Annotated in this window: 219 protein-coding genes, 2 tRNA genes and 1 pseudogene (2 of these 222 only partly in view); 111 read left to right on the top strand and 111 right to left on the bottom strand. The window is 45.6% G+C overall.

Annotated elements, in window-relative coordinates; all coding sequences use genetic code 11:
* The 12 genes from FRZ54_RS13725 to FRZ54_RS13670 all read left to right on the top strand — a co-directional run.
* Positions 1-30, top strand: the final stretch of a protein-coding gene (locus tag FRZ54_RS13725) for a DUF2264 domain-containing protein (protein WP_147032166.1). The gene continues 1,215 nt to the left of window position 1, outside the view; only the last 30 of its 1,245 coding nucleotides appear in the window; its start codon lies off the left edge, out of view; it ends in the stop codon at positions 28-30.
* Between the two features lie 204 nt (positions 31-234).
* Complete coding sequence (gene hisG, locus FRZ54_RS13720) at positions 235-1,086, top strand: ATP phosphoribosyltransferase (RefSeq protein ID WP_147032165.1); 852 nt, start codon at positions 235-237, stop codon at positions 1,084-1,086.
* Positions 1,087-1,166: 80 nt separating this feature from the next.
* On the top strand, positions 1,167-2,450 hold the full coding sequence (hisD, locus tag FRZ54_RS13715; protein WP_147032164.1) for a histidinol dehydrogenase: 1,284 nt from the start codon (positions 1,167-1,169) through the stop codon (positions 2,448-2,450).
* 118 nt (positions 2,451-2,568) lie between these two features.
* Positions 2,569-3,615 (top strand): histidinol-phosphate transaminase, encoded by a 1,047-nt coding sequence (gene hisC, locus FRZ54_RS13710; RefSeq protein ID WP_147032163.1) that lies wholly within the window; start codon positions 2,569-2,571, stop codon positions 3,613-3,615.
* Positions 3,612-4,760 carry a bifunctional histidinol-phosphatase/imidazoleglycerol-phosphate dehydratase HisB gene (gene hisB / locus FRZ54_RS13705; protein ID WP_147032162.1) on the top strand — a complete coding sequence of 383 codons (1,149 nt, stop codon included), beginning with the start codon at positions 3,612-3,614 and terminating at the stop codon, positions 4,758-4,760. The genes hisC and hisB overlap by 4 nt, the downstream gene beginning before the upstream one ends.
* Before the next feature lie 78 nt (positions 4,761-4,838).
* A complete protein-coding gene (gene hisH, locus FRZ54_RS13700) occupies positions 4,839-5,429 on the top strand; it encodes an imidazole glycerol phosphate synthase subunit HisH (protein ID WP_147032161.1) in 591 nt (196 codons plus the stop codon).
* Positions 5,430-5,435: 6 nt separating this feature from the next.
* On the top strand, positions 5,436-6,185 hold the full coding sequence (locus FRZ54_RS13695) for a 1-(5-phosphoribosyl)-5-[(5-phosphoribosylamino)methylideneamino]imidazole-4-carboxamide isomerase (RefSeq protein WP_147032160.1): 750 nt from the start codon (positions 5,436-5,438) through the stop codon (positions 6,183-6,185).
* Between the two features lie 13 nt (positions 6,186-6,198).
* Positions 6,199-6,960, top strand: a complete 762-nt coding sequence (gene hisF, locus FRZ54_RS13690; RefSeq protein ID WP_147032159.1) for an imidazole glycerol phosphate synthase subunit HisF — start codon at positions 6,199-6,201, stop codon at positions 6,958-6,960.
* Positions 6,961-6,963: 3 nt separating this feature from the next.
* Positions 6,964-7,341, top strand: a complete 378-nt coding sequence (locus FRZ54_RS13685; RefSeq protein WP_147032158.1) for a hypothetical protein — start codon at positions 6,964-6,966, stop codon at positions 7,339-7,341.
* Between the two features lie 15 nt (positions 7,342-7,356).
* Entirely contained in the window at positions 7,357-7,944 is a 588-nt protein-coding gene (gene hisIE / locus FRZ54_RS13680; protein WP_147032157.1) for a bifunctional phosphoribosyl-AMP cyclohydrolase/phosphoribosyl-ATP diphosphatase HisIE, read from the top strand.
* Between the two features lie 83 nt (positions 7,945-8,027).
* Entirely contained in the window at positions 8,028-8,936 is a 909-nt protein-coding gene (locus tag FRZ54_RS13675; RefSeq protein WP_147032156.1) for a WD40 repeat domain-containing protein, read from the top strand.
* Between the two features lie 281 nt (positions 8,937-9,217).
* Positions 9,218-13,009 (top strand): DUF2341 domain-containing protein, encoded by a 3,792-nt coding sequence (locus FRZ54_RS13670; protein ID WP_147032155.1) that lies wholly within the window; start codon positions 9,218-9,220, stop codon positions 13,007-13,009.
* On the opposite strand, the gene FRZ54_RS13665 is transcribed toward FRZ54_RS13670, so the two are convergent.
* Together FRZ54_RS13665 and FRZ54_RS13660 are read right to left on the bottom strand one after the other, a co-directional pair.
* Positions 12,999-13,763: a C40 family peptidase gene (locus FRZ54_RS13665; RefSeq protein ID WP_147032154.1), complete on the bottom strand. Its 765-nt coding sequence runs from the start codon at positions 13,761-13,763 to the stop codon at positions 12,999-13,001. The genes FRZ54_RS13670 and FRZ54_RS13665 overlap by 11 nt on opposite strands.
* A gap of 117 nt (positions 13,764-13,880) precedes the next feature.
* Positions 13,881-14,234 carry a 4Fe-4S dicluster domain-containing protein gene (locus FRZ54_RS13660; protein ID WP_147032153.1) on the bottom strand — a complete coding sequence of 118 codons (354 nt, stop codon included), beginning with the start codon at positions 14,232-14,234 and terminating at the stop codon, positions 13,881-13,883.
* A gap of 101 nt (positions 14,235-14,335) precedes the next feature.
* Between FRZ54_RS13660 and FRZ54_RS13655 the strand changes: the two genes are divergently transcribed.
* The 4 genes from FRZ54_RS13655 to FRZ54_RS13640 all read left to right on the top strand — a co-directional run bounded on the left by FRZ54_RS13655 (position 14,336) and on the right by FRZ54_RS13640 (position 17,242).
* Complete coding sequence (locus FRZ54_RS13655) at positions 14,336-15,361, top strand: acyl-CoA reductase (protein WP_147032152.1); 1,026 nt, start codon at positions 14,336-14,338, stop codon at positions 15,359-15,361.
* A 101-nt stretch (positions 15,362-15,462) separates the two neighbouring features.
* Positions 15,463-15,666: a fructose-6-phosphate aldolase gene (locus tag FRZ54_RS13650; protein ID WP_147032151.1), complete on the top strand. Its 204-nt coding sequence runs from the start codon at positions 15,463-15,465 to the stop codon at positions 15,664-15,666.
* Between the two features lie 3 nt (positions 15,667-15,669).
* The gene (locus tag FRZ54_RS13645; protein ID WP_147032150.1) at positions 15,670-16,356 is read left to right on the top strand and encodes a cell division ATP-binding protein FtsE; all 687 of its coding nucleotides are present in this window, start codon (positions 15,670-15,672) and stop codon (positions 16,354-16,356) included.
* A gap of 133 nt (positions 16,357-16,489) precedes the next feature.
* Entirely contained in the window at positions 16,490-17,242 is a 753-nt protein-coding gene (locus tag FRZ54_RS13640; RefSeq protein ID WP_147032149.1) for a peptidoglycan-binding domain-containing protein, read from the top strand.
* Between the two features lie 33 nt (positions 17,243-17,275).
* On the opposite strand, the gene FRZ54_RS13635 is transcribed toward FRZ54_RS13640, so the two are convergent.
* The 3 genes and pseudogenes from FRZ54_RS13635 to FRZ54_RS13625 all read right to left on the bottom strand — a co-directional run bounded on the left by FRZ54_RS13635 (position 17,276) and on the right by FRZ54_RS13625 (position 20,792).
* Positions 17,276-18,274: a GRP family sugar transporter gene (locus FRZ54_RS13635; protein WP_147032148.1), complete on the bottom strand. Its 999-nt coding sequence runs from the start codon at positions 18,272-18,274 to the stop codon at positions 17,276-17,278.
* A gap of 8 nt (positions 18,275-18,282) precedes the next feature.
* Positions 18,283-19,206, bottom strand: a pseudogene (gene rbsK / locus FRZ54_RS13630) (ribokinase).
* Positions 19,207-19,301: 95 nt separating this feature from the next.
* Positions 19,302-20,792, bottom strand: a complete 1,491-nt coding sequence (locus tag FRZ54_RS13625; RefSeq protein WP_228462483.1) for a TonB-dependent receptor — start codon at positions 20,790-20,792, stop codon at positions 19,302-19,304.
* Positions 20,793-21,040: 248 nt separating this feature from the next.
* On the opposite strand from FRZ54_RS13625, the gene FRZ54_RS13620 reads away from it, so the two are divergent.
* Entirely contained in the window at positions 21,041-21,763 is a 723-nt protein-coding gene (locus FRZ54_RS13620) for an SGNH/GDSL hydrolase family protein (protein WP_147032147.1), read from the top strand.
* Positions 21,764-21,805: 42 nt separating this feature from the next.
* Here the strand turns inward: FRZ54_RS13620 and FRZ54_RS13615 are convergent, their stop codons facing one another.
* From FRZ54_RS13615 to FRZ54_RS13570, 10 genes are all read right to left on the bottom strand, one after another.
* Positions 21,806-22,117, bottom strand: a complete 312-nt coding sequence (locus FRZ54_RS13615; RefSeq protein ID WP_147032146.1) for a hypothetical protein — start codon at positions 22,115-22,117, stop codon at positions 21,806-21,808.
* A 125-nt stretch (positions 22,118-22,242) separates the two neighbouring features.
* The gene (locus tag FRZ54_RS13610) at positions 22,243-23,016 is read right to left on the bottom strand and encodes a tetratricopeptide repeat protein (RefSeq protein WP_187359628.1); all 774 of its coding nucleotides are present in this window, start codon (positions 23,014-23,016) and stop codon (positions 22,243-22,245) included.
* Entirely contained in the window at positions 23,006-24,805 is a 1,800-nt protein-coding gene (locus tag FRZ54_RS13605) for a BatD family protein (protein ID WP_147032144.1), read from the bottom strand. The genes FRZ54_RS13610 and FRZ54_RS13605 overlap by 11 nt, the downstream gene beginning before the upstream one ends.
* A 13-nt stretch (positions 24,806-24,818) precedes the next feature.
* Positions 24,819-25,541 (bottom strand): tetratricopeptide repeat protein, encoded by a 723-nt coding sequence (locus tag FRZ54_RS13600; protein ID WP_147032143.1) that lies wholly within the window; start codon positions 25,539-25,541, stop codon positions 24,819-24,821.
* Positions 25,538-26,578: a vWA domain-containing protein gene (locus FRZ54_RS13595; protein ID WP_147032142.1), complete on the bottom strand. Its 1,041-nt coding sequence runs from the start codon at positions 26,576-26,578 to the stop codon at positions 25,538-25,540. The genes FRZ54_RS13600 and FRZ54_RS13595 overlap by 4 nt, the downstream gene beginning before the upstream one ends.
* Positions 26,578-27,564: a vWA domain-containing protein gene (locus FRZ54_RS13590; protein WP_147032141.1), complete on the bottom strand. Its 987-nt coding sequence runs from the start codon at positions 27,562-27,564 to the stop codon at positions 26,578-26,580. The genes FRZ54_RS13595 and FRZ54_RS13590 overlap by 1 nt, the downstream gene beginning before the upstream one ends.
* Positions 27,565-27,568: 4 nt before the next feature.
* Positions 27,569-28,540, bottom strand: a complete 972-nt coding sequence (locus tag FRZ54_RS13585) for a BatD family protein (RefSeq protein WP_147032140.1) — start codon at positions 28,538-28,540, stop codon at positions 27,569-27,571.
* A 4-nt stretch (positions 28,541-28,544) separates the two neighbouring features.
* Positions 28,545-29,426, bottom strand: coding sequence for a DUF58 domain-containing protein (locus tag FRZ54_RS13580; RefSeq protein ID WP_147032139.1), 882 nt, complete (start codon positions 29,424-29,426; stop codon positions 28,545-28,547).
* Positions 29,427-29,431: 5 nt separating this feature from the next.
* Positions 29,432-30,487 (bottom strand): AAA family ATPase, encoded by a 1,056-nt coding sequence (locus FRZ54_RS13575; protein WP_147032138.1) that lies wholly within the window; start codon positions 30,485-30,487, stop codon positions 29,432-29,434.
* Between the two features lie 201 nt (positions 30,488-30,688).
* Positions 30,689-31,912, bottom strand: coding sequence for a DUF4249 domain-containing protein (locus tag FRZ54_RS13570; protein ID WP_187359627.1), 1,224 nt, complete (start codon positions 31,910-31,912; stop codon positions 30,689-30,691).
* A 404-nt stretch (positions 31,913-32,316) separates the two neighbouring features.
* On the opposite strand from FRZ54_RS13570, the gene FRZ54_RS13565 reads away from it, so the two are divergent.
* Positions 32,317-33,849 (top strand): M81 family metallopeptidase, encoded by a 1,533-nt coding sequence (locus FRZ54_RS13565; protein WP_228462482.1) that lies wholly within the window; start codon positions 32,317-32,319, stop codon positions 33,847-33,849.
* A 156-nt stretch (positions 33,850-34,005) separates the two neighbouring features.
* On the opposite strand, the gene FRZ54_RS13560 is transcribed toward FRZ54_RS13565, so the two are convergent.
* Genes FRZ54_RS13560 through FRZ54_RS13545 form a run of 4 tightly spaced genes read right to left on the bottom strand, consistent with a single transcriptional unit; the run spans position 34,006 to position 41,869 of the window.
* Positions 34,006-35,436, bottom strand: a complete 1,431-nt coding sequence (locus FRZ54_RS13560) for a rubredoxin (RefSeq protein ID WP_147032135.1) — start codon at positions 35,434-35,436, stop codon at positions 34,006-34,008.
* A 7-nt stretch (positions 35,437-35,443) separates the two neighbouring features.
* Complete coding sequence (locus FRZ54_RS13555) at positions 35,444-38,968, bottom strand: nitrate reductase (RefSeq protein ID WP_147032134.1); 3,525 nt, start codon at positions 38,966-38,968, stop codon at positions 35,444-35,446.
* 23 nt (positions 38,969-38,991) lie between these two features.
* Positions 38,992-40,296 (bottom strand): MFS transporter, encoded by a 1,305-nt coding sequence (locus FRZ54_RS13550; protein ID WP_147032133.1) that lies wholly within the window; start codon positions 40,294-40,296, stop codon positions 38,992-38,994.
* A gap of 31 nt (positions 40,297-40,327) precedes the next feature.
* A complete protein-coding gene (locus FRZ54_RS13545; RefSeq protein ID WP_147032132.1) occupies positions 40,328-41,869 on the bottom strand; it encodes an alginate export family protein in 1,542 nt (513 codons plus the stop codon).
* A gap of 502 nt (positions 41,870-42,371) precedes the next feature.
* Between FRZ54_RS13545 and FRZ54_RS13540 the strand changes: the two genes are divergently transcribed.
* Entirely contained in the window at positions 42,372-43,064 is a 693-nt protein-coding gene (locus FRZ54_RS13540) for a Crp/Fnr family transcriptional regulator (protein ID WP_147032131.1), read from the top strand.
* 101 nt (positions 43,065-43,165) lie between these two features.
* On the opposite strand, the gene nirD is transcribed toward FRZ54_RS13540, so the two are convergent.
* A complete protein-coding gene (nirD, locus tag FRZ54_RS13535; protein ID WP_147032130.1) occupies positions 43,166-43,522 on the bottom strand; it encodes a nitrite reductase small subunit NirD in 357 nt (118 codons plus the stop codon).
* A 30-nt stretch (positions 43,523-43,552) separates the two neighbouring features.
* Positions 43,553-46,045, bottom strand: a complete 2,493-nt coding sequence (gene nirB / locus FRZ54_RS13530; protein ID WP_147032129.1) for a nitrite reductase large subunit NirB — start codon at positions 46,043-46,045, stop codon at positions 43,553-43,555.
* Between the two features lie 300 nt (positions 46,046-46,345).
* On the opposite strand from nirB, the gene cobA reads away from it, so the two are divergent.
* Together cobA and FRZ54_RS13520 are read left to right on the top strand one after the other, a co-directional pair.
* Positions 46,346-47,065: a uroporphyrinogen-III C-methyltransferase gene (gene cobA / locus FRZ54_RS13525; RefSeq protein ID WP_147032128.1), complete on the top strand. Its 720-nt coding sequence runs from the start codon at positions 46,346-46,348 to the stop codon at positions 47,063-47,065.
* A gap of 12 nt (positions 47,066-47,077) precedes the next feature.
* Positions 47,078-47,425, top strand: a complete 348-nt coding sequence (locus tag FRZ54_RS13520; protein WP_147032127.1) for a DUF7009 family protein — start codon at positions 47,078-47,080, stop codon at positions 47,423-47,425.
* Between the two features lie 101 nt (positions 47,426-47,526).
* Here the strand turns inward: FRZ54_RS13520 and FRZ54_RS13515 are convergent, their stop codons facing one another.
* From FRZ54_RS13515 to FRZ54_RS13470, 10 genes are all read right to left on the bottom strand, one after another.
* The gene (locus FRZ54_RS13515) at positions 47,527-47,712 is read right to left on the bottom strand and encodes a hypothetical protein (RefSeq protein WP_147032126.1); all 186 of its coding nucleotides are present in this window, start codon (positions 47,710-47,712) and stop codon (positions 47,527-47,529) included.
* 223 nt (positions 47,713-47,935) lie between these two features.
* Positions 47,936-48,009, bottom strand: a tRNA-Pro gene (locus tag FRZ54_RS13510).
* Positions 48,010-48,160: 151 nt separating this feature from the next.
* On the bottom strand, positions 48,161-48,613 hold the full coding sequence (locus FRZ54_RS13505) for an OsmC family protein (RefSeq protein WP_147032125.1): 453 nt from the start codon (positions 48,611-48,613) through the stop codon (positions 48,161-48,163).
* A gap of 11 nt (positions 48,614-48,624) precedes the next feature.
* Entirely contained in the window at positions 48,625-48,924 is a 300-nt protein-coding gene (gene trxA / locus FRZ54_RS13500) for a thioredoxin (protein ID WP_147032124.1), read from the bottom strand.
* Between the two features lie 6 nt (positions 48,925-48,930).
* On the bottom strand, positions 48,931-49,179 hold the full coding sequence (locus FRZ54_RS13495; RefSeq protein WP_147032123.1) for a hypothetical protein: 249 nt from the start codon (positions 49,177-49,179) through the stop codon (positions 48,931-48,933).
* A 137-nt stretch (positions 49,180-49,316) separates the two neighbouring features.
* Positions 49,317-49,487 (bottom strand): rhodanese-like domain-containing protein, encoded by a 171-nt coding sequence (locus FRZ54_RS24730; RefSeq protein WP_228462481.1) that lies wholly within the window; start codon positions 49,485-49,487, stop codon positions 49,317-49,319.
* Between the two features lies 1 nt (position 49,488).
* Positions 49,489-49,773: a rhodanese-like domain-containing protein gene (locus tag FRZ54_RS13485; protein WP_147032122.1), complete on the bottom strand. Its 285-nt coding sequence runs from the start codon at positions 49,771-49,773 to the stop codon at positions 49,489-49,491.
* A gap of 140 nt (positions 49,774-49,913) precedes the next feature.
* Entirely contained in the window at positions 49,914-50,129 is a 216-nt protein-coding gene (locus FRZ54_RS13480; RefSeq protein ID WP_147032121.1) for a YgaP family membrane protein, read from the bottom strand.
* Between the two features lie 67 nt (positions 50,130-50,196).
* On the bottom strand, positions 50,197-50,808 hold the full coding sequence (locus FRZ54_RS13475; RefSeq protein ID WP_147032120.1) for a Crp/Fnr family transcriptional regulator: 612 nt from the start codon (positions 50,806-50,808) through the stop codon (positions 50,197-50,199).
* Between the two features lie 10 nt (positions 50,809-50,818).
* Positions 50,819-53,344 (bottom strand): cation-translocating P-type ATPase, encoded by a 2,526-nt coding sequence (locus FRZ54_RS13470; RefSeq protein ID WP_147032119.1) that lies wholly within the window; start codon positions 53,342-53,344, stop codon positions 50,819-50,821.
* A 140-nt stretch (positions 53,345-53,484) separates the two neighbouring features.
* On the opposite strand from FRZ54_RS13470, the gene FRZ54_RS13465 reads away from it, so the two are divergent.
* The gene (locus tag FRZ54_RS13465; RefSeq protein ID WP_147032118.1) at positions 53,485-54,354 is read left to right on the top strand and encodes a universal stress protein; all 870 of its coding nucleotides are present in this window, start codon (positions 53,485-53,487) and stop codon (positions 54,352-54,354) included.
* Positions 54,355-54,378: 24 nt separating this feature from the next.
* Here the strand turns inward: FRZ54_RS13465 and FRZ54_RS13460 are convergent, their stop codons facing one another.
* The gene (locus FRZ54_RS13460) at positions 54,379-55,128 is read right to left on the bottom strand and encodes a PLDc N-terminal domain-containing protein (RefSeq protein WP_147032117.1); all 750 of its coding nucleotides are present in this window, start codon (positions 55,126-55,128) and stop codon (positions 54,379-54,381) included.
* A 139-nt stretch (positions 55,129-55,267) separates the two neighbouring features.
* On the opposite strand from FRZ54_RS13460, the gene FRZ54_RS13455 reads away from it, so the two are divergent.
* A tRNA-Ser gene (locus FRZ54_RS13455) sits at positions 55,268-55,354 on the top strand.
* 56 nt (positions 55,355-55,410) lie between these two features.
* On the opposite strand, the gene FRZ54_RS13450 is transcribed toward FRZ54_RS13455, so the two are convergent.
* Entirely contained in the window at positions 55,411-57,477 is a 2,067-nt protein-coding gene (locus tag FRZ54_RS13450; RefSeq protein WP_147032116.1) for an HD family phosphohydrolase, read from the bottom strand.
* Positions 57,478-57,708: 231 nt separating this feature from the next.
* Between FRZ54_RS13450 and FRZ54_RS13445 the strand changes: the two genes are divergently transcribed.
* The 4 genes from FRZ54_RS13445 to FRZ54_RS13430 all read left to right on the top strand — a co-directional run bounded on the left by FRZ54_RS13445 (position 57,709) and on the right by FRZ54_RS13430 (position 62,294).
* Positions 57,709-58,887, top strand: a complete 1,179-nt coding sequence (locus tag FRZ54_RS13445; protein WP_147032115.1) for an acetyl-CoA C-acyltransferase — start codon at positions 57,709-57,711, stop codon at positions 58,885-58,887.
* A gap of 8 nt (positions 58,888-58,895) precedes the next feature.
* Positions 58,896-59,807, top strand: coding sequence for a hypothetical protein (locus tag FRZ54_RS13440; RefSeq protein WP_147032114.1), 912 nt, complete (start codon positions 58,896-58,898; stop codon positions 59,805-59,807).
* Positions 59,808-59,975: 168 nt separating this feature from the next.
* Positions 59,976-61,460: a POT-type proton-dependent oligopeptide transporter gene (locus FRZ54_RS13435; protein WP_147032113.1), complete on the top strand. Its 1,485-nt coding sequence runs from the start codon at positions 59,976-59,978 to the stop codon at positions 61,458-61,460.
* Between the two features lie 102 nt (positions 61,461-61,562).
* The gene (locus tag FRZ54_RS13430; RefSeq protein WP_147032112.1) at positions 61,563-62,294 is read left to right on the top strand and encodes a polyprenol monophosphomannose synthase; all 732 of its coding nucleotides are present in this window, start codon (positions 61,563-61,565) and stop codon (positions 62,292-62,294) included.
* Between the two features lie 36 nt (positions 62,295-62,330).
* On the opposite strand, the gene FRZ54_RS13425 is transcribed toward FRZ54_RS13430, so the two are convergent.
* A complete protein-coding gene (locus FRZ54_RS13425) occupies positions 62,331-62,768 on the bottom strand; it encodes a GyrI-like domain-containing protein (protein ID WP_147032111.1) in 438 nt (145 codons plus the stop codon).
* A gap of 135 nt (positions 62,769-62,903) precedes the next feature.
* Here FRZ54_RS13425 and ruvB point away from each other — a divergent pair, with 135 nt between their 5' ends.
* From ruvB to FRZ54_RS13410, 3 genes are all read left to right on the top strand, one after another.
* Entirely contained in the window at positions 62,904-63,926 is a 1,023-nt protein-coding gene (ruvB, locus tag FRZ54_RS13420) for a Holliday junction branch migration DNA helicase RuvB (RefSeq protein ID WP_147032110.1), read from the top strand.
* Between the two features lie 204 nt (positions 63,927-64,130).
* Positions 64,131-66,407: a GH92 family glycosyl hydrolase gene (locus FRZ54_RS13415; protein ID WP_147032109.1), complete on the top strand. Its 2,277-nt coding sequence runs from the start codon at positions 64,131-64,133 to the stop codon at positions 66,405-66,407.
* Positions 66,397-67,476 carry a Gfo/Idh/MocA family protein gene (locus FRZ54_RS13410; protein WP_147032108.1) on the top strand — a complete coding sequence of 360 codons (1,080 nt, stop codon included), beginning with the start codon at positions 66,397-66,399 and terminating at the stop codon, positions 67,474-67,476. The genes FRZ54_RS13415 and FRZ54_RS13410 overlap by 11 nt, the downstream gene beginning before the upstream one ends.
* A gap of 1 nt (position 67,477) precedes the next feature.
* Here FRZ54_RS13410 and FRZ54_RS13405 read toward each other — a convergent pair whose 3' ends face one another.
* Positions 67,478-68,581, bottom strand: a complete 1,104-nt coding sequence (locus tag FRZ54_RS13405; protein WP_187359626.1) for a permease — start codon at positions 68,579-68,581, stop codon at positions 67,478-67,480.
* 105 nt (positions 68,582-68,686) lie between these two features.
* Between FRZ54_RS13405 and FRZ54_RS13400 the strand changes: the two genes are divergently transcribed.
* Positions 68,687-69,466 (top strand): polysaccharide deacetylase family protein, encoded by a 780-nt coding sequence (locus FRZ54_RS13400; RefSeq protein WP_147032106.1) that lies wholly within the window; start codon positions 68,687-68,689, stop codon positions 69,464-69,466.
* 167 nt (positions 69,467-69,633) lie between these two features.
* Here FRZ54_RS13400 and FRZ54_RS13395 read toward each other — a convergent pair whose 3' ends face one another.
* Complete coding sequence (locus tag FRZ54_RS13395) at positions 69,634-70,035, bottom strand: pentapeptide repeat-containing protein (protein ID WP_147032105.1); 402 nt, start codon at positions 70,033-70,035, stop codon at positions 69,634-69,636.
* Between the two features lie 159 nt (positions 70,036-70,194).
* Here FRZ54_RS13395 and FRZ54_RS13390 point away from each other — a divergent pair, with 159 nt between their 5' ends.
* Positions 70,195-70,686: a nuclear transport factor 2 family protein gene (locus tag FRZ54_RS13390; RefSeq protein ID WP_147032104.1), complete on the top strand. Its 492-nt coding sequence runs from the start codon at positions 70,195-70,197 to the stop codon at positions 70,684-70,686.
* Between the two features lie 3 nt (positions 70,687-70,689).
* On the opposite strand, the gene FRZ54_RS13385 is transcribed toward FRZ54_RS13390, so the two are convergent.
* Positions 70,690-70,923, bottom strand: a complete 234-nt coding sequence (locus FRZ54_RS13385) for a hypothetical protein (protein ID WP_147032103.1) — start codon at positions 70,921-70,923, stop codon at positions 70,690-70,692.
* 4 nt (positions 70,924-70,927) lie between these two features.
* On the bottom strand, positions 70,928-71,392 hold the full coding sequence (locus FRZ54_RS13380; protein WP_147032102.1) for a SpoIIAA family protein: 465 nt from the start codon (positions 71,390-71,392) through the stop codon (positions 70,928-70,930).
* Positions 71,393-71,670: 278 nt separating this feature from the next.
* Here FRZ54_RS13380 and queG point away from each other — a divergent pair, with 278 nt between their 5' ends.
* Entirely contained in the window at positions 71,671-72,612 is a 942-nt protein-coding gene (gene queG / locus FRZ54_RS13375; RefSeq protein WP_147032101.1) for a tRNA epoxyqueuosine(34) reductase QueG, read from the top strand.
* Between the two features lie 78 nt (positions 72,613-72,690).
* Here the strand turns inward: queG and FRZ54_RS13370 are convergent, their stop codons facing one another.
* Positions 72,691-73,770 carry an exonuclease domain-containing protein gene (locus FRZ54_RS13370; RefSeq protein WP_147032100.1) on the bottom strand — a complete coding sequence of 360 codons (1,080 nt, stop codon included), beginning with the start codon at positions 73,768-73,770 and terminating at the stop codon, positions 72,691-72,693.
* A gap of 116 nt (positions 73,771-73,886) precedes the next feature.
* Between FRZ54_RS13370 and FRZ54_RS13365 the strand changes: the two genes are divergently transcribed.
* Both FRZ54_RS13365 and FRZ54_RS13360 read left to right on the top strand, forming a co-directional pair.
* Positions 73,887-75,872, top strand: coding sequence for a DUF3857 domain-containing protein (locus FRZ54_RS13365; RefSeq protein WP_147032099.1), 1,986 nt, complete (start codon positions 73,887-73,889; stop codon positions 75,870-75,872).
* Positions 75,869-77,773, top strand: coding sequence for a DUF3857 domain-containing protein (locus FRZ54_RS13360; protein WP_147032098.1), 1,905 nt, complete (start codon positions 75,869-75,871; stop codon positions 77,771-77,773). Before FRZ54_RS13365 ends, FRZ54_RS13360 begins: the two co-directional genes overlap by 4 nt.
* On the opposite strand, the gene FRZ54_RS24840 is transcribed toward FRZ54_RS13360, so the two are convergent.
* From FRZ54_RS24840 to FRZ54_RS13330, 7 genes are all read right to left on the bottom strand, one after another.
* Positions 77,774-77,896 (bottom strand): hypothetical protein, encoded by a 123-nt coding sequence (locus FRZ54_RS24840; RefSeq protein ID WP_262712263.1) that lies wholly within the window; start codon positions 77,894-77,896, stop codon positions 77,774-77,776.
* Positions 77,897-77,985: 89 nt separating this feature from the next.
* Positions 77,986-78,546 (bottom strand): C40 family peptidase, encoded by a 561-nt coding sequence (locus tag FRZ54_RS13355; protein WP_147032097.1) that lies wholly within the window; start codon positions 78,544-78,546, stop codon positions 77,986-77,988.
* 106 nt (positions 78,547-78,652) lie between these two features.
* Positions 78,653-79,891 carry a hypothetical protein gene (locus tag FRZ54_RS13350; RefSeq protein ID WP_147032096.1) on the bottom strand — a complete coding sequence of 413 codons (1,239 nt, stop codon included), beginning with the start codon at positions 79,889-79,891 and terminating at the stop codon, positions 78,653-78,655.
* Complete coding sequence (locus tag FRZ54_RS13345) at positions 79,866-82,253, bottom strand: DUF2339 domain-containing protein (protein WP_147032095.1); 2,388 nt, start codon at positions 82,251-82,253, stop codon at positions 79,866-79,868. The genes FRZ54_RS13350 and FRZ54_RS13345 overlap by 26 nt, the downstream gene beginning before the upstream one ends.
* A 207-nt stretch (positions 82,254-82,460) precedes the next feature.
* Complete coding sequence (gene mutS, locus FRZ54_RS13340) at positions 82,461-85,037, bottom strand: DNA mismatch repair protein MutS (protein WP_187359625.1); 2,577 nt, start codon at positions 85,035-85,037, stop codon at positions 82,461-82,463.
* Positions 85,038-86,156: 1,119 nt separating this feature from the next.
* Positions 86,157-87,677, bottom strand: coding sequence for a serine hydrolase (locus FRZ54_RS13335; RefSeq protein WP_228462479.1), 1,521 nt, complete (start codon positions 87,675-87,677; stop codon positions 86,157-86,159).
* A gap of 256 nt (positions 87,678-87,933) precedes the next feature.
* Complete coding sequence (locus FRZ54_RS13330; protein ID WP_147032093.1) at positions 87,934-88,389, bottom strand: DoxX family protein; 456 nt, start codon at positions 88,387-88,389, stop codon at positions 87,934-87,936.
* 154 nt (positions 88,390-88,543) lie between these two features.
* Here FRZ54_RS13330 and FRZ54_RS13325 point away from each other — a divergent pair, with 154 nt between their 5' ends.
* Entirely contained in the window at positions 88,544-89,470 is a 927-nt protein-coding gene (locus FRZ54_RS13325) for an alpha/beta hydrolase (protein ID WP_147032092.1), read from the top strand.
* A gap of 92 nt (positions 89,471-89,562) precedes the next feature.
* Here the strand turns inward: FRZ54_RS13325 and FRZ54_RS13320 are convergent, their stop codons facing one another.
* Positions 89,563-90,510 carry a glycoside hydrolase family 16 protein gene (locus FRZ54_RS13320; RefSeq protein ID WP_147032091.1) on the bottom strand — a complete coding sequence of 316 codons (948 nt, stop codon included), beginning with the start codon at positions 90,508-90,510 and terminating at the stop codon, positions 89,563-89,565.
* A gap of 324 nt (positions 90,511-90,834) precedes the next feature.
* Between FRZ54_RS13320 and FRZ54_RS13315 the strand changes: the two genes are divergently transcribed.
* The 4 genes from FRZ54_RS13315 (at position 90,835) to FRZ54_RS13300 (ending at position 93,525) form a co-directional block, all read left to right on the top strand.
* Positions 90,835-91,236: a ribosomal maturation YjgA family protein gene (locus FRZ54_RS13315; protein ID WP_147032090.1), complete on the top strand. Its 402-nt coding sequence runs from the start codon at positions 90,835-90,837 to the stop codon at positions 91,234-91,236.
* Positions 91,233-91,997, top strand: a complete 765-nt coding sequence (locus FRZ54_RS13310; RefSeq protein WP_147032089.1) for an oxygenase MpaB family protein — start codon at positions 91,233-91,235, stop codon at positions 91,995-91,997. The genes FRZ54_RS13315 and FRZ54_RS13310 overlap by 4 nt, the downstream gene beginning before the upstream one ends.
* Before the next feature lie 227 nt (positions 91,998-92,224).
* Positions 92,225-92,593, top strand: a complete 369-nt coding sequence (locus FRZ54_RS24495; RefSeq protein ID WP_187359624.1) for a hypothetical protein — start codon at positions 92,225-92,227, stop codon at positions 92,591-92,593.
* 251 nt (positions 92,594-92,844) lie between these two features.
* Complete coding sequence (locus FRZ54_RS13300; RefSeq protein ID WP_147032088.1) at positions 92,845-93,525, top strand: DUF4397 domain-containing protein; 681 nt, start codon at positions 92,845-92,847, stop codon at positions 93,523-93,525.
* Positions 93,526-93,607: 82 nt separating this feature from the next.
* On the opposite strand, the gene FRZ54_RS13295 is transcribed toward FRZ54_RS13300, so the two are convergent.
* Positions 93,608-94,360 (bottom strand): hypothetical protein, encoded by a 753-nt coding sequence (locus FRZ54_RS13295; protein WP_147032087.1) that lies wholly within the window; start codon positions 94,358-94,360, stop codon positions 93,608-93,610.
* 36 nt (positions 94,361-94,396) lie between these two features.
* A complete protein-coding gene (locus FRZ54_RS13290) occupies positions 94,397-94,966 on the bottom strand; it encodes a DUF6252 family protein (protein ID WP_147032086.1) in 570 nt (189 codons plus the stop codon).
* Between the two features lie 236 nt (positions 94,967-95,202).
* On the opposite strand from FRZ54_RS13290, the gene FRZ54_RS13285 reads away from it, so the two are divergent.
* The 3 genes from FRZ54_RS13285 to FRZ54_RS13275 all read left to right on the top strand — a co-directional run bounded on the left by FRZ54_RS13285 (position 95,203) and on the right by FRZ54_RS13275 (position 99,132).
* Positions 95,203-96,462 (top strand): toll/interleukin-1 receptor domain-containing protein, encoded by a 1,260-nt coding sequence (locus tag FRZ54_RS13285; protein ID WP_147032085.1) that lies wholly within the window; start codon positions 95,203-95,205, stop codon positions 96,460-96,462.
* A 277-nt stretch (positions 96,463-96,739) separates the two neighbouring features.
* Entirely contained in the window at positions 96,740-98,392 is a 1,653-nt protein-coding gene (locus tag FRZ54_RS13280) for a hypothetical protein (RefSeq protein WP_147032084.1), read from the top strand.
* An 8-nt stretch (positions 98,393-98,400) separates the two neighbouring features.
* The gene (locus FRZ54_RS13275) at positions 98,401-99,132 is read left to right on the top strand and encodes a hypothetical protein (protein ID WP_147032083.1); all 732 of its coding nucleotides are present in this window, start codon (positions 98,401-98,403) and stop codon (positions 99,130-99,132) included.
* A 47-nt stretch (positions 99,133-99,179) separates the two neighbouring features.
* Here the strand turns inward: FRZ54_RS13275 and FRZ54_RS13270 are convergent, their stop codons facing one another.
* Complete coding sequence (locus tag FRZ54_RS13270) at positions 99,180-99,719, bottom strand: GNAT family N-acetyltransferase (protein WP_147032082.1); 540 nt, start codon at positions 99,717-99,719, stop codon at positions 99,180-99,182.
* Between the two features lie 71 nt (positions 99,720-99,790).
* Between FRZ54_RS13270 and FRZ54_RS13265 the strand changes: the two genes are divergently transcribed.
* From FRZ54_RS13265 to FRZ54_RS13245, 5 genes are all read left to right on the top strand, one after another.
* Positions 99,791-100,141: a four helix bundle protein gene (locus tag FRZ54_RS13265; protein WP_147032081.1), complete on the top strand. Its 351-nt coding sequence runs from the start codon at positions 99,791-99,793 to the stop codon at positions 100,139-100,141.
* Between the two features lie 62 nt (positions 100,142-100,203).
* Positions 100,204-101,538 carry an argininosuccinate lyase gene (gene argH / locus FRZ54_RS13260; RefSeq protein WP_147032080.1) on the top strand — a complete coding sequence of 445 codons (1,335 nt, stop codon included), beginning with the start codon at positions 100,204-100,206 and terminating at the stop codon, positions 101,536-101,538.
* A 31-nt stretch (positions 101,539-101,569) separates the two neighbouring features.
* Complete coding sequence (locus FRZ54_RS13255) at positions 101,570-101,764, top strand: YwbE family protein (protein WP_147032079.1); 195 nt, start codon at positions 101,570-101,572, stop codon at positions 101,762-101,764.
* A 123-nt stretch (positions 101,765-101,887) separates the two neighbouring features.
* Positions 101,888-102,571 (top strand): DUF1345 domain-containing protein, encoded by a 684-nt coding sequence (locus FRZ54_RS13250; protein ID WP_147032078.1) that lies wholly within the window; start codon positions 101,888-101,890, stop codon positions 102,569-102,571.
* A 103-nt stretch (positions 102,572-102,674) separates the two neighbouring features.
* Complete coding sequence (locus FRZ54_RS13245; protein ID WP_147032077.1) at positions 102,675-103,991, top strand: hypothetical protein; 1,317 nt, start codon at positions 102,675-102,677, stop codon at positions 103,989-103,991.
* Here FRZ54_RS13245 and FRZ54_RS13240 read toward each other — a convergent pair.
* Together FRZ54_RS13240 and FRZ54_RS13235 are read right to left on the bottom strand one after the other, a co-directional pair.
* A complete protein-coding gene (locus FRZ54_RS13240; RefSeq protein WP_147032076.1) occupies positions 103,988-105,265 on the bottom strand; it encodes an MFS transporter in 1,278 nt (425 codons plus the stop codon). The genes FRZ54_RS13245 and FRZ54_RS13240 overlap by 4 nt on opposite strands.
* A gap of 307 nt (positions 105,266-105,572) precedes the next feature.
* A complete protein-coding gene (locus tag FRZ54_RS13235; RefSeq protein ID WP_147029980.1) occupies positions 105,573-106,565 on the bottom strand; it encodes an IS110 family transposase in 993 nt (330 codons plus the stop codon).
* Positions 106,566-106,896: 331 nt separating this feature from the next.
* On the opposite strand from FRZ54_RS13235, the gene FRZ54_RS13230 reads away from it, so the two are divergent.
* Together FRZ54_RS13230 and FRZ54_RS13225 are read left to right on the top strand one after the other, a co-directional pair.
* Positions 106,897-108,183, top strand: a complete 1,287-nt coding sequence (locus FRZ54_RS13230; RefSeq protein ID WP_147032075.1) for a DUF2851 family protein — start codon at positions 106,897-106,899, stop codon at positions 108,181-108,183.
* A 1-nt stretch (position 108,184) separates the two neighbouring features.
* Positions 108,185-108,409 (top strand): PspC domain-containing protein, encoded by a 225-nt coding sequence (locus tag FRZ54_RS13225; protein ID WP_147032074.1) that lies wholly within the window; start codon positions 108,185-108,187, stop codon positions 108,407-108,409.
* A gap of 119 nt (positions 108,410-108,528) precedes the next feature.
* Here the strand turns inward: FRZ54_RS13225 and FRZ54_RS24985 are convergent, their stop codons facing one another.
* The 6 genes from FRZ54_RS24985 to FRZ54_RS13200 form a co-directional block, all read right to left on the bottom strand.
* A complete protein-coding gene (locus tag FRZ54_RS24985) occupies positions 108,529-108,717 on the bottom strand; it encodes a glycoside hydrolase family 97 C-terminal domain-containing protein (RefSeq protein ID WP_394348474.1) in 189 nt (62 codons plus the stop codon).
* A gap of 29 nt (positions 108,718-108,746) precedes the next feature.
* Positions 108,747-110,507 (bottom strand): glycoside hydrolase family 97 protein, encoded by a 1,761-nt coding sequence (locus FRZ54_RS13220; protein WP_228462477.1) that lies wholly within the window; start codon positions 110,505-110,507, stop codon positions 108,747-108,749.
* A gap of 496 nt (positions 110,508-111,003) precedes the next feature.
* On the bottom strand, positions 111,004-113,457 hold the full coding sequence (locus FRZ54_RS13215) for an ABC transporter permease (protein WP_147032073.1): 2,454 nt from the start codon (positions 113,455-113,457) through the stop codon (positions 111,004-111,006).
* 4 nt (positions 113,458-113,461) lie between these two features.
* Positions 113,462-114,100 (bottom strand): LamG domain-containing protein, encoded by a 639-nt coding sequence (locus tag FRZ54_RS13210; protein WP_147032072.1) that lies wholly within the window; start codon positions 114,098-114,100, stop codon positions 113,462-113,464.
* Position 114,101: 1 nt separating this feature from the next.
* On the bottom strand, positions 114,102-114,737 hold the full coding sequence (locus FRZ54_RS13205) for a hypothetical protein (RefSeq protein WP_147032071.1): 636 nt from the start codon (positions 114,735-114,737) through the stop codon (positions 114,102-114,104).
* Positions 114,738-114,741: 4 nt separating this feature from the next.
* A complete protein-coding gene (locus tag FRZ54_RS13200) occupies positions 114,742-115,665 on the bottom strand; it encodes a PD40 domain-containing protein (RefSeq protein ID WP_147032070.1) in 924 nt (307 codons plus the stop codon).
* A 215-nt stretch (positions 115,666-115,880) separates the two neighbouring features.
* Between FRZ54_RS13200 and FRZ54_RS13195 the strand changes: the two genes are divergently transcribed.
* Complete coding sequence (locus FRZ54_RS13195) at positions 115,881-117,128, top strand: hypothetical protein (protein WP_147032069.1); 1,248 nt, start codon at positions 115,881-115,883, stop codon at positions 117,126-117,128.
* Positions 117,129-117,156: 28 nt separating this feature from the next.
* Positions 117,157-117,501: a YciI family protein gene (locus FRZ54_RS13190; protein WP_147032068.1), complete on the top strand. Its 345-nt coding sequence runs from the start codon at positions 117,157-117,159 to the stop codon at positions 117,499-117,501.
* 126 nt (positions 117,502-117,627) lie between these two features.
* Here FRZ54_RS13190 and FRZ54_RS13185 read toward each other — a convergent pair whose 3' ends face one another.
* Both FRZ54_RS13185 and FRZ54_RS13180 read right to left on the bottom strand, forming a co-directional pair.
* Positions 117,628-117,987, bottom strand: coding sequence for a DUF1493 family protein (locus tag FRZ54_RS13185; protein ID WP_147032067.1), 360 nt, complete (start codon positions 117,985-117,987; stop codon positions 117,628-117,630).
* Positions 117,988-118,136: 149 nt separating this feature from the next.
* A complete protein-coding gene (locus tag FRZ54_RS13180; protein ID WP_147032066.1) occupies positions 118,137-119,252 on the bottom strand; it encodes a hypothetical protein in 1,116 nt (371 codons plus the stop codon).
* Between the two features lie 113 nt (positions 119,253-119,365).
* On the opposite strand from FRZ54_RS13180, the gene FRZ54_RS13175 reads away from it, so the two are divergent.
* The gene (locus tag FRZ54_RS13175) at positions 119,366-120,058 is read left to right on the top strand and encodes an HAD family hydrolase (RefSeq protein WP_228462475.1); all 693 of its coding nucleotides are present in this window, start codon (positions 119,366-119,368) and stop codon (positions 120,056-120,058) included.
* A 194-nt stretch (positions 120,059-120,252) separates the two neighbouring features.
* Entirely contained in the window at positions 120,253-120,468 is a 216-nt protein-coding gene (locus FRZ54_RS13170) for a hypothetical protein (protein WP_147032065.1), read from the top strand.
* Positions 120,469-120,491: 23 nt separating this feature from the next.
* Here the strand turns inward: FRZ54_RS13170 and FRZ54_RS13165 are convergent, their stop codons facing one another.
* Both FRZ54_RS13165 and FRZ54_RS13160 read right to left on the bottom strand, forming a co-directional pair.
* Positions 120,492-121,004, bottom strand: a complete 513-nt coding sequence (locus FRZ54_RS13165; RefSeq protein ID WP_147032064.1) for a GNAT family N-acetyltransferase — start codon at positions 121,002-121,004, stop codon at positions 120,492-120,494.
* 102 nt (positions 121,005-121,106) lie between these two features.
* Positions 121,107-121,733 (bottom strand): YceI family protein, encoded by a 627-nt coding sequence (locus tag FRZ54_RS13160; RefSeq protein ID WP_147032063.1) that lies wholly within the window; start codon positions 121,731-121,733, stop codon positions 121,107-121,109.
* A 199-nt stretch (positions 121,734-121,932) separates the two neighbouring features.
* Between FRZ54_RS13160 and FRZ54_RS13155 the strand changes: the two genes are divergently transcribed.
* Positions 121,933-122,724 (top strand): LytR/AlgR family response regulator transcription factor, encoded by a 792-nt coding sequence (locus FRZ54_RS13155; protein ID WP_147032062.1) that lies wholly within the window; start codon positions 121,933-121,935, stop codon positions 122,722-122,724.
* A gap of 70 nt (positions 122,725-122,794) precedes the next feature.
* Here FRZ54_RS13155 and FRZ54_RS13150 read toward each other — a convergent pair whose 3' ends face one another.
* The 4 genes from FRZ54_RS13150 to FRZ54_RS13135 all read right to left on the bottom strand — a co-directional run bounded on the left by FRZ54_RS13150 (position 122,795) and on the right by FRZ54_RS13135 (position 125,629).
* Positions 122,795-123,451 carry a CPBP family intramembrane glutamic endopeptidase gene (locus FRZ54_RS13150; RefSeq protein ID WP_147032061.1) on the bottom strand — a complete coding sequence of 219 codons (657 nt, stop codon included), beginning with the start codon at positions 123,449-123,451 and terminating at the stop codon, positions 122,795-122,797.
* Between the two features lie 27 nt (positions 123,452-123,478).
* A complete protein-coding gene (locus FRZ54_RS13145; RefSeq protein WP_147032060.1) occupies positions 123,479-124,531 on the bottom strand; it encodes a hypothetical protein in 1,053 nt (350 codons plus the stop codon).
* Between the two features lie 40 nt (positions 124,532-124,571).
* Complete coding sequence (locus tag FRZ54_RS13140) at positions 124,572-124,907, bottom strand: cupin domain-containing protein (protein ID WP_147032059.1); 336 nt, start codon at positions 124,905-124,907, stop codon at positions 124,572-124,574.
* A gap of 122 nt (positions 124,908-125,029) precedes the next feature.
* Complete coding sequence (locus FRZ54_RS13135) at positions 125,030-125,629, bottom strand: GIN domain-containing protein (RefSeq protein ID WP_147032058.1); 600 nt, start codon at positions 125,627-125,629, stop codon at positions 125,030-125,032.
* A gap of 427 nt (positions 125,630-126,056) precedes the next feature.
* Between FRZ54_RS13135 and FRZ54_RS13130 the strand changes: the two genes are divergently transcribed.
* From FRZ54_RS13130 to FRZ54_RS13120, 3 genes are read left to right on the top strand one after another with little or no spacing between them, the layout of a single operon-like run.
* Complete coding sequence (locus FRZ54_RS13130) at positions 126,057-126,980, top strand: DnaJ C-terminal domain-containing protein (protein WP_147032057.1); 924 nt, start codon at positions 126,057-126,059, stop codon at positions 126,978-126,980.
* Position 126,981: 1 nt separating this feature from the next.
* Positions 126,982-127,278 carry a chaperone modulator CbpM gene (locus tag FRZ54_RS13125; protein WP_147032056.1) on the top strand — a complete coding sequence of 99 codons (297 nt, stop codon included), beginning with the start codon at positions 126,982-126,984 and terminating at the stop codon, positions 127,276-127,278.
* 7 nt (positions 127,279-127,285) lie between these two features.
* Positions 127,286-128,353, top strand: coding sequence for a winged helix DNA-binding domain-containing protein (locus FRZ54_RS13120; protein WP_147032055.1), 1,068 nt, complete (start codon positions 127,286-127,288; stop codon positions 128,351-128,353).
* Position 128,354: 1 nt separating this feature from the next.
* Here the strand turns inward: FRZ54_RS13120 and FRZ54_RS13115 are convergent, their stop codons facing one another.
* From FRZ54_RS13115 to FRZ54_RS13105, 3 genes are all read right to left on the bottom strand, one after another.
* Positions 128,355-128,996 (bottom strand): response regulator transcription factor, encoded by a 642-nt coding sequence (locus tag FRZ54_RS13115; protein WP_147032054.1) that lies wholly within the window; start codon positions 128,994-128,996, stop codon positions 128,355-128,357.
* Positions 128,997-129,000: 4 nt separating this feature from the next.
* Positions 129,001-129,672: a sensor histidine kinase gene (locus tag FRZ54_RS13110; protein WP_187359623.1), complete on the bottom strand. Its 672-nt coding sequence runs from the start codon at positions 129,670-129,672 to the stop codon at positions 129,001-129,003.
* Between the two features lie 746 nt (positions 129,673-130,418).
* On the bottom strand, positions 130,419-130,916 hold the full coding sequence (locus tag FRZ54_RS13105) for a hypothetical protein (RefSeq protein WP_147032052.1): 498 nt from the start codon (positions 130,914-130,916) through the stop codon (positions 130,419-130,421).
* Positions 130,917-131,115: 199 nt separating this feature from the next.
* On the opposite strand from FRZ54_RS13105, the gene FRZ54_RS13100 reads away from it, so the two are divergent.
* The gene (locus FRZ54_RS13100) at positions 131,116-131,325 is read left to right on the top strand and encodes a hypothetical protein (RefSeq protein WP_147032051.1); all 210 of its coding nucleotides are present in this window, start codon (positions 131,116-131,118) and stop codon (positions 131,323-131,325) included.
* Between the two features lie 42 nt (positions 131,326-131,367).
* Here the strand turns inward: FRZ54_RS13100 and FRZ54_RS13095 are convergent, their stop codons facing one another.
* Positions 131,368-134,013: a PAS domain S-box protein gene (locus FRZ54_RS13095; RefSeq protein ID WP_147032050.1), complete on the bottom strand. Its 2,646-nt coding sequence runs from the start codon at positions 134,011-134,013 to the stop codon at positions 131,368-131,370.
* Between the two features lie 147 nt (positions 134,014-134,160).
* The gene (locus tag FRZ54_RS13090) at positions 134,161-134,934 is read right to left on the bottom strand and encodes an enoyl-CoA hydratase/isomerase family protein (protein WP_147032049.1); all 774 of its coding nucleotides are present in this window, start codon (positions 134,932-134,934) and stop codon (positions 134,161-134,163) included.
* 221 nt (positions 134,935-135,155) lie between these two features.
* On the opposite strand from FRZ54_RS13090, the gene FRZ54_RS13085 reads away from it, so the two are divergent.
* From FRZ54_RS13085 to FRZ54_RS13060, 6 genes are all read left to right on the top strand, one after another.
* Positions 135,156-135,503: a response regulator gene (locus FRZ54_RS13085; protein ID WP_187359622.1), complete on the top strand. Its 348-nt coding sequence runs from the start codon at positions 135,156-135,158 to the stop codon at positions 135,501-135,503.
* A gap of 49 nt (positions 135,504-135,552) precedes the next feature.
* Complete coding sequence (locus FRZ54_RS13080) at positions 135,553-136,185, top strand: LysE family translocator (protein ID WP_147032047.1); 633 nt, start codon at positions 135,553-135,555, stop codon at positions 136,183-136,185.
* A 42-nt stretch (positions 136,186-136,227) separates the two neighbouring features.
* Positions 136,228-136,695 carry a DinB family protein gene (locus FRZ54_RS13075; RefSeq protein ID WP_147032046.1) on the top strand — a complete coding sequence of 156 codons (468 nt, stop codon included), beginning with the start codon at positions 136,228-136,230 and terminating at the stop codon, positions 136,693-136,695.
* 11 nt (positions 136,696-136,706) lie between these two features.
* Positions 136,707-137,045 (top strand): MmcQ/YjbR family DNA-binding protein, encoded by a 339-nt coding sequence (locus FRZ54_RS13070; protein WP_187359621.1) that lies wholly within the window; start codon positions 136,707-136,709, stop codon positions 137,043-137,045.
* Positions 137,042-138,469: a rhamnogalacturonidase gene (locus FRZ54_RS13065; protein WP_147032044.1), complete on the top strand. Its 1,428-nt coding sequence runs from the start codon at positions 137,042-137,044 to the stop codon at positions 138,467-138,469. The genes FRZ54_RS13070 and FRZ54_RS13065 overlap by 4 nt, the downstream gene beginning before the upstream one ends.
* A gap of 69 nt (positions 138,470-138,538) precedes the next feature.
* Positions 138,539-139,141 (top strand): hypothetical protein, encoded by a 603-nt coding sequence (locus tag FRZ54_RS13060; RefSeq protein WP_147032043.1) that lies wholly within the window; start codon positions 138,539-138,541, stop codon positions 139,139-139,141.
* 76 nt (positions 139,142-139,217) lie between these two features.
* Here FRZ54_RS13060 and FRZ54_RS13055 read toward each other — a convergent pair whose 3' ends face one another.
* The 3 genes from FRZ54_RS13055 to FRZ54_RS13045 form a co-directional block, all read right to left on the bottom strand.
* A complete protein-coding gene (locus FRZ54_RS13055) occupies positions 139,218-139,913 on the bottom strand; it encodes a LytR/AlgR family response regulator transcription factor (RefSeq protein ID WP_147032042.1) in 696 nt (231 codons plus the stop codon).
* A complete protein-coding gene (locus tag FRZ54_RS13050; protein ID WP_147032041.1) occupies positions 139,903-140,934 on the bottom strand; it encodes a sensor histidine kinase in 1,032 nt (343 codons plus the stop codon). The genes FRZ54_RS13055 and FRZ54_RS13050 overlap by 11 nt, the downstream gene beginning before the upstream one ends.
* A 133-nt stretch (positions 140,935-141,067) precedes the next feature.
* Positions 141,068-142,282, bottom strand: a complete 1,215-nt coding sequence (locus FRZ54_RS13045; RefSeq protein WP_147032040.1) for an acyltransferase family protein — start codon at positions 142,280-142,282, stop codon at positions 141,068-141,070.
* A gap of 174 nt (positions 142,283-142,456) precedes the next feature.
* Between FRZ54_RS13045 and FRZ54_RS13040 the strand changes: the two genes are divergently transcribed.
* A complete protein-coding gene (locus FRZ54_RS13040; RefSeq protein WP_147032039.1) occupies positions 142,457-143,614 on the top strand; it encodes a M23 family metallopeptidase in 1,158 nt (385 codons plus the stop codon).
* A gap of 73 nt (positions 143,615-143,687) precedes the next feature.
* Positions 143,688-144,332 (top strand): DUF2306 domain-containing protein, encoded by a 645-nt coding sequence (locus FRZ54_RS13035; RefSeq protein ID WP_147032038.1) that lies wholly within the window; start codon positions 143,688-143,690, stop codon positions 144,330-144,332.
* On the opposite strand, the gene FRZ54_RS13030 is transcribed toward FRZ54_RS13035, so the two are convergent.
* Positions 144,329-145,228 (bottom strand): DUF3078 domain-containing protein, encoded by a 900-nt coding sequence (locus FRZ54_RS13030; protein WP_147032037.1) that lies wholly within the window; start codon positions 145,226-145,228, stop codon positions 144,329-144,331. The two genes, FRZ54_RS13035 and FRZ54_RS13030, sit on opposite strands and share 4 nt — an antisense overlap.
* Before the next feature lie 221 nt (positions 145,229-145,449).
* On the opposite strand from FRZ54_RS13030, the gene FRZ54_RS13025 reads away from it, so the two are divergent.
* Positions 145,450-148,218 carry a TonB-dependent receptor gene (locus tag FRZ54_RS13025; RefSeq protein WP_147032036.1) on the top strand — a complete coding sequence of 923 codons (2,769 nt, stop codon included), beginning with the start codon at positions 145,450-145,452 and terminating at the stop codon, positions 148,216-148,218.
* A gap of 46 nt (positions 148,219-148,264) precedes the next feature.
* On the opposite strand, the gene FRZ54_RS13020 is transcribed toward FRZ54_RS13025, so the two are convergent.
* The 5 genes from FRZ54_RS13020 to kaiC all read right to left on the bottom strand — a co-directional run bounded on the left by FRZ54_RS13020 (position 148,265) and on the right by kaiC (position 153,908).
* Positions 148,265-149,803 carry a serine hydrolase domain-containing protein gene (locus FRZ54_RS13020; protein ID WP_147032035.1) on the bottom strand — a complete coding sequence of 513 codons (1,539 nt, stop codon included), beginning with the start codon at positions 149,801-149,803 and terminating at the stop codon, positions 148,265-148,267.
* 62 nt (positions 149,804-149,865) lie between these two features.
* Positions 149,866-151,533, bottom strand: a complete 1,668-nt coding sequence (locus FRZ54_RS13015; RefSeq protein WP_147032034.1) for an ATP-binding protein — start codon at positions 151,531-151,533, stop codon at positions 149,866-149,868.
* A complete protein-coding gene (locus tag FRZ54_RS13010; protein WP_147032033.1) occupies positions 151,533-151,856 on the bottom strand; it encodes a circadian clock KaiB family protein in 324 nt (107 codons plus the stop codon). The genes FRZ54_RS13015 and FRZ54_RS13010 overlap by 1 nt, the downstream gene beginning before the upstream one ends.
* Positions 151,857-151,873: 17 nt before the next feature.
* Positions 151,874-152,158: a circadian clock KaiB family protein gene (locus FRZ54_RS13005; protein ID WP_147032032.1), complete on the bottom strand. Its 285-nt coding sequence runs from the start codon at positions 152,156-152,158 to the stop codon at positions 151,874-151,876.
* Positions 152,145-153,908 carry a circadian clock protein KaiC gene (gene kaiC / locus FRZ54_RS13000; RefSeq protein ID WP_147032031.1) on the bottom strand — a complete coding sequence of 588 codons (1,764 nt, stop codon included), beginning with the start codon at positions 153,906-153,908 and terminating at the stop codon, positions 152,145-152,147. Before kaiC ends, FRZ54_RS13005 begins: the two co-directional genes overlap by 14 nt.
* A 282-nt stretch (positions 153,909-154,190) precedes the next feature.
* On the opposite strand from kaiC, the gene FRZ54_RS12995 reads away from it, so the two are divergent.
* Positions 154,191-155,678 carry a PAS domain-containing sensor histidine kinase gene (locus tag FRZ54_RS12995; protein WP_147032030.1) on the top strand — a complete coding sequence of 496 codons (1,488 nt, stop codon included), beginning with the start codon at positions 154,191-154,193 and terminating at the stop codon, positions 155,676-155,678.
* 3 nt (positions 155,679-155,681) lie between these two features.
* The gene (locus FRZ54_RS12990; RefSeq protein WP_147032029.1) at positions 155,682-156,161 is read left to right on the top strand and encodes a helix-hairpin-helix domain-containing protein; all 480 of its coding nucleotides are present in this window, start codon (positions 155,682-155,684) and stop codon (positions 156,159-156,161) included.
* Here the strand turns inward: FRZ54_RS12990 and FRZ54_RS12985 are convergent.
* The gene (locus tag FRZ54_RS12985) at positions 156,148-156,786 is read right to left on the bottom strand and encodes an HAD family hydrolase (protein WP_147032028.1); all 639 of its coding nucleotides are present in this window, start codon (positions 156,784-156,786) and stop codon (positions 156,148-156,150) included. The two genes, FRZ54_RS12990 and FRZ54_RS12985, sit on opposite strands and share 14 nt — an antisense overlap.
* A 280-nt stretch (positions 156,787-157,066) precedes the next feature.
* Here FRZ54_RS12985 and FRZ54_RS12980 point away from each other — a divergent pair, with 280 nt between their 5' ends.
* Together FRZ54_RS12980 and FRZ54_RS12975 are read left to right on the top strand one after the other, a co-directional pair.
* Positions 157,067-157,951, top strand: a complete 885-nt coding sequence (locus FRZ54_RS12980; protein ID WP_147032027.1) for a helix-turn-helix domain-containing protein — start codon at positions 157,067-157,069, stop codon at positions 157,949-157,951.
* Positions 157,948-158,379 (top strand): DUF983 domain-containing protein, encoded by a 432-nt coding sequence (locus tag FRZ54_RS12975; RefSeq protein ID WP_228462472.1) that lies wholly within the window; start codon positions 157,948-157,950, stop codon positions 158,377-158,379. Before FRZ54_RS12980 ends, FRZ54_RS12975 begins: the two co-directional genes overlap by 4 nt.
* A gap of 6 nt (positions 158,380-158,385) precedes the next feature.
* Here the strand turns inward: FRZ54_RS12975 and FRZ54_RS12970 are convergent, their stop codons facing one another.
* From FRZ54_RS12970 to FRZ54_RS24490, 6 genes are all read right to left on the bottom strand, one after another.
* The gene (locus tag FRZ54_RS12970; protein WP_147032026.1) at positions 158,386-158,835 is read right to left on the bottom strand and encodes a GNAT family N-acetyltransferase; all 450 of its coding nucleotides are present in this window, start codon (positions 158,833-158,835) and stop codon (positions 158,386-158,388) included.
* Positions 158,836-158,899: 64 nt separating this feature from the next.
* Positions 158,900-161,977: a glycosyltransferase family 117 protein gene (locus tag FRZ54_RS12965; RefSeq protein WP_147032025.1), complete on the bottom strand. Its 3,078-nt coding sequence runs from the start codon at positions 161,975-161,977 to the stop codon at positions 158,900-158,902.
* A gap of 297 nt (positions 161,978-162,274) precedes the next feature.
* Positions 162,275-165,301: a glycosyltransferase family 117 protein gene (locus FRZ54_RS12960; RefSeq protein WP_147032024.1), complete on the bottom strand. Its 3,027-nt coding sequence runs from the start codon at positions 165,299-165,301 to the stop codon at positions 162,275-162,277.
* Between the two features lie 299 nt (positions 165,302-165,600).
* Positions 165,601-166,266 (bottom strand): hypothetical protein, encoded by a 666-nt coding sequence (locus FRZ54_RS12955; RefSeq protein WP_147032023.1) that lies wholly within the window; start codon positions 166,264-166,266, stop codon positions 165,601-165,603.
* A gap of 65 nt (positions 166,267-166,331) precedes the next feature.
* On the bottom strand, positions 166,332-166,892 hold the full coding sequence (locus FRZ54_RS12950) for a Crp/Fnr family transcriptional regulator (protein ID WP_147032022.1): 561 nt from the start codon (positions 166,890-166,892) through the stop codon (positions 166,332-166,334).
* 58 nt (positions 166,893-166,950) lie between these two features.
* The gene (locus FRZ54_RS24490) at positions 166,951-167,115 is read right to left on the bottom strand and encodes a hypothetical protein (protein ID WP_187359620.1); all 165 of its coding nucleotides are present in this window, start codon (positions 167,113-167,115) and stop codon (positions 166,951-166,953) included.
* Positions 167,116-167,321: 206 nt separating this feature from the next.
* Here FRZ54_RS24490 and FRZ54_RS12945 point away from each other — a divergent pair, with 206 nt between their 5' ends.
* Both FRZ54_RS12945 and FRZ54_RS12940 read left to right on the top strand, forming a co-directional pair.
* Positions 167,322-167,690, top strand: coding sequence for a response regulator (locus FRZ54_RS12945; protein WP_147032021.1), 369 nt, complete (start codon positions 167,322-167,324; stop codon positions 167,688-167,690).
* Positions 167,691-168,214: 524 nt separating this feature from the next.
* The gene (locus FRZ54_RS12940; protein WP_147032020.1) at positions 168,215-168,577 is read left to right on the top strand and encodes a response regulator; all 363 of its coding nucleotides are present in this window, start codon (positions 168,215-168,217) and stop codon (positions 168,575-168,577) included.
* Here the strand turns inward: FRZ54_RS12940 and FRZ54_RS12935 are convergent.
* A complete protein-coding gene (locus FRZ54_RS12935) occupies positions 168,567-169,838 on the bottom strand; it encodes a metallophosphoesterase (RefSeq protein ID WP_147032019.1) in 1,272 nt (423 codons plus the stop codon). The two genes, FRZ54_RS12940 and FRZ54_RS12935, sit on opposite strands and share 11 nt — an antisense overlap.
* A gap of 136 nt (positions 169,839-169,974) precedes the next feature.
* On the opposite strand from FRZ54_RS12935, the gene FRZ54_RS12930 reads away from it, so the two are divergent.
* Positions 169,975-170,721: a hypothetical protein gene (locus FRZ54_RS12930; protein ID WP_147032018.1), complete on the top strand. Its 747-nt coding sequence runs from the start codon at positions 169,975-169,977 to the stop codon at positions 170,719-170,721.
* 5 nt (positions 170,722-170,726) lie between these two features.
* On the top strand, positions 170,727-171,587 hold the full coding sequence (locus FRZ54_RS12925; protein ID WP_147032017.1) for a glycoside hydrolase family 16 protein: 861 nt from the start codon (positions 170,727-170,729) through the stop codon (positions 171,585-171,587).
* Positions 171,588-172,087: 500 nt separating this feature from the next.
* Here FRZ54_RS12925 and FRZ54_RS24485 read toward each other — a convergent pair whose 3' ends face one another.
* Complete coding sequence (locus FRZ54_RS24485; RefSeq protein ID WP_187359619.1) at positions 172,088-172,237, bottom strand: hypothetical protein; 150 nt, start codon at positions 172,235-172,237, stop codon at positions 172,088-172,090.
* Positions 172,238-172,287: 50 nt separating this feature from the next.
* A complete protein-coding gene (locus FRZ54_RS12920; RefSeq protein ID WP_147032016.1) occupies positions 172,288-173,010 on the bottom strand; it encodes a DUF5020 family protein in 723 nt (240 codons plus the stop codon).
* A gap of 149 nt (positions 173,011-173,159) precedes the next feature.
* Here FRZ54_RS12920 and FRZ54_RS12915 point away from each other — a divergent pair, with 149 nt between their 5' ends.
* The 7 genes from FRZ54_RS12915 to FRZ54_RS12885 all read left to right on the top strand — a co-directional run bounded on the left by FRZ54_RS12915 (position 173,160) and on the right by FRZ54_RS12885 (position 184,809).
* Positions 173,160-174,326, top strand: coding sequence for a hypothetical protein (locus FRZ54_RS12915; protein ID WP_147032015.1), 1,167 nt, complete (start codon positions 173,160-173,162; stop codon positions 174,324-174,326).
* A 91-nt stretch (positions 174,327-174,417) separates the two neighbouring features.
* On the top strand, positions 174,418-178,962 hold the full coding sequence (locus tag FRZ54_RS12910) for a putative Ig domain-containing protein (protein ID WP_147032014.1): 4,545 nt from the start codon (positions 174,418-174,420) through the stop codon (positions 178,960-178,962).
* 130 nt (positions 178,963-179,092) lie between these two features.
* Positions 179,093-182,545, top strand: a complete 3,453-nt coding sequence (locus tag FRZ54_RS12905) for a YVTN family beta-propeller repeat protein (protein ID WP_147032013.1) — start codon at positions 179,093-179,095, stop codon at positions 182,543-182,545.
* 125 nt (positions 182,546-182,670) lie between these two features.
* Positions 182,671-183,246, top strand: a complete 576-nt coding sequence (locus FRZ54_RS12900) for a T9SS type B sorting domain-containing protein (RefSeq protein WP_147032012.1) — start codon at positions 182,671-182,673, stop codon at positions 183,244-183,246.
* A gap of 65 nt (positions 183,247-183,311) precedes the next feature.
* Entirely contained in the window at positions 183,312-183,596 is a 285-nt protein-coding gene (locus FRZ54_RS12895) for a hypothetical protein (RefSeq protein WP_147032011.1), read from the top strand.
* Between the two features lie 58 nt (positions 183,597-183,654).
* Complete coding sequence (locus tag FRZ54_RS12890; protein WP_228462470.1) at positions 183,655-184,113, top strand: VOC family protein; 459 nt, start codon at positions 183,655-183,657, stop codon at positions 184,111-184,113.
* Positions 184,114-184,233: 120 nt separating this feature from the next.
* Positions 184,234-184,809, top strand: coding sequence for a YceI family protein (locus tag FRZ54_RS12885; RefSeq protein WP_147032010.1), 576 nt, complete (start codon positions 184,234-184,236; stop codon positions 184,807-184,809).
* A 60-nt stretch (positions 184,810-184,869) separates the two neighbouring features.
* Here FRZ54_RS12885 and FRZ54_RS12880 read toward each other — a convergent pair whose 3' ends face one another.
* The 3 genes from FRZ54_RS12880 to FRZ54_RS12870 form a co-directional block, all read right to left on the bottom strand.
* Positions 184,870-185,313 carry a DUF2147 domain-containing protein gene (locus FRZ54_RS12880; RefSeq protein WP_147032009.1) on the bottom strand — a complete coding sequence of 148 codons (444 nt, stop codon included), beginning with the start codon at positions 185,311-185,313 and terminating at the stop codon, positions 184,870-184,872.
* A gap of 61 nt (positions 185,314-185,374) precedes the next feature.
* Complete coding sequence (locus FRZ54_RS12875; RefSeq protein ID WP_147032008.1) at positions 185,375-185,830, bottom strand: DUF1801 domain-containing protein; 456 nt, start codon at positions 185,828-185,830, stop codon at positions 185,375-185,377.
* A 127-nt stretch (positions 185,831-185,957) separates the two neighbouring features.
* A complete protein-coding gene (locus tag FRZ54_RS12870) occupies positions 185,958-186,407 on the bottom strand; it encodes a DUF2147 domain-containing protein (protein ID WP_147032007.1) in 450 nt (149 codons plus the stop codon).
* Between the two features lie 207 nt (positions 186,408-186,614).
* Here FRZ54_RS12870 and FRZ54_RS12865 point away from each other — a divergent pair, with 207 nt between their 5' ends.
* Positions 186,615-189,008: a glycoside hydrolase family 3 N-terminal domain-containing protein gene (locus FRZ54_RS12865; protein ID WP_147032006.1), complete on the top strand. Its 2,394-nt coding sequence runs from the start codon at positions 186,615-186,617 to the stop codon at positions 189,006-189,008.
* Between the two features lie 53 nt (positions 189,009-189,061).
* On the opposite strand, the gene FRZ54_RS12860 is transcribed toward FRZ54_RS12865, so the two are convergent.
* Positions 189,062-189,727 (bottom strand): DUF1349 domain-containing protein, encoded by a 666-nt coding sequence (locus FRZ54_RS12860; RefSeq protein ID WP_147032005.1) that lies wholly within the window; start codon positions 189,725-189,727, stop codon positions 189,062-189,064.
* A gap of 199 nt (positions 189,728-189,926) precedes the next feature.
* On the opposite strand from FRZ54_RS12860, the gene FRZ54_RS12855 reads away from it, so the two are divergent.
* Positions 189,927-191,093 (top strand): ROK family transcriptional regulator, encoded by a 1,167-nt coding sequence (locus FRZ54_RS12855; protein WP_228462468.1) that lies wholly within the window; start codon positions 189,927-189,929, stop codon positions 191,091-191,093.
* Positions 191,094-191,104: 11 nt separating this feature from the next.
* Positions 191,105-191,764, top strand: a complete 660-nt coding sequence (locus FRZ54_RS12850; protein WP_147032003.1) for an NAD(P)-dependent oxidoreductase — start codon at positions 191,105-191,107, stop codon at positions 191,762-191,764.
* 3 nt (positions 191,765-191,767) lie between these two features.
* On the opposite strand, the gene FRZ54_RS12845 is transcribed toward FRZ54_RS12850, so the two are convergent.
* Positions 191,768-192,424 carry an HAD family hydrolase gene (locus tag FRZ54_RS12845; protein WP_147032002.1) on the bottom strand — a complete coding sequence of 219 codons (657 nt, stop codon included), beginning with the start codon at positions 192,422-192,424 and terminating at the stop codon, positions 191,768-191,770.
* Positions 192,425-192,450: 26 nt separating this feature from the next.
* Positions 192,451-193,398 carry a TolB family protein gene (locus FRZ54_RS12840; protein WP_147032001.1) on the bottom strand — a complete coding sequence of 316 codons (948 nt, stop codon included), beginning with the start codon at positions 193,396-193,398 and terminating at the stop codon, positions 192,451-192,453.
* A gap of 99 nt (positions 193,399-193,497) precedes the next feature.
* Between FRZ54_RS12840 and FRZ54_RS12835 the strand changes: the two genes are divergently transcribed.
* A complete protein-coding gene (locus tag FRZ54_RS12835) occupies positions 193,498-193,956 on the top strand; it encodes an Lrp/AsnC family transcriptional regulator (RefSeq protein ID WP_147032000.1) in 459 nt (152 codons plus the stop codon).
* Between the two features lie 28 nt (positions 193,957-193,984).
* Positions 193,985-194,494 carry a DUF3347 domain-containing protein gene (locus FRZ54_RS12830; RefSeq protein WP_147031999.1) on the top strand — a complete coding sequence of 170 codons (510 nt, stop codon included), beginning with the start codon at positions 193,985-193,987 and terminating at the stop codon, positions 194,492-194,494.
* A gap of 58 nt (positions 194,495-194,552) precedes the next feature.
* Here the strand turns inward: FRZ54_RS12830 and FRZ54_RS12825 are convergent, their stop codons facing one another.
* Both FRZ54_RS12825 and FRZ54_RS12820 read right to left on the bottom strand, forming a co-directional pair.
* Positions 194,553-194,753 (bottom strand): hypothetical protein, encoded by a 201-nt coding sequence (locus tag FRZ54_RS12825; RefSeq protein ID WP_147031998.1) that lies wholly within the window; start codon positions 194,751-194,753, stop codon positions 194,553-194,555.
* A gap of 59 nt (positions 194,754-194,812) precedes the next feature.
* The gene (locus FRZ54_RS12820; RefSeq protein ID WP_147031997.1) at positions 194,813-195,175 is read right to left on the bottom strand and encodes a hypothetical protein; all 363 of its coding nucleotides are present in this window, start codon (positions 195,173-195,175) and stop codon (positions 194,813-194,815) included.
* 91 nt (positions 195,176-195,266) lie between these two features.
* On the opposite strand from FRZ54_RS12820, the gene FRZ54_RS12815 reads away from it, so the two are divergent.
* The gene (locus tag FRZ54_RS12815; RefSeq protein WP_147031996.1) at positions 195,267-195,803 is read left to right on the top strand and encodes a glycoside hydrolase family 19 protein; all 537 of its coding nucleotides are present in this window, start codon (positions 195,267-195,269) and stop codon (positions 195,801-195,803) included.
* 21 nt (positions 195,804-195,824) lie between these two features.
* Here the strand turns inward: FRZ54_RS12815 and FRZ54_RS12810 are convergent, their stop codons facing one another.
* Complete coding sequence (locus tag FRZ54_RS12810) at positions 195,825-196,931, bottom strand: Gfo/Idh/MocA family protein (RefSeq protein ID WP_147031995.1); 1,107 nt, start codon at positions 196,929-196,931, stop codon at positions 195,825-195,827.
* 125 nt (positions 196,932-197,056) lie between these two features.
* Here FRZ54_RS12810 and FRZ54_RS12805 point away from each other — a divergent pair, with 125 nt between their 5' ends.
* Positions 197,057-198,790, top strand: a complete 1,734-nt coding sequence (locus tag FRZ54_RS12805; RefSeq protein ID WP_147031994.1) for a tetratricopeptide repeat protein — start codon at positions 197,057-197,059, stop codon at positions 198,788-198,790.
* A 3-nt stretch (positions 198,791-198,793) separates the two neighbouring features.
* Here FRZ54_RS12805 and FRZ54_RS12800 read toward each other — a convergent pair whose 3' ends face one another.
* The 3 genes from FRZ54_RS12800 to mnmH all read right to left on the bottom strand — a co-directional run bounded on the left by FRZ54_RS12800 (position 198,794) and on the right by mnmH (position 202,075).
* Positions 198,794-199,684, bottom strand: coding sequence for an N-acetylmuramoyl-L-alanine amidase family protein (locus FRZ54_RS12800; RefSeq protein WP_147031993.1), 891 nt, complete (start codon positions 199,682-199,684; stop codon positions 198,794-198,796).
* A 289-nt stretch (positions 199,685-199,973) separates the two neighbouring features.
* Positions 199,974-201,026, bottom strand: coding sequence for a selenide, water dikinase SelD (gene selD, locus FRZ54_RS12795; protein WP_262712294.1), 1,053 nt, complete (start codon positions 201,024-201,026; stop codon positions 199,974-199,976).
* A gap of 14 nt (positions 201,027-201,040) precedes the next feature.
* Positions 201,041-202,075 carry a tRNA 2-selenouridine(34) synthase MnmH gene (gene mnmH / locus FRZ54_RS12790; protein WP_147031991.1) on the bottom strand — a complete coding sequence of 345 codons (1,035 nt, stop codon included), beginning with the start codon at positions 202,073-202,075 and terminating at the stop codon, positions 201,041-201,043.
* 76 nt (positions 202,076-202,151) lie between these two features.
* Here mnmH and FRZ54_RS12785 point away from each other — a divergent pair, with 76 nt between their 5' ends.
* Complete coding sequence (locus tag FRZ54_RS12785; protein ID WP_147031990.1) at positions 202,152-202,625, top strand: FABP family protein; 474 nt, start codon at positions 202,152-202,154, stop codon at positions 202,623-202,625.
* Between the two features lies 1 nt (position 202,626).
* On the opposite strand, the gene FRZ54_RS12780 is transcribed toward FRZ54_RS12785, so the two are convergent.
* Complete coding sequence (locus tag FRZ54_RS12780; RefSeq protein ID WP_147031989.1) at positions 202,627-204,204, bottom strand: carboxylesterase/lipase family protein; 1,578 nt, start codon at positions 204,202-204,204, stop codon at positions 202,627-202,629.
* 512 nt (positions 204,205-204,716) lie between these two features.
* Here FRZ54_RS12780 and FRZ54_RS12775 point away from each other — a divergent pair.
* Together FRZ54_RS12775 and FRZ54_RS12770 are read left to right on the top strand one after the other, a co-directional pair.
* Positions 204,717-205,106 (top strand): hypothetical protein, encoded by a 390-nt coding sequence (locus tag FRZ54_RS12775; RefSeq protein WP_147031988.1) that lies wholly within the window; start codon positions 204,717-204,719, stop codon positions 205,104-205,106.
* 386 nt (positions 205,107-205,492) lie between these two features.
* The gene (locus FRZ54_RS12770; RefSeq protein WP_147031987.1) at positions 205,493-208,696 is read left to right on the top strand and encodes a chemotaxis protein CheB; all 3,204 of its coding nucleotides are present in this window, start codon (positions 205,493-205,495) and stop codon (positions 208,694-208,696) included.
* A 146-nt stretch (positions 208,697-208,842) separates the two neighbouring features.
* Here the strand turns inward: FRZ54_RS12770 and FRZ54_RS12765 are convergent, their stop codons facing one another.
* Positions 208,843-210,312, bottom strand: coding sequence for a sensor histidine kinase (locus tag FRZ54_RS12765; protein WP_147031986.1), 1,470 nt, complete (start codon positions 210,310-210,312; stop codon positions 208,843-208,845).
* A gap of 191 nt (positions 210,313-210,503) precedes the next feature.
* Here FRZ54_RS12765 and FRZ54_RS12760 point away from each other — a divergent pair, with 191 nt between their 5' ends.
* The 7 genes from FRZ54_RS12760 to FRZ54_RS12730 all read left to right on the top strand — a co-directional run bounded on the left by FRZ54_RS12760 (position 210,504) and on the right by FRZ54_RS12730 (position 214,095).
* Positions 210,504-210,974 (top strand): hypothetical protein, encoded by a 471-nt coding sequence (locus FRZ54_RS12760; RefSeq protein ID WP_147031985.1) that lies wholly within the window; start codon positions 210,504-210,506, stop codon positions 210,972-210,974.
* Positions 210,975-211,062: 88 nt separating this feature from the next.
* Positions 211,063-211,392, top strand: coding sequence for an ArsR/SmtB family transcription factor (locus FRZ54_RS12755; protein WP_147031984.1), 330 nt, complete (start codon positions 211,063-211,065; stop codon positions 211,390-211,392).
* A 32-nt stretch (positions 211,393-211,424) separates the two neighbouring features.
* Positions 211,425-211,964: a DUF6428 family protein gene (locus FRZ54_RS12750; protein WP_147031983.1), complete on the top strand. Its 540-nt coding sequence runs from the start codon at positions 211,425-211,427 to the stop codon at positions 211,962-211,964.
* A gap of 12 nt (positions 211,965-211,976) precedes the next feature.
* Positions 211,977-212,408, top strand: a complete 432-nt coding sequence (arsN2, locus tag FRZ54_RS12745) for an arsenic resistance N-acetyltransferase ArsN2 (protein WP_147031982.1) — start codon at positions 211,977-211,979, stop codon at positions 212,406-212,408.
* Positions 212,409-212,413: 5 nt separating this feature from the next.
* The gene (locus FRZ54_RS12740) at positions 212,414-212,833 is read left to right on the top strand and encodes an arsenate reductase ArsC (protein WP_147031981.1); all 420 of its coding nucleotides are present in this window, start codon (positions 212,414-212,416) and stop codon (positions 212,831-212,833) included.
* Positions 212,833-213,483 (top strand): aquaporin, encoded by a 651-nt coding sequence (locus FRZ54_RS12735; RefSeq protein WP_147031980.1) that lies wholly within the window; start codon positions 212,833-212,835, stop codon positions 213,481-213,483. Before FRZ54_RS12740 ends, FRZ54_RS12735 begins: the two co-directional genes overlap by 1 nt.
* 21 nt (positions 213,484-213,504) lie before the next feature.
* Positions 213,505-214,095 (top strand): TlpA family protein disulfide reductase, encoded by a 591-nt coding sequence (locus FRZ54_RS12730; protein WP_147031979.1) that lies wholly within the window; start codon positions 213,505-213,507, stop codon positions 214,093-214,095.
* A gap of 5 nt (positions 214,096-214,100) precedes the next feature.
* Here FRZ54_RS12730 and FRZ54_RS12725 read toward each other — a convergent pair whose 3' ends face one another.
* Entirely contained in the window at positions 214,101-215,714 is a 1,614-nt protein-coding gene (locus FRZ54_RS12725) for a DUF3943 domain-containing protein (RefSeq protein ID WP_147031978.1), read from the bottom strand.
* Positions 215,715-215,850: 136 nt separating this feature from the next.
* On the opposite strand from FRZ54_RS12725, the gene FRZ54_RS12720 reads away from it, so the two are divergent.
* From FRZ54_RS12720 to FRZ54_RS12705, 4 genes are all read left to right on the top strand, one after another.
* A complete protein-coding gene (locus FRZ54_RS12720; protein WP_147031977.1) occupies positions 215,851-217,254 on the top strand; it encodes an ATP-binding protein in 1,404 nt (467 codons plus the stop codon).
* Between the two features lie 123 nt (positions 217,255-217,377).
* A complete protein-coding gene (locus FRZ54_RS24890; protein ID WP_147031976.1) occupies positions 217,378-219,039 on the top strand; it encodes a response regulator in 1,662 nt (553 codons plus the stop codon).
* A gap of 21 nt (positions 219,040-219,060) precedes the next feature.
* The gene (locus FRZ54_RS12710) at positions 219,061-220,740 is read left to right on the top strand and encodes a S8 family serine peptidase (RefSeq protein WP_147031975.1); all 1,680 of its coding nucleotides are present in this window, start codon (positions 219,061-219,063) and stop codon (positions 220,738-220,740) included.
* Positions 220,741-220,771: 31 nt separating this feature from the next.
* Positions 220,772-221,041, top strand: coding sequence for a UBP-type zinc finger domain-containing protein (locus FRZ54_RS12705; protein WP_147031974.1), 270 nt, complete (start codon positions 220,772-220,774; stop codon positions 221,039-221,041).
* Between the two features lie 80 nt (positions 221,042-221,121).
* Here the strand turns inward: FRZ54_RS12705 and FRZ54_RS12700 are convergent, their stop codons facing one another.
* Both FRZ54_RS12700 and FRZ54_RS12695 read right to left on the bottom strand, forming a co-directional pair.
* Positions 221,122-221,472, bottom strand: coding sequence for a DUF3892 domain-containing protein (locus FRZ54_RS12700; protein ID WP_187359618.1), 351 nt, complete (start codon positions 221,470-221,472; stop codon positions 221,122-221,124).
* Positions 221,473-221,572: 100 nt separating this feature from the next.
* A complete protein-coding gene (locus tag FRZ54_RS12695; RefSeq protein ID WP_147031972.1) occupies positions 221,573-222,091 on the bottom strand; it encodes a DinB family protein in 519 nt (172 codons plus the stop codon).
* Between the two features lie 112 nt (positions 222,092-222,203).
* Here FRZ54_RS12695 and FRZ54_RS12690 point away from each other — a divergent pair, with 112 nt between their 5' ends.
* The 4 genes from FRZ54_RS12690 to FRZ54_RS12675 all read left to right on the top strand — a co-directional run bounded on the left by FRZ54_RS12690 (position 222,204) and on the right by FRZ54_RS12675 (position 226,227).
* Positions 222,204-223,283 carry a hypothetical protein gene (locus FRZ54_RS12690; protein WP_147031971.1) on the top strand — a complete coding sequence of 360 codons (1,080 nt, stop codon included), beginning with the start codon at positions 222,204-222,206 and terminating at the stop codon, positions 223,281-223,283.
* 325 nt (positions 223,284-223,608) lie between these two features.
* Positions 223,609-224,421, top strand: a complete 813-nt coding sequence (locus FRZ54_RS12685) for a serine O-acetyltransferase (RefSeq protein WP_147031970.1) — start codon at positions 223,609-223,611, stop codon at positions 224,419-224,421.
* 113 nt (positions 224,422-224,534) lie between these two features.
* The gene (gene cysM / locus FRZ54_RS12680) at positions 224,535-225,407 is read left to right on the top strand and encodes a cysteine synthase CysM (RefSeq protein ID WP_147031969.1); all 873 of its coding nucleotides are present in this window, start codon (positions 224,535-224,537) and stop codon (positions 225,405-225,407) included.
* A 391-nt stretch (positions 225,408-225,798) separates the two neighbouring features.
* Complete coding sequence (locus FRZ54_RS12675) at positions 225,799-226,227, top strand: PepSY-like domain-containing protein (RefSeq protein ID WP_147031968.1); 429 nt, start codon at positions 225,799-225,801, stop codon at positions 226,225-226,227.
* 1 nt (position 226,228) lies between these two features.
* Here FRZ54_RS12675 and FRZ54_RS12670 read toward each other — a convergent pair whose 3' ends face one another.
* Complete coding sequence (locus tag FRZ54_RS12670; protein ID WP_147031967.1) at positions 226,229-226,822, bottom strand: TetR/AcrR family transcriptional regulator; 594 nt, start codon at positions 226,820-226,822, stop codon at positions 226,229-226,231.
* A gap of 66 nt (positions 226,823-226,888) precedes the next feature.
* Complete coding sequence (locus tag FRZ54_RS12665) at positions 226,889-228,133, bottom strand: alpha/beta hydrolase-fold protein (protein ID WP_147031966.1); 1,245 nt, start codon at positions 228,131-228,133, stop codon at positions 226,889-226,891.
* A 133-nt stretch (positions 228,134-228,266) separates the two neighbouring features.
* Here FRZ54_RS12665 and FRZ54_RS12660 point away from each other — a divergent pair, with 133 nt between their 5' ends.
* Positions 228,267-228,827, top strand: coding sequence for a hypothetical protein (locus FRZ54_RS12660; protein WP_147031965.1), 561 nt, complete (start codon positions 228,267-228,269; stop codon positions 228,825-228,827).
* A 57-nt stretch (positions 228,828-228,884) separates the two neighbouring features.
* Here FRZ54_RS12660 and FRZ54_RS12655 read toward each other — a convergent pair whose 3' ends face one another.
* Positions 228,885-229,100, bottom strand: a complete 216-nt coding sequence (locus tag FRZ54_RS12655) for a hypothetical protein (protein ID WP_147031964.1) — start codon at positions 229,098-229,100, stop codon at positions 228,885-228,887.
* A gap of 222 nt (positions 229,101-229,322) precedes the next feature.
* Between FRZ54_RS12655 and FRZ54_RS12650 the strand changes: the two genes are divergently transcribed.
* Together FRZ54_RS12650 and FRZ54_RS12645 are read left to right on the top strand one after the other, a co-directional pair.
* Positions 229,323-229,685, top strand: coding sequence for a hypothetical protein (locus tag FRZ54_RS12650; protein WP_147031963.1), 363 nt, complete (start codon positions 229,323-229,325; stop codon positions 229,683-229,685).
* Between the two features lie 147 nt (positions 229,686-229,832).
* Positions 229,833-230,231, top strand: a complete 399-nt coding sequence (locus FRZ54_RS12645) for a response regulator (RefSeq protein ID WP_187359617.1) — start codon at positions 229,833-229,835, stop codon at positions 230,229-230,231.
* A gap of 76 nt (positions 230,232-230,307) precedes the next feature.
* Here FRZ54_RS12645 and FRZ54_RS12640 read toward each other — a convergent pair whose 3' ends face one another.
* Positions 230,308-230,686 carry the 3' end of an EamA family transporter gene (locus FRZ54_RS12640; RefSeq protein ID WP_228462466.1) on the bottom strand. The gene runs 665 nt beyond the window's last position, so only the last 379 of its 1,044 coding nucleotides appear in the window; its start codon lies off the right edge, out of view; the stop codon is at positions 230,308-230,310.

The raw sequence follows: 230,686 nt of genomic DNA, 5'->3' as shown, positions 1-230,686 counted from the left end.
GTCGATTTACCCGCAGACCATAGTATATAGTAAGGTTGCCGCCTATATTTTTATTTTGATTTCCAAAACCAATCCCTATATTTGCGGCACTTCATCTATAGCTTAACTATACAAAATGAACGCTAACAGGTTACATCATCTTCATCTGCACCATCGCCACCAGGCGATAAGATAATGTATTGTTTCTACGTGAAATAACCTACCCCGTTCCATTTATAGTTTAATAGAAAATTAGTGAAAACACTCAAAATAGCCATCCAGAAATCGGGAAGGCTCAACGAAAAATCAGTTGAATTACTGAAAAATTGCGGCCTTAATTTCGAAAATTACAAGAGCTCGCTCATCTCCCCTGTCTCCAACTTCCCGCTCGAAATACTTTTCCTCCGTGATGACGATATCCCCGAATACGTGCAGGATGGTATTGCCGACCTGGGCATCGTAGGCGAAAACGTGATTCAGGAAACCGAGGTGGAAGTTAGTTACCTGCAAAAGCTGGGCTTTGGCAAATGCTCGTTAAAAATAGCTGTTCCGAATACCCTGCCGATCAAAAACCTGTCTGAACTGGACGGAAAATCCATAGCAACCACCTACCCGGTTATATTAGGCAAATTCTTAAAACAAAAAGGCATCGAATCTGACATCCGTACCATATCCGGCTCGGTTGAAATATCGCCTGGCTTAGGTTTGAGTGATGCTATCTGCGACCTGGTATCAACCGGTGGCACACTGAAAAGCAATGGCTTAAAACCGTTTGCCGATGTGATGTCGTCGGAAGCAGTTTTGATCGGCCGTAAAGGCAGCGAGAATGAGGACCTGATAAAGGAACTCATACAGCGCGTGCAATCGGTGCTGCGTGCCAAGGAAACCAAATATGTGGTGCTGAATGTGGAGAAGGCTCACCTACCGGAGATCATCAAACTATTGCCGGGAGTTAAAAGCCCATCCGTAGTGCCATTGGCCGAAGAAGGCTGGGTTGCAGTGCATACCGTTATACCTGAGAGGGATTTTTGGGAAAGGATCAGTCAGCTGAAACAGGCCGGCGCACAGGGCATTGTGGTGATGCCGATTGAGAAGATTATTTTATAAGCCAAGCCCCCTGCCCCCTAAAGGCGGAATGGGCAAGGCGGATCAAATTTAAAACTCCCCCTTTAGGGGGTGGGGGGCTTATGAAGCGATTTAACTATTCAGACTTAAGCAAAGCAGCTATTCAAAAACTGGTTCAGCGCAATGTTGACCCGGCCGAGGAGATACGTGCCGTGGTAGAAGATGTGATTAAAAACGTCCGCGCTAATGGCGACAAGGCTTTATTTGACTATGCCGCTAAGTTTGATAAAGTGGAGTTGAAGAGCTTGTTTATTGAAAAGGACGAAATTGGGCAGTTGGCGTCAACACTTCAACCCGATCAGAAACAAGCGCTGCAAATGGCTTACGATAATATTTACAAATTTCACCAAACACAGCTAAAAACTGAGGACAAGGTAGAAACCATGCCCGGTGTTACCTGCTGGCGTGAACTGAGGCCGATTGAAAAAGTCGGCTTATATATACCGGGTGGCACCGCGGTGTTGCCAAGTACCTTCCTGATGCTGGGCATCCCGGCACAGATAGCGGGCTGCCACGAAATTGTCGTATGCTCGCCGCCGCAAAGGAACGGCAAGGTGAATGCTTATATCGCTTACGTGGCGCATTTGCTGGGTATCGAAAAGATTTATCTGATTGGCGGCTCACAGGCTATTGCGGCCATGGCTTATGGTACCGAAAGCATTCCGAAAGTTGATAAGATATTCGGTCCCGGGAATCAGTATGTAACCAAGGCCAAAACCATTATACAATCCACCACCAATACCGCTATTGATATGCCGGCAGGGCCGTCGGAAGTATTGGTGATTGCCGATGAAAGCGCCGTACCGGAATATGTTGCTGCCGACCTGTTGGCACAGGCCGAACACGGCGTGGACAGTCAATCGGTTTTAGTGACAACGTCAACTGAGCTGGCCGAAAAAGTACAGGCCGAATTAACCAAACAATTGCCGGTGTTACCACGTGCGGAAATTGCCGGGAAGGCCATAGATAACTCGTACATCGTAATTACAAACACGCTGGACGAGGCGATGGATTTCAGCAATCAATACGCGCCGGAACACCTGATATTAGCCACTGCCAGCTGGCGACAAATAACTGGCAATATCATTAATGCAGGCTCGGTGTTCCTGGGTAACCTGACGCCGGAAAGCGCGGGGGATTATGCATCGGGCACCAATCACACTTTGCCGACAAGCGCTTATGCACGGGCTTATTCGGGTGTGTCGGTTGATTCGTTTGTGAAAAAGATCACCTTTCAGCATATCACCCCGGATGGCATTAAAAACATAGGGCCAACAGTGGAGACTTTGGCGGAACTGGAAGGCTTACAGGCGCATAAGAATGCGGTAACAGTGAGAATGAAATAAATTGTCATTCTGAGCGACAGCGAAGAATCTATCACGGATCATGATTTAAACGGGTCATGAAAATAATCCTCAATAGATGCTTCACTACGTTCAGCATGACAAATAGATTAGAAAAACAATGTTTGATATAAATAACCTTTTACGCGAGAACATCAAAACCCTCAAACCCTACTCTTCCGCCCGGGATGAGTACCAGGGCGAGGCCAGCGTGTTTTTGGATGCCAACGAGAATGCCTTTGGTTCGCCTTTGGACCAAAGCTATAACCGTTATCCTGATCCGCTGCAATACGATGTTAAGATGCGCCTGAGCGAGATCAAGGGGGTGCCTGCCCGCAATATATTTTTGGGTAATGGTAGCGACGAGGCGATCGATATCCTTTTCCGGAGTTTTTGCAACCCGGGTGTTGATAACGTAATACTGGTACCGCCAACCTATGGTATGTACGAGGTATCGGCCAATATCAACGACATTGCTATCAAACGCGTTCCGCTTACCGAAGAATACCAGTTGAACCTGGAAGGCATTGCCGAGGCCATCGACGCTAAGACAAAACTGATCTTTATCTGTTCGCCCAACAATCCAACCGGCAACTCGATGAACCGGGACGATGTGGAAACACTGCTGGCAAATTTTAACGGTTTGGTTGTGGTGGATGAAGCTTACATCAACTTCAGCAGGCAAAAAACTTTCATACAGGAACTTACCGAATATGCCAACCTTGTAGTGCTGCAAACGCTGTCCAAAGCCTGGGGACTGGCGGGCTTACGTGTGGGTATGGCTTTCGCGAGCGAGGAGATCATCGAGGTGATGAACAGGGTGAAACCGCCTTATAATGTGAACGAAGCATCGCAGCAGTTAGCGCTTAAAGCTTTACAAAATATAGACCAGGTAAACAACTGGATACGAGAAACTTTAATTCAACGGGATAAACTGGTACTTGAATTAAAGAACTTCGATTTTGTGGTGGACATCTACCCTTCCGATGCTAATTTTATACTGGTTAAAACAACCGACGCAAGGGGCATTTATAACTTCTTAGTGGGCAAAGGCATCATCGTTCGCGACCGTTCCAAAGTGGAATTATGCGAGGGGTGCCTGAGGATAACGGTAGGCACGCCGGATGAAAATATAACTTTATTACAAACTTTACAGGATTACAAATGAGCGCACCGAAAAAGGTACTTTTTGTCGACCGCGACGGCACCCTGATACTGGAGACTGCGGATGAGCAGATCGATTCGTTCGCCAAACTACAGTTCTATCCGGGCGCATTAACTTACCTGCCGAAAATAGCAAAAGAACTGGATTTTGAACTGGCGATGATCACTAACCAGGATGGATTGGGCACTGCGTCGTACCCGGAAGAATCTTTTAAGATGATACAGGACTTTGTGGTCAATACGTTTGCAAACGAAGGGGTTAAATTTTCCGCATTTTATATCGACCGCACTTACGCAAAAGACAACGCCCCTACCCGCAAACCGGGCACAGCTTTACTGACCCAATATTTCGATACAGGGAAATACGATCTGAAAAACTCCTTCACTATAGGCGACCGGAAGAATGATATCCTGCTGGCTAAAAACCTGGGCGCAAAAGCCATTTGGCTGAATGACGGCTCGAACTTAGGCGGCGCGGAATTTAGCCAGGAACAGCACGACGCCCTTCATGAGACCATCGCACTGGAAACTACCGACTGGCAAAAGGTTTATGAATTTCTGAAACTTGGTGAACGCGTTGCCGAACATCGCCGCACAACCAAAGAGACTGATATCTATATCAAAGTTAACCTGGATGGCAAAGGCGAAGCAAAAGTATCCACCGGGCTTCATTTCTTCGATCATATGCTGGACCAGATAGCTAAACATGGCAGCATCGACCTGGAGATAAACGCCAAGGGTGATCTGCATATCGATGAGCACCATACTATTGAGGATACGGGCATAGCTTTGGGAGAGTTATTCGCCAAGGCATTGGGTGATAAACGGGGTATAGAACGCTATGGCTTTTGTCTGCCCATGGACGACTGCCTGGCACAGGTGGCCATTGATTTCGGCGGACGTAACTGGATAGTTTGGGATGCGGAATTTAAGCGCGAAAAAATAGGCGAAATGCCTACGGAAATGTTTTTCCATTTTTTCAAGTCATTTTCAGATGCTGCAAAATGTAACCTGAATATCAAAGCTGAAGGCGAAAACGAGCATCACAAGATAGAAGCAATATTTAAAGCATTCGCCAAGGCAATAAAAATGGCCGTAAAGCGTGATGCTGATAAGATGGTTTTACCGTCAACTAAAGGGGTTTTATAGACTCAAGAGCCAGGAATCAAGAGCCAGGACAGGCATTTCTTGATTGTTGACTCTTGGTTCTTGATTCTAAATAGAAAAATGATAGGCATAATAAGATACGGCGCCGGGAATATTTTCAGCTTGACTGCAGCTTTGGAGCGCTTAGGCATAAAATATGGTATGGTATATAGTGAGCCCGATTTTGAACAGTTTGACCGCTTTATTATCCCCGGAGTAGGACACGCCGGCGCTGCCATGAACAAGTTGGAACAAAGCGGCATGGTTGATAAGATAAAATCGCTTAAAAGGCCTGCCCTGGGCATTTGTGTGGGTATGCAACTGCTCACGGCCCATTCCGAGGAGGGCGATGCTAATATGCTGGATATCTTCCCGCTACAAACTATACGCTTTGCCGACAGCGCCGGATACAAAGTACCGCATACCGGCTGGAACCGGGTTGAACTGGAAATGGACAATCCACTTTTTAAAAATATTCCTAACGGTTCACATTTTTACTTTGTACATTCATACTTTATTGAGTTCAATAAAGCATATACTTTGGCTTCAACCACTTATAGTACAAAGTTTTCGGCATCAATTTGGAAGGACAACTTCTACGCTGTGCAATTCCACCCCGAAAAATCGGGCAAGTACGGCGAACAATTACTAACTAACTTTTCAAACATATAAACAGACATGTACATAATACCTGCAATAGATATTTTAAATAAAAAAGTAGTAAGGCTGCGCGAGGGTGATTACGAACAGGTAACAGAGTACGACGTTACGCTGGAAGAGATGATAGAGCAGTACCAGTCATATGGTACAGATATGATCCACATCATCGACCTTAACGGCGCCCGTAATGATTTCAGCAACCAGCAATACCTGTTTGATGTTATCCGTAAAACCGATATGAAGGTTCAATATGGCGGCGGAATCAGGAGCATTGATAAAGTTAAGGAGCTTATCGACGCGGGAGTTTTCCGCGTTATTGTAGGTACACAAGCTATCACCAACCCTAACTTTTTGACCAGTCTTGCCCAGGAAATATGCGGTAAGGACAAGTGTTCGGACCAGGTGATCGTCGCTATCGATGTACTTGACGAAGTGATCAAATATTCGGGCTGGATGGAAAGTTCGCCCATTAAACTAATGGATTACGTTGATAAATGCCTGCAGTTGGGTTTCTTCCGGTTCCTTTGCACTGACATTAACAAAGACGGAAAATTGGGCGGCGCCGGTGTCGACCTGTATCAAAAACTGCTTGACCATTCGCCGTTCATTAAACTTATAGCTTCAGGTGGCGTAAGTTCAATGAAGGATATTATCCAGCTGAGTAAGATCAAGGTTGAATCGTGCGTGGTTGGCAAGGCCATTTATGAGGGGAAGATCACTATCGAAGAGATCAAAAACTGGAACTTGAAGTCACTTATTTCAATATAAAGCCCCCGACCCCGTGCTTTCAAAGAGAATAATCCCTTGCCTGGATGTTAAAGATGGCCGCACTGTAAAAGGCGTCAACTTCGTCGATCTGCGCGATGCGGGCGACCCGGTTGAACTGGCCTGGAACTATTCGCAGCAAGGTGCCGATGAATTGGTTTTTTTGGATATTACCGCCACACACGAGCGCCGGAAGACCATGGTCGAACTGGTAAAAGCCGTTGCAAGACAGATCAACATCCCTTTCACTATTGGTGGGGGCATCAACGAAATTGCCGACGCGGACGCCTTGCTTGAGGCAGGAGCTGATAAAATATCCATCAATTCGGCTGCAGTGCGCAACCCGGCTCTGATAGATGAGCTGGCAAAAGCTTTCGGGGTGCAGTTTGTTATCGTGGCGGTGGATACCCGGCGTGTTGGCGATCAAAACCTGGTACACCTGAACGGCGGCCGCATAGCAACCGAAAAAGAAACATTTGACTGGATACTGGAAGCTGAAAGTCGCGGTGCAGGCGAGATCCTGCTTACATCCATGGACCACGATGGCACTAAGGGTGGATTTGATAATAGCTTCCTTAAAAAAATAAACGATGCGGTGCATATACCGGTGATCGCGTCAGGCGGTGCCGGTTCGGTACAGCATTTTGTGGATGTGTTTGAGCAAACCAATGTGGATGCGGCTTTGGCGGCTTCGGTTTTTCATTATGGCGAGATTTTGATACCGGATCTGAAGGAGGTTTTGAGAAAGAACAATATAGAGGTGAGGCAGACTAATTAAAACATGAATAGCTATTCAGATAGTTTCTTACGGACCTGCAGAAATGCTTATTTCGACAAACAACGCCCATTTAATATCGAAATAGGCAGAGGCGAGCTTTATCAAAAACTATCTTCTTTAGCTAATTCACTCGAGCTATCCATTTTTATTGGCTTTCTCATGGAGTGGCAATATTATATTAATTTATGGGCTTCTGTTTTGATTTTAGAAGAATTTCGACCTGAAAAGGAACGGAAATTAATAGGGCTCAATTATAATGTATCAGTCGTAGACGAGTGTATTGAGACAATTGAAAGATATTCTGAGAATTTTGACCAAACACAAATGGATAATTATAAAAAATGGCTCTCTTTAGTTAAAACTCGATACCTGTTACCTTAATACTTCAAAAACTAAATGAATATCGATTTCAACAAAGGCGACGGGCTGGTCCCGGTAATTATACAGGACGAGCATACACTGGAAGTACTGATGCTGGGTTATATGAACCGGGAAGCCTACGATAAAACCGTTGCTGAAAATATAGTTACCTTCTTTTCGCGCTCGAAGAACCGGCTGTGGACCAAAGGGGAAACCAGCAACAACTTTCTGCATGTAAAAAGCATAGCTGAAGATTGCGATAACGATACCCTGCTGATAAAAGTAACGGCCGACGGCCCTACCTGTCATACGGGCGCCCGCAGTTGTTTCAATACGGATTATAATCAGAATTTCATCCTGCAACTGGAACAGATCGTTAATGATCGCTATCAGAATCCACAGGAAGGCTCATACGTCAATAAATTACGCAATAAAGGTCTGAACAAGATCGCCCAAAAAGTAGGTGAAGAAGCCGTCGAAACCGTAATTGCCGCGCTGGCGCAATCCGAAACTGAAATGATAGACGAAACCTCTGACCTGATATTTCACTTGATCGTTTTGCTTCGCGAAAAAGGGCTGAGTTTAGAGACAATAGCGAAGAATTTAGAGGAAAGACATAAATAAGTCTTAAGTCCATAGTCAATAGTCCATAGTCGACAGTGTCGTTCGACTCAAACTATGGCCTATGGTCCATTGACCATCGACTAATGATCACCGCAGAAAAAATAGCAGAACTTACCGGTCACGGCAACCCGATATTTACCCTGGAGCTTTCGCAAAAGCCTGGTATCCTGTTTACGGGCGGGAATGATAAGGGCCTTGTGGAATGGAGCCTGAAGGATAATTCCTTCATTAAAGTGATGTTCCCGGTAGCTGCTTCCATTTATGCCATCCATTGCCCTGCCGGGTATCCCCTGCTGTTTGCGGGTTTGCGTAACGGCGACGTTTTGGTGTTTGATTTTATTGAGCAAAAGATCATCAAAACGCTCCGTCACCATAAGGCGCCCATCTTCGATATTAAATCAGCAGGAAACAAGAAGGAGCTTCTGGTGGCATCCGAGGACGGTACGGTGTCTATCTGGAGCCTGCTGACTTTGGAACAGGTTTATACGGTCAAGGTATCACATGATACCATACGCAGCATCTCCATTTCGCCCGATGAAAAAATTGTCGCGTTTGCCTGCCGCGATAATACGGTAAAGATTTACGATCTCGCAGATTATTCGCTATCAAAAACTCTTCACGGGCACATCATGCCTGTTTTCGCCGTACAATTCTCGCCCGATGGTACTTACCTGGTCAGCGGTTCGCGCGATGCGCAGTTGAAAATATGGGACACCGCGTCATTCGGGTTGATCAAAAGCATCCCGGCACATATGTTCGCGGTTAACCACATTTCATTTCATCCCTCCAAACCCTATTTTGCAACCGCGAGCATGGATAAAAGCATTAAAATCTGGGGTTCTGACGACTTTAAACTGTATAAGATCATCAGCCGCGAGAAGGGTCACAACACTCATAAACTTTCGGTTAATAAACTTACCTGGAACGGCGATGAGCTTATTTCGGTAAGCGACGATAAGGCCATCATTATCTGGCGTTTATCATTTGACTGAAACAGCATCTCAAAAACGCCATCTTTCGAAGGTGTAACAAACTGGTTACCAATTTATTAACTTGAGTTAAGCGGATTATTCTGCTGTATAACAGTATACTAAAAATTACCCTTCCGCTTTACGCAACTTTTACTGAAACCAGGGCGTAAAATAACCGTATGGTTATTGGATTTCCCCTATGTCATTAACCTATAATTACATCTGCCTTCTATTAATTGTTATTTGTTTATCCATGCATTCAACTCTATTCACAACCGATAATCACTTAGCCTTAACCGACTATGGAACGAACATTTACTTTACTAAAAACAGCCCTGATCGCGATCGTGATCATACTGTCCGGTAAAACAGCCCATTCACAAACAACCTATTACGACAATTATGCTTTCCGCATTCCGTTAACCATCAACAATACTTCATTAGGGATAAGTACCGATCAAACCAACTTTGTAGCGCTGCTAAAAGTGGTCAGTCCGACTTTTGTTACAGGGCCCTGTCAAAATCAAACGGGGGGTTCCAGTTCTATTCCGCCATTTGCTATTATCGATAGCGCCTATTCCACCTCTACTGAACTGAATTACCAGATAGAAAGCTGGGACAGCACCACCGGTACTATCTATTTTTGGGTAAAGGTACCCACCTTATATAAAACCGGTTCGGCCAACGGCTTAAACAAGTTCTATGTTTATTTCGGGCCTACGGGTACTACATTGGTTTCGCACACCACTGCCTGGCAAAAACAAACCTGGAGCAATGTAACGGCAACTGCCGGCATTACTTACGGCGGCGTTTACCACTTTAACGAGGATCCGTCGGGCACTGCGCCACAGTTTGCCGACGGTACGGTACACAGTAACGATGTTTCAACAGTAAGTACCGGTACCGTTACCCAAAACACAGCGTCGGAAATTGGAGCCGGTATCACTTTATCGGCAACATCCGTAATGGCCACAGGAGTAACAGGCATGCCAAACTCGCAGGATGACCAGTCGTTGTCGCTATGGGCAAGCTACCCGAGCACGCCGCCGCATACAGCAAACTTCATCGTGCTTGAAAACAGCACAAACCCGGCTACAACAGGTAACGGCACGCAGCTGGGTATACTTGTTGAAGCCGCGGTTACGCCGCTGCCCCGCGTGCAAACCTGGCGATGGGCCAACAGGAAGACGCCCCTGGTTCAGTACGGCACGGCGCCAAGCGCGAATGTATGGCATCACTACGCTTATACCTACAAGGCATCAACCAAACAAAGCTGGCTTTATATAGACGGCGTATTGGTGACCGGCCCCACTTCGAACAGCGGGAATCCGCCTTTCTCAGGCGCAGTGGACATGGTTTCTTTTGGCGATTATATAAATAATAATATTGGTGGCAGCGGGCTTCACACTCCCGGCGGCCAAAGTTACACCGGCACCATGGACGAGGCCCATATCATCGGCGCAACGCTTTCTGCCGATTGGGTGAAAGCCGAATATATCAATCAGCGGGACGCCGCGACATTTACGACGGCCGGATCGATGCAAACTAACTCTACCCGGGCGTCAACCGTTGCCGGCTATCTTACTTACACCTGGAAAGGGGTTAATACCAATGCCAGCGATCCTAATAACTGGAACAACACAACATCCGGCGTTTCCAACGAGGCTCCTGTCAATTCAAATGTAAGCTGGATTATTCCTGCGGGGTTGTCCAATTATCCCACGCTTGGTGCCAGCACAGGCTGTTATGCGCTCACCATCGGTTCGGGCGCTTATGTCAACCTTAACGGGAAAACTTTAAGCGTGGGCTGCAATATTTACAACAGCAGCGGCGGGCAGATACTTTATAACAACAATTACTCATCAAAAATAACCTGGAACGGCGCCCTTACTTCGCAGTATTACTACGGCAGCAACACTGCCGGTACGGCACAGCTTGGCGCAATGGAGGTGAATAACTCCGTTGCCGGAACGATAGATATCAGCGGTGGACCGGTAGACATTTACAGCCTGCTTACGCTCACCAAGGGCAACCTTGTGATCGAATCGTCGCCGGCTTCGCTTACGTTGAAGAGCACCCAGGCACAAACAGCAAATTTTGCCGCTATACCTGCGGGATGCAGCATTACCGGCACAGTAAATGTTGAACGCTTTGTGAAGGGAAGCTACCCGACAGATATTTCCAAACGCGCATACCGGCTTATCTCTTCTGCAGTATATACTGGCACTGTCTCAGGCGTCAACGTTTACGATATCAACTACCTGCAAAATAGTGTCCTGGTATCCGGTGCATCCGGAGGAGGCTTTAACGCCACGCCAAGCACCAATCCATCCACCTATTTATTCAGGGAAGACCTGTTACATAGCGACGCTAACTATACCACCGGTCTTTGGAAGGGCATCGCCAAGATCAATAACGCTAATGCTTACGATATTGGCACGCAAAAGCGGCTGACAACGGCTAATATTGCCGACACCACAGTAAATATCCCGGTGGGTAACGGCGTACTGTTCTTTTTCCGCGGAAATAAGAACAACAATGGAAGTACCGCCGGAACAAAAACCACACTCCCGTACAATTACCCTGAAGATGTTACCCTAACACAAACCGGCACATTGAACACCGGCACCATAAATGTTAAACTATGGTTCGCTAACAGCGCCAATGGACTGGGTAACAACCTATCCTATACCACTACATTAGCCAATTCTACAACACGTGGTTTTACCTTTGTTGGCAACCCGTACGCATCAACTATCAACTGGGAGAAATATAACAGGAACTCAACCGTTTCAAATTCATCTATTTATGGAAGCGGCGGACTTGGTTCGACCATATATATGTGGAACGCTACTACCAAGCAATTTGAAGCTTATATGCAGAAAGCGGGCGCGGTATCAACTGCCGACACTACAACAAACCTTGACCCCGGCACCGCCGTCGGTTCGGCTACAAATATGATAGCCAGTGGTGAGGGCTTTTTTGTAAGGGCAAGTTCGACCACGCAAACCCTGTCGTTCCGGGAAACGGCCAAAACAACGGCGCAGCCATCTATAACCAAAATGAACGACCTGATGGGCAAGCCCAAGGCCACTACCGTTGCACCGGAGCCTTTGGTACGCTTGCAATTAATTAAGGATGCTAAAAATAACGACGAAATAGTTATTCGGCTGAACGATAAGGCATCCGCGGTTTACTCAAGCCTGGAGGACGCCGAAGATATGGGCGGTATGGGTGCGGAAGAGAGCATGTCGGTTTTATCAAGCGACAGTGTAAACCTATGTATCAGCACGGTGCCATTTCCCCGAAAAACAGTACAGGTAATGCCATTGTTCATCAGTGCGACAGCCAGCGGCACTTATCAGTTTAAACTATCAGAGTTACGCGACCTGCCGGCTATATACGGCATTTGGCTGAAGGATAATTTGAACAGCGACTCGGTAAATATGCGCGAGGCTTTGACATACAGCTTTGATATCAACCTGAGCGATCCCGCAAGTTTTGGGACCAATCGTTTTCAGCTGATCATTGGCCAAAACCCTAAATTGACCGCGCAATTGCTGAATCTCGACGCCGTAAAAACCAAAGACGGCTCCCTTGTTAAATGGAAGGCAAAAAATGAGTATGATTATACTATTTATTATGTCGAAAGAAGCGCCGACAAAGGCGGCTCGTTTGAGCAAATAAGCCGTATGGTTTCAAACAGCAGCGGTAACTACACTTTTCTTGATAAAAAGCCAGTTATTGGCGACAACCTGTACCGTATAAAACAATTCGATCTTAATAACGATGCTACTTATTCAAATGCAGTAAACCTGAATTATTCCATACAGCAGGATAATATTAGTAAAATAAGCATCTATCCAAACCCCACTGCAACCACAATTAATTTGACCATGGCACCGGCCAACCCGCAGGCAGCTTATACCATCAGGATCATGAACTCGGCTGGGACCGTCGTCAAGCAATCTTCGTCGCAGCAATCGAACTGGAAGGCCAGTGTCGGCGACCTGAAGCCTGGTACATACCTGGTACAGGTAACCAATACCAAAAGTAAAAGTCTGGTTGGTATAACCAGCTTTGTTAAAGATTAAAGCGTTTAATGATACGCAGCTTATGGGTGTATCTTTTCTGTTCTTCAGAAAAGATACCCTGGCTGTCTATAGGGTCGACCTTGACACGGCCGGAGGCATGGATGATCCGTCCGCTGTTAAGCATAATGCCTACGTGTGTTATGCGCCCTTCTTCGTTATCGAAGAACGCGAGATCGCCGAGTTTAGCTTCTGATATAAAATTGACCGTTTCGCCCTGTTCAGCCTGCATCCAGGCATCCCTGCGCAGGTGAATCCCCTGCAGCTTAAACACAGCTTGTGTAAACCCAGAGCAGTCAATACCGTAATGCGTGCGCCCGCCCCAAAGGTAAGGGGTGTTCAGGAACGATTTTGCTGTCACGTCAAGGGCCTCGGTCTCACCTATTTCGCCGATGATCTCAAATTTTTCGTTATTAATATGACAGGTAGTACCCTTCAGGAACACCAGGGAACTGCCAACCGGCAGGTAAAGTACACTGTTGTCGGGTTTTTTCCACGCCTGGGTTACCGCCCGGTAGGTTATCGGAGCTGGGGTTTGCAACAGGCTCTTATAGGCTATATGGCCCAGCATGGTAAATTGCAGCCTGCCGATCCAGCCTTCGTAATTGTCGGCAGCGGTAATTACTTTTACCCATCTTTCCTGCCATTCAGTAATTTCAAACGCCTCGCCAAACAATATCTGCGAAACCTGTTCGCTTTTATCACTTGGTTCGGCGCGCAGGGGTATTACAGCGAGATTACAAATACCGTATTCCATTATTCAGGTTTCGATGGGTATAAAAAAATTACGCAACGATAGTTTAAAAAATTCATAAAAAAAATAAGGGGATGTATATTTCGATACATCCCCTCGTTATAAAACTAAAATATTTAACTACTCATTCATATGCAGCCATTCTTTTTTGGCTAACAATTCTTCTTTGCTTTCGCGAACATCCTCGTCGTCCACACAGCAATCAACCGGGCAAACGGCTGCACATTGGGGCTCATCATGAAAACCAACGCATTCTGTACACTTATCCGGTACGATATAATAAATATCATCCGACAATGCAGCCTGGGTTTCTTCTGCATTCAGCGTATTGCCATCGCCAAAATCGATCAACCCCTTTAATCCCGTTCCGTCCGAAAAACGCCATGCTGCGCCTGCATCGTAAATTGCATTATTTGGGCATTCAGGTTCACAAGCCCCGCAGTTTATGCATTCATCGGTGATTTTAATCGCCATATTTTCTTAATATCTTATAATCTGATATACCTTTGCCTTGCTAAAATAGCATGCAAATATAACAAAAAAACAGTTTGAGGGTTTAATTACCCACCATTTCTATGTCAAAATTTGAAATACCCTACTTAGCAGATGTATTTTCTACGTTAGGAACGCAATTAAGTTGCCCCGACGATGAACTATCTGCTATAATTCGTGATGAACATTACTATAACGCCTGGTTTACAGCGGATAGCGTGGAGAAAGCCGTAAAGGCCGTAGGCCGAATGCTAAACAAAGAAGATCTGCTAACATGGCTGAACAGGTATCCAATAGAGCGTATGGGGGTCAATAAACAGGTGGGATTGGTGCTTGCAGGCAACATTCCCCTTGTTGGTTTTCACGATGTATTATGTGTACTGATATCTGGCAATCATGCTCTCATCAAATCATCGTCGCAGGACAACAGGTTGATAAAAGAGGTGTTAAAAAGATTAGCGCTTATCGAGCCGGCCTTGGGCGATAAATACACATTTATAGAAAGATTGACCAGCTTTGACGCCGTAATAGCTACCGGCAGCAACAATACCTCGCGTTACTTTGACTACTATTTTAGCAAGGTGCCCAATGTTATCCGTAAAAACCGGAACAGCGTAGCGGTACTGACCGGAGATGAAACGAAGGATCAATTATTTGCCCTGGGCCGCGATATTTTTGATTACTATGGCCTGGGTTGTCGTAATGTTTCCAAACTTTTTGTGCCGCCAGGGTACGACATTGTCCCATTTTTCGAGGCAATAGAGCCTTATAAAGCCATTATCGATCATCATAAATACAATAACAACTACGATTATAATAAATCGATCTACCTGGTAAACAGGGACCAGCATTTTGATAACGGCTTTTTATTATTGAAGGAAGATAAAGCCATGGCATCGCCGCTGGCCGTGCTATTTTATGAAAATTATGATAGCATTGACTCGGTTCAGGAATTATTGCAACAACAAAGCGAAAACATACAATGTATTGTTAGCACGGCGCGTTTAGATGTGAATAACCAGGTGGTTGACTTAGGGCAAAGCCAGCAGCCTGCCCTATGGGATTACGCCGACGGCGTGGATACAATGGATTTCTTGACAAAGCTTTAAAATAACAATACCTTTGGAAAGAGCAGAAAGCTTAAAGCGAAAAGCAGAAAACTAATGTATCATAAAAGCTTTGAGCCTTATGCTTTCAGCTTTCAGCTAAAATGTATATTATCAAAGTAAAGGGCGTTGCCAAAATACCGGATTATGTGCAACTGCGCGACGACCAGTTTACCTTGCTTGCCTATTTCAGGGTTGACAGGCCGGAAAAATCGCTGGACAAAGTGGGTCTGGGCAGCCAGGCAGCGTATATTATGAATATTGTAAAGGATCTGCCATTCGGTCAGATCCTGAAATTAGAACTATAGCAAATGATCGGAAATTCAATTATAAAACTTAGTGGTGTAAATATCTATCAGCAGAAACACCTGGTGTTAACCAATGTGAACCTGCATATTGATAAGGGCGATTTTGTTTGGCTGATAGGCGCGACTGGTTCGGGTAAAAGCAGCTTGCTTAAAGTGATCTACGGCGACCTGATGGCTGCCGACGGCAACGGACACGTATGCGGGTACGAGCTTAAAACCCTGAGCACAAAAGACATTCCGTTCCTGCGCCGGAAACTGGGTATTGTTTTCCAGGATTTTCAACTGCTTACCGACCGTACCGTGGAAGAAAACCTGCAATTTGTTATGCAGGCAACCGGCTGGAAGGATAAAAAATTGATAGCCGAACGTACCCTTGACGTACTGGAAAAAGTGGGACTTCGTTCCAAATTGAAAAAGATGCCGCACGAGCTGTCAGGCGGCGAACAACAGCGCGTTGTAATAGCCCGTGCACTTATTAACGATCCCGAGATCATTCTTGCTGACGAACCTACCGGAAACCTTGATCCGGAAACTTCTGAAGAGATAATTTTGCTGCTAAAACAGATCAGCCAATCATCAAGCACCGCCGTGCTTGTTGCCACGCACGATTATCACATCATTCGCACTTTTCCGTCGCGTATTATCAAGTGTGAAAGCGGCAAAGTGCTTGAGGACGTGCAGATAGCTTAAGGCAACTTTAAAAATCATTCAAATTCAGTAGTTTTACGTAGTTGCAGGCGCTAAAAAAGGTGTTTTTACGGGTTGACAACTGGCGGGGTAAGCCGTAGATTTAGTTATTAAATCTCATCATTAAAACACCCCCATGAATTACCCAGGATTTAGCATCAAAAGAAACAGCACGCACGCCGACATTGTCCGGGCTGTGCAGCAACAATTGAACGCCATGGGCTGCGGCCCTATAGGAGTTGACGGAGGTTTTGGCGACGACACCTTCAATGCCGTTGAACTATTTCAAACCCGGTTTCCTGATGCCAATGGCAACCCGCTTACCGTCGACGGTGTTATCGGGCCCGCCACCTGGTCGTCGCTGTTTGGCAGGGCCACAGTACCACCAGTTTTAAACGCGCCTAATCCCCTGTTAACCGAGGTCTTGAGGGTTGCCGGCAGCCATGTTGGGGTAATGGAAAACCCATTAGGGAGTAACAGCGGTCCGGAGGTTAACGCCTACCTCGCAAATGTCGGCCTCGGCCCCGGCTTTTCGTGGTGCATGGCATTCGTTTATTCATGTTTTAAAGAAGCCAGTCAAAGCTTAGACATCGCGAATCCGATGTTCAAGACAGGTGGAGTACTTAACGAATGGGAAAACACAACGGGTACTAAAATATTGCATGATGACGCCGTTGATAACCCATCGCTTGTACTTCCGGGACAAATATTCATTATTTCCACCGGCGGCGGGCATGGACATACCGGCATAGTTGAAAAAGTAGTCAACGGTTTAATGACAACCATTGAAGGTAATACCAACACCGGAGGCAGCAGCAACGGGATAGGGGTATTCAGAAGAAATGCGCGTTCGATCAATTCGATCAATGTTGGATTTATTCAACATTGAAATCCTTTTGTATTATCGTATCATTTATTCGCGTTACACCCCCGAATAAATGATACACCCCAAACCCACGATAAAGAACAGGAACATACATGAAAGCAAAACGCCTACTCCTTTCGGCGCTTTGGCAAATTCCTTCCAGATAAATACGCCCCAGAATGCAGCTACCAGTGTGGCCCCCTGCCCTAACCCGTAAGAAATAGCAGGACCAGCCTTGCCCGCGGCTACCAGGTTAAGGGAATTGCCGATGCCCCAGATAAGGCCGCCCAAAATTCCGGCTAAATGTATAGGTAAACGGTTGGCAAAATATTGCCGGTATGTGACAGACGACCCGTCTATCGGTTTACGCATCAATAAGGTATTGAACAGAAAGTTGGATATGAATATCCCAACCGAAAATATAAACACCGCCGTATACGGTGTCATTTTACCTGCTGCGGGGTGAACAAGATCATCCAGGTCCATGGCCCTTGCTATAAACCTGTAAAAGAACGACATAAGTAAACCGGCAATAAGCGACAGGATGATTCCTTTAGCCGACGCCTTTTTGTTGCCACCAGATCGCATGTAGGCCATGGCATTAAGCAAAATCGCCAGTGTGATAAATGCAACGCCCGCGAAAAGAAAAACCGGGTCTCCTTTTTGCGCGACAAAATAGTTAAGCAGAACGCCCAGAATGAGTGCCAGGCCGATGCCTACCGGGAAGGCCACGGCCATGCCGGCTATGGCTATAGCGGCTGAAAATAAAATATTAGCCACGTTGAAAACCACCCCGCCTATAAACGCGCTTACCAGGTTTGAAGAAGAGGCCTGCCGCAGGTCGGTGATAAATCCCCTGCCCTCGCTGCCAAAGCTGCCAAGGGTAAACGCCGAGATAAGCGAGAACAATAAAATGCCCAGCACATAATCCCAATAAAAAAGCTCGAACCTCAGTGTTTTGCCGGCCAATTTTTGCGTATTGGCCCAGGAACCCCAGCATAGCATGGTGACGATACAAAGCGCCACTGCAAGCGGGTAAGTATGAACAATGAACATAGCTTAAATTATGATAGTTTAAATTGCATATCTTCTATTTCTTTCCGGTAAGGCGCTGCGGGTTGGGCACCCAACCGGGTTACACTTATTGCAGCAGCCTTACAGGCAAAGCGTGCAGCATCTTCCAAAACTTTTCCTTCTGACAGCGCCACAGCCAGTGCGCCGTTGAACACATCACCGGCCGCTGTCGTGTCTACTGCCTCCACTTTGGGTGCGGCAATAAATTTTTCTATACCCGGGCCACTGATAAACGCGCCGCGCGAACCCAGTGTAACAATAACTGTATTTACGCCCTTTGCGCGAATGACCGAGGCTGCCTCCCTTACGCTTTTATCGTCGGTAATACTTACGCCCGATAGTACTTCAGCCTCTTTTTCATTGGGAGTAATAACCGATACATGCTTAAGCAATGTTTCGGGCAAGGCGCAAGCCGGTGCCGGGTTGAGGATGAGGGTACGTGAACGTGCAGCGGCAAGTTCAGCCACATAACTTACGGTTTCAATGGGTATCTCCAGCTGCGTTAAAACAACCGATGCGGCTTCCACCAACCTGGCTACCGGGGGTATATCGGCAGGCGTTAACGAACCATTTGCGCCGGAAGCCACGGCAATGCAGTTTTCCGCATTCTTATCAACGGTGATAAGCGCTACGCCCGAAGCAAGCTCCGCGTCAATTACACGGTGGTCAATATTAATCCCCTCCTGCCTGAACAATTGTACCGACCGCTCGCCAAAAATATCATTGCCTGTTTTGAAAACGAACGTGACCTATCCACCGAGTCGCTGAGCAGCCACCGCCTGGTTGGCGCCTTTACCGCCCTGGGCCATAAAAAAAGTGCCGCCTATTACGGTTTCGCCCGGCGCGGGTAATCGGCCGGCTTTCACCACCATATCAGTATTGGTGCTGCCAACCACAAGGATGGATGATCTCATAATCTTAGGTTCTGTGTGCGAAGACACCGCCGGGCAGTTACCCCCGGGTTTGACTAAAGATATAAAATAAATATGTGGAAAATAAAAAGGACGTTTCAGGCGGTGTCAACCACTGTTCCGGCGCTGTCAGTAGCGGCAGTATCCGTTTTGGCGGGCGCACCCGGCGCGGCATAACCAAACAACGAACGGCCTTTTATCATCGCGGCAACTTCGGCAGGTACATATTCCTCCCATCCTGCTTCGCCATGTTTTATCATCTGCAATACCTTGTCGGTTTGTACATGAAGGTTCTTTTCGTTATAATGGCGAATATCCTCAATCTTATTATTTGCTATCAAATAGCGGTAAAGATCGATCAGGTGTGGAGGCGGATAGAAGCGCAGGCAATTATAGATGGTTCCATCCTTAAACGTAGGATAAACGAACAGCTTAACTTTACGGCTGAACAATGTGGCGAACGACTCGAGGATGCCGCCGGGAAGATCCTGGTAATGAGCTTCGGAGAAAATATATTCCAGGTTGGGATACCCCAGTACCACACCCATTTTCAGTTTGGTGATCTTTGAAAGAAAAGCAACGAGTTTATAATACTCGTGAAAATTCGAGATCATTACGGTTTGGCCCAGCGAGCAAAGGATATCCACGCGGTCGAGGAAATCTTTTTCATCTATCTCCGCGCTTTGGTCGGCATCCCGTTCTTTCAGCGCCTGTAATGTAAGCTCAGTAATAACAACAACGTTATCCTTATCCACATCAGGTTCCTGCAAAAACTGCTTCACGCCATTGTTAAGCATATCCAGGTGCACGTTGATAATGGGACGGAACCGCCCGCGTATCATCACGATGTGCTTTTTATATAAGGCCTCCGATGGCTGCAGATTTTGGCCGTCGGGACCAAACAGGGCAGCATCCGAAAAACCGTATTTAACCAGGTGAAGGCTCATCAGCCGGTTATCAACTTTGTCAAAGCCCGGCCCGTCGAAACGGATCATATCTATCTGGATACGATCGCGGGGCATATCGTCCATTAGCGAAAGCAGGAAAATAAGCGGGTTGCCGTGATAATAGAAGCAGGCGTACAACAGGTTAACCCCAAGTATGCCTACCGTTTGCTGCTGCAGGTTATTATCGGTATCCAGCAACTTGACATGCAAGATAACATCGTTGAACGGCCCGTTTGGCTCCAGCTGAAAACGCACGCCCATCCAGCCGTGTGCATCGTTTGTCCGGTGGTAATTAAGCGCCGAAACCGTATCGGCAAAAGCAAAAAAAGTTGTGTTTTCGCCCCGTTGTACCGCCAGTCGCTCGATAAGCAGGCTGTATTCGTGTTCGAGCATTGCCATCAGGCGCTGCTCGCTCACATAGCGCCGTACTTTCTGCGCACCGTAAATAGCATCTGACACCACCATATCGTAGGCCGACATCGTTTTAGCTATGGTGCCCGAAGAACCGCCCGCCTTAAAGAAGTTGGCCGCTACATCCTGGCCGGCGCCTATTTCGGCAAACGAGCCGTAAATAGATGGATCGAGATTGATGGCAAGGGCTTTTTGTTTTGTTCCAAGATCTTTATTATGGATGATACTCATACACTTATAGATGGATAGTGCGCTGACTAAGATAAACGGGAAAGACAGCATAAAAATAAGACTTTTTCCCGGAATAACAGTTCAAAAAATGAAATACCGATGTAATGCGCTGAGGTGTAAAATATTACGATAAACTACAATTTATTAAATACAAATTAAAAAAATTAAAACAAATGGTTTACCAAACTTGTAATTCTCAGGGTGTCGGTATTACACGGACATCACCTATGAATTTAGACAAGTAAGAAATGAAGTTATTGAAGCTAAGCCTGTTGTCATTAGCGATATGCTGCGCAGGCTGTAAGAAAAACACTCCTGTTGATCCTCAGAATCCAGATCCCCAACCCCAGATTACACCTACCATAGTGATCCTCGGATCGTCCACCGCCGTTGGAGATGGCGCCTCGCCTATCGATTCATCTTGGGCAAAAAGAATGACCGCAACCATCAACAAGGGCGGCACAAAAGCCAACGTGATAAATCTCGCCGCGCCCGGCTATGTAACTTACCAGGCGATGCCTACAGGCTATCATGTTGCCTCAAGGCCCGATCCGGACACAGCAAGGAATATTACAAAGGCGCTGTCGTACAAACCTGCGCTGGTGATCATCGCGTTTCCAACAAACGATATTGCTGACAATTATTCGGATGACGAGATCATGAACAACTATGCAAAAATGGCTCATACGCTAGATTCGGCAAAAGTGCAATATATCATCGGAGGTACACAGCCGCGCAACTTTGCAACTGCCGACCAGCGGATGCGCCTGAAGACTTTGGACGATAAGATCATCAGCACCTACACTATCCATGTGGATGATTCGCTGGACGACCTGAGCAACCCTGACTATTCGATCAAAAGCGTTTACTCGGCCGGGGATGGCATTCATGTAAATAATGCGGGGCATAATGTGATCTATGTGGCCACTATGAAACAGCCGATATTGACCCAGGTACTTGGGTTAAAATAATGTAAAAAGCAGGTTTTGTCAAAAAAATACCGGCCAGTATTATTAACTAAAAATACTGGCCGAAGATGCCACCATGGTGAGTATCTCCAACTTGGGCTCAACTTCTAATCCGCTGGCCCAAAGTTCCTCATCAAACTTTTTAAAGGATTCAAGTTCCGTTAAAAGCTGGTGTGATTCTTCGCTGTCGAAATGATCCAGGTGCATAAATGTTTTTCCATCGCGCAGCAGATAGGTGCTGTAACGGATGCCGGGATGGTCAAGTGCTTTCACCTCATCCGCAATGGCCCTGATATTTTCCTGGTTTGTCGGTGCAAATTCAGCGGTGGTAGTATAAATTACCCTTACAATTTTCATGATGGTTATCAAATTATAGAAAGTAAAAGTAGCCCGCCATCAGGCATAATCAAATGTGCAAATGCGGCATATCACAGGGCGTTTTACGACAGATCTTTACTGAATGGCAAGCTCATCGGCCCATATTAAATTTCTTTGATATCAGACTGCTGTATCCAGCCTTCGCTGCCATTGGCCAGTCTTATTTTTACCCAGCCGCCGCTATTGTCGAGAACATCCACCTTGGTGCCGTCATGCAGTACAAATAAGGTTCCTGACCGTTCTACTGGACCACTTTTTACGTTAACCGAACTGGTGAATACGATAGCTTGACGATGATTGTCGAAATAGCTGGCCTGGCTGCCTGCGATGAAAATGGCAAAGACGCCCAAAAAGAACAGGGCGATAGCGAAATAGAAGGCCGTTTTTTTAAGTATTACTACTTCTGCAAAGAAATAAAGTGTCAAGGCTGCTGCTCCGGTCAGTACAAAAATAATGCTCAGCACGGATAATGTGCTTAATGGGACACTTAAGATCAGCCCCTTCCACCACCTGCTTAAAAAGAATTCCGGGGCGGCATCCACTTTATCTGCGGTTTTCAAATTGGCGTATTTCAGGTTGAAATTAATATCGTCGTCGCCGGGTGAAAGTTTGTGCGCCTTTTCATAGTAAAGTATAGCCGAAGCGATGTCGCCGTTTTTATAGCTTGCGTTCCCTGCATTAAAATAAAGCGCGACGGATGCGTACCCATCATCCATCAATTTTTTGTAATCCTTCGTAGCAGCGCTGTACTGCCCTTTTCCATACAAAGCATTGGCCTGCGAAAAGAGATTGTCTGCCTCGCTGTCGCCAAAACAAAACAACGGCAACGAAAACCATCCAAAAAAGAGCAATATCCTAAGCGATCTTTTAAATCTCATTTTCAATGTCATTAATAATACCTTTTGCTTTTTCAAATACTTCCTTTTCCGAAATATGTGTTACCGGCGCATAGCGGGCCATTTCGCATAGGTCGAGGGTATCCAGCAACTGTGTGGTAAGCAACCCGCTCACCGACCTTGCTTTCAAGGCCGATACAATGGTTTCCCGGTCGAGGTTAGCATATTGAATGTTTAACTTATCGCTCAAGTAGCCATACAGGCCTTTTGATATATCTTCATAAAACGCTTTGGTATTGGTAGCAGTAAGCTGTTTTTGTGCGTTGGCCAGGTGTTTGGCGGCCACCTTTCCCGCTCGCCGGCTTTTTACTTTTACAACATCGCTGTTGTATTTGCGCAACCTGTTGCGGTAAGCGTAGGCGCCGAAGCATGCCACCGGGCCGATCAGCAACATCAAATAGTAGCCGAAAGAACCAAAGAATTGCTCGCCGGCTTTCGCGAGTTCCAAATCACTTGTTTTAATATAGCGGATATCTTTCTCAAGCATTTTCACATCTTGTTTATCTGCAGAAAATGCCGTTACATTGCTTTCTGTTAAGCCTTTAGCAACCTTGATATGAAAACCTTTGCCGTTAAGCGTGCTGTACCTGCCAGTAGCAGGATTGAAATATGAAAACCTAAGCGGTTCGATATCGAAATCGCCCTGGTGCCTGGGAATAAGCAGGTAATTATATACCCGGGTGCCCGATACCCCGTTCTCGTTCTCATCAACAGAGTCGGTTATTTTCGGGTCGTATTTTTCAAAATCAGCGGGGAAGCCGGTGTTCAGTGTTTTCAGAAGCTTGATATTGCCCGAGCCGCTCACCTTAACCTTATAATTTAAGGCGTCATTAGCTTTGAGCTCCGTTTTATCGACCGAGCTTTGTACGCTAAAATTACCTACGGCGCCTGTGAAACCGACGGGCTTGCCCGCTTCAGGAAGGGGTTTTACATGCACCACCAGGGGGGCGCTGCTTACTTTATATTTCACCTCCTTATAAGCTCCAAAAAACTGGTCGAAAACATCCCTCGACGGAGCCTGCACCCTTAATATAAAGGTCATCTTCATCGGGTCGATGGTAATGTTGCCGGCATGCTCGGGGAACAGGATATTTTTCTTGATATCGGCCACATTGTAACGCTCGCCCTTGTAGGACTCGACACGCCATTGCGTTTGCTGCGGCTGTTTAATATCCTCGTTCCAGAAACCATTCAGGTCGGGTACATTATCCACCTGGCTCTGTTCGATACCTACTTTGGTGTACAGCCGAAAAGTAAGCACCAACTGCTGCCCCTGGTACACACTGTTTTTATCGGCTATGGCTTTTATGAAGATGGATTTGGATAGATCGGCGGAGCTGCCTTCGGTAATGCTATTATCCGGCCCGCTTTGTGCCTGGTTTCCCTGTGGTACGGGCTTTCCTTTTACTACCTTTATTTTGATGGGGTTTGTGCTGAGCCGGCGCCCGTTCACCACAACCGTGGCTGGCCCTATCGTATAATCGCCTTCCTTTACCGGCATCAGGATGAAGCCGTAAGAACTGCTTACGGTGGTATTACCGTTTATGGACTCCATACTGGTAGACATGTTCGGCCCGGATAATATCTGGAAATTTCCAAAATCGGGAGGATCGAACTGCCCGCCATTGCCGTTCAACGAAAAGCTCACCTCGAATTGCTCGCCCGTTCCAACCGTTGTCTTGCTTGCAGATGCTGTAAACTTCACATCCTGCGCAAGCACCGGTCTTATCGCAAACAACAATACTATTAATATGAGATACCTGGCTTTCATTGCTATAAAAAGTTTACCAATCCTTGTCGATTTTCAGCTTGGCCCCTTTCAATTTTTTGTTCTTTAATTTTTCCTGCGTTTGTTTCTCATCGTTGTTCAAAGCGTCTAACATCCTTTCGGCATCATCTTTTGACAGCTTATCCGGATTTTGCTGTTTCTGCTGATCTTTCTTGTCCTGATCCGGCTTGTTTTGGTTTTTATCCTGATCCTTTTTGTCCTTATTCTGATCGTTCTTGTTATTCTTATCCTGCTTCTGCTGGTCTTTGTTATCCTTATTATTTTTGTTGTCTTTATTGTTCTTGTTTTGCTGCTTTTTCAGCTTTTCCTGGGCATAAGCCAGGTTATAACGGGTCTCATCATCCTTGGGGTTATTCAACAAGGCTTTTTTATAGGCTTCGATACTCTCCTCCAGTTTTTTGTTTTCCAGCAGCGAATTACCCAGGTTATGATAGGCCTGGGCGGTCAGCATCTTATTTTTCCCGTCCGATTGTGCCAGCTTATCAAATTGAGCACCGGCATCGGCAAACTTCTTTTGTTTATATAGTGCGTCGCCTAAGTTAAAATTACCCTCCACGTTCCCGCCTTTTTTAGCGACGGATTTGCGGTAGCTATCTTCGGCTTCTTTATATTTCTTTTCGCCGTAAAGTGCGTTACCTTTTTTTATATAACTTTTTTCCTGCGCCAAAAGCCGCGGACAAACCAATGAACATAATATGACTACGATCAAATACCTCATGTCTTTTTCACTTCAAATAGCCTCAAACCGCTTAGCTTTAAATTCTTTCGGTTCGAAATAAAAAATTCGATGATCAATAACAGGAATGCAAAACCGAGGAAAAATTGGAAACGGTCCTCAAAATCCTTAAAGGTTTTACTGTCGTAAGTTTTTCGCTGCACTTTACCTATCTGATCCATCACGATATTAAGCCCGCTGTTCGCATTCGTGGCCCTTACATAAGCGCCTTTGCCTGCAGCGGTGATCTCTTTACACATATCCTCGTTCAGCTTGCTTACCACCGTATGCCCGGCGCTATCGGTATGAAAGCCAACCTGTTTCCCGTTTTGATAAACCGGTATCGGCGCGCCGTTCTCCGACCCCATCCCGATCACGTTTACCATCACATCCTTATCTGCGGCCTCATGCGCGGCGGCAACCGCGTCATCTTCGTGGTTCTCGCCATCGGTTATAATGATCATTGCTTTACCGGTGCCATCCTTAAAATCAAATGATTTCATCCCAAGGTCTATCGCGGCGCCTATCGCTGTGCCCTGTGTCGGCACCATGTTGGTATTGATGGTGTTCAGGAATAGCTTGGCAGCAGAATAATCGGTAGTTACGGGCAACTGCACATAGGCTTCGCCTGCAAAAACGATGATGCCGATGCGGTCGTTATGCAGGTTGTCAATGAGCTGCGTAATGGCCAATTTAGCATTTTCGAGCCTGTTAGGCGACATATCCTGAGCGAGCATGCTGTTCGAAACATCAAGCAGGATCATGAGGTCAGCGCCTTTTCGTTTTTCCTCCTCCATTTTCGAACCTATCTGCGGGTCGGCAACGGCAACTATCATAGCGGCATACGCTATCATAAACAGGATAAACTTTAGCCAAGGCCTGGAGAACGACACCTGCGGTATCAGCAGGCTAACCACATTTTTATCCCCCAATTGAGCAAACGCACGCTTCTTCCACCTGTTTATCATAATATAAAGCAGGATGAAAGCCGGTATGATGGCCAGCCCCCACAAAAATTCGATATTTGCAAATCGCAGCATCAGGTTAACGCTCCTTTCAACCAGGTATTCTTTAATAAAAACTCCGCTGTCAGGCACAGCAGCGCGATCAACGCGAAAGGCAAAAACAATTCCGTCTTTTTGTGATATTGCGTCACGGCAATTTTTGCTTTCTCCATCTGGTCGATATGCTCATAAATATTCTTAAGCGTCCTGTTATCGGTAGCCCTGAAATATTTCCCACCCGTGATGTCCGCTATCTTTGTAAGCGTTCCTTCGTCCACATCCACCGGCATACGCTGGTATTGAATACCAAATGGTGTTTGTATAGGGTAAGGGGCATAACCATGAGTGCCTATACCCACGGTGTAAACCCTGATATTGAACTGTTTTGCTATTTCGGCAGCGGTAATGGGCGGTATCGAACCTGTATTGTTCGACCCATCTGTAAGCAGGATGATCACCTTACTTTTTGCTTCGCTGTCCTTTAACCTGTTTACGGCAGTGGCCAGCCCCATACCAATAGCGGTACCGTCGTCTATCATTCCATTTTTGACATCTTTAAAAAGGTTGATCAGCACATCATGATCGATGGTCAGCGGGCATTGGGTAAAGCTTTCGCCGCTAAAAATAACCAGGCCGATACGGTCATCAGGGCGGGCCTTGATAAAGTCGATGGCAATATTTTTCCCGGCCTCCAGCCTGTTTGGCGTAAAATCCTCGGCAAGCATACTTCCCGAAATATCGGAGGCGATAACTATATCAATACCCTCGGTGGTTGTATTTTGCCAGCTTAACGAGGTTTGCGGCCTTGCGAGCGCAACGATAAGGGCAGCTACGGCAAGCGAGCGTAAAACTATCGCCAAATGCCGCATCCGCGGAAGGATACTTTTAGACGAGAGGGAAAAGCCTTTAACCGCCGAAACGCTTAAAGTGCCCTGCAATTTTTGTTCGCGCCATATATACCAGGCTACCATTACCGGGATCACGAGCAACAGCCAAAAAAATAGTGGATGGGCAAATTCCATTCCTCTAAACATGAGTATTGCCCCCTTCCCTGTTTTCACTGAGTTGTACCCGTTGCGTGTTGTTAACAAACGCGACCGCGTTGTCCATGCTTTGCTCGTTATCGGCAGGCAACGGTTTTTCCTTTGCGAACTTTACCAGGTCGGCCAAAACTAAAATCTGCCTTAACAGTTCCTTATTCACGCCGGCAATGTCTGTGTACTTTAAGCTGGTAAATATTTCGTCGGTAGTTTTCTCATGCGTTTTTGTCTCGTACCGATGTTCGACATATTCGCGGATAATATCACTTAATTCGATGTAGTATTGCTTTACCTGCCCTTGTTGCCAAAGCTTTTTGTCGCGCAATTCATTCAGTTTATTTAAAGCAACTATGTGTGGCGGTACTTTCGGTTTAGCCACCTGGATAACGGGTTCGGTTTTTGGCCGTTTCCGCAGGTATAAGATGAGTCCGATAATACCTATAAGCACCACCAGCGGAATGGCTATCCAGTACCAATTATCGTGCAGCCAATCCCAAAACGTATAGCTTACCGCCATAGGCTGCTTAATATCGTAAATGGCCTTGGTGGTATCCACTTTTACGGTTTCAACCTGCAACGTCAGTTCATTTGTTTTAAGCACGCCGCCTTCAGAACCTATCGAGAAAGCGGGAAGAGTATAGGTACCTGCGTCGAAGCTGGTGATGAGATAGCTTTGCGTTACCGTTACGTCACTGCGGTTATCCTGGTCGTAGGCGGTATCCGGTTTGTTGGCTTTTACGATAATGACCTTGCCTGTAATGGTGTCTGTTAACCTGGGGAAATTGACATGGGCATTTGCCGGCTGATGAACGCTGATAAACAGTTTGGTTTGATCGCCTATACGGATGGTGTACTGCTGCAGTTTGGCTTCAGCTTGTATATTTTGTGCACCGGCTTTATAAAAGGAACAGGTTAAAATTACCAAAGCCAGGACAGTTCTCAAAAACTGGTTCTTCATTTTATCACCTTCTTCTTTCCCGTTTTTTAAACAATGTCATTAATGGTTTTACATACGATTCGTGTGTGCCGATACCCGCAGTATCCACACCCGAGCGGCTGAATACATCCTTTACATGGGCGTTTCGTTTGAGTGCCTCTATCTTAAAAGCGTCCCTTATTTTTTTGTCGCCGGTGTTTATCCATATCACTTCGCCTGTCTCCTCGTCCTTCACCGGGATCAATCCCAGGTCGGGAAATTCCTCTTCGTGCTTATCAAACAACCGCAAAGCGATGATATCATGTTTTTTATTGGCTATCTTCAGTTCGGCTTCAAATTCCGGACTTATAAAATCGGATATGATAAAAGCTGTGCATCGCTTTTTTATCGCGCTGGTAAAATATTTAAGCGCTTCAGCCACATTCGTGCCCGTGTTTTGCGGTTTGAAATCGATCAGTTCCCTGATGATCATCAGGATATGGCTGCGTCCTTTTTTCGGCGGGATAAACTTCTCAATTTTATCACTAAAGAATATCACGCCAACCTTATCATTATTTTGAATAGCCGAAAAAGCCAGTACGGCACATATCTCGGTAGCCAGGTCCAGCTTTTGCTGGTTGATGGTACCAAAATTACCTGAACCGCTTACATCCATCAGCAGCATAACCGTAAGTTCCCTTTCTTCGTCAAAGGTCTTAACGTAGGGGTGATTAAAGCGTGCGGTTACGTTCCAGTCGATTGTTCGTATCTCGTCGCCTAACTGGTATTCACGCACCTCGCTAAAAGCCATACCCCTCCCCTTGAAAGCCGAATGGTACTCGCCCGAAAACAGGTGGTTGCTAAGTCCCCGGGTTTTTATTTCGATCTTCCTTACCTTTTTAAGCAGCTCTTTGGTGTCTTTTGCCATCGCTATTAAGGTACTTCAACCGCATTCAATATGCCGGTAATAATGTCTTCGCTCGTCATGTTTTCGGCTTCGGCCTCATAAGTCAGCCCTATGCGGTGCCGCAATACGTCGTGGCAGATGGCCCGCACATCTTCAGGGATCACATAACCCCTGCGCTTGATAAAAGCATAAGCCTTTGCCGCCAACGCCAGGTTAATGCTCGCCCTTGGCGATGCGCCAAAGCTTATCAGGTTTTTATAGCTTGAAAGTTTGTATTGTTCGGGGTAGCGCGTTGCAAAAACAATATCGATTATATACTGCTCTATCTTTTCATCCATGTACACTTCCCTTACCACCTGGCGGGCGCGAACAATGTCCTCTGGCTTTACAACCGGACTGGGCTTCAGCATGCCCTGCGGTGCTATATTGGCGCGTATGATCTTCTTTTCGTCTTCCTTGTTCGGGTAACCGATCACTACTTTCAGCATAAAACGGTCAACCTGTGCTTCGGGCAGCGGGTAAGTTCCCTCCTGCTCTATGGGGTTTTGGGTTGCCAGTACCAGGAAAGGACTTGGGAGCGGAAAAGTGTTATCACCAATGGTAACCTGCCGTTCCTGCATGGCTTCCAGCAGCGCACTTTGCACCTTGGCCGGGGCGCGGTTTATTTCATCAGCCAGGATCAGGTTCGAAAATAAGGGCCCCTTCCTGACAATAAATTCTTCTTTCTTCTGGTTATAGATCATCGTACCTATAAGGTCGGCGGGCAACAGGTCGGGAGTAAACTGGATACGGCTGAAATCGGCCTGTATAGCCTTCGAAAGTGTGTTGATAGCCAATGTCTTCGCCAATCCGGGCACGCCCTCCAGCAATATGTGTCCATCGGCCAGCAACCCTATCAACAGGCGCTCCACCATATATTTCTGGCCCACAATTACCTTATCCATCTCCATTTTTAACAAATCGACAAAGGCGCTTTCGCGCTGTATCATTTCATTAATTGCCCTGATGTCTGTTGAATAAGATGAAGTCGCTGCCGGTGCATCGGTAGACGGATGCCCGGCATTCGTATTTATATCTTCCATGAAAACCTTTTTGTTTTTTGACTGGGCAAACTTAACCACCCTGTCAATTTTATGCCAACAAAATTTGACCTATAAATGTTAAATAATGTTAAATCGTATAAATCCAGCTTCGGCAAACGCGGTTTTATTAAGAAAATTGAATATAAAAACCGGGCCCGGCCAACCATCACATACGCAAGCGTTAGTCGCCATGTAAAACGCTTACTGATTAGTGAATCGCCAAAAATCGGGTACTTTGTTGGTACCCTGCAAAGTGCAATCCACACAATAGGGTGATGAGCCGGTATGGCCTATGATTGTGCCGGTAAGGGGGTTGTAAATGCCATATACCGGTATCTGCAGTACGGCGGGTTCAGTACCTCTGTTCAGATTAAAGGCAGTATTCTCCTGGTTTACCCGCTTCACATTACCTCTCAATAGTGTATCCAGGAATAACGAATCGATCTTGCAGGCATCATAAGGCGTATTGAGCGTCCATAAGGTAGGTATGTCGCCATTAGCAATAAATAACCTTTTGGTGGTCGTGGTACCGGCACTTATATAACCAAGTACGGGCTCCAGTGGATCTGTAACCGAATGGATGTTACCACGAATTTCTGTTGGCTGCGGGTCGAATATCTTGCCGATATCCTGGGTATTCTTCTTAAGGTTTGCCCAATAACGATAGGCATCGCCGGTAAGAGCGAACTGTTTTACCAGGATGGTGTATGCATTGGTTTCAGGCTGTTTCTGTATAAATACCTGGCTTTGTTTACCATCCAGTTTGCGCGATCCGGCTTCAATGAACGTTATCGGCGCATTGTTGATAACATCAGCGGACAACCCGGAAGATGAGGCCAAAGTAATTGTAGTGGAAGTATCGGAACGCCAGCATTGATATATCTGGTCGTTCTCCAGATCGCGATCCAGCACCGTATCACCGTTTGATTTAAAAAGGGAAAAATATGCCGTATGCAGTACCCAGGTCTCTTCATATTCCCAGCGGTAAAAGCGTGTGGTGTTCGTTGGGTCGTGGCTGCTTACATAAATTTGGATCCCATTATTTTTAACTTCAAAGCTTACGTTATCGACAGGAGGTGCATTAGTAACCGGTACAAAATCCGAAAAGTATTCATGATTGTCGGCCGTTTTTATATGCAGGCGGTAATGTGCGGTAATATCAAGGACCTGCTCCGCCGAAATATATTTTCCACGCCCTGCCCCGGGTACCGGGTAACTTGCACCTTTGTCACTTTCGATCATTATTGTCGCATTCAAAACAGGATTAACAGTATTTGAACTGGATAAGTCGACGGTTTTGCTGAGCATGATGGTGGTCTTCCCTGGTCCTGCATTGATCACCCCTTCAACAACGAGGTAGCTGCCAGGCGCCACAATCGCCGGCGGTCTATAGGATTTTTGACAACCAATTACAGTTATGATCAAACACAAAAATAAGCCAGGACTATACTTCGTCACTCCTTTTTGATACAACAGCACTGCTATATTTTACTTTTAACCTGCTGAGCGATATAAGATATGCCGGATAACACAATTAAATATAAAGACAAATATTTTTAAAGTAACAAACTATACTGCCGAAACAAATGTGCGATAATCATCGAAAATGGCTGCAAAGAAGGATTATCGTGACCCGTCAAAGGATATTACTACTATAAGCGCAGCAGGGTTGCCTCATGATCGTTTAGCGTGGTCAAAAATCAATGCTTTTTGTTGTAACTGCAATTCTTCATCCTGTCACGGGTAATCTGATTTGCATATATTTGAAAACAGAGTTCTGTCCTGATCTTTCAAATATGAAACAGTTTTTCTTTTTTTTAATCTTATGCATGGCAGGGTCATTGGCCATAGCACAACGTAATTCACCGGGTAAGCACCTGCCGCGTATTGCTATTGCGGGCTTGGGTATCGAGTCGAGCACCTTTTCACCAGCATTAACTGATGAGGCCGCTTTTCATGCGAAATACGGCGATGCTATTTTCTCAATTTATCCATTCTGGGCGCCCGATTCAGCGGTGCGCAAGGCCGCAATATGGGTTCCGACCATAGATGGGCATGCCTTGCCGGGCGGGGCAGTTACCCGGGCTGCGTACGAGTCGCTGGTGCGAAAAACCCTGGACTCACTTAAAAAACACGGGCCATACGACGGCCTGTTTTATGATATCCACGGGGCGATGAGTGTGGTTGGTTTGGATGACCCGGAAGGAGATTTTATTGTACGGATAAGGAAAGTTGTCGGCAAAAAAACACTCATTTCAACAGCAATGGACCTGCATGGCAATGTATCGTGGCGGCTTGCCGAGAACAGCGACCTGATTACCTGTTACCGCATGGCCCCGCATGAAGATGCGATACAAACCAAACGCCGTGCTGTTACTAACCTGATCGACCGTATTACAAGCGGGAAAGGTAAACCTGCTTATAAGGCCTATATAGCAGTACCTATTTTATTACCTGGAGAAAAGACGAGTACCAGAATTGAGCCCGGGAAAAGCTTATACCAGAAAGTATGGCCGGCTGCTAAACAAGAGGGTATTGTTGATGCAGCGATATGGATAGGTTATGCCTGGGCCGATGAACCACGTAACCATGCCGTGGTGATGGTGACCGGTGACGATAAAGCTAAAGTTAAAAGCACTGCTGAGTATTTGGCCAAAAGCTTTTGGGATGTGCGAAACGAGTTCAAGTTTGTTGCGCCCACCGGCAATTTGAAAGAATGCCTGGACAAGGCTATAACAAGCACCAGGCATCCGTTTTATATCAGCGATTCGGGCGATAACCCGACAGCCGGCGGAGCGGGAGATGTCACCTGGACACTAACCCAGATATTAAAACGGCCAGAGTTTAAAACAGATAAGGGACCATCGTTGATCTACGCCTCGATTCCGGGCCCCGAATTAATTAAAAAGGCGATTGCAGCAGGTATTGGCCACCATGTGGATGGCTATGCAGGCGCTAAAGTGGACGCACGGCTTGCGTCGCCGGTGCACATCGCCGGCACGGTGGAATCAATTGTGAAAGGTGATGTTGATGCCGAAGTGGAAGCGTCTATAAAAATGGGCTGTGTGCACATTATCGTGACGCAAAAAAGGAAGCCTTATCACCACGAAAAGGATTTCACCAGGCTGGGTCTTAATCCTCGGACAGCTGATATTGTTGTGGTAAAGATCGGCTATCTTGAACCCGAATTATATGCTATGCGTGCCGATTGGTTGCTGGCTTTAACGCCCGGCGGCGTAGACCAGGGTATAGAGCATTTACCCTATAAAAGATTGACGAGACCCATTTTCCCGCTGGACAAAAACATGAAAGATCCTGACCTGAAGGCTAAATGGGTACCTTCATCCAATCAAGCAGAATAACGATGGAATTGGCATTGCTGTTCTATCGTTATTCTTGAGCAATCGTATCTGATGAGATTATCCGTCGTGCCGATTAATGAAATGCGGGTTCAAACAAGAAAGCAAAATATCATGATTGCTTAGGTTACAAATGCAGTCACACCGGAATTAGATCCTTTATGCTAAAGTTTCGATCAAACTGAAGTCTTTTTTGGGTGCTTCGCAGACGGGGCATTGATAATCTGTCAACAGTTCAAAATCAACTTCTTTGCCAATTTCGTTTACACAATCGCCGTATGTTTTATCATACCGGGTTAAACAATGATTGCATTGGTATACCGCGGCCTTACATTGTTGCGGGATAATTTCTTCAGCGACTTCTGCAGGTAAACTGCTATTGCTTTGTACTGTAAAGAACTCCGTGCATAGTGCAATTAAGTGTGTGCTTAATTTCGGAGGCGGTACTTGCTGTAAATAAGTGATATAATCTTTTGAGTTGGGGTTAAAATCCCGTGTGTATAAAATGTCATATAGATTATTTTCACTCTTTTTGATAATAATAGAGCCCGTTAAACCGGTTTTGGGCTGGGTTTTGATAGCGAAACAAAGCTGGTAAGTACGCAGATCCTCCTCCTCAAACTCACGTACTAACTGTTGCTTTAGCGCTAAGCCTTCATTACAAATATCTTCTATTTGCCAGTTAAGCTCATTTGCAGCATGGCGCACATTTAAACGATATTTGCTTAATATAAATCCCCATTGATTGCGGTCGGCCTGTTCAATGCCTTTTACGATGATCGATTTCCATGGTGTGGTATAGATTTGGCCTATTCGCGTTTTAAGACATAATAAGCACACCTCTTTTAAAAAATCGAGTGAAAAAAGCTCATTACGGCGATAGATACCGAGCCAATACTTGTTATTATATTTATTAAACCCTTCGTAATAGGGCAGGTAAAAATCGGGCAGCCGCAGCATTTCTGTTACCGGTTGAAATGCAGCGCCACTTTTTTTTAGAAGCATTTTATAAAATTGCTTATCATCTATATCTTTTCGGTCATAAAATAATGCCTGGTTTTGCAAAATAATTTCCTCTGCTGTTTTTGCTGTAGTGGGGATATCGTCGGAATACACTAATGACGGACAGCAGCAAAGTTTGCCGGTTTTTGGGAAACGGATATATAAATACCAGTAATTGTTAGTGCCGGATGCAATAAAGTTAATGTTGCCGCTGAAGAATGGCACAAAAGTTTGATGGTTATCGATCAGGTTCACTTTTAAGTGCGGCTGGTGGTCAAAACTATCCAGGATATCCTTGTAAACCCCTTCACGCAGCCAGCCCTCGTAATTAAATATCGTATCAGCAACGTAAGAGCTGACGATATTGGGGTAGGAATCCGCCGATATCTCGTAATTGATCTCTGCTTTCAGCATATCCAGTTCCATATCCTCCCGGTGCGCCGCATCAATACTAAAGTACAATTGCTGGCGGTTGCCGAAACGGATGTTTTTAGCACCTGCACTCTCGGCTACAACCAGTATTTCATACAAGTCGCCTGCTGAAATGAAACCACCAGGCAGGTTTATTTTCACTAAATACTGTTCCATAAGCTAATTAAACTACTTTCACCATCGCCATACTTTGCAAAGCTTCATCCAACAGGCGTTTTACTTCGGGTCTGCACGAACCACAGCCAGTGCCAGCGCCGGTAGTTGCACAAAGGGTTTTCATGGTGCCGCACCCTTCTTCTATTTTCTTCCTGATGTTTTCACTACCCACATTATTGCAACTGCAAACCAGTTTACCCAATGCCGGATCAACCTTGCTACCGCTGCGTAATAATTGCAGCCTCTTCTCGCTCAACTCGGTTTTGTTAGCAATAAGGTCCCTGAACTCTAAAAATTCACTTTTATCGCCAATCAATATCGCACCTACCAACCGGTCCTGGTGAATGATGCATTTTTTATAGTAGCGTTTGGCTTTATCGATAAATACCACCTCTTCATAATCGCTATCATCCGGGCATTCGGGCAAACCAATACTGCAAAGATCAAAATCATGAATCTTGATAATATTCATCAATAAACTGCCTTTATAATAGCTTGCTATGTCACCGTTCAGATAACCGGCAACTACTTCGGCCTGTTGCTCGGCGGCGGCGGTGATACCATATAACGCACCTTCAAATTCCGCTGTTTCGCCAATTGCATAAATATCCGGGTCGCTGGTTTGCATACGCTCGTTTACAATTACGCCACGACGGCATTCCAACCCGCATTCTTTTGCTATTTCAAAGTTCGGCGTAGTGCCTATAGCAAGTATCATCGCATCGCAATTGATCTTTCGACCACTCTTCAGGCCTATGCCGGTAAGCTTTGAACGACCACAATACAGCTGCACCTCATCATCATAATAAATATCGCAGCCCTGGTCAACCATTTCGGCATGTAATAAGCGGCTGCCAAGGTCGTCCAATTGCCGGTTTAAAAACTTTGACGTCCGCTGAATGATAGTGATCTTCACTCCCATCTCGCGTAAAGAAGCGGCCATCTCTAATCCAAGCAGGCCACCACCAACAATAACCACATGCGCATCGCCGGGTATATGCTTTTTGAAATTATCAGCATCTACACGGCTGCGCATGGTAAATATTCCGGGTAACGGAGGCAAGTTTTTAGGCACAGCCGCCCTGCTTCCTGTGGCTACAAGTAAAATATCATACCCGGTTTTTATCCCCCTCGAGTCGGTAACCTGTTTATCTATCCGGTCAATTTTTTCAATACTCACACCACGCAACAGGCGGATATTGTAGCCTGGTTCCTCATCATCCTTCATTTTTACCAACTGCTCCCACTGTTGCTCGCCGCTGATATAATCGGGCAGCATAACGCGGTTGTAAAAGGGGAAATTTTCCTTGCTGAAGATGGTGATCTCATCATCGGGATTAATGGCTCGGTACGCTTTTACAAAACCATAAGAACCGGCGCCCGCACCAATGACCACAATACGCTGGAATGGCTTTTTATACTTGATAACGTTTACCGCGCAATACTTAAAATCAGGCTCTTTTGAAATTGGGTCAACCTGGTCTGAGGTTAAATTATTGACACGATTAAGATCGCTGCCTAATATTTTACCCCAATGCATCGGCAAAAAAACCACACCCCGCTTTATTTGGGGCGATATTATTGCCTTAACCCGGACCTCGCCACGACGTGAGCGTATAACAGCAATATCCCCTTCGACTATTTTTAATTCAGCAGCGTCAATTGGGTGAATTTCCAGGAACGACTGCTGGTAATGCTGGTTTAGCTTGTTTACTTTACCCGTTTTACTCATGGTATGCCATTGATCGCGGATGCGGCCCGTTGTAAGAATAAAAGGGAAATTGCTATCCGGAAATTCGCTTGTCAAAGTGTCGGGTACAGATTGAATAATGGCTTTTTTTGAATCTGTATAAAATTGCTTATCGATAAATAATCGTTGTGTGCCCTGAGCAGGGCCTCTTTTTTTGTATGGCCATTGCACCGTTCCCTGCTCTTTCAATATAGTATAGCTCAATCCGCTCATATCCATATTGGTTTTAGCGGTGAGCTTTACATGCTCATCAAAAATTTCGGAGGGGCCGGTGAAATCAAATCCCTTGTAGCCCATTTTCCGGGCAAAACGGCAAATGATCTCTGCATCGGGCAAGGCTTCACCGGGAGCTTCAATTATTTTATTCAAGTAGCTTATCCGTCGTTCCGAATTGGTCATCGTACCCTCTTTTTCGGCCCAGCCCGCCGCGGGTAATATTACGTCGGCATAGTCCAGGGTTTCAGGCTTGTTGCTTATCTCCTGCACCACTACAAATTTTGCTTTCCTTAATGCCTCTTCAGCCAAACGTACATTGGGTAAACTGGTTAAAGGATTGGTGCACAATATCCATATCGCCTTTAATCGTCCGTCGTTCAATGCCTCGAACATTTCGGTTGCGGTTAACCCGGCTTTGGGATTGATCAGCTTGCCGCCCCAAAACTTTTGCACTTCTTCACGATGTAATGGATTGCCCAGGTCGCGGTGTGCAGGCAGCAAATTAGCCAGGCCACCCACTTCACGTCCGCCCATAGCATTGGGCTGCCCGGTTAGCGACATCGGCCCCGACCCGGGTTTACCGATATGTCCGGTAATAAGGTTCAGGTTTATAAGGCTAAGGTTTTTATTGACGCCGATCGAACTCTGGTTAAGCCCCATCGTCCACATCGAGATAAAGCCTTTTGCTTCGGCAATATATTTTGCCGCAACGCGGATGTTATGTTCACTTACCCCGCATATTTTTGCGGATTCGGCAACGCTTTTTTCGAATACCAAAGCGCTGTATTGTTCAAAGCCTTCGCTATAGTTGGTAACAAATTCAAGGTCTATATCACCATTTTCAATCAAAACCCTGCCAATGGCATGATTAAGGGTAACATCTGTTCCGGGGTTGAGTTGCAGGTGCAGATCTGCTATGCTGCAGGTATCCGTAACACGTGGGTCAACAACGATTATTTTGATTTCGGGGTTAGCCGCTTTGTGGGCCTCAACCCTCCGCCATAAAACAGGATGGCACCAGGCCGGGTTAGCACCGGTTACGTAAAAGCAGTCAGCCAATTCGATGTCATTATAACAAAGAGGCATGCTATCCTCGCCCAAAGCCATTTTATAGGCTGCCACCGCACTACTCATACATAAACGTGAATTGGTATCGATATTATTACTGCCGATAAACCCCTTCATCAGTTTATTTATTACGTAGTATTCTTCGGTAAGACACTGGCCCGAAGCGTAAAAGGCCACCGAATCGGGCCCGTATTTATCAATGAAAGTTTTGAAAACAGCGACGGTGCGGTCAAGTGCTTCGTCCCAACTAACGCGCTGCATAGGCATGCTTTTATTGTACCGCATTTGCGGATATAAAAGTCTGTCACTGGTGTCGTTTACCGTATAATGCAGGTTAAGGCCTTTGCTGCAAAGCATCCCGCTATTTACGGGATGCTTTTTATCGCCCTCAACTAAGATCTGGCCACTTTTATCCTTATGGACAAGTACACCACATCCCACTCCGCAATAACAACAGGTTGAAGCAGAGGTATCTGTTTGCTGTTTTTTAACCGCCATTTATTAGTTTCAATTCTTAAAAATCAGGCAACGCTGCCTACCAATATGGGTTCTTCTTCAACATGTTCAATTTCGGCCTCTCCCGGCTTCGTGAATCTCGTTATCAAAACAATTAAGGCTACGGTAATTACGGCATACCCGATATAGGTGAAAGCCTGAACGTAAGTAACGGTTGTTGATTTAAACAGGAAACCGAAAAGCATCCCGCCAAGGTTGCCACCAGCGCCAACTATACCGCTTACAAGTCCCACATTTTTTTTGTTTACAAAAGGCACAATGCCATATGTGGCCCCATTGGACATTTTGAGGAACAACGCGAACAAAAGCATGGATATAATGGCTATAAATAATGTGCCCGATTGCGCAAATAATATTAGTCCGCAGCCTTCGAGCAGTAAAACGCCGGCCAGCAACAACCCTTTGCCTTTCATGCCAAATTTGCCGCCTACTTTATCAGATACGATACCACCGAGTGCTCTTGCAAAAAGGTTCATAAAACCAAATGTGCCTGCCCAAAAACCAGCCATACTTTGGGTAAGGTGAAAATTATCTACAAAATGCAGCGATGCCACGTTATCAAAGGTTATTTCCATGCCAAAACACATTGCATAAGCGATAGTTAGCGCCCATAAACGCCAGTCAGCCAAAACGGACCAATCGGTTTTCGATGATTTCCCTTTGTTATAACCCGTTTCATCATAATTACCATTTGGCGTATCCTTTGTATACTTTGCATACAGGTAAGCGATGACCAGCATCATTACGCCCGGGACGATCATAGCATACCGCCAGGCTTCCCCTTTGGTATAGCCAAAGCCTACTATTGCTGCAAAGATCAATGGCATCACCATGTTGGTTACGCCACCGCCCAGGTTGCCCCAGCCGCCGGTTATAGCGTTTGCGGTACCTTTTAACTTTGGCGCGAACATCATGGACGTATGAAATTGCGTGATCACAAACGAAGCTCCGATCACACCTATCGCAAGCCTGAATAATAGAAAGGTCATATAGCTATGCGCAAGCCCAACAAAAAACACCGGCAACGAGCCCACCAGCAATAATCGGATAGCTGTTTTACGCGGTCCCCAGGTATCACATAATTTGCCGATTATCAAACGGGCAATAATTGTAGCGGCTACCGAAGCGATGATAGTATTACCCACCTCTGCTTTTGTTAAGTGCAATTCGGCCCTGATGGTTGGCATTAAAGGCGCAAGGCCGAACCAACCGAAAAAGCACACGAAAAACATAAGCCAGGTAATATGGAAGGTGCGCATTTGCACGCCTTTGATTGAAAATATGTTGAGTTTAGTAAGTTGATTTTTCATTTTCTTAAAATTTATCAGGTTACAAATCCAATTATTTGTTCAAAAATTCGGGCAGTATATTGAGTTGCAGATAGGCCCAAACCGGACTTAGTCTGCTACTGCCCGGCGCGAGGTTCTTTGCATACTCCATACTACTTGTAGCAGCCATGTAGGATAGTCCAAAATCAACCGCTGTAAATTTGTTCAGCTTATAGGCAGTCGTGAGGTCGAACTCTGTACCCAGGTATTTACTTACTGCGGTCCCGTTGATATCCTTCTGATCATTGGAAAGAAAGAAATAATGATTTGCCAGCTCCGTTGTAAATCTCTTATTTGACGATGCGTATTTAACTTTCAAGTAGGGGTTGCTCAGGCCGCCTGTTGGCGAACCGCTTCCGGCATAGAAATAATCCATGGCACCCCAAAACTTATGCGGCGTTCCGTAAAGAGGATCAAAACGATTATCATTTTTGCTGCCTGATATTGCATTGTTCCCTGAAAGATAATCCCAGCCCGCTGCGATACTAAATTCGGACGGTTTAAATAGTAACGAGGCGGTAAACATATAAGCGCTTAGCGAAGCGCCGTCCCTGTCATGCCCTCCCTGGTAGTAATATCCGCCATTTGCCGACCATTCGTTTTTACTGCCGAAAACCGGGTTAATTAAGAAACCTGTTGTAAAACGCGCGTTCGTTCCCGGTTGGTTAAACCGCCGTCCATAGATGTAGCCGACATCGGCGCCCGAAACATTTGTTACTGAATCAAGCTTATATTTCCCAAACTGATCGGTTAAAAACAAGCCGGTGACCTTGGTTTTATCGAACTTTTTGGCTATATATAAATACTGGAGTGCTTTATAATTCTGGTTAAGCGCATTGGTGCCGGGGGGGCTCGAAAATGCCGGGTTACCGGTTTTTGCACTATTTCCCGAGGCATTGATCAAAGGGATAAGTCCCGCAGGCGTGTTTGCCAGGTTTCCCTTACTATCCTTTATAGTAGCCGGCAAATTACCTGGTGTATAATAGGTACCATTATAATTAATAGCATCCGTATTTTGGTTAAATGCGCCGCCCAGGTCAAGCTGCCAGCCCTTTTCAATCATTTTCAAAACAAGCGCATCATGCCTGCGTCCTTGCTGTAGCCAATCCAGACCGCCCAGCAAACGTTCATCATCATAAAGCAATTCCTGCCTGCCTATTTTAATTGCGAAATAGTCGAAAGGTGATATTTTAAATGATGTGTCTTTTTTGTTGGATAGGATCATTTCAGCCCATGCCTCATGCAGTTCCAATTTATTACCGTCGGCGCTGCTGATGGTGGATGCATCCTGCCCCCATATTCTGACATCCTGGATGGAGGTATGAAAAATAATTTTGTTGCTATTGTAATTGAAGATAAGTCGGGTGCGCTGAGAGATAAACGCAGCATTTTTGTTAGCGGTCGGTTCTAAAGTTCCGTACCCGTCGCGCTGTTCGCCACGCGTTCGCAGCTGACCCGTTAAAGACAGTTGGGCAAATACCGATTTTGAACAAAAACATGATGAGAATAATAGTATTAGCGCAATTGTGTATTGATTTGATACATTTTTGTACATTTGATTTGGTTTTTCTTGTTAAAGCGATAAAAACTGTTTAACCCTGCCCGGGAATGCGACCTCCCGGCAGGGATTTTTTATGTCTATTGATGTTTACTTTTCGTCATAGGCCATCTCTTTTTTATAATTTAATCCAATTAGTTTAATTTTCTTGTTATAAATATAACCAATTTAATGTATACAGTCAATAAATAGTGTAAATTTTACACATTTTTATGATTTAAATTATATAAATACTTGATTTTTATCAAATTATTAAAAACTATTACTAATTTTTTAACCACAATGTGAATTTAATAATGAATTTTTATTCATTTTATTGGATTTAATTATGATTTAACTGATTTTTATTCAAAAAAAAGTCATAATTTTATGACAATAATCATGAAAAAGATAAAAGACTCAGATCAGTAATAATAAATAGGGCGAATTTTAATTATTTAACCTTAATAGCTACCTAAACTTTGTTTCAATTTTAATATTCATAAGATTTTCACTAAAAATGAAGAAGAGCAAAAGCGAATGCGATATCAATAGCTGTTTTATGTGCCGAAGTTGTTTAAAACAATGGCAACCTGCTATAGCTGCTAATAAGAAGAATTTTAAGGTTAGAAAAGGAGAGCTAATATTTAAGGAAGGCGACGAAGTGAAAGGCGTTTACTTTGTTTATGAAGGAATTGTCAAAGTTCACAAAAAATGGGGAGATGAAAAAGAGCTGATCATAAGATTTGCTTCCAGCGGCGCAATTTTAGGCCACAGGGGACTTGGCGGAAATAATGTTTACCCTATTTCGGCGACTGCACTTGAAGATGGAATACTTTGTTATGTTGAAATTGAGTTTTTTGAATCGACGTTAAGGGTTAATACAGATTTCACATATAACCTGATGATGTTTTTTGCAACTGAATTACAGGAATCGGAAAGAAAAATGCGGAACCTGGCTCACATGTCGGTGAAAGGAAGGGTAGCTCTGGCGTTAATTTCATTACAGGGCCAATTCGGTAAAAAAGAAGACCAGTCAATTAACATTGAGCTCTCCAGGCAGGACCTGGCATCGTATACCGGCGCTACTTACGAAACGGTATTTAGGGTAATGAATGAATTACTGAAGGAGGATATAATAAAAACCACCGGCAAAAAAATAGTCATCAATAAGGCCGACAAGCTTTTAGAATTAACATCTCAGCAGTTATAAAACCAAAACTCCCCGCGGGAACGGGGAGACTTCAGCATCATTCTCAAACTATTTAGGTGCAATATATTGCGCTGCAATACATTGAAATATCGTTACCATGGCTAAGCGATACCTATGTACACCTTACCGTCAACCACTTTTACAGGATACGTTTTAATAGAAAATTCTTCATTGGTCAAACATCGACCACTTGACAGTGAAAACGTGTTTTTGTGAAACGGGCAGGCGACTTTAGGCTCGCAATTTTCACCGGTGCTGCCTATCATGCCTCTCGACAAAACCATTTGCTGTTTGTGAGGGCAAAGGTTTTGCGTAGCGTACCATTCGCCGCGACGGGTAAAATTAAAAATAGCGATCTGCTGATCTTTCAATTTCACACAAGCGCCGCCATTTGCAGGAACATCATCTGCGTAGCAGGCCAAAACCCATTGTATATCTATTACCGTAGTTGTTTCCATACTTTTCAATTTTTTATCAGGTTATTAAAATCACCATTTGGCTTTCACTTGCTCCCGCATCGGCTCGAACTGAACCGAAGGGTCCTTCTCTTCGGGCATGTTAACAAAGTGGGTAAAGCGCTTGCGCAGATCAGGGTTGTTGATGACTTCCTTCCATTCGCAATGGTAAGTATCTACCAGCGATTGCATTTCTTCTTCCAGTTGAGCCGCTATACCAAGACTGTCGTTTACAATTACATTTTTTAAATAGCTCAAGCCTCCTTCCATTTTATTCAGCCACGTGGCGGTGCGCGATAATGGCTCAGCGGTTTTAATATAAAACATCAGGAACCTGTCGAGATATTTTACCAATGTTTCTTTATCGATGTCGGTTGCCAGTAGCTGGGCGTGTTGTGGTTTTGAACCGCCATTGCCGCATATATACAAGTTCCAGCCTTTTTCGGTGGCAATAATTCCAAAATCCTTGGCCTGGGCCTCAGCACATTCGCGGACACAACCACTAACGCCGCCTTTGATTTTGTGGGGGGCCCGAATGCCTTTATATCTATCCTCTATCTCGATAGCGAATGTTACGCTGTCGTGCAGCCCGAAGCGACACCAGGTACTGCCTACACAACTTTTAACAGTTCTGAGTGCCTTTCCATAGGCGTGCCCGCTTTCGAAACCGGCATCGATCAATTCCTCCCATATCGCGGGCAAATCATTTAAATGCGCGCCGAACATATCAATACGCTGGCCGCCCGTTATTTTCGTGTATAAGCCATATCGTTTGGCAACGTGGCCCAAAACAATAAGTTTGTCCGGGGTAATTTCGCCACCGGGAATACGGGGCACCACCGAATAGGTGCCGCCTTTCTGAATATTTGCTAAAAACCGATCGTTACTATCCTGTATGGTATCCTGCTTTACAATAACATCATTCCAAAGGCTTGACATAATACTGGCGACTGCAGGTTTGCAAACCTCGCATCCATCGCCTTTGCCAAAATGATCGAGCACCAGGTCGTAGCTTTTAATTTTATTGATCTTAACCAGGTCGAAAAGTTCCTGCCTCGAATAATCAAAATGCTCACATATCACATTTTTAATGTACTGCCCGTTCGCTTTCATGGTGCCGGCTATCAGGTCCTTAACTAAAGGTACGCAGCCACCGCAACCTGTACCGGCTTTGGTGCACTTCTTTATGCCGTCAATACCGGTCACCCCAAGGTCGGTGACCGCCGAGCAGATAGACGCCTTGTTTACCGCCTCGCACGAACAAATAAGGGCATCATCAGGCAAACTCATGATACCTGCGCCCTCATTTTCTGCGCCACCTCTTGAGCCTAATATCAAATTCTCAGGATTTGGCGGAAGAACGAGTTTATTGTTTACGGTTTGAAGTAAAATATTGTAAGCGTCAGCGTCGCCAATTAAAATCCCACCCAGCAGGTATTTACCATCCAGACTGATATTAATACGTTTATATACCCCCTTATGCGTGTCTTCGAAAACTATGGTACGGCAATCAGGTTCGGTAATAAAAGCATCGCCGAAACTGGCAACATCCACACCGATCAGCTTCAGCTTGGTGCTCATGTCGTAACCGTAAAACAGTTTACTGCCATTGGTCAGTTGGTTTACTACAATGTCGGCCATTTCATAGCCGGGAGCCACCAGCCCGTAGATCATACCTTCATACAACGCACATTCGCCAATAGCAAAAATGCGCTCATCGCTGGTTTGCATTTTTTCATTCACCATAATACCGCCCCGGGTACCCGTCTGCAAACCGGCAAGTTTTGCCAGCTCATCGCGCGGGCGTATACCTGCCGATATTACCAGCATGTCAACAGCCAGTACGCTTTCGTCATTAAAATGCAGCGCCTCTATTTTATGATCCCCGGCTATGTAAGATGTACTCCTATTTAAATGAACATGTAAACCCAATTCCTTTAGTTTCGACTGCAGCATGGCGCTGCCGGCCGAATCAATTTGCCTTGGCATCAAACGTGGTGCAAATTCAATCACATGGGTTTCCTGGATGCCTAAGTCGATCAAAGCTTTTGCGGCTTCCAGACCTAAAAGTCCACCGCCCATCACTGCTCCATTTTTCGCATTTATGGCGCAGGACTTAATAAGTTCCAGATCCTCTATAGTACGATAAACAAACACTCCTTCCTTTTCAACCCCCGCTATATCGGGCACAAAAGCAGATGAGCCGGTGGCTAAAACGACGTAATCGTACTTTAGCGTGAGACCAGATAACGAATGGACAGTCTGAGTTATACGATTTATTTCCTGTATAGGGTCGCCAAGATAAAGCGTTATCCCGTTTTCGGCGTACCAGGACCGGGACGAAAGCGAAAGGTCGTCAGCCGATTTCCCGTTGAAATATTCACTCAGATGTACCCTGTCATAAGCATGGCGTGGTTCTTCGCCAAAAACAATTACTTCGAAGCCTGGCGATTTGGATACAAGTTTTTCGCAAAACTTGTATCCTACCATACCATTGCCAACTACTATGATCGTCGGTCTAGACATACTGGTTTTTTTAAGTGTTAAAGCAATTTTATCGATAAATACATCTTAGTTGCGACCAAAAATGCATTTACAATAACAATATTAATCAATATTAAGATAGCGGCCAAAAAAATGACCCATTTTATGTTTAATTTTAAGTATTTTTATGATTATTGCAATAATCAATTGAATTTAACCTTAATTTTTTAGATAATTACATGATATAAATCATAATTAAAGATTTAAATTTGATTTAAATATTAGTTTTTTGATTTTTAAACGATTTTTTATCATTAAAAATCATATTAATCACTTAAAAACATGAGTTTAACACCGGAATTGTTTGTTTTGGGGGCCGGACCGGGCGATCCGGAGTTAATTACTGTTAAAGGCTACCGGATTTTGCAGCAAGCCAGGGTTATTTTATATGATAACCTCGCCAATAAGGAGTTACTTGACCTTGCACCTGCTGATTGCGAAAAAATTTACGTTGGGAAACAGCCTTACGGCGATTATACACCACAAGAACAAATACACGAATTGATCAAACACTTTGCCTTTGCCCAAGGAAGCGTGGTGCGACTAAAAGGCGGCGATCCGTTTATATTCGGCAGGGGGTTTGAAGAGGTTATGTTTGCCAGGGAAAATGGCATTAAAACACATTTTATTCCGGGCATCACCAGCATGCAGGCATCGGGGTTTGAAGATATACCGCTTACACACCGGGCCATGAGCGAAAGTGTTTGGATGGTTACGGGAACCAAAAAAGATGGCCGCTTGTCTGCTGATTTAAAATTGGCAATTCAAAGCAAGGCAACCGTGGTTATATATATGGGCATGAAAAAACTGGATGAGATATCGCAGACTTACATACAATCGGGAAACGGAGATATGCCTGCCGCAATTATACAACATGCCTCGCTTTCTAATCAAAAATCAACAAGGGGTAAAATAAAGGATTTGCCAGCAATAGCAAGGGACCAGCAACTAACTTATCCTGCCATCATAATTATAGGAGCTGTAACCAGCCTAGTTAACTAAACTAATGAGAAAATGAAGATACGCATCAAAGGGAACTCACTTCGCTATAGGTTAACTAAAAGTGATGTAGCGCTTTTTATTAAGAAAGGCTATATTGAGGAGGCCGTTGATTTTGGGAACCAGCAATTTATCTATGCCTTACAACAAAACAACCTTAATAATTTGTCGGCAATATTTGAAAATAATAAGATCACGCTGTTTATGCCCGCGAAAATGATGGAAGAATGGTGCCTGACTGATAAGGTTGGTTTTGAATACGAAGACGGCGGGTTGTTTTTACTCGTCGAAAAGGATTTTAAATGTTTGGATAACGTTGCTGAAGACCAGAGCGACAATTATCCAAACCCGTTAAGCAAATAACGACAAACCATTTTAACGCAGTATTAGCTTAAGATAAACCTCAGTGGACATTTATTAGAGGTACAGTAACAATATTTATCGCGCATAAAACAATGAGGGCGTTAAAGAAACAAAAAGAGCGCTATCGTTAAACAGAGCGCTTTTGCCGTCCGGATACCAGGCAATTCGAGAGCTACTTTTTGCAGGGTTTGAAGAAGTGGATGGGTTACATGTTTTTTCTCGCCAAATACATACCCGCCCCCGGCCTTAACCGGCAGGTATTGTTGGGTGCCTTCCCGTTGGTACAAGCAATGGAACTATCTAAGTGCATGGTTCGACGAATAATCTCCGGAAGTGGGGATGGTAGGATTAGATAAGCTGACCGTGGGGTGGGATAGCCCGAACCGGTAAAAGTCGTTTACACTATCGCGCTCCCGGCAATTTTTGCTTTCTTCATTTAGCTGAACTGAATTCAGCACATTCCGAAAACAAAAAAAGCCTTGACTAACGTCAAGACTTTTACCGGTTTTGTCGGGGTGGCAGGATTCGAACCTGCGGCCTCCACATCCCAAATGTGGCGCGATACCGGGCTACGCTACACCCCGTCGGGGCTGCAAAAGTAAGATTTTTATACGTTGCTGCAAATATTTTTTAAAAAGATAGTTTAATCAGCTGAACACATTTTTGTTACAGATGCCTAAAGACACCGCTTCACCCCCTTGTTTTGAATGCCCGGTCTTCGCCACCGCGAACCTGTCAGGCAGCAACTGACGAGCTTATAATGATCTCCGGGACAAGTTTTATCGTTGACTTAACAGAGTTGGAGATGAGGCAGGCAGCTTCTGATTTTTGCAATATGCGTAATGCCCGTTCTCTATCTTCTTCCCTGGTTATGGTTAGCTGCGGCATCAGCGTCACTTCACTCATTATATACTTGCTATCAACTAATTCGAGTTTTCCGACTGCCTTCGAAGTAAAACTTTCAAAGTCCAGCTTCGAGTTTTCGGCTATCGCCAAAAAGGTGGTCATCAGGCAACTATTTACGGCCGCCGTAAACAGATGCTCGGGCGACCATATCTTATCCACCCCTTTCGGGAATTGCGGAGGGGTGGCTACTGTTATCCCGTCAGTCAATTCGGGCGAATGCAATAACCCGATCCTGTTGTTCACCCAGCTTACCTCTACTTCATAATTATGTTCTGTGTTCATGTCTTTAATTTTTAATGTGTTCCTATAACTTGTTTCAAATAGCCGGCCGGCACCACGCCCGACTGCCTCCACACCGGTTTACCCTCCTTAAAAAGCACCAGGGTCGGCACCCCCGAAATATTGAATGCCTTTGCCGCGGCAGGGTTTTTATCCACGTCCACTTTAATAATTGTAACTTCTTCACCCATGTCACTCTTCAATTCCTCCAGTATAGGTTTCATCATTTTGCACGGGCCGCACCATTCGGCGAAAAAATCCACCAATACCATTTTAGTACCGTCTATCAGCTCTTTAAAACTTTTCGTTTCCATCACCTTTTACTTAATTTCTTCGTAATCTATTTCGTTTGGCGGGCCGGCTGTTCCATTGCCATTGGGCACCGCGCAGCCATTTACCCCGCAACAGCCTATACCACCGATGGCTGTCGCTACAAAAAATGCGCTAAAAAAAGCCATAGCCATATCCTTTGCCTGTACTGACATAACCAGGAGCCACACGCCCAGGCCAAGCCGTATCACCCGCACCAGGTTCCAATTGGTAAATATTCTTTGTTTTAATGTGTTCATTTCGTGTATTGCTTCAGATCGTTCCAGCTTCCGCCGTTGTAAACCATGAACCCGTTTGATTGCAGTATCGACCGGGCCGCCCTGCTTCTCATACCCGACGCACAGCATGTAATAACCGGTACCTCTTTTTTTAATTTTTACAAGCGGCTTTGCAGGCTACCCAGTGGTATGTTTACCGAATTGCTGATGTGGCCCGAAGCGTACTCTGCCGGGGAGCGTACATCGATGATCACCGCACCATTGGCAATAAGTGCCGCCATATCCGTTTTTGAGCCGAAGCCAAATAATTTTTTTATTGCGTTTATCATTTTACCGTGTGTTAGGGTTTGACATATTTTTTAAATTAAGCCACGAGCCGCCGTCGTAACAGCTGATGCCGTGTTGTTTCAGGAAACTTATCGCTTTACCGCTCCGGATACCCGATGCGCAGCAAACAATAATTTCCTTTTCATCCTTAAGCTCGCCAATGCGTGCCGGTATTTCATTTAAGGGAATATTGATACTTTCACTAAAATGCCCCTCGCTATATTCGCCCGGCGTTCGCACATCCAGCACAAGGGCTCCCGACTTTATCAATTCTGGTATATTATTCATGTTCTTTTATTTTATGATACAAAGTTCTGGAAGGGTACGTTGTCGTACCGGAACATTTGTTGGATAATGCCGATTTAATGAAATAAAAAAGCCCATATCAAAGCTGACAGGGCTCGCTGATCTGGAATATATGCCTTGATTTATTTTCGAAGCGGTGTCTTTTTGCAGGTATTTATGCCAAGCAGTGGGTATAACGGGCAGAAGCCGACGAAGCTTGTCAAAACAAATACTGCCGTAAATACCAACAATATAATAGCGATTGTTCCGGTAACGACGCCCGTAAAATACAATATCAGCATTACCGCGGCTGCCAGCAAGCGCAATACCCGATCTGTTGTACCCATATTCTTTTTCATGATTCAATCCTTAAATGTTAAACAAATCTATGGCTATTGATAATCAAACACGGGAACAATTGTTCCATTAGGCCGGCAAAAGTTCGATGGTGTTCCTGCCAAGTTTCACGATGTTCTTTTGTTCCATTGTTCGTAACAGGCGGCTGATGGCCTCGCGGTGTGTGTGCAGTTCGTCGGCTATTTGCTGGTGAGTTATCTGGATGAATTTTGAATTGACAGCTCTCGAGCGCTCCTGCAAATAATGCAATACCTGTTTGTCCATGTTATGAAAGGCTATCAGGTCGATAACTTCTATCAGTTCGGCAAACCGGCTACCGTAAGTGCTATTGATGTAAGCTTTCCATTCGGGGTATTTAAACCAGTCCTCCACTATGTTTACGGGTATTTGCAGGACTTCCGAGTCGTCTTCGGCAATGGCTTTGACCATGCTTTCCCTGTTCGACTGGCAGCAGTTGATAGCCATGGCGCAGGTCTGGCCCGGGTACAAGTGGTAGAGAAATATTTCTTTGCCATCCAAATCCTGCCTTACGATACGCAAAACCCCTTTCTGCACAATAGGTACAAACAGTATTTTATCGCCGGGATTGATCAGCACATCGTCTCTGTTGACGGTTTTCGTCCGGGCGAATTTTTTAATATCGTCCAGCAGTCGTGGATCGGTAAATATTTGATCATTCATATTTCTTTAATTATCTGCTCTTTACTCTATTTCTCCATTTGACGGCCTCGTACCAAATTACTGACAAAGATCCGGCGAAAATGCAAATTAACAACCCACTTAGGTTTAATGCCTCAAAGCTGAAAAAATTAGCCGCTATTTTTACAAAGATCAGCGTTGCGGTTATAGCTATTGTTAAAATGATGATATAGAATATCATATCATTCCGGTATTTTAAAGTTGCAACAACCGAATAATAGAACGACCGGTTAACCAGCGTCAGCATAACATTGGCAGTTATAAGGGTAGTAAAAACCATCGAACGGGTATGCGCTTCACCAAAGCCCTGATAGACCGAATAACGGTAAACCGCTAACGTACCAGCTGTTATCGCCAATCCCTGCATTACACTTATGGCAAGTTCTTTCCAGTTAAAGAATGTTGACGCAAAAGGGCGTGGCTTTTGCCGCATGATATGCTTCTCCATGGGTTCATTCTCATAAGCTATCGAGCACGTGGGGCCCATGATCAGTTCCAGGAAAATGACATGCACCGGCGAAAAAATATTCGGGTACACCCACCCAAGAGCTAATGGTATAAAAACGGTTAGGATAATAGGTATGTGAATGGATATGATATATTGAATAGCCTTTTTGAGGTTTGCATATATTTTTCGGCCGATGGCCACCGCATCCAGCATTTTTGAGAGGTCATCTTCCAGCAGTATCAGTGAGGCCGCCTGTTTTGCTATTTCTGTCCCCTTTTTTCCCATAGCTATGCCAATGTGTGCTGCTTTTAAAGCGGGCCCATCGTTTACGCCGTCGCCTGTCATTGCCACGATCTCGGTGCCTGCCTTCAGCGCGTTGATAATTTTCAATTTGGCGTCAGGAAACATGCGGCTGAAAATATTTGTCCCGGCCGCCTTTGCCCTTATCTCATCCTCCGGCAGTCGCATCAGGTCATCACCTGTCATACTTTTTTCATAGCCTTTAAATCCGATCTCCTTGGCTATTGCCGTTGTAGTGGTAGCATTATCGCCTGTGATGATCTTTACGGCGATACCGGCAGTATAAAAACCTTCAAGAACCGACTTTATATTCTTCTTCGGCGGATCGTAAAACGCCACCAGGCCCCTGAACTGAAAATGAAATTGCTGCTGCTCAACCGGGAAACCGTCGCCTTCAAAACTGGTTTCGGCCACACCCAGCACGCGGCAGCCATCCTGCGACATTTTCTTAACGATGTCCATGACCTGCTCCTTTTCTGCCGCAGTGAGATCTGACACCGCCATTAGAGCCTCGGGCGCTCCTTTCGCAGCAATTATCCGGACATGCTTGTCATTTTCAAACAGGTGGGTCATCATGGGCGGTTTACCTCCGAGGGGATATTCGTGGATCATCCGGTATCCGGGTCTTTCGTCGCCGGTTGCCTGCCGCTCGTAAGCGTCGTGAAGCGCTATTTCCATCGGGTCGAACGGTATAGGTTCGCTCGCCCACATGGCTGTCCTGACAAGTTCTTTCTCATCACTGCCTAAACCCGATCCAGGATCAGTAACTTTTTTTGAGGGCCATGCACAAAGTTTTGCCAGGGTCATCCTGTTTTCGGTAATAGTGCCTGTTTTATCAACACAGATAACCGTGGCGCTTCCCAATGTTTCCACGGTTTTCATTTGTTTCACCACTATTCCCATTTTCATCAGCCGCCAGGCACCCAAAGCCATAAAGGTTGTTAGCGCGACGGGTATCTCCTCGGGAAGGATGCTCATGGCCAGCGTAAGCGCCTTCAACAAACTATCGAGCAGGTTTCGGGAGTGTGTATAATTGATACCCCAGACAATGATAAAAACGACAATGCCTGCCAATACCATTTTTTTCACAAAGTTTCCGATCTGTTTCTCGAGCGGGGTCTTCTCTTCTTTGATCGATTCGAGGCTTTTGCCGATCTTCCCGATTCTTGTTTCATTGCCGATAGCCGTTACCTCGGCAATGGCCAGGCCGCTAAAAACGGTGGTCCCCCTGTAGATCAAATTGTCGCTTTGCGAGCGGTCCTTATAAACGGGCAACGACTCGCCCGTGAGAAGGGATTCGTTTACTGCAAAGTCGTTTGAGTGCACAATTACCCCGTCGGCAGCTATCAGTGTCCCTTCTTCGGCGACGATGCTGTCACCCTTTACCAGGTCGCCGGTATTTATCTCTATTATCCTGCCGTCCCTGATAACTTTGCAAACAGGCTGATTGTAGTCTTTCAGCTTTTCCAACGCATCGCGGCTTTTCTTGTCCTGGTATAGCGAGATAGCGGAAACCAAAACAATAGCGACAGCCAGGAAAACAGCGTCGCCCGTTTTCCCGCTGATCAAATAAATTGCCGATGCGACAAGCAAAAGAATAACCATCGGCTCACCGGCCAACGCTTTTAACGCGTCCAGAAACCCATTGCTCTTATGATAAGCAAGCCTGTTATCACCGTATTTTTGCCGGGCACGGGCTACCTCGCCGGAACTCAAACCTGCTATCCCGAAATTATTTGACGCGACTGCGGACAGCGACTTTTGCTGCATTTTTCCTTTATTGATTATCAAAACAAATTAAGCCAGCTAAACAATCAGGATACGTGCTTAATATCAATCACTTGTGTGACTTAGGTCATTTATCCCTTTGGCTATTCATCCGTTCTTTGCTGTCAGATGCACAACCGATCATGAAAAAAATACTCGTACTGACCGATTTCTCTGACAATGCCGCAAAGGCATCTGAATTAGCAGTTGAATTCGGTAAAAAGCTCAACGCAAATATCCTGCTGTTCAACAGTTACAGCAAATTCCCGACAATAGCTTCCTATGCAGGCGGCTCGTGGGCCGTTGACGAAGTTATGCATAAACAGGGTCATAGTAAAAACCATCTTAGCCTGGTAGCGGAAAACCTGCAAAATATTCCGGCGAAAAATAGCTTGGACCCCGAAATGCCCACGATAACCTATTTATCGGAAGAAGGCGATCTTGGCAGCAATGTGGCCGAAATAAGTAAGCTTAATAATATCGAACTGATCATGATGGGGGCACGCGACAAAAACTCGCATGATCATATCTTATTCGGAAGCGATACTAAATCGGTGCTCAGAAAGGCTAAGCGGCCCGTGCTTTTTATCCCGGCAAAATTCGCCCTTGAAAAGTTGAACAAGGTGGTATTCGCGACCGATTTTGAAGCGGATGACATTGTGGCCATTAAATACCTGCTTAAACTGGGCGGTTTGTTTAATTACAAACTGGAGATCATTCATGTGTCGGGATTGAAAAAAGAGGCGCCTGACGAGGATGAACTGGCCTTCATCAACAAGTTCAAAAAAATACGTTACGAAAATGTCTCTTATCAAAATATAAGAGGTGCAGATATCGTAACCAGGCTCAACCGCTTTATAGACGAGACAGGCGCCGGGATGCTGGCGATGGTACATCACCAGGAATCATTCCTGATGGATCTACTTCGCGAAAGCACTACAAGAAAGGCGCTGTTAAACCAGAAAATACCGCTGATGATTTTTCCGTCAAGGATGATGGATGAGTTATTATAGTTATGAAATGATCGATGATGTGTCTTAAACCGTTATTCGTTTCATTTCTTCCTTAGCCTTAGACAGCCAAACGCGATTGCTCTTTCGTTCAATGCTGCTCAGATGCGGTGCTTCGTCCAGCATTTGCTCAAAAATGGCGTAAGCGTCCTCAATTCTATCTGCCCTTTCCAAAAACAATCCGTACTCGTAACGCTGTTCAAAATTGGAATAGCGGCCCTTCATCAATTTGAACTCATGCTCGGCAGCTTCTGTATTCCCGGTTAGTTCGAGTGCCCTGGCGTAAAGGACATGTACGTGCGACCGGGCGAACTGGTGTGTATTGTATATCTTTTTTAAGGTGCTGATGGTATCGGGATAGCGTTCGTTTTGAAAATAGGCAGTTGCCAGCTGCGCTATTCCATGCTCATTTTCAGCAAATGCACCGGTAAGACTCTTTTCGTACAATTCGATAGCCCTCTCCGTTTGACCGGCGGCCAGGTATGCATCGGCGAGTTTTATTTTATTATCAAAAGTGTCAGTAAATTTAAGATTATCTTCCAGCTTTTTCAGGTTTGCCGACGGGTTGATAACCATTCCAATGTCTATTTTGGGCGTAGTAAGATTTCTGCCCGGGCGCATTTCTGAGAAAATATAAATGAGGGAACCTACCAATGGCAAAAATATAATGATCCAAAGCCATTTGCCCTGCGTACCTCGCCGTACAGAATGTATGGCGCAGATAACCTGCAGGCCTATTTCGATATAATACAAATAATTATTGCCAAACGGAAGCATAACATGGTGATAAGTTAGTCAAAAATAGAAAATCGTCTTGGATTTCGTAACAGGTAGCGAATAACGAAAAAATTTTTTGCCAGCTTAGCTGAATTACTATATTTGCAGTCCCCAAAAACGGGGTTGTATTAATAATAAAGGTGAGGTGCCTGAGAGGCCGAAAGGATCAGTTTGCTAAACTGACGTACGGGAAACTGTACCGAGGGTTCGAATCCCTCCCTCACCGCTGAGAAGATTAATGCCTGGCGAATGCTGGGCATTTTTATTATTGATCCCCTCCGATCAATAATCAATCCTCACATGGTAAATACTCATCAGCATGCGCTTGAATATTTCTTTAATGGTTTCGATGTCCTTCAGCGTAATGTCACTGTCTTTCAGCTGATCCTGGTTGAGTTTGTATTTAACGATGCGGTCCACCAGGTCGCTGATAGATCTCTGGTCGGGTTCGCGTAGCGAACGGGAAGCGGCCTCCACCGAATCGGCGAGCATCAATACGCCCTGCTCCTTCGAAAACGGAATTGGGCCGGGATAGCGGAAAATATTTTCGTTAACAAACTTCTCTGGGAAGTTCTTCAGGAACGACTGGTAAAAATAGTCGACCCGCGTGTTGCCATGGTGTGTACGGATAAAGTCGATCACAATTTCGGGCAGGTTAGCTTTGCGCGCCATTTCCACCCCGGTACTTACGTGCCTGATGATGATTTGAGCACTTTCCTCATACGGCAGCTTATCGTGCGGATTGAAGCCTGAGCTTTGGTTCTCGACAAAGAACAATGGATTCTCCAGTTTGCCGATATCATGATAAAGCGCCCCGGCCCGAACCAGCAAAGCATTGCCGCCGATCCTGAAAATGGCATTTTCGGCCAGGTTGGCCACCTGGAGCGAATGCTGGAAAGTACCCGGCGCGGCAAAAGCCAGTTCACGCAGCAACGGCGAATTGGTATTGGTCATTTCGATAAGTGTAATATCGGAAGTGATGCCAAACACTTTTTCGAACGCATAGATAAGCGGGTAAGCGAGCAATGTTAGCAGTACACTTACAGCAAAAGGCACAAAATCGAGCCAATCGATACCCATAAGCGTACCTTCGCGGATAAACGATATCCCTAAAAAAGCAACAAAATAACCTGAAGTGATGATAAGCGCCGATACCAGGAACTGTTCGCGGCGGATGAGGTTTTTAATGCTGTAAATGGAAACCATGCCGGCGGTTATTTCGAAATAGGCGAATTCGAAACTGTTCGGCACAAAAAAACCGGCAACCAGTATCACCAGCACATGGATGTTAAGTGCCAGGCGGGTATCGAACAGTATGCGGATTATAATAGGGACAATGCAATAAGGTATGTAATACAGGTTTGGCAACTGTAGCCTGATAGCAAACGACAGGGACGCCAGCATAGACGTAACCACCAGCAAAATAAGGCCGACAAGGCGGTTATCAAGATAAATATCCTTGCGAAACAGGTACAGGAACACCATAAGCAGCGTGATGACGATAGAAACCAGCAGCAACTGGCCCACCAGCACCAGCCTGTGGTCGCCGTTTACCCGGGCGTTATCCTCAAATGCTTTTTTATACGATTCAAGCTTTTGAAAAACCACATCGTTAACGACCGATCCTTTTTGGACAATAACCTCTCCTTTTTGGACCATCCCGCGGGTAAGCGACAGGCCTTCAAGCACTTCTTTTTCGAGCCTGGTGGTCAGCTTATCATCGTACCTCAGGTTGTTTTGTAAACGGTTTTGTACCAGGTCCAGCACAAAAGTTTTATCAAGGTTTTTACGTTTGGACAATTCCTGGTCGCAATAAGCCACTGCTTTGTCCTTGGTAAACATATCGGCCGTATTTTTATCGGTGGCTACATTTTTATCAAGTACGGTTATGGCATAATTTTGCTGATTCTGCTGGTACTTTGCATTTAAGGAGAGCAGCCCCTTACTGTATATATTTTTTAGCAACTGCTCGCCCGCGTTAAAATAACTCTGCTTTTGCTGTTCCTTCAGCCCGGCATCGTGCCACTTAATGTCGAAATCATTTTTATAACCCTCCAGCGCCTGTGTAGCCACATCATCATCCAACTGGTATATAGGCGTAACACTGCGCAGCGCCGCCTGCCTGTCGCTATCTATCTCCGCCTGGGTTTTCAGTATTGCGAAACTATATGGCGATACCAAATCCTTTTGTGCCCATATCCTGCCCCGGTCATACTCATACCTGAATTTGGCTTGCTTCGGCAGCGTAAAAACGATGACACAGATACTTGCCACTATCATCAGGTACCTGAGGTAGTTGGAATATTTTCGCAAAAAAGCCTTCTGGCGTGAGGTAGTAAGCGTAGCCATTTATTTTATTAACAATCAAAAATAAGATAATTTCGTTGGGTTGGGTTGATTAACTTGGATTGGGTTGATCAAATCCGCCTCAACCCCGCCTATTGACGGGATAGTAAGGATCATTTTATCTGCTGTCATTTAACTCAATCAGTCATTCAATCAAACGTCAAATATTATGCATGCATAGCATTTCCTTCCGGCAAATAATTTAACTTTGCGGCACCAATTATTATTGTGTTCATGAAAGAAGTATATATCGTTTCGGCAACCCGTACGCCTATAGGCAGTTTTGGCGGGGCCTTGTCGCCCCTGACGGCCACCCAGCTTGGCGCCATCGCTATCAAGTCGGCAGTAGAAAAAGCAGGACTCCAACCGGGGCAAATACAAGAAGTTTATATGGGCAATGTGCTTTCGGCCAATGTTGGGCAGGCACCGGCTACCCAGGCGGCCATATTTGCGGGTCTTCCCTATTTACCGGCCACAACGGTAAATAAGGTGTGTGCCTCGGGCATGAAAGCGATCATGCTTGCTGCACAAAGCATTTCGACCGGTCAGAACGATATCGTGGTTGCAGGTGGCATGGAAAGCATGAGCAATACACCCTATTACCTGGATAAGGCCCGCAACGGGTATCGGCTCGGTAACGGGCAGATCATTGACGGCCTGATAAAAGATGGTTTATGGGATGTGTATAACGACTACCACATGGGTTCGGCTGCCGAGTTATGCGCGACTGAGTGCCATATCAGCCGCGGGGACCAGGATGCTTTTGCTATTGAATCGTACCAAAGGGCACAAAAATCGCAAGCCGATGGAAAATTTAAGGACGAGATAACGCCCGTAGAGTTAAAAGATAAAAAGGGTGATGTCATGTTATTTACCGAGGACGAAGAACCCAAGGCGGTCAAATTCGAGAAAATACCTTCATTGAAGCCGGTGTTCAAAAAAGACGGGACAGTAACGGCAGCTAATGCATCCACTCTTAATGATGGCGCCGCCGCGCTGGTATTGATGAGCAAAGAAAGAGCTGGTGAAATGGGCATAAAACCATTGGCAAGGATCGTTTCCTTTGCAGATGCGCAGCAAGCGCCCGAGTGGTTCACCACGGCGCCGTCGAAGGCGATCCCTCTTGCACTGTACCGGGCTAACCTTTCTTCGGAACAAATAGATTACTTCGAGATCAATGAGGCGTTCTCTGTGGTTTCCATTGCCAATAACCAGCAATTGAGCCTGGACCCGGCCAAAGTGAACGTTAATGGTGGCGCGGTTTCACTGGGGCATCCCCTTGGTGCTTCCGGAGCGCGCATCATCGTAACTTTGCTACACGTATTGCAACAAAACAGGGGCAAATACGGCGCTGCCGGTATTTGTAACGGCGGAGGCGGCGCCAGCGCAATGGTTATCGAAAATTTGCGTTAATTTGATTAATGAAAAAACTGTTTACTTTTTTTCTCGCAGCCGGGATGCTGCCATTATTGGCCCGCGCCCAGCATGCGGATGACAGCGGAAATGTAAGACAATTGATGCGATACCAGGACAGCCTGGTAGCCATTAGCAAACAACTGGTGAATAATGATACCGAAATGGAGCGCCAGAATGCCAATGTCGAATTGATCAAAACCCTGGTAAAAGCGCTTAAAATACCCCATTCCTTTAATTTCAACTTCGACTCGCTGAAGGCGGTGCGCGTGCTTAATGCGCCTGATAACCGTTTCAGGATATTTACCTGGTGCCTGCAGTATGACGACGGCAGTTTCCGCTATTACGGCACGGTGCAAATGAATACCGGCGAAAAGTTGGTCATGTTCCCGCTGAACGATTATACACCCTATATAAAAAACGCGGAAGATACAGTAACTGACAATACCAAATGGCTGGGCGCTGTCTATTACCAGATAATCCCGGTGTATGCCGAAAAATACCCTTACTATGTGTTGCTGGGCTGGAAGGGTAACACAGTAAAAACAAACAAGAAAGTGATTGACGTTATCACGTTCAGGAATGACAAACCCGTATTCGGGCATTCGGTATTCGATGGGAACGGCAAAGTGCGCAAACGTGTTGTTTTTGAATACACCCGGCAGGCGTCGATGTTGCTGAACTACATACCTGACGAGCATCTGATCGTATTTGACCACCTGGTGCCGCCGGATAAAAAAATGACGGGCCGCTTTGATGTTTACGGCCCCGACCTGAGCTACGACGGATACCGCTTTAAGGATGGCCGCTGGGAATATGTGGATAACCTGGACATGCGGAACAAACCAAATAGCCATGACGGGGAATATATCGACCCACGGAAGCAGCGGGAAATAGACAAGGCGACGAGTGGAAATTAATTGAATGGGTGATTAAATTGCCTGGCAAACTGATCAACCAGTTAACCTGACCGAACTCAATCAACTATACCACAAAACATAAATAAGCTTAACTGTAATAATTCCGGTATAAAATTCTGATTTACGGGAATAATAGTACATTAGTCAAATTTTCTCAAGAAATTAACTATGCAAGAAACCCCCATCGCGGTTGCTAAAACCAAATCTCGATTCCCCAAAGCAGTGCCTTATATTATTGGCAACGAAGCTGCAGAACGATTTAGCTACTACGGCTTACGCTCTATCCTTGTAACCTTTTTAGTAGCGCAGTTTTATAATCCGACGTTAGATCCGGCCCTTACCCAAACTGCCGAAGCGCACGCCAATGCAAGCACGCACTTTTTTGTGGCGCTTTCTTACTTCATGCCCCTTTTGGGTGGGATAATGGCCGATTGGTTTTTTGGAAAATACAAAGTCATTTTATGGCTGTCTATTGTGTATTGCCTTGGCAATCTATTTACTTCTTCGTTTACCACCAACCTACCGTTGTTTACAACGGGCCTGGTGCTGATAGCAACCGGCGCGGGCGGCATAAAATCATGCACAACGGCCAATGTAGGCGATCAGTTTGATAAAAATAACCAGGACCTGATGTCAAAGGTTTATGGCTGGTTCTATTTTAGTATCAATGCAGGTTCCATGGTATCTTTCGCTCTTATACCATGGGCGTATAAGAATTTAGGGCCGAGAATAGCATTTGGCATTCCGGGCACTTTAATGGCTTTGGCTACCATCATATTCTTTTCGGGCCGCAAAATGTATGTACGGGTACCGCCGGCAGGTATAAACAAAAACAACTTTGTATTCATATCAGTATACGCTCTTTTCAATATGAGGAAAAAACAAAAGGGCCAATCATTGCTGGATGTTGCAAAAGGGGCATTTGACCCGGAAAAAGTAGAGGGTATTAAGGCTGTTTGGCGTGTAATGGGTGTATTTTTCTTCACGCTGGCCTATTGGATCGTATGGGACCAAAACCTTTCCGAATGGGTGTTGCAATCAAATAAGATGGACCGCGTAATTAATTTTGGCTTTTTTAAATACGAATTTATCCCAGGCCAGATACAAATAACCAACGCCATCTTTTTGTTGATATTCATACCCATATTCAATTACTGGATCTATCCCAGGCTGGATAAGATGGGATTGAAAACAACCCTGCTCAGAAGGTTTGGTGCGGGCCTGGTACTAACGGCGCTTTCTTTTGTTGTTATCGCAATGATACAAACCAATATAGACCATGGCGGCCATCCAACGCTTTGGTGGCAGGTATTCGCTTATATCTTACTTTCGGCAGCCGAAGTTTTGGTTTCTATCACCGGCCTGGAGTATGCCTACACACATTCGCCAAAATCAATGAAAAGCACCATGACGGCTATATTTTTAATGGTTGTGGCGCTCGGTAATGTGATCACCGGCCTGATAAACGAAAACATTTCTGAAAAAGGATTTTTAGCGCCTTACATGCGGGGCGCCAACTTTTATTGGTGCTTTGTAGGTATGATCGCGGTGTTCGTCGTTGCGTTCCTGTTCGTTTCACCACGTATGAAATTACGCAATTATATAGACGACCCGGAAGTCGACAAAAACGAGGCAATAGCCACTATTGAGTAATTTATGATTTTGATAATATAAGCCCGAAATCGCTGTTATAATTTTCAAACGATTAGCTAATACGCTATTTTTGCCAGCTTATATTTTAAACTTGTTTCTGCCGTGCCCGACAGCATAGTTATTATACCTACCTATAACGAGATAGAGAATATCGAACGGATCATCCGCAAGGTATTTTCGCTTCGTCACGAATTTCACGTGCTCGTGATCGACGACGGGTCGCCTGACGGCACACCCATTATTGTTAAAGAGCTGCAGCAGGAATTTCCCGAAAAGCTTTTCCTGGAGGAACGCGCCGGGAAGCAAGGCCTGGGCACGGCCTACATACACGGTTTCCGCTGGGCGATAGAGCGGAAATACGATTATATCTTCGAGATGGATGCCGATTTTTCGCATAACCCTGAGGATTTGCGCAAACTCCGCGAAGCCTGCGAAGAGGGTGCAGATGCGGCAGTAGGTTCAAGATATATCAAAGGCGTCAACGTGGTTAACTGGCCCATGAGCCGGGTGTTGATGAGTTATTTTGCATCAGTTTACGTCCGCTTTATTACCGGTATCAATATCCGCGACTGGACGGCAGGCTTTATGTGCTACAAACGCAAAGTTTTGGAAACTATTGAGTTAGATAAAGTAAAGTTTGTCGGATATGCTTTCCAGATCGAAATGAAATATACGACCATCAAACATGGTTTTAAAATAACTGAAGTACCCATCATCTTCACCGACCGCACCGAGGGCACATCCAAAATGTCGACCAGTATCTTCCGCGAGGCCGTATTCGGCGTCCTCCACATGAGGATAAATGCGATGTTTAGAAAATATCCTGAAGGGTAGAGATAGGTGATTAGAGGTTCACAGGTTAACTGATCACTAACCCAAACACATCAATATTTCCGTTTCCAATTTGGACTCATCCTGGCTCCAGTGCCCGTAAATTTCCAATCCCGGAGAAACTGCTTTTAAGTTATTTTCAGCTAAATATGCCCTCATTTTAGCATAAGCATAGGCTAATCCGCTGTAAGGGCCTATATGTTTGTAATAAGCATATTTTGACAAACTTATTTGTTTAACCTCCAGGCCGGTGTTTTCTTGCATAGCGGGGTCAAATTCTACTCCTGCAAACACCTCCTCGTTGGGGCCGTACACCCAAACATTCATGCCTTTATGCTTCAAATTCTTCGTCCGTATGGTCTCCCACATTTTGTTCATTAATTTGAACCCTGTATCACCATAGTTTTTGTTTACCGCTGTGCCGGAAAAGCCATAAAGCGTGAGGTTGAAATCTTTAGTTACTATTTCTACGATCATAATTTAAAGGGTTACATTCCGGGTTGAGTTAAATTTAGCAATTTGATATTAAGAAACGTATTGAAACAATATTCTTACGGACTTTCCGGCTTGCGGACTTTCGGACTAATAAAATAAATACTAATTTCGTTCGCAATGAACGAGAACCTGGATCCTGCTCCTGAACGCCTCTCATCTGCCGAGCGTGATATCGAAAAAGTACTTCGTCCACAGGCATTTGAGGATTTTACGGGCCAGCATAAAATACTGGCCAACCTGCGGGTTTTTGTGCAGGCTGCACGCCAGCGCGGCGAGGCGCTCGATCATGTGCTGCTTCATGGCCCACCAGGATTGGGCAAAACCACCCTATCGCATATCATCGCGAACGAAATGGGCGTGGGCATCAAAATAACCTCGGGCCCGGTGCTGGACAAACCCGGCGATCTGGCAGGGCTGCTGACCAATCTTGAACCCGGCGACATTCTTTTTATCGACGAGATACACCGCCTGAGCCCTTTGGTTGAGGAATACCTTTACTCGGCCATGGAGGATTTCAAGATCGACATTATGCTGGAGACCGGCCCTAATGCGCGATCGGTCCAGTTATCGCTAAATCCGTTTACGCTTGTGGGCGCCACCACCCGTTCGGGCTTGTTGACGGCACCGTTACGGGCGCGTTTCGGCATCAATTCAAGACTGGAATATTATGACGCGAAATTGCTGACTACCATCGTGCTTCGCTCAGCTTCGATACTGAAAACACCGATAAGCGACGAAGGTGCGTTCGAGATTGCCCGCCGCAGTCGCGGTACACCGCGTATTGCCAATGCGCTGCTGCGCCGCACACGCGATTTTGCCCAGATAAAAGGTGATGGAAACATCGATACCGATATAGCTAATTATGCGCTGAACGCACTGAACGTGGACCAGCACGGTCTGGACGAAATGGACAACAAAATATTGCTGACCATTATTGATAAATTTAAAGGCGGCCCGGTGGGTTTAAAAACCATTGCAACCGCAGTTGGCGAGGATGAAGGCACCATTGAGGAGGTTTACGAACCATTTTTGATACAGGAAGGCTTTTTGATGCGCACGGCGCGCGGCCGCGAGGCTACGGATAATGCTTATAAGCATCTGGGTAAGTTGAGAACGGGCGGTAGTCCGACGTTGTTTTAGTTGATTTAATAATAAAGATGGAGAGGTGTAGTTTTTTCTGCGGAACGAGCTGCCGGGGATAAAAGATCAATTATATCTTTTTTGGGCGCCTCCTCCTTCGTCGGATCGGGCTATACGTTCATACGCCTGCAGGCGTTGGGCGCAGGCCGGTATCCACTCCTATCCCTGGCGCGATGATTTTTTAATTATTTGCTTTATATACCTATGAAAAAACCACTTCTGTTACTGTTAACCCTCATTCCTTTTTTTTCCTTTTCGCAAACAAAAAAGAGTGCCGACCTGGCCGAATACGTGAACCCGTTAATGGGTACGGATTCGAAATACGACTTGTCGAACGGTAATACATACCCTGTTATCGCTTTGCCCTGGGGTATGAATTTTTGGACCCCCGAAACCGGTAAAATGGGCGACGGCTGGCAGTACACCTATGATGCCCACAAGATAAACGGCTTTAAGCAAACACACCAGCCATCGCCGTGGATGAACGATTACGGGCAGTTTGCCATTATGCCCGAGACCGGGCACCTGAAAGTTACCCAAAACGGTCGCCAAAGCTGGTTCTCGCATAAAACCGAGATCGTGAAACCTTATTATTACAGCGTTTACCTCGCCGACCATGACGTAACGACCGAGATCACCCCTACCGAACGTTCGGCACAGTTCAGGTTTACCTTCCCGAAAAATGATAGCTCATTTATTGTGATCGATGCTTTTGACAGAGGTTCGTATGTTAAAGTAATTCCGTCGGAAAGAAAGATCGTGGGTTACTCAACCAAGTTCGCCCGCGGACCGCTGAAGAATTTTAAGAACTTCTTCGTTATCTACGTGGATAAACCGATCAGCATCTATCATACCTACAGCGACAGCACCATGACCGACTCGCTTGAATTGCATGCCAAACATGCCAGTGCAGTTATCGGCTTTAAAACGGCTAAAGGCGAAAAAGTGCACATGCGCGTGGCGTCCTCGTTCGTAAGTATAGAGCAGGCGGAGTTAAACCTGCAGCGCGAGCAGGGCAAAGACAGTTTTGATGTTACCGAGCAAAAAGCAAAAGATGTTTGGAACAAGACACTTAGCAGGCTTACCGTTGAAGGCGGCACAATTGACCAGAAACGAACCTTCTACTCCTGCCTTTACCGTATGCTTTTCTTCCCGAACAAGTTGTACGAGATAGATGCGAATGGTAACCGTATTCATTACAGCCCCTACACCGGCAAAACCGAACCGGGCTACATGTTTGCCGGCACGGGCTTTTGGGACACGTTCAGGGCCTTATATCCATTTCTGAATTTGGTTTATCCATCTATCAATAAAGAAATGCAGGAAGGATTGATCAACGATTACAAAGAGGGCGGCTGGCTGCCCGAATGGTCGAGCCCGGGGTATTCAGATGTGATGGTGGGCAATAATTCGGCATCGGTAGTGGCGGAAGCTTACCTGAAGGGCCTGCGCGGCTACGATATCGAAACCCTGTACAAAGCGCTGATACATGGCGCCAATAACGACGGGCCGCGTGCTACCGGCCGCAAAGGCGTTGAATATTACAACAAGCTGGGCTACGTACCTTATGATGTAAAAATAAACGAAAACGCAGCGCGGACGCTGGAATATGCTTATGACGATTTTGCCATCTATCAATTGGGCAAAGCCCTGGGCAAGCCAAAGGACGAGATAGAGGTTTACAAAAAACGCAGCATGAATTATAAGAATTTGTTCGACCCAGCTACCGGTTTGATGCGGGGCAAAAACCAGGACGGCACTTTCGAAACGCCTTTCAACCCTTTTAAATGGGGTGATGCCTTTACCGAGGGCAACAGCTGGCACTATACTTGGGGTGTGTTTCACGATATCCAGGGCCTTGAAAACCTGATGGGTGGCAAAAAGAAATTCGTAGCTAAGCTCGACTCTGTTTTCTCCCTCCCTCCCATTTTTGATGACAGCTATTATGGCGAAGTGATACACGAGATACGCGAAATGCAGATAGCCGGCATGGGTCAGTATGCGCATGGTAACCAGCCGATACAGCACATGATATACCTGTACAATTACGCCGGCGAGCCCTGGAAAACCCAATACTGGGCTCGCGAAACCATGAATAAATTATATAAAGCCACGCCCGACGGCTATTGCGGCGACGAGGACAACGGGCAAACATCGGCCTGGTATGTGTTTTCGGCGATGGGCTTTTACCCGGTTTGCCCCGCGGCAGGGCAATATGTGTTAGGCGCGCCACTGTTCAACAAGGTAACGCTGACGCTGGAAAATGGCAGGAAAGTTATCATCAATGCGCCAAAGAACAGCGCTGCGAATAAATATGTGAACACCTTGACCTATAATGGCAAACCTTACGACCTGAATTATTTGGATCATAAAACCTTAATGCAGGGAGCGGTACTTAATTTTGAGATGTCGGCTGCACCGAACAAGCAACGCGGTATAAAAGACAGTGATTTTCCTTATTCGTTATCCAATGAAAAATAAAATTATCGCCACTATTGGCACGGTGGTTTGTTGCATCAGCATGGCAACAGCACAAAAATTGAAGGTATGCGTGGCCGGCTTAAACCACGATCATATCTGGAACATCATGAATGCCTACAAAAACGGGCAGGTGGATATCATCGGCATTGCCGAACCCAATCATGAGCTTTGGGCCAAATATGGCAAGCAGTTCAATTTGCCGCCGTCAGTATTTTATGATGACCTGAAAACCATGTTAAAGGGCAAGAAACCGGATGCTGTGCTGGGCTATAATGCTGTTGCCAACCACGTTGATATTGTGGAAGTATGCGCGCCTTTGTGCCTGGCCGTTATGGTGGAAAAGCCCCTGGCAGCTACGCTGGCACAAGCCAAACGTATGGAAGAACTGGCCAATAAATACCATACGCTGGTGCTTACCAATTACGAAACTACCTGGTACGCATCGGGCAAATACATTTATGATGAAATTGCGGCTGATAGTATCGGCCCGATCAAAAAAATGGTGGTTCACGATGGTCACCAAGGACCGAAAGAGATAGGCTGCAGCAAAGAGTTTCTGGCCTGGCTAACCGACCCGGTATTGAACGGCGCGGGTGCCCTGAATGACTTTGGCTGTTATGGCGCCGACCTGATGACCTGGCTGATGCACGGGCAAAAACCTATAGCGGTTACCGCTATCACCCATCAATATAAACCTGATGTTTATCCCAAAGTAGATGATGACGCAACAATATTGGTTGAATACAAGGGCGCGTCGGGACAAATAGAGGCCTCGTGGAACTGGCCGTTCGGGATAAAGGATATGGAAATTTTTGGCGAACACGGTTATCTGCATTCGCTTAATGGGACTGATATAGATATCCGCATGCGCGAGAACAGGAGAAGCTCGATAAAAGCGCCGCCGCTGCCCGAGCCGATCAATGATCCATTAGTTTATTTGGCAGCGGTACTTCAGCACAAAATACCGGGCACTGACGACCAGGCCTCGCTGAAATATAACATGATCGTGATGGAGATACTGGATGCGGCAAAACGCTCGGCAAAAGAAGGCCGGAAGATCGTGCTGTAAGCTACATGCTCATATTACTTTGTTTCCGCCCCCAAAAGAAATAAATAATGGAGGCGGGAATAAAGATGATGTTCAGAATTGTTTCGTAATTCAGTTTAATAGCATCGTGCATGGCCATAAAGCCGGTTTTGGGATGTTTGGGTATCCAGCCCATTACATCGAAGCTCACGTCGACCAGCAAACTTGCAATAATAATGCTAACTGCCAGGAACAGCAGCAGCGCCAGCATAGTTTTGGTACCGTAATAGCGGCGGTACACAGCCAGCATAGGTATCGTCACCAGGTCGGCAAGGATATAGGCTACCACGCCGCCAAAGGATATTCCGCCGTGCCAGAACACCGTTGCTATTACCAGGTTCCCTACCGAACAAACAAAACTGATAATAGCAATAAACACGCCCATAAGTATATTCCAAAGCAATACCACAAAATGCGGCAAGCCATGATTATTGGTTAAAAAGAGCGTGTTCCAAAAAGTGAGCGGCACAACCGCCATCAATACAGATGCAATAACAACGCCGATAAGAATATCCTTCCCGACCATCATTACATCCATATAAAAATGCCCGCTGGCTGTGGCGAGTTTCTTCCCAAACGAATTACCGGTGTGATGGTGATGAGCACCGTGATCATGTTCGTGTCCGCCGGGCGCATGCCCGGTATGTTCAAGATGCTTGTCGCCGTCGTCCTTTACCTTTTTGGGGTAAAACCATGCAATAAGCGATGCCGAAATGATGATAAATAATAAGCCGCCCGCTACTTCGGCACCAAAAAATGCCCAGCCAAGCAGGGTGACGATAACGATGAATATTTCGAACACCAGGTTGGTGCTTGCAGCCATAAAGGTTACCGCATTGGGCCACGTGGAGCCTTTCAGTTTAAGCGTACGCGCCATGGAGGCCGCTGCGTAGGAACAAGACGACGAGATCGCCCCAAAAAAAGTTGATAGCGCAATAGCCTTTAAATTGTTTTTTCCGAGTCGGGAACTGATGGTTTCCGTCGAGATAAATGCCCTTACTAGCGAAGACAAAATAAAGCCCAGCGCCAGGCCCCAATAGATCTCCCATATCATGTAAAATAATTCGGTAAAGATGTTTTTTACCATGAGCCACATAATAGATCAACGTTATTTCTGTTTAATTGTTGATAATTATCGTTTATAAAACAGGTATTTATTCTAATTTCGCGCTTATAAAATTACCCCTTTATTATGTCAAAAATAACCTCAGCTATCTTAGGATCAGCCTTACTGTTAACATCAGTTTTTACTTCATCTGCACAGGAAAATAAAGCCGCAATAATGGCACGCAAACAGGTGCCGATATTATGCTACCACCAAATACGCGACTGGCGGCCAAAGGATTCTAAAGTTGACAAGGACTATATCATTCCACCGGCTGCTTTCAAGGCTCACCTGAAAATGCTGGCCGACAGCGGATACCATACTATATTACCCGATCAGTTGTATGATTACCTGACCAAAGGCACGGCGCTGCCCAGCAAGCCCATTATGCTTACTTTTGACGATACCGACCTCGACCAGTTTGAAATAGCCCGCCCGGAAATGAAAAAATACGGGTTTAAAGGTGTGTTTTTTATCATGACTGTTTCTATCGGGAAAGTTAAGCATTACATGAGCTCGGCGCAGATCAAGCAGTTATCGGACGAAGGCAACGTGATAGCGAGCCACACCTGGAACCATAGCAACTTTAAGAAATTATCAACGGCGAAGGATTGGGAAATTCAATTAGATAAGCCTACTAAAAAGTTAGAGGAAATTACCGGCAAACCGGTTAAATATTTTGCTTACCCGTTTGGTGTGTGGAGCGAACAGAACCTGCCCCAATTGCACAAACGCGGGTTTAAACTGGCTTTCCAACTGGCCGACAAGCGCGATGCGAATGACCCGTTAATGACCGTTCGCCGTATACTTGACAGCGGTTACTGGACAGTAAAAAACCTGAGCAATAGTATCAGGCATAGTTTTTAAGCCCCCGGCCCCTAAAGGGAAGCCTGCTTTGTCATTTCGAACGATAGCGAGAACTTTCTGTTTAGCGGGCTTGCGGCTGGACTATGCGAGCGAAAAAATCTTATACACTATCCGAACGTCGTTTGTATAAGATTTCTCCTCGTTCCTTGTCGAAATGACATGGTTTTTTATTTACGATATGCTTTCAAAAGCTCTTCGATATTTACCCCATTAATAATTAACCCACTGATGTTGCAATCGGTGATTGAAACACCTTTAAGGTTGCAATCGGTGATTAAAACACCTGCGAGGTTGCAATCGGTAAAGGTGCTGTTATTTAGATTGCAATCTTCAAAGCGTACAGGGCGCTGCTTAAAATTGGGGTCATATGCCGGGTGACCTTCCAGGGGACCGCCGATGTTATGAATAAATGCTCCGCCTAATTGCGCGCCTTCTATTTCCAGATCGCTCAAATTGGCATTGATGATCTTGACGTTCGTCATGGCTACATCGTTAAAATAGGAGCCGTTGAGCATAGCGTTCCGGGCGTCGACTACTTTGCAGTCTTCTTTGATTTCGATCTTATCCATTACTATTAATTTTAGATCAAATTTCGCTATAGTAAATTACAAAACAGGTGGCCGGGAAAGACATTGATGAGGTGTATTTGCGACAAACGACCTCACCCCTAAGGGGTGATTTTTAAAATAACGCTTTATCTAAATGGCTGTGTGTATGTACATTTAATTATGCAAATAAAAAACAGGGTATATATTTTCGGCAGCGCCATTATAACGTTGACGTTATTAACACTTAACGTTATTGCGCAATCGCAAAACGTTATCGAAGGTCACTTTAAAGCGCTGAACAGCCACGATGTAAAAGTCATTGCCGCGGGATATACTGCCGACGCCCAGGTATTCTCCCCCAATTGGGAGGGTGCCAAAGCTGGCGAAGAGAGCCTCAAAGAAACTTATGGGCGATATTTCAAATCGACACCGGACCTGGCCTATACCGTTACGAACACCATCGACGCCGGCGATAAAGTAATCGTCGAGTACACCTGGACAGGTACCCTGTCGAACCCCGAAGGTGGCGAACCGGAGTATATGAAGGGCAAAAAGTATTTGCTTAAAGCCTGTGCTATATTCGAACTGAAGGGCGACAAAATTGCTAAAGAAACCGTTTATTTCGACCAGGTAGCCTTTTTAAAGCAGGTAGGTTTCTTTGATCAGCATTGATCGTCACTTATCTGCCCCGGGTGCCTCATCTTTGTTTCTTTCGCTTTCGGCCGGCGGCCCCGGGTCGCCGCTATTATTGTCCGGCGTTGCCGTCGGCACCTGTACATCCCCCTTTTTAGGCTCATCTGTTCGCCGCGCGCCTCTTTCCAGGTAGTTGTCGCCGTCCTTATTGGTTACCGAGTCGTCCCTGTTCGTTACCTGTCCGTCTTTCGGGTTATTTACTGCCGTATTTTCCATAGCTTTACAGATTTTCCCCTGCCGGTCCCTGCCCTTTATTAGACGACCTTCCTGCAACATTCTCTTTAACCTCATCGGATGATATTTCGGCAGGCTCGGGTTCCTCGTCGTGCGATACCCAATCTATGGCGTCATTTAATTCGCTTAGTTTGTAGCCCCTCGACTCGCCGGGAATAAAATGTTCAAAAAAATCGGTGAACCATTCCACGCCCTTCTGATCGGTTACGACGGCTATTTTTTTCCATTTGCCAAAATTTTTCAGGCCAAGCTTAAAATCCTGCCACCACGCAGCGGCCGAAAAATTTTGCACGTCCGTTTCCAGCACCAGCAGGTAACTGATCTCGCCCTGTTTTTTTGCCAATTCTTCCATACGGGGAATAAGCACTCTCTCATAATCTTCTTTATTTACCTCGCCGGAAGCATAAACTCCAACTACATCGGCTGGTAAATCATTAATGAATTTTAACATAATCTTTCGTATTTATATGAATGCGGGTCCGGGATAAGCTATAACGTCACCTCATCCCAACCTTTCTCCGGAACATAGGCGCTTAAAAAGGGAAAACACATTGTTTTTGCCAGTCAAAGTCTTCTTTCGTCGGAGAGGAACCAGGTGAGGTTAATAAGAAGCTTATCGCGAACTTACTTTATATTTATACAACGGTAATAACCCGATTCTGTTTTCCATTAAATTCAGCATTTACGCTGCCGCATGCCGTTCCGCCGGGTTATTGTATCTTTGCGCTGATGCAGCAACACCTGACAGCATACAGCAAACTCATAAAAAAGGAGGCCAAAAACCTTGGCTTTATGTTTTGCGGTATCGCTAAGGCTGATTTCCTGGAGGAAGAGGCGCCCCGCCTTGAAGCCTGGCTAAAAAAGGGCATGCAAGGCGAGATGCAGTACATGGAAAACCACTTTGATAAACGGCTGGATCCACGCTTATTGGTTGATGGAGCAAAGTCGGTCATTTCATTGGGGTTAAATTACTATACCAATCAAAGCCAGTTTGATCCAGCTGCGCCAAAAATATCTAAATACGCGTATGGTGACGATTATCACCAGGTGATCAAGGCCAAACTGAAACAATTGCTCGAGATCATAAACGAAAAGATAGGTGAAGTACATGGCCGTGCCTTTGTTGATTCGGCGCCGGTATTGGATAAGGCCTGGGCCAAAAAGGCAGCTCTGGGCTGGATAGGTAAGAACACCAACCTGATCAATACAAAAAAAGGTTCGTTCTTTTTCCTGGCAGAGCTGATAGTAGACATCGAGCTCGAATATGATGTACCCGCCACCGCCGACCATTGCGGCACTTGTACCCGCTGTATCGACGCCTGCCCTACGGAAGCTATTGTTGCGCCTTACGTGGTTGACGGCAGCCGGTGTATATCGTACCTGACCATCGAACTAAAAAACGAGATACCGGGCGAATTTAAAGGTAAAATGGATAACTGGATGTTCGGCTGCGACGTATGCCAGGATGTATGTCCATGGAACCGTTTTTCGGTGTTGAACCACGAGCGCTCCTTTCAGCCCAAAGAGGATCTGCTTGGGATGAACAAAGGCGATTGGGAAGATATTACCGAAGACATCTTTCAGAAAGTATTTAAAAACTCGCCTGTAAAAAGGACGAAATATTCGGGGCTGAAGAGGAATATTGAATTTTTGGGAAATAGTGATTTGTGATTAGTTAATCAGTGATCAGGCCGTCAAAAACAACTAATTACCGGTCACTAATTAACCAGTTAGCGAACTACCAACCAATCACAACCCCTTCTTAAACTTATCCCTCAGCATGCTCAGCATATCATCGTCAACTGGTTTGGCGGGCCCATCATCCTGTTTTTTGAATTGCGGGCGATTTTGATGCTGGTTGTTACGGTTATCGGGTTTGTGAAATTCTTTTTTGGGTTGAATTGCTGCCGGTCGTTGTTCTGCCGGTTTTGCTTCCGCTTCAACCGGTTTGGGTTGAACGGGTTTAGAGGTATTGTCAGCGGGCCGGGGTTGAACAGGGCGCTGCTGCTGGCGTTCCGCCGCCCTTTTTGCGTTCCAGCGGTTGTATACTTCTTCGAGTTTTTGTTTGGTATAAAGCGGAAAATCGCCCTGCATCATCCACGAAAAATAGCTTGGCTCGGCATTGAAAACATCTTCAACCCGCTTGCCTTTATGCTTGCCAAAGTTGAAAAGTTCCTCGCCTTTGTCGTTATAAACCATACGGCCTGCAAAATCGAGCGGCCTGTTCAGGTTAGTAAATTTGTGAAGGGCCTCGATATCGTTAACTACCGGTTTCGATATTTTACCTGCCTTATCCTCCCAGTCCTTACCTTCATATTTTTCTATCTGCGCCAGCAAAACCTCCATGGTAGCCCGGGTATCCGCCTCGGCCGAGTGGGCATTAATGATCTGTTTGTTGCAATAAAACAGGTAAGCCGCTTTTAATGTGCGCTGCTCCATCTGGTGAAAAATGTTCTGCACATCGACAAAAAACCGGTTCTCCAGGTCAAAATTAATCCCAACGCGCAAAAACTCCTCCATCAGCATCGGTATATCAAACTTATTGGAATTGTAACCCGCCAGGTCGCTGTCGCCAATAAATTCCGCTACAGACGCGGCCAGCACACCAAAAGCAGGTTCGTCCTTTATATGCTCATCGTATATCCCATGCACCAGTGACGATTCGAGCGGGATCGGCATGCCCGGGTTCATGCGCCAGGTTTTTACCTCCTCGCTTCCATCCGGGTTCATTTTGATAACAGACAGTTCGACTATACGGTCGGAGCCCACATTAGTGCCGGTAGATTCGATATCAAAGAAGGCCAGCGGGCGTTTTAGATTTAATTTCATTTTATAAATGCAGAGGCGTAAAGGTCATAAAAAGTTTCGAGCCGATTAAATTTTTTAAATATTTATATATCCGTTTAATTTTTTTTAATTTGAACAAACCAAACTTTATATACAATATGAGAAAATTTATACTCCTTATCGCCATCACTCTAATTTCATCCGTAACATTTGCCCAGGATTTTCCATTCGGCGAGGTGAGCCAGGAGGAGATGGATATGCAAAAATATGACAAAGATACATCAGCACATGCCCTTGTTTTGAACGAACATGGCCGTGCCAGGATAAGCGAAACCAATAGCGAGGATGTTAACCTTATATTTGACCATCACATTAAGATCAAGTTTTTTGACGATAAAGAATTTGAGCGATACGGAACCTTCGAGATACCGGTTTATAGCAGTGATGGATTGGTCTATGAAAAATTGGTTGATGTAAAAGCGATCACCTATTACAAAGATGATGCGGGCAACCTGCAAAAGGCAGAGCTCGATCCCAAAAAGATATTTCGTGTTGAACAGGATAAACACCATACGCTGGTTAAGTTTGCCATGCCCGCACTGCGTAAAGGCTGTATTATCGATATCAAATATGAGATCGAGTCGCCCTATTATTGGAACCACTTCCATTCGTGGATGTTCCAGGATTATCTTCCTAAACTCAACTCGCAATTTGAGGCCCTTATACCCGGCTTCTGGAACTATAACGCATCATTACGTGGCTATCTCAAACTGACAGACAGCAAAGCCGATATCGAACGCGAGTGTTTTACCTTTCATGGCGCCAAATGCGATTGCTCGCACCTGACATTTACCATGAAAGACGTTCCGGCATTTGTGCGGGAGGAATACATGACATCGCCGAATAACTACTTGTCGGGGGTTTACTGGCAGTTGGTTGAATTTACAAACCTGCAAACCGGCGCAAAAGAAAAGTATTCAAAGGACTGGAAGGACCTTGACCGCGAGCTAAAGGAACAATATTGGTTTGGCGGGCAACTGAAACGGAAGGAGATGCTAAAGGACAGGGTTGCCCCCGCGATAGCAGGAAAAACGGACAGCCTGTCGAAAGCAAAAGCGGTTTACACATTTATTCAGAAGAGTTTTAAGTGGAACGAAAGAGACAACGACGGCAGTGTAGACGGAATAAAAAAAGCTCTGGATGCGCATACCGGCGACGCAGGGGATATAAACCTGGCGCTGGTAAACGCACTTACATCAGCGGGCGTACCGGCCGAAGCTGTTTTGATCTCGACCCGGGAGAACGGTTCCATCAATAAATTGTACCCTACTATCAACGATTTCGACTACGTAATAGCCAGAACTTCAATTGACGGCAAGGTGTACCTGCTGGATGCTACCGATCCCATGCTGCCCTTTGGTATGCTGCCTTTGCGTTGCCTGAATGACGAGGGCAGGGTGTTCAGCGTCGACAAGCCATCGTACTGGATGGACATGAATACGGCACAACGGGCTAAAACAACCTACAATATTGACCTTACCCTTGGCGACGATGGTAAGTTAAAAGGTAATATTATTCGCTATTCGTCCAGCTATAGCGGGTACCTGCGGCGAAAGGAAATAAAAAAATACAACTCGCTTGACGAATATGTAGATCATTTAAGCACCGATATGCCGGGCACCAAAATTTTAAAGTCGGACATTGTAAACGTGGACAGCCTGGATATGCCCGTGGGCGAAACCTACCAGGTGGAAATGAACGCTTTCGATGGCATGAATCATGACCGCCTTGGGTTTAATCCGTTTATTATCGGCAAGATCAAGACCAATCCTTTTAAACTTGCGCACCGCGACTACCCCGTTGATATGGGCATACCATCAGAAGAGCGGTATATTATTACCGTTCATTTACCGGCACAGTATGCTATCGAGAACCCGCCGCAGGGGTTGGCGTTTTCGATGGCAAGCCAGGGGGGCCGGTTTATAACCGATTTCCAGAACGATGGCAGTACTTTCACATTTTCGTATGTAACACAGATCAATAGTTCCGTTTTCGGGACGGATGAATACACCAGCCTGAAGGAACTTTTTAACCGGATAGTGACCGCGGAAAAAACTCAGCTGGTGTTTAAGAAAAAATCATGAGGCGAACACTAACTTTTTTATTGCTGATCGCCGGCATAAAGGTATCGGCCCAGAATAATTATGCCGCAAGCCTTATCCCCGGCGAACTGCTGCCTTACGCAAGTGCGGTTATAAGAAACGAGGAGATAATTACCGAAGTTAAAGAGCCGGATAATGTCATCTACCACGTAAAGCGGGTAATTACCGTACTGAATAAAAATGGTGACGAAAAAACTGATTTGAATGTGTTTTACGATAACCTGATGTCGGTAAAATATATCAGGGGGTTTATATATAACGAATTCGGGAAGGTTGAGCGAAAAATAAGCGAACGTGAGTTTGACGACGAGGCGGTGAGCGACGGTTTTTCGCTTTTCCAGGACGACCGTGTAAAACATTATTCGAGAGCGGTAACCAGTTACCCTTATACCGTTGAGTTCGAATATGAGATGAAGGTGAAGCAATCGTTAGGATTTGCTCCCTGGGAACCACAATATGAAACGAATGTAGCGGTAGAAAAAAGCACTTACACTTTTATTTGTAAACCCGGCTTCAATATCCGGTATAAGGATTTCAATTTACCCTCAAAAGTGAGCCTGTCGACCGATAAAGAAGGCAATAAAATTTACAACTGGACCGCGGCCAATCTGAAGGCCCGCAGGGACGAGCCATGGAGCCCGGTTGATGATCAGTATAGGCTGAAGCTGATGATAGCGCCCGAAAAATTTTACTACGATAAACATTCGGGTCAGTTTACCAACTGGCAGCAATTGGGCAAATGGGAATACGACGACCTGCTTACCGGCCGTACCGATATCCCCGAAGAAACCGCGCAATACATTAAAAACCTAACGGCCGGCATAAGCGACCCGAAGCTGAAAGCAAAAAAGATATACGAGTATATGCAGCAAAAAACCCATTATATCAGCGTGCAGGTAGGTATCGGAGGTTTTCAGCCTTTCCTGGCTTCGGATGTAGACAGGCAAGGCTATGGTGATTGCAAGGCACTCGTGAATTATACACGGTCGCTGCTGAAAGTTGCGGGTATCGACTCGTGGTATTGCGTGGTTTGGGGCGACCACGACGAGAAAAAAAGTATGTTAACTGATTTTGCCAGCATGCAGGGTAATCATATTATTCTATGCCTTCCGTTCAAGAACGATACCACTTGGCTGGAATGTACCGCCCAACATCTTCCATTTGGTTTTTTGGGCGATTTTACAGACGACCGCACCGTGCTGGCCTGCACCCCGGAAGGTGGTAAGCTGCTACACACGCCAAGGTACGAAGCCAAAGACAACCTGGTAAAACGGGATGCCAGTTTTGTATTGAATGACGCCGGCGAGCTGAGCGGCGAAATTAGATCGGTGTTCAGGGGACTGGAGTATGACGACCGCGAATCGATGATAGCCAAGTCGCAAACGGAGCGGCTGAAAGACTTTAAACGATACTATCCCATTAACAACCTGGACATCAAAGCACTTGACTACAGGCAGGATAAAAGCCTCGATCCGGCTACGTACGAAAATGTAAAGCTGTCGGCACGGGAATACGGAGCGGTTAGCGGTGGCAAGTTCTTTTTCTCCCTTAACTCCATAGACAGGATCTCGCTGGGCCTGCACCAGGTAAGGAACCGGGTGAACCCGGTATATATACCCCACGGTTTTACAGAACAGGACAGGGTTACCTATACCCTGCCCGAGGGTTATGTGCTGGATTCCGAACCATTAAACTTGTCGATAGATAAAGCCTTTGGAAATTTTACAGCTAAAATGACGGTAAAAGGAAATGAGCTGGTTTATGAACGGAAATTACAGTTAAAGGATGGCACGTTCAATAAGGCTGTTTATGAAGACATACTCGACTTTTATGATAAAGTGCGCGCCGCCGACAATTATAATGTTACACTGTCCAAAAAATGATCAGCTGAAAATAATGATGCCGAGGATGATGCCGACGATCATGATCACGTAGAGCAATATTTCGGTAGCGGCGAACTTCTTATACTTTGTCCAGAAATCGTATCTTTCCTTTTCGTCAGCCATACCGCAAAATTAATCAAATATTTATTGAAACTGGCATCGCTGAATATAACGGAGAATGTGGTAAAAGGATGCGCGCTCGGAGCAGGCTTCTATTTGCCCGCCGACGTATCGGCGTCGGCTGTAACCGAGCCGCAACGCGAAAAGTATTTGTAAGTGTAGGGATCGTGCAGCTTGACGATGATAACGCCTTTAGTGGAACTGGCGTGTACATAGTACCCATTTTGAAGGTAGACACCCACGTGGCTGAATTTCTTGCCGTCGTAATCGAAAAACACCAGATCACCTTCCTGTAATTCTTCTTCGTATTTGCGTTTGATAACGGCCACCTGCTGCCCGGTTGTACGCGGGATATTGAGGCCATATACCTGCTGCTCCAGTAAAAAAGAGAGGCCCGAACAGTCGATACCGTCATGGTCGAGCCCGCCGAACTTATAGGGCGTGCCCATCCACTGGTCGATAAATGCGTACAGGCGCCCGTTTTGGATCTGGTTTTTATCTACACCTAAAATTGAAGAATACTTTTCAGCAATCGATGGCTGCGGGGCAACAACTTCGCCTGGTTCGCCGCGCATCACCGCTTTTTTTGAGTGACAGGACGAGAGGATAATTACCGCAAACAGACAGATCAATAAGGCATATCTTTTCCGCATGGTATAAAAATACGGTGAATGCGTCCGGTGGGTTACATGGGGTTTTTAACATATCAACATACCCTACCTCAATTCTTCCTTAGTTTGGCGGAAGGACTTTACAGATTTATGGTTTAGGGGTGATCTCCTTAACCATGCGCCAGGTAAGCAGGCCAAGGATAAGCAAAACAACGGCGATAGATACCCATATCAGCAGGGTGTAATCGCGCTTAACGGCGAAATGGCGTGCACCGAAAGCTGGGTTCTCATAAACGGCCGAATGGCTGATCAACGAGAATTGTGACAATGGTTCCGAATGCATAAAGCTTAAATCGTAGCTTACTTCATTAGCGGTTGAATCGCCTGCGAGCAATGCATAATGGTGCCTTTTTTCGAGATAGCTTACAGCGAATTGTTTTTGCTGGTAAGCCCGGATATCTTTAATAATTAGAGGATTATCATCGCCGTTGACAATATCGACACGCAGTTTATTGGTCTTGGCCGATATAATAAAATAGTTTGAACCAGATGAACTGATACGGGTATCAATAAGGGCCTGGTTTATATTATTACCCACATCATAAATGCTAATGCGCCGGTTATAGTATTTCGGCGAAGAAACATCGAGGTGCAACTGATTAACCAGGTAACTATCGCCAAGTTCTACAAAATAGCTGGTCTGTTTGCTTTCGCCCCTTGAACTGAGCCTGACAGCGGGCAATGGTGAGAGCATCATTTTATTTAAGCCGGCTTCGTCCGAAACATAGATACCCGAGCGAATAACCTTTACCATGTCCTTATTTTTATTGCGGATGGTCACCCTGAAATAGCGGTAATCACTTGCCGGGAAATTGAGCACCTGATCAAATTCAGTATTCTCGCTTTCACCGCCATCCTGCAACCGGATATCCTCGCGTATTGCGAACCAATGCTGCAGATCGTCACTGCCCGACAGGTTTGCTAACCGGCTTACAGCAGTATTTTTCAGTTGCAGCCATAATTCGCTAATCCTGGTTTTGCCTTTATTTTCGGCAATATAAATTGTTGCGCTATCAGATGCGGTATTTGGCTTTACTTCCGGAAAATCGACAAAAACAGGCTTTACCTTATCTAAAGGGTTAGTGATGATGGAATAGGCCACAAATTTCCCGGTTTCATCATCTATGCGAATATCATACAGCTCCCCTTTTACGCTCTTAGCTATAAAATCAGGCTGTAGTTCGATCTTGTAAACTCCGCTGGAATCGATGTTTGCAATATCGGCCCTATATTTAAACTGATGCACCGATTGCGCAAACGCGAACCAGGGCAGCAGGCAGCCGGAAAGTATAGCTGATATTTTAATTTTCAGGGTTGGCGTCATCATCCTTAATAATATATTTCACTTTTTGGTACATAAACGAAATGATCAGCAATAATACGCCAAGACAGAAGAATGCCGCAATTTTTCCACCTGCCGGGATATTTTCGATATCGTAAACAAAAAGCTTTACCAAAGTTATGCTAAACAGTGTTAACGAAATAATACGCAACACCCTTGTCTTGTAACGCATACCAAGCCACATCAGCGCGAAGGACGATATACCCCACAACACAGGCAGCCCGGTTTTGATGTACACGAGTTGTATATGTTCGAGATATCTGCCCGGCTGATAAAACACTGAATTGACAATGAGGCAAACCTCAAGACTAAGGAAAGTTACCAACGCGGCGGTTAAAAACCATGTCGCTGCTTTTCCGGATGCTTCAAAATTGGCGCGGAGAATGCTGATCAGTTTATAAAATAACAACAATACAAACACATCGGAGAGCCAATGCGCCCACAGGTGCGAAGGATCTGTTTTATGACTGATCAGTACCGAAGCCTGCATATCAAAATATTTGCGGCTGCAAACCAGGTAAACAAATATGGATAAGGTCAACAAGGCAATTTCGACCGGCATGTGTGTTTTAAATGACGCTATGCGGCCCATAACAGACAGGAAAAAGTAAATAAAGGCCGGCACGTAAAGCATCAGGTACAGGATATTCAGACCGGTGCCTGGATAACGGCTTACGAACTGATGATTTACCTCGAGCAAGCCTGCGGCAAACAGCAACACAAATGCGCCATACCTGAACACATCAGGCGGAAGCAATCGTCTTTCCTTTTCCGAGCGATTGACGAGCAGGTATAACAAGAAGCTGCAAACGGCCGAGAAAACCGCAGTTATAAACCCTTTATTGGCAATGATAGGTAAGATGTGTATGGTCGGTTTATCATAAAAGGCCGGAGCCGAATACAGTTCGAACCAATCCATCATCAGGCTCATCAGCATAGCCACCCAGATAACAGTGGAAGCCAAACGCATCAGCCTGATATCAGACTTGGTATAAAGCCAGTAAAGCAACGCGCTTTCGGCAGCCCAGAACAAGGTGATAAAATGCCCGTGCAGTTGTATAGGAGCGGTAAGCGACAGGAATGTTAACGTGATGCCGATAAGGAGATAAAGAATATTGATATCGGCCTTTTTGCTGCGGAACAGGATGAATGACAATAGCAGGTTGAGCCCGCCAATAGCTGCGCAGAATAACCCCCGGTATTGCCCGTATTGCATGATGGTAAGCAGGTACAGGCCGGCGCCAAAATACAGGGCGGTGTTTACCAGCAGTATGGTAAAATCGGAACCTACGAAAGCCTTATTCTCTTTGATATTGTTGGCGATATTGGTGAAGAAAAATACCAGGTACAAGATGCTTACATAAACAAACATGGTGCCCGCCTCTTTATCCGGCAGGGTGTAGATTACGCCGCCGAGTACCAATACAGTTAAGCCGAAAGCCAGTATATTGAGTATCCGCCATGATTTGAAATAGGCGATGACCAGCAAGCCGGCATTCAGCAGGATATAATAAGTAAACAGGGCATTATAATTGGCCTGCCCGGTACTGACCATAAACGGACCGGACATACCGCCGATAAGGGCAATAATGGCCAGTTCCTGCCGGTTGTAAAGCAGCGACAGGGCCACCGCAAATGCAGTGATAACGATAAGAATGATGAACGAAACCGTTTGGCTGAACAGGTGAAACTGGTGGAACGCCAGCGTAATGGTAAAGTAAAACACCGCAATGCCGCCGCCAACCAGTACCGAACTGAACGCCGCATAAGATTTGCGCAGACGGTGCGCTATACCTACCAAAATACCCCCGCACAAAATACCGATGGCAACGCGGCCCGCCGGCCCTACCCAGTTTTGATCGATAGCGTATTTGACAAAGAAACCGATGGCCAGTACCAGTATGGCGATACCGATCTTGTTCACCAGGTTTTCGCCGATGAATTTTTCCAGGTCAGGGTGGCGCTCAAAAAACGAGGGCTGTGGCTCAACAGGTTTCCTTGGTGGTGGTATGGTTACCGGTGGCTTGCGCAAAAGGGCCATCGGGTCGTTGATCACTTCTTTGTGGCGCTCGATGATGGGCGGGGTTACCGGTTCAGGCGTATACGACCGCGTTACCTCCGGTACGGGCTCCGGCGGTGGTGGCAGTACAGGCTTGGGTGCTTCCGGCGTTTTTATCACCGCCGGTGGTGCTGCGGGAATATCTAAATCCTTCTTTAGTTTATTGATGAGGTGATGCAAATCGACCATGATCTTCTCGAGATTATCGATCTTTTCGGAAAGGCGGCTGTTATTGATGATCAGTAAAACGATGATCAGGATAAAGGCAAACACGTAAATTACTTCCATGTGTATTAGGTTTGGTATGCTAAGATAAAGGAATAATTATAGTCCGAACCACGATTTATCGGATTAAAAGAATTTACAGATTTAAAATCTGCTGCAGCAATGAACCTTCCCGCATAGAGAATTTCATTTCTCCTCATGCCGCCGACTCATCGAAATGCCGTGGTTGATTTTTACTTTCGGACTTATGCGGACTTCCGGACTTTCCGACTACCCTTTAATCACCCGCTGTATCTCATCCAGCTTCATCAGGGCCTCAACAGGGGTAAGCGTATTCACATCGAGGTTGTTCAGGGTATCGCGAATCTTTACTAATACCGGGTCATCGATGCTAAACATCTGCATCTGTACGGCTTGTTTCTGCACTTTGCGGATGCTTTCTTTGATGTGTTCGCCGCCGGTGCGTTCGGCTTCCAGCTTTTTGAGGATGTCGTTGGCGCGCGCCACCACTTTGTGCGGCATGCCGGCCAGCCTGGCTACGTGGATACCAAAGCTGTGTTCGCTGCCGCCGGGTACCAGCTTGCGCAGGAAGATGACCTGGTGACCAACTTCCTTTACCGTAACATTAAAGTTTTTGATGCGGGGGTGCGAATTGCTGAGTTCATTCAGTTCATGGTAGTGGGTGGCAAACAGCGTCTTTGCCCGTGCCGTTGGATGATTGTGCAAAAACTCGGCGATGGACCAGGCGATGGAGATACCATCGTAAGTGGAGGTACCACGACCGATCTCGTCCAGCAGGATCAGGCTGCGGTCGGACAGGTTGTTGAGGATGCTGGCCGTTTCGTTCATCTCCACCATAAAGGTTGATTCGCCGGCCGAAAGGTTGTCCGACGCCCCCACCCTGGTAAATATTTTATCCACCAAACCTATCGAAACCGATTTAGCGGGGACAAAGCAACCCATTTGCGCCATCAGCACGATCAGGCCTGTCTGCCTCAATAAAGCTGACTTACCCGCCATATTGGGCCCGGTAATAATAATGATCTGCTGCGATTCACTGTCGAGATACACATCGTTGGTGATGTACTCCTCGCCTGGCGGCAGGTTCTTTTCAATAACCGGGTGGCGGCCGCCCTTTATATCGATGATGCGGCTGTCGTTTATCTCCGGCTTTACATAATAGTTTTTAATGGATATCGTGGCGAAGTTCAGCAGCACATCCAGCCGGGCTATCAGCTGCGCGTTCAGCTGTATGGGCCTGATGTATTCGGCCAGCGAGTAAAGCAGGTCGTTATACAGTTGCGTTTCCAGCGCGAGTATTTTTTCTTCGGCGCCTAATATCTGTTCTTCGTATTCTTTCAGCTCGGGGGTTATATAACGTTCGGCATTAACCAGCGTTTGTTTGCGTATCCAGTCGGAGGGGACCTTGTCGCGGTGTGCATGCGTTACCTCCAGGTAATAACCGAATACGTTGTTAAAAGCTACTTTCAATGATGGTATACCTGTTTGTTCAGCCTCGCGTTTTTGTATCTCTAACAAGTAGCCCTTGCCGCCAAAAGCTATTTTGCGCAGGCGATCCAGTTCTTCGTTAACACCTGTATTAATGACCGAGCCTTTCACCAGCATTACCGGTGGCTCGGGGTTCAGTTCTTTTTCTATTTTTTCGCTGATGCTGGTGCAGGGGTTCAGCTGTTCGCCGATGGCTCTCAAGGGTTCACTTTTGGCTTCCAGGCATTGTTGTTTTATCAACTCTATCGCTTTCAGCGCCTTTTTCAACTGGCAAACCTCGCGCGGGTTGGCGCGCTGCAGGCCTATTTTGGAGATCAGCCTTTCCAGGTCGCCTATCTGGCGGATGTTGTTTTGCAATTCTTCGCGCAGGTGTTCCTCACCGATCAGGTATTCCACAACGCCCAGGCGGTCGTTTATGGGTTTTATCTCCTTCAGCGGCATCACTATCCAGCGGCGCAGCAAACGCGCACCCATGGGCGAACAGGTTTGATCCAGCACATCCACCAACGTAATGGCATTCTCGTTGGATGAGCCTACCAGTTCGAGGTTGCGCACGCTGTAGCGGTCGAGCCACAGGTAGCGCCCCTCCTCTATCCGGCTGATGGCCGATATATGCTGCAGGTTGCGGTGTTCCGTCTCGTTCAGGTAATGCAGCGCCACCCCGGCCGCGGTAATGCCCAAAGCCAGCCTTTCGATACCAAATCCTTTCAGGGATTTCACACCGAAATGTTTCAGAAGCGTTTCCTCCGCATAGTCGCCGCTGTAGGGCCACTCGTCCAGTTTGTAGGTATAGTAGCGGTCGCCAAAGGCATCAATATAATCGCGGTGACTGCTTTTAGGGTATATCACCTCGCTCGGGTTAAACCCCTGCAGCAGCTTATCGATGTACTCCGCATTACCCTGGGCGGTTAAAAACTCACCCGTCGAAATATCAATAAATGCCACGCCGATGGTATTCTTATCGAAAAACAGCGAGGCCAGGTAGTTATTGCTTTTTTGGTGAAGAATGTTATCGCTGATGGCCACGCCCGGGGTCACCAGTTCGGTAACGCCACGCTTGACGATGGTTTTGGTGGTTTTTGGGTCCTCCAATTGATCACATATCGCTACCCGCTGGCCGGCACGCACGAGTTTTGGCAGGTAGGTTTCCAGCGAATGGTGCGGGAACCCGGCCAGTTCTATATGCGTAGCCGCGCCATTAGCGCGCCGGGTTAGCACAATACCTAAAATGCCCGAAGCCTTGATGGCATCCTCGCCGAAGGTCTCATAAAAATCGCCCACGCGGAACAGCAGCAGCGCACCCGGGTATTTGGCTTTTACCTGGTTGTATTGCTGCATTAAAGGGGTTTCCTTAGTGTGATCCTTGGCCAATGAGTGCTGGTTTTTACAATCGGCTAATTTAAGATATTGGGGGCAGCGAATAGGGATTGTGGAAAAGTTGGGCTTTGGTTGAAAAAGTTGGGGGTGGATTGTTGGATTGCTTTAGTGCCGGATTGTTTTATTGTTGAATTGCTGGATTGTTTTATTGTTAGGTGTTGTGAGGGGGTGGGGTTAACATGGTTAACACTTTTTCATATATTAAACTATTTAAATAATTGATTATCAATATTTTAAATTAAAATAGATGAAAAAAGTGTCAACCATGATTAGGGTGCACACTGCTCCCGCAAGTTTAGCACAGCGTAACTCGTGGTAAACCATTTAAAAGTTTTCGGCTTGGTTGAGTTGGAAACTGAATTTTGAAGCAACACCAGCTGCAAGTTCGCGGCAGCGTACGAGAGTCGGGAAGTCCGGTAGAAATTAGCAAATTCTGTTATTAAGAAAAATACTACCTTCTGGTAAACCTTAAGCAATGAGTGATAGTGATTCCCAACCGGGTCTACCAGTTATTGATTTTCATGCAAGTATTAACAAAGGAAAGTTAGTATTTCAACGAAGCACATTCCTTATATTAGATAATATTTTTACCTATTTCGCGGGCCTGGGTTTGATTTTGTGCGCATTATCTATTGCAAAAGTGTTTCTATTTCTCTCATATTTTATTTCTGTTCTGTGCCTGCTATTTAGTATTTGGATGGCCACAAACTTATTTCTAACAAGAAAGCTAATCATATTTCGAGGTGAGGAGACAAAGAATAAAGAGTTGATCAAAACTCTTATGGTTAATTTGTATGCCGAACTCACAATAGAATGCGATAGCCCAGATGTTTTAAGGTTTGTAGATTAACCGGATTATTCGCTTTTGGGAAAATTGTCACATTTCTTATGAAAAATGATGATATCTATTTAAATATGATCGGCCTTTCACGGGGTGATAATTTTTCTCCATTTCATGGCTTGGCAAACTACCTGCGATGCCTGGAATTAAAGAAAATCATTCAAAATCAACTTCGAAATATCGCATAAACCAGAAATCAGAAAATCAAGCATTCAAATAGCGAAGTTTCGTAAGTCTTACTATTTTATCTTCGGTGCATCATGCGGGCCATTTTGATATATAATGGCCTTTACCACTTTGCCATTATCATCTTTAACAAACTCCACCTCGATAGGTGCCACTTTTAGAAAGAACTTAGTTTGCGATTCAGGGAAAAGCTCCAGCTTGCCCTGGCCGCTTGCCTGGCCGTAAAGATGGTTACCGTCGCGGGTGATGGTAAGTATCAATTTCGGCTGAAGTTCGTAATCGCCGGTGTAGGTTTGCAGCACGGTGTCGGCTACTTTCGCCGTTTTCCGGTATAGTACATGGTACAGACCCTTAAATCCGTAAACTTTAGCTACGCTGTTGACTACCTCGTTTATTATAGATCCGTCGTCCGAATTCACCATCACCACCACGCCGTTGCCGCCTTCCATGCTGCCCGTATAATCACTTCGAAAACCTTCGTTGGCGCCGTTATGGTTGAAGTATTTATTGCCATCCAGGTCGGCAATGAATACGCCCTTGGCAGCACTTTTGTCGATATATGGCGTCAGCCGTAGTTTCGTAGTTGCCTGGTCGAGCACCTTGTGCGATCTGCCCTCCAGCGCCAGTTGCGTTTCGATAATGTATTTAGACAGGTCGGTGGGATTTGTCCACAGTCCGGCGGCGGCCTCCTCCGGGTAAGTATTGTATTTGCCCGGAATCGGTTTACCATCGGCGCGGTAGCCTGTCGCCAGCAGCGAAGGCTTTTTATCAACAGGCGGCTGCTGGTAGGTGCTGCTGGTCATGCCCAGGGGTTTCAGCACGTTATTGTACATATACTTGTCATAAGGCTGATGGGTAACATCCATCACGATCAGCTGCGAAATGGTTATACCGCCGCCCGAGTACTCCGACTTAAGGCCTGGTTCGTACATGGACCGTATCGGGTCAGAATTGGCCGGTTTTTTCCCGTCCAGCACCTGTACAACAGTCGGCACCGCTTTTCCCGGTGTATAGCCCTCAAAGCCGTGCACCGTTAAGCCGGCGGTATGGCTTAGCAGGTTGGCCATGCTGATCTTTTTACCCTTGGAAAGCGAATCATAAGGGAACTTCCAACTGGTTAGGTAGTTGTTGATATCAGCATACAGGTCTATTTTTTTGTCCTGCACCAGCTTCATCACCCCTACCCCGTTCAACGATTTACTGATGGATGCTGCCTGGAAAAGCGTTTGCGTCGTTGCCGGAACCTTCAGGCTGTCATCGGCCCAGCCGTAGGCTTTGGCCCAGGCTATCTTATAGTTTTGGACAACGGCTATGCTCAGGGCTTTTACATGGTAATGTTCCATGCGTTCGCGGATGGTCCAGGGGCCCTCGCCTTCCATTTGTATCATACCGATGAGGTTCTTTTCAACCTCTTTTATTTTGGCACTGTCAGCAGTTTGAGCATATGCCACCGGACCGGCGAGTAACGCGAGAAAAAGGGCGAATGATAAAGCAAGTGGTTTCATGGTGCGGAATGATTTGGCAGGAACAAGATACGGATATTTTGGCTTGTCGTTTCCCTTTGCCGGCATCATTGCCTAATTTAAAAAGAGAGTTTTGACCAGTTGCTTATCAACAACTATCTCTCCGGGTTTCAGGGGAGACCAAATAGGGTAATATAAGGGCGCATGAACGGGCTTAGGCCAATGTAATTAAGTTAAGCAAAAAGCAACACCTCAAAAAATCCCCGCTTTATGCGCAGCATAGAGAGGGTGGTCGAGCGTAACGATGATCGGGTGAGTCAATTCACCGTTATGTTGCCCGGGTGTAATGATGCCTATGATCTATCTCCTATTTCAATATCATCCCAAAATACGCCACCCACAGAATGAAGAATACCTGCATAGGTATGCGCAGCCAAAGGTACCCTACACCGCGACCCTGGTAGGTAGCGTTCTGGTAGTCGACGCTTTTTTGCGCAGCATTAATATTGGCGGGCAGCACCAGCAAAAAGAACAGGATAAGCAGGTCGGCAGCAAGGCGGCGGGTATCGGGTATGCACAGGCCTATGGCAAAAGCAACCTCCATAAAACCCGTCAGGTAAATCAGTTGCTTTTTGGCTGGTATAAATTCGGGTACCATCATACTCATACCTTCCGAAAACTTAAAGTGCCCCATAGCCGTGAAAAGCAACATAACGGCCATGGCGATATTGCCCGCAAAAATATAGTTCCACTCGCCCTGAATGAACCTACAGCCAAAAAACAGCAATAAAAATGTGATCAGCAATACGGCAAGTGGTTTCATGCAAAAGGTTATGTAGCATGAAGTTAACAATTTATTTGAACTTTTAAAGTGAACATACAGCACCAGCCGGTTAAGATATTCCTTATTTTAAGCAAAAAAGCCATTGCCCGTATGACAGGCGAACGATAGTTTTGCCTGAACCAATTATGATCGTATGGCAAAAAAACTGCTGTTTACTACTCTTGTCCTGATATCGACGGCTGCGAACCTGTTTGCGCAATTACCTAAAGTGGCCTGCGGAACCGTCGAGCGGCTGGAAAAATTTCAATCAAAATTTGTCGATCCGCGTAACGTCGATATCTGGCTGCCGGCCGGTTATTCCGGGGATAAGAAATACGCCGTACTGTACATGCACGATGGCCAGGCGCTTTACGATAGCACACTGATGTGGAACAAGCAGGAATGGGGCGTTGACGAAACCATGTGCAAACTGCTGGCAGAACACAAAATAAAAGATTGTATTGTAGTGGGCATCTGGAACAATGGCGTGAAACGGTTCCCGGAATATTTCCCGCAGAAGGCATTTTACAGCATGGCCCAACAACAGCAGGAAAAAATATTGGCTATCGGTCGCGATAAGGGTACACCCTTGCTGGGAGACGGCCCGGTATCAGATAATTACCTTAAGTTTTTAGTAACCGAGCTAAAACCCTATATCGACAGCCACTACAGTACAATTCCTGACCAGCAACATACTTTTACGGTGGGTTCGAGCATGGGCGGACTGATCTCGATGTATGCCATTTGCGAGTATCCTGATGTATTCAGCGGAGCAGCCTGCCTTTCTACGCATTGGCCGGGTACATTTACTACGGAGGATAACCCAATACCCGCTGCTTTTTTGGAATATCTGAAAACGCACCTGCCATCGCCCGCTAACCACAAGCTATATTTCGATTACGGCAGCGCGACGCTCGACGCCATGTACAAACCCTATCAGCAACAGGCCGATAACATTATGAAAGAAGCCGGATATACAGAAAACGACTGGATCACGCGTGAATATCCCGGCGCCGACCATTCGGAGAATTCGTGGCGTAAAAGGCTAAGCGTACCCTTATTGTTTCTGCTGGGTAAATAATTACCGCACCAGCGCCCGCTAATTTCTTTATATTACAAAAGAAGGGTATGATTTGCATCATACCCTTCTAAAATTTCTTATTTAAAATCCTATTAATTCGATGTAAATACTTTTACATAGTCGATAGACATGGTACCGCCCTGTATATTTGCCGTTTTCAACTGGCTGTAGTATAAGCCGCCAATAGGAAGGCTGAAAGTAAGATACTGCGGTTTGCCAAACAAGCTGGAAACGTAACCGCCTTTGGTTTTTGTTTCAACTAGTTTACCATCGATGTACGAGTTCAGTGAATTTTGCGTCCATTCCATTACATAAAGGTGATAGCAGGAAGAAAGGTCCTCGGTAACGGGATTATATAAGATACCGCCGGATACTACGTTTGAATTCGCGCTCGACCCGTAAGCATAATCTGTTGCATATACTTTCGTATTGTCGCCCTGCGTTTCGGCAAAATCGATCTCGCCGGTAGTCGGCCAGGCACCGCCGCCAAAACCATAGAAAAGAGAAGTAAGACCGTAGCCTGATGCCATTTTTATCCTGGCTACTATCCGCACCTTAGGTGTGGATGAATTTGCCACGAAGGTTGATTTGCTTACCATCCAACCCGAAGTATAATTAAAGTTCTGCATGGTATCATTGCCTACAGTTTTCGGTCCGCTCACGGTTTCCTTTTTTGCGGCAATTTGAACAGCCCCGCCCGCAATTTGCACGTTTGCAGGCTCGTAGCATTGCTCTTCCATAATCAAACCTCCTTTAATAAGGTTCCATTTTGACAGGTCGCCGGTAAAATCGTCCTCAAATGTTTTGGTCCAGCCGTGGTTGGTGTAAGCAGTATCGCTCACATCATAATCGCAGATCACACTCGTTGTGTTTGGATTAGTGTATTTTCCCACTGTTCCGCCGTTGTTACCGCCGTTATTGCCGCCATCGCCTGAGCCCGAACCATTGGCTAATTTTTTACAGCCGACCGACGCAATGCATAGGGAAACTAAGAGAATTGTGCAGATAAAAGGTGTCTTCATATTTATAATACTTTTCATTCAGTAAAAATTAAACTTCAAATCGTATAATAATTTTTACCTGTAAAATGTTTTACCCTATACGTAAATAAAGATTTTTAGATACGCAAAATGTGACTTTTTTTTCTCCTTAAGGTTTAAAAAGTAAAAATAAATACTAAATCACTGATAGTTAATTGCTTACCACGAATAATTATTTCTTTTTAATTATTAGCCTTTTACAACGGTTATCTAAAGAGAATAAGATTTACTTTGAATTTAAAAGTACTTTTTCCTATATTTGAAAATATGTTAAAAATTGTGGAAAAGTTTTTTTCAGGCAGGACCATAACCATGGGGAAATCAATGAAAAAAATACAGTTTGGTTTCTTCAAAACATACTTCGAGGCTGCTATCTTATTGTTTTTCACAGAATTGCTTATTGCACGCTTTGCTCATGATAGCATCATTCGCCCGTATGGCGGCGACCTGCTTGTGGTTGTTCTTATCTATTGCTCGGTAAAAAGCTTTGTAAATATGCCGGTTGCGCCTGCAACATTAGCTGTGCTGCTTTTTGCTTATGCAGTTGAAATTACACAGTATTTCCACCTTATTAGGCGTTTGGGCTGGGAACATTCGACATTGGCTTGCCAGGTGCTTGGAAGTAGTTTTTCATTTGCGGATATGTTGCTTTATACCATCGGCGCCATGCTGATAATTACTGTTGAAAATATAAGACCGGCGGGTAAACGCGTTTCAAAAGTATGAGTGATTATTTTGTGAGTAAGGACTCTATTGTGAGGGAGATATGGGGAAAGGCCGATACCGTGCTTTTCATCTTTGCCGGGGCCGCGGCCGAGTTTGCCCTGAACCGGTCGGTCGACTGGCTTTACTTCACCGGGCGCCTTCCCGCCGATCCGCTTGGCAGGCTGTTTAGTACGGTAAGTTATTCTCAAAAGATCATTTTCTCGGAAAATGAAAAAGCATTGCAAAGCATCGACCAGATAACGTCGATCCATAAAGCCGTTGAGGCAAACCGCAGGGCGAACATCCCGGCAGAGGCTTATCTTGAGGTACTTTATATGCTGATCGATTATTCTGTCCGCGCGTTCGAACTGATGGAACGCAAGCTCACCAGGGCTGAAAAAGTTGAGGTTTTTGATGTTTTTTATCGCGTTGGCCTTCGCATGGGACTGGACAAACTGCCGGCAGATTATGCGCAGTACCTGCACGAGCGGGAGAAACATTTAAACGAAAGGCTGATACGAAGCCGCTTCACCCGTGATCTTTACAAGCAATACCGGAAACATCTTGGCCGCATGCGTTACCTCATTTTGAAACAGGCACAGGTGCTTGTAGTTCCGGTCCAGGTCAAACGCCTGCTTTCGCTTGGCAACATTCAATGGCTCATGCCGGTTGTATGGTTGTATAAGCTATGTCGCAAACTACGGCTCGAAAACCTGCTGAAGCTGGCCATTCTGCCGCCTCAATACGTTCCGCAGGTAAAAGCGCTTGATACAGTTTATTAAGTCTGTTTCGTCATTCAGCCAAATAGCCCCTTACTCCGGCCATTTTTGAAAATTGCTCCAGCATTTAACGATAGTTGCTTCCTGGGATATATTTGGGAACACTCAATAGAGGTCCATTATTTTCCATTTTTATCTTTTTTATAAAATATTAAGAAATAATTTTAATTAAAACATTATATACATGTTCATGTTGCTTATTAATCATGTACTACTAAAATAATGACATCATGAAAAAATTAAGTGTTTTAATAACCGCAGTAGCGCTGACGGGATTTTTTGAGTTAGCGGCTGCACATAGTACTTCAAATACAGCAAGTGATAAAACGACTGCCCGCGCATCAACGAGCCGTACAGATACTATACCTTCTAAAAAGAAGAACAAGAAGACAAAGAATTATCGCGATACAACGCCACCGGCCCCTACACCGGCCCCGAATCCAACACCGGCGCCAAACCCGAATCCGCCAAATCCGAGTCCGATTCCACCGAACCCTAACCCAAGTCCAACGCCAACGCCGCCGGTTCCAAATCAGCCTACAAACCCGCCAAGCACACCGCCCTCACCTTCAACACCAACTAATCCACCACAGGCTTAAAACTGCGCCTGATCAAATACGATGGCCGATAGTAAATACCGGCCATTTTTAAAAAACGTCCCTATGAAAAGACAGTTTTGTACTATATCCACGACAATGTGCAGCCATGCCATGAAGCTCGAATTTCGTTCAGATCACAGGTTACACACAACTGATTATTAAGAGATTATTAATGTACTATACACTCAACAGGCCGTTTATTGGCTTGCCTTTTGGACTACACACTTCAAATTACACTAACTAAAACAATTATGAAAACAAATTTTAACACCCGAAGCCTTAAACCGGCATCACTATTATTTTCAGCGATTATATTGGTATCCGTAGCCTTCACTTCGTGTACAAAAGATAAGGCAAATACAAGCTTATCTGCCTATGTCCAGGTGGCTAACTCGGCTGAGGGCTCAGCGCCGCAGGATTTTTACCTCGACAACTCAAAAGTAACCACATCGGCTGTTGCATATGGTCAAAGCTCAACTTTTATCGAGAGTAGTGCCGGCGACCGGATGGGCGCCTTTAAAAATACCGGTTCGGCCACAACCAACACAAGCGTAAACCTCTCTCTATCGGCAGGGAAGTATTACACCGTATTTTATGTTGACGGGAACACCCACACTACGGTACAGGACGACCGTACGGCCCCACCATCAGGAAAGGCACGGATCCGTTTTATTAACCTGAGTTCGGCTCTGTCGTCCAACGTGGATTTTGCGTTAAGCGGCGGCGCAAAACTCGCATCGGCAATAGGCTTTAAAGGCGCATCAGAATATTACGATGTCGACCCTGCAAGCTCATTTTCGGTAAGCGCAAGCGGCTCGTCTTCGGCCCTGGTAAATATTCCGACAACTATACAGGCCGGGCATATCTATACTATTTTCGTTTCGGGCGACACAAACGCAACCGTATCTTATCACCTGGTAACTGAAAGTTAATCAATTACGTTATAGTCTATAAATGCATAAAGCCCGTTGTCTCAAAAAGACAGCGGGCTTTTGGTTGATAATATTACCCGGTTTAAAAATTCACCGTCAGGCCAAGCGTGGTTTGAAATTCGCTTATAGGCAACTTTGTTACATACCTGCCCATCACATCGGTATGATTATCATTCTTGACCGAAGGACCGGGCGAACTGATATAAGCGCCCTTTAGTGCAAGGCACCAGTTATCCGAAAATTTCCAGCGCAGACCTGCACTTCCGCCGTAACCAAGTACAAAAGCAGACGCCTTGCGCTGGTAAAAAATGGCAGTTTGATCGGGTATACCTGTCAGCTGTACCGACGTTTCGGGGGTGGAAAATATTTTGATGAGGCCACCCGAAGCCCGCAAATCCAATACAAACTTGTGATAAACAAACGAGTATTGCGGACCCACAAGGATGTTCCAGTTATGGTAACGGCCGGTTGCTGTTACCGAGGTTGCATCGGCCGAGTAAGAGTCTGTATAACCCTGTGCAAGTGCATAGGTATCATCGTAGGTCAATTTACCCTGGTCCTGGAACGTTAGAGTGTAGCCAACGGCGAGGTTTTTGTAAACATAAACCGCACCGTCGAGGCCGAATGTTACGCCCCTTTTTGCGAAGCCCGATTTATTATTGCTATAAGCTGTACTACCATAATTACCGTTAGGGTTTGATATGCCGCCATATAAGCCTATATAGCTTTTTTCGTAGATTTTATTATCCTGTTGTTTATCGTTATCCTGGGCCTGCACTTTGGATGCAGAAAATATGATAGTGATTATGGATGCTATTGTAATAACTTTTTTCATGTTGTGATGTACAGTAATACTTTTTTAAACCAGTGATTATTGGTTGTTAGCGTATTGGTAGGATTTATTAGTGAACTCTCCGGAGGTGATGTTGTCAACTGTTATCGAAACAACGTTGCCGTCACCGTCATAAATTGTCGACCTGGAATAAAAATTGAACGTACCGGTTATCTGTTTCTTTACCGAATCAACAGCAGTAACAACAACGGCCCCGGCCCCTGGTTCGATGGTGCCATGAGGTAAAAACACATAGCTGCCGTTAGACAGTTGCTGCGTATTATATTGAGCAGTAACACTTGTTCCGTCAACGCTGTAAGTACCAGTGGTAAAGCCCGGCGTATCGCCCGCTCCGGCAAGCGCTACAGAAAAAATAACTTGTTTCTGGCTTTTGGTGCCCACACAACTTAATGTTTTAACTTTCGTGTCGGGGTTGTAGGTGATGATCATACTTACCGTATCCGGGGCCCAGGTGCTGCCATTGATATTGGCCTGGAAAGCCTTGGAAGTGTAAGCTGTGGCGGTGATCGCGTCCTTATTGCAGCCTTGAATAATAAAAGCAAACAAAGCGGATAACAGTAAAAAGGCAGGTAGTCGAAGTTTATTCATATATTTTATTTACGCTGATAACGGGATTTAAACTTTTTAATTATGGTAGTCACGATTATTTTACACCGGGTGAAAGTAATACGGCGCAAAAAAATTACTTTTTTATCGAAAAACCGTAATTTAAACTGATAAAAAAATAAATATCTTCATACCTGTTTTTTTAAAGCATCCCATCGGGGGCAAATATATCCTTAAATAAAATATTAATCCCCGATAAAGTATCTTATTACCTGAACATGGATACGACCGGCAAAAAGCACGACATTTTTATATGCAGCGCAAGGGAAGACAATGGCGTTAGCCTTGCGATGTGTGCCTATCTCGAAGAGCGGGGCTTCTCGTGCTGGTTAGCATCACGCGACATACAGGCGGGGAAGGACTATGCCAGCACCATTATCGGGGCCATACAGTCATCATCCATCCTTGTTATTTTATTAAGCGAATATGCTAACCGTTCAAACCATGTCCGTATCGAGGTTGAACGGGCATTCACCCATAATATAAATATCCTGCCATTCCGCATACAGGATATTCAGCCCGTGCAATCACTCGAGTATTTTTTAAGCTCGTACCAATGGCTCGACGCGATCGGCGGGAACCCGGCCGGTCATTTCAATGCTTTAAGCCGGAATTGTGCCGCCTTGCTGGGGCGCGAACTGAAGCCTCCACGGCAAAAATCTAAAGCCGAACCGGAGCAGCATCTATCAGAATTAGCGTTAGAGAAGGAGGTCCCACAACCGAAACCTGACGAACCGATGGTGCCGGCACCAAAAGAAGAAGTACGGGCCGAACCATTGCCACCTCCCCGGCCGGTCGTTCCGCCTCAACCCCTCATACAAAAAGACGAGCCTCCACGGCCAATAAAGCCGCCTGTTCCGGCTTTTGGCCAAAAGCGTTCCAGTAAAACCTGGTTATGGCTGGCTTTAAGCTTTGCCGGACTGATCGCTCTGTTCTTTCTGTATAAATCTGCGTTTCAAAAGCATACTATCACCTTTAAGAACAATACGCTCACATCCATTTTTATAGAACTTGACGGGGATATGAAAACCATACCTGCGGGGGGAACATTTGATTACACGGCAAAGAACAAATACCGCCTGCAAACCCAGGCCAGCACTTATATCCTGAATTCGAAAGGAGGGATATTGGGGCAAAAGATAGTCTGGCACATCGATACCGTGGTAAATTCGTGGAAAAATTTCAGCTACCCTTTGTATATCGGTCCCGATTTTTTCCTGCTCCGGGTTGTCAATAACTCGCCGGCCAATATCAACTACATGAAAATGACCGCGAGCGAATTCAATTATACATTCGACTACAATATATACATACCAAACGATGGGCGGTCATACGATATGGGTTATTTCCGTACATTATCCGACCTGAATGTTTACATCAGGGATGCCAATAACAAGTACCTTACCTGGGACAATGGCAAAAACCTGAGCTATCCCAACCTGTACAATCAATATGTCAGTTTTCCTTATAAGTACTGAAGACGATCATGATTCCTTGCCAAAAGGATGTTATATAAAATGCCGGCCAAAAAATAATTAAAGATTAAAGGATATAATCATAGATTAAACTTCCGCAATCAAGAGTTAATCGTCTGAAAATTAATCTTTTACCTGTTGTTTTTTTGTGAAGTATTGCTGATATTTATAATACAAGGAAAATCCTGCTGAAAAACTAAAAAATTGACGACAAGCGGCCGCTTTTCATCATTATCATACATCCGTCCTTGTTTTACATGTTAAAGAAATCTTTTTTATTATGAAAAAATTTTTACTCCCGGGTGCGTTGGTTCTTGCAGGCTTATTGTTCATCGGCATGTCGTTTTTCAACTTTGGTAAAGACGCGCTCTCTGTAAAGATCAGCAATGCAAGCTACATCATGCCCTCGGTTTACAAAGTTTACGCCAACCCCGAGGCGCTTAATGGCGAATACTACTTTTTTAAGATGCTGATGACCAATAATGGGAACGCATCCATGCAGGATGTCAAGGTATCTTATGACATTCCGGGTTATATCGACTGGACCGAGCTGCAAACCATCCCGGTAATATATCCGGGGCAACATGTGGTTATCCGGTGTTACCCGCATTTTAAAGATGATATTGTTAAAAAGATGACCCAGTCGCAGGAGACGGGGGAGATCAAAATAGAATACAACGGCGGCAAAACAAAAAAAGAAACCTTCACCTTCAACATGATGGGCAGGAACCAGTTTGTTTATACCGACATACCTGCCGATGAGGTTACCAGCTACCCGGATATGATGCACAACACCCAGTTGCTGCCCTGCCTGGTAACACCCGAGGACCCGATAGTAAAATATTACACCTCACAGGTGCAGGATAAATTTATGCAGGGCGAAGCGGCATCGGTAGAAAATGATCCGCAGAAGGCCATGCAGGGAGCGAAAGACTTTTTGGTGAAGCTTTACGCTGCCACTGTAGCCAGCAAAATGGTTTATAGCGGCACCGAAGGTATCCCGCAAAAAATGGGCGACATCAGCTCGACCGTACAAAGTGCGCGCCTGCCGCGCGAGGTTGTAACCGGTAATACCGGCCTTTGTATCGAGCTGTCATTACTCTATGCCAGTGTGCTTAAAGCCGCCGGGCTGCATCCGGTTATATTCCTGATACCAGGCCACGCATTCCCGGGCGTACTCATTAATAATTATTATTTCGCCATTGAAGCCACCGGCGTAGGCGGCCAGGGCCTTGGCGGCACCATGACCCCTGAACAGGCTTTTGAAAAGGGCTCGCAGGAGCTGGCTACTTTTATTGATGGTTATCAGAAGGGCGATACGCGTAACATTGTCATCGACATCAACGACCTGGAGGCCAAAGGTGTAATACCTATGGAACTTTCTGACGACGAATTCCTGAGAAAAAAAGTGGACGACATTGCCGCTACTTTTGGCGGAGGCGGCACTTCTCACACCACGGTTGTTGTTAATAACGACCGCCGGGAAGGTAACAACGAACACCGGACCAATAACAATTCGGGTTCGGGTATGCGGTCCTATTCGGGTTCTATCAGTTTCAGCTACCCCGCCGGGTGGCAGCGTTCGGGCAATTACCCCGTTCCTCAGATCAATACCCTTGTATCGCGTATAGTTGCACCGGACCAGCAAGCGGGCATCAGCGCATGGGACATCCCTGCATCCAGCCCGGATCAGGCGTTATACATATTACGGAACCAGCTGGCGGCCCTGGGGCAGTATATCACATACCAGCGGGTTAACCAGGCAAACGGCTATTCTATGTACCAGGGTTCCACAAGTTATAACGGCGGCACTTTCCGTTGGGAAGGTGTGTTCCGGAGCGGCGGCAATGGAATTGTCGGTATCACCATGGGTGGCACCAATTTCAACGGCTACCAGGGCGTATTTAATTCAATTATCACCACTATACGTTAATAAGAATCATGAAAAAGATATATCTCATCTTAATAATAATCGCTTCGTGTGTAAAGGTAAACGCACAGCAGGTCGATCCGCTGAAAGAGAACATGTCGTTCGACATTGACAACCTGGGTGATGGAAAAATAACCATGAGCATGACCTATAACGCAAGCCAATGGGATAATTTCCAAAAGATTTATGGTTCCAACGCGCTGAACCTGCTGAAAAGGCAAATGGAGCGGTCGCTTCCCGCTTATTACCTGCAGGATTGGGATTATAAGGAAGATGCGGCCAACCGTACTTATACCTTGTCGTTCCAGGCGCTGGGGCTGGCTAAAATTGATGACAATGGCAACTGGGTTATTGACCTTGATCAAAAGAAGCCAGACATTACCAAAATGAGCGACCGCAATTATGCCATGACCACTACTTACAACTCATACGGCGTGCTGGTACAGGAACTGATCAAGATCAACCTGCCGGATGGCGCCGGGAATGTAACGCAGGATAAAAATGCATTTGGCAAAGCCATATTTACGTACGAGTTGTCTCCTGCGCACAAGGGATCGCGCTGGATATTTCTGAGTCTGGCCGCTTTGTTGATAGCAGCCGGAGTAGTGCTTTACCTGAAGCCGGACATACTTGCAATGGGCAGGCACAAAGTGAAGCCGTTTACTGTGGTAAGCTCGCAGGCGGCACCGGCAATTATCACACCCGAACCACCGGCCAATCCTAATATTGAAAAACAGGCGTAGGGGATCACACCCCTGCAGATTTGTTAAAGGCGGCCAAAAGGCCGCCTTTATTTTTGCCTGCTTATCTTATACAAAACATGCCTTTCGAGCGGGTGCCCTTTTTCAATGTCGGGATGGTCAAATTCGCCTGCCTTTTGCATACCTGTCTTTATCATCACCTGTTCCGACCGTTTGTTGTGTACAGAGGTAAATGAATAGATATCGTTGAACTTTAAAATATCAAAGCCATAATCCAAACAAGCTTTGGCAGCTTCTGTAGCAAAACCAATCCCCCAATTCGCCTTACTTATCCTCCATCCTATCTCGATGCAGGGTGTAAACCATTCGTCGAACGGAGCATGGGTGAGCCCGGTAAAACCGATAAACTGCCCGTTATCTTTTCTTTCCATTGCCCAAAAGCCAAATCCGTACTTTTCAAGGTGCGAAGTAAAGCGACCGATCTGTGCCAGCGTTTGCTCCGGCGTACGGACTGAGGTGAAATATTCCATCACCTCTGCGTCGGCATTAAGGTCGATGTAAGGCTGATAATCGCTTTCCTGCCAGTTGCGAAGGAAAAGTCGGGGTGTTTCTATGTAAATTCTAGGCATCGGATATGAATTACGATTTACGATTTTAATAATTATGATTTGTAAATTACAGCTTCCTAAACCAAGTTATCATGACCAAACAAGAACTGATTCTAAGAACAAAAAAATACGCAATAGCCAACGCAAGATTAGTATTAAGTATTCCAATAAACATTGTAAATCGCAACTACGCTGATCAGCTAAACAGAAGTTCAAGTTCGGTTGGGGCAAACTATCGTGCCGCTTGCAGAGGTAAATCGAAAGCCGATTTTTTGAATAAACTGAAAATAGTTGAAGAGGAACTTGACGAAACTTTATACTTTATGGAACTTTTAGTTGAGTTAAACCCCGAACTAAAGGAAAAAATTGATATAATTTATAAGGAAGGCAACGAACTTCTTTCTATAATTGTCGCTGCATTAAATACACTGCGGGGCAATTAAATTGATTTGTGATTTCGAATAAAACATATTCGTAAATCGTAAATCGTAAATCGTAAATCAGCATGAGCAAGCTATGGCAAAAAACAACGACAGTTGATGAATTGGTAGAAAACTTCACCGTTGGGCGCGACCGCGAGTTCGACGCACAAATGGCCGCGTTTGATGTTTTAGGATCATTGGCCCATACTCGGATGCTGCAAAGTATTGGGTTACTTAGCAGCGAGGATCTTGATCTTGTGCAGAAGGAACTAAAGTCGATTTACAAAGACATTGATGCAGGGAATTTTACGATCGAAGCCGATGTGGAAGATGTGCATTCGCAGGTAGAAACATTGCTTACGCGTCGTATAGGCGATGCAGGGAAAAAGATACACAGCGGCCGCTCACGCAACGACCAGGTTTTAGTCGACCTGAAATTATTCTTCAGGCACGAATTGCAGCAGGTGGTTGAAGAAGTTAAAGCCTTATTTGACCTGCTGATAGAACTCAGTGAAAAACATAAGGCAGTTTTGCTGCCGGGCTATACGCATTTACAGATAGCTATGCCGTCATCCTTTGGCCTTTGGTTCGGCGCTTATGCAGAAAGCCTGGTGGATGACCTTGAATTGCTGCTTGCGGCTTATAAGATAACCAACAAAAACCCGCTGGGATCGGCAGCCGGGTATGGCTCGTCGTTCCCATTAAACCGAACTTTAACCACGCAACTATTGGGGTTCGAAAGCCTTAATTATAATGTTGTTTACGCCCAGATGGGTCGCGGGAAGACCGAAAGAGTTATTGCGCAGGCACTCTCGTCTATCGCCGCTACATTAGCCAAAATGGCAATGGACCAAACGCTTTACCTGAGCCAGAATTTTGGGTTTGTAAGTTACCCTGATAACCTGACCACCGGCAGTAGCATTATGCCGCATAAAAAGAACCCGGATGTGTGGGAGATTATGCGCGGCAAATGCAACCGCCTGCAGGCCTTGCCGAATGATGTGGCCATGATGACCACCAATTTACCATCGGGCTATCATCGCGAACTTCAATTATTAAAAGAATTGCTGTTCCCTGCTTTTGGCGAACTAAAGCAATGCCTCAATATGGCCGCTTTTATGTTGCAGCATATTGAAGTTAAAGCTGATATCTTAAACGATCCCAAATACGCCTACCTGTTCAGCGTAGACGAAGTAAATAAGCTGGTGCTGCAAGGCATGCCCTTCCGCGATGCTTATAAAAAAATCGGCGCGGATATCGAGCAGGGAAATTTCAATGCTGATAAAAAAGCGAACCATACTCACGAAGGCAGCATCGGCAACCTGAATAATGCTGAAATAGCCGGTGCGATGGAAAAATTGCTCAGGAGTTTCGACTTTGATAAAACAAAAAAATCGGTGGAATCATTAGTTTCTTAATCGGTGGAATCCTAAAATAATCGGTGTAATCATGGGCTATCAAAACAGAAACGATATTTACCCCGGCCTTGAAGTCGATATCATCCTAAAAAAAGATCAGCGCAGCGGCCGGCGCACACGCGGGATCGTAAAGGATCTGCTGACCAGTTCGGCCTTTCACTCACGCGGCATTAAAGTGCGGCTTGAAGACGGGCAAGTTGGCAGGGTGATAGAGATTTTTGAGTAGAAGTCGGGAAGTCCGCATACCCGCCTGCCGGCAGGCAGGGGCCCGGAAGTTCATAAAATATATTAAATTGCGTGACCGTCTTTCGGACTTTCCGACTTGCGGAGTTCCGGACTAATAGAAGCCATGCCTAACAAAGTCAAAACCAATCGTTCCTTAATATTCCGGTTGGATGCCAATTATCGTTTACTGATAGCACTGGTGCTGGGAGTGATCGCTTATTTTGCTTTCGGGCATATAGCCTCGCCCCCTGCACAGATCCTGACGATATGGATAGTTGTTGCGCTGACCATCATTATCCTCGACTGGCTCATTATTTTATGGGCGCATCCCATGGAGATACATAAAATAGCCAAACTCGAGGACTCGAGCCGGACACTTATTTTCCTTTTCGTCATCATTGCTTCACTCATGAGCCTGGGGGCCATTTTATGGCTGCTGGTAACGACGAATAAGCATTCGGGCGCCAATATTTCAGAACATATTCTGCTCACGCTGGCTTCCGTTTCTGTATCATGGTGGTTGGTTCATACGGTTTTTGCCATGCGTTATGCACGGCTCTATTATACACCCGATGCCGACGACGGCAAACCCGGAGGATTACAATTCCCTGAAGAGCCCGAGCCTGACTACCTGGATTTTATTTATTTTTCCTTCGTTCTCGGCATGACCTTCCAGGTATCCGATGTTGAAATCTCTTCGCGGACCATACGCCGCCTGGCCTGGCTGCATGGGCTGATCTCCTTTGTTTTTAATACAGCCATCGTGGCCTTAAGCATCAATATCATATCCGGCTTAATATCAGGATAAAACAGAATTTTCATCGGCAGTAATGGACTTCATTCCCGTTTAATTTTTACAACTTAAACCTGTAGCCCCCCGTATAAAAACACTTTCAGTGAACGAATAGAAAATGAAGAAGCTTATTTTTGCGGTATCGGCAATCATCCTGCTGGGTTTTGGTTGCAAAAAAGATAACCCAAAGGGTGCCATTGACATCGACCTCTCGAAGGGGCTGCATGTACAGGTGGTGGGCGGCAACTTCCAGCGCGATACGGTGGGGAACATGCTGAAAGACTCGGTCATTGTCAAAGTAACCGATAACGGATCGCCTGTTGAAGGGTATATCGTTCAATTCAAAAGATCGGGTTGTGAGGATATTATCGTAACCGAAGCAACCACAACAGCAGCCGGCCGTGCGTCATTTGCCTGGTACCTTAGCGGCGAAACCGGGCAACAATCAGCAAACGTTGTACTAATGGACGCAAACCGCAACAAGAAAGACTCAACTTCGGCCGGCGCCACTGGGGTGGCTGCTGAAAAAGGCTGGCACCGCGGCGGCTGCCTTCAAAATTTCCCGATCAATAACGTAAAGGCGTTAAACTCGGGCCGGATACTGGCATCACAAAACTCAAGCGGTTACGTTTATTATTCAGACGACAACGCTGTTAGCTGGCATCCGCTTAAAACTTTTTCCAAAAACTACTTTGTAAGCAAGATCATTACGTCAGGAGGCGATATTTACCTCGCTACTCAAAGCGACGGTGTCTTTTATTCATCAGATAACGGCGGAAGCTGGACCAATATCAGCAGCGGTATTTTAAGTGTGCTTAATTTCTCGGACCTTGCCTATACAAGCAGCGGGCATTTGATATACACCAACGATTATGGCGTATTCGTTTCGGATGATAAGGGCCAAAACTGGAAAGAAGAAGACTATGGCCTGCCTACAGGCGCGTCAACCTACCCCTGTGAAAATGCGACCGGCGACCTGTTCATCATCGGTTCTGACGCAACGGTATATAAATTAGCGTTGCACACCAGCAGCTGGGTAAATATTGGTTCGATGGGTAACTATATTCTTTCAAGTGTAGAGTCTATCTATGTCGACGATAAGAATAATATGTTTATTGGCGGTCCGCATAACGGCCTTGCCAATACGGGATATATTTACGAGTCGGCTGATAACGGGAATTCCTGGTCCCCAGCATTCAGCCAGCAGCATTTTGGGCCCATTTACCCTAATATAACCGACATCAGCCAGGTAAATGGTCAATATTATTTTTCATTTGCGGGTTTAGGCGTATTCCAGACCAGCGACTTTAATAATTATACCAACCTAACCGCCTCGGCATGGAATACAGGTTTGCTAACCTATACCGTTTCGCCAAAAACTTCAACAATCGTCTTGGGCAGCCCGGGGTTTGGGATATATTATAGGGTGCCTTAATCTTCTATCTTAGAGTGCTTCCTGGTATCCGGCATCACAATATAAGCTATCAAAGAAATAGCTATACAAGCACTTACATACCAGTAAAACCATTGCGTGTGATGGTGTTGCTTGAACGATAGCGCAAACGCCTCGGCCGTACCGCCGAATACGGATACTGCTATGGCATACGGAAGCCCCACACCAAGCGCACGTACATTTACCGGGAACAACTCGGCTTTCACCACAGCATTGATCGATGTATAAGCGCTTGTGATGACGAGGGCACACAATACCAGCAAAAAAGCAGGCAATACCTCCTTTGTTGTACTTAAGGCGGTCATGATAGGCACAGTGGTTAGCGTCCCCAAAACACCAAAACTAATAAGCAAAGGTTTGCGGCCTATCCTGTCGGATAAAGCGCCGAATGCAGGCTGCAAAAGCATGAAGATGACCAGCGTCAGCGTCGAGATCATCGTGGCATCAGCATTGCTGAACTTAGCCGAATTGACCAGGAATTTTTGCATATAAGTAGTGAACGTATAAAACGCCACCGTGCCTCCAATGGTGAGCGCTATAACCGTAACCACGGCCCTTGGATGTTGCCCCAATGCTTTTAACGTGCCCCTGTCTTTACTCCCGGCTTCTTTAACGAACGATTCGGGCTCCTGCAAGCTTCGGCGCAGGTACATAACGGTAATGGCCAGTACCGACCCGATAACAAAGGGAATGCGCCAGCCCCATTGATAAAGTTGATCTTCAGTCAGGAAAACCTTTTGCAGCAGCACCAGCACCCCAGCTGCCACCAGCTGACCCATAATGAGCGTGACATACTGGAAACTGGAATAAAATCCGCGGTGCTTTTTAGAAGCCATTTCGCTCAAATAAGTGGCGCTGGTGCCGTACTCCCCTCCTACGCTCAAACCCTGTATAATTCGCGCCAGTGACAACAATATGGGCGCGGCAATGCCTATCTGCTTATAGCCGGGTGTTATGGCGATAATGAGCGACCCGGCGCTCATCAGTAATACCGAATAAGTGAGTGCAGTTTTACGGCCCTTCCGGTCGGCGAAGGTGCCCATCAACCATCCGCCAATGGGCCGCATCAGGAAGCCGATGGCAAAAATCCCCGCGGTATTAAGCAGTTGCGCCGTCTGATCAGCCTTGGGGAAAAACGAACCAGCGAAATAGAGCGACAGGAATGAATAGATATACCAGTCGTACCACTCCACCAGGTTGCCCAGCGAGCCACCGATAATGGATTTGATGCGATCAATGGTGGAGAGTTGGGACATGACGGGTGAAAGATAAAAATTAAATATTATTTGGCCGTGGGGTAGGCAGTCGTTTTACCTGGCTGACGTTTGACTCACCCCGACGACGCTACGCTCGTCGACCCTCTCTGCTGCGGGCAGCAAAGAGGGTTGTTCCTAAGTTTAAGAAATTCGTCTTTACATAATTGTAAGCGGATAGTGCGGGTTGGGGTTTGTGTTTTACAGCCCTCTTTCCGCCAAAGGCGAAGAGAGGGCCGACGAGCGGCTGAGCGATGTCGGGGTATTCTAGGTTTACCATATATGCAAATTTATCAGAAAAAAGTTCTTTTTATGCTGCTCTCTTATAGTTTTGCGCATACAATTCACCTCTTTTCACTAATGAAAACATTCTAAGGATCAGCTTGAATTTAACGTTGTTTAATACTAATGGGTAACATTTATTTTCAAGCTTTCTTTCTGCATAAGCCTTGAGTTCCGGATCGTGAGCTATTGCTGTTTTGGCTGCCTGGTTTAACTCATTTTTTAACCCTTTGTGGGCCAGATGACTTACCTGCTTTCGTCCTTTGATACTCGTGCCTGAAGTGTGCTCAAACGGAATCACTCCCACATATACTGCGTATTTCCGCGCATCTGTAAAGCTGGTAAAGTTCTCGGTGTAGGCTATGGTCATCCATGCATTGACCGGCCCTATGCCTTTAATACTGGTTATGATCCGGTAGGTTAATAACATCGATTCGTCGCCTTTGATTACTTTCATGATCTCCTGTTCTACCTCGATTATGTATTTTTTATCCGCTTTTATTTTGGACTGAGCAATATGAGTAACTGTATCTGCTTTCTTCATGGAATACATATGCCCTCTTTCTTTAACCGTGCTTTCCAACCCCGCCTTTTCACGAACCAGTCTTTTACGGAATGATAGCAACTGCTTCAGTTTTAATATATTGTTATCCAGTGGTTTTGAAGGCTTCAGACGTTTACTTTTTTCTTCGCCATATTGCCCGATACGGAAGGCATCAGCCTGGTCGCTTTTACCCCTGGTCATACCCATTGATTGTTTGATCTCCAAACCAGGTATCCGGCTATAAGAAATAGATAACGACTCGCAGAACTGCATGAAACGGTATTCGTAACCACCGGTATATTCCATCACCATTAGCGTTTGGTTCAGGTCTATCTCATTGGTCCTGCACCATTTTTTAAGTATGGTGAACCCTTTGGAGCAATTATCAATCTTGATGTGCAGGTTCCGTTCTGCACAACAGATGTCGAGCGTTAACTTAGACACGTCAACACCTAAAATAACATTCCAGCTTTTCATACGTTTATCCTTTAAATACGTTAATAAATTGCCTTTTGCCAATCACCTTTGTTGTCGCAAAGAAAGTATTCTAGTTGGGCCTTAGGCAATCATAAAAGGCAGGGACTATTACCCCGATAAGCGCTTAGCTAGTGAGTCGAAAAGTTCACCCTGCCTTTTATAATAACTTTCCACAATAACTCTGGTTTGCTAACACCCCCCTTAGAAACCCCCAATTTTAATAATAGCAATATCTAAGTAATTGGACATCCTTTAAACCAAAGGTGAGTCTACTCACGGCTGTACCCTAGGGCAGCAAAGCAATTTCAAATAATTTGCCTATTTTAGTTCGATGTTTTTCACCGAAGACTTTATCCATTACATCTGGAAATTTCGCCTGTTCGACCGCGATAATTTGCAAACCACGGCAGGCGAAAGCATTGAAGTATTCTCGGCCGGGTTGCCGAACAGTGACTCTGGGCCCGATTTCCACAACGCGCGGCTGCGCATTGGTGATACTACCTGGGCCGGGAACGTGGAGCTGCATATCAACTCGTCCGACTGGCATAAGCACAAACATACGCACGATGGCGCCTATAAAAATGTGATATTACATGTGGTGTACCGGGATGATGAACCGATCGTGCTGCCGGACGGCCGCCAACTGGCCACTTTAGAATTGAAGGATCGAATATCGCCCGACCTGTATAACCGTTATCACGGCCTTGTATTTGGCAACCAGCAGTTTGTCCCCTGCGAGGGAACGATCAGGCATGTAGACGATATAACCCTGCGAAACTGGCTGACACGGGTTTTGGTTGAGCGGCTGGAAAAGCGTTCGGCTGCTGTAATGGCGGCGCTGGAGAAGAACAAAGGCGATTGGGAGGAAACTTTTTACCAGTTTTTGGCGGCCCAGTTTGGCTTTAAAACCAATGCCCTGCCCTTCGAACTGCTGGCCAAATCGCTGCCACAAATTACGTTGTCCAAGCATAAGAACAATCCCTTACAGGTTGAGGCATTGATATTTGGCCAGGCCGGCTTTTTGGAAGGAGAATGGAAAGACGAATATCCCCAAAAATTGCAGGAGGAATATGCTTTCCTGCGGAAGAAATATAACCTCGCACCTGTTGAAAAACACCTGTGGAAATTTATGCGGATGCGCCCGCAGAATTTTCCGACCATCCGGCTGGCGCAATTTGCGGCGCTGATCGTCAAATCCAATCATTTGTTTTCCAAAATGATCGACATCAAGGACGTTACCCACCTGCGGAAATTATTCACCGATCTTGAGGTTAACCCGTATTGGGAAACCCATTATCGTTTTGATGCGGAATCCAGGGCGTCGTCAAAAAGTTTGGGCGAATCTTCCATAGATATTCTCTTATTAAATACTTTTGTACTAATTTTATTCAGTTACGGAAAGCACAACCAACAGGAGTATTACGTCAACCGCAGCCTGAAATTGTTAGAAAAATTACCTGCCGAGGAAAATAATATTGTAACAAATTTCGGTTTGCTGGGTATAAAGGTTAATACCGCTTTTGATTCGCAGGCGTTGCTGGAGCTGAAAAACAATTACTGCAGCTATAAGAAATGCCTGCAATGTGGCGTTGGAAATAAAATACTTAGAATGGCCTGATATGTTGCAACGGATAATTACATTTTTTGAACGGTATTCTTTTGGTGTTTGCACCTACCTTGGCGAACGCTTTAATATCTCTATCTCTAAAATAAGGCTGTTTTTTATCTACTCTTCATTCCTGGCTGTCGGCTTCCCGCTGATATTTTACTTCTTCGCCGGCATTGTGCTCGATTTTCGCAAGTACATCAAAAGGAAACATACCAGGGTAACGGATCTTTTTTGAGCCCGATCAGTCATCCCGAACTTGGTTCGGGATCTCACGGGATCATTTATCAACCTGACGTCTGCCTTGCAATTGAGTTGCTGAAACAAGTTCAGCAGGTCATACATTTTTAGCAAAAATCACTTCGTTTTATACACTCTCACTACCTGGCCGCCGCCTGCGGCTAAGTTGGTATCAAGAATGGTTTGGTTATTTACCTGCCTGATAACTTTTACCAGGTGGTCAGGGGCGGTATTTGCATCCGGCGCATCACTATAAATTTCAGCAGTGTAGTCGCCCGCGGGAAGGAAGGATAATGCCGTTTTAATATCATGCGCCGTATTGTTGCTGATGGTACCTATGTACCATTCGCCCCCTTGCGGCGGGCCACGGTAACGTAGTCGCTTACTTTGGCGTTCAGCACCTTGGTTTCGTCCCAGGTTAGGGGTACCTGCTGCAAAAACTCGAAGCCTGGCTGATCGATATAGGCATCTGGGTAATCGCATACCATGCCCTGCTCGTTCTCCAATACCACATACATGCCCAGCATATGGCAGCGCGTACCCAACACCATAGGCGCAGTATAATGCTGTTTGAAGGTTTTAAGATTTGCTGCGCGAAATCCACCCAAATGATAATCTGTCGAACCGGCGAGCAGCCGGGTAAAGGCGATATTCACATCCGCATCCGGCGTTACAATGGTGTTCCATTTATCATTCTCGTAGTTCAGCGTGCCCTCGCGGGTAAATTCATTGGGATAAGTACGGGCAGTACCGGTGGGTTTGTAAGCCCCGTGAAACTGGATGTGCAGATGGTGCTGCGCCGCTTTCTCCAATATTTCCGTCTGCATGTTAACCATTTCCTGGTCGTCGCGATCCATAAAATCGCACATCAGGCCCTTGATACCCCATTTTTCATATTGGGCGAAAGTTTCATCGAGTTTGGGATACAAAGCATAAAAATGCACCCACACGCGTATGCCGACGCCTATTTTCTTAGCCGAATCGCACAACTGCTGCATGTCAAGTCCGGGGACGGCCCTTGACGGGTCGGCATGAGGACCGGGTTGAAAACCTTCGCCATCGTTCACGTACCATTCGTGCAGTCCGTATTCCACGACCGTATGATAACCCAGGCCATATTTTGCGCAGAAGTTGGCGTAATACATATTGAAATCATAGTTGTTCCCCGGCGCCCAGGAGGTATCGGGCGATACATTGCCGTTCCACCAGGGGAAGGTGGTTTTACCGGGCTTTATCCAGCTCAGATCTTTTATCCGGCAGGGTTCACTCAGGTTGGTCAGGATATTAGATTCGATGAACGCCCCCGCCCGGTCGCTTATCTCCATTACCCGCCAGGGGCTGTTATGCGGCAATTGGGCTATAACTTTTAATTCCTTTTGGTGCGGCAAGGGCGAAAGTGCGCTTTGGATAATTCCATTATGCTTTATCAGATACATTCCGGCATAATCCAGCAGGTTAGCCTCGGTAATGGCCATGTAAATCCCTTTGGGATATTCAAATAAGGCCGGCATATCCATCAGCGTATCAGGTTTTATTTTGCTAACGGCAAGGCGGTCGTACAAACCCTCGTGCGAGGTAGTATAGCTTTCCCTGAAAAGCGTTAGTGCAGTCGGGTCGCCGGTAAAGTTAAATTGATCGGCTTCATCCGTTATTTCTACCTTCTCCCAACCGGCTTTCGCGGGCATTACATAGCGGAAGGCCGCGCCATCGTTAAAAATTCTGATTTCAACATTAAGTTCTCTTTTTGATCCTCCGTTTTCAATTACCGGCACCACCACATTGTTACTCAGGCTGTGTACATGACTTGATCGGCCTACAACCAGATCATAGGTTTCCTCCATCTTTTGGAACACCGGTTTGCCAATTTTCACATTTCCGCCAAACTCACCGCCGTTTTTAAAACTGATAGCTAAACGCGAGTTGTCGATCAGTATATTCCCTTTGTAAGTGATCCTGTAGATAAGGCCCTTCGGCCCGGCATCCAAACGGAAGATTATGTTTTTATCGGGCGAGGTAATGGTTACAGTTTTTGCCGCAAAAGCTGACGGCGCGATGATCACTAACAGCAGAATAATAAAACGGCGATACGAAGTCATAATTGGTTTATTGAACCATAAATGTAGAAATTTTTAATTGCAGGGAGCAGATAGCCTTAAAAGGAAGCCAAATAAACGCACGTTGCAGACTCACCCGGTCATTGCTTCGCCGACCACCCTCCCTATGTCAAGCCATAAAAAGGGCTTATAAATATTTTTTGCCCTCTTTACGCCAAAGGTGGAGAGAGGGCCGACAGGCGACTTAGCGATGTCGGGGAGAGTACTAAACGCGGATATACCCGCGTTTATATCGTTCGCGAAGGGAACTATCCCTTCTGTTTTAAACAAAAAAGCGTTCCGTATCTCACCCCGGAACGCCATCACCAACTAAACCTCATATCCCACACTAAGATATAAGCCGTCTATTTTACATTAATTATAATGCCAGCAACTAATTATTTGATTATCAGCAATATAATTTTTTAACCCCAATGCCCTGTTGCATCAAAAGCGAACATCGCTGTCCGCTTTTGCGCATTTACAGATCAGTTAGATATTATTCGGAACGGAGATTTTTCACAGGATTGGCCACGGCAGTTTTAAAAGCCTCGTAACTCAATGTAAATAAGGCAATTGCCAGCGACCCTATCCCGGCTGCCACAAATATCCACCACGATAGGTCGATCTTATAAGCAAAATCCTGCAGCCAGCGGCTCATGGCGTACCAGCCCAGTGGTGCAGCCACCAAAAAAGCGATTAAAACCAGCTTTAAAAAGTCGGAGGCAAACAGGGCCATCAGCTGGCTGAGCGATGCACCCAGCACCTTGCGAACACCAAATTCCTTGATACGCTGCTCGGCCGAGAACATCACCAGCCCCAAAAGGCCGAGGCAGGATATCAGGATGGCTACTACCGCAAATACGATGGATAACTGCGAAATGATCAGTTCGCTGCTGTAGAGTTTTTTATATTCCTGGTCGACAAACTGGTAGGAAAAAGGATATTTTGGATTGAGGTCCCGATACACTTTCGCCATGCTTGCAATTGCTTCGCGCGTTTTACCGGGCTGGGTACGCACGACGATGACGCCAAAGTACTCACCTTCCTTAATATCCAGCAGGATGGGTTTGATAGGCTCGTGCAACGATTGGGTATGAAAATCCTTCAGCACACCAATGATATGACCCTTCTTCGCCCAGGCCTGCACCGATTTTCCGATCGCATCTTTCCAGCCCATTTCTTTAACAGCTTCCTCGTTAACCAAAAAGGCGTCGGTGGAGTCGGTTGGGTTCGCCGGGGAAAAATCCCGGCCTTCGGCCATTTGCAGTTTCATGATCTTCACAAAATCAAACCCTACCGAAGCAGGTTTAACGCCAACAACATCGGTCCTATTCTTACCCTGCCAGGTGATCTGGTCATCATTAACCACAAAATTCATGGCTTGCGGCACCTCGGTCGTACGGTCGACCATGGCGATGCCGGGCATCTTCAATGCTTCCTGCTTAAACAGCAGGTATTTGTTCTTTTGGGATAATTCACCCTCGATACGGGTATAGATCATATTTTCCTTATCATACCCCAAATGCGCATTTTGCACATAGCTGGTTTGCCGCGTGATGACCATGGTAGCGATGAGTAGGATAATGGACATGACAAACTGGAAAACAGTAAGCCCCTTGCGGAACCAGGTAGCGCCACGGGTAAAGCGCAGCGTACCTTTCAATATCCTAACCGGTTTTAGCGACGAAAGATAAAGGGCCGGGTAACTGCCCGCCACGAGGCCGGTAATCAAAGCCAGGCTGACAAGAGAAACCCAAAATGACAGGTGTACTAACGGGAAACCAAATTGCTTGCCCGTAAAGCTGTTGAACGCAGGTAGCAGGACAATCAGCAATACGATGGAAAACACCATGGCCAGGAATGAAAACAGCAATGATTCACCGAAAAACTGGCCGACAAGATTACCGCGGCTCGAGCCTACTACTTTACGTACGCCCACCTCTTTGGCCCGTTTTACCGAACGGGCAGTGGCAAGGTTCATGAAATTTATGCAGGCGATGATGAGTATGAATATGGCCACCTGGCTGAATATTTTCACATATTGGATGCGCCCTTCGGTGGGTTTGCCGTTGACAAAAATATTGTGCAGGTACCTGTCGCCAAAACGTTGCAAGCCAACATGATATTCAGAACCCTTCGATATTACAGGGTATATAAAGCCCCCGGAAAAAACCAGCCGGTTGCGCAGGGACCGGTTCAGGGCAGCTTCTACTTGCTTCGGATCGGCACTATCGGCTAACTGGATATAGGTATCAAAATTATTGGACGACCATTCCAGCATGCGATCCTGTAATTCCCAGCTAAGAACAAAATCAAATTTCAGCGAACTATGTTCAGGAACATCTTCAAAAACGCTGCTGACAATAAAACTATACTTATTTTCATAGCGGATACTCTTACCAATAGCATTTGCAGGCGTTCGGAAAAAGACCTCGGCCGTATGGCGCGATATAGCCATATTAGCCCGGCTGTTTAGCGCGGTTACGGCGTTGCTGCCTGCGATAATGGAAAAACTGAACATCTTAAAAAAATCCGCGCCTGCGCGCGAACCGTTCATTTTTACGATCTTCTCGCCAACCTGCAAAGTTTCGGGATGCCCCCAGGGCAAATCGTAGCCCGTGGCGTAATTGGCATAATCAATAATACCAGGTACTGCCGCTTTTGCATCCTCCACCAGGTAGCTGCGTTTATACGGCCGCGTAGTGGTATCAAACTTTGTGGACATATTGTAACTGGCAGACACCTGGCCGTTCGCCTTGGTAGTCGCATACAAAACATATAGATCTTTGCCGTTCGAGTGAAAATTATCGATGCCTTTTTCATCCAGCACCCAAAGGAAGATAAACAGGCAGCAGGTCATGCCCAGGGCAAGGCCCGTTACATTGATGGCGGCATGTGCCTTATGGCGGACGACATTGCGCCAGGCTATTTTGAGAAAATTCCGGATCATGGCTTCAATAGGTTTTAACGACAAGGTTCTTGTAGGCGCATTCTAAATTGTTACCGAACCAGAAACCGACGAAACCGCTTTTAAGTCCGGGATCAAGGCTGTTATAGATCATTGCCGGTTTATCCTGGTGATCGACATACACCGTCAATTGCCGCCCTTTGATCACCGCTTTTACATGGAACCAGGTTTTTGCCGGCAACGTAGCTTTCGCCTGGTGTTTGGCATCCTCGTAATCCCACCAATTAAATTCGGCCTTTTTCTCAGGCATATACTGGATGGCGTTGATGGTGCCTGATGACGCCGGCCGGAAGTAAACCGTTTCGTAATGATGCGCGTCTTTTATCCTGAATGCAAAGCCGAGGTATTCGGTACCCGTGGTGGATGCCAGGTCGAGTTCGATCTCGCCATCGGTGAAATTCAGGCCTTTTGGGTAGGCGACCGCCCCGAACTTATAGTCAGCAAAATTCTTTCTGATCATCAGTGCCGTCGAACCCAGGTAATTGCCCATGCTGTAACTTACCCCGCCCGAGTTGGGGATCACCCATTGGGCAGGCTTGATCACGGAGTAATCGTGTATCTTTTTTTGCTGCGCGAAGACCAGTCCGGTCAAAGTCAACAGCAGCACTGTGAACAAAGCTTTCATCTCAGTTATCTTTATTGATGGATAAATTGGCAAAGTCGGCAGTTGTCAGGTCGGCCCATAAACCTACCTGCCCGTTTGGTCTCATTTGCAGGTTTTTAGTCACCAGCGATGGCTTATTCATGCCGTTCACATAAACTTTAATGCTATCGCGGCTCACAACAATTCGTGCATGCAGCCAGCCCCCAGGTTTAGGGTTTGGAAATATCTCACTTTCAAACTGGCCTGTGTTTTCTTTTCGCAAACGATCATAGGGATAGTATGGCAGGCTGACATACTGTACAGACCATTTGCGGCGCGCAGTATCGGCATGTTGAAAATTAAAAGGCCGGAAATACACTACGTCATAATTTTTGGAAGTATCCGCGGCATGGAATGCTATTCCGGGAAAGCTATGCAGAAACTCATTGCGACCCTTTATATCTACCTCGATAGTCCCATAACTAAAATCGACGCCGGTGAGCCATACATTATTTTTGATGGTAATGCCTTTTTTGTCGCCATCCTGCATCGGCTGTGCGTCGCTTGCCGGAACTCCAGCCAGCTTGTGTCCTGCGAGCATTTTTTGCAGATCGAGTTTTTGGCTAAATGCTGTGCCTACGGACGTGAGCATTGCTAATAAAAAAAAGAGCTTCTTCATGGTCTTAATTTTTAAGGTTTTCCTTTTTCAATTTGGCCAGAAGATAATCGAACCTCACCCATACTATATGGCAGTCCTTCGGGCCATGCCCAGTTGAGTAGAATAGGTATTTGCCATCAGGCGATACATATTCACCCCAGCGATGCGCCGCACCATTATTGATCAGCGGACCAAGACTAACAGGCCTCGTCCAGGTTTTATCCGGTTTATGAAAGCTGATCCACAACTCGCATTCAAAATCTTTGGTCTCCTTAGCGCTGACGATGATGTAGGATTCGTCTTTGGCCACAAAAAAGTCGCCATCGAAACCCGGTGTGTTAATGGGCGGACCAAGGCTTTTGACCACCGTATCTTTCGCCGACATGGTAAGCGAACTTATATCGTAATCACTAAAATCACGCATCTTCCCTTTATGTACATTGCTGCCCACATAGCACACACCGCTGCTGGTTGGCATAAAATCGTACAGGCCGTACTCTTTTTTTAAATAGACGACAGGATCGGTCCAGCCGCCGCCGGGCTTACGATGCACCTGTGATACAAATGAATGCTTACCGTCTTTCACACCGCCTAATAAATAAAGTGTGTTACCGTCCGGCGAAAAAGTTGGCGCATAGTAATAGGGCTGAAATATGTAAGGGCCGTGCCATTTACCTTTCCCGAATTTGAAATACCGTATTTTGTTGGGTTTGCTATCGAACCAGGTATTACTGCTGGGGTAATAAAATTCCGTGCCATCGGCCGAAAAGGCGACCCTGTCGAACGCGAAAGTATCTTTCTTCGTCAATAATTTTTGAGCGAACACCTTTGGCGTATCACCGGGTGGTTTTTGCCCCAGGTAAGCATCAGGTGTATCCCAAATACCGGTTTGGGCATACGATTCGCCGGCAGCAAACAGGCATAGCATCGACATAATTAGCTTCTTCATATTGGTTAGTTGAATTTGATTTAAACAGCGTGGGGCAGCTTTAACTCAAACTTAGGTTTTCGGAAAAACCGGGGCAATTCATTTCAGGTTCAAGTTTTTTCAAGTTTCATCATGCTGATATACAGCACATTGTTAAAGTGAAAATACCTTGTCACAAAAGCCTCATATTGTTCGTCTAATCAGATAACTGTATCTTGACACGTTTTCTCCGTTACATGGAAAGTTCAGCCGTAAAACAACTTTTGTCCATTATTGAACAGCAGCTTGACTGGGGCGAATCATCGCGCTGGCAGGGTAAGGATTTTGAATTGTTGAACCAGCTCATCCTGGATAAAACCAAAGTCTCGTTAAGCGCCAGTACATTACGCCGGCTTTGGGGGCGTGTTGAATACAATCATCTGCCAAGCAGCACTACTTTAGATACTTTGGCGAAATTTGCCGGATTCGATAACTGGAGAGCCTTTGCCCGCAAAGCCAGTCCGACAAGGGAAACTACTTCGGCCCCGGCTGCCAGAACCGGAAAATATCGCAAAACCTGGCGGAGCGCCGCATTATTGATCATAGCCGTGGCGATGATCAGCCTGGTAGCGATGTATGTGAGGAAACCTGGGCCTATTGTTAAAGGCGTATTTTCTTTCAGCAGCAGGCCCGTAACGCGCAGCATACCCAATTCGGTTATATTTGATTACGATGCCAGGGTAAATCCATCCGATTCAGTCTTCATCCAGCAATCCTGGGACCCAACAACGCGATCGGTTGTTGATAAGGCACGGCATACTTTTACATCTGTATATTATCGTCCCGGTTTTTATCATGCAAAGTTATTGGTGAATAATAAAATAGTGAAAGAACACACCCTGATGATACCTACCGATGGCTGGCTCGCATTGATAGCTAATCAGCCCATCCCGGTATATCTCGATACAAAAGAATTTATTGGCGATGGGGTTATGAACGTGACGCCTGCTACCATCACCAAAAAAAACATCCCGCTCGGACCCCAGCCACCTGTTACCGAGCTTTATAATGTTGGCAACTTCGCTCCTGTTCCCTTAAAGAACTTTTCATTCAGTGTGCAGATAAAAAATGATTTTCACGACGGTGCAGCCGCCTGCGAGTTCATCAATATAATGTTATTTACCGACAACAGTCCCGTTATTATTCCTTTGTCGGCCAAGGGCTGCATATCCAACCTTGCACTGCTTAACGGGCGCTATTTCGAATCGGGCAAGGACCATGACCTTTCCGGGTTCGGGTCCGACCTGTCGCAGTGGGTAAAGGTTGATTGCCGCAGTGCAAAAGATAAGATACAATACTACGTGAACAATAAACTGGTTTATCAATCGCAATTACCGCCTTACGATGAAAATATTGTAGGCATGGGCTATACTTTCCAGGGTACCGGGTCCGTCAAAAATATCACTTTGAAGCAGGGAGATAAATTGATCTTCCAGGCTTATTAAAAGCAAAAAACTATTACTATCTGCTACTATGACTAAATACATTATCCTGGTACGCGAGCCCGACGGTCGTGCCGACCGGCCTACTGAAGAGCAACAATCAACACATCGTGCCAACTGGAACAAATGGTTTGAAAAACACGGCCCAACCGGAAATTTTTTAGGTGGAAGCGCACTTTCACTTAACGGAAAAATAATAAAAGGGCCGGATGCCGAAGTGATAGACGGCATACACAAAGTTGGAGCAGAAATAGTAGGCGGTTACCTGTTAATACAAGCAGAGAACATGGATAAAGCAGTTGAGATGGCCCGCGAGATACCGGTATTTGAAGTAGACGGGTATTTGGAGGTGAGGGAACTACAGGTGACAGGATAGTCCGCGCTGCAGACACGGAACGAAGCAACCCCAAACCGGAAGGTATCTGGAATTTGAAAGCTGAGCCCGCCGATAGAGGCTACTCCGTTCCCTGCCTGCTGCTAAAAGAATATCTGCCTGTTATCTTTATTCGAGCCTTCCGCTTTTAACGGCCTGCTGCAGATTATAAACCCTGAACTTTGGCGTATATAACCGGTTTGCCAGTTTTTTTACCCATGGCGACCGGTAGCCGAACAGCCGGCGTATCACTTCGACAGTTGGCGAGCCTTTTGGGTACCCGTACTTATACCAGGTGAACCTCGAATTATCGATGCGAAATGTATCGGTAAATTCGGCGAGAAAAAGGTCCATTTCAATATCAACTATATCCAGGTCGAGGTCGATACTTGTGTCTACGGTCAAAGCTTCGGGATCGATCTTGGCTATCCTGTACCGTTCGCAATAGCCTGTAATAAACTCCTTTAATTCGGGCAATACTTCTTCCATCTCAGATACTTTGGGGTGATCAGCTGGTTATAAGACACCCCTTTTTCAAAACAGGTTGCATCGTTCCCGAAAAAAAGAAAAAAAAGACCCCGGGAGGTTCAGGCGAACAATTCCCGGGGTCTTTTAATTAAAAACTTGTAGTAGCCGGCTTAATTAGTTTTTTTTATGCCTACGAAATGATCTGTAAAATCGAGCAAATACTCGTTTTCGATAAAAAAATCAAGACCAAACACTGAAATACCAGAACCTGAAGTGGCAGGATTTTCAACAAGAGTACGGTTTTGATTTTCGCCTACGCTATAGCCATAGCTAAACCCGGTACTGGTGGCAATAGTAATACGGCTATTAGTTGGGATAACAAATACATTCCCGGTTGGCGCATTCGGTTCCATAATGTAACTATAGGGGGAAGTCCCCGTGTCGAACAGCATTTCTGCCGCCACACTGTCATTCGAAACCCCGATTAAACCAGGGACAACTGGTATATAGCCGTCACCATTTAAATATAGCAACTGCACTACGCTAAAGCCCGAATTAATATCGGCTTTGGTCAACCCCAGGGTTAGCGCAGGCACATAAGTGCCAGCATCGGAAAAATGAGATAAACCAAGAGCAGCCATTTTAAACCCTCTTAACAAACCTTTACCCGGATCATAATAGCTGAATGGGCTGGTAATGTACGCTCCGCCGGCAAAAGTGATATCATACTCCGAAGAAACACCCAGTACATCAAAAGAATGTGCGCCAAATTGGAACCCTTTATTATTTACCGCCTTGTAATACAAGAAAAAAGGCATGTGCTTAACCACAATGTTGCCATTGGCATCGCCAACGGTAACGTCGGCATAGGCCAGGTTGCCGTAAACCGTATCCTTGGTATTGTTATCATCGCCATAAACCACATGCGAAGTTTGCTTGGTTACCGTGATACCGTTGACCACGGTCGAATCACCCGAAAAAGTAAAACCATCAGCAGTGATCATCGATACAGGTAAAATGCCATTGGCATCCATCACCATTCCGCCCGACCCCGTGTCGAATACCAATTTATAGCCGGTTGCCTGCGTGCCTATCTTCGATACAGCCATCATCAATATACGGTTCGAATTGACATTGGTCTCGTAAAACCCGAGCGTCTTCGGCTTTGCAACCTCGTCCCCGGGAGCTACCTGTGTTTTGCTGTCCTTTTTACAGGATGTTATAGCGAAAAGCAGTGAACCGGCGGCGATAAGCAGTAAGTTTTTGAGGGAGTAATTTTTTATCATTTTGTCAAAAAGTTTAGGATAGCGCAATATATGTATCTTTTTTTGAACAATTATTACCTCTAAAGCGAAATTCTTGACCATCAAAAACTTATTATTGCATCGATTTTGGTACGATGATGAACATTAAAGTTATTGCTTTTGATGCCGACGATACCCTATGGGTAAATGAGCCTTATTTCCAGGAAACTGAAAAGAAATTTTGCGAGCTGATGGAGGATTTTATGCCGCAGCATACGCTATCGCGCGAGCTTTTAAAGATCGAAATTGAAAACCTTGCCTTATACGGCTATGGTATAAAAGGCTATATCCTGTCGATGATAGAGGCGGCGTTGAAAGTGTCCGGAAATACCATCAGCGTTGATGCTATTGAGACAATCATCGGTTTTGGCAAGGAATTGTTGAACGAACCTATCGAACTGCTGGATAATGTAAAAGAGGTGCTTGAAGCGCTGAAGGGCCACTACCGGATTGTTGTGGCCACCAAAGGCGACCTGCTGGACCAGGAACGCAAACTAAAAAAATCGGGGTTGAGCAATTATTTTCACCACATCGAAGTGATGTCGGAAAAAGGCGAGGCTGATTACCGCAAGCTGATACGTCATTTGGATATTCCGCCATCTGAATTTATGATGATAGGCAATTCGCTAAAGTCGGACGTGATTCCTGTCTTAAACATTGGCGGGCATGCCATTCATGTTCCGTACCATACCACCTGGGCACATGAGCATGTAGAAACAAATTTAGAACACGCTAATTTCAGGCATGTGGAGCATTTGAAAGAAGTATTGACATTGTTGTTGAATTAACGGCAACCAGCAGCCAATACCATCTGCAAAAGGATCATTTCCTGAAGTGACCTGCATCATTTTTCATGATAAAAAATCGGCCTATCATTGTATTAAATAGGTCACTTTGATGCGCCGTTCCAGGACCATGAGTTCGGGCTTCCTATTTTTGAAAACCAGGTTTAACACTTAAACTAAACATCGCAAAAAATACCATGAGTGGGATTGAGGCACCGGCCGAGGCCGAACAAAAATTAGAAGAAATACAAAGCAAGTACGATATATTCTTCCGGGTGACGAATAAGCATATTTTAGACTATTTTGAACTACAATTCGGTCCTTATGCCACACTGAAATTAAAGGAGAACTGCAAAGTACCTTTCCCGATGGTTAACGACTTGAAAGAGATTTTCATTTTCGCAGAAAATTAGACCTTCAATTTGTCTTTTGGGGGTCAAACTTCTTTCTCCAGCACCATTAATTCAATATGAGCTTTCGGTATCCCGAAACGCGTGCCATCGTGAAAAGGCTCCCGCTTACCTGTATCGACATATCCCCTTCTCTTATACCAGTCTATCAATTCGGTACGCGTGGTGATCACCGTCATATAAATAACCCCGCAATTAAGTTTATGGCACCATATCTCGGCCTCGTGCAGTAACTGCCGCCCAATGCCCCCTGCCTGCAAGGTTGGTGACACGCTGAGCATCCCCAAATACAGGCGTTTGTTGTCTTTTGGCTCCAGGTAAACGCAGGCGATTATCTTTCCTTCGCTGTTGCAGTATTTCAAAATGGTTATATCACCCGACTGCAGGTAACCCTTCATGGTTTCCTCGTCGATGCGAATACCGTCCAGTAAATGAGCTTCGGTGGTCCATCCTGCCTGCGACGACTGCCCGCGGTAGGCGCTGTTAACAAGTGCGGTTAATTCCGTTGTATCGGCAATTGTAGCTTTAGTAATTGACATGGCGCAAACCTAAATGTTTGCAGGGAATGGAGCAAATTTTGTCAGAAGCGTGTTTTATATTTAAGTCCCTCCCGGGATGAGAGGGACTTTTTTGAAACAAACTCACAACGAAGTTACCTGCTCGTCTGTTTTGTTAGCCTGGATTGCAACATGCAACCGGATATCTTTATAAATAAAGGTGTTATATTTAATGTTGTTGGTGGCCACGCCGAAATCTTTACGGTTGAGCGTAATATCAGCTTGCCCTGCGAAATCGTTATAATTGCTTTTGGCAACATCTGCTGTAAAAACTATTTGTTTGGTGATACCATGCAAGGTGATATTGCCGAGAACAGTGACGAAATGATGCAGCTTCTCCGATCTGTGATCAACCGAAACTATCTCAAGCCTGGCCTCCGGAAATTTTTCTGTGTCAAAGAAATTATCGCCCCTCAAATTATTTTCGAGCTTTTGCTTGTCGGGCGCCGCCAGGTCGGTTACCGACACGGCGCTCATGTCTATCAGCACCGTTCCTTTAGCAAGTTGTCCGCAGTACATGGTGAGTGTGCCAGACTTAATCGCGACTGTGCCGGCATGGGAGCCGGTCGCCTTTTCTGCCTTCCAGTTAATTGTGCTCGTTGCAGGATCAACTTTTAATACGCTTACACCTCCGGCACCTGTTGCCGGGTTGGTTGGTTTGCTACCCAGGGCGCTACCGAGGATGAGCAGGGAAATGAATAATGTTTTCATGATGATTCGTTTTAAAATTCCGGGACAAGATTAGGCAGCGCCTCCGGCGATTTAAAATAAAGTAGACCAAACCCTCAATTAATAGATGTATATTCAGTTATGGATATGCTCCTTGGCGTTCGTCTATTAAATCGGATGTTGGTCTATTCAATTAGCCGTTTGTCTGTTTTATACTGATCATTGCAGAAAAAATTCTCTTATGAACCTGAAATGGCCAACCGTTAAAAAATTGCTTCACCTGGCTTTCTGGATCATTATCACTATGATATTCCTGTACGACCGGCGTTACCTGATATTAAAAGCCGGGCTGGGCCACTTTGCCGAGTGCACGGTAGTCAGGTTAGCGCTTATTATATCGTTATCGTATTTTCATATCTTTTACCTTATCCCCAAATACTTTTCGGCACGAAAATATGCAGCCTATTTTGCTTTGTTACTGCTATCCATTGCTGCCTATGTGGGTTTGCAAAGCTTGTACGATTTTTACCTGTACGGTGAGGTGTTGAGCTGGAGGACCTATAAAAGTTTCCGGGCATCTGTTCCGTTTAACCTGTTAACCACTGCCTGGTATTTAGCCGTAACAGTCGCTTTTAAATTGAGTATAGATTGGTATGAGCAGCGACAGCAACTGAAGCACTTGCAGGAGGAGTTGAAGCGCGAGGCCTCCATCGTGATCACTAGTCACAAAGACACTGACTATATTTTCCTGAAGTCAGGAACCAAAAAGATCAAGACCCCGCTCGATTCTATTTATTACATCCGGGGATTAAAGGATTATTCGATCATCTATACCACCGAAGGTAAGATCATTGTAAAAGGATCACTTAAAATTGTGGAGGAACTGTTCCCGCCGAAACATTTCGTACGTGCGCATAAATCGTACATGGTGGCCAACAGCAAAATAAAACACCTGCAGGGCAATAAACTGGTGCTAATCAATAACGAAACCATACCGATAGGACGCAGCTACAGGCATTTGCTGGCGAGTTAGCATTTTATCCTATCATCGGGCTTTCCCTAAGTTCAGCTGAAAGACCCGGACAGCAGGGGCTTTTGTGCGCTCACATTTTGCCCAGCAATATCATCGTCAGCATAAAAATATCGTAGGTAATATGGAAGAAGATGGCATACCAAAGGTTGCTTTTAAAGTACCGGTAAACCGCTGTGATTACCAGCGCAAATACAAATATCGCCACCACTGCGCCCCAGCCTTCCTGTATGTGATACAGGGCGAACAGTACAGCAGACAGGATACCGCTGACGGAAAGTACCGTGCCTTTATCGCCGAATATGGTCTTCAGGCGGTTCAGCACAAAACCGCGAAAAGCGATCTCCTCATACGGTATCACCAAAACCGAGGCCAGCACTATCAATAACAGGTATTTAGCTACATTATGTTTCAGGTAGGCGAAATCGGACAGATTTGAGTGCCTGAATCCTAAATGCGTTAGAAAAGGGCCCAGCAAATAAAAATGGAATACGGCATAGATTACCCCTATGGCTCCACCTACGTAAAAAGCGCGCCATTTCAGATCAGCAAACCGGAAACCGATAGCGGTAAAACTTTCGCCGTTAAAATTGAGGTACACCCAAATCACTCCCAGCACCACAAAAGGATAGGCGTACATGGGCAAATGCCCGTAATGCGGGAACAGCATTACAAATGCAATTAAAAGGACATCAAGAATAATCCGCAGATTGTTATTCTTACCTTTCATCACTACTGGCAGATATAAACGGTCTTTTTATAAAATTTTGGTTTCAATATGTTTATCGTTTTCCCAAATACATAACACTTTATTCCCGACCAATACCATGGTTTTCAGGTAGCTTCCCTTGCCTACAGTTGTTTCGGCAGCAGTTTGTATGTTCCGGTACTTTATTTCGTCACCGGTAGTTAGGGCAACTATAGTCTGGCCATTGTCAGAAATGATGCTACAGTCCCTGCCTTTGCCAACTTCTTTCTCCGTAGTGCCTGGTTTACAGTAGTATACCATCCCTTGCCTTTGCCATGTGGTGTTAATGGTGTTATCGGCATTAAAGGTCAACCCTCCACCATCCATTGGGCAGGCATTGAGTTGCCAGGTGCCTTTTCCAAGTTTTGCCGCGTTACCGAAGGCCAGGCCCTTATTGTCTGAGGTAACTAAATACAGGTCGCGCGAGCCGTCGAGCCAGTTTCTGAACATGACGGCGATATTTGATCCCTTAACCGCTATCGAAGGGCGGCAGCATTCGCAAACATGCCCGTCGGGAGAGCGATAAATCAGCTTATTTTTAAGCCAGCTGCCTTTCCCGGCCACCATTGCCGAAAAATAAATATTATTCCTTTTGTTAAGCCTTATATCCAGCCAAGTAGCATAAAAGTTATCCTGACTATCACAGGCAATGTTCATTAACCCTTCGGGAGCCGAGGACCTGGTATCATTAACAAAACCCATGTCCTGCCACTTACCTTTTTGATGATCGAGTACGAAATAGTGAATATCCCCCTTTTTATCCATCGCAGTAACAACACTATATCGTGCCGAACTCGCCAGTTGGGGCCCTCTTGCCATACCCAGGTGCATCTGGGCAACATGACCGACAAGTACAGAGGTCGAAAATGATGCGCCCTTATCAGTCGAGGTAGCACAAAATATATTATCATTCCGGCCGAATACAACTCTTATAACCCCCTTAACATCCGTACTGATCTGCGGCTGGTATCCCATGCCAATAGTCTTTGCAACGGGTAGCTTAATTGCCCCTGCACATAGAATGACCGATAGAAAGAGTGCGGTTGTGAGTCTGATTTTCATAACTATAATTGAATTTGTTTTGATCAGGCTTCAAATGCTTTTACAACTGCCTGTAATCCTCGCGTACCGGGCTAAAAACATCCAGCAGTTTACAATCGGTAACGGCCACGCCGCTATGGTAAGCCTCTGAAGGTATCAGCGCATACATGCCGGGGTCGAGTACCTGGGGAACATCATTTACTGTTAGCTCGAATTGCCCTTCGAGCACAAAAGTATACTGCTGATGAAGATGCTTGTGACGAGGCACAGCGCGACCGGCAGCTACTTCGATGAAATTGATGGTGTTATTATCCGTATGTATGAGTTTGGAGAAGTATCCGGGCGCTACTTCTTTAACCGGGATGTCGGCGAAATACTTGAAAATGGTGGTGTCCATAGTAGGTTTTAATGAGTGTCTAAAGATACAACCGGGCGACTATATCGCCAACAAAAAAAAGCCGTCCGCAATTGCGGACGGCCCCTAACACTATGTAAACCTAAACCTATTATGAAAAATTCTTATTCAAGGCCTGCCAGTGCAACTTTACCTGCCTGACCGACAATTTTGTTTTCGTTGTTATGAGCAACCGAAAGGCCCTTGTTGATCACCATGGAACCCAGGGTACGGTTTACGCCAAACTCCTCGACAGTACCGCTCAGTTCGATAGTTGCGTTGTCTCTCAGTGTTACATTGGCGCTATATGCATCAAAATCTAACTTGGCAGATGCGTTATCGTGCAGGTCGATATTAAATTCGATCTTCGAAACCTTGCCGAACGATTTGATCTCAGCGTTATCAAATGCCGAAACAGAGCGAAGGCTTTCCGAGCTAACCCAAACTACCAGTTTTTCAGGAGTGTAGGATGATATGCGCAACACGCCGTTTTTGCTTTGTACCAAAGCGCTCTCAGCATAGTATTTATTATAAACGGTTACTTTTTCGGCGGCGTTGTCCGAAATAAACAATTCAACATTGCCGCGAACTTCGATCTTATTAATGGCTTTGATATCGTTCAAAACTGTGTAGTTACTACCGGCCGAAGCAGCGGCGTAAGTGTTTTTGGTAAATCCTGCCAACACAACGGCTAACAGGGTTAAGGATAAAATCTTGGTTTTCATTTCCTTTTGTATATTAATTATTTTCTATATAAACCGATTGGTATTATTACCCGGTTTAATATGCCGCAAAGGTGAGATTTTATTCGACATGATTTATCATAATAGTGTCACAAACACACTAAGTGATAAATATCATAAAATTTACATAAATTACTAATAATCAAATACTTAAATTACATTACCTGATACAAATTACCCGTTTAAATAAATAAACCGATCGGTCAGGTAACCAAAAATCGTCGTGTTTTTGGTTAAATCCAAAAGAAATTTTAGATGGCGCGCCTATTCCGCCAAAGATATTTTCGCCCCAAGTGACACCCCCTTCTGTCATTTTTGAATATGATGGTTGTCATACTTTTGTTTCCCCGATTAGTGCTAATTTTATATCAATAAAACTTATAACATCCGCAAGGGTTAATCAGCTAATATGGCCTTTATTGATTATTACAAGATACTGGGTATTGAAAAAAGCGCTACCGAAAAGGATATAAAAGCCGCCTACCGCAAACTGGCAAGGCAATACCATCCCGATCTGAACCCGAACGATACCGAAGCGAACAAAAAGTTTCAGCAGATAAATGAAGCCAATGAGGTTTTAAGCGACCCTGAAAAGCGCAAGAAATACGATAAATACGGCGAAAACTGGCAGCACGGTGAGGAGTACGAGAAATACGCGCAGCAACAGCGGGCACAAAGCGGCCGTCAGTACAGCGGCTTTGGGACCGGGCAGGGCCAGGGATTTGAGAATTTTGAGGATTTCAGCGGAGGTAGTGACTTCTCGGACTTTTTTCAGTCGATGTTTGGCGGCGGTGGCGGCCGCAGCGGGGGCAGGCAGGCCAGGTATCGCGGGCAAGATTATAACGCCGAACTTAAGCTAACCTTAAAAGATATAAGCGAGACGCACAAGCAAACGCTTGCCATTAACGGGAAAAACATTCGTATTACGATACCCGCAGGTGTTGAGAACGGGCAGATCATCAAAATTGCAGGGCATGGCGGGCCGGGCGTAAACGGCGGGCCGACAGGCGACCTGTATATTACCTTCCTGGTTGCCGCCGATCAAAACTTTAAAAGAGAGGGAGCAAATCTTTACACCACCGCCAAACTCGACCTTTATACAGCAATACTGGGTGGCGAAGTAACAATCGATACATTAAGCGGCAAAGTGAAGATCAAGGTAGCGCCTGAGACGCAGAACAACAGCACCATCCGGCTGAAAGGCAAGGGCTTGCCGGTGTACAAACACGAAGGGCACTCAGGCGACTTGCTGGTAACCTATGATATACAGATGCCGACTAACCTGACCGAAAAGCAGAAAGAATTGTTCACTGAACTATCAAAATCCAAATAGTATGGCAACCAAAGGATTAATAGCAGCTAAAGAGTTTTGCACCTATCATCATATCGAGTACACATTCATTGATTCGTTAAGCGAAGCAGGCTTAATAGAGGTAAGGGCGACAAACGAAGGAACCTATATCCCGGAGACTGAGTTGCAAAAACTGGAACGCATGGCCAGGCTGCATACGGAGCTTGAAATTAACCTGGCCGGTATCGAAGCTATAACGCATTTGTTGCAGCGCGTTGAGCGTATACAGGAAGAAATGCGAAACTTACGCAACCGTTTGCGGCGGTACGAAGAGGATTAAATAGCCTATGTCCGATTTGAACCTTATCTTATTGCGGCTGCAAAACCAGCACCTGGCCGAACCGCAGTTTACCCGGCCCGCCGATATGGTAAAATGGCTTGGGGCCGTGCAGGCACAGGATTACAACGGCGCCAAATGGGCTATCGGTCAGCGGATAATAAGTGGGACTGATAAAATAATTGAAAAGGCTTTTAATAACGGCGATATCCTGCGAACACATGTAATGCGCCCAACCTGGCATTTTGTGGCCAGGGAAGATATCAGGTGGATGCTGGACCTCACCGCCGCCCGCGTGCAGGCTATTGCAGCAACCAGGCACCGGCAATTGGAACTGGATGATAAGGTTTTCTCCAAATGCTCGGACACGCTGATCAGGGAATTGGAAGGCGGCAAACAACTGGCGCGCACGCAACTTATTGATACATTAAAGAATGCGGGCATAAAAACCGACGAGCAGCGCTTTGTGCATATTATGATGGAGATGGAATTGTGCCAATTAATTTGCAGCGGCGGCGTAGAAGGAAAACAACTGACCTATGCCCTGCTTGATGAACGTGCACCGAAAATAGCAGCAATAAATCGTGAGGAAGCGCTGGCTACAATCGCCGGCCGCTACTTTATAGCCCACGGTCCAGCTACTTTACAGGACTTTGCCTGGTGGAGTGGTCTGACCATTGCCGACTGCAAAGCCGGGCTTGAAATGGTAAAGCCCAAATTGGCGAATAAAGAAGGCTATTGGTTTGCTGAATCCGGCATAGAACCAATCAAATCCAATAAAGCCTACCTGCTGCCAAACTATGATGAGTATATTGTAAGCTATAAGGACCGCAGCGCGACCATTCTTGAGAAGAATATCAACAAAGCTGATCCGCGCGGTACTATATTTAATCATACGGTTATTGTCAACGGGAAAATAGAAGGCATTTGGAAACGGGAGTTAAAGAAGAGTGCTGCTGTTATTAATATTACTGTTTTCAAACAGCTGAGCAAACCGGCTTATGCCGCTATTAACAGCGCAGCTAAACGATATGCCAAATTCCTGGGGCTGAAAGAAGCTGTCGTAAAAGTGCAGTGATTCAGAATTTGAAATACTGGTTTTGTATGGCATACAACACCAGCCCGGTACGCGATTTCAGGTTTAGTTTCAGGAATAAAGCTTCCCGGTAATTGTCAACTGTTCGCGGGCTGACGAACATTTTATCAGCTATCTCCTTATAGGTAAGTTCGGAGCAGCAATATTTAAGGAATTCCATTTCCTTTTTTGAAATATCGGCACCGTTATCTCCGTCAGCGACCGAACGGACCAGCTTACCGGAGACCATGTCGTTGATATAGACCCCTTTAGCATGGATGGTCTTTATCGCTTCGAGTAGGTCCCTTGGCTTGGATTCTTTCAGCACATAACCGCATGCCCCGCATTTGATCATTTTTATAACTGCCTGGTCATCTTCAAACATGCTGAGCGCCAAAACTTTTACGTCGGGTCGATTCTTCTTTAGCCAGGCCGTAGCTTCATAGCCATCCATAACGGGCATGTTAATATCCATCAGGATAACATCCGGGGCAGAATATTTGGCCAGGGCCTCCTGCATCTGTACGCCGTTTTCCGCTTCAAAAACAACCTGCAAGTCATCAAACTCGCGCATAAGGCTTGCTACACCGTTCCGGAAAAGCGTGTGGTCATCTACAATGGCGATTTGGATGGTTTCGGTTTCCATTTTTTTAAGGATAAGGTATAAATATATCGACACAGGTGCCTTCACCGGGCTTGCTTTGAATAAATATAGTGCCGCCGACTATCTCGGCACGTTTCTGGATATTTTTCAGCCCCATACCCTTTTGCTCCTCGGGCAACTGATCAATTTCAAAGCCCTCACCATTGTCGATAACCTGCAGCCTGATGCCGTTCTCCGGGTAGTCCAGTTTAAAGGTGATCTCGCCCGCGCCCGAATGCTTGATGATATTATTCAATATCTCCTGCGTTATACGAAATAATATCAGGTCCTTATCCGCATTATTTGCCAGTGGCCTGTCACCACAAATATTGAAAACTATCGCAAACCGGCCCGACTTTTCGATCCAGCCAACCTCGCTGCGGATAGCTTCTTCCAGGCCCAGCTTTAATAATTGTTCGCCATGCAGCAATTTGCCCAGCTGGCGCATTTCTTTGATCGATTTCAGATTCAGCTCAATGGCTGCGTTTATCTTTTGCCGGGCTTTGTCCGGATTATCCAGTTCGATAGAATTCAGCGTCAAAGATGTAAGGCTCAATAATTGGCCAATGTTATCGTGCAGGTCGGTTCCAATAGTTTGGAGAGTCTGTTCCTGTATCTCCATTTGGGTTTTGATAAGCTCTGCTTCGAAAATTACTTTCATCTGTTCTTTTTCTTCCATGTGTTTTTTCCTTCGCTGATTATAAATAAGCAAAAGCAAGATCAAACCCAACGCTACTGTCAGAAATATTACCGAAGTAATCAGGATTGCTGTATTAATTTCCTCTTGCTCTTTGTACATACGATGGATATTATCCAAAAGCCATATAATACCGGATTCAAAAACTTCATTATGATATATCGTAAAGAAATTGAATGGATCTTTGTCGTATCAACCAACTTTTTAAAAAAGGTATCTGTGCCTATCGAAGTGGTATAGAAAATGAAATATCCCGACACAAACCAAAAAGCCGGTTCTTTCAAAAGGTTCACATATTTTTCTTCTTTAAATAAAGAAAAATAGTAAATCATGCATAGTACCATCATCACTTCCGACCCAACCGTGTCGGCGGTATTAAAGAAAATAGCAATTCCGTTGTGGTTTAAATATTCGACGAGATAACTCCCGCAGAACAATAACCAGGCGATCCAAAAAACAGGCTTTATATTTTTTAAATTAATTAAGTGCGATAACATCCAAATCCCATAGCCATACTCAAAAAGAATTGAAATATTATACAGCCAGTTGTTGGACGAACACCGGGCGACGACGATCATATAATAAGCTATGCTTTCGGTATATACTACAAAGCCGAGATAAAACCGTAGGGTATTCCAATATTTGTCTTCATGCTTTAACAACAAAATGGCTAAGACAAAGCAAAGCCATTCTGCTATTAAAGGATAGTGAATATTTAGCATTGAACACTAATCTTCGATAGTGGAAACATCTTCCATGGAATCAACCTTGCCGGGACAATCCGGCGGGCATATTGTGGATTTATCTAAACCGGTACCTGCACTTGAACCAATTATTACATTATCGCTTAACATGTCCCTCCATATCTTGCCGATTTTAGGTGAAGCTAAGTCCTTTAATTCCGTATTGCAAACTATCACAGTATCTCTTAGTCTGTAATCTTCACGGCGGTCCGGGCAAGTATCCAGATCATCGGCATGATTTGCCATGTAAACCTTAATGCCAAAAGGCACTATTCGTGCGTGTTGGTCAGTTGACAAAGGGTCGATTATGTTATTAGCGACAAACAGTTCTAAGAGCTCAGTCAATGGTATGTGCGCAAATTTCAAAGAGCTTTTATCAGAAAGTCTTCGATTTTTGCGATAATAATTAACCATCTTTATAACCATGTCTTTGGTAACAGGAGCTGGCGCTGCTTCCAGCGTAATAATTTTTCGGATTGACATTTTAATTAGGGTTTTAAGGTGAACTAATTTAATTAATTAACACCACTAAATTCCTAAACAACAGCCATTTAAACACCGTTTTTTCACCCATTTTTATACCGTGAAAACACCCTGTCAGAAAAGCTATTTCTACGGCAAAGCTCCTTGTTATTCGCTTCGAAATTTGAACTATTAAATATTCATCCAAATTTCAAAAATCATGAATACACAGGACATCTTAAAAAATGCGAACAATATCAGCCTTGATGAAGCTGCATTGGCAGGACCAGGCAAACTTTGCGAATTATGGCCGACTGTAAAGGAAGGACTCGAATTACTTGAAGCTGCGCTGAAAAATCCGGCGCTGAAAGTAATAATTGGAGTAATAGTTGCGGCCGGGGACGCGATAATAGGAAAGATTTGTAAGTAGACCCTAAGCCCTAATCCCGGCAGCTCCCCCTGCCGAGCTTTTTTATACATTATGTGCGGCTGCTTCTTTGGCCATTTCGTGGATGATCTCGTCCAGCCGGTCGACTTCGGCTTGCAAGTGGGCAAGTACTTCGGCATCTGCAGGGTGGTCCTTCAGCATTTTGGCCAGGGCCTGCAGGTTGGCCACGGGGCTGCGTATCAGATGCGATTGTTTCCAGGCCATACCCTTAATGCTTTCGATATGGTTTTGGATGCTTTCGTAGGCTTCCCGAAGGTTCTGCTCGTTTGCCTTTCTTTCGGTAATATCATATAGGGCCATAAGCGTGCCCAGCACTTCTTTGCGCTCATTCATTATCGGCGACAATCTTACATCGTACCAAACCTTGCCCCCTTTCTTTTTAGGATAGTCTGCTTCATAGTTGATGTGTTGCCCCTGCGATATCATTTTCAAATACTCAACAAACTGCGGGAAACGGTCGCGTGGGAAAAAGTCGGCAAGGTTATCGCCCTTCTCCGGGACATGGTTGTATTGTTCAATAACAAAATCAATAGCCCTCTGGTTAAACGCCTGCACCTTCAATTGCGTATCAAACATCGCGTAGGCGGTATCGGTGGTATTCAGTATAGTTTGCAGGTTGGCTTCGGATTTTTTTAGCGCTTCTTCTGCAAGCAATTTCTCGGTGATATCGTTGGTAAGTGAAAGTCTAACGGGCCTGCCGTCGAATATTATATCATGGGCGGTTACTTGCACATACATTATCGTCCGGTCTTTTTTTATATGCCGGATGATGCGCCCATTTGCCGAACTTGTCAATTCCTCCTTATAGCCTTCAAGTTGCTTTTCCCTGTCTTCTTCGGCACGCAAAGCTTTAACGTCCATGGTCAACAATTCGTCTTTGGTGTAACCGTACAGCCGGGCAGCAGCATCATTAACCGCTATAACAGACAGGTCGTCCTTCGCTATCATCCAAAGCGGCAGCGGGTTACTATCAAAAAGCAATTTGTATTTCTGCTCCGATGTTTTAAGCTCTTCTTCGGCTTGCTTGCGCTCGGTTCCATCAACCATCGATCCGATGATCGTTGGAACTCCTCCCAGAGTTGCCCTGCTGCCGTAAAATTCCACCCAATTGGTTGTGCCGTCCTTTTTCAGCCCCATCACCTCGTAGTGTACGCTCTCGATCTCTCCCTCCATTCTTTGCCTCACGTTCTCCGTTGTAATGTGCCTGTGGCTTTTGTGAATAATCGTTTCCACGGGTACGGTATTTATAAGTTCCGCAGGTTCATATCCAAATATTCCGGCAAACCGGGGGTTTACGTAGATGAATTTCCCGTGCTGTACAATATAAACCCCCACGATTGATTTCTCGGCGATTGTCCTGAATTTCAGCTCGGCATCCTTCAATTCGCTCTCTATGCGTTTTCGCTCCGAGATGTCGCGCGCCATAACCAATATCCTGTTATCCGAAAATTTCTTGACATTGATCTCGACGGTAAACACCGACCTGTCCTTTCGCATGAACCTTCGCTCGCGGACAATTGACTGCCCCGTTATGTCCGGAGAGGTGGTTAGCGGGTCAGTTTTCAATTCTTCAGGATCGATAATCGCCCCCACGTTCATTTGCAGCAGTTCTTCACGGGTGTAGCCCATAATTTTGCACATGCTGGCATTTACTTCGGTAAAGTTCATGCCAAAATCAAGCACGTAAATAGCGTCAGAAGCCTGTTCGATAAGCGACCGATATTTTTCCTCGCTTTTTACAATCTCCGCCGAGCGTTCTGCAACCCGTTGTTCCAGCTCTGCATTCATCAGCTTTACTTCGGCCTCGGCTTCGGAGCGTTTGGTGTCGATCCTGTTCAGCCATTTAGCCGTGCTCCATAAAATAATGATGCTGCCTAACAGAAAGCAAACCGCAAGCAACGAAATACCGATATCAAGTGTAAATATTTTTTCGTAGCGCGCCTGTAATCTTAACGACCCGAAAGCGATTACCATTATCAGGATAAGACCGAAAAGCCGGCGCGCTAATTGGTTGCCGATCTGCTTGCCGGTAAATAACCTGACCAAACCAAGAGTTGGATTCAACATTGCTGCGCCAATAGAAAGCAACAGGAACAGGATGGCAGTGTGTGTAGCCATCGAGCTTACATAAAGAAGCGTGTTGAACAGGGATACGCCATACAAATAGCCTATTAACGCGACAATGGAAAGTATGCTGACGGCGTGGAAAAGATATTGTGCCAAAAGGTTTGCTATTCGGCTTTTTGCGGTAAGTAGTATAAAACCAACACCCAGCAGCGAGAAATTGACAGCTGCGTTGTAAGCCATGCGCCCAGGGTATAAGTGGCTCGACGATACTTTCTCGGCATCAGTTATAAACAGTTCATCCAACCCCGTATTAAAATGAAAAAGAAATTGCAATAACGTTATTAAACCGATAAAAGCGCCTGATACAGACAGCGTCGCAAATATTGTTTTACTATATCGCATTTTTGAGCTTTGCCGGACAAGCAACGCACTACCAAACAACACGAAGCAAAGTGCGGCATTGAAAACCATCGGCACAAAGCCGGGTATTATCTCCTTTAAAACCAGGACGTTAAAAACCCACCCGCACATTACAATAACGCTGATAACAATTGTAACTACGCTTACAGCAATAATTACTTTACTTTTCTTTTGATCAGACATTAACAGAGCCTACGCTTTTTCTTACCTTATAACGATTTAAATCCAACGGGGTTTCACCGTAAGTTTCACTAAAAAGAAATAAAATACTAAATCTAAAGTTAAAAATCAGAAAGATCAGAAGGTTAGCAGAATAAGTAGCAATACAGATCAGCGCTTCCCGTCAAGAAAGCTATTCAACGCATGTTGCGTAAATTCCGAAAGCACCAGTTCGCCGCTGATGGCAGCGCGTTCGGCAAGCAGTTTGTCCCAGTCTTCGGTACCTTCCCACAATATTTGCTTTAATCCCGTAAGTGCATCAGGATGGTAGGATGCCAGTTTCGCGGCCAACGCATCAACCGCTTCGTCAAGACCTTGAATATCAGCAAACACATCGTTGTAGAGCCCTTTCTCCTTTGCCCATTGCGCCGTCTGAAAATCGACCGCCCGAATAGTAAGTTGCGAAAATGCAGGTAATCCTACCTTACGTATTACTGCGGGAGAAATAACAAAGGGCCCGATACCTATTGCGAGTTCGCTTAATTTGATAGCGGCAGCTTCAGTAGCCATGCAATAATCGGCTGCAGCAGCTAAACCTACTCCCCCGCCAACAGCCTTACCCTGTACACGGGCGATAATGATCTTCTCAGACTTGCGGCAAGCATTAATAACATTGACAAAGCCGGAAAAGAATTGCGTGCCTGCTTCTTTATCTTTTATTTGTAAAAGCTCATCAAAACTTGCGCCTGCGCAAAAAGTACGTTCGCCCTCACTTTTTAGCACAATAATCCGTGTATCCGCACTTTTTCCGGCCTTTTCAATCTCGGAAGCTAAGCGGCTTAACAGGTCGGCCGGCAACGAATTCTGCGCGGGATGATAAAAAGAGATAGTGGTGATCCCGCCGTTTGTTTGTGAGGTTACGTTTCCGTTAGGTGACTGAGGCATAGTAAAGCGGTATAACCATGTAAAATTACGTCGCAAATATCAGCAGATTTTAATTACTAATCAAAAGTAACGGTATTACCTGATGTTTAATAAGGTGCCGGATTAATCTGCTACAGAAATAGTTCAGAATTAATCCAAAATTGCTTTCATATCTTTATGGAAATATCTTAAAAATATGTATTTTTAGTTTCTAATTTAAAATTTTAATCAACAGTAAACTATTGAAAATTTTAGTGATCGAAGATAACCTGGACATCAAAGAGGTGCTGGATTATATATTGCAGGATGAAGGACATGAGGCCATACCTTGTTCTGACGGCTCTTCGTTATCCGCTCTTGATTCCATAAACCCCGACCTGATATTGATGGACGAACTGTTACTTGGCGTACGGGGCAGCGACCTGGTCAAGAAGCTAAAATCGGACAAAACAACGAGTAATATCCCGGTAGTGCTGATTTCTGCCGTACCTCACTTGAAGGACCTGGCTGAAAAATGCGGTGCCAACGCTTACCTGGAAAAACCTTTTAATATTGACGCACTGACCGACATTTTAAAAAGATATTCGTAAGTGCGCCGTATTGTCCAGATCGTTATTTTTATAAAAAATACATCTGAACATGTTCCATATTCAAAATGCCTGGCTGTTTTTCACCGTTACACTATTAGTTAACATCACGCCCGGCAACGACGTCCTGTTCGTTGCTTCGCGAAGCATTTCTAATGGAGTCAGGATAGGGATGATCTCGGCCCTCGGAATTTTCTGCGGTTGCTTTGTACACATTTCAGCGGCAGTGCTGGGGCTATCGCTCATCATAGCCCAATCGGCTTACCTTTTCAGTATTATTAAGTTTGCCGGGGCTGCGTATTTGATCTGTCTCGGAATAAAAGCGCTTTTGATTAAACCCGATACCGATGCAAAGCTTTCAGTTATGAATCGCAGCAGTAACTGGAAGCATTTTAAACAGGGTTTTATTACGGATGCGCTTAACCCCAAAGTGGCCATTTTCTTTTTGTCGTTCCTGCCGCAATTTATCGATCCGGCCTCCCATTTTTTTAACCTGACATTGGCTTTCCTTGGATTTTGGTTTGCAGTACAAGGCACGTTGGTACTTATATTGATCGCTTACATCCTTGGTAAAACCGGCAACTTTTTTAAGCGCAACCCAAAAGTTTGGCTGATACAGGAAAAAGTAACCGGCCTGATGTTTATCGGCCTTGGCATTAAAATGGCGATGGCAACCAAAAAATAACCTGCATGTAGTCATATCATCCAACATCTTATCCTGGTAGCAATGAAAAAATACTTGCTTGATACATTCTCTTACAACGACATAACCAATAAAAAGCTATTGGAAAAAATAGGGCAACTGCCCGATAAAACAGAATGTATCCGGTTGTTTAGTCATCTCATCAATTGCCAGTATAAGTGGATGGCCAGGATTAAACACGACCGTGCCGCACCGCAAATGAGTTGGTGGGACCCGCTTTATGACCTAGACAAGTTGGAAACAGAATGGGATAAAAGTTTAGCTATCTGGCTTAATTATTTGGAAGAAATGCCGGATAACGAATTGACGAAAGAGGTGATTTTCGTAGGGCTGGATGGCGGCCTGTGGGCTGCAACCCCGCAGGATATTGCATTGCAGTTAAATTATCATTCGATCCATCATCGCGCGCAAATTCAAACTATTATCAGGCAACAGGGCATCGAGCCTGATTTCGTTGATTATATTGGTACTAAATACCGAAAACTATTATAACCGGGAAAAAAGTGACTGACCTTGAAACCGCCCGCAAAATCGTTCTTGCACAACCCGAAACTGAAGAGTTCGATCATTTCGGGCGACCGGCGTTCAGGATTAAAAAGAAACGGGTATTTGCCACGTTATGGCCTGCCGAAAACCGAATGATGGTGAAACTGACGCCAATAGACCAATCGGTATTTAATTCGTTCGACCCCGCTATATTTTACCCTGTGCAGAATAAGTGGGGATTAGATGGGGCGACATTTGTCGAGCTAAGTAAAGTACGGCTGGATATGCTTGAAGATGTCATTCACACCGCCTGGGAAACTGCTAACACCAAACCAACGAAAAATAAGAAATTATGAAGAGGATATTTTTTACCCTGTTTGCATTCTTTTCAGTTGCAACCATTTTCGCACAAACGAAAAGCGGCATTTATAATGCAAAAGACTTCGGAGCCATTGGTGACGGTAAGAACCTCGATTCAAAGGCCATTAATAAAGCGATAGATGCAGCAGCAGGTACGGGCGGCGGTACGGTTTATTTACCTGCAGGCAATTACCTTTCGGGATCTATTCATTTGAAAAGCAACACCAGCTTGTATATCGACCAGGGCGCAACAATTATTGCCAGCGATAGGGACGTTTACGACCGCGCGGAACAAACCGTAAACACTACCTACCAGGATTACGGGCACAGCCATTTTCATAATTCGCTGATATGGGGCGAGGATGTGCACGATGTTTCCATACTCGGCCCGGGCACTATTTATGGCAAGGGATTATTGAGGGACTATAAAAAAGACAGCCCGATAGCTGATAAGGCGCTGACGCTGTACAAATGCCGCAACATCATTATCAGGGACGTTACTTTTGCACATGGTGGCTGGTTTGCCATATTGGCGACCGGCGTGGATAACCTGACCATAGATAACCTGAAAATGGATACTAACCGCGATGGGATGGATATCGACTGCTGCCGCAATGTACATGTTTCCAACTGCAGCGTTAATTCGCCTTATGACGATGGCATCTGCCTAAAGAGCACCTTTGCTTTGGGTTGTGCCAGGGCTACGGAAAATGTGACCATCACTAATTGCCAGGTAAGTGGCTACGATGAAGGTTCGTTCCTTGACGGCACTTATAAACGCACTTCGCAGCCGGAATATGGCCTGCACCCGACAGGCCGCATCAAATTCGGCACAGAATCCAGCGGCGGTTTCAAAAATGTTGTGATTTCCAACTGCACTTTTGATTATTGCCGCGGCCTGGCATTAGAAACCGTCGACGGGGCATTGCTGGAAGACGTTTCTATCACTAACATCACCATGCGCTATATTGTAAACTCCCCTATCTTTCTTCGCCTCGGCGCCCGGATGCGTGGCCCGCAGGGAACATCGGTTGGCGAATTGCGCCGGGTAACAATCAGCAACGTGCGGGTTTATAATGCCGACCCGGAGTATGGCTGCCAGATAACAGGTATACCGGGACACGATATCAAGGAAATTGATCTGAGCAATATCCGCATTTACTACAAGGGCGGCGGCAAGGCAAGCGACAAACCTGTACCCGAACAGGAAAAGAATTATCCTGAACCCGGCATGTTCGGGCCGGTGCCGGCTTACGGATTCTACATCCGCCATGTAACGGGTATCAAACTAAGAGACGTGGAGGTAAGCTACCTGGATGAAGATACCCGTCCGCCATTTGTTTTGGATGATGTAAAAGACGCCGATATTCATAACATCAGGGGCAAACAGCGAAAGGTGTGGAGGAGGTCAAAAGAATAAATAGCAAATAACTATTACTTGTAACCTCATCAAGTTTTGCGTAGTCACAACTACACCAAAACTTAAAATATGAGTACAAAACTTTACGCAGCCTCCCTTATCCTGGCGCCGCTTTGTTATGCGCTTTCCAGCTTTTTCTGGCACACAACAGGGCAGTATACCGAATATACGGTCACATCAGGCACATTGCTTATTGTAGACAGCGTGTTTTGGGTATTCGCCTTTGCAGCGCTTTTCGACCTGCTAAAAGGTAAAGCGCCAGGGTATGCTGCATGGGGATTCTTCATTGCCGTGTATGGCTGCCTTTGCGGGGGAGTAGGTTTTGCTTTACGCGATATTTTTACGCTTGCTTTTCATATCCCGCATAAACAAATGCTGGAGACTTTTGCCAAATATCCCGTGTTTGATAATATCGTATTCTGGATAGGCGGACCTGCATTTCCTTTGAGCCTGCTGGTACTGGGCATTGTGCTAACCGTTACCAAAAAAGTTTCCCTATGGGTTGGGGTGCTGATCGCTCTAAGCGGAGCACTGTTCCCGGTATCGCGTATTATGCGCATAGAGATGATCGCGCATGCGACGGATGTTTGTATGCTGGTGCCGATGGTTTATTTGGGGCGGCGATTAATCACCAATAAACTTTTCATTTCGAACTATAGAGAGAAATCTTAAACGTAATACATGTTCGCATGTGCTAAATGCATAAGATTTCGCTTCGCTACGTTCATCGAAATGACATTCGTTTTTGTCACTTCACTATCTGCCCAAGCACCTCTTCCCGCAAATACTTACTCATGGGCACTTTGTAATCACGGATATGCAGGGTGTTGCCTTCTATCGTTCCAATCTTATCAATAGCCACCACATAGGATTTATGCGTTTGAATAAACTGTTTTAAAGGGAGTTTCTCCAGCAAGGCTTTGATAGTAGTGTGGGTGACGATCTTTTTATTGTCCAGGTAAATGGCCACATAGTTTTCCATACCCTCAACGAATAGTATCTCATCAAAATTTATCTTCTCCAGTTTACCGTTTGATTTTACAAAAATATAAGGCGCGGCCTTTTCCGGTTGTTCCCTCAAGGCGAAATAATCCCGCGCCTTCCAGGCGGCTTTCAAAAAACGCTCGTAAGGAATGGGTTTCAGCAAATAATCCATCACATCCAGTTCAAACCCCTCGATGGCATATTGCGTGTAAGCGGTGGTGAAGATCACTTTCGGCGGATTTTTGATAGCACGCAGAAACTCAACCCCGGTAATATGCGGCATCTGTATATCCAGGAATAGCAGGTCGACCGGCTGCTTTTGCAGCATATCGCCTAATTGCAAGGCGTCCTCACAAACACCTTTCAGATCAAAAAAACCGATCTTTTCGATATAGCCCTGTAAACCTTTGCGCGCAAAAGGCTCGTCATCGGTAATTATGCAACTGATCTTAGTGCCCATATTGTATTTTCATTTCAGCCTTAAACCCACCATTCTCATTCTCTGTCACCAGCGAATGTTTGCCGGGGTAAAGCAGGTCGAGGCGCCGCCTTAAATTCTCCAATCCTATACCGCTTGTTTGTGTGCTGACCGGCTTGATATTGGGAACGGAATTTTCAACCCTAAAGACAATATCTTCATCCTCAATTTTGGCTTTTATATCCAAATGGTATTTACCTCCAACATATTTAAAAGCATTTTCCACCAACGGCAAAAACAACAATGGATAAACCAATTGCCCGTTTAGCTTTTTATCGAAGTCGACATTCAGTTTCAATTTATCTGTGCTGCGTATTTTTTGCAGTTCAATAAAAGTTTGCAGATATTCTATCTCCTGCATTACGGGTACCTGTTGCTGCTGGTCATACAATTGGTAGCGCAATAACTCCGAAAACTTTTCGATACTGCGCTTGGCACCCTCATGATCCTCGTCCATCTGGAAATAAATAGTATTCAACGCATTGAACAGGAAATGCGGATGATACTGCGCTTTCAAAAACTTCAGCTCTGTTTGCAGGTGTTCGTTAGTTACCTTTTCCAGCTGCACTTTATTATCCACATAGGCTTTCAGGTAAGTACTGGTACGCGCAATGCCATAGTAAACAATTACATAAAGCGTGGGCACAACATTAATATCCACTATATCTGCAAGCGAAAGCCCGTCGTCTGTAAAGGCCGCCATCGGCGTTAGTATCGCGTTCATCAAAAGCAGGTTGGCCCCTACCATGATCAGCAGTTCGCGCACTACGCCCTGGTAACAAAATTGTACCGGCCAGCGCCTGTCGTAAAACCTGAAAAGCCGATCGAAAAGAGCGATCCCTAAATAGCCCACCAGTATGCTGCAGGCCATTTCAAACTCATTCAATGCCCAGTCGCGTTTCCAGAACCGTTCACCGATCACCGTGTCGTGCAGCAGTCTTACCGTAAAGTAGATCAATAAGCCGTACAGGGCAGGGAAGATATATTTTCTGAAGAATTTCATTTTATTGCTGAACAAATATCATTAAAAACCTGTGATTTTACTGTCTCCGCCTTCACCATAACCCCTCTCCTTTGGAGAGGGGCTTTAAAAAGATTTTGATTAAAATATCTTATCAGTATCGTAACATTCACTTTTATGCTGATAATACTACGACCGTTTTCACCTCCTCAGGCTCAACATGCATTACCGGCTTTGGCTGTTCCTTAGGCTTCATACCGAATAAGAACCGCATCAGCGCGTAAGGACGTATCAGCAGGTGATAAATAAGCACGGATACGAAGAATGTTGCGGCTACCAGGAAAATATATTTTGACAGTATGCTCTCGTTAGGCGCCTGAACAATATAATAGGCTATGATTACCATAACCGTTTGGTGCAGGATATAGAATGGATATACAGCCTGGTTAAGGTAATTCAATACTTTGTGTTTGTAGTTAAAATAGTGCTTGCCATAACCTACCAGGGCCAATACCCATCCCCAGCCGATAACCGCACGCAGACCGCGGAAAGATGCATAAGCAAATTGGGAGGTAAAATGCCAGTTTATATTGTCAGGTTCAATTTTGTTCCATCGCAGATAGTTCATGAGGATAAAACTGACGAAACCGATGGTTAGTGCGAAACGGCGATTACGTTCCAGGCTGTCCATTAGTTTAGGCTGAAGGATACAGAAGAAGCCAGCCAGCACAAATAACAGCCAGTAAACAAAGTAACAGCCATCGTGCGCCAGGTCGTTGGTTTCGGGTAGCTTCCAGCTCAACAGAGCATACCAAACAATACCGGGCAATGCCAGCACATACACCCATTTCCCTTTTGCCAAAACGGTTAAACTGTTCCTGAATTTTCCGCTTTTGGGCGATACCAGCCAGGCAAATACTGGTGCAAACACCAGGTCGTAAATAAACAGGTAAGCGATAAACCACAGGTGGTGCCAGCTGAAGCTACCCTTTGGGTAAGGCACAAAATTGAATACGCTGGGATAAAAATCCCAGAAACTACCTTTAAATCCATTGGCGACACGTTCCATGTATATCTGCGGCGGAACAATGAAGAACATGCCCACCAGCAACGGGATAAATAACCTGCGGAAGCGCAGGCCGATAAAACTCAAACTGCTGCGTTTCTGCATCATGTAATAGCTTACCGTGCCCGAGATAAAAAACAGCAGCGGCATGCGCACCAGGTGCATAAAGAATACCACTTCGGCCATCAGGTCGCTGGTCTCTTTGTTTTTGATGTGCCACCAGTCGCCGGTATCAAAGGGCATAGCCGAGTGAAAAAATAGTACACCCAGTATGGACAGTATCCTCAGCCAGTCCAGGTATGTTTGTCGTTGCGTTGTTTCCATTGTCGTGATTTTTTATTTAAAGGAACCACAATGGCCACAACCGGTAAACAATTTTTGACCACCGGCCGATTACTGTTGACCAATGGACAGAATTGATTCGAATTCAATATTGACAAATACATCAAATGTTATAGTTAACTTTGAGTTGAGCCGACTTTCCTAAAAGGCAAACCTATGCTTAAAACAATTTCATTGCTTTGCATGCTATTCGTGTTCACCGGGACCAAACGGGACACAACTAAACCAGTGGAGGCCACTGAGGTAACTATTAATATGCTGCCCGCAAATCCTATAATTGAGCACGATCAGTACGGCCAGTATCTGAACTTTGATATCAGCATTAAAAACACTGGTACCCATACGCTTGACCTGGCGGCTATCGAAATGTCGGTAGTAGACGCTTCAGTTAAGACTGTCGTAAAAAAGACAATCAATAGCAACGGGCAATCTCCGGGCATCAAAATGCTCGGTAACACCATCATTAAACCAGGAGCAACCATCAGCATTTTTAATCCATTTTACACTCTGACACCAGATATCAGGATCACCTTTCTGCGATACCAGTTCTTTTTCAATTATGCGGATTCGCCGCAGCAATTGGAAAAAAATCGTCACCGGCTATCAATGGATGTTGATGTATCGGTCGAAAAAATAATTACCCCCCGGCTTTATATACCCAAAAACAATTTCACCCTGCCATTAAAAGGCAAGCTACTGGTTTGGGATGGGCACGATTTCTATTCGCATCACCGGCGCTTCCCGGTGGGCCTTCCCGAAAAGGAAGAGAAAGGCATCACCGCCAATTCAAACCGCTATGCATGCGACCTGGTGAATATTGATGACAAGGGGAATATGTACCAGAACGATCCCTTTAAAAAAGAGAACTGGTATACCTTTGGCAAACCTGTTTTTGCGCCGGCCGGGGGTATTGTTGTGGAAGCTCAAAACGGCGTTCCGGATAATGAATTTAATGGTAAGAGCATCAAATCGCCCAATATTCCAGCTGATGCCGATCCGCTTGGTATGGGTAATCATGTGATCATTGACCACGGAAACGGCGAGGTCAGCGTATTGCTTCACCTCGAAAAAGGCAGCGTGCTCGTCAGGAACGGCGAAATGGTAAAACCGGGACAGAAGATTGGCACTATCGGATTTTCAGGCGATGCCATATTCCCGCACCTGCATTATACGGTGATGAGCGGACCAAAGGAACAGGTTTCGGAAGGTATCCCCTGCTATTTTAATGATTTCAAACTGTACCGGGGCAGCGTCTATTTTCCTGTCAAAAAAGGACGCGTTGACAGCGGGGACATTATCGAATCGATGAAATAAATTATATCCGCCCTATTCGGCATTAATGTAACCTTTTTATATTTTTAATAGTCGAATAGAAAATACCTGCACAATGAAGTCAAAAACTTTACTATGGGCACCTTTCGCCCTGGCAGCGATCGGGATAGGTGTTTACCCCCTTAAGTATTATATAGTTGATATGCATGGCCGGGGTCTCTGGGCAAGCAAAACGCCTGAATTATTGGCAAATTCCGCCTGGCATACGGCTTTTTACATGCATATCACTTTTGGTGGCATAGCCATGCTTACCGGGTGGACACAATTCAGTCAAAAACTACGCAACCGTTATTTGAGTGTTCACCGGCTCGTAGGGAAAATATATGTCGCTTCGGTTATGCTAAGCAGTATTGCGGGGTTCTATATAGCGATGTTTGCATCCGGTGGCATTACCTGCATGCTGGGTTTTGGCAGCCTGGCGCTTTGCTGGCTATTTACGGATATTATGGCTTATACCAGCATTATTAAGCGAAGGTTTAAGGATCACGAGAACTGGATGATCCGCAATTACGCACTTACCTTTGCTGCAGTTACCCTGCGTATTTACCTGCCGCTATCGCAAATGGCACATATTGATTTTCTTTCCGCTTACCGGGTCATATCGTGGATATGCTGGGTGCCAAACCTGCTCATCGCCGGGATCATCATCAGCAAAAGAGCAGGAATACCCGTGCAGGTACCGATGCCTTCGAAAGGCTAAAACTTATAGGTCAGCCCTGCGCCGAATATTTGTTTCACCTGTAGCAGCGAATGTTCAGCCGTTATGCCATTCTCGGTAACCGGTATTTTTGCATTCGGGTCGGAAATGAGCTCAACCCCGAAGTTAACGGTCACCAGTTTGTTCACCTTCATAAAGATATTGCCAGTGTAATCGGCATAAATATTTCCAGGTTGTTTTAAATAGTTGGAGTACAGTTTGAGTGCATTTTCAAAGGTGATATTGGTTGCGATATTGAACTTTAAATAGCCATCCAGCGAAGCGCCAAACTCAAACAGGGATTTATCACCCGATGTTACGCCAAAAGATCCTGCATTCGAAAGTGAATCGTTGCTTACCATGGTGATACGGGCTGCCAATGGCGAGATATTCACCCGGAAATTATCAGATTTTTTATAAGCAAAGCCGGGACCGAATGTAAGATAGGCCGGTGCAAACGGTGCAGATATCAAAGTGCGGGTATTGTCGGCGTTGTAATTATATCCTTTGGTAAATTGGGTTTGAAAGTTAGCATAAAAGGTATACAACCAGTATTGCGCCGCCTTGTACCCGGCCAAACTATTCAGGATAATGCGGTCATCATTCTTGCGCCAGCCGGTACCAGCCTGTTTGCTCAGGCCGTAGCCGACAATTACCTTATTATCCCAGCTCCATTTGTCCTTTTTGTAATTAAAATCGTAATCAAAAACCACGTTGGCAGCAAAAGCATTGGCGCCACCCGCGGCCCAATGCGTAAACGAGCTCTGGTTAATAAGGAAAGTGTTTTGCCCGTGTATTTTCCAGGCGGTGTCCTTTTTTGTTGTGTCGCCCGGAGTGGTTTGAGAAAAGCCTGTGTAACTGGCGGTCAATAATGTTAGTAATAGTAAGATGCGTTTCATAAGTAATTATTTAACAGGTATCTGATTAGTTAATTAAAAGTGAAGGTACGAATTTCCAAAAAACAGCAAAAACGCACCGTTTATAACGTTTTGATATATATTATACCTGTATGTTTTACAATTATCCAAATAATATCCTGATTAATTTTATAATTCCTCAATAATCTTTATCTTACATTAAAATTAATTTAACATTATGTTCAACCCCAAATTATTTTTTTATGAAAAGATATTTACCCCTTATTATTGCCATTCTATTATGTAGCCAGGCCTTAGCACAAAATATCAGCGTAAAGGGTACCGTTGCCGATGCAGCAACCAAAGAAAAGCTACCCGGCGTTACCGTCCTGGTCAAATCGACAGGGCAGGGAACCGCAACCGACCAAAATGGTCGCTTCACCGTATCCGCATCACCGGGCGACGTACTGACATTCAGGTACACCGGATACAAAGTTCAAACCATAACCCTTAACGGACAAACTACCGTCGATGTAGAACTGGTAAGCGACATTTCTCAACTGAATGAAGTGGTGCTTGTTGGTACGCGGTCGGCGGGCAGGGTTAAACTGGAAACACCAGTCCCGGTGGATGTGGTTAATGTGACGAAAGCCTCTTCCAATACTGGCAGGCTTGATCTGACCGACATCCTGAACTACGCCGCCCCATCGTTCAACTACAATAAACAATCAGGATCCGACGGCGCAGACCACGTGGAACTGGGTACCTTAAGAGGGCTCGGACCCGACCAAACCCTTGTGCTCATCGATGGCAAGCGCAGGCACTCAACGGCTTTTGTATCTGTGTTTGGCACCAGAGGCCGTGGCAACTCAGGGGTCGATCTTAGTTCGATCCCTGTTTCATCTATCGACAGGGTCGAAATATTGCGCGACGGCGCCTCGGCACAATACGGGTCGGATGCCATTGCCGGGGTTATTAATATCGTTTTGAAGAAAACAGTTAATCAATTAACTGTAAATGCGGGCTATTCCGGCTATTATGACCCGGCTTTTAATAGCAGGAACGCATTGGCAATGGGTCAATATCCGCATGGGGGCGCTATAGATGGCAATGGCTTCTCTTTAGATGCCAATTATGGCTTGCCTATCGGGAAGAATAAAGGCTTTATTAACTTTTCGGTCGATTATGATGTCAATGGCAAAACCTTCCGGCAAACCCATGATACCGCCTTTGGTAACCCTAAGGCATTGCCGCTCAACAATGTGAGGCGTGCTAACGGCGACGGTTCTGCCAGCAGCATAAGCGCCTTGTTTAACTCTGAAATCCCATTGGCCGGAACCAAAACCACCTTTTACAGTTTTGGCGGATTTAGTTATAAGGGTTCCGACGATTATGCCTTTACGCGGAATTTTTCCGGTTCGCCCGGTCGTTTCCCAACAGACGCCAACGGCGAGCTGATACCTGTAAGTGGTATCATATTCAATACACCGGATGGGGACAGTTATTACAACCCCATCATCCAAACCCACAACACCGATCTGTCCCTCGCCGTGGGCTTCAAAGGCACAATAGGCAAAGATGTGGATTGGGACATCAGCAATACCATCGGTAACAACACCTTTCATTTTTATGGCGATAAAACCTTCAATGCCTCCCTGGGCACCGGGCAAACACACTTTTACGATGGCGGGCCGCAGTTTCTGCAAAACTCGACCGATTTAAACTTCAGCAAGCATTACAGCACAATATTTTCGGGGCTGAACGTAGGTGCAGGTGCCGAGTATCGTTACGAGCGTTATATGATCAACGCGGGCGAAGCCGGCTCCTACAGCAATTACAATGAAGATAAGGCCACCGGTTCGCAGGGTTTCCCCGGTTACCAGCCAGGTGACGAGGTGACCGCGCACCGTACCGTTGAAGGTATTTACCTTGACCTTGAAGCGGACGTAACCAGCAAATGGCTGGTTGATTTTGCCAATCGTCTTGAACATTACAGCGACTTTGGATACAACCTGAGTACTAAATTTGCGAGCCGTTATAAAGTGACCGACAACTTTAACATTCGTGGTTCATTGGGTACAGGTTACCGCGCGCCGTCTTTACAACAGATCAATTACAGTTCGTCCTATACCAATGTACAGGGCGGCGTGATTTCTGAAGTGAAAATAGCACCCAACTATAGCCCCATAACCAAAGCAGCCGGCATACCAACATTGAAGCAGGAAAAATCGAAGAACGCAGGTCTTGGATTTACCTTTCAGCCGTTAAAGGAATTAACTTTCACTGTCGATGGATACCTGATCAAAGTAAAAGACCGCGTGGTACTTTCGGGGCAGTTCAGCGCTGATAATACCGACCTCGACCCGGCATTCATAGCGGCGTTAAATTCGCTGCACGTAACGCAGGCACAGTTTTTTGATAATGCAGCAAATACGACTAACAAGGGTTTGGACGTAGTTATCGAATACAATAAGACAGTGGGCGACGATCGGTACCGCTTGTTGTTCGCCGGCAACTTCCAGCACATGACCATTGACCAGATCAACTACCCTCCGAAACTGAGTGCCACCGACCAGCTAAGACAAACGTTTTTGAGCGACCGCGAGCAGAAATTCATCCTCGCTTCGGCACCACCGGAAAAACTCACATTGAACCCTGAATACGGCCATAAGAAATTCACTTTTGGCGCACGGGTTACTTATTTTGGCAAAATAGACCTATTAGGGTATGGTGAGAATTTTGACGGCATACACCCTGTGGTTCCTACCGATGCAAACCCTGATGTAACCGTACCCGATGAATATATTTACAGCGGAAAGTTTGTACATGATGCTTATATCAGCTTTAAGGCTAATAAAAACGTACACTTTTCAATAGGTTGCGATAACGTGTTCAATGTTCACCCCGATTTAGGCGCGGTGATAGCTGCCAAAGGTTATGCTTACAATAACGAACCGGGCGGCCCATCTGATCCTGTCCAAATGGGCAACAACGGACGTCGCTTTTTTGTGAGAGCCGGCTTTACTTTCTAAGCCTCCTCAACCCCTCTCCTTTTGGAGAGGGGCTTTTTATCACCTTCTATTTAACTAAGGCGATATGATATTCCTGTATCAAAGCAGGGTTTTCGGGTGTTAGGGTAAAGCTTACTTTGATATTTGCCTGTTCGCCTTTCATGATAAAATACCCACGCAATTGATTCTCGGGTACTACTTCGCCTACTGATGTAATATTCCCTGCCTTTTCAAATATGGCGGTTGCTTCAGCTTTTAACTTATCGGGGAAGTAATCCATAAAGAAATTGATGGCGAATATTCCGCTGGCTTTGGCATTATCCCAGCCGGGCAATAATTTTATCAATTGATCCTTCCGTTTGATTAGTATATCAGATGGCGGCAATTGGCGCATTTTTATGCCGGACAGCCTGATCAAAGTATCGGCAACCTGCAGGTTAACCGTTCCGGTGTTGGCATAAGTTAGGTTGGCAAAACAGACAACACCTATACCGTATTCCGGATAGATCGTCCATTCGCTGCCAAAGCCGGGCAGACCGCCGGTATGTCCAACCGCCGTCATGCCATCGATATATTTTCGCCAGCGCAAGCCATAGCAATAGGCCGATGCGAAAGGATAACTTCTGCCGGTAGCAGTTTTATAATTCACATTGAACCCATTAATATCCCAGGGGTATTGCATTTCGCGCACCGAACTTCTTTTAACCGGCCCCATTTCCGCGGCGTCGCGCGGAGGCCAGGCTGAAAGGTGAAAGGCTTCGTACTTTGCAAAATCTTCTATTGTAGTGATCATCCCTCCCATCGCACCGTATGACCCATCGTGCAGCATAGGTTGTTCCACCCATTTGCCGTCGAGCCAGCGGTAGCCATGGGCAAGCAATTGTTTGGGCGCTTTGGTGTATTCCCAATAGGTATGGTTCATACCCAAAGGCTTCAGGATATTGTCGGTGATATATTGTTCATAGGTTTTACCCGAGACCTTTTTAATGATATAACCGAGTGTGGCAAAACCAAGATTACTGTATTCGTACCCAAGCCCGGGATCGTTAGAGAAAGAGACACCTTTTTTGTATAGATCGGTCAATTGCTGATCGGTATTGGCCAGTTGACGGTCGCCCCATGGATTATCCTCCGGGAAACCGGCGCTATGGGTCAGCAAATGGCGTATGGTTATCGCCGGGGCGTCTTTAGTAAGGCGCTTCATGTTTTTTGCTTCGGGAATATACAGGGAAATAGGATCGTCCAGCCTTAGTTTGCCCTCGTCACGCAGCTTCAATATCGCCATGGCTGTGAAACTCTTGCTCATGGACGCGATACGAAAATCCGATTTGGATGTTGCTTCTGTTTTATCGGCGATGCTGGTGTAGCCTATACCACCGGCGTGCACCAGTTTGCCATCGGCTATGATACCATATACCAGGCCCGGGAAATGATTTTGTTCAGCATACTCTTTGTATAGCTTATCGATAACCGGGAACGTTTCTTCTATCTTTTTGAGGCGGTCTGCGTCAGTAAATACAGGTGGCTTGTAGGTTTGGGCATCGACCGCGCGAACTGATACAAAAAACACAAAAACTAAAAGGATAAATGAGTGCTGACGTTTCATAGCGTAAATATTGTTGAATACATATTTACTAAAACATCGCCAAATGTTAAGTATGGGAAAGCTTATTTTTCCAGCGGCAACTCAAAATAGAATGTGGAGCCCTTACCCGGCTCGCTTTCCACACCCATCGTACCATTGTGGGTGCTCATTATTTGTGAAGAAATATAAAGACCCATGCCAAGGCCGCTGGTCATATATTTTTTGTCCTCGATACGATAGAAACGTTCAAATATCTTTTTCTTCTGATCCTGATCGAGGCCTATACCAAAATCGGTGACCGATACCCGTACACTATTATCGCCTTTCTGTTCGGTTTTAATAATGATGTGTTTGTCCGTCTTTGAATATTTTACGGCATTATTTACCAGGTTTGTTATTACCTGTTCCAGGCGTTCTGTGTTCGCCCTTATCATATAATCGTGATCATTATCTACCACGAAAGTAAAACCGTTATAGATGTGCCTTGAACTTTCCGCACAGTCATCAACAATATCCTTCAGGTTAATTACTTCCATCCGGTAATCAAGCCGTCCGGCGTTTATTTTACTTACATCCAGCAGATCGTCCACCAGGTGCTGCAGTTTATTTGCTACGGCATTGGCCTTATCAAGGTAGGTAGAAAATACCGGCGGATAATTGTCCTTTAGCTGCATTTTCATCAACTGCAGGTAGCCTTTCAGGCTGGTTAAGGGCGTTTTTAGTTCGTGGCTTGCTACCCCGATAAATTCGTCCTTTTTTTCCAATTCCTTTTTCTGATCTTCAATATCGGTCGCTGTCCCGATCCAGAAAACAATCTCTCCGTCCCCGTTCAACTGTGGCATGGCCCTGTTCAGGTGCCAGCGATAAGTACCATCGTGCCGTTTATAGCGATTCTCCACCTCGAATACCTGGCCGGTTTGCAACGCGGAAGTATATTTTTGCAAGGTATTTTCCAGGTCGTCGGGATGCACAATGGTTGCGCGCCCATGATTTTTTAATTCCTCAAATCCAAGCCCGGTGTAAGTAAACCACCTGTTGTTGTAGAAATTCACTTCCCCGTCGGGAAGGTTTGTCCAGGCCATTTGCGTAATGTTATTTGCCAGCAGCTTAAAATGCTCCCTGCTGTTGTGCAGATCGACCGTACGTACTTTTACAGTTTCTTCCAGTTGATCGTTCATCCGCTCAGTTTCATTACGCGCGATTTCCAGCTTCTCATTTTGTGATTTAAGCTGCCGCTGTATTTCTTTCTGCTGGGTAAGATCGGTAATGATAAGGCTGAGCGCGGTAACGCCGTCGTCAAGTTCGAGCACATTGCACGAGAACAGGCAGGGCGTGCGTCCGTCATTATAGTTCTCCAGGGCAAACTCCTGTTTAACATCGTCCTTCCACCCCTCTATGATAAGCGCCTTGTAATCTTCATAAGTTTCCTCGGGTATAAAAGTATCGAATGACATGCCGATCACTTTTTCCAGAGGTAAACCCACCATTGCTGCAAAGCGGCTGTTGCTATAAATAATGGTTCTGACGTTATCGAGCGTTACCGCGCCTTCACTCATCTTTTCTATAAAAACGCGGTAAGTATGATCGGCCGTTTTCAGGGAATACACCTTGTGGCCGTTGGGTCCGTTAACCACAATGGCATCAACCTGGCCGGTACGAATAGCTTCAATGGTATCATTAGCTTCTTCCAGTTTGAAGTTCAGCTCCTGGTTCTCATTCAGTAATTGCTCATATGACTTTGATGTATCCATTAAATGGCTGCGTCTTTTATTCCTAATCCTTTCAAAACTTTGCCGGTATCTGACATATCGCCAATAAGCCTTCTTTCGGTTCCGGGCGATTTTTTTATGACCATTGGCAGCGCGATCAACTGTTCAAACTCAGCTTTTTCGGCCTGTTGATGCACATCAATGATCTCCAGTTCGTAACGGCCTGCGAGATATTTTTCGCAAATAGCCTTTAAATTAGTTATTGCACGTATGGAATTGGGCGATGTACCGGCGACAAACAAGCGCAACACGTATACATTTATCCCTTCGTTTCCCCTATCACAATCTGTACCGGCTATTTTCATTAGTTATCTATAAGGGTTCAAGCAGGGATAATGTTTAAACCCACCAGTACTTTTTCTTCGTTTGAGAGGTCGCCAATTATTTTACGTATCGGTTCGGGTACTTTTCGTACCAATGTTGGGATGGCAAGTATCTGGTCTCCTTCGGCCAACTGCGGCTTTTCTAACAGATCAATAACTTCTATCCTGTATTGCCCTTTCAAATGCTCTTCGCAATATTTTCGCAAATTAGTGAGGGCCGTTACAGAACGTTCCGTTTTACCGGCCACATATAATCGCAGCTCCCATTTTTTATCGGTTCTCATTCTTTTTTCTTTTGTTTTTTGCAGCTGCACCATTTTCATCATCTCCCCTCCTCATCTTCGTCATCGTCTCCCGTGTTTTATCTATTACCTGTTTGCGTAGCAACTCCTCGTTATATATCCTGTTCAATTGCTCTTCAGCCGACTCAAACTCATTCCTCAGGCTGGATATCTTAGCTTCCAGGGTCTTCCGTTGCCTGGTTATTTCCCTGTCCTTGGCGTTTACTGCATAATCGCGCAGCGCAAGTCCGGTTTCTTCTTCTATCTTGCGTGCTTCACGTGCCGAACCCGTCAATACGCCGTCCGGACCAAGGTAAACATCCACCAGGTCGAGTCCGTGATCGGTGATGATAAATTCGCGAACCTGGTTAGAATGCTTCATACCACGCGATTTGATCACATACAATCCCCGGTTACGCTCGCCGTTCGATTCAATGTCCCGTACCAGCAGCCAGGTGTCAACCAGGGATGATACGCCCTCGTCGGTTTGTTCGCTCACCGTAGAATTTAAGGTAAGCGCTGTAAACATTACGGTTATCTGCTCGTCCTGCAAAAAATCGATCAGCCTGACCAGCATCGCTTTAACCTCGCTCATGGCGCCAACGGTTACCAGGTTAGTGATGGGATCGAGGATCACCACGTCGGGCTTAAAGTCCCTGATCATTTTATAGATCGATACCAGGTGCATCTCGAGGCCGAACATGGTAGGCCTCGAAGCATTGAACCTCAGCAATCCTTTATCGATATGCTTCTCAAGGTTCATGCCTATCGACCTCATGTTGCGTACGATTTGCCGGGGAGATTCTTCAAAAGCAAAATAGATGCACTTTTTGCCCTCGTTACAGGTTTGATTGGCAAAATAAGCCGCAATACTGGTTTTACCGGTACCGGCTGTGCCCGACACCAGGATACTGCCACCTTTGTAAAAGCCCTTGCCACCCATCATCTTATCGAGCGCCGGTATGCCCGAAGAAATGCGCTCGGTGGACACCTGTTTATCGAGACTGAGCGAGGTGATAGGCAAAACGGATATGCCATCCTCATCTATAAGAAATGGATATTCGTTGGTACCATGTACCGATCCGCGGTATTTTACGATACGCAAACGCCGTGTTGATACCTGGTCGATAACCCGGTGATCGAGGAATATAACGCAATCGGATACGTATTCTTCCAATCCCTGCCGGGTTAACATGCCGTTGCCCTTTTCGCCGGTTATCAAAGCTGTAACACCTTTTTCTTTCAGCCAGCCAAATAATCTGCGCAGTTCGGAACGCAGTATACCCTCGTTCTCTAACCCTGAAAAAAGATTTTCAATAGTATCTAGCACCACGCGTTTTGCGCCTATGCTGTCTATGGCATATCCAAGGCGGATGAAAATACCGTCGAGATTATATTCACCAGTTTCTTCTATCTGCTCGCGCTCGATGTGAACATGGTCAATTTTTATTTTATTTTCCTTTTGCAGGCGTTCGATGTCAAAACCCAGCGATGCCACATTCATTGCGAGATCTTCGCGGCTTTCTTCGAACGCCATAAATACTCCAGGCTCGTCATATAGTGTTGCACCTTTTACGATGAACTCTATCGACATAAGGGTTTTGCCGCAACCGGCATCGCCACATATCAGTGTCGGGCGGCCTTTAGGGAAACCACCCATGGTTACTTCATCAAGCCCTGAAATGCCTGAAGGCACTTTTGGCAGTGTTTGGTAAATTGTATCTGTTTTCTTGTTTTTCTTTTCCCTGGTCATTGCGAACAATAATTAAGGTTGAACTTTTTTCGGCTGATATTAAAATTTCGGCTGAACTATGAGGCTTAAACAGCAACAAGGTAAATATGTTTTAACACACTTATATGTTTCCTACTAATATATTTTTTTTATTAAAACGATAACCAAAAGTTACTAAGTCCGTTTAAAGAGAAATATCAGGCACGAACAAGGCATTAAAAACCGGACATTTTTTAATAATTAAAACAAGTTTTCGTTACCGATTAAAATTATTTACCTTGATTTAGATTTCGCACCACGATCATGGCCGATACTTCTACCGATAACCTTAACGAAGGTCTATTTCAGTTGCTATTTGAAAAATCGCCGGGATCACTTTTGGTTAAGGCCGATGCGCCGCGTTTTACTATTGCTGCCGTAAGCGACGCTTATTTGCAGATCACATCGGTACAGCGGGAAGACGTTGTGGGCAAAGGTTTTTTTGAGGTTTTTCCTGACACCGGCGACGATCCAAATGATGAAAATACCGCCCGAAAAGTATTCACGAAAGTTATAGAAACAGGCTTAAAGATAGACGTCCCTGTTTACAGGTTCGATATGAAGGACCCGGTCACAAAAATATCGTCCGAACATTACTGGTCGTGCTCCAATATACCCATAAATTGTTCTGAAGGCAAGGTTGCTTACGTCCTGAATACCGTCGTTGATATTACAGGCGAAGTAAAGGCAAAACAAGCCGCTATTGAAAGCGAGAACAGGCTGCTGATGGCCGCTGATGCAACCGGCCTGGCCTTTTGGGTGCTGGATATTAAAACTGCAGATTTCAGTTTTTCGCCGCAGATGGTAACCATTTTTGGTCACCCGCCTAATACCGGGGTCTCGCTCTCTTTCATACGCAACCAGGTGCACCCCGACGATATGCAAAATATTGTTTTAACTGCCTATAACCGCGCGCTGGTAACGGGTCAATACGAATACGAGGTGCGTATTTTTTGGCCGGATGAATCGATGCGGTGGATACGCACGAAGGGAATGGTATTGTTTAACGATAAAAACCAGCCCGAAAGAATGCTGGGCACCATTGTGGATATTACCGAAAGCAAGCGCGACGAGGAAAGAAAAAATGACTTTATTGCTATGGCAAGCCATGAGTTGAAAACGCCACTTACCTCGTTGAAAGCCTATATACAATTGCTCGAGGTGAAGTTATCTGCCTCGTCGGACCCATTCGTAATCACCTCGCTTACCAAGGCGCTTAACCAGGTTAACAAGATGGGGGCGCTTGTGCATAGCTTTCTTGATCTTTCAAAAATTGAGCCGGGTAAACTGCAGCTCAAAAAAAATGTATTTGATATCAATAAGCTGGCTCAGGACATAATTGCCGAGAGCCGGGTGATAGCCGGGACACATTCCCTGAAATTTTCGGCGAATGGTGATATCAAGATTCATGCCGACCGGGAAAAAATAGGCCAGGTGATCAGTAATTTTATCAGCAATGCTATCAAGTATTCACCTAAAGGGAGCACGGTAACTTTAGCCACTGAAGCTATAGAAAATCATGTACGTGTTTCGGTAGCCGACCAGGGTATTGGTATTAAACCAAGGGACCAGGAAAAGATCTTCCAGCGTTTCTACCGCGTCGAAGATGACGACATGAAGCACGTTGCCGGTTTCGGTATTGGGTTGTACCTTTCGAGCGAGATCATCCACCGGCACAAGGGACAAATAAGTGTGGAGAGCGAGGAAGGCAAAGGTTCTATCTTTAGTTTTACCCTGCCTTTAGAAAAGTAGGACATGAAAACCTATAAACTATCCTTAACCGTTGCGGAAAAGCAACGCTTAAAGCAAAACAAATGCAGGGTCGGCGAGCTTCACGCCTACGCTGCCGATGAGTTGTGCGAGCTATTGAATACTACCACGGAAAGAGCGAAGAATATAGCTGCGCTGATAGAATTTCAACAGATACCTTCGGTAGGGCCGCGGTTTGCAGCGGACCTGGTATCCCTTGGCTACTATTCGTTAAATGAACTGAAAGAAATGCAGGGCCCCGAATTGCTGAATGCATACGAGCGCAGGCACGGTTTCCGGGTGGACCCGTGTGTCGAAGATCAGTTTTGGCTGGTTGTGCATTTCGCAAATCACCGCGGCAATAAAAACTGGTGGGATTTTACCACGCTTCGAAAAGCTTACCGGGCAAAGCACGGCTACCCTCCTGACAGACCGGGTCACAATTGGTTTGAAAGCGAAAGATATTCCGGCGCTACAAATTCATAAAGTGTTTGGTCAGGCCGGTAAAATTATCGAACCGGAGATCGTGATCATCTGTATTTCCAAAACCATAGCTTACAAACACAAAGGGTATACCAGCCAGCCTGCTTTGTTCGCCGTCGCCTTCGGTGTCGCCGACGTAAACGGGGGTTTTGAGATCATGCCGTTCGATAAGTTGTCTGATATTATAATGCTTAGGCATATAATTGGTTCCATACGCTATCTCGTCGATGATATGCTCGTTAATTCCGGCCCAATCCATAAATAGGCGAATAATGCCTACAGCGCAGTTACTGACAATATACAACTGGTATTTGGCCGCAAGCTGTTTCAACCCGTCCTTTACGCCCTCATACAGTACCCCGCCATTTTTGGGTAAAAGTTCCCGGCGCAATTCATTCACCTTCGCGTAAATATACTGGCGTTTTTCTTCGTCAAAGTCGGGCATAAGTACCGCATGTACCTTTTTGCCTTCCCATCCTACCATTTTTGCAAGGTCATCGCGGCGCACAACCATATCGATGCCAAGTTGCTGAAAGACAATGTTCCATGATTCGGCATAGGTGTCGACAGCATCCCAAAGTGTGCCATCCATATCAAAAATGAGGCTGTCCGGTTTATTTATTAACATTCTGTTACGTTTTTGTAAATATGTGAATTATTTCCGCATAGATTTTTGAAAAAATTTCATCCGTTATTCATAAAAATTTCACAAATTTGCAACGATAAGGTTTAGGTTTGGTCCGAATTAGCGAGTAAGACGGACCACTATATCCCCCGCCTCCCGGCGGGGGATTATTTTTTTACAGGCATTTTGTACAATATTCCATAGCAATCGGTAAAAAGTACCATTACGGACACGATAAATACTTCCTGTTGTTGTACTTTACGTTTACTTTTGTACGATAAAAATGAAAGCTGCATTTCCTGTATATGACATTTGCAAACTGTCTGATTTTCAGCAGGAAGACATACTGGTAAGCCGTTTCGGTATCTACCTGGAAAAGCACACCGATCTCCACTTTCCTCATAAACACAGTTTTTACCATTTGGTGTTGTTTACCAAAGGCGGTGGTACCCATGCTATCGACTTCACGACGTTTAAAGTTGAACCGTACCAGATCTATTTTATGGTACCCGGGCAGGTACATTCCTGGGACTTTGCCGGCGATGTTGACGGTTACGTGGTCCATTTTTCAGAAGCCTTTTTCCAATCATTTTTACTGTCAAACGATTACCTGCAGCAATTCTCCTTTTTTAGCGGTAACGCAGTTGACCAGGTAATTGACCTGCCGGATGATATCCGTCAGCAGGTGATCAATTTATTTGAAAATATAGTTGACGAAAGCGAAAATCCCGCTTACATGAGTGTGGATATGATCAGGACACTGCTGTTACAGGCGTTTATACTTATAAACCGGAAGAATGCCGTACCCAGGCAAAAACAGCCATCGGCCTACAATTATACGCTGCTTAAAAATTTCAGGCTGCTGATAGAAGAAAACTTTGCCACGCTGCGACTGCCAAAGGACTACGCTCAATTATTGTACATCACTCCCAATCATTTGAACGCCCTTTGTAACGATATGCTTGGTATGCCTGCAGGCGATGTTATACGTAATAGGGTATTGCTCGAGATAAAAAGGCTGCTCATCAATCTCGACCTGACGGTTGCCGAAATAGGCTACCGCCTGAACTTTAACGACAACTCTTACTTCACCAAATTCTTCAAAAAATATACAGGCCTGACACCCGAAGATTTTAGGAAAAATACTTTAAAAAACCCAAAGCCATGACGACGACGCACGATACCGAAAAAACCGTAGTACCCATGTCAGAATTTAGCGCGGCATTACATGCCAAATGCCCCAAATGCCGAAAAGGTGATATGTTTGTAAACACGAGCCTTGGCTTCCTGGGCCAAAAATCGCACGCTAACTGCCCTTACTGCAACTTCCAGTTCGAGATAGAGCCAGGATACTTTTACGTGGCCATGTTTGTGAGCTATGGCATGATCGTAGCTGAAATGGTGACACTGGCCGTTGGCACCTTCCTGCTCACTGGTTCAGAATCGCCGTGGCTTTATATTGGCATATTGCTGGGCGTAACCCTGGTGTTGTCGCCGTTCAATTACCGGTATTCGCGTGTAATATTGTTGTACTGGCTCACGCCCAACCTGCATTACGATCCGGAAAGGGCAAAGAAGCCTTATAAAGAAAAATAATATTCGCTACACGCTGATCTTATATAAAAAAAAGCCTGTGCCCTGTTCCTGCTTTTCAAAGCCAATTGCCTCGTACAAGCGCTGTGCGGTATGATTGTCTGTGGCTGTTTCCAGTTGGAGGTCGGCGGCGCCGGCGGCTTTGGCAAATGCTATGGCAGTTCGGATGAGCGCTTCGCCTATGCCTTTTTTCCTGTGGTTCTCATCCACGTAGAGGTCGTTCAATATCCAGTTTTTGCATGCCCTTACTGATGAATAGGTTGGGTACAGCTGGGTAAATCCCGCAGGCGTACCATCGGCAATGGCGACAAATATTACCGATTCGTTATTCGCAAGGCGCTGGCTGATATACCGCCCGGCAAGTTCCCGGTCGGCTGGCTGTTCATAAAATTGGCGGTAACGGTCGAACAGGTCCGTTACTATCCCGGCTTCGTCTACCCCTATTCTTTTTATTTCCATGGCCATAAAAATAAAATAGCGACGAGCATAAACCCATCGCTATTTTTATAAAGTTGATATTGGCTTATTGGCCCGCCGGACCCATAAGCGACTTAAACTTACCCTCGTAATCCTTTAGCTGGGCCGATAGTTTTGTACTCAATGCATCCTGGTGTTTTTCTTTTGCCAGTTCACCCATCTGGTTCAGGATATACATGCCCAATTGTATAGTGCGCGGGTCGACAGCGTCGGGGTTACCCTGCATCTGGTTATAGTTATAATTCAACTGGTCAACCAGGTAATTATCAATACTATTGGCATACCGGGTAGCCAGCGGTATATCATCCAGGTCGAACGCCTGCGTCACCAGGAAGAATTTACTACGCGCAATGTCAATATATGGATAAATATCAGGCATCTCCTGGTCATATTTATTCAGCACTTTGATGGCTTTGTCGTGTTCGCCCCTTGCTCTCAGGTTTTGTACCAGGTCAAGAACTGTAGAGGTAAGTACCGGGTAGAACATGGTTGTTGATTCAGGATCGAGGTACGTAGCCTTTTTAAAGTTCCCCCATTTAAACTTGTTCATGATGTTATCATACATCGTGTCCGTATTGGTTTTACCCAATTGGTCGCGTGTTGTTGTATCCGCTTTGAACGGGATAAGGTGGTAAGTAAAGCCTTCCTTATATAAATATGGCTGCAATCCCATCATATTTTCCTGGCCGACAGTTATGGTAAAACAGATGGGCCTTTTCCAGTTATTATGCGCCAATATGTCGATAAATGCCAGGTTATCTTTGGTTACGAAGTTGGAGGTGTATTTCCACTTCATGGTATCGGCAAGCCTGCCTTTTTGCGCAGGAGATATCACACCATTCTTAATAACCTCGTCGGCATTTACTGGTATAGCAAAGTTTTTGGTTGGCAGGTAATTTACCCATTGACCGCTTTGCAATTGCGCCATGGTACTGGTATCGTCCGAAGTAATAAAATCAAAAACCTCTTTAACGTTTACGTAACCGGCCACTTTTTTATCGTAATACTGGATCGCATCCCTTACACCTTCTTTGTATTTGCTATAAGGCATGGTGATAGGCAGCGGCTCCGACTCGTTCATTTTTTTCTGCATTTGCCTGATGTACCAGTCGCCACTGAACAGGCTCAGGTTAACAATGCGCACGTCGGGGCGTATGCCTTCCACTTCCTGGTCGTACCAAAGCGAGTAGGTATCATTATCGCCATAAGTGAACAAGATCGCATTCGGCGGGCAGGATATGAGGTAATTATAAGCCATATCATGCGGCGTCATTTTAGTCGAGCGGTTATGTGCGCGCCATTCCTTACTGGCTACCAGCACGGGCAGCAACAGGCATATTGCGGTTGCACCTATGGCAGCCGTTCTACCGTCGATCCATTTTTTAAGGAAATCACCGATAGCTATAGCACCAATACCTATCCATATCGCGAAGGCATAGAATGAACCGACATAGGAGTAATCCCTTTCGCGTGGCTGTATGCTTGGCTGATTGACGTAAAGTACGATAGCGAGGCCTGTAAAGAACCACAATAAACCGACTATCAGGGCATCCTGCTGTTTGCGTTGCGAATGGTAAACGAGGCCTATCAAACCCAATATTAAAGGCAGCGCATACAATGGCGTATAAGCATTTGCAGCTGACATAGGCGTATTGGGTGCAACCGTAGTAAGGCTGGCCGGCAGGTTTCGCGCGCCATCAAAAATACCGCTGGTCCAGTCTCCGTCAACGTATCCTTTAAAGCCGCCCATTTGCTGCTGACCATCCAGTTGGTTGGTGCGGCCAACAAAGTTCCACATAAAATACCGGCCGTACATTTGCCACATTTGCCAGCTGAACATCCATTTCAGGTTGTCGCTAAAGGTTGGTGCATCGCTATCGCCCATATGCAGCCACTGGCGGTAAAATTGCGCGTCAGACGCAAAAGAAGCATCCGTATTTTCGGTATTGTACATACGCGGCAGAATGGTGGTATGGTCATATACCGTATTCAATTTTCTGCCCGCGTTTTCATATTTCTTATCGCCTTTGCGGTAAATGATACTGCCTTCTGTTTGGTCGATAGCTTTTGCGTCGAAATAAGGACCTGTAAGCAAAGGTGTTTCGCCGTATTGGATACGATTAAGATACCCGTATAAGGTAAAAGCGTTATCCGGGTGCGAGTTGTTCAGATCGGGGTTAGCGGTGGCGCGTATAGGAATATAAGCAAACGAACTGTAGCCGAAATAAATAAAGGCCACACAAAGAAATGCCAGGTTTAAAGCTGGCTTTTTGTATTTAATACTCAGCCAGATACCTAATACGATCAAGCCTATCAGCAACACAAAGAAAAACATAGCGCCGGTGCCAAAGCCCATGCCAAGGGTATTTACAAAGAAAAGATCGAAATAGGCGGAGAACTTCACCGTATATCCCCTGATACCATATTGCACCAAACCAAGGATGACGATGCTGGCTATAAAAGCCAGGAAGGCCCCTCTGCCCGAAACGGCCTTTGTGCGGCGGAAATAATAAACCAGAACGATGGCGGGAATGGTCAATAAATTTAACAGGTGGATACCGATAGACAAACCGATTACATAAGCTATAAATACGATCCATTTATCCGCGCCCGGCTCGTCGGCATGCGCGTCCCACTTCAGTATCGCCCAGAAAACAAGCGAGGTACACAGCATGGATAAAGCAAATACGATAGTTTCAACAGCCGAGAACCAGAAGGTATCGGTGAAGGTAAAAGTCAACGCCCCTACCAGGCCGCCGCCCATGATCAAGATCAGTTTGGTATTATCGGCTTCTTCGCCTTTAGTCAGCAGTAATTTTTTGGCTAAGGCAGTAATGGTCCAGAAAAGGAACATGATAGTAGCGCCACTTGCCAGGGCCGAACCCATGTTGGTAAAGTATGGCACTTTGGCTTTATCGCCCATTGAGGCAAGGGAGAAAAACTTGCCCAGCATAGCAAAAAGCGGGTAACCCGGCTGGTGAGCTACCTGCAAACGGTAAGCGCAGGAAATGAACTCGCCGCAATCCCAAAAACTTACGGAAGGCTCTAAAGTACTGATATAAGTAAGCGAGGCGATGACAAAGCATAGCCATCCTAATAGGTTATTGATCTTTTTGTATTGCATGGATCGTGTTTAGTAATTGTTTTATGCGCGGGCAAATATCCGCATTTTTATAACTTATTTTTAACAAATAGCAATTGCGTTAACATCTTTTAACAAAGTGCTTTCGAAATTATAAAAATAAATTGAAATGAGTGTCGGTTGGCACTGGGCGGGTGACGTGGGGCGGCGAAAGAAAAAATAACAATAATGTCATTTCGAACGACAGAGAGAAATCTTAAACGCTACGCTGTGCGGCTATGCAAATCGTACAAGATTTCTCCTCACTACGCTCGTTCGAAATGACATCGGTTGTATGGGTTACCGCTGCATTATCCCCGAAAACTTCTTTGTATAATCATCCAGCTGCCCTTGTAATTTTCCTGACAATTTCGGGTCGTCGTATTCTTTGGCCAAATCGGTGATGCCGTTAAGCACTGAAACCTCGAACTGCACCGTCTGTCCGTCCACATCCGCCGGACTATCCTGCATCAGGTTGTAGTGATAATCCAGCTGGTCGGTGAGGTAACTGTCCAGGCTGGCCATATATTTATTGGCGGTGCTTTTATCGTGCAGCTTATAGGCGGTATCGATAATAAAATATTTGCTTTGGGCGATACCCGCATAAGGGTAAATATCCGGCATTTCTTTATCGTATTTGTGCAGGGCGTTCAGGGCGAGGTCGCTGCGACCCTCCTGCACCAGGTTTTGCGTCAATTCTAAATAGGTTGAAGTGATGAAAGGATAAAATAAATTAGACGATTGCTCATCCAAATATTTAGCGTGTTTAAAATTGCCGTATTTGAATTTGTTCACCACGTTGTCATACATCACTTTGGTATTTACTTTAGCCTGGCGTTGGTTTTGACTTTGGTCGTTTGGTTTGAACGGTATAAGGTGATACACAAAGCCTTCCTTATACAAATACGACTGCAAACCATTCAGGTCCTTATTGCTCATGGTCGCTGCGAAGCATATCGGCCGCTTCCAGTTGTTATGGACAAGTATGTCCATCATAGCGATATTATCCTTTGTCAGGTAATTGCCGGTAAATTTCCATTCCATTTTGTCGGCCAACCTCGCCTTTTGATCGGGAGTTACTACGCCGTTCTTTACGACTTCATCCGGGTTAATGGTAAGTTTAAAGTTTTTTGTTGGAAGGTAATTTACTACCTCACCATCCTGCATTTCCACTTTTGCCTGCGGGTTATCCGATGTTATAAAGTCGAAGACCTCTTTCAGCTCGATCGAATCGGGTAGTTTCGCGTCGGAATACGGCACAAAATCTCGCGTGCCCGACCGGTACTGATCGTACCGCATAGAAATGGGCAATGGCTCCGATTCGTTCATTTTGCGCTGCATCTGGTGAATATACCAGTCGCCGCCAAACAGTGTGGTGATACAGATACGCACATCGGGCCTTATGCCTTCCACTTCCTGCGCGTACCACAGCGAATATGTATCGTTATCGGCGCCTGTAAACAGGATGGCATTTTTAGGACACGACATTAAATAGTTGTATGCCATATCGTGTGCTACTCTTTTGGTCGAACGGTCGTGCGCCTTCCATTCCTTTTTTGCCATCAATATGGGCGCTACCAGCATACATAAACCAATGGTGGCAAAGCTTGCCACGCGCGCGTTTACTTTGCGGCGCATAAATTCGGCTATGCCGATAACGCCCATCCCTATCCATATCGCGAAAGCATAAAACGAACAGACATAGGAATAATCCCGCTCGCGCGGCTGCAAGGGCTGATTCACGTAAAATACAATAGCCAGCCCGGTAAACAGCCATAGCATCGAAATAACGATAGCATCGCGCTTACCATATTTGTAGTGATAAAACAACCCTATCAATCCTAATACCAACGGCAAGGCATATAAAGGCGTGTAAGTCCTGTCATTCAATACCGATTTTGGCAGATGTTTGCTATGGTCAAATATGCCGGTGGTCCAGTCGCCGTCGGTATAGCCGTGGAAACCGCCCATTTGCTGCTGGCCGTCCTGCTGGTTATAGCGTCCGGCAAAGTTCCACAGGAAATACCTGAAATACATTTGGCCTATCTGCCAGCTGAACAGGAACTTCAGGTTGTCGCTAAAGGTGGGTACATCAGTATCACCGAGGCGCAGCCATTGGCGATAAAACTGGGGATCGGTACTATCCGAACTATGGATGCGGGGCAGTATAGTGGTATGGTCATAGGTATTTTCGAGCGCGTGGCCAGCCACTACATATTTGTCCTTACCTTTTTGATAAAAGGGACCGCCGAAGGTTTGGTCGGTAACTTTGGCGTCGAAATAAGGCCCGCTAAGCAATGGCATTTGCGGGTATTGGATGCGGTTAAGGTAGCCGTAAAGCGTAAAAGCATTATCCGGGTGCGAATTATTCAGGTCGGTATTGGCCGTGGCACGGATTGGAATATACATGAACGAGCCATAGCCGAAGTATATAAACACAACACACAGGAAGGCCAGGTTAAGCATCGGCTTGCGTTTTGTTATACTGTAACGGATGCCCCAAACAAGCAGCCCCGCAAGCAAAAGGAAGAACACCAGCGCACCGCTGCCAAAGCCCATGCCGAGTTTGTTTACAAAAAAAAGGTCGGAGTAGGCTGCCAGCATCACGGTATAGCCCCTTACGCCAAACTGCACAAAAGCCAGTATGAATATGCTGATAAGTAAAGCTATAAGCCCGCTTTTAAAATTGATATTTTTATACCGCCGGAAATAGTAAACCAGGGCGACCGCCGGTATGGTGAGTAAATTGAGCAGGTGTATACCTATGGAAAGGCCGATCATGTACGCAATGAAAACGATCCATTTATCGGCACCGGGTTCATCTGCATGGGCATCCCATTTCAGTATTGCCCAGAAAACGATAGCCGTGCATAAGGCCGACATGGCAAAAACGATGGTTTCGACAGCCGAGAACCAGAAAGTATCGCTGAAGGCAAAAGCCAAAGCGCCTACCAAACCGGCGCCCCATATTAGTATGTATTTTTGCGTGGTTAGCTCGCCACCACGACTGATCATCATTTTTTTTGCGATGAGTGTTATCGTCCAAAACAGGAACATGATAGTAGCCGCACTGGCAAGTGCACAGGCCATATTGGTAAAATAGGCCACTTTGGTATTATCGCCCAGGGACGCGAGTGAGAACACTTTGCATATCATGGCGAACAAAGGGTAACCCGGTTGGTGCGATACCTGTAAACGGTAGGCGCAGGCTATGAATTCGCCGCAGTCCCAGAAGCTTACCGATGGTTCGAGCGTTAAAATGTAGGTACAGGCGGCAACCAAAAAACATAGCCAGCCCAAAAGGTTGTTGATGCGGTTATACTGCATAGGTTTTAGTGTAAAGTTTTATCAATACCTAAATATCCATGCTTTTTATAAAGTATTCACCATCAACGGCTTCGGTTTAACATCTTTTAACAATATTTAACTATTGGCGGATAGCCCTGCGATGAAATCGCTTTAATACAGGAGGCTCCGATGGAGCCATAAAAAACTATATTTTACTCTATAAACAGGTAGTTCCTATGGAACTCACCGAGGGTTCAGTCAATGACTCCAGCAGAGTCACCTGTTTATAGCTTAAAATAAAATGAGGATAGCGGCTCCGGATGAGCCTCCTGATAGCCTTAAATTTTAATAGCGATTTCCCTGGATAACGATGCGATGATCCCCTCTGTTTTCTTCTGATCCTCTTCGCCCAGGCATCGGGTCGCACTTAAATAGCTGAAGGCGCTTAATAGTTTATTGCGGTCGTTTGCAGTGCCGAGGTTGCCCACATAGGCGGGCAGTATCATGGATAATGGCCTCAGTTCTTTACGTTCGCACCAGCCATTGATCAGGCTTTTTACCTGTTCACCTGCCGGGTTTGTTTTACCCACCCGTTTCAAACCTGCGGCAATGCCCGAACGTATCATATCCGAATAACCACCGGCAGGCAAATACTCACTGCTTTCAGCCGCCTTTTGGTAGAAGCCTGTCGCCTGCTCCGGATCGCCTAAAGTTTCATACGATTTTGCCACATTCAGATACAGCGATGGATAATAACCATTCATGCCGTCCGGTTCCAGCATATCCGCCAGGCGCAGGGCCTCCAGGTTCCATTTCAGTTCGATGTTGGGATCGGCCTGGTTTCGGGCGAGGTAATGCGCGGCGGTAAAGGCCTCGAAATTATTGGTTGCTGTGTCCCAGGCCTGCTGAAAAAGCTGTTTGGCTTGGTCAATTTTGCCCTCGCCTTCGGCGGTCATTCCTTTTACGCAAAGCTGTACTACGGCATTGTTGGGGTCGAATTCCATTTGATGTTGTTTTCCTCAAAAGTATAGGGCCTGGCTTGTCAAAACATTGATCCAGGTCAAAAAAATCATTTGGATTTCAGTCGGCTCAGCGTTTCCTGCGAGATATCGAGATAAGTGGCAAAGATATGATTAGGCAGCCGCCTGATGTATTCGGGGTGATGTTTCATCACTTCCTCAAACCGCTGTTTTGCGCTAAGTGATACCAGGCTCTCTATCCGACGGTTTTGATAGGTATAAGCCTGCTCCAGCAGGTTGCGGTAAAATGCGGCCCATCGCGCATCTTCATCAACGAGCTTATAGAAATTGCCACGGCTGATAACCAGCACCTCGCAGTTTTCTACCGCTTCCACAAATTCAAATGACGGGGCCTGGTTGATGAAACTATCCAGCGCTGTAACTATGATACCTTCGAGAGCAATATATCTTGTGCGCTCTTTCCCATCTTTGTTTAGATAAAAGGTGCGGATACATCCTTTATTGATGAAGTAGAGTTCGCCGCAAGTGTCACCCGCTGCTAACAGGGTTGCCTTCTTCCTAACTGCTTTAGGCTTATACAGGTTGAGATGTTCGTGATCAATTTCCGTAAATCCGTTAGCAATCAAATATCTTTTTAGCAGGCCGTACATTGGGTTAAAGATAATATTAACAGCAGTTATTTTTTTTGCTGCGCTCCTTCAAATGCGATTACCACTCCCTGTTCCTGTTTCGCTGCCGGATACCTGAAACCGTTAGCACCAGCGCTATGGCTACAAGAAAGCCAATGTATCTATCCTCGGTGGCTATGCCGATAAAAAGGCCAACAAGAATGGCCAGCAAATAATAAGTTTTAAAGTTGGGTTTCTGCTTCACAAAGCGCCAAATATATGTTTTTCGCTCAAACCGGATTTACATACTTATAGCGTAAGTGTTAACAAATTTTAACATGCCCGATAAAATACATTAAACGCCAGCCCGTTATTGCATTAAATAGTAATTGGTCGTCATCGGATGTTTTTAATGTTTTATGAAGAAATTTTACTTAATCACCCCAATTAAATTACCAAACAACAACACTTATGTTAAACCGCATTTTAGTACTTGATGACAACCAGGACCTGCTGAATATTGTTGAAGAGACGCTTTCGTATGAGAACTACCAGGTGCTGGTTACCTCGGACAGCCACAACCTGATAGAAATTGCCAAGATATTCCGCCCCGATCTTTTTATACTTGATTATAAGGTAACCGGCATGAAAAGCGAGGAGATATGCCGCCAGATAAAATGGCACCCGCAGTTCGGCCGGGTACCGGTTATACTATCGTCGGCTTATTTTCATAAAGATATTAACTATGAATCGATGGGCTGCGATGATGTGATTGCAAAGCCCTTCGGGCTGGATGAGTTGGTGGGTAAGGTAAGTAATTTGGTGTCGGCGAGGGCGTAGGTTGCGCGGGTTTTGCGTGATGGTGAAGGGACTCACCCGACCGACGCTTTGCTGGGTAACCCTGTCTATCGCAAGCGATAAAGAGGGTTACGTTATTCTATATTTTTAGGGATAAGTTTCATTTTAATAAATAAATTCAACCCTCTTTGCGCCGCAGGCGGAGAGAGGGGCGGCAAGCGCAGCGATGCCGGGGTGAGTCGACAGTGAAGCGACCGCCTCTACCCTCTTTTTATATAAGCCCGTGTTCACGAAAACATCAAAAATAAGGCACCTTTGAGCTTAGCTATCGAATTAAAAACCTAATTATCAATTAATTAAAATATATCAGCAAGGCAAAGGATGGATACGTGAACCCGCATCTTTTTGACCATGAGTGAGTTAACTGTGTTTTTCGCAATCACCTTCATTCGTTTTCTTCAGTTGACTTAGGTAACACGCAGTGTATCAGCTACAAAAAGCCTGTTAAAATCAAACCTTTTCTCTCTGCCTTAGTCTATCAGGAAACAACCACACCATTAATTATCATGACAAAGCGCATTCTTATCCTGGACGAAGGCCAGGAGCCCCCAAGTTGCAGCCGGGGCGAATTTACCTACAAACAGTTCAGGGTGCTTCTCACCTCTGACGGAAAAAATCTCATCCCTATCACAAGGAAATTTAACCCGGATCTGTTCATACTCGATTTCAGCATGGCTGGTCACAACAGCGAGGACATCTGCCGCCAAATACAATGGCGGCGGGAATTTAAGCACGTGCCCGTCATTTTATCCACCGCCTATTTGTACGACGCTATTGATTATGAAGCGCTGGGCTTTGATGATATTCTTTTTAAGCCTTACGACCTTGAGGAAGTCATCGAAAAAGCGAACGGACTTGTTATGCAGTGATCTTTTTCTTTTTCAGCGTTAAAACGGTTATCTCGGGCCATATACCTACCCTTCCGGAAAATGCCAGGAAGCCGAACCCCCGGTTTACATATAACTGCCTGCCGTTATGTTCGGCAAGGCCGGCCCAGTCCAGGTAACGGTATTGCACCGGGCTCCAGCGCAGGCCGGCGGTTTCCACGCCGAATTGGGCACCGTGGGTATGGCCGGCTAAAGTGAGGTGTATTTTGGTTTCGTGATAGCGCACTTTTTCTTCCCAATGGGTAGGGTCGTGCGATAACAATATCTTGAATGCATCCTTATCCACGCCGTGCAGCGCTTTGTCCAGGTCGCCGATTTGGATAAACCCCCGTCCCCAGTTTTGCACCCCGATAAGGCTTATCTTCTGGCCGTCTTTTTCGAGTTCGACGTTTTCATCCAGCATCAGGCGGTAATCCAATTTGGCGTGCTGGCCTTTAAGCTTCTCCAGGTTGGCAGCCTTTTCCTCGGGGCTGTTCCATTGGATGTAGTCGCCATAATCATGATTACCTAATATGGAAAGCTGCCCGTAAGGCGCTTTCAATTGTTTAAACTGTTCGATGTAAGGTTCTATCTCCCAGGCGGCGTTATTCACCAGGTCGCCGGTAAAGACGAACAGGTCGCTTTTTTGCGCTTTGGCCATATCGATCCCGCGCTGCACAGCTGCACTGTTATCAAAGCTACCGGAATGAATGTCCGATACCTGGGTGATGGTAAAACCGTCAAATGCTTCGGGCAAGTCATCAAAATAAAGGGTTTCGCGATGCAGCTTATAATCATACTTTCCCTTAAACATTCCGTAAAGAAAACTTGTGAAAGGTACAGCTGCTACCAGTATTGCTATTTCGCTGATGAATTTTCTGCGCGCAGGGAAATAAGATATGTTCTCTTTTTTACCACGGTTGATCACGTTATCGCCAACACCGTATAATAGCCGTCCTATATCGCCAATGACCAAAACCAGCGAGAAAACAACTTTGGTAATGAAAAAAGTAAGAAAGAAACTAAGTACCCACTCGTGGTATGGCGTCATCCCCTTCGCCGTACTGAAACTTCCCAGGCCAACAAGAAACAAAGCAGTAACACCAAGAGATAGTGCCAGGTAACCCCAAAGCAATACCTGTTTCCATCTTAGGGAGGGCCAACCTTTTGTTAATGTACGCAGCCCGTTGTAAACGTACCAATCGAGCAGCAGGGTTAACCCCGTAATCACCAGGAATATGGTCAAAAAGCTGCCTCTATGCATAAAAAACGCTGAATATCAGTGCGCAATTTCTAAAAGCGTTGGTAATTAAAGTGTAAAATAGCTGTTGTTATTAGTAATTTTCGTATCTTTTCGCTTTCAAAAACCAATTAGGGAGCAAAACCTGCTACGTGTAGATATGAGAAAAATGCTGCTTTGCTGCCTTGTGCTGGCAATAGGTGCCGTGGCCGGCTGTAAAAAAAACAGTCAAAACGGACCCGTTTACCTTTTACGCCAACAGATAACAGATGACCGCGCCGACGGATACCCGCTTGATACAGCAAACTACAGTTATGACTATAAAAACCGTATCACCGAGATAACTGATGGCACCGGAACGGATAAAATAAAGTATGTTATTGATTATGACAACAAGGACAGGGTGACCAGCGCCCGCAAATACAATAGCACCGGCGGACTCATTATTACTTTCGATTTCTTCTACAACAACTCCGAAACCGGCTATTATTTTTACGGACCCGGCGACCACCATTTAGCTGATACAGCTTATCTCACGTTCAACGGCAACCACCAGCTTACCAAAATAACCACAAAGCACTCGGGCGCGCAGACGTTTACGTACGATGGGATGGGGAACGTAGCTACAACCCAGGCCTTCAGGAGCGATGGTTCTTCAGACCTCGGCAGCCAGACATCGTTTACGTACGATAATAAAAAGAATCCATGGTCGCAGGTGTACCCCAATAATTACTTTTACATGTACGTGGTAAGGATTGGAAACCCAAGCACCCTGCTGCACAATGTAACTATCAGAAACTCCGACCGGTTTACTTATACTTACAACGATAATGGATTTCCTGCCAGTGTCATCATCTACACCGCTTTATCTAAGGTATTCATCGATTATAAATACATTACCAAATAAACATAATGAGAAGCATTTTACTACTATCAGGGTTAACCCTTTTTACTGCAACTGCTTGTCTTGCTCAAAAGCAGAAGAAATCCGATACCATTTTTTTTGAAGATTTTAACGGACCGAAACTCGACCGGACCAAATGGAACGTGGAAGTGACCGGCAATACTGTTAATGATGAACAACAAGCGTATATCGATTCATCGTCGGTACTTTATTTTGTGCACGGTAAAGCGGCCGAGGGTGCCAAAAATGGGGCCCTGGTCATTAAGGCCATTTATCATCCCGGGTATACCAGTAAGGAAAATAAGAAGTATGATTTCCTTTCGGGACGGATAAACGGGCAGCATAAAATGGAATTTACCTACGGCACATTTTCGGCAAGGATGAAAATAACTTCAGGCGCGGGACTATGGCCTGCATTTTGGGCATTGGGCAATGGCGAATGGCCAGACTGCGGCGAAATAGACATGATGGAAACAGTAGGCGATTCGAGCTGGATAAGTAATGCCCTGCACGGACCAAAATATTTCGGGAACACTCCCCTGGCATACAGGTATTTTCTGCCAAAACACCAAACGGTAGACCAATGGCATATTTATTCTGTCGACTGGACGCCTGATAAACTTGTTTTTAAAACCGACGGGGTGGTAACCTATACCGTAACCAAAGCAATGGTTGAAAAATACGGACGCTGGGCATTTGATAACCGGAAATTTATTATCCTGAACTTCGCGCTCGGAGGCGGCTACCCGGGTGGCGTTAATAAAATTACAAAGCCTTATTATGGTATATCGCAGGCTACGGTTGATAAAATAAAGGCTGGTAAGGCAAAAGTATTGGTTGATTGGGTACTGGTGACGAAAAATAAGTAAATTTTGTTTTTTACAAAAGTGGAGATACAAATTTTAGCCTGGGCATACCTAATATTTTTTGCGGTTTCGGCCCTCACCGTGAGAAGAGTAATTTATGCGAAAAGGGCGTGGGTTAGTATTTTTATATGGTCTTATTTGTTGCTGATCTATTTTTATTGCAATTTAATATTACTTGTTTCTGACTTTTTCAAAAACAACTACGCGATGCACATAAATTGGGGTCATGCATACGAATATTTGGTTACTTTCGCTATTTTCTGTTATATATCGGCTATTGTTATGATCACTTATTTACTTGTTCAACGAAGATTAAAATCGGGTAAAGAAGGGTAATATCTTAATCTTATCTGAATTAACAAACAAAAGAGGCTGACTCATAAGTAAAATGGAGGGCATTAGAATCGTCTGTACGAAAACGGTCTCCGCCATCTATCCGAATACGTCAAAGAAAAAGAGGCTGTCCTCGGACTTATAAAACTGCCTCTTTTGTTTGCCATTAATTAATGATGGTCGTCGTGATCATGATCATGACCGCGATGGTCATTATCCCAATGGTGCCTGTGATGTTCACGGTATTCAACTGAACAGCTTGATACGGTTGCCGATACGAATATCAGCAGCGCAAGAAGCCTGAAAATTTGCTTTTTCATAACTCATAGTATTAGTAGATGAGAGTATAACCGCCAGTTATTCAAATTGTTTAATTAAACTTAAACCGGGCCGCTATAGTTGGATAGACCTGCAAAAGGTTCTCCGTAGTAAGGACATGATAATACATATTGATCTTCGAACCCAGCGCAAAGCCATTGTGAATCCTGAACCAAACCTGTGGTTCGCCAAAGAACGATATCCTTTTGCCACTCAAATTACCGGTGTAGGCATCGCCCAGGTTCTTATTCAAAGTGTAAAGCTCAATATCGCCGCTGAATTCGAACTTGTAATTCCAAAAACCCCGCCCCCAGTAAAAGGAATAAAGAAGATCGTGGCTCGGCTTTTTAAAAGAATTATAGGTGTATGATAGCGCTGTGCTGAACCAGGCCCCTTTCCATTGAAACGGATATACGGCCCCGGCAGAAAACGCATTGGTAATGTAATACCCATAGGAGCCGGGCTCGGCTATCCCCATACCGCCGCTGTATTGCAGCTGCATATATACTTTTGGTTTCCAGAACTTAAATGACTGTGATACCTGCATATAAAACTTGCCGGTGTTATGAGCGGCGCCGTTAAGGTCGCTTTCCATTTTGAACAGAAAAGACCCCGAAGTATCCCTGGATTTAAAGTATTCGAAATAGATGGTTGGGAAATTGGCCCGGTTATGCGACGGATCGAGCGTATGCCTTGGGTCGTAGTGGAACTGTAATGTTTGGGCCGCTGTTGTAAGGCCCCACGCTGTCATCAGTAAGATCAATATTGCTTTCATTTTATAAAATTTACCTGTGCCGGATATTGATTCACCTTTCTTCCGGCTTTTTGTAAATATCTTTAGGCTGAAAATTACAGGACGTAATTGATGCGGAAATCTCGCGTAAATGTGTTAATCTGTTTTAATTTATTGAGCATAAGCATTTTATGAACAAACCGGACAGCCTTATTTTTGCAGCATTATTCAGGGAAGCCTGGCAAAAGTGCTTCGGGCAAAAGCCGGACGGCCCTGTTACTGAAACCGAAAGCAAGCTATTCTGCAATAAAATACTTGATATCACAGGTCTTTCGATAGGCTGGAAGAGTGTAAAAAACTATTCCATCTTCATCGCCGGCGATGCATCCGCTAAAGAAGAAAACCCTTCCGTGGCCACGTTGGATACTTTGGCCCGCTACGTGTTGGGCGCGCCCTACACTACCGAGATCAAAAGAAAAACGGATGAAGGCCATTATCCCTATTGGTTTTTATACAGGGAAAAGGCCGGGGGAGCTGTCGTCATAACGCACCCTGCTAAATGGCGCCACAATTTACTCATGAGCCTGGGCATCATAGCCGTTGCTACAACATTTATCTTTTGGCTCAGCATCAAACTAAAAAAAGCTGATGTGTTTACCGATAATTTTGCAAAAGTATCGGCCAGCGCGCTTTCGAAAAACGGTTGGTTTTTGCAAGACCCGGACCCCGTTTACTGGGACAAAAGGGCGATTGTTCGCGGGCAGTTATCACTATACACATTAAACGGCGACAACTGGCCGGGCACAGCAAAAAAACAAGGCATCAGGAACTTGCTTCTAAGGCCAGTACCCTATGATTGCTTCACCGCCGAAGTACACCTCAATAATTTTGTGCCCAGAGAAGAATGGCAGCAAGCCGGCCTGCTGTTGCTTGAAGACACAACGCTTACCGGTAAAAGCATCAGGCTATCCATCGCTTTTAACGACAATTTCGGGGGCTACAAAAAGCCGGCCGAAGTACTTATACAAGCCATCACCTGCCTTGGCAACGGCTTTGGGAAACCGGAAGAAATAGCACACAAACCAATATTTTTCCCTGATAGTGCGAAAGCAAATCCCGTGCTGTTAAAATTCATGCAGAATTCGGCGCTCCGCATCGAAAAGCAGGGAAACAAGTTCCGGTTCCTGTATGCCGGGGGTGAAACTGAGAACGGTGCATTTAAAGAAATTGTAAGCCAGGAATTTGAAATGCAGCCTAAATATATCGGGGTTTTCGCTATTAAAGGATTTAAAGACAGCAGCACGGTTATTCCCGCCCATTTCACATTTTTCAGGATAGCGGGCAACAAATGCCAGTGATAAATCTTCCCGCTACCTGTTGTTTACAAGCAACTTGCATTCGTTAAATTTCGTAACTTTAAAAGCCGGTTTGTAAACTTATTTATGCTGAATGACCCATCGTTACCCATTAAAATTGTTCGTTATTTGCGTTACGCTGCTCATTTTTAACGGAGCCATACCAGCTTTTGCACAAAAACCTGATATTTCATATCCAACTCCACAAAATTATACTACTAACAATCCTATTACTCCTTTAACTCCAACCAATAAAGGGGGTGCCGTACCTACCATTACAAGCCAGGTTACGACGTTTGCCGGAAGCGGCACTGGTGCAAGTATAGATGGTTTAGGGACCGATGCCAGCTTTTCGGGACCCGAGGTGGTCAGAATAGATAGGACCGGAAATATTTATGTTATTGATTACCCCGATAAGATACGCAAAATAACGCCAGGTGGACAGGTCACAACAATTTCAGGCAGCTTCGGTCAACTGCAAGGGCTGGCATTCGATGCATCAAACAATGCTTATGCATCAGATATTGATAATTGCGTTATCTGGGAAATAACCCAGGCCGGGGTGGTAAGCAAGTTTGCAGGAACCACGAGGGGTTTTGCAAATGGCACAACTGCTACGGCCAAATTCGATGCACCATTTGGGATAGTGTTTGATAATGCAGATAATTTATACGTAGCTGATCACAATAATCGTGTTATCAGGAAAATCGACAAAACCGGTAATGTCACCACATTCGCCGGGCAGCCCGGCATATCCGGTACAACAGATGGTTCGGGCTCGTCGGCGCGGTTCCTTGCCCCTAACCCGATGACGATAGATAAAGCCGGAAATATTTACCTGGTAGATAATAATTGGTTCGTCCGCAAGATTACTCCTGCAGGTGTTGTTAAAACCATTGCAGCGGGTTCCAATGGGGGCCATGCTGCTGATGCGCCATTTGGCATTGTTTTCGACCTGGCAACTGACAACCAGGACAATATCTACATCGGCGATTACAGTGAAAATTTAATAATTCGCATAACGCCCGGCGGTTCTATCTCTACGCTTGCCGGAAACAGCGATGCGGCGTACAAGGATGGAACCCCTTTTGCGGCAAGCTTCAATTCCCCGTTCGGAGTAGCTTTTGACGGGACGCACAACTTTTATATCGGCGATTTTATAAATCGGAGAATCAGGAAAATAACCTTGAACGGCTATAAAATTGACAAAACACTACCGCCGGGTTTAACATTTGACTTGCAAACGGGTGTCATCAGCGGCACGCCGACGCAAATATCTCCATCTACTGATTATATCATTACTGCTTACAACGCAGGCGGCAGCAGTTCATTTACTGTTAATATCGCAGTTACCAATTCGTTGCCCGTATTGCAGCCGCCCATTATCACCTATCAAACCCCGCAAGTTTATAAAGCAGGTGCGGCTATTCCACCGCTCGCTCCCAATAATACCGGCGGTGCAGTTCCTGCCGATGCTTACGGAGTAAGTACTTTCGCGGGAAGCACCGGGTCGAGCGGAACGTTTTCTGCTCCTTATGGGTTACGAACGGACGGTGGGCGAAATTTGTATGTCAGCGACGCGTCTCAACGCATCATGAAGGTAACCCCCGACGGCGTGCTGACAGTAATTGCCGGTACTAAAGATGTAGCAGGCAACAAAAACGGGCTGGGCTCCGCAGCGCTTTTTAACACCCCCGGCCAGATAGCCACGGATTTGCAGGGAAACATTTATGTTGCCGACATTAATAACAACGAGATAAGAAAGATAACCCCAGCCGGGCAGGTTACAACTTACGCAGGTACAGGATTGCCGGGCTCAAAAAACGGCGGTGCCGCAACGGCAACATTCTTTCATCCGATTGGTGTGGCGGTTGATGCCGGAGGAAATGTTTATGTAGCTGACCACGATAATAACGTCATCCGGAAAATAGCGCCGGATGGTACAGTGAGTACTTTTGCAGGACTGGCCGGCGTGCCGGGCGTCGCTAACGGCAACGGAGCATCGGCTCGATTCTCGGGGCCAACTTACCTGGCGATCGATGCGGTTGGGAATATCTATGTTGCCGATAATAACAATCAAATGATCCGCAAAATAACACCGGCAGGCGATGTGACCACCCTGGCCGGTAACGGGACAGTTGGTTTTAACAACGGTGCAGGCTCAAATGCGACGTTTAACGGGCTCGGTGGCCTGACTGTCGATAATATCGGTAATGTTTATGTAGTGGATAAAGGGAACTACGTGGTACGTAAGATCACTCCCGCGGGTGTTGTGAGCACTTTCGCCGGCTCAGGCGTGCGGGGTGCGGTAAACGGGGACCCGTCAACTGCAAAATTCGCAGGCTCGACAGATATAACCATAGACTTGCAGGGCAATTTGTACCTGGCTGATGGAGGACAGGTGCGAAAAATCGTGACCGGTGGATATACTATCGACAAACCATTGCCGCTTGGTTTGAATTTTGATAAAACTACGGGTGTTATCAGCGGCACACCTGCCGCCGCCGCGCCTGCGGCCAATTATACGGTGTCTGCTTACAACCTTAGCGGAAGCAGTTCATTTACGATACAGATCACCGTCGATCCGGCGGATGCTAATGCCATACAACCGCCGTATATATCCTATGCAACTCCCCAGGTTTACAAAACGACTAAAACTATACAGCCGCTTAGTCCCGCCAATAACGGGGGCGCTGTGCCACATACAGTTTTCAGCCAGGTTAGCACCTTTGCCGGCAGCGGTGTTCCCGGGGCGAATGATGGTGTTGGAAAAGCTGCGAGTTTCTCGTACCCCATCGCAATAGCGATAGATCCCGCGGGGAATTTTTATGTGACAGAGACCGTCAACTCGCTGGTAAGGCAAATAACACTCGGTGCGGCTGTAAGTACCTTTGCCGGGAAAGCCGGGAAAACGGGTTATGCCGACGGACAAGGATCAGCTGCACTATTTGACAGCCCGGGCGGGGTGGCTGTAGATGGCGCGGGGAACGTTTATGTAGCTGATGCGCTGAATAACCGCATACGCAAAATAAGTCCCGGCGGCCTGGTGAGCACCTACGCGGGTAACGGCTCGGCGGGCAGTACAAACGGGCCGACATTGCAGGCAAGTTTTAACAACCCAACCGGTTTAGCGATCGACGCATTGGGCAACCTGTACGTGGTCGATCAAAAAAACAACCTTATCCGCTTAATTTCTGCCGCTGGCATCGTAAGCACCTTTGCCGGCAACGGCTCGGCAGGCAACGCCAACGGTCCTGCTTTGCAGGCAAGTTTTAACCAGCCACAGGGCATAGCCGTCGACGCATCGGGCAATGTGTATGTTTCCGATCAGAACTATATCCGCAAAATAAGCTCAGGTATCGTAAGCATATTTGCAGGCAGTGGGGCACAGGGTTTTGCGGATGGGCCCGGTACCATTGCAAGCTTTAATCATCCCTATGGCATCGCCATCGACGCTGAAGGGAACTTATTTATTGCCGACACCGGTAACGACCTGATACGCAAGATAACGCCACAGGGCAAAGTTACAACGGCAGCCGGTGATTTGCAGAACCCTAACAATACGGATAAGAACTTCAACCAGCCCACCGGAATTGTAATTGACGCTGTTGGCAATGCCTATATTACTGAATTTTGGGGAGGGCTTGCCAATAATAACAACCAGGGTAACGTGATCACCAAGTTGACGCTGACGGGCTATGTTATAGACAAACCTTTACCTCCTGGCCTGGTCTTCGATTCACCAACGGGTACAATAAGCGGCACACCCACAGCAGTTTCACCCGGCACAGATTATACCGTTACAGCTTATAATGGCGGAGGCAGCAGTTCGACCATTGTAAACATCACTGTGCTCGAAAATATTCTCTTGCCGGCCGAGATCACATTTGCTCCTGTGGCTTTCAAGACCTATGGCGACGCCGATTTCGATCCCGGGGCCACAAGTACCAACTCCGAAGTTCCGATCAGTTATCAAAGCGATAACCCGGCTGTCGCTACCATCGTAAATGGAATGGTGCATATTACCGGCGCAGGAACGGCAGCTATCACGGCGTCGCAGGATGCCAACGCCGATTATCTTGCCGCCAGCCCCGTCACACAAATATTAACGGTCAACCCGGCATCGCTCGTGATAGCAGCGGACGATCAGCAAAAATACCAGGGCAATCCTAATCCGGCGCTTACAGCTACCTATTACGGCTTTGTGTATAACGAGGACCAATCGGTATTTACAACACCGTTGTCCATAAGTACTGCAGCAACCACTGATTCACCGGTCGGGCAATATCCGATTGCAATTGGTGGCGCAGTAGCCGCTAATTACATAATTACCTTTTTGCCGGGCACGCTCACGATTAATTTGTCGCCACTTTCCATCCTGGTACCAAATGCCTTTACCCCCAATGGTGATGGGGTAAACGATCTGTGGCATATAGACAAGCTTACCGAATCGTTTCCGCAATGCATGGTGTCAGTATACGCACGTAACGGCAGCCTGGTATTCCAGTCGCGGGGCTACCACGTTCCCTGGGATGGCACTTACAAAGGCACCCTGGTATCGGCCGGAACATATTATTATGTCATAGACCCGGAACCAGGCGCACCGAAACTGGCCGGATATGTGGCTGTTTTGAGATAGGTATTCGCTTTTTCAATAATATCTGTTATTTTTAACACCATTGATAATTTTATCACTTAGTCAATTTCAATAGTTACTTATCACGACTACCACGATTGGGAAGATAATAGTGCAGATATAACCTAGACTCATGAAACGGTATTTACAGTGCATAAGTGTTATAATTTTTCTTTTCTGTATATGGCTTTCGGCAGGCGCGCAAACTGATCAAACTGTTAACAACGGGGGAAGCACTGCACAGGCAAACTTTCCCACGGCGGGCTGCACAATTAAATGGACCAATAATAACCCGGGAATAGGACTTGCTGCAACCGGAACAGGCAATATCCCTTCCTTTAAGGCTGTAAATACCGGCTCAACACCCGTTACTGCTACCATAACAGCAACCTCCCAATCAGGCGGATACGCTTATATTGCCAATAGCAGTTCTTCGAGTGTATCGGTGATCGACCTCGCAACTAATACAGTTACGGCAACCATACCGGTCGGCCAATCGCCCATAGGCGTAGCAATTGGGCCCGACGGCAACAGGGTGTATATAACCAACCAGGGGTCATTTTCTATCTCCGTTATTAATGCAATTACCAATAAGGTGACCGCTACTGTACCAACGCCTCCGGGCAGCGCCCCCAGCGGCATAACAGCAAGCCGGGACGGAAAATTTGTTTACGTTTCCTATTATAATGCTCAGTCAATTGGTGTTATTGATGCTAAGACCAATACTGTAATCAAAACAATTGTTGTTGGGGCCAATCCTTGGGACGTGGCTTTAAGCCCTGATGGCGGCAAATTATATGTCGCTAACTTGGGGGACAATACCGTGTCGGTTATCAATACAGCCAGTGGAACTGTAACCGCTACAATACCGGTAGGCACTGGCCCCAATGGGCTAAGTTTGAGCACCGACGGCAAGGTTTTGTATGTTTCAAACGTTCTGTCGAACGACGTTTCTGTGGTCAATACGGCAACAAATCAGGTAACCGGCACGATAAAGGTAGGTACAAGCCCGGTAGCCGTTGTGGTCAATGCGGATGGTAGCAGAGTTTATACAAGCAATATAGTAGATAATACTGTCTCCGTTGTAAATACCGCAACCAATTCTGTCATCGCAACTATAGCTGTAGGTGACCATCCAAACGGCATTTCGTTAAGTCCGAATGGCGGGCGGCTATATGTAAACAATGAAAACGGAAAAACTATTTCTGTAATCAATACAGTAAATAATTCGCTCCTACCGCCGGTTACTGTAGGATTTGCGCCGTTTTCAGTGGGAAGATTTATATCGGCCGGTCATGATTGTATAAGTTCGCCTATTTCATTTACGATCACGGTAAACCCAACAGCAATTACTTCAGTAATTACATCCGGCCCGGCTTCAGGCATTATCTCCGCCTGTATTGGCTCACCGTCAGCAAGTCCTAATATCCAGCAATTTACTGTTTCGGGTAGTAGCTTAACCGGCAATATCACCGCAACAGCGCCAGCGGGCTTTGAAATATCCCTCAATGCCACTTCCGGCTACGCAAAAACGGTTACTATTACTCAGTCAGCCGGTTCGGCAAATAAGATCGTTTACGTCCGTTCAGCGGCTGCCGATCCCGCGGGAAATATTTCCGGCAATGTAACACTGTCATCGCCCGGTGCGGCGGGGCAGAACGTAGCCGTGAGCGGGGTCGTCAATGCGATACCCGTCGTTAACCCGGTAACAAGTCAAATGGTAAATGCGGGTAACAACACAACGGCTATAAATTTCACTGGAACAGGCAATGCTTATTCCTGGACCAATACTACACCGGGTATTGGATTGCCCGCAAGTGGTACAGGTAATATCGCCGCCTTTACCGCGGTAAATAACAGCACAAGTCCGGTAACCGCTACCATTACCGTCACGCCACACACAGCCGGGTACGCTTATATTGCGAACTATGGCAGCAACACAATATCTGTCGTCAATACTGCAAATAATACCGTGGTGGCAACCATCCCGGTAGGTACAAGCCCCTGGGGAGTTTCGGTAAGCCGCGATGGCACCCGGGTTTATGTTAGCAACCAGGGCTCAAATAATGTCTCTGTAATTAACGCTGCAGGCAATACAGTCGTCGCTACTATACCCGTTGGAACCATGCCCGAGGGGATAGTCGTTAGCCCTGATGGAACGCGGGTGTATGTTACCACCCTGACCGGAAGCGGTATTACTGTTATCAATGCCACCAACAACACCGTAATTAACGGAACTATTGGTACCGGCTCGAACCCGCAGGGTATAACGTTGAGCCCTGATGGAAGCAAGCTTTACGTAGTAAATGCCGGGGATAATACGGTTTCGGTAATAAACACCAATACCAACGCCATTGCCGCAACCATCCCGGTTGGATCGGCGCCTTCGAACGCGGTAGTTACACCCGATAGCCGTTTTGTTTATGTAACCAACCGGGGGGCAAGCACAATATCTGTCATTAATACTACAACAAATGCAGTGGTAGCGACTATTCCGGTTGACAACAATCCTACCGGCATTGCCATAAGTCCCGACGGGACCAAAGTTTATAGTTCTGATTCTAATTCGAGTTCGGTATCGGTCATCAATACCGCCACAAATACGGTGGTATCAACGATCACAGCAAATTATACCCCGGATGGTATATCTGTCAGCGCCGATGGCTCGACCCTGTACGTGGTAAGCTTTGGTGCCGACCAGCTATTGATCATCAACGCAGCTACTGGCTCGCTCCGGTCGGCCGTTGACATTGGCCGCAACCCCAGTTCAGCCGGTAACTTTCTTGCCACGGGCACAGTTTGCCCGGGAGTGCCCGTTACTTTTACTATTACCGTTGCCCCGGCGGCTATCCCGGTCATCACAGCTACAGGCTCTATAAATGCACTAACCACAACCTACGGTACACCATCAGCCTCCGCAAATTTCAATGTATCGGGGGTTGGTATGACGGCGGGAATCCTGGTTACTCCGCCACCCGGATTCGAAGTCAGTACGGACAACATAAATTTTAGCGCGACGGTTACCGTCGGGGCTGCGGGCACTATTGCGCCAACAACGGTTTATATAAGGTTAGCCCAAACAACCAATGCAGGGAATTATTCGGGGAATATAGTTCTAACCGGTAACGGCGCGGCAAGCGTCAATGTGGCTACAGGGAATAGTACGGTTAATCCTGCGGCACTGACCATTACAGCCAACAATGTTGATAAGCCTTTTGGTACAGTGCTCACCGGTGGACCGGGCTCGACGGCATTTTCCCCTTTCGGTCTGCAAAATAATGAGACCATCGGTAGTGTGACCATAACTTACACCGCCGGCGCAGCAGCAACAGACCCGCCTAACTTTTACCCGGGTGCAGTGACGGCCAGCAACGCCGCCGGAGGTACCTTTAACCCCGCCAATTACATCATTTCCTATGTACGTGGCGGTGTTACCGTTATTGTGCCATCGGCCATTACAGCTACCGGTACCCTGGATGGACTGGTCACTACCTATGGCACACCTTCTTCACCGGGCAATTTCTCTGTATCGGGCACTAATCTTAGCTCGCCTATCACCATCACCCCCCGGCAGGATTCGAGGTAAGCGTCAATGATATCAATTTCAGCAGTACCATTACCATCGGAGGTTCGGGGAATGTATCAAATACCGTCATCTACGTCCGCCTGGCCGCGACCACCCCCGTGGGCGATTATTCGGGGAATTTCTTGATGACCAGTGCCGGCGTGCCTGACGCTAACATTGCTATACCCAATAGTACGGTTAACCCCGCATCGCTTGTGATAGCTGCTAACGACCAGGAAAAATACCAGGGGCAGCCAAACCCGGTGTTAACGGTTACTTACTACGGTTTTGTAAATAACGAGGGACCGGCTGTTTTCACCAAACCGTTAACAATAAGTACTACGGCAACAGCAAATTCGGCAGTTGGGCTATACCCCATTGTTGTGGGCGGCGCCGAAGCGGCTAATTACACCGTCACCTTTTTGCCGGGTACATTAACGGTTAAACTATCTCCTCTTTCTGTCCAGATACCAAACGTGTTCACCCCGAACGGTGATGGTGTTAACGATGTGTGGAACATCGAAAGTTTGTCTGCCTACCCGCAATGCCTGGTGTCCGTGTACTCGCGCAATGGCAGCCTGGTCTTCCAGTCGAGGGGGTATGCGATAGCATGGGATGGCACCTATAAAGGCTCGCTTGTACCGGTAGGGACTTATTATTACGTTATCGACACGCAGCCCGGCGCGCAAGAATTAGCCGGCTATGTGGCCGTTTTGAGGTAACATTTAAGGCATACAGCGCTTACAGCAACCTCCCTCCCGAATTTTCCGTATTAAATAATATTATTATGCGTGGTTATATTCTTGTTCCTGAATCCGTTTCGTGCAATGTGTGCAAATATTGCGGCGCCCGCCCTATTATCGCCATGGCAGACGTTGCGGAATACGTAGTAAAATGCCCGAATAGCGACTCGCATTATCACACCGAACCAGGTTTGATCGATATTGAAGACTGGAACCTGCACAATATCCCTTCAGCGAACGACCAGGTAGATGTAGCGCCCAACAAAGCTGCTCTTGATCATTTTTTCCATCTCAACGGCGCCATAATTTCGCTGGCCAATGCCGACTAAGCCATTTTTTTGTATTTTGCCGGTACAAAAATAAACCACCGTATTTAGTCATTACGCTATGAAGATCATTAAAACTTTCCGCCTGCAGGCGCTTTTGTTCGTGTTGGGCCTGCCATCTTTTTGCATGGCCCAATCCAACGCTCCGAGCGTTAACCATGTTGCCATTTGCACACACGACCTGAAGAAAAGTGTTGCTTTTTACAGCGATGTAATGCAACTAAAAAAAATACCCAATCCCTTTAAAGATACGGTACACCAGTGGTTCAGCATTGGTGGCGGCGCTGCGCTGCATGTTATAGCAGGAAACTGCCCCACCGAAGAGCACAACATTAATAACCATCTATGTTTCAAAGTGGCATCGCTGCCCGACTTTATGAAGCGCCTTGATGAATATAATATAAAATACGGCGACTGGCAGGGCAATTACAAAAAGACCCTATTGCGGGCCGATGGCGTGTTGCAGATCTATTTCCAGGACCCGGATGGTTACTGGATTGAGGTGAACAACGACAAATGATCATTTCCTAAATAAAAAATTACACTTTGCAGACCAATTTAATAGATGTTTAAACATGTAATAGAAAAATTACATTTATATTTGCGGCATAAAAAATTAAAAAACTCGAATTCAATCAAAATGAAAAAGACATTTTTATTAATTGCCGCAGCCTTATTAAGCACGGCAACTTTTGCACAAAGCACTTGGAAGGTTGATAAAGCGCATTCGCATTTAACTTTCACTATTACTCACCTTGCCGTGTCTGATGTTGACGGTACATTCAAAGATTTTGACGCTACCATCACTGCATCAAAGCCTGATTTCAGCGATGCTAAAGTATCCTTCACTGCCAATACTGCGTCGGTAAATACCGGGGTTGACCAGCGCGACGGTCACCTGAAAAGCCCTGACTTTTTTGATGTGGCAAAATACCCTACACTGACATTTACAAGCACGTCCATCAAACCTGCGGCTGCTAATCATTACACAGTTACCGGCAACCTGACTTTAGGTGCGGTTACGAAACCTGTTACTGTCGACCTATGGTACCGCGGTACAATTACCAACCCGATGAGCAAAGCGCCTGATGCAGGTTTTTCGGTTACAGGCACCCTGAAACGCTCTGATTTCAATTTCGGCAGCAAATTTGGCTCCCCTATGCTGAGTGACGAAGTTACATTCAAGGCTTCGGGAGAATTTGCCAAAGCAAATTAATATCCCGATATAACGCACACATTGATCAAAACGCCCGGTACAACCGGGCGTTTTTTTTTGCTAAATCCGTTTGAAGGTCATGGTTTTCCCAAAAATCTTTAGGTGCCAGTAACCCTTCACTTTTAATACCCCCTGTTTATCGATATAAGCCGAGGCATTATATTCCCTGCCGTGCTGGGCGTCGTATATCATACCGTCCTCCCAGGTATCGTCGCCGGCATCATATTTAAGATCGCGCAATACATCCATACCCAATATTTTACGGCTGCGTAATGCCGGATTAGGGTTATGTTTGTCGGTCCATTCGTCCATGGCCTTTGCCGGGTCGTCCTTATACCAGATGATCTTCCCCCTAAACCTGTCCCCGCTTTTATATACCTGTACCACCAGGTTTTTTTCCGACGAAATCCATTTACCCAATATACGGTCGCCATTTGGAGGCGTTGTTCCGGTGGATGGCGGGCTGAAAAAGATAAGAAGTGTTATGAAGATGTTTTTGAACATGGTAGTGTGACAACAAGCGAAAATAGCTTAATGTTAACAGCACGGAAATAAAATGTTTAAATTACCTTTTTACTGCCTGTTCGCAAATATCTATCCACTGCTTTACAGTAAGTTTGGAGGCCAGTTCGCCAATAAGGGCATAAGGTATGTCGTCCATTTTTTTGAAGCGGATACAGGCTTTGCCCATATCCAGTTTTGTTTTACAGTGTTTGGGATATTCCTGTGCAAACCATTCGTGCAATTTGCTATTGCCGTAAACGCACATGGCGTGCAAAGCAATAAAATTCTTTTGCGACCCCAGGTTCATATAAGGCAGCGGCACTTTCGGATCGCAGTGATAACCTTTGGCATATATGGAATGTGGTACCACATAGCCCAGCATGCCGTATCCCATGGTTTCCTCAAAACCCGCGGGAAGATTTTTCAATATTGCTTCGCGAATTCTGCTAACCGCTTCTTTCCGTTCGGGCGGAAGCGAGGCGATATATTCTTCGGGTGTTTTGGCCGGAGATTGCATAGTAATTCGGTTTACTTGATATGAATATAGCTAAATTCTTAGATCAAAGAAAGAAGATAAAGTGGATGAAGGCGCCACTTTTTATTTTACTTTGCCCGAAGACTAATTGTTGAACGAAACGCCTGGATTACGGCACCCGTTTAAATACCAGCGTTCGCCCTATAAATTTAAAGTGCCAGTAGCCTTTAACCTTAAGTAACCCGTTGCGGTCGATATAAACAGAAGCGTTCCATTCTCTGCCGTGTTTGGCGTCGTAGATCATTCCTTCCTCCCAGGTATTGCTGCTTTCATCATATTTCAGATCGCGAAGCACATCCATCCCTAAAACTTTCCGTGTTCGCAACGCGGGATCGGGATTGCACGAGTCGCGCCATTCATTCATAGGATAGGAAGGATCATCGCTGAACCAAATGATCTTCGCCCGGTACTGGCCTCCCTCTTTATAAACCTGTACGATAAGGTTTTTCTCAGCGGCTAGCCATTTGCCGCATATCCGGTCGCTTTCGGGTACCATACTTGCTGATGATCGCAATCCACCCAAAATAAAAAATACAAATACAAGGCTTTTTAACATCATGGCAAATAATAGCTGTCAACGGTACAAAGTAAACCATGCCTGCTGTCCCGCTTTGTCAGCTACTTTACTCGTTTACAACATTTTCCAGATTTTCGACCGATAGCGGGGAACAGGTTTGTTACATACATTTACCATAAAAGTTGAAGGATGAACCTCCGATTTCCGAAATCACTTCTATATTTGAAACAAACCTATATTTCTTCCTCCATGAAAAAGCTACTGCTACCGCTGTTACTGTTGCCCCTATTGTCATTGGCCCAGCAAAAAAGCATTTACCATAAGGGCTGGATAGACTTTAATAAAAATGGCAAAATGGACGTGTTCGAGGACCAATCACAGTCCATTGATAAACGTGTTGCCGACCTCCTGAGCCAGATGACCGTTGAGGAAAAAACCTGCCAGCTGGCAACCCTATACGGTTATAAAAGGGTTTTGAAAGAGGAAATGCCTGCTGAATCGTGGAAGAACGAGGTGTGGAAAGACGGCGTAGCCAATATAGACGAGGAGCTGAACAACCTGACATCGCATACCGATGCCGCACCCACACAATACTCCTACCCTTACAGTAAACACGCCGCCGCTATTAATACTATTCAAAAATGGTTTGTAGAAGAAACGCGCATAGGCGTCCCCGTTGATTTTACGAATGAAGGTATACACGGATTGAACCACGACCGTGCCACCTCGCTGCCCGCCCCTATCGGTATCGGCAGCACCTGGGATAAGCCATTGGTTCGCCTTGCCGGCGATGTTGTTGGCCGCGAAGCGAAGGCTTTGGGCTATACCAACGTGTATGCACCAATACTCGACCCCGCCCGCGACCAGCGATGGGGCCGTGTGGTGGAATGTTATGGCGAAGATCCGTTCCTGATAGCCGAACTGGGTAAACAAATGACGTTGGGGATACAGGAGCAGGGGGTAGCATCTACACTCAAACATTTTGCGGTATACAGCGTGCCTAAGGGCGGCCGCGATGGAGCCGCCCGTACAGATCCGCATGTGGCGCCACGGGAGATGTACCAACTATATCTTTACCCCTTCCGCCGGGTAATACAGGAGGCGCATGCGATGGGCGTAATGAGCAGCTATAACGACTGGAATGGCGAACCCATTACGGGTAGTTATTACTTTTTGACCGAACTGCTGCGCCAAAAATTCGGTTTCAAGGGATATGTAGTGTCCGACAGCGAGGCCGTGGAGTTTCTTTACTCCAAACACCATGTCGCAGGGGATATCAAGGAAGCCGTACGGCAGGCCATTGAGGCCGGGTTGAATGTACGTACCAACTTTACCATGCCGCAAACTTACATTATGCCGCTGCGCGAATTGGTTAAAGAGGGCAAAGTATCGATGAAAACCCTCGACAGCCGTGTAGCAGATGTATTAAGGGTAAAATTTGAATTGGGGCTTTTTGATCATCCTTACGTGCAGGACACCAAAGCGGCCGATAAAATAGTACATAATGAAGAGGCGAAAGCAATGGGATTACGCATGAACCGTGAAAGTATGGTATTGCTCAAAAACGAGAATAGCACCCTGCCGCTGAACAAATCGGCCATTAAAAATATATTGGTTACCGGTCCGCTTGCTGCGGCCACAAGTTACGCAACCAGCCGTTACGGCCCGTCGCACAACCCCACTGCCAGCGTTCTGGATGGTATCACAAAATATGTCGGCAGCGGCACAAAGGTGAGTTACACCAAAGGCTGCGATATTGTCGACGCAACCTGGCCCGAAAGTGAGATCATCGAAACACCGTTAACCACACAGGAACAGGCAAGTATCGACTCGGCAGTCAATCTTGCCAAACAATCCGATGTAATAATCGCTGTTGTGGGCGAAGATGAGAACCGTGTTGGTGAAAGCCTTTCGCGCACCGGTTTAAACCTTCCCGGCAGGCAGCTGAAACTAATACAGGCATTACAGGCAACCGGCAAACCGGTAGTGATGGTGATGATAAACGGGCAGCCGCTTACCGTTAATTGGGAAAACAAATATGTACCTGCGATACTGGAAGCCTGGTTCCCCGGCCCCGAAAGCGGTCGCGTTATAGCTGAAACCTTGTTTGGCGATAACAACCCCGGGGGCAAATTATCCATCACCTTCCCTAAAACGGTTGGGCAGATCGAGTTCAACTTTCCTTTCAAACCTTCCTCGCAAGCCGGACAGGGCGGACCAAATAGCTGGGGGCATACCAGCGTGAATGGCGCTTTGTATCCTTTTGGTTATGGATTGAGTTATACCACGTTCGACTACAGCAACCTGCAGGTGTCGCCTGAAAAGGAGCACCAGCAGGGCGATATTAAAGTGACGGTGGATGTAACCAACACGGGGCGGCGAAAAGGCGACGATGTGGTGGAGCTATACCTGAAACAGGAACTAAGCGACGTGACAATTTATGATTACGATCTCCGCGGCTTTGAACGCATCAGCCTTGAGCCCGGCGAAAAGAAAACGGTCGAATTCACGCTGCATCCAAACGACCTGACTATACTCGACAAAAACATGAACTGGACGGTTGAACCGGGCAAGTTCCAGGTGATGATAGGCGCTTCGTCGGAAGATATTAAATTGAAGAAAGAGTTTGAGGTGGAGAAATAGTCCCCGATGCAAATTTACGAAGTTTTGAAAACTTGGTAAGTCTTAAATAACCTTTACTCCCCAGCATAAGGATCTTTTATCTTCCTGTTTGAATAAGTGATCTCTGAGAAAGTCACTTTATTCTTCTCACCCGTTGGCGATTGCGCCATAAAACCGAGGTGAAGCGGCCCTTTGGCATTGAACTGCAAATGCCTTACAAGGAACCATTTTTTGCTATCGGTTGAATAATACAGGGTGATCACATTATCAGCCTTGGCAATTTTATAATAGACCTTATCGCCGGCAATGGCCACCGAATTGCAATCGTCCGAAATGTTATTGGTAACCACGCTTACTACACGGTGTCGCCCGGTATAGTCCTTTTCAAAACAGAATTTTATCCAGTTGAGGTTGTCAGCCTTTAACACGATGGCGCCGCCATCCCATTTGTATACAAAGTGATGTTCGATGCAGGTAGTCAGCACAAAATTGTCATCCGGCTTAAAAACCAGCTTCGGCGCGTTATCGGTATTATAGGTTACATTCGGGTCGCGAAACATATCCGTCTTTTCGCCAGCCTCAATGGTGATCGAGCTGGCATTCATCGAATAGCTCAAAGGTTTATTTTCCCAGGTAAGCGGGTAGGGTATCTTTAAGAACTTTAAAGGTTTTTGCGCATAGCAGTTAACGGAGATAAAGGCAGCAAAAAACAATGCCACGCTGTAATTACATGCTCTCATTTATTGTGGTTTAGCGGTTTTTACATAAATGTAAATACTTTCGGAAACTTTATTGTTGTCCTTGTACTTTATGTCATAATTATTACTTTTATAAATAATTTAAAAAGTGCTTGCCGTAAACCCCGATTGCGGCCAAACCTGAATTGTTTGAATGGAAATTAAACCTAAAAGTGTAATAAAAGGTTCTCAATTAAAGAACATGATAATCAAGCGGCTTTATTTCGACAAAGCCATGTCATGCGCCGAACTAAGCGACCTTTTTGATAAAAGTATCCCTTCTATAGCCAAGGCTATTAACGAGCTGATAGACGAAGGTTTTGTGGTTGAACAAGGCTACGCCCCCTCGAGTGGTGGCAGGCGCCCGCTGTTGTACTCCATTAAACCCGATGCCATGTATATACTGGCTATCGCTATGGACCAGCTTTCGACCCGTATCCAACTGCTCGACCTGTTTAATCATCCGGTGGCTGAAGCATTATCAATAGACTTAAAACTGCCTAACAACCCTGAGGCGCTTGGCATACTGGTAAGAAACATCAATCAATACATAAGCAAAGCGCCGGCTTCTAAAAATAAGATAGCCGGTATCGGGATAGGGATGCCGGGGTTCGTCAATGTGCTTGAGGGGATAAATTACACTTATTTGGACAATGGTGGCAAAAGCTTGTCGCAGTACCTGACGGAAGAAACCGGCCTGCCTACGCATATTGATAACGACTCCAGCCTTATAGCTCTGGCAGAACAGAAATTCGGAATAGCTAAATCACAAAAAGATGTAATGGTGATCAACCTGGGCTGGGGCATCGGGTTGGGGATGATCGTTAAGGGTGAAATTTACCGGGGCCATAATGGGCTTGCCGGTGAACTGAGCCATATCCCGCTGTCGGATGATGATACCTTATGTGCCTGCGGTAAACGGGGCTGCCTTGAATCGGCAGCATCGATGCTTGTAGTTTCTGAAAAAGCGATAGAAGGTATCCGCAGCGGCAGGGTGACCAGTTTAAAAAATGCGGATACCTCGCCGACCAAAGCTTTAGGCGATGCCATTATGGAAGCCGCCGCCAATGGCGATCAGTTTGCTATCGAACTGCTTACTGACGCGGGTTATAAGATCGGCAAGGCATTAGCCATCCTCATTCACATCATGAACCCCAAAACCATCGTACTAAGCGGCCGGGGCGCACGTGCCGGTAAGATACTGATGGCGCCAATTCAACAGTCGCTTCATAAATATTGTATTCCAAGGCTTGCTGAAAGCACTGAGTTGCTGATATCAGACCTGGGGTTTGACGCCGAACTGATAGGCGCCGCTGTGCTGATGATGGAGAATTTTGACAAGGACCATAAAGTTTTAGTACACGCCTGATATATTAACCGATGCAAATCCTCGTATTAGGCGGTACGGGCCGGACAGGCAGACTGGTGATAGACGAGGCACTGAAGCGGGGACATAGCGTTAGTGTAGTGGTGAGCCATGAATATCGATTGAAGCATGCCCCCAGGCTGCTTGATGTACACGAGGGAACACCACTGAATAAATATACCCTTTCCGCAGCCATGAAGGGCTGCGACGCTATCATTAGTACGCTGAATATTTCAAGAATGTCGGATTTTCCGTGGGCCGCATTACGCACCAGCGAGGATTTTCTGTCGGTATCCATGAAAAATATCCTTGAAGCATCTGCCGAACAAAAAGTTAAGCGCATTATTATGACAAGTGCCTGGGGCGTAGGCGAAACATGGAAAGATATACCGTTTTGGTTCAGGTGGCTGGTTAACAACAGCAACATTCATTACGCTTATTACGAACACGAGCGGCAGGAAGAGTTATTAAAAAATTCGGACGCTGAATGGACCGCTGTACGTCCCGCCGGTCTTACCGATTCGATGAAAGAACGGGAAATAAAAGTCTCGCTAAATAATTCGCCCAAACCATCGCTAACCATCAGCAGGCTTAACACCGCAAAATTCATGCTCGATGTTTTGGAAAAGGGCCTTTATATCAGGCAATGCCCGGTGATTTCGGAAAAACGATAGCTGTTACAGTAGCTCTTTCAAGTCCCCAAACGTATCTATTGTAGCCACCATTCCCTCTGCTACCTTGCCAAACCCATACGAAGCAAAGATGAAAGGCACTCCGGCTTTAGCGGCCGAATCGCGGTCACCGTTTGTATCGCCAATATAAACTGGCGCCTGCAGGCCATGATCGTTTACTATGTCCTTAATGTTCTCGGCTTTGGGCTGCCCTTTAGTGCCGTAGCATTGATGGGCCAAAAAATGACCGGACACAGGGCAATGACTCAAAAAGGTTTCGATGTAGCCGCTTTGGCAATTGCTTACAATGTACAACTTATACCTGTCGGCAAGATATTTGATAGTTTCTTCGAGCCCGGGATACAGGTCGCCGCCAATCTCTTCCAACGTATCTATTTCACTTTGTGCACATACCGATTTAAAATAGTTCCGCCGTTCAATATCCATATCAGGCAGCAGCACCTCGAATATCACATCGTAAGCCATTCCTGTTATCGAGCGTACCCGTTCGCGGGTAATACTGTCCACCTCTTCATATCCTACCTGCAGCCTCGCTTTTTCCCAGGCCAGGGCAACGTTGCCGGTCGAGTCCCAAAGGGTACCATCGAGGTCAAAAATAATGCTGTCGAATTTATTTTTCAGTAAAGCGGCTTCTGTTTGCATGGCCGCAAAAATAGCAGATTCGTTGGTTATTTCAGCGCTTGTTTTATCGCTTCAAAGTCAGCAATATAAATATCCGACAGCCCGTTATTGGCACTTTGCAGTTTTCGGTTCAATTGTTCCATATTATCCGCTTTCTTTGGGGTCACCGGATCCGTGCTGCGGGTGCTGCCAAAGTAAAACCATTTGCCATCGCGTGTTACTTTTGGCGACCAGTCTATGGAGTTTGAACTGATAGGCTCCGGTAATTTTTTTGCCTTTGTCCAAACGCCATTTTGCTTGTAACTGATATAAAAATCGAGATTCTTTAAGCCATTTGGCCGGCTCGAATTGTAGATGAGATAAGACTCATCCGGCGCTATAAAGGCCTCATAATCGTGGTAGGGCGTATTGATGGCATCACCAAGGTTTTCGGCGGGCTGATATTTGCCATCCTGGTATTTGCAGCACCAGATATCGCTGCCGCCTTTACCGCCATCCCTGGTCGATCCGAAATAAATATTGCCATTGTCGGCCAGTGTGGGGTAGTATTCGTCCTTTTCACTATTAACCGGCACATCGAGCCTGATCGGCACGCCCCAACCGTCTTTAGTCATCATCACTTTCCAGATGTCGGTATCATCTTTTACGGGGTCGCCATCCTTTAGCGGCCGGTTCGACATAAAATACAATGCCTGGCCATCCTTCGCCACAAAGGGGTCGGCGTCCATATATTTACCCGAAAAAGATGCTACCTCAGGGTCCGTCCATTTACCTTTACGTTTGTAGGAAACGCATATGGCCGATATTTTGAGATCATAAGTGCACTTGATAAAATACAAGGTGTCTCCACTTGGGGTAAATGTTCCGTGGGACTCATAATCACCTTTGCTGATAACTCCCGGCTCAAATATTTGCGGTACCAAATTTTTACTATTTTGCGCCCGGCCAATTATCGAAAAACCAAGCAAAGCGATTGCGGTAAGTATTTTCTTCATTTGTTTTTTAGTTTAAATCAAAGCTATGCTACAACCAGCAAACAACACTTTCGATATAAAGTATTTTGGCAGGGTTAACTTTACTTTTTAAGGTTTTTTATGAATAAAAATTTGAATTACAAACCTTTGGACGATCTGAGCGCTCACATACTGGAAGAGCTGCAGTTAGACGCGCGCTTACCGGTGACCGAGATAGGCCGGCGGGTTGGTTTAAGCGCGCCGGCTGTTGCCGAACGCATTAAACGCATGGAAGATGAGGGTATCATCACCGGCTACCGGGCCATGATCGATCATGATAAGGTTGGGCTAACCGTTAACGCTATCATTACTTTAAAAGCCAATATGACGCACGCGGCGGCGGCCAAAAGGATAAGCGAAATACCAGAAATAATTGAATGTTATAATATTACCGGTTATAATTGTGTTATTATGAAAGTAGCCACGCCGACGACGAAACGGCTCGAGGCTATTATCGGCCAGTTACAACTGGTAGGCGAAACCAATACATCCATTATACTTTCGCCAACATTTGAGCCGAAAATTATCCGTCGCAGTTAATTAATAATTTGATCAAAAAGTTAATAATATGAAAGCCACAAAATTCCTCGCAGTTCTTTTATTACTTGTCGCGGTAACGCATGTACAGGTAAAAGCAGCTGATCTAAATTCATCTATCAATGCCGCTGTAAAAAGCTACCTGGACATCAAAAACGCACTCGCAACCGACAATAGCAAAGCGGCGAATGACGCCGCTAAGAAATTCACCGAAGACATTAAAAATATAAACGCAGGTCAAATGGACGCCAAACAAAAATCGGTGTGGCAAAAATATGCCGAGAAGCTCCGTTTCGACGGGCAGCATATCGGCGAAAGTACCGATATCAAGCACCAGCGCGAACATTTTGGCAGCCTGTCGGCTAATATGTTTACCGTGTTAAAAGCGCTTAAGGGTAATGAAATGGCGCTTTACGAGCAATATTGCCCAATGGCAAAAAAGACATGGCTAAACGAGACCGCCACCATTAGAAACCCATATTTAGGTAAAGAGATGCCGACCTGCGGCGTGGTTAAAGAAACGCTTAAAGCAAGCAAATAAAGTGTACCCCCAAAATAAAAGGCCCCGTCACCGGGGCCTTTGTCGTTAAGGGCAAGTATTAATTACACCTGCCTTTACAACTATTCATGTCAGAACAGGTTGCTTTATCCTTGCAGGTGCCGGTTTTAATATTTTTAGCACATTGCCCCGTGCACTCCTTTTTTACCACTTTGGTATCAGGTTTAACAACTGGACCATTTGCAAATACGGTTGCGCCGGCCAATAACATGGCCACTACGCCTAAGCTTATTTTTTTCATTTTAATGAATTTAAATGTTTAATAAATTATCCTTATCGTTTCAGAGTGAAGTCGATTGTTCAGGATAATAGCTCAGGCGGTCGCCAGCAATCAGGTAAATAGTTCGAAACAATATCGTCGTTGGTTGCTGGAGTCAAATTATTAGTTAGTTCGCGTATCACCGCTTTAAAACTATGCACCGGTTTAGTTGCAGGCATCGACGTCCCGCAGGGGACAAAAGGATTGCAGAAATCGCGGTTGCAACTCCCGCCGCTATGATCTTTTCCCGGCGCTTCGTCCTCGTGCTTCGCCTTTTCCTTACAGCACATTTCATCTGAGCGGCAATTGGCAGGTTTATTCGCTGCCTTCACCCCCATATGGGCAAACGGCTGCCCCATGAGCAAACCGAAATACATGATCAATATGGACGCTGTGATCTTCACAACTCAAATGTAAGCAACCTTTATAAAAAACAACATGATCTGAATCATTATAACATTTTTTTACGAAATTTATATATAACCTTAAAAACTTATGCAAAGCACCCCACAATTATTTGATGCTATCCGTTCTATTTTAGGTCCGTTGAGCCAGCCACAAGTTGATACTGTAAACGCCATTCTTCAATCGTGCGAAAATCATAACGTGACTGACCACCGGCAAATTGCCTATATTATTGCGACTGGTATACACGAATGTGGATTGAAACCCATACCCGAATCCCTGGGTTCGCGGGAAGGGAGAAGATACAACAATCCCGACCCCATTACCGGGCAAACGTATTACGGGCGCGGCATAGTGCAATTAACCTGGAAAGACAATTATCAAACCTTTGCCAATCTTTTACATATCGACCTGGTTCATAACCCAGACCTGGCGTTGCAAATTCCCACAGCAGCCGAAATAGCTGTTATCGGCATGAAGGGCGGGATATTTACCGGGGTTGGCTTGTCAAAGTATTTTAATGATACGATTACAGATGCTATAAATTGCCGCAAAGTGATAAACCGTTTGGACCAGGCCAGCCTGATAGCAGGATATTACGGGAAAGTTTTTAACGCAACTGCCTGACTGATCAGGTTATTAATTCATTTACACGATTTTTTCTTTTTTTCCCGAATCAAGGCTGCGGTAAATAGCGTCAACCACCTTCATGTCCTTCAGCCCTTCTTCACCCGGAACGCGCGATTGCTTATTTTGACGCACGCATTCTGCAAAGTCGTCCATTTGCATAGCCTGGTGTATTACCTGCGGAATATGCATGGGCCCGGCGGGTGTATAGCCTTCCACGCTGCCATAGCCGTAAGCTGGCTCTAAACCGAACTTACCTTTTTCCGCCTCGACGTGCAAATAGCCCCAGTTATGATTATAACTTGATTTGCCAGTGGCAACAAAGCCGCCGGGGAACTCCAGCTCCCAATAAACAGTTTCATCTACTTCATTAAAAAATTCGGGTCGCGTTTTCTCTTGCCGCGCTTTTACCGCCACGGGCTCCTGCCCAAGCGTGTACCGAGATCCCTGTATGGAATAGATGCCCATATCCATAAGTCCGCCGCCGCCGGCCATAGCTTTTTTTAAACGCCAGGCGCTGTTGTCGGTGCCACCATATACAAAGCCGTTACCCGTATCTATTGCAGTCACCTTGCCATAAATTTGTTTTTGCCCCAGCCGCATGATCTCCATATTGTGCGGCTCGAAATGCAGCCGGTACCCGATAGATAATAAACGATTCGCCTTTTTGCAGGCCGCTATCATCTCTTCACATTCTTTCGCATTAAGCGCCATTGGCTTCTCGCAGATCACGTGTTTGCCCGCCTGTGCGGCACGTATAGTATATTCCTTGTGCATCGATACCGGCAGCACAACATAAATGATATCGATATCGGGGTTGTCCTTAATATTATCAAAAGTTTCGTAGTTGTAAATGTTCTTATCAGGGATGTTGTATTGCTTTTTCCAGGCCTCGGCTTTAGCCGGATGGCCCGTAACAATACCCGACAGGTAACAATTTTTGGTATGAAGCAACGCCGGACCAAGTTGTCCGTAACTGTAATAACCCAAACCAACCAGGGCGATGCCCAGTTTCTTGCCATCTTTCGGGGCAAAGGACATTAAAGTATCACTCAATGCAAGTGCGCCAACGCCTAATGAGCTTACACGGAGGAAATCGCGGCGGGAAAATGGATGATGTATATTCATAGTGAAGGATTTGATATAAAATTACTTTTTTCGCTGGAAACATTGCAATAACATTTTTGTGATAATGTTTTCTTAAGCATTGGAGAAATTCGGTAAATTGCTGACAGCTAAGCAGTCAAGATCACATGAAATTACGCAGCACTATTTTACCTTTGATTTTATTGGCCTTATTGCTCTTTTCGGCACAGCCTTCGGGTTACCATCTGGAGAAACAAGAAACTATTTCTTCGCAAACCTATTTTAAGGCGTACACCGTTAAGGCCGCCCTCTGCGTCCCGCTTATCGATAGTGCTTCGGACATTCCGGCATTAACAGGGTGGGGAAACTATAAATGGAAAATATCCAACGCCAGCGACAGCGCCCAGTTTTACTTTAACCAGGGCATCAACATGTATTATGGGTTTCACTCTATTGAGGCCATTGCATCATTTACCAAGGCCACGCACCTCGACCCCAACTGCGCTATGGCCTGGTACGGAAAAGCGTTAGCAGAAGGGCCAACCATTAACTATCCCAACGGCTACCGGCCGCCGTCGGACGCTTTGGAAGCCGCTATAAAAAGCAAAGAGCTTTCAACAAATTGTACTGCCGTTGAAAAAGACCTTATCAACGCTATACAACAGCGTTACAGCTCGGATACCACAATTGCAGTGATAGACTTGAGAAAAAAATACGCCGATGCCATGCAGGCAGTTTACGAAAAACATAACACCAATGCCGATGTAATAACCTTGTATGCAGATGCCTTGCTGCTGCTGCATCCCTGGGACCTTTACGCACACGACTTTACGCCAAAACCATGGACGCCAAAGATACGGACGCTTCTTGAACATGCCATTGCCCTTTCACCCAAAAACCCTGGCGCCAATCACTACTATATCCATACCATGGAAGCATCGGCAACGCCTCAACTGGCACTTAAAAGTGCGCATATGCTTGATACACTTATGCCAGGTGTATCACACGTTACACACATGCCATCGCATATCTACATACGAACAGGTTATTATAAGCAAGGCATAAAGAACAACGACCGTGCCGTGGCGGGGTATGATAATTACCTTAAGCAGTATGCGGCAGTACAAAACAATGCGCCCCTGTACGCGCTTCATAATATGCACATGGGCATTAATTGCGCCCAGATGGCCGGTAATTATAAAAAGGCTATATCCGGTGCTATTGAGTTGCAAAATGCAATACCGTCTGACTACCTGGCTTTAAAAAGTGCCGATGGCAATTATATTCAATACCTCTATATGCAACCCATCCTGACAAATCTTCGTTTCGGAAAGTGGGATAATATCCTAAAGTCGCAAGTAGCCGACAGTCTAACTTACTGCGGTGTTTTACAGCATTTTGCCAAAGGGATCGCTTACAGCCGCAAAGGCGATGTTGCATCGGCGCAACAAGAGCTGCGACTTTTGGAAAAACAAATACAGGATAAAGTGCTGGATAGCGCTTTGGACAATTTCAGCCCGTTCAGGGAGCCTGCAACTGTCGCCAAACTTATACTTGAAGGCGTTATCGCAGAAGAACAGAAACAATATGGCTTGGCTATCAATTACCTGCAACAGGCCGTAAAGGCGGAAGATCATATCATTTACGACGAGCCGCGCGACTGGGCCATACCAGCCCGCCAATATTTAGCGAATGTATTGGTCAAAGCGGGAAAGTATGAAGAGGCAACAGCCGTTCTTAAACACGACCTTGTGATCAACCCGAAAAATGGGTGGTCGCTAACGGGGTTAAAAGCTGCTTATACCCGCACCGGCAACGTTAAGGCCCTGGCAGGGGTTAACGCTCAATTGAAAGACGCATTCAGTATAAAAGATACTGAAATAAGCAATGTGGTGTTTTAACCGTCAGTTTTTTTGCTGTTCGATATCCTTCTTGTATTTTTTGATCGCACGTATAATAGATTGAACGATCTCTGCCTGCCCTTCTGATGAATTGAGATAAGCTTCGTCCTTGCTGTTATTGATAAACCCTGTCTCGACAAGCACAGCCGGCATAGCGCTTTGCTGCAGTACAAGTACTCCCTGCTCCTTTACACCATGACTGTGGCGACCGTCGACGCTTTTAAATTCATGGTTTACCAGGTCGGCAAAACGGATGCATTGCTTGCGGAATTTTTGCTGGTAGGCGCTTAACAAGATAGCATTTACAGCGCTGTTCGGGCCGTAACCCTTGTATTTCTTTTGGTAATCCTTTTCCAGGAATACCGAAGCATTCTCGCGTATGGCCTCCATTTGCTCGCCTTTGCGGTGATACCCGTAAACCAGCAATACCACTCCATTTTCGGCAGTTGCCTTTTCTGGGTTTGAATTGCAGTGTATAGAGATGAACAGGTTGCCTTTGTTTTCGCTGGCAATATCATCACGGCGGTGTAGTTCTACAAAATTATCCGTAGTACGCGTCATCACCACGTTAAGCGCAGGTATCTGTTCGGTTATGGCTGTGCGAAGTTTCTTTGCTATGGCAAGGGTTACATTCTTTTCCTTCGAATACCTGCCATGTGCCCCCGGATCCTTGCCACCATGCCCCGCATCTATGATCACCGTCCTAAACCTGAAAACCGGCGCCGAAGGTTTTTTTGCAACCGTCTTCCTGCGAGTGATTCTTTTAGTAGTAGTCTTTGAATGCGTAGCTTTTTTTTTGGTTTGCTGCGCGAATACCTTTTGGCTATTTGAAAGTACCGACAGCAGGATAACGAGGGGCAGTATTTTAATAAAAGTGAGATTTTTTTGAACCATAGGCTGCGGCAAAGTTAAGTTGAAAACAGCACCCCGCAATCGTTTTTTACAAAAAATTACGGCTAAATAATTCTCAGGAGGTAGAGGCAACTGTAGAAACTATCGGGGCGTAATTATATAAAATACGGTTAAGAATTACATGGCGAGCGTGATCGTGACAACAGTAATCACGGTAATGACGATGGCAGCAATCACAATTAATGATTGCATCAGCCTGATCATTTATACGTACCGGCCCGGGTTGGAAATATGTTTCCCTGTTTTTCGTATCTCCTCCCGGCCGGTTTTTTTATGTTCCGATAATACTAATCAAAACCTTACCGCCGGGCAGCTCCAGTCGTCCAAAATTTGCTATATTTTTTTCAGGGATATTATTTTCGCGCAGCAACGCTTCAAATTCGATTTCGTGCCCTGGTTCGACGGCCACCAGCAACCCACCGCTGGTTTGGGGATCGGCAAGTATGTGCTTTTGCCTGTCTGTTATTTCGCCTATCTTATTTCCATAGCTTGCCCAGTTACGATTGGTACCGCCGGGAATGCTACCCTGCTCCAGGTATTCACTAATACCATCGATCTTCGGCACTTTGTCAAAATTGATCGTAGCCTGCAAACCACTGCCTTCGCACATTTCAGCAAGGTGTCCCAACAATCCAAAACCAGTAACATCGGTCATAGCTTTTACATAGTCCAACTGCCCTATTTTCTCACCGATCTTATTCAATTGCACCATACTTTCAAAGGCTACCGAAGCATGTTCCGGCTTTAATATTCCTTTCTTTTGAGCGGTGGTTAGTATACCAACGCCAAGCGCTTTGGTAAGATACAAGCTGCAACCGGCTGTTGCAGTAGAATTCTGCTTCAGGTTTTTTATATCGACAATACCATTTACAGCTAATCCAAATACAGGTTCGGGGCAATCGATACTATGTCCGCCAGCCAATGCGATGCCTGCTTCGGCGCACACCGCGCGTGCACCCTCCAATACCTTTTGCGCGGTTTCGGGGGGCAGTTTATCAACCGGCCAGCCCAATATCGCGATAGCCAGCACGGGCTTGCCACCCATTGCGTAAACATCGCTTATGGCATTGGCCGCGGCAACCCTGCCAAAGCCGAACGCATCGTCAACTATCGGCATAAAAAAGTCGGTGGTAGATATCAGGGCCGTACCATTGCCCAGGTCGTACACGGCAGCATCGTCGCGTTTATCGTTGCCAACCAGTAAACGGGCGTCGGGTGCATATTGAACCGGACTGTGCAACATTTTATCAAGCACTGCCGGACTTATCTTACAGCCGCAGCCTGCGCCATGCGAATATTGTGTCAGTTTTATTTCTTCAGCGATCATTTTGATTTCTTTTACTGAGCGAGGGGCTTTAGTTTATGGATGTTGGCCAGGATATCACGGGCATTCTGCCGGGCATCATTATCCTTGCAATCCAGGGTGAAAATGCTTTCACCTGCACGTTTATTGAGCCCTGCACGATATGTTTTATCATAATAAACCAAAACTATCTTTATAAAGTCGGCCATGCGGCCTTCATTGATGGCCAGTATGGCGTTTTTGGTTTGTTCGGGCCCGAGGCGTTTCCATATACGCTGGGTACATTCTATTAAAAAGCCCTTGTCCAGACTGCCATATTCGTCAACCAGGAACCCCACACGATTTTGCATGGGCACTTTTATATCAACCATTTGCGCTACCCTCATCTGGTGCCACAGGCCGTTGGGGATAAATCTTTTGCCTATCGTGATGCTTTCATCTTCGAGCCATACAGACTTCGTCTTATCAATGCCGTTAAGCTGCCACGCCAGTTCATTTTCGAACTGTTCCTGCGTCGGTTGCACCAATTTGTTCATGGTACCATAGGACGAGCCCTGGTGCTGCGCCAGGTCTTCCAGGTCTATTACCTGCTCGCCTGCTTTTTTTAGCTCCCGCAGGATATGGGTTTTCCCCGAGCCTGTCATACCTCCTAAGATCAGGAGATCGTATTTTTCGCCAAACTTGTCCAGCGCCCAGCGCCGGTATTTTTTGTACCCGCCTTCGAGCAAATAAACATCAAAACCATATAAATTTAGCGCCCAGGCCATCGCGCCGCTCCGCATACCGCCGCGCCAGCAATGTACGCCTATCTTTTTTTCGGGCGCTATTTCCAGCGCCTGCTTTATAAACCCCGACCACTTAGCCCCCGTCAGGTCAAAACCCAGCAAAATTGCCTCCTCCCGCCCCTGTTGCTTATAGGTAGTGCCAACCTGTACCCGCTCTTCGTTGGTAAAAAGGGGAAGGTTGTGAGCGCCGGGTATATGCCCCTGTGCAAATTCAGCCGGTGTGCGCACATCGGCCACGGGTATATTAAGGTCAATAAAATCTTCTATCCGAAGGTTTTTGATCATCAGCAATCAGTGATATGTTATTGTTGCAAAAATAGTTTATTTGCCGTTGGATTTTCCATTTAACAATTAACCAGTGATGACTGAAGAATTTCAAATCCTACGGAATTTATTAAGAGGCAAATGGGAAGGTGAAGGGTTTGCGCAATATCCTACCATCGACAATACAAAGTACGCTGAGAAGCTTGTTTTTAGGCCGGATGAATTTAAAGACGCCATCTATTTTGATCAGAAGACGTTTTATAAAAATGATACCGAAAAAAACGGCCAAACTGTGTTTTGGGATACCGGGTTTATCGTACTAAAAGAAGGCCGGGTTCTCCTGGTCAGTTCACAAATTAGCGGCCGGCAGGAAACCTATGAGTTAGTCCGAAATCAACCCGGAACCTTCATATTCGAGAGTCTGCACATCGAGAACGACACGAAACAAACGCTGAGATCTCAACGGGTTTTTACCATAACCGACTCTACCTTAAGCTATGAATTGAACATGGCGGCGTGTGGCTGTAACTTTCAAAACCACCTGTCGGCGAACTTAAAACGAATCGCTTGACCTATTTCTGGGCCTTGGCCAGCATAAAATCCAATCCGCCTTTACCGGGTACCTGTTCGGCTTTTGAATTCACATCGAACACCATAACCTGGTAAGCGGTTGTATTGTACTTCGGCCATTGAGGCAGCCCTTTGCCATTCGGGTTACCGGTTTTTATAAAGTTTACCCAATAATCAGACATCATATCGGCCAGTTCATAATCGGCTTTTTCCAACGGGCGGTTTTTCAGGAATTTCAGGTCGTTCATGATGTACGGTACCTCCGCTGTGTGAAATGCGCCGAATTTTACATACTCAGCCGTGGCAGGTACCTTGCGGTTGAAATTATAAACATATACCGGCGAATCGGAGTACTGGCTTTGTATGTTGGCCCAGTTATAACCCGACAGGGCAAATATCTGGTTACGGCTGATCTCGACCTGCGAGCGTGCCGCCTGCTCGTCCGTTTCGGCCGGGAAATATTTCAGGAATTCCGCCGCGTCCGCCCCGTACTGCTGTTCCACCTGTTTTTTATAATCTTCCTTATTCTTAAAACCGGCTATGAACGATTCATCAGCGTTCCAGCCTGTTATCAAACTCACATGATTTTGTTTATTAGCGGCAAATATATCGGGTATGCTTTCCGGGAGCACGTAACCATCCACTATTGGCGAATACCGCCCCTGCACTTTTTTCATCACGTCCTCAGCAGGCATGGCACGCAGATCGGCCAATGACCTGGCCCCCGCTTTTTCGGCCGATTTTACACCCTGTTCTTCCGCTACCTGTAAGGTAGTGGCGGGTAATACCGGGTTTTTGATGGTTAGCGAGCCGCTTTCGGCAATGGCTTTTTTGAACAGGCCTTTTGCCTGTGGCGAAGCTACCAGCGCATTAACGCTCATCGATCCGGCCGACTGCCCGCAGATGGTCACATTACCCGGATCGCCGCCAAAGGCTGCTATATTTTTTTTTACCCATTTCAACGCGGCGATCTGGTCGAGCAAGCCATAATTGCCGGATGCTTTCTCCGGCGATTCTTTGGTTAACTCCGGGTGTACGAAAAACCCGAACACCCCAACGCGGTAATTGACAGACACAAATACAACCCCCTTTTTTGCCAATGCCTCGCCATTATAGATATCGCAGGCGCTGCCGCCACTGGTAAAACCGCCACCATAAATGTAAACAAACACCGCGCGTTTTTCCGTTTTGCTTTTAGCCCCGGTCCATACGTTAAGGTACAGGCAGTCTTCGCTTATCGGTTTTTCCGGTATCAAAAACTCAGCTGTGTACACCATGAAAGGCGTAGGTTTAGCCTGCATTGGGCTCGGCCCGAATGCATCGCATTTGCGTACACCTGCCCAGTGTTTTGCCGGCTGGGGGGCCTTCCAGCGCAGGTCGCCAACAGGCGGAGCCGCAAATGGAATGCCCTTAAAAGCAGTAATATCGCCCGTGCTGTTCTTTACGCCCGAAACCGTACCGGCATCAGTTTGTGCAACCGATAGCGACACCAGTCGCCCCGTTTTTACAACAAATGAATACAAAAATATCGGCGCGGCCAGCAGCACGGCGCAAAAGGCGAGCTTGATTTGCTTTTTCATAGGTTACCAGGAAATTTTAATGTGTCGGTTTGACGCAATGTAATATTTGTATTTCAATAAAGCAAAGATATCAGCAAGTATATATTCAAAAGATGAAAACCTTTTCTATTCTGAATAGTTGTACAAAAAGGCAACTTCTCGGATCATGGATTTAGACTCTCACATTGTTAACGAAGTTGAACGCACTCTTTGTCCCGCCCATCACCAACCACCTTTATTGAGCATTATTGATAACCGGATTCAAATTGAATGCTGCTGCCCCGATTTTAAGATCACTTGTTTTAAAAACGTGATCAGGATGTTGAATAACGATATCGAACACTTACACAAATTTGGGCGGCAAGAATATAGCTAACACCCATTTGCTATATCAAATGCTCACCTCAATCAACCTATAGTTCGCCCCGGCTTTGTAAAATAATTTACAGCGCAATAAAATGCAGATATGTATATTAGTGCTTGTTTACGCCAGAATAAAAAACTTTAAAATGTACCGGGTGAACCGATCTGACATGCGCATTCTTGTCCTGTTATTAACGCTTGCGCTTACGGCCTGCTCAGCAAGCAATTCGCCGGCGAGCATCGATAAAAATCAAAAAGCCATTGTTTCGGCCAACGGTGCGGAACTAAAAAAGGTGATGGTTACCGGCGACGGCAAAAGTGTAACTTTTCAAAGTACCGGCGATGCAGCCAAAAATTCGATCATTTATTTTAACCGTGTAAACCCGGGGTTCCTGGTATCAGAAGGTTTTGGGTTGAACCAGAATTATGTGTTAAAACTTTCGCCCGGCAAAAAGTATACGGTTTATATCTACACTAACCCAAAGGATGAAAAGGCCTATCCTATTTATTTTAAAACTGACTATAACGGGAACATCATTGACAAACCCGATGACGAATGATCTAAAAAAATAACCGGCTCATAAAGCCGGCTATCCCCTAATTAATTTAAATCTGTTTTCGATAGATGTAATAACATAACGCCAGATAACCGAAAAGGTTTTATTTAATTAATCAATAGTTAATGAGGGTTTGCAAAAATCGGATACAGCAAATAAAATCAGAAGAGTAAAAAAACTCTACTCCATATTTGAGTAAAGAATTTAATATGAAACAATACCCGATTCCCGCTGTTGATAAATTAGTTAAGCAGCCGGGTCACAATTACCTCCATTTGTTTAATAATTAAATGCAGTTATATTCAAAATATAATTGTATATTTAATAGTCTTATCTACCCTCCTACAGGATCTGAAGAGATCTTTTTACTGTTTATTTAATCCCATATCATGACCAAAGGTAGTTCTCCTCATCACATTATAGCCATTGGCGCATCCGCCGGTGGCATGGAAGAGATCAATACTTTTTTTGATCACACCCCTTTAGACGGCGTCGCGTACATCATTATCCAGCATTTATCATCCGATTTTAAAAGCCGGATGGCGGAATTGCTGGCAAGGCACAGTAAACTGGAAGTGCTGGAAGCTGAAGACGGCCTGATGGTAAAAACCAACCTGGTGTACCTGATCCCCAATGATAAATACATGACCATCCGCGACAACAGGCTGTACTTAACTAATAAACAAAAAGAAGATAACCATTTGCCGCACCTCACTATTAATCGTTTTTTTAATTCACTTGCTGCTAATAGCGGCCGTAAAGCCATTGGTATTGTCCTATCGGGCCTGGGTTCGGATGGAACCGAGGGGGTGAGGGCCATAAAAAAGGCCGGCGGGATGATCATTGCCCGTAACCCGGAGACATCGGAATTTGCCAGTATGCCTTCGCATGCTATTGCTACCGGCATGGTTGATTTTGTTCTGGAGCCGGAGCTGATGCCCAACGCCATAGAAGATTATATCAAATACGGTGCAGAACTGACTTATGACAACGAGGGTGACGATAAATATCTGAAAGAGATAATAGAACTGATAAAAGAAAAATCGCCGCTCGATTTTTCCGATTATAAGCCATCAACCATATTGAGAAGGACCAAGCGGCGGGCCGCCCAGCATAATTTTATGACACTGGGCAACTACCTGGAGTTTTTAAAGACCGCTCCCGATGAGGTGGATGCACTTACCAAAGATTTCCTGATAAGCGTTACCTCATTTTTCAGGGATAAGGAGGCTTTCGAATTTATTCAAAAAAGCGTATTACCCGATATCCTCCATAAGCTTGGCCCGGGCGAAGAGCTGAAAATGTGGGTAGCTGGCTGCGCTACCGGCGAAGAAGTTTATTCGTTAGCGATATTGATAGCCGAACAATTAAAAGGCAAATTGAAAGATACGGTTGTAAAAATATTTGCCACTGATATTGACAGTATTGCGTTGACACAGGCAGGTAAAGGTGTTTACCCTGCAACTATTGAAAAAGCCGTTTCAGTGCACAGGCTCGAGAAATATTTCCTAAAAGAAGCGAACAATTACCGGGTGAAACCCGAAATACGCAAGATGGTGATATTTGCCCAGCACGACCTGGTTAAAAATCCGCCCTATTGCAACATGCACCTCATCAGCTGCCGAAACCTGCTGATATACATGACGCCGATACTCCAAAAGAAAATATTTACCATGTTGCTTTTCGGCCTTAAGATGGACGGCTATTTGTTTTTAGGTTCGAGCGAAAATCCGATGCCTATTATAAAAAACCTGCAAGTGGTAAATAAAAAATGGAAGATATACAAGAACCTTGAAACAAAGCGTGTGGTACGCTTTGATGCATTTTCGATCCCTGAATTGTTCGATATTAAACGCGCCCCCGCCCTTGCCATATTGGAGGATAGCGCCAAAAGTGCAAGCAATACTTTAGCCGAGGCGATAAATGCGAGTTTGATTACGGAGCTTGAGCAATTGGTTGTTTGTGTAGACGAGTACAACCACGTGGTAAAAAGTTATGGGGATACCACAAAATACCTGCTGCAAAAGAACTTCAACCCGAACCTGGAAGAACTTTTGCCAAAAGCGCTTGCAGTGGCCTTCAATTTACTGCGAAACGAGGCTATGAAGACCAATAAAAAAGCTTCGGTAAGCGGTATAAATTTAAAACAGGGCCATGCCGTTATAAAGGTGAGCCTGTCGGTTACGCCGTTGATCACAAAAAAAGATACGCAGAAGATACTGATGGTTATTTTTAGCGATGACAAGCCAGATGATGCGGATGGGCAGGAGAATACGGTATTTGATGAAAAAATATACGTTGACCAGTACACCCGGAATTTAGAGGAGGAATTAAAGGACCTGAAAGATAAGCTGCATTCCACTTATGAGCAACTGGATGCATCAAACGAAAATATGCAGTCGTTCAACGAGGAGTTGATATCGGCAAATGAAGAGATGCAAAGTACCAATGAGGAAATGCAATCGGTGAACGAAGAATTGGATACCATTAATGCCGATTACCAGCTAAAAAACAAAGAGCTGCTTGAACTTAACGACGATCTGAACAACTATTTCAAAAGCAATATCAACGGTCAGCTGATCATTAACAACGAATTGCTGCTGATGAAGTTTTCGCCGGGTGCCGTTAAACAGGTGAACCTGCTGGAAACAGACATCGGCAGGCCGCTGAGCAATATTACCACCAATATAAAATTTGAATCGATAATAGAAGATATAAAGCAGGTGATCAGCAAGGCCAGTGTTATCACCAAAGAAATAGAAACCAACGACGGCAAATGGTACCAATTGATGACTATGCCTTATGTACAGCAGGCCGATAACAAAGTACACGGCGCCATAATTACCTTTAATGATATTACGCAGCTAAAGAAAACGCAACTGGAGCTTGATAAAAGAAATGAAGGCCTATTGCGCATTAATGAGGACCTTGATCATTTTGTAAAGGCGGCATCGCACGATCTGTTGGCGCCCCTGGGCAATATTGAGTTAAGCATCGACGTCATGAACCAGATACCGCTGGCCGAACCCCGCCTTCATGATTTTTTAACGATCATCAACACGTCCATTAAAAAATTCAGTTCGCTTATTAAGGATATAGGTACGATAGCTAATGTGGAAAATGACATGCTGGCTATGGAAATGGTAGACATGAACGACATTATCAATAACGTGGAATGGAGCCTTGAAGGGAAAATTGAATTATCAGGGGCAATCATAAAAAGGGATCTGCCGGTTAAACGCCTGCGCTTTTCGAGAAAGAATATGCGCAGCATAGTTTACAACCTGGTATCCAACGGCATTAAATTCAAGCGCGATGTAGCGCCCGTTATTGAGATCAGTACGAAAACGAGCGGCGACAATGTAATATTAACCATACAGGATAATGGAATGGGAATGTCAAAAAAAGAGCAGGACGATATCTTTAAGATGTATGGCCGGCTTCACCAGGATATTGAGGGGCACGGCATAGGTTTGCACCTTGCGAAAAAAATAGTAGATGCAGCAGGGGGCAATATTATTGTGGAAAGCGAGCCCGGTAAGGGAAGCAAATTTATGATATTTCTTAAGGCCGAAACGGAAGTATTGGCGTAACGATAACTATACTGTAAACCGAAAATTACTCTCAAACCAATTTTGTCTGAGTGTGATCCAAAAGCGCCTGATGTTGCCTCAAAAATGCCGAATGTTGACTCGATGTTGCTTGATGTTGACGTGAATTGATCCCTTGATGCTGTAAATCAGCTTTTCGATTTAAAAACTACTTTGAAAGTGCTGCCCTGGTTGGGTTCGCTGTCAACCATGATATGACCGCCCTGCGACTCGATCTGGGTTTTAGTAAGGAAAAGGCCCACGCCATGTGAGTTCTTCCCTTCGTGGAAGGTTTTGTACAGGCCGAACAGCTTTTTACCATGTATCTCCAGGTCGATGCCCAGGCCGTTGTCCTGGCATTCAAAAACTACGCAATCATTATGATCGGTATAGGTGCGCAAATTAATAACCGGCTGCACGTCAGGTTTACGGTATTTGATAGCGTTAGTTAGCAGGTTCATCACAATGCTTTCGAGGTATAACCGCGGGAACTGTACTTTTTCGGTCCACAGTTCACGATTTATTGTAGCGTTATTAGCTTTAAGGTCCGGTTCAAGCACGGCCACCACGCTGTCTATAATTTCCGAAAAGTTCAGGGTATCCGGCACGAGCTCCGTTTCCTGCACTTTTATTGCTTCTGCCAGGTCGTCGAGCGTTGCGCTTAGTCCCTGCGATACCTTCTCAATTTTTTGAAGCATATCTGCGTTATCCTCATCAAGCGTACTGTCATCCATCAGCGAAGTAAGCATGGCAATGTTATTGGCGTGGTTGCGGATGTTATGCGACAACAGGTGCGTAAAGTTTTTTAGCTGGAGGTTGTTCTGCGTTATCAGTTCTATAGAAGTGTTCAGGGCTATCTCATTGGTCTTATATTTTTCAATATCCATGAAAACGCCTCTCAGTTTGATGATCTCGCCTTTCGCGTCAAAAACAGGCTCGCCGTAAGAACGCACCCATATCACTTTACCTGTCCCAGTAAGCAACTGTAGTTCCAGGTCCCATATAATACCATGGCTCACTGTTTGCTCCACAGCTTTTTTCAGCATCTCGTCGTACGGCGGCAGAAAATAAGTGTAAGGATTGTCAAACGCAAGGTTATGGTTGTACGGCAGTTCATAAATATCATACACCGTTTTCGACCAAACATTTTCTTTTTTGGCAATATCAAATTCCCATCCGCCCATCCGGGCCAGGCGCCCTGCTTCCGATAGCAAATATTCGTTCAGTGCAAGTTTGTTCTCCAGCACTTTACGCTCGTTAATATCCATGTTACACCCGGCCATACGTACCGGCTTGCCATTTTCAAAAATGGCCTTGCCTGTACATTCAAAATACTTATAGCCATTATCCTTCGTACGCAAACGCACCTCAACACGATATGGCGCCCTGTCTTTCAGGTGAGCGTTCAGCGCTTTGGTTAAAGGCGCTTTATCCTCGGTATGCAACAGGTCGTAAAATGTTTCTATTTTGGCAGGTATCTCGCCGGGTATATAACCTAACAGGCCGTAAAAGTTCTCGGACCAGAAAACCTCGCCAGTTTCAAAATCCCAGTCCCATATTCCGGCGTTGGTGCCTTCAATGATCAACTTTAATATTTCGGCAGATTCTGTTAATTCCACAAGCAGGTAGATAGTATAAATTAATCAGGGGTATTTATTTCAGGCTTCTACGTAAAATGTTTAAAAAGGTTAATTTTAATTCGGCTCCATTTTCTATAACAATCGTATTCAAAGACAGTTTCACATCGCCTGATATTCTTAATTTATTAATGAGCGTATTTTGAATATTAAACAATTTGCTATGTTTGGATATGAAAACTTCCCAACTGGACAGATCGGCCTCGGTTACTTTAAAATACATGCTGCATTTTCTCAGCGTCGCGTTATTTTACGGTTTTATGTTGTATACAACGATCGAATTCTGGATGCCCTTTCTAATCCACAGATTTAGTAAAGTGTACTATGCCCCCGCCTCGTCGCCAATGAATAAGGTTTTCGTTATTATGCTCATTGCTTATTCCCTATTCTGTTATTTTGCGAACAACTTTGTACTCAACCTCTACCAGAAAGGAAAAACCGGGCAACTTATCGTTTCCATCGTATTGGACGCATTGATATTGCCCTTAAGCATGATCATCGTTATCGTGTATAACAACATTGCACCCAAAACCTCTATCCCGGTTATAGCAGACATCTATAATGTTTACCTGATAACCGCATTGCTGGTAATAAAGGTATTTATCGCGTCGAAAGTATTTTCAAAAAAAGCCGCACACAGGTAACAACATCCGTAGCCACGCAATCCATTTTAGTTCAAAATTTAACAAACTATTTGGAATTGATAAATTAATCGTAATATTGCGATGATTTATGGGCTTAACTAAAACGGAAATATTTACTGAAGAACAAAACCGGCTCGCGGCAATGCTTAAGGCATTGGCACACCCTGCCCGGATAGCTATTTTGCAGCAAATGATCAGGGCGAACGCCTGTATTTGCGGCGACCTGGTGGATGATCTGGGGCTGGCGCAGGCAACTATCTCCCAGCACCTGAAAGAACTGAAGAACGCAGGATTGATACAGGGTACAATTGAAGGCGTTAGCACCTGCTATTGTATTGAACCAAAAGCCTGGAAAATACTTCGGGATGAACTTGAACTATTTACGGGCTCGTACTGTGAGCCGGGCAAATGCTGTTAAAAAATTTTGAACCAATTAATCGCAATATTACAATGAATACAACAAGTAATGACCAAATTAAGTGGAGCGGTTTCAAGGAGATACTGCTTGCCAATCCCATGCTCGATCTTCAATTCCAATATGCGGATGATAAAAAAGTGGCAGCATCCTATCACATCACAGAAATAAAACAAGCACCTATAACATCGGTTGATTGCGGTGGGGTTATGAACGCATGGACCGAGATCATCGTTCAGCTATACGAGCCCAACGGCGGCAGCCAGTTACGGCCGATGAAGACCAGGAAGGCTTTGTCCATTATCGATGTGGTCGAAAAGAAACTTCCGCTAAACCCGGCGGGCACTGTGAAGATCGAATTCGGTAACGGTTCCTTTGATACACGACAGATGTACCCGCACCAATTTATTGTTAATGACGAAGAACTTGTTATTGACCTGCGGCCCGATACGGTACAGTGTAAAGCCATTGAACGTGGCGGAAGCTGTGGCGCGCCTTCGGAAAAAACTAAAGTAGAGCTTAAAAACCTTGCAACAACTGATGCCTGCTGTACACCCGGCGGCGGTTGCTGCTAATTTGGTACGAAGATGGAAATATCAGGAGCTATTGACTACCAGGCAGACGTGGAAGCGATACTTGCCGCTGAAAAATTGCCCGTAAGCGACCTTCCCGCATCACTTGACAATTTTCTTGTTGCAAAGCTTGATGACAGGATAGCAGGTACTGCCGGACTGGAGGTTTACGGCGAATACGGCCTGCTGCGCTCACTGGCCGTTGAGCCCGCATCGCGGGGTAACGGTATTGCCGGAGAATTATTAAAGGGTGTAGAAGAATTGGCGCAAGGCAAACGCGTAAAAACCTTGTACCTGCTGACTGAAACCGCCCCGGGTTATTTCAGCCGGAAAGGATATTTAACCATAGGCCGTGCCAATGTCCCCGCCGAAGTACAGCAATCGTCCGAATTTAGTTTTGTATGTCCTCAATCGGCCATTGTAATGATGAAAAATTTATCAGCCTGAAAAAAATGAAGAACATATTAGTACTGTGTACCGGCAACAGTTGCCGCAGCCAGTTAGCCGAAGGTTATTTACGATATTTCGCAGGCGATAAAGCCAAAGTATACAGCGCCGGCATCGAAACACACGGGGTTAATCCTAGGGCTATACAGGTTATGGCCGAAGATGGCATCGACATCTCGCATCATACATCGAACAATGTTGATGAATACATTGACATACCCTTCGACTACCTGATAACCGTCTGCGACAATGCGAATGAGAATTGCCCCTACTTTCCCGGCAAAATGGAACGTTTTCATCACAATTTTCCCGACCCGGCAAAAGCTCAGGGCACACCCGAAGAGATAATGAGCGAGTTCAGGCGGGTTAGGGACATGGTCAAAACATATTGTGAGGATTTTGTAAAAAAGCATTTAGCCGCCTGATGAAAAAATACCTGGCTGAATTTCTGGGTACCTATGCCCTCGTTTTCGCCGGCACCGGCGCCATAGTTATCGACCAGCAAACACACGGCAGCATAACTCACGCGGGCGTGGCCATTACCTTCGGCCTCATCGTGATGAGCATGATCTATACGTTCGGTGATATTTCCGGCGCACACCTGAATCCAGCCGTGAGCATTGCGTTTACGGTTGCCGGGAAATTTCCGGTTAGGGAATTAATACCTTTTATCCTGAGCCAGCTGTTGGGCGCACTTTTTGCAAGCCTGACGCTCAAATTGTTATTTCCATCCAACCAGTATTTGGGTAGCACTCTGCCGGCTGGCAGCGATATGCAATCATTCATTCTTGAATTCATACTTACTTTCTTCCTCATGCTGGTCGTCATTAATGTAGCTAAGGGCAGCAAGGAACAGGGGATGTTCGCGGGTCTTGCTATCGGCAGCGTGGTGGCCCTTGAGGCGATGTTCGCAGGCCCGGTTTGCGGCGCTTCCATGAACCCTGCAAGATCATTCGCACCGGCGATTGTTTCGGGCCATACGGCGCATTTGTGGATATACCTTGTGGCCACAGTATTTGGGGCAGTTTCAGCAATTCCCGTCTGGAAGCTGTTGAATTCGCCCGCACAACCTTAAAGACAGTATATTTGCAGCAGCATGAATTTCAAAAAGATCACCTGGTCACAAATATCTACCGTACTGATGGTGCTTTTCGTGGCGGTGTACCTGTACAGCGCGCGCATGAAAAGCTGGGTAATAATGGGCCTGATGATGATCGGGTTTTTCAAACCAGATATCCCTCAAATTAAGCCCGGCGAAAAAAACCAACCGGCACCGACCATGCTTGTGCAAAATCTCAGCGGCAAGTCTATCGATCTTCAGCAACAAAAGGGAAAAGTTGTGTTTGTTAATTTTTGGGCCACATGGTGCCCGCCCTGCCTGGCCGAACTGCCGTCCATCAATTCGCTTTATGAAAAAGTGAAAGCCGATACCAATATCGTTTTTGTGATGGTAGATGTAGACAACGACCTCGCAAATTCAACAAAATTCCTTAAAAATAAGAGATATCAATTACCGGTTTACGGGGGCGATGCAGCACATGTGCCCAATAGTCTTTTCGGTGAAGGTATACCTACAACTATTGTTGTAGATAAAAAGGGGGATGTGGTTTTCAGGCATCTTAACCGTGCCAAGTACGATGACGAAAAATTTGTGCAATATATAACCAACCTGGCCGCAGAACAATAGCATTGTTAATCATAATGCCCTTTTCGCTGGGAATCCTCGAAAAAATAAGACAGGTAAATTTTCTGTTCCGTACGTACTGAATAAATCGGTGGCCCCTGCTTCAGAAAGCGGTCGTCATAATATTCAAAATGTTCAAAGCCTATGCTCAGGTTCTTGTATACCCGAACATTGATCCGCGGCCTTAAGATCGCTATATAATTATTGCCTGCAGGCCCAACAAAGGTGTGAAGAATATAGTAGTAAAATGCAACCCCGGTATTAACATACTTACCAAAGTTAAGCGTCGTTTCAAATTTGGTTTCCAGGCCATCGTTGTAGGTATAGTCTCGTACCTCGCCGGTACCGGGGCCGTACCTGGTGCTATTGCCCGCTAACGGGATAGCTGAAACATGGAAATTGGTATAAAGGTCGAGCGTTTTGCTGATATTGTACCTAGTTATTACGCCCCCGCCGAAGCCGATTGCCCCCAATTCAAATGTCTTGTTATCCCAGTAATCGTAATACTGAAAAGCACCGTATAGTACCGATAACCTGTTCCATTTTACAGTATTGCCGAATAGAATTCCGTAACCGATAATATTATCCAATATTTTCCTGCCGGTGCCTATACTGAGTTCGGTACGGAACCTGAAGATATCGAAAGGCTTACGCCTTATCTCTTCGAAAGGGTTACCATAGTCAAATTGTACCGTTAAAAGCTGATTGGTAGGGCCACTGCCAAAAATGGTCTTATTGTCTACGTTTATCTGGTGTATACCCCCATAAATTGTGATATTAAGCGGTTCTTTCTGGTATACTTCAGTCAGGGTATGCCTGAAAGATTTACCTTGCAATAAACGATTCAACCCACGAACGGGGTTTATCAGGCCGGCAACCAATTCTCTGAAAAACCTTTCGCTCCCGCGTGTCCTGTCATCAAGAACGTTGGAACTAAGCCTGTAAAATATCTCCCCCAAAAATGCTCCGTTTACAGGCGTGTTAATAATATCGTTGTACGATGGCCGTGTATTTTCGCCGAGGTATTCCCACATTAAACTTCCGCCAACCGCATAAGGCACCGACTGCAGGTAACTATACCCCTGAGATCGGGCAGCATTGAAATACATCGATCCGGTATAAGGATGGCCAATAAAATTAATACCAAAGCGGTCCGAATCCCATTCCCAGCCTTTATTAATATTATAATTCCACGTGGATGGCCCAATGTGTGAAAAAGGTTCGTTAAAGATAAAACGGTCCATCGTCCAGGTAAACAGGTTAATGCCAACCACATTAACAGCCGGCTTCCACCAGGGATATTTTTGATTATACTTAATATCGTCGTTCAGCAAGTCGCCGTAGTGATTATGCGTGGTCGTATCTACCAGCGGGCTTTTTGCGGGTTGTCCTCCAGTCGAATCTGCAAGAACCTGCTTTTTTATCGCTTTCGATTCTTCTATCTGCTGTTTAGGCGTTCCCCTGCCGGGAACAATGGTATCGAGTTTGGCAGGTGTTTGGGCGAGCGAAACTGTTACGGTAAAAATCAATACGCATAGGCAAAGGATTTTCCTGCCACGCAAAAGAAAAAGGGCGGGCGATTTAAATATAAATACCAGCACCGCATAGAACATGCTTGTCATCAGTAGGGTCGTAATTGGTATACATTATAACTAATAAGTTACACAAGTGTTTGCCCCCATGGGTGTTGTTATGTTTACAGCCCCTATTCACTGTTTTCGTCTTTAACTCTTCCATTAAATTGCCTAATTTTAACCCATGTTAGAGTGTACACCTGCTTTATTAAAAACATTTGAGGCGCTTAAAGAAGTGCCCGACGAGCAATTACAATGGATCATCGACCACAGCATCTGCCGTGAAGTGCCGGATGGCGAATTGTTGTTCGAGCCGGGAATGCCTATAGATTGGACCAACTTCATCATAAGGGGCAAAGTGCGCTTATATTTTTATATGGGCGGCGTAAAGCGCGAGATAGGCGACTCAGTTGAAGGTGACATAACAGGTTATCTCCCCTATTCGCGGGGTAAAATAAGTTCGGGTTATGGTGTGGCAATAGGTAACCTGCAACTGATGTCGTTCCCGAAAAATAAAATGACGGAACTGATAAAAACGCAGTTCGAGTTGACACAGGCCCTTGTCCATGTGATGACGAACCGTGTGCGCGACTTTACGGCGTTGCAGCAGCAGAACGAAAAAATGATGGCTTTAGGCAAGCTTTCTGCCGGGTTGGCGCACGAATTGAACAATCCTGCATCGGCTATCGTGCGCGATTCGGAATCGCTGCTTAAGCATTTGCAGATGGAGCCAGAAACTTTCAAGTCGGTTATTGCGATACGTATGGAGCCGGAACATGTTGATGTAGTTACCAAAAAACTGTTCCGCGTGATGCAGGAGAACCGGGAGGTTAAACTTACGCTGCGCGAACGCACGGCCAAAGAACAAGAGCTGACCGACCTTTTTGACGAAATGGCCATCGAGAACAGCGAGGAAGTGGCTGAGAACTTTGTGGAGTTTGGTTTTGAGAACGAGGACATCGAATTATTCAGGAGCCATATCCCGTTTCAATACTTCTCCCCCATTTTTAATTGGATAAACACCCTGTTGGTTACCGAGAAGATGGTACAGGATATCAGGGAATCGTCCAAGCGTATTGCCGAACTGGTAGTTTCTGTCAAAACCTTTACCCACATGGATCGCGGACAGGATAAGCAATACGCCGATATTCATATTGGTATCCGCAATACGCTTACCATGCTGGGTTACCGGTTAAAAAAGCTAAATATCACCAAGATCAAAGATTTTGACGAAACATTGCCGCCGGTAAAAGCATTAATAGGAGAAATGAACCAGGTGTGGACAAACCTGATCGACAATGCAATAGATGCTATGGAAGGTGTCGAAAATCCGACGCTTACGATAAAAACGGAAAAGGATCGTGAGTTTGTGCAGGTAAGTATCATCGACAATGGCCCGGGCATACCCGATGATGTTCGGGCGCACATTTTCGAGCCTTTCTTTACAACCAAGGAAATGGGCAAGGGCACAGGAATGGGTCTGGAAATGGTGCACCGCATTGTAGTAGATCAGCATAACGGTTCCATTAAAGTAACATCCGAACCGGGGCGAACGGCTTTTGTTGTTTGCTTCCCGATAGACGGATAATTTTATTAGAAGTTGATTAAGTGAAGTAGTTGATTGGGTTGATTAAGTTACCCCATTCAGTTCTGACTTATACAAGATAACTTAATCAACTTAGTCTAACTTAATCAATTTATTCAATTACCTATGAACAAACCGATCATATTTTCAGTAGACGACGACCCGCAGGTTTTGCGTGCCATAAGCCGCGACCTGAGAACACAGTACAATTCGGAATACAAGATCATCAGCACCACTTCGGCCAAGGAGGCCCTGGAGGCGCTGACAGATATAAAGAACAGCGGCGATACCGTCGCCATGTTTTTGGTCGACCAGCGCATGCCCGAGATGGAAGGTGTTGATTTTCTGCAAAAAGCCATACGAATTTATCCGGAGGCCAAACGGGTATTACTCACCGCTTACTCTGATACCGAGGCTGCCATAAAAGCCATTAATGTGGTGCAACTGGATTATTACCTGACCAAACCATGGAACCCGCCCGAGGAAAAATTATACCCCGTTATTTCGGATCTGCTGGACGACTGGCAAAGCCATTACACCCCCGATTTTAAAGGTATTAAATTAGTAGGTTATCAATTTTCACCCAAATCGCACGAGATAAAAGACTATCTCGCCGGTAACCTTATCCCCTACCGCTGGTACGATATTGAGACCAACCCCGATGCAAAAACCCTGGTTGAGGTGAACAATATGGGTACAGGCGACCTGCCGATGATCATTTTTGAAGATGGTAATTGCGCCTGCAAACCGACTATCAGGCAGATAGCGGAGAAAACCGGCTTGAGTCCGCAAATAACCAATGAAATATACGACGTGGTGATCATCGGGGCCGGCCCTGCAGGTTTGGCAGCGGCGGTTTACGGCTCATCAGAAGGGTTGAAGACGCTTTTGATAGAACGCCGTGCGCCGGGTGGGCAGGCAGGCACCAGTTCGCGCATCGAAAATTACCTGGGCTTTCCTGCGGGGCTTAGCGGCGCTGATCTTACACGCCGGGCCATAAGCCAGGCCACCAGGCTGGGCGCCGAGTTCCTGTCGCCACACTCCGTGAAGGAGATCAGGCAAAAAGACGGTTACAAAATGATCGTGTTGGATGACGGTCCCGAGATCGTGAGCCGTTCGGTGGTGATCACTACTGGGGTAGATTACCGGAAACTGGAAGTGAAAGGAGTTGAAAATTTCACCGGCGCCGGCGTTTACTACGGTGCAGCAACCACCGAAGCCAGCGCTTGCCGCGGGCAGGACGTATTTGTGATAGGCGGAGGTAATTCGGCGGGGCAGGCTGCCATGTATCTTTCTAAATTTGCCAATAAGGTACATATTATTATTCGCCGCGATGATCTTACAGCTACCATGTCGGCCTATCTCATCAACCAGATCGGCCAGACACCCAATATCGAAGTACTGCCGAATACCGAGATAATTGAAGCCAAAGGCAATAACTCGCTGCAGGAACTGGTTATCCTGAACACAAAAACGAAAGAACAAAAGAGCTACGACGCGGGGGCGCTCTATATTTTTATCGGCGCAAAACCTTACACCGACTGGATCCACCTGGACATTATTAAAAATGAAAAGGAGTTTATTGAAACCGGCCGCGATCTGCAAACTTACGAGTCGTTTAAAAAAATATGGAAATCAAAACGCGACCCATTCCTGCTCGAAACAAGTTGCGCCGGCATATTTGCCGCTGGCGATGTACGTGCCGGGGCAATGAACCGTGTTGCGTCGGCAGTGGGCGAAGGCTCGATGGCCATAAGTTTTGTACATAAATATTTGGCTGAAGTTTAATTTTAATTGGAAGATGCTGAAATGATGCGGCCCGGATCTTACTTTAGAATATTTGCCATTTGCACCTGGGCGCTTTTTCCGTTGGGAGCATCCGCGCAAATTGTGCTTAAGAATTCGAATTGGAAATCGGCGGCGGGTAATAGCAAACTTTACTTCGGCAATGATACACTTGTCATAAAAAGTGGGCCAGAGGGTAAGCACTCAAGCTACGCAACTTTCCGACAGAAAAACGACACGCTGATCATTTCTGATATCGCAAATAAAAACAACAAAGCGCTTTATCGGATCTTGTTTCAGAATAACGGCAGCCAGGTGACCCTGAATGCGTCTAAAAAAGGTATATTTTTCGGATCCGAATTGTTGAACGGTGTTTTCGCCAATATTCCCGATAATAACGGAGCCGCCCGTGATTGGCCTTACAAAGACGCTGCTTCAGATTCTGTTGCCGGCATCAGCCTTTATAAAACTTATCAATTGCTAAAAGGGAGAAAAGCCAAAACGGTAATCGTAGCTGTTATTGATAACGGTTTTGACATTAACCATGAAGATCTGAAAGATGTCATATGGACCAACAAAAAAGAAATTCCGGGTAACGGCATTGACGATGACCATAACGGTTATATTGACGATGTGCACGGCTGGAATTTCAGAAGTGACAAGAGCGGAAAAAGTATTCCACACGAACAGTCTGCCGCAACACAGATGTATGTTGTTTTCAGGGACAAATATGATAATGCAGATACGAGCAAGCTAGATCAGATTGAAAAGCAACAATGGCATTATTTTCATCAGGCTAAGGCTAAATACAACGAGATATTAAGCACAAGTAAGGATTCGGCAGACCTTGCCTATGCTTATAATATCAATTATCACTCAGCTGATCTCATCGGCGACAGCAAGTCAAACGATCGCTTTTATGGCAGTGGCCACATTGCTGCATCAGCGATATTGAGCCATGGAACGCACGTTGCAGGCATAATTGCGGCCAAAAGAAACAACGGCAAAGGAGTAGATGGTATAGCAGGTGATGTTTTGATAATGCCCGTAATTGCTACCACCGATATTGGTGATGAAAGGGATAAAGATATTGCTAACGCTATCCGTTATGCCGTGGATAACGGAGCTGCTATCATCAACATGAGCTTTTCAAAAAGATTTTCGCCCGATAAGGCACTGGTTGACGAAGCTGTACGGTATGCTGAAAAAAAACATGTGTTGATCATCCATGCAGCCGGCAATGATGGCAACAATATCGATACTACGAACTACTACCCGGTAGCGCATTACATCGACGGGAAAAAAGCGGTTAATTTCATCACTGTCGGGTGGAACCGCCCGCTGTTTAATTACAGGCTGGCGCATCCCTATTCAAATTATGGAAAATATAATGTCGATCTTTTCGCACCTGGCAGTGATATTTTTTCAACTGTTCCTGGCAACGGTTATGATTATAAATCCGGGTCGAGCATGTCGACCCCAACGGTTACCGGAGTTGCGGCACTGCTGCTTTCCTATTTCCCGGCATTGTCAACCGAACAGGTTAAGAAAATTCTGCTTGAATCATCCTCAAAACCTGCAACAATAGTTAACAGGCCCGATTCTAAGTCTCCTGTACCATTTAACAGTTTGTCGGTGACCGGAGGTATTGTAAATGCTTATACCGCTGTAAAAATGGCAATGACATTAGCCGGGAAAAAATAACTTATCTTAATATCATTTTAGTTTATAGCTTATGGACGACCAGATCTGCAAACACTTAAGTGCGATAAAAAAGTTAAAGCAACCCGAATATTATTTGTGCGATGAATGCATGAAGCATGGTGGCAACTGGGTACACCTGCGTACCTGCCAGGAATGCGGCGTAACGCTTTGCTGCGATAGCTCGCCATCAAAACACGCCTCAAAACATGCGCGCGAAACGGGGCACCCGGTGGTTATATCCGCCGAACCAGGCGAACGCTGGCTATGGTGTTATGTGGATGAGGAGATGGTAGAGTATTAAAAAAAACACCCATCCCGTCCGGCAGGATCATCCTGCCGGGCGGAAGGGTTTCCCTCACATTCATGTTTTTTATAGGCAGATCAGTGGCTTGTGCTCGGTACACCCATGTCAGCCATGATGTACTGCATTTGTATCGAGCTTTCAAGATCGTCAAAGGTGGAGGCGTCAGGTCCGGTGTGCAACCACGTTTCACCGTCCGCTTCGCCATATTCCACCTTCGCACCGTATCGCCACTGTATTAAATGATAGTTCCACGTTATAGTCGTTATTTTGGCGCCTTCGTCCAATAACCTTACAACTTCATCTTTGCTGGTTTTAACACCTTTCCCAAAACCGTTCGTAGCTGTATGGAGAAATACGTCTGTTATGCATTCATTCCCGTTGATTTTTTCCTTCCAGATACCCGATATGTAATAATCCCAATTTTCCATACTGCACATTTTTTTTAGATGTACAGCTAAGTTAGAACATTACAAAACATAAAAACACCGTGAAAAACACGGTATTTTTATGTAGGTATTCACCCTTTTTTTAAGCAGTGGCTTCGGCAGTTTCAAACACATTTTCATCTGCGCTCGGTCCATAACTGCCTGGTATGGGCACGTTTAATAACCTCAGGAACACCCCCAGCTGCGCCCGGTGATGCACGATCTGGCAAAACGACATCCTGATCACTTCAGCCTTGGTATCCACGCTGTATACCTGTTCGCCATTGCGCAATGTCCATAGTTTCTCAAGTTCAGTCTCGGTGGCACTTGCAAGACTTGCCCGCCCTTCGGCCAGGTTCTTTTCAAAATAAGCCAGCAGATCGGTAGTGTTGTTGATCACTGTCGGCTGGTAATCGCCCGACGCAAAATCAAGCTCGCTTGTTTCCAATACCATTTTTATCCAGCCGGGTAATTCGGCAACGTGTGCGGCTAAACGGCTAAGGGTCATACTTTTTGGGTGTGGCTGCCAATCATATTTGTCGTTGGGTACCACGGCCAGCATTTTGCGCGTTGTTACCGCTTCCTGGTCCATTTCTTTCAAAAGCATTTTAATGATGTCCATAATGTTGTGTTTTTAAGTTTGTGATCCAAAGAAACAAAGCGGTAATGACAGCAGTATGTCAGCAGGGTTTTGGAAATGAAACTCACTCCATCAGAAAAATCATTATGTTTATATGCCGAAACTTTTGATGATGAAGAGTCTTTATTTTCTTCTCGCTATAATTATATGCATATTTCTAAATCCGTCTTGTAATCAGAAAACAGCGATCACAAAAAAGGGCGATGAAAAATCTAAATGCAAGTTGATCATCTTTGAATTGATGTATGGAAGTTCAGGAAATGGCTTTACAAATACAAAACAAACACCCCAAATTAGCGCTGCTGTTTTGCTTGTTAACAATTCTGATGATACCTTAAAATTCACATATCTGCCGTGTAATCTTTCAAAGATATATCAGGTGGATAGCAAAAATTTAAAGCTTCGCGATACCGGGTTCGCTTGCGTAAATGAGCGTGTATGGAAAATTGTAATATCACCACATTCCTATTTTGATTTCATAGTAAATTTGGCTTATCGGAAGATTCCAGATACAACTTTTACTTTTAGGTTAGGTCTGAGCCTGCTGCCATGGAAAAGCGTTTACACCAATAGCCCACCTGATGATAAAACAATAGCAGGGGCGGATACAATCTGGTCAGGTACCCAGCAATTTAATGCTGATGAGAATAAAGAAATTGGTCAAAAAATACCCGAAGAGTACAAGAAAGAACTTCAGATCATATACCCGCCGCTTACAGCCTATCAACAAAAAGGATATGTATTAAACGTTATCACTGGAAAAATGGCCGGTCCGCGTGATACATCTGACCGGTGCCATAAAAAATGCAAATATTTATCAGTACCTATAAAACTTGAGAACAATACTAATGATACTTTGCAATATAAGGACATGACATGCGACTGGCAGCTCATCTATCAAACCGACAATTCAAACATCAGCATATTAACTGTATGTGGATGCGACGCCAATTTTGATGATTCATACCGAATAGCACCCGGTAAAGACAGTTTATTCTATATACCGGTATACTATGATAAAAAAATCGTCAAGCCTGGTACGCGCTTCCGTATAGGTATGACTTTATTAAAAACAAAAAGAGGACTAATTTTCGAGAATTTTCCCGGGTCGGTTGAACTGCTCAGAGATAATCCCCAATATAATATATGGACCAATGAGGTAACCATTCCCTAATGACCAATTCACCGCGTTTCGTATTACCTACAAAGACTATAAGTAATATAGTATTAAAATAATATTGTAACTTTATGATGCGTTTTATCGTTTCGGTGAGTAATTGTTAAGTGTACACCAAGTCCTTTAAAATCATGCGTTTATCAAAGTTAATGCAGGCAGTTGATTCGGTCATCAGCAGCACCATCCTATTTGTGTTTGGCGCGCGACCCGGCAAGCCCGCATCCCAACCGGCGTTTTTGACTTTGAGGCGACGCAGATAACAGGCGTTTTTATTTACCTTGTGAGCAATTACCCCGAAAGCAACCAATTGAGTGCGATAGATATGGATAAAGAATTTTATCAGCACATTTTAAACAAACAGCAGATCACCGGCGCGGTGCCGTCCAACAAAGAGATTGCGGGATGGGCATTGCAGGTTATTCGTTTGCTTTACCCCGAACAGTCTAAAAAGCTGTACACCTTCGTGCATCAGTTAGAAGCTGAATTTATGAAGCTGGAAAGCGAGCTTTGCGAACTGCTTGACGCCACCCGCGGAAAACAACACGACGAGAACCAGGAAATAGCCAGGAAATTTTTCACCGGCGTACCGGAACTATACCGGTTGCTCAATACAGACATACAGGCTACATTTGCCGGCGACCCGGCAGCCAAAAGTGAATTTGAGGTAATAAGGGCCTATCCCGGTTTCTATGCCATATCGTTTTACAGGCTTGCACATTTGCTTTACCAGTTAAATGTACCCCTGATACCGCGTATCCTGACCGAGTATGCACATTCCAAAACAGGTATAGACATACACCCTGCCGCCGAGATAAACGATCATTTTCATATCGACCATGGTACAGGTGTGGTAATAGGCGAAACCTGCAAAATTGGCCGCCATGTTAAAATATTCCAGGGTGTAACACTGGGTGCGCTTAGTGTCAGCAAAACTCCGGCGCATGCACAACGTCATCCTACGGTAGAGGATAACGTGGTGATCTACGCGGGGGCAACCATCCTTGGCGGCCGCACGGTTATAGGCGAAGGAAGCATCATTGGCGGTAATGTATGGCTAACCAAAAGCGTTCCGCCTTATTCAAAGGTGTATCATACGCACGAGGTTAGCCTGCTGAAGGAAAAAATTAAAGAATAACAATGGTTATTAGTTGATCGAGTTGGATCGGGTTGATTAAGTTCAATTCTTTTCATTGGCTTTAACTAGTATTCAACTCAATCAACCACTTAACTTAATCAACTTAACAACAAATGCCCGGCATAATCGACCTTATAGGGAACACTCCCATGGTGGAGCTGAAAAAACTCAACCCTAATCCGAACGTAACCATATACGCAAAACAGGAAGGCAACAATCCCGGCGGCAGCGTGAAAGACCGGGCTGCGCTGAATATGATACGGAGCGCCCTGGAACGTGGCGACATTAAAGCGGGCACAAAACTGATAGAGGCCACAAGCGGTAATACCGGCATAGCCCTGGCCATGATAGCCTGCCTGTACGACCTGGAGATAGAACTGGCGCTTCCCTCGAACTCGACCCGCGAACGTACGCTGGCCATGGAAGCCTTCGGCGCAAAGGTTACCTTGCTGGAAGGAATTGAAGCCTGCCGTGATTATGCCGAAGAAAAAGCCGCAACAGGTGAGTATTTTATCCTGAACCAATTCTCGAACCCCGACAATTACGCGGCACACGTTAAAACCACCGGCCCGGAGATATGGCGCGATACGGATGGCAAGATCACCCACTTTGTAAGTGCGATGGGCACTACGGGCACCATCATGGGTTGTTCAAGGTATTTTAAGCAGGTTAACCCCGATATACGTATCGTGGGGTGCCAGCCTACCGAAGGCTCATCCATACCAGGCATACGGCGATGGCCCGAGGCCTACCTGCCCAAAATATTCGACCCTGCAAGGGTGGACGAAGTAAGGGACGTTACGCAGGATGAAGCGACTGCAATGGCGCGTTTGCTGGCTAAAAAAGAAGGGATATTTGCTGGTATGAGCAGTGGTGGCGCGGCAGTGGCTGCTATAAAGCTTGCCGCCGAGTTAAAAGAAGGTGTTATCGTGTTTATTTGCTGTGACCGGGGCGACCGCTATTTGAGCAGCAACCTGTTCGGATAACTGAGTTATTAACATTCTGTCAGCCGAAACTGGCTTTTTTTATCATTATGTTGAAAAAAAATAATATAAAATAATAAAAAAATATTAGTCTGCTAACCCGATAGATTTTATATTTGTAACAGATTCATTATTATCAATCTAAAACACACACTCCGTTCTTTATGGTTTAATTATGAGTTCAGTTAATTATTGAGAAGAAGAGAGAAAGCCCCAAACTTTCTCTTTTTCATTTATTCAACCTAAATATTATTCGCAATAATACCCTCCCTGGCTTTGTGTGCGCAAACACCATTTTTAACCTTTTTTGGCAAATTCAATTTTAATCCAAATTTCTTACCGTATTCCTACAGATTAGTTCGCGATACTTGGATAAACCAGGATAAAAACAACTATGAAAAGGACAACATTATTATTCACCGCGATGACAACCTGCACTTACGCAGTTAACGCACAAGACCTGAAATCCAAAGATGTTCCGGCAATTGTGAAGGAAACATTGGCAAAAAAATACCCGCATGCGGCTAAAGTGAGCTGGGAAAAAGAAAAAGGCAATTATGAGGCCAACTGGGGAGGAAGATCGGGCGAGGATACATCTGTATTATTTACACCTAAAGGTGCATTTGTAGAAGAAGTGGATGCAATACCCGTGAGCCAGCTGCCTGCAAACATCCCTCATTTTGTTAAGGCCTACTATAAAGGCGCCAAAATAACTGAAGCGGGCAGAGTAACCGACGCTACCGGGAAAAAGATGTTTGAAGCTGAAATAAAAGGTAAGGACCTGTTGTTTGATGAAAGCGGTAAGTATATAAAGCAGGACTGAACTATCTGCGGAGTTTTGTCTCTATCAGGCGCTCTAATTGATCGAGAGCCTGATCGAGATAGCTTTTGTCGCCCGATATTTTTGACAGCGTGAAACCGCCTTCTATCATAGCTATCATCAACGAAGCAAAGCCGGTTGAGTTAACACTCTCCCTAAATTCGCCCTGCATTTTTCCCTGCTGTATGATCGCCGAAATGCTTTTGTGCCATCTGCCCAGGGCGTCGTTCACCCGTTCATTTAATTTCACATGGGTGTCATCAGCCTCGGAGCCTGCGTTAACTATCGGGCATCCGTTAGAAAGTACAGGGGATTGCAATCCGTCCCGGTAAACGTCCATAAATGCCTTAAGCTTGCCGCTTGCCGTCCGTTCCGATGCCTGCCGTATCCGCACCTGTTCGATCAGTGCCGACATGTTATAGTCAAACGCAGCAAGCGCCACTTCGTCCTTATCAGCAAAATTGCCGTAGATGGAGCCTTTTGTGAGGCCGGTGGCATCCGTCATATCGGTAAGCGAGGTGCCCGCATAACCCTTTTGATTAAACAGCGGGGCCGTTTTTTCCGTTATAAATTTCCTGGTACGCTCAGCTTTTCCCATACCCAAATATAATGAAAATACCTTTCGGTATTTTAGTCAAATTTACCGGGCATATTAGCCGGTAACTTATTTATCAGCCTGCAATTTTTCCAGCTTCTTTTTCGTCTCCTGGTTATCTTTCAGCTCCAGCGACTTCTTATAACTTTCAATAGCTTTATCCTTATCTTTCTGCGCGGTGTAATAATCGCCCATGCTGTCGTAGGCATTGGCACTTTCCGGGTAGTTATGGATATTCAGCGAAAACATGGAGAGCGCCTTATCCTTTGCCCCTTGCTGCATATAATAATATCCCAACTCATTTACAGTGCTTTCGGGCGGTAACATCGTATAACCCATCCGGCGCGACACATCCTGGTAATGTGCTGTAAGCGCCGGTAACGGGTCAATTTTACCATGTACATCACTCAATTGCGACTTCAGTTCATCTGGCATATTATAAAACCCAAAAAGGAAGTGAAACGCATCATATTCTGTGATCAAAGGCACCGAACCGTGATCGTCATCCTTATAATATTTGTATGAAAATTTCAAGCCATCAGCCGGGTTATCCTTGATAATATCCTTCAGGGCAATTATCGAACGGATATGATTTGTACGGCCCGAAGTGTCCAGCCTCACCTGCAAGGTATCCATCCCTGCCGGCATGGTATTGGCAATACCAAGAAACAGCGATTTACCGTCAAATTTCTTTTCTTTAAAAACGGCCCCGGCTTGCGTTAATAGCCTCTTTTTATCCCACCACATGCTGGGATCAATAGCAACATACGAAGTAAACATATCCGGGTGATTGATCACGATATTCATAACCGTTAGTCCGCCGAACGAATGACCGACCAGCACCTTATATGGCGCTACGGGGTAAGTTGATTCGATATGGGGCATTAGTTCCTTGTCGATGAAGGACACAAATTTCTCCCCTCCGCCAGATGTTTTGAAGTCTTTCTCGATATCACCGTCGGGTCCTAAAAGCGATTTTGTCGGTGTCAGGTCGCGCGTCCGGTCGGTGTTGGGTATACCTACGACGATCATTTCGGGACAAACGGTATTTCCGTTCACACTGCTCAACTGCTGTATCATGCCTACGACACTCGAAAAATGAGCATCACCGTCGAGCAGGTACAGCACGGGGTATTTCTTTTTAGGGTCACTGGCACCTGCGGGTACATATACCCATATCTTCCTGCTTTCCCCCAGTATTTTGGAGTAAACGCTGTCCGTTTTACCGATGGATATCTCATCTACTTTCAGCGGGCGGCTGCACGAAAAGAGTATTAACAACAATAACAGGAGTACAAGAGGATAAAACTTCATACGGCATCTAATTGGTTATGCTTAAAATTACTTAAATTAATAACAAAAGAAAAGAAACTGCTTTTGCTTTAAATTGTGACGCGTACAACAAAATATTGCCCGCAGTTGTTAACCTTTAAATAAACGGGTAAATATGGACAGTATAAGGAAAATGGTATCAACCATCAGGCTCGACCTCGATAACTTGTCGCAGGACGGCTTTCGCAAGCTTTTTACAAATGTGGACCAGGTAAGCGTAAAGAAAAGCGTGGACCGGCAAGGTATAGATAAATTCGTAGAACACTGTGCCCGCATGGCTGCAGTTAGCGGGGCCATCTCGGGCGGCGGCGGCATATTTACTGTCGCAGTGGGCATTCCGCTTGACCTGGTTAACCTGGTTACCCAGCAGATAAGGGTTACACTTGGAATAATCTATTATACCAGGGGCGCCTATGAGATCACGTTCGACGAATTTTTATCGTACATGGCTGCCGCGTTACAGGTTGAAGCCGGAATAGCGATAACAAAAAGCATATTGGAGCGCGGTTCGGAAAAAATGCTGCTGCGTATGGGAACCAAAACCGCCACACGGCTTATCCCGGTCATAGGCGGGGCCATTGGCGGCGCAACCAATTACCTGTTCATCAAGCGTATGGCAGATACAGTGAAACGCCTGCAGCCGCAATTTCAGACGCTAACCATCCATGTTGAATAGCTTGTTAAGACGGACGAATTTACTTTATAAGCAATGGAGGTTTTCCCGCCTTGCCGATTAGTCTTGCCTGCGCGAAGTGGCAAGTAAAATAATACCGCCTATAAACAATATACCACCGGGATACAACATCCAATCAAGCGACTGGCGCTTATCAGCCGATACCTGTAACGGACCGAAATCAACTACTTTCTCTTTCTTCTTATAAGTTACCACAGATAAAATCAGCATCGCTGCTCCTATTATTGTCAATATGGCGCCAAGTTTCCTGTTCATAAGGCCGTATGATTAAGAAGTTCATTACTAATATCTTATTAAATATTTACAAATGGAATTTTTAGCGCCCGGCATTTTTCGTTTATCAAAATTATTAACACAAATAAACCTGATACACTATGGCCAGTTAAAAACGTGCAAAACACTTGAAAAATACCGTGAAAACACGGGTTTTTTTATTGTTTTTTATAATTTATGTTTGAGGAACGTAACACTAAAGCCATGGCTACTTTTATACCGCGCACAAACAGGCACTCCATGAAGGCATCTGAATACTTTATAAAGCTATCTGCCGAGCTTGATTTGGAAAAGTATAAATTACAGAAATACAAAGAGTTGTTTATGCTTGCCAGTTTCCAGCTGATGCATGACGCAGATCTCGCTTATTATGATATATACACTAAGTGTTCAAAAAATGCTTCATCAAAAGATAGCTTATTAAGTTGCCTTGAACAGGAGGAGCAGCTCTCGTACAAAAATCCTGATTGTTTTGATAATAACACATACAGGCAAAGCCTTTTGAAAGTAGCATCCGAAATAAAACACCAGCTTGTCTCGGGATCGCTCGATTTCCTTTTTATGTAATTTGGCAGGCATAAGTGCCTTGCTGCAACCCCGTACGTTTGTTAATAAATTGTTACAAAATTTCCTCCGGGGTAGCACAAACAAATTGAGGGTTAATGTCATTATAATATAAATCTAACTTATTAACCTATGAACAAACACCTACTTATGAAAAAGCTTGTTATTATTGACGATGATCCGATCGATCACTTCGTAATGAAGCACGCCCTCAGGGGTAAAGATTATTTCGATACCACAACCTATACTATTTATGGTTCGCTCATTCTTGATTATATTGAAGAGAATCGTTCGGAACCCGAAAAACTGCCCGATGTGATCATTCTCGATCTCAATATGCCGATATTCAGCGGCTGGGATTTCCTTGAACGGTTTCAGCAAATGCAGGCGGGTATTCAAAAAAACATCAAGGTGTACGTCCTTTCATCGTCTATCAGACCAAGCGACAAGGAAAATGCGGAAAGATATCCATTCGTCAGATCTTTTATGTCGAAGCCATTAGAGCCTGCCATGATCGATAATATAGCGAACAAACAATATTCTAATTAACAGGTAACTTTCAAAAAAACCCTTCCATGACTATTTACCATGGTAGGGTTTTGTTATAATATAGCTCTACAGTCGTTTACTTTACATTGGCCGCGATACACAGCTCATTTGTTGTTGCTTCTGAATGTGGCTGATGAATGCGTTCTTTTGACGGTCCGCTTTCGGGTTTCACCACGATGTCCTTTGTGCCTTTGTCCTTGCGGTATTTGCTTAAATTAATGAGCAATACGCTTACCAGGATTACCACCAACCCACTTATCTGCATCAGGCTGATATGCTCGCGGGCAAACAACACGCCGAGTACCACTGCAATAACCGGGTTCACATATGCATAAGTGCTTACCTGGGTTGCAGGCCGAACCTGCAGCAGCCACACATAAGCGCTAAATGCGGCTATTGATCCGAATAGGATAAGATAAACTAATGCAAGCCAGGACTGTACCGGCACATTGGAC

This window comes from Mucilaginibacter ginsenosidivorans, from assembly GCF_007971025.1.
In the GTDB taxonomy this organism is placed as follows: Bacteria; Bacteroidota; Bacteroidia; order Sphingobacteriales; family Sphingobacteriaceae; genus Mucilaginibacter; species Mucilaginibacter ginsenosidivorans.
This window is presented reverse-complemented; position numbering and strand designations above follow the sequence as displayed.

Excerpts from the sequence above, each read along its gene's own strand:
- FRZ54_RS12750 (WP_147031983.1), top strand. The coding sequence starts at position 211,425 with ATGAATACAACAAGTAATGACCAAATTAAGTGGAGCGGTTTCAAGGAG.
- FRZ54_RS13050 (WP_147032041.1), bottom strand. The coding sequence starts at position 140,934 with ATGAAATTCTTCAGAAAATATATCTTCCCTGCCCTGTACGGCTTATTG.
- FRZ54_RS12965 (WP_147032025.1), bottom strand. The coding sequence starts at position 161,977 with ATGCAATACAAAAAGATCAATAACCTATTAGGATGGCTATGCTTTGTC.
- FRZ54_RS12835 (WP_147032000.1), top strand. The coding sequence starts at position 193,498 with ATGAATAAAAATTTGAATTACAAACCTTTGGACGATCTGAGCGCTCAC.
- FRZ54_RS13270 (WP_147032082.1), bottom strand. The coding sequence starts at position 99,719 with ATGCCTAGAATTTACATAGAAACACCCCGACTTTTCCTTCGCAACTGG.
- FRZ54_RS13620 (WP_147032147.1), top strand. The coding sequence starts at position 21,041 with ATGAAGTTATTGAAGCTAAGCCTGTTGTCATTAGCGATATGCTGCGCA.
- FRZ54_RS24840 (WP_262712263.1), bottom strand. The coding sequence starts at position 77,896 with ATGGCTGACGAAAAGGAAAGATACGATTTCTGGACAAAGTATAAGAAG.
- FRZ54_RS12785 (WP_147031990.1), top strand. The coding sequence starts at position 202,152 with ATGACTGAAGAATTTCAAATCCTACGGAATTTATTAAGAGGCAAATGG.
- FRZ54_RS12655 (WP_147031964.1), bottom strand. The coding sequence starts at position 229,100 with ATGAACAGGAAACTTGGCGCCATATTGACAATAATAGGAGCAGCGATG.
- FRZ54_RS13385 (WP_147032103.1), bottom strand. The coding sequence starts at position 70,923 with ATGGAAAATACGGCAGTAAATAACCCGAAAGACGGACAGGTAACGAAC.
- FRZ54_RS13295 (WP_147032087.1), bottom strand. The coding sequence starts at position 94,360 with ATGAAAAAAGTTATTACAATAGCATCCATAATCACTATCATATTTTCT.
- FRZ54_RS13245 (WP_147032077.1), top strand. The coding sequence starts at position 102,675 with ATGAAGAAGCTTATTTTTGCGGTATCGGCAATCATCCTGCTGGGTTTT.
- FRZ54_RS12775 (WP_147031988.1), top strand. The coding sequence starts at position 204,717 with ATGCGCATTCTTGTCCTGTTATTAACGCTTGCGCTTACGGCCTGCTCA.
- FRZ54_RS13555 (WP_147032134.1), bottom strand. The coding sequence starts at position 38,968 with ATGGCGGTTAAAAAACAGCAAACAGATACCTCTGCTTCAACCTGTTGT.
- FRZ54_RS13030 (WP_147032037.1), bottom strand. The coding sequence starts at position 145,228 with ATGAAACGCATCTTACTATTACTAACATTATTGACCGCCAGTTACACA.
- FRZ54_RS13440 (WP_147032114.1), top strand. The coding sequence starts at position 58,896 with ATGAAAAAACTGTTTACTTTTTTTCTCGCAGCCGGGATGCTGCCATTA.
- FRZ54_RS12980 (WP_147032027.1), top strand. The coding sequence starts at position 157,067 with ATGAAAGCTGCATTTCCTGTATATGACATTTGCAAACTGTCTGATTTT.
- FRZ54_RS13280 (WP_147032084.1), top strand. The coding sequence starts at position 96,740 with ATGAAAAAATTTTTACTCCCGGGTGCGTTGGTTCTTGCAGGCTTATTG.
- FRZ54_RS13470 (WP_147032119.1), bottom strand. The coding sequence starts at position 53,344 with ATGCAGCAAAAGTCGCTGTCCGCAGTCGCGTCAAATAATTTCGGGATA.
- FRZ54_RS12670 (WP_147031967.1), bottom strand. The coding sequence starts at position 226,822 with ATGGGAAAAGCTGAGCGTACCAGGAAATTTATAACGGAAAAAACGGCC.
- FRZ54_RS13095 (WP_147032050.1), bottom strand. The coding sequence starts at position 134,013 with ATGTCTGATCAAAAGAAAAGTAAAGTAATTATTGCTGTAAGCGTAGTT.
- FRZ54_RS13445 (WP_147032115.1), top strand. The coding sequence starts at position 57,709 with ATGAAAGAAGTATATATCGTTTCGGCAACCCGTACGCCTATAGGCAGT.
- FRZ54_RS13135 (WP_147032058.1), bottom strand. The coding sequence starts at position 125,629 with ATGAAAACCAAGATTTTATCCTTAACCCTGTTAGCCGTTGTGTTGGCA.
- FRZ54_RS12935 (WP_147032019.1), bottom strand. The coding sequence starts at position 169,838 with ATGCATAGAGGCAGCTTTTTGACCATATTCCTGGTGATTACGGGGTTA.
- FRZ54_RS13540 (WP_147032131.1), top strand. The coding sequence starts at position 42,372 with ATGAAGAAGAGCAAAAGCGAATGCGATATCAATAGCTGTTTTATGTGC.
- FRZ54_RS12645 (WP_187359617.1), top strand. The coding sequence starts at position 229,833 with ATGAAAAAGCTTGTTATTATTGACGATGATCCGATCGATCACTTCGTA.
- FRZ54_RS13415 (WP_147032109.1), top strand. The coding sequence starts at position 64,131 with ATGAAAAAACCACTTCTGTTACTGTTAACCCTCATTCCTTTTTTTTCC.
- FRZ54_RS13595 (WP_147032142.1), bottom strand. The coding sequence starts at position 26,578 with ATGCTGCGATTTGCAAATATCGAATTTTTGTGGGGGCTGGCCATCATA.
- FRZ54_RS12895 (WP_147032011.1), top strand. The coding sequence starts at position 183,312 with ATGCGTGGTTATATTCTTGTTCCTGAATCCGTTTCGTGCAATGTGTGC.
- FRZ54_RS13665 (WP_147032154.1), bottom strand. The coding sequence starts at position 13,763 with ATGGAATACGGTATTTGTAATCTCGCTGTAATACCCCTGCGCGCCGAA.
- FRZ54_RS13685 (WP_147032158.1), top strand. The coding sequence starts at position 6,964 with ATGAATAGCTATTCAGATAGTTTCTTACGGACCTGCAGAAATGCTTAT.
- FRZ54_RS13185 (WP_147032067.1), bottom strand. The coding sequence starts at position 117,987 with ATGGAAGAAGTATTGCCCGAATTAAAGGAGTTTATTACAGGCTATTGC.
- FRZ54_RS13315 (WP_147032090.1), top strand. The coding sequence starts at position 90,835 with ATGAAAAAAATACAGTTTGGTTTCTTCAAAACATACTTCGAGGCTGCT.
- FRZ54_RS13450 (WP_147032116.1), bottom strand. The coding sequence starts at position 57,477 with ATGGCTACGCTTACTACCTCACGCCAGAAGGCTTTTTTGCGAAAATAT.
- FRZ54_RS12830 (WP_147031999.1), top strand. The coding sequence starts at position 193,985 with ATGAAAGCCACAAAATTCCTCGCAGTTCTTTTATTACTTGTCGCGGTA.
- FRZ54_RS13545 (WP_147032132.1), bottom strand. The coding sequence starts at position 41,869 with ATGTACAAAAATGTATCAAATCAATACACAATTGCGCTAATACTATTA.
- FRZ54_RS13320 (WP_147032091.1), bottom strand. The coding sequence starts at position 90,510 with ATGAAAAGTATTATAAATATGAAGACACCTTTTATCTGCACAATTCTC.
- FRZ54_RS13125 (WP_147032056.1), top strand. The coding sequence starts at position 126,982 with ATGGCAACCAAAGGATTAATAGCAGCTAAAGAGTTTTGCACCTATCAT.
- FRZ54_RS12905 (WP_147032013.1), top strand. The coding sequence starts at position 179,093 with ATGAAACGGTATTTACAGTGCATAAGTGTTATAATTTTTCTTTTCTGT.
- FRZ54_RS13300 (WP_147032088.1), top strand. The coding sequence starts at position 92,845 with ATGAAAACAAATTTTAACACCCGAAGCCTTAAACCGGCATCACTATTA.
- FRZ54_RS12660 (WP_147031965.1), top strand. The coding sequence starts at position 228,267 with ATGGACAGTATAAGGAAAATGGTATCAACCATCAGGCTCGACCTCGAT.
- FRZ54_RS12760 (WP_147031985.1), top strand. The coding sequence starts at position 210,504 with ATGAAAACTTCCCAACTGGACAGATCGGCCTCGGTTACTTTAAAATAC.
- FRZ54_RS13365 (WP_147032099.1), top strand. The coding sequence starts at position 73,887 with ATGAGAAAATTTATACTCCTTATCGCCATCACTCTAATTTCATCCGTA.
- FRZ54_RS13310 (WP_147032089.1), top strand. The coding sequence starts at position 91,233 with ATGAGTGATTATTTTGTGAGTAAGGACTCTATTGTGAGGGAGATATGG.
- FRZ54_RS13400 (WP_147032106.1), top strand. The coding sequence starts at position 68,687 with ATGTCAAAAATAACCTCAGCTATCTTAGGATCAGCCTTACTGTTAACA.
- FRZ54_RS13035 (WP_147032038.1), top strand. The coding sequence starts at position 143,688 with ATGAAGTCAAAAACTTTACTATGGGCACCTTTCGCCCTGGCAGCGATC.
- FRZ54_RS12665 (WP_147031966.1), bottom strand. The coding sequence starts at position 228,133 with ATGAAGTTTTATCCTCTTGTACTCCTGTTATTGTTGTTAATACTCTTT.
- FRZ54_RS12685 (WP_147031970.1), top strand. The coding sequence starts at position 223,609 with ATGGATAAAGAATTTTATCAGCACATTTTAAACAAACAGCAGATCACC.
- FRZ54_RS13020 (WP_147032035.1), bottom strand. The coding sequence starts at position 149,803 with ATGAAACGTCAGCACTCATTTATCCTTTTAGTTTTTGTGTTTTTTGTA.
- FRZ54_RS13635 (WP_147032148.1), bottom strand. The coding sequence starts at position 18,274 with ATGTTCATTGTTCATACTTACCCGCTTGCAGTGGCGCTTTGTATCGTC.
- FRZ54_RS13675 (WP_147032156.1), top strand. The coding sequence starts at position 8,028 with ATGATCACCGCAGAAAAAATAGCAGAACTTACCGGTCACGGCAACCCG.
- FRZ54_RS12865 (WP_147032006.1), top strand. The coding sequence starts at position 186,615 with ATGAAAAAGCTACTGCTACCGCTGTTACTGTTGCCCCTATTGTCATTG.
- FRZ54_RS12650 (WP_147031963.1), top strand. The coding sequence starts at position 229,323 with ATGGCTACTTTTATACCGCGCACAAACAGGCACTCCATGAAGGCATCT.
- FRZ54_RS12950 (WP_147032022.1), bottom strand. The coding sequence starts at position 166,892 with ATGTACGGCCTGCTAAAAAGATATTTGATTGCTAACGGATTTACGGAA.
- FRZ54_RS12900 (WP_147032012.1), top strand. The coding sequence starts at position 182,671 with ATGACCAGTGCCGGCGTGCCTGACGCTAACATTGCTATACCCAATAGT.
- FRZ54_RS13405 (WP_187359626.1), bottom strand. The coding sequence starts at position 68,581 with ATGGTAAAAAACATCTTTACCGAATTATTTTACATGATATGGGAGATC.
- FRZ54_RS13210 (WP_147032072.1), bottom strand. The coding sequence starts at position 114,100 with ATGAAAGCTTTGTTCACAGTGCTGCTGTTGACTTTGACCGGACTGGTC.
- FRZ54_RS12705 (WP_147031974.1), top strand. The coding sequence starts at position 220,772 with ATGGACGACCAGATCTGCAAACACTTAAGTGCGATAAAAAAGTTAAAG.
- FRZ54_RS12855 (WP_228462468.1), top strand. The coding sequence starts at position 189,927 with ATGATAATCAAGCGGCTTTATTTCGACAAAGCCATGTCATGCGCCGAA.
- FRZ54_RS13395 (WP_147032105.1), bottom strand. The coding sequence starts at position 70,035 with ATGGATAAGATCGAAATCAAAGAAGACTGCAAAGTAGTCGACGCCCGG.
- FRZ54_RS13165 (WP_147032064.1), bottom strand. The coding sequence starts at position 121,004 with ATGTCAATTACTAAAGCTACAATTGCCGATACAACGGAATTAACCGCA.
- FRZ54_RS12815 (WP_147031996.1), top strand. The coding sequence starts at position 195,267 with ATGCAAAGCACCCCACAATTATTTGATGCTATCCGTTCTATTTTAGGT.
- FRZ54_RS13655 (WP_147032152.1), top strand. The coding sequence starts at position 14,336 with ATGTCAAAATTTGAAATACCCTACTTAGCAGATGTATTTTCTACGTTA.
- FRZ54_RS12995 (WP_147032030.1), top strand. The coding sequence starts at position 154,191 with ATGGCCGATACTTCTACCGATAACCTTAACGAAGGTCTATTTCAGTTG.
- FRZ54_RS12945 (WP_147032021.1), top strand. The coding sequence starts at position 167,322 with ATGTTAAACCGCATTTTAGTACTTGATGACAACCAGGACCTGCTGAAT.
- FRZ54_RS12960 (WP_147032024.1), bottom strand. The coding sequence starts at position 165,301 with ATGCAGTATAACCGCATCAACAACCTTTTGGGCTGGCTATGTTTTTTG.
- FRZ54_RS13460 (WP_147032117.1), bottom strand. The coding sequence starts at position 55,128 with ATGCTTCCGTTTGGCAATAATTATTTGTATTATATCGAAATAGGCCTG.
- FRZ54_RS12845 (WP_147032002.1), bottom strand. The coding sequence starts at position 192,424 with ATGCAAACAGAAGCCGCTTTACTGAAAAATAAATTCGACAGCATTATT.
- FRZ54_RS13640 (WP_147032149.1), top strand. The coding sequence starts at position 16,490 with ATGAATTACCCAGGATTTAGCATCAAAAGAAACAGCACGCACGCCGAC.
- FRZ54_RS24485 (WP_187359619.1), bottom strand. The coding sequence starts at position 172,237 with ATGAAAAAGCAAATTTTCAGGCTTCTTGCGCTGCTGATATTCGTATCG.
- FRZ54_RS12970 (WP_147032026.1), bottom strand. The coding sequence starts at position 158,835 with ATGGAAATAAAAAGAATAGGGGTAGACGAAGCCGGGATAGTAACGGAC.
- FRZ54_RS12690 (WP_147031971.1), top strand. The coding sequence starts at position 222,204 with ATGCCGAAACTTTTGATGATGAAGAGTCTTTATTTTCTTCTCGCTATA.
- FRZ54_RS12810 (WP_147031995.1), bottom strand. The coding sequence starts at position 196,931 with ATGAATATACATCATCCATTTTCCCGCCGCGATTTCCTCCGTGTAAGC.
- FRZ54_RS12755 (WP_147031984.1), top strand. The coding sequence starts at position 211,063 with ATGGGCTTAACTAAAACGGAAATATTTACTGAAGAACAAAACCGGCTC.
- FRZ54_RS13235 (WP_147029980.1), bottom strand. The coding sequence starts at position 106,565 with ATGAAAAGCTGGAATGTTATTTTAGGTGTTGACGTGTCTAAGTTAACG.
- FRZ54_RS12885 (WP_147032010.1), top strand. The coding sequence starts at position 184,234 with ATGAAAAAGACATTTTTATTAATTGCCGCAGCCTTATTAAGCACGGCA.
- FRZ54_RS13115 (WP_147032054.1), bottom strand. The coding sequence starts at position 128,996 with ATGGAAACCGAAACCATCCAAATCGCCATTGTAGATGACCACACGCTT.
- FRZ54_RS13360 (WP_147032098.1), top strand. The coding sequence starts at position 75,869 with ATGAGGCGAACACTAACTTTTTTATTGCTGATCGCCGGCATAAAGGTA.
- FRZ54_RS12925 (WP_147032017.1), top strand. The coding sequence starts at position 170,727 with ATGAGAAGCATTTTACTACTATCAGGGTTAACCCTTTTTACTGCAACT.
- FRZ54_RS12870 (WP_147032007.1), bottom strand. The coding sequence starts at position 186,407 with ATGATGTTAAAAAGCCTTGTATTTGTATTTTTTATTTTGGGTGGATTG.
- ruvB (WP_147032110.1), top strand. The coding sequence starts at position 62,904 with ATGAACGAGAACCTGGATCCTGCTCCTGAACGCCTCTCATCTGCCGAG.
- FRZ54_RS13150 (WP_147032061.1), bottom strand. The coding sequence starts at position 123,451 with ATGAAAGGTAAGAATAACAATCTGCGGATTATTCTTGATGTCCTTTTA.
- FRZ54_RS13275 (WP_147032083.1), top strand. The coding sequence starts at position 98,401 with ATGAAAAAGATATATCTCATCTTAATAATAATCGCTTCGTGTGTAAAG.
- FRZ54_RS13660 (WP_147032153.1), bottom strand. The coding sequence starts at position 14,234 with ATGGCGATTAAAATCACCGATGAATGCATAAACTGCGGGGCTTGTGAA.
- hisIE (WP_147032157.1), top strand. The coding sequence starts at position 7,357 with ATGAATATCGATTTCAACAAAGGCGACGGGCTGGTCCCGGTAATTATA.
- FRZ54_RS13005 (WP_147032032.1), bottom strand. The coding sequence starts at position 152,158 with ATGAGAACCGATAAAAAATGGGAGCTGCGATTATATGTGGCCGGTAAA.
- FRZ54_RS13645 (WP_147032150.1), top strand. The coding sequence starts at position 15,670 with ATGATCGGAAATTCAATTATAAAACTTAGTGGTGTAAATATCTATCAG.
- FRZ54_RS13175 (WP_228462475.1), top strand. The coding sequence starts at position 119,366 with ATGATGAACATTAAAGTTATTGCTTTTGATGCCGACGATACCCTATGG.
- FRZ54_RS13180 (WP_147032066.1), bottom strand. The coding sequence starts at position 119,252 with ATGATAAAAAATTACTCCCTCAAAAACTTACTGCTTATCGCCGCCGGT.
- FRZ54_RS13495 (WP_147032123.1), bottom strand. The coding sequence starts at position 49,179 with ATGAACACATTAAAACAAAGAATATTTACCAATTGGAACCTGGTGCGG.
- FRZ54_RS12695 (WP_147031972.1), bottom strand. The coding sequence starts at position 222,091 with ATGGACATCATTAAAATGCTTTTGAAAGAAATGGACCAGGAAGCGGTA.
- FRZ54_RS13090 (WP_147032049.1), bottom strand. The coding sequence starts at position 134,934 with ATGCCTCAGTCACCTAACGGAAACGTAACCTCACAAACAAACGGCGGG.
- FRZ54_RS12710 (WP_147031975.1), top strand. The coding sequence starts at position 219,061 with ATGATGCGGCCCGGATCTTACTTTAGAATATTTGCCATTTGCACCTGG.
- FRZ54_RS13250 (WP_147032078.1), top strand. The coding sequence starts at position 101,888 with ATGCCTAACAAAGTCAAAACCAATCGTTCCTTAATATTCCGGTTGGAT.
- FRZ54_RS13130 (WP_147032057.1), top strand. The coding sequence starts at position 126,057 with ATGGCCTTTATTGATTATTACAAGATACTGGGTATTGAAAAAAGCGCT.
- FRZ54_RS13475 (WP_147032120.1), bottom strand. The coding sequence starts at position 50,808 with ATGAATGATCAAATATTTACCGATCCACGACTGCTGGACGATATTAAA.
- FRZ54_RS12850 (WP_147032003.1), top strand. The coding sequence starts at position 191,105 with ATGCAAATCCTCGTATTAGGCGGTACGGGCCGGACAGGCAGACTGGTG.
- FRZ54_RS13695 (WP_147032160.1), top strand. The coding sequence starts at position 5,436 with ATGTACATAATACCTGCAATAGATATTTTAAATAAAAAAGTAGTAAGG.
- FRZ54_RS13345 (WP_147032095.1), bottom strand. The coding sequence starts at position 82,253 with ATGGAAGTAATTTACGTGTTTGCCTTTATCCTGATCATCGTTTTACTG.
- FRZ54_RS12720 (WP_147031977.1), top strand. The coding sequence starts at position 215,851 with ATGTTAGAGTGTACACCTGCTTTATTAAAAACATTTGAGGCGCTTAAA.
- FRZ54_RS13590 (WP_147032141.1), bottom strand. The coding sequence starts at position 27,564 with ATGGAATTTGCCCATCCACTATTTTTTTGGCTGTTGCTCGTGATCCCG.
- FRZ54_RS13120 (WP_147032055.1), top strand. The coding sequence starts at position 127,286 with ATGTCCGATTTGAACCTTATCTTATTGCGGCTGCAAAACCAGCACCTG.
- FRZ54_RS13285 (WP_147032085.1), top strand. The coding sequence starts at position 95,203 with ATGGATACGACCGGCAAAAAGCACGACATTTTTATATGCAGCGCAAGG.
- FRZ54_RS12860 (WP_147032005.1), bottom strand. The coding sequence starts at position 189,727 with ATGAGAGCATGTAATTACAGCGTGGCATTGTTTTTTGCTGCCTTTATC.
- FRZ54_RS13435 (WP_147032113.1), top strand. The coding sequence starts at position 59,976 with ATGCAAGAAACCCCCATCGCGGTTGCTAAAACCAAATCTCGATTCCCC.
- FRZ54_RS13390 (WP_147032104.1), top strand. The coding sequence starts at position 70,195 with ATGCAAATAAAAAACAGGGTATATATTTTCGGCAGCGCCATTATAACG.
- FRZ54_RS13110 (WP_187359623.1), bottom strand. The coding sequence starts at position 129,672 with ATGGAAGAAAAAGAACAGATGAAAGTAATTTTCGAAGCAGAGCTTATC.
- FRZ54_RS12940 (WP_147032020.1), top strand. The coding sequence starts at position 168,215 with ATGACAAAGCGCATTCTTATCCTGGACGAAGGCCAGGAGCCCCCAAGT.
- FRZ54_RS13265 (WP_147032081.1), top strand. The coding sequence starts at position 99,791 with ATGACCAAACAAGAACTGATTCTAAGAACAAAAAAATACGCAATAGCC.
- hisD (WP_147032164.1), top strand. The coding sequence starts at position 1,167 with ATGAAGCGATTTAACTATTCAGACTTAAGCAAAGCAGCTATTCAAAAA.
- FRZ54_RS13075 (WP_147032046.1), top strand. The coding sequence starts at position 136,228 with ATGAAAAAATACTTGCTTGATACATTCTCTTACAACGACATAACCAAT.
- FRZ54_RS13550 (WP_147032133.1), bottom strand. The coding sequence starts at position 40,296 with ATGAAAAATCAACTTACTAAACTCAACATATTTTCAATCAAAGGCGTG.
- FRZ54_RS13065 (WP_147032044.1), top strand. The coding sequence starts at position 137,042 with ATGAAGAGGATATTTTTTACCCTGTTTGCATTCTTTTCAGTTGCAACC.
- FRZ54_RS13565 (WP_228462482.1), top strand. The coding sequence starts at position 32,317 with ATGGCAGGGTCATTGGCCATAGCACAACGTAATTCACCGGGTAAGCAC.
- FRZ54_RS13350 (WP_147032096.1), bottom strand. The coding sequence starts at position 79,891 with ATGATGACGCCAACCCTGAAAATTAAAATATCAGCTATACTTTCCGGC.
- FRZ54_RS13670 (WP_147032155.1), top strand. The coding sequence starts at position 9,218 with ATGGAACGAACATTTACTTTACTAAAAACAGCCCTGATCGCGATCGTG.
- FRZ54_RS12735 (WP_147031980.1), top strand. The coding sequence starts at position 212,833 with ATGAAAAAATACCTGGCTGAATTTCTGGGTACCTATGCCCTCGTTTTC.
- FRZ54_RS12825 (WP_147031998.1), bottom strand. The coding sequence starts at position 194,753 with ATGAAAAAAATAAGCTTAGGCGTAGTGGCCATGTTATTGGCCGGCGCA.
- FRZ54_RS13230 (WP_147032075.1), top strand. The coding sequence starts at position 106,897 with ATGTTTTTCACCGAAGACTTTATCCATTACATCTGGAAATTTCGCCTG.
- FRZ54_RS13040 (WP_147032039.1), top strand. The coding sequence starts at position 142,457 with ATGCTTAAAACAATTTCATTGCTTTGCATGCTATTCGTGTTCACCGGG.
- FRZ54_RS24730 (WP_228462481.1), bottom strand. The coding sequence starts at position 49,487 with ATGATAAACGCAATAAAAAAATTATTTGGCTTCGGCTCAAAAACGGAT.
- FRZ54_RS13600 (WP_147032143.1), bottom strand. The coding sequence starts at position 25,541 with ATGAGGTATTTGATCGTAGTCATATTATGTTCATTGGTTTGTCCGCGG.
- FRZ54_RS13380 (WP_147032102.1), bottom strand. The coding sequence starts at position 71,392 with ATGTTAAAATTCATTAATGATTTACCAGCCGATGTAGTTGGAGTTTAT.
- FRZ54_RS12990 (WP_147032029.1), top strand. The coding sequence starts at position 155,682 with ATGAAAACCTATAAACTATCCTTAACCGTTGCGGAAAAGCAACGCTTA.
- cysM (WP_147031969.1), top strand. The coding sequence starts at position 224,535 with ATGCCCGGCATAATCGACCTTATAGGGAACACTCCCATGGTGGAGCTG.
- FRZ54_RS13195 (WP_147032069.1), top strand. The coding sequence starts at position 115,881 with ATGGAAAGTTCAGCCGTAAAACAACTTTTGTCCATTATTGAACAGCAG.
- FRZ54_RS13190 (WP_147032068.1), top strand. The coding sequence starts at position 117,157 with ATGACTAAATACATTATCCTGGTACGCGAGCCCGACGGTCGTGCCGAC.
- FRZ54_RS13225 (WP_147032074.1), top strand. The coding sequence starts at position 108,185 with ATGTTGCAACGGATAATTACATTTTTTGAACGGTATTCTTTTGGTGTT.
- FRZ54_RS12730 (WP_147031979.1), top strand. The coding sequence starts at position 213,505 with ATGAATTTCAAAAAGATCACCTGGTCACAAATATCTACCGTACTGATG.
- nirD (WP_147032130.1), bottom strand. The coding sequence starts at position 43,522 with ATGGAAACAACTACGGTAATAGATATACAATGGGTTTTGGCCTGCTAC.
- FRZ54_RS13145 (WP_147032060.1), bottom strand. The coding sequence starts at position 124,531 with ATGAAAATCAGACTCACAACCGCACTCTTTCTATCGGTCATTCTATGT.
- FRZ54_RS12955 (WP_147032023.1), bottom strand. The coding sequence starts at position 166,266 with ATGGAATTCGACCCCAACAATGCCGTAGTACAGCTTTGCGTAAAAGGA.
- FRZ54_RS12740 (WP_147031981.1), top strand. The coding sequence starts at position 212,414 with ATGAAGAACATATTAGTACTGTGTACCGGCAACAGTTGCCGCAGCCAG.
- FRZ54_RS13215 (WP_147032073.1), bottom strand. The coding sequence starts at position 113,457 with ATGATCCGGAATTTTCTCAAAATAGCCTGGCGCAATGTCGTCCGCCAT.
- nirB (WP_147032129.1), bottom strand. The coding sequence starts at position 46,045 with ATGTCTAGACCGACGATCATAGTAGTTGGCAATGGTATGGTAGGATAC.
- FRZ54_RS13610 (WP_187359628.1), bottom strand. The coding sequence starts at position 23,016 with ATGAGATTTAAAAGATCGCTTAGGATATTGCTCTTTTTTGGATGGTTT.
- FRZ54_RS13155 (WP_147032062.1), top strand. The coding sequence starts at position 121,933 with ATGAACCTGAAATGGCCAACCGTTAAAAAATTGCTTCACCTGGCTTTC.
- FRZ54_RS12930 (WP_147032018.1), top strand. The coding sequence starts at position 169,975 with ATGAGAAAAATGCTGCTTTGCTGCCTTGTGCTGGCAATAGGTGCCGTG.
- FRZ54_RS13325 (WP_147032092.1), top strand. The coding sequence starts at position 88,544 with ATGGCAAAAAAACTGCTGTTTACTACTCTTGTCCTGATATCGACGGCT.
- FRZ54_RS13605 (WP_147032144.1), bottom strand. The coding sequence starts at position 24,805 with ATGAAAGCCAGGTATCTCATATTAATAGTATTGTTGTTTGCGATAAGA.
- mnmH (WP_147031991.1), bottom strand. The coding sequence starts at position 202,075 with ATGATCAAAAACCTTCGGATAGAAGATTTTATTGACCTTAATATACCC.
- FRZ54_RS13370 (WP_147032100.1), bottom strand. The coding sequence starts at position 73,770 with ATGAAATTAAATCTAAAACGCCCGCTGGCCTTCTTTGATATCGAATCT.
- FRZ54_RS13625 (WP_228462483.1), bottom strand. The coding sequence starts at position 20,792 with ATGAGTATCATCCATAATAAAGATCTTGGAACAAAACAAAAAGCCCTT.
- FRZ54_RS12805 (WP_147031994.1), top strand. The coding sequence starts at position 197,057 with ATGAAATTACGCAGCACTATTTTACCTTTGATTTTATTGGCCTTATTG.
- FRZ54_RS12780 (WP_147031989.1), bottom strand. The coding sequence starts at position 204,204 with ATGAAAAAGCAAATCAAGCTCGCCTTTTGCGCCGTGCTGCTGGCCGCG.
- FRZ54_RS13585 (WP_147032140.1), bottom strand. The coding sequence starts at position 28,540 with ATGAAGAACCAGTTTTTGAGAACTGTCCTGGCTTTGGTAATTTTAACC.
- FRZ54_RS12840 (WP_147032001.1), bottom strand. The coding sequence starts at position 193,398 with ATGAAGAAAATACTTACCGCAATCGCTTTGCTTGGTTTTTCGATAATT.
- FRZ54_RS12725 (WP_147031978.1), bottom strand. The coding sequence starts at position 215,714 with ATGACAAGCATGTTCTATGCGGTGCTGGTATTTATATTTAAATCGCCC.
- FRZ54_RS13425 (WP_147032111.1), bottom strand. The coding sequence starts at position 62,768 with ATGATCGTAGAAATAGTAACTAAAGATTTCAACCTCACGCTTTATGGC.
- FRZ54_RS12875 (WP_147032008.1), bottom strand. The coding sequence starts at position 185,830 with ATGCAATCTCCGGCCAAAACACCCGAAGAATATATCGCCTCGCTTCCG.
- FRZ54_RS12910 (WP_147032014.1), top strand. The coding sequence starts at position 174,418 with ATGACCCATCGTTACCCATTAAAATTGTTCGTTATTTGCGTTACGCTG.
- FRZ54_RS12770 (WP_147031987.1), top strand. The coding sequence starts at position 205,493 with ATGACCAAAGGTAGTTCTCCTCATCACATTATAGCCATTGGCGCATCC.
- FRZ54_RS13580 (WP_147032139.1), bottom strand. The coding sequence starts at position 29,426 with ATGGCAAAAGACACCAAAGAGCTGCTTAAAAAGGTAAGGAAGATCGAA.
- FRZ54_RS13045 (WP_147032040.1), bottom strand. The coding sequence starts at position 142,282 with ATGGAAACAACGCAACGACAAACATACCTGGACTGGCTGAGGATACTG.
- FRZ54_RS13200 (WP_147032070.1), bottom strand. The coding sequence starts at position 115,665 with ATGAAGAAGCTAATTATGTCGATGCTATGCCTGTTTGCTGCCGGCGAA.
- FRZ54_RS13100 (WP_147032051.1), top strand. The coding sequence starts at position 131,116 with ATGAATACACAGGACATCTTAAAAAATGCGAACAATATCAGCCTTGAT.
- FRZ54_RS12890 (WP_228462470.1), top strand. The coding sequence starts at position 183,655 with ATGAAGATCATTAAAACTTTCCGCCTGCAGGCGCTTTTGTTCGTGTTG.
- FRZ54_RS12800 (WP_147031993.1), bottom strand. The coding sequence starts at position 199,684 with ATGGTTCAAAAAAATCTCACTTTTATTAAAATACTGCCCCTCGTTATC.
- FRZ54_RS13615 (WP_147032146.1), bottom strand. The coding sequence starts at position 22,117 with ATGAAAATTGTAAGGGTAATTTATACTACCACCGCTGAATTTGCACCG.
- kaiC (WP_147032031.1), bottom strand. The coding sequence starts at position 153,908 with ATGACCAGGGAAAAGAAAAACAAGAAAACAGATACAATTTACCAAACA.
- FRZ54_RS13505 (WP_147032125.1), bottom strand. The coding sequence starts at position 48,613 with ATGAACACAGAACATAATTATGAAGTAGAGGTAAGCTGGGTGAACAAC.
- FRZ54_RS13480 (WP_147032121.1), bottom strand. The coding sequence starts at position 50,129 with ATGAAAAAGAATATGGGTACAACAGATCGGGTATTGCGCTTGCTGGCA.
- mutS (WP_187359625.1), bottom strand. The coding sequence starts at position 85,037 with ATGCAGCAATACAACCAGGTAAAAGCCAAATACCCGGGTGCGCTGCTG.
- queG (WP_147032101.1), top strand. The coding sequence starts at position 71,671 with ATGCAGCAACACCTGACAGCATACAGCAAACTCATAAAAAAGGAGGCC.
- FRZ54_RS24890 (WP_147031976.1), top strand. The coding sequence starts at position 217,378 with ATGAACAAACCGATCATATTTTCAGTAGACGACGACCCGCAGGTTTTG.
- FRZ54_RS13205 (WP_147032071.1), bottom strand. The coding sequence starts at position 114,737 with ATGAAGAAGCTCTTTTTTTTATTAGCAATGCTCACGTCCGTAGGCACA.
- FRZ54_RS13160 (WP_147032063.1), bottom strand. The coding sequence starts at position 121,733 with ATGAAAACATTATTCATTTCCCTGCTCATCCTCGGTAGCGCCCTGGGT.
- hisC (WP_147032163.1), top strand. The coding sequence starts at position 2,569 with ATGTTTGATATAAATAACCTTTTACGCGAGAACATCAAAACCCTCAAA.
- FRZ54_RS13060 (WP_147032043.1), top strand. The coding sequence starts at position 138,539 with ATGAGTACAAAACTTTACGCAGCCTCCCTTATCCTGGCGCCGCTTTGT.
- FRZ54_RS13465 (WP_147032118.1), top strand. The coding sequence starts at position 53,485 with ATGAAAAAAATACTCGTACTGACCGATTTCTCTGACAATGCCGCAAAG.
- FRZ54_RS13220 (WP_228462477.1), bottom strand. The coding sequence starts at position 110,507 with ATGACTTCGTATCGCCGTTTTATTATTCTGCTGTTAGTGATCATCGCG.
- FRZ54_RS12920 (WP_147032016.1), bottom strand. The coding sequence starts at position 173,010 with ATGAAAGCAATATTGATCTTACTGATGACAGCGTGGGGCCTTACAACA.
- FRZ54_RS13650 (WP_147032151.1), top strand. The coding sequence starts at position 15,463 with ATGTATATTATCAAAGTAAAGGGCGTTGCCAAAATACCGGATTATGTG.
- FRZ54_RS13290 (WP_147032086.1), bottom strand. The coding sequence starts at position 94,966 with ATGAATAAACTTCGACTACCTGCCTTTTTACTGTTATCCGCTTTGTTT.
- FRZ54_RS13025 (WP_147032036.1), top strand. The coding sequence starts at position 145,450 with ATGAAAAGATATTTACCCCTTATTATTGCCATTCTATTATGTAGCCAG.
- FRZ54_RS13055 (WP_147032042.1), bottom strand. The coding sequence starts at position 139,913 with ATGGGCACTAAGATCAGTTGCATAATTACCGATGACGAGCCTTTTGCG.
- trxA (WP_147032124.1), bottom strand. The coding sequence starts at position 48,924 with ATGGAAACGAAAAGTTTTAAAGAGCTGATAGACGGTACTAAAATGGTA.
- FRZ54_RS13575 (WP_147032138.1), bottom strand. The coding sequence starts at position 30,487 with ATGGAAGATATAAATACGAATGCCGGGCATCCGTCTACCGATGCACCG.
- FRZ54_RS12985 (WP_147032028.1), bottom strand. The coding sequence starts at position 156,786 with ATGTTAATAAATAAACCGGACAGCCTCATTTTTGATATGGATGGCACA.
- FRZ54_RS12915 (WP_147032015.1), top strand. The coding sequence starts at position 173,160 with ATGAACAAACCGGACAGCCTTATTTTTGCAGCATTATTCAGGGAAGCC.
- FRZ54_RS13010 (WP_147032033.1), bottom strand. The coding sequence starts at position 151,856 with ATGAAAATAGCCGGTACAGATTGTGATAGGGGAAACGAAGGGATAAAT.
- cobA (WP_147032128.1), top strand. The coding sequence starts at position 46,346 with ATGAGTTTAACACCGGAATTGTTTGTTTTGGGGGCCGGACCGGGCGAT.
- FRZ54_RS13335 (WP_228462479.1), bottom strand. The coding sequence starts at position 87,677 with ATGATGCCGGCAAAGGGAAACGACAAGCCAAAATATCCGTATCTTGTT.
- FRZ54_RS13520 (WP_147032127.1), top strand. The coding sequence starts at position 47,078 with ATGAAGATACGCATCAAAGGGAACTCACTTCGCTATAGGTTAACTAAA.
- argH (WP_147032080.1), top strand. The coding sequence starts at position 100,204 with ATGAGCAAGCTATGGCAAAAAACAACGACAGTTGATGAATTGGTAGAA.
- FRZ54_RS13560 (WP_147032135.1), bottom strand. The coding sequence starts at position 35,436 with ATGGAACAGTATTTAGTGAAAATAAACCTGCCTGGTGGTTTCATTTCA.
- FRZ54_RS13080 (WP_147032047.1), top strand. The coding sequence starts at position 135,553 with ATGTTCCATATTCAAAATGCCTGGCTGTTTTTCACCGTTACACTATTA.
- FRZ54_RS13170 (WP_147032065.1), top strand. The coding sequence starts at position 120,253 with ATGAGTGGGATTGAGGCACCGGCCGAGGCCGAACAAAAATTAGAAGAA.
- FRZ54_RS13015 (WP_147032034.1), bottom strand. The coding sequence starts at position 151,533 with ATGGATACATCAAAGTCATATGAGCAATTACTGAATGAGAACCAGGAG.
- FRZ54_RS13485 (WP_147032122.1), bottom strand. The coding sequence starts at position 49,773 with ATGAATAATATACCAGAATTGATAAAGTCGGGAGCCCTTGTGCTGGAT.
- hisH (WP_147032161.1), top strand. The coding sequence starts at position 4,839 with ATGATAGGCATAATAAGATACGGCGCCGGGAATATTTTCAGCTTGACT.
- FRZ54_RS12975 (WP_228462472.1), top strand. The coding sequence starts at position 157,948 with ATGACGACGACGCACGATACCGAAAAAACCGTAGTACCCATGTCAGAA.
- arsN2 (WP_147031982.1), top strand. The coding sequence starts at position 211,977 with ATGGAAATATCAGGAGCTATTGACTACCAGGCAGACGTGGAAGCGATA.
- FRZ54_RS13255 (WP_147032079.1), top strand. The coding sequence starts at position 101,570 with ATGGGCTATCAAAACAGAAACGATATTTACCCCGGCCTTGAAGTCGAT.
- FRZ54_RS13240 (WP_147032076.1), bottom strand. The coding sequence starts at position 105,265 with ATGTCCCAACTCTCCACCATTGATCGCATCAAATCCATTATCGGTGGC.
- FRZ54_RS13140 (WP_147032059.1), bottom strand. The coding sequence starts at position 124,907 with ATGGACACCACCATTTTCAAGTATTTCGCCGACATCCCGGTTAAAGAA.
- FRZ54_RS13410 (WP_147032108.1), top strand. The coding sequence starts at position 66,397 with ATGAAAAATAAAATTATCGCCACTATTGGCACGGTGGTTTGTTGCATC.
- hisB (WP_147032162.1), top strand. The coding sequence starts at position 3,612 with ATGAGCGCACCGAAAAAGGTACTTTTTGTCGACCGCGACGGCACCCTG.
- FRZ54_RS12700 (WP_187359618.1), bottom strand. The coding sequence starts at position 221,472 with ATGGAAAATTGGGATTATTACATATCGGGTATCTGGAAGGAAAAAATC.
- FRZ54_RS12880 (WP_147032009.1), bottom strand. The coding sequence starts at position 185,313 with ATGTTCAAAAACATCTTCATAACACTTCTTATCTTTTTCAGCCCGCCA.
- FRZ54_RS13330 (WP_147032093.1), bottom strand. The coding sequence starts at position 88,389 with ATGAAACCACTTGCCGTATTGCTGATCACATTTTTATTGCTGTTTTTT.
- FRZ54_RS24495 (WP_187359624.1), top strand. The coding sequence starts at position 92,225 with ATGAAAAAATTAAGTGTTTTAATAACCGCAGTAGCGCTGACGGGATTT.
- FRZ54_RS13105 (WP_147032052.1), bottom strand. The coding sequence starts at position 130,916 with ATGTCAATCCGAAAAATTATTACGCTGGAAGCAGCGCCAGCTCCTGTT.
- FRZ54_RS13355 (WP_147032097.1), bottom strand. The coding sequence starts at position 78,546 with ATGCGGAAAAGATATGCCTTATTGATCTGTCTGTTTGCGGTAATTATC.
- FRZ54_RS12675 (WP_147031968.1), top strand. The coding sequence starts at position 225,799 with ATGAAAAGGACAACATTATTATTCACCGCGATGACAACCTGCACTTAC.